Here is a 230686-nt window from a genome sequence, read left to right as displayed (position 1 = left end):
TGCTGGGTTCGGGTAAGTCTGGCAAGAACGTATCAGCGGCGGTCGCCTGTCCGACAACACCTTGTCCCGGTTGGCCAAGCGCACGGTGTACGACTTTGCGAATCCGTGAGACCGCTTCGACACGTTCCAGCATCGATAGTGACGATAGATCAGCGTTGGAATCTTCTGCTTGAATTTTGGTCGGCATTCGCACGACCACTTCCATCGGAACCAGCTTGCCAAAATGGTCTTCCATCCACGCATAATCGCGAATGATGCGAGCGCCGGGATCAAACAATTCCAGCAGTTGAACCGAAGTTTTGATCTGCTTCATGCCGATGCCGCAGCCGACAAAGAACAACAAACAACCAACGGTCACGATCCCATTGTGATGTGCAATCACTCGTCCCACGCCGGCCCACCAATCACTCAATCGGCTTTCGACCCGCGGCTTGGTCGGATCAATCTTTTCCGGGTCGGGCGCGCCGTCAACTTTGGGCTGAAAAGTCGCCAGAGCCGCAGGCAAGTAGGAGAACAGAATCCCCAGCGTCGATAGAACTCCGATCGCGCTGTAGAGCCCAAATCCTGAAATCGGTTTTAGGTTACTGGTAAACAGCGATATCAGACCAATCGCAGTCGTGAACGATGCCAACGCACATGGCAGTGCGGCGTGTTTGAGAGCGCGGCCCGCAGCGCCGGCTTGGCCTCGTGCGCGAACTTCGTCGCGGTAGTAATTGATCACATGGATCGCACCGGACAGACCCAGCACGTAAACCAACGACGGCATGCTCATCAGAATCGCATCGACACGACCGCCGGTCCACCACACCATTGCCATCGACAACATTGCCGCCGAACCACCGACGATAAAAATCATCAACGTGATCTTAACGCTCCGGAAACATAGATACGACAGAACGATGCCAAGCAAGACGCTGTAGCCAACCAAACGGACCAGCGTGACGGAACCTTCTTCGTCGATCGCCATGTTATCAACCGTCGGTCCGCCCATGCGAAGTGCGGGCATGGTGGCCGTCGCAACAGGGGGTTCTTTGTTGAACGGCGGCGGAGCCAACGCGGGTGGACGAGCAGCATAGACGCCGGATTGATCGGCGAGTTGCAGCAAACGCCCGCGAGGTTGCCCCAGAACGCCCCGGCCGATCGCGTAAACCAAATTGTCTTTCGCCAAATCGGTCAGCGTCACCAACACGCAACTCAAACGTGGCGGCGGTTCCGCCTTCGCCGCGTCCCAAACTTCGTACCAGGCGTGTGCCTGATCTTCATCCGGTGCAGCAGCCAGTTTTTCGAGCGATCCATCAAAGTCACGATCAACAATTTGCTGAACACGACTGGACACGACAAAATCAAAATCTTCACTTAGACCCGCACGTCGATCTTGGTCGAGCGTTTTCGCGAACGCTGATGGCGTCCAATCAAAATCTTTTGGCACCGCAGGCGCGAACAGCATTCCTGTCAATCGTTCCATCGCCAAACGACGTGCCACGATTGGCCGTTTCGCTGGATCGGTCATGTCGATCGGCCACAGCGGCCCACCTTCACGTGCCAATTCCTCGACGATGTCATAACCCGTCTGAACGGTTTCAAACAACGGTGCCGTCAGCAACGACGGATCATTGTAAAACGGATTCGCCATCGGCGAATTCGCCTTGCCATCGGGCTCGGTTCCAAAAGCGGTAACCAACGTGCCGGTCAGTTCGTATGTGCCGCGTGCTCGTTTGATTTTGCGGATCGTTGCCAAAGGCGCATTGAGCGGTTCATCCCAACGATACAGGCCGCCATCGGGCTTGATGTAGTACCACTGACCATCGGCACTGCGCAACCACTTTTCGTTCTGACCGCCCCAGTTGTTTAGATCTTCGCTGGCCAACAGCAACCCCAACTCTTTCGCTGTTTCGCGAGCACGGCGAAAGGTCTTGGTCAATTCAGGCGAAAGCGTCTTGCTGGGATCGTACTCTTCGGATTCATGTCGCAACTTGGTTGACAGCAGTTTCAAACGCTGGTCTTCCGAAGTGCAGCCCTCCCACGTCGCCAACACAAACGCCTCGCCGGCAAAGTGTTGAGCGAACCATTCCAGTTCAGCGGTTTCGGCAAAGTCGGCGGGCAACCAATCTTTGACGTCGTTTTCTTTCTCACCGAGACTCAATCGAGCAGCGCGAAACGCTGACGGTAACAGGAAGAAAAACGCAATCAAAATCAACAGCGCATACGACATCCTCAGCGGGCTTCGTCGCTCGAGCAGAGGGGTTTTTGACATGCGTGACGTTGAACCTGAAAGAGGAATACGGAGTCGCTTTGGCGGAAGTCGTTGCGTGTTCAGTCGAGTGGTCGCCAACTAGACGGATGTCAGATTAACGCTCGCCGGCCAAGTGGTCCACGTCAATGAGGCCCATGAGGCTTGATCGGATCATTGTGGTCAGCCGATCGTAGCACTGGCGGTGACTTTGACGGTTCGTATTGTAGCCGGGTGTGCAGACAGGCGAATCGGTGGTTCAGATCCAATTTATCGCAACGGTTCGCATTCTATTTTGAGCGATAGAAGCGATTTCCCAGCACCTGTTCGAGCAAAAACACCAACAGAGCCAACAGCATTGCTGGCGAAGTCAACGAAATTCGCTGGCTCGATTGCTGGCTGGTCAACGTGATTTGATCTGGCTCGGTCGCGTAAACCCAACCATCGCTGCCCAACCATTGATCCAGCTTGCTTCGATCAATCCGGTCCAATTCAATCGCATCGTCGGACAAATTTGCTGAGAACCCAGTCCCCGACGGGCCACCTTTGATCCAATAGACGCCAGGCGACCGAGTGTCGGCGACGGTGATCGATTGCGATGATTCCCCCGAACGAGGGTCGGCATTTTTTGCTTCCACCGTTTCTGCTTCCACTGTTTCTGCTTCCACTGGGATCGGCGGGGATCCGTCGGGAGCGAAAATTTGCAAACGGATTCCGCTGCTTTTAGAGAGCTTGTTTTCGCTCGACCGTTCAGCATCACGTTCCAACGATTGCGTCCACGGCGTTCCCACCATCGTCATCATTTCTCTTGATTGCCGTCCAGTTAAGTAGTCGATGCTTTGACGCGTCAACAACCAAGCCGGCCAAGGATCGATTCCGAACAGCCGATTCCACGACCGCGTTTTGTTTGCCAATGCGGGAAGCGGCGTCGTCAAAATCAGCGTTCGACCAACCGCAGCGGATTCTGGATTGACGCTTTCGCGGGCCAGCATCGCTGGATGTTCTGTTCCGGCAAAACGAAACAGCACGGTGTCCCGCACGGTCGGTTCGACTTGCCAGTACTGAGTCACCGCAAAATCGTTCCACGGCGTATCTCCGCCGAGTGATTCCGTCGCCGGGTGCATCGCATCGGTGATTTGGAAAAACGTGCCCGGTTCTGGTACTCGCCATCGCCGGATCAGTAACGGCAGCCACGCGGAATCATCAGCGTTTCGCGTTTCCGCGTTCTGATTCGCCGACGGACCAAGCGCCACCAAGACTCCGCCACCGCTGGCCAAGTAGTTTGCGATCGCGGGATCGGAAAGCGATTCACTGGGCGGATCCAGCATCGCGACGGCGTCGTAGTCCGACAACCGCGCGACCGGCAAATCGCCGTACCCAATTCGCTCGGTCATGAATTCTATCCCCGCCTCCGTGCCAGCGCTAACCGACGCTGTGATCGCGTCTTCGATTACCTTGGCTTCTTTGCCCGCATCCTCTTCATCACCACTAACAATCAACACCGAAGACGGCGGCAGCACCGCGATCGAAAAGTACCGTTCATCGTCGGCCGCCATCGCGTCTTCGCCAACGATTCGTAAACGTCCGTGGTGCGTCCCAACCGGCAACCCCGGAATCGTGAACAACAATTCGCTGGCGGCACCGGCAGTGATTTCGGCGGTCGTTCGGTCCACGCTGGTCAGTGGCGGATAAACCACGTCACCATCACGAACCACCGGCAACCCTGATTCGGTTTGGTACAGTTGCGCTTCGACCGTGACTGAATCGGCGACGGTGTCAGAATCGTCGCCAAAACTTTTCGAGTCGAGTGTCACGCTGATGGACATCGGTGAATTTGCGGGCGGCGTTGGATCAGCCAAACGCATCGACGTCAGCGAACGATTGACTCCGCGGAATTCACCGGTGTCAAAAACGGTTAGCGAAACTGGCTTTGACTCGTTTGCGGTTTCGCTCAACTGTTTGGAAAGCAGCGTTTCCAGATTGGGGTCATCCCAGGTGCTGTTTGCCAAATCGGTCAGCACCAGCACGTGACGGTTTTCCAACTCGCTGCCTTGCACCAACTGAGTCGCCGATTGCAAACGCGATACGATGGACCTTGGCAGCGATGTCGGCTCAGTCGATTCCAACTTCGACAGCGCACCGGCAACATCAAGCGAAAACGAAGCGGGCGTGGCGGACCGATCCAACACGGCAATCCGGCTGGTTCGCGGCAACTTGGCAATCACGCCCGAGGCCACGTCAATCATTCGCTCGGTGCGATTATCGTTGGCGGTTTTCCATCCTGATGTCAATGAATTGTCAACGACAATCGCGATGGCGATCGGCCCAGAATCGTCGATGGCAACCGAAGGGCCTGACGCGAACGTGACCACGCCCCACAACATCGATCCCAACATCAACACCGCCGCGCTGCCGGCCAATCCGTAGCGAATCGCACGTGACTTGTCTTGCACAATTGCGATCGTCGCCATGATCAACAACGCAATCCCGGCCGCCGCGATCAACCCAATCGACAACCAAGTGACCGATAACGATTGGTGAATCGCAGGCCGGGCCAACGCTAGCGCCAATGCAGCGATGGCCAAAATTCGCATCGCCAACAACCACCAACGTCGGACCCGCAACCGGCTGCGGTTGGACTCAAAACGTTTGGTCAGGAACGCGATCGAAGGGAACGTGACCTTCTTGGGTTCGCGCCGGGCGATCAGGTGCAACACCACCGGCACGACGGCCGCCAACGTCCCCAGAATTAAAGTGGCGTTTAAAAAACTCATCCGCTTCGCTGACGCTGAATCAAGTACTCGGTCAGCGCCGTGTCAAACGGCATACTGGTGTCAAGCGGCACGTAGTCCACTTGCAGGTTGCTGCACGCGGCGCGATAGCTATCACGAAATTCTTCGATCTGTTTCAGGTAGTCCTCGCGAAAACCACCAGCATCGACGGAAACGGTTTGTCCGGTTTCGGAATCTTCAAATTGAACGGGGCCGTCGTAAGGAAAGTTGACTTCGGCTTCGTCCATCACATGAAAAACAATCACATCGTTGCCACCGTGACGAAGCCGAGCCAGTGCGGACACAACGTCGTCCAAGCCACCGGCTTCGTCACCGGAAACGGTACTGTTACTCGAATTAACACTGTTACTCATATGAATACTGGGCAACAGATCAGAAAACAGCATCACTAGCGAATGTTGTTTCAGCATCGCGGCTAACTGCATCAGCGACGCGGGCAGATCGGTCCGGCCGGTCGGTTCCAACCGTGAAAGCTGAGCCATGACGTCACCGAGATGTCCGCGGCGACTTCGTGCGGGCAAAACAGCCTTCATCTTTTCGTCGAACGTGATCAGCCCAACCGGATCTTGCTGCATCGTCATCAAGTAGGTCAGCGCTGCGGCCAAGCAGGTGCAGTATTCAAACTTGGTCATCGATTGCGATTGAGTGAAGCCCATCGACTTCGACAAATCCATGACCAGGTAACCGGTCAGGTTTGTTTCCGATTCAAATCGTTTGGTGTAATACTTATCCGTCTTGGCGTAGACCAACCAATCGATCAGTCGCGGGTCATCGCCGCGGTTGTAACGCCGGTGCTCACTGAACTGGACCGAAAAGCCTTGGAAGGGACTGCTGTGCAAGCCCTGCAAGAACCCACGCACCACCATCCGCGCACGAAGGTCCAACCGTTTGATTTGCTGAAGCGATTCGGGGGAAAGGAGCGTGGCGATGGGACAATTAGGGTAGTGCCGACGTCGCGTTTTCGCCGCGTCGAAGGCAAGGCATTTCAGTGCCGGAGGCACGACAGCACTTAGCCTGGGGCGGCAGCCCCAGGAATGATACAAAACCGAAACCGAAGCCCCGGAGGGGCGACAGCGAATCTAACTTTGGGACGTGCTGTCGCCGCTTCGCGGCTAAAATTAAGTGAGTGTTTTGGGAACGCAACGAAAAGTAATTCAGCCATTCCTACCCCTTCATCTTCTCGGGTTCGGGTGGCTTAATCTCTTCAATCAATCGATCGACGATATCATCGGTGCTCATGCCTTCGGCTTGCGATTGAAAATTGGTTGCGACGCGGTGACGTAGCACCGGTTTTGCGATTCGCTTGACGTCGTCGGGATCGATGCTGAACCGTCCATCCATCGCTGCAATCGCTTTGGCACCGGCGATTAGGTTCTGACCCGCACGCGGTCCGGCACCCCAATCGACCAAATCGCGAATGTACTGGGGCGCGGATTCGTCGGCTGGACGTGTCGCTCGAACTAAACGCGAAACGTAACGAATCACGTACGGGTTGACCGCGACACTGCCGACCAACTTTTGAATGTTCAAAATCGCGCGTGACGATAAAACTTTGTTGACCGACGGCGTTTCGCCGCGGGTGGTCGCGGTGAGAATTTGTTCTTCTTCGGCTGCGGTTGGATAGCCGACTTTGATGTTGAACATGAAACGGTCCAATTGAGCTTCGGGCAACGGATAGGTGCCTTCCTGTTCAATCGGGTTTTGTGTCGCGATCGTGAAAAACGGTGACGGCAGCGGTTTGGTATCGTTACCGACCGTGACCTGCCGTTCCTGCATCGCTTCCAAAAGTGCGGCTTGCGTTTTTGGCGGCGTTCGGTTGATCTCGTCCGCCAACAGGATGTTGGTGAAGATCGGGCCTTCGACAAAACGAAAACTGCGTTTACCGGATTCGTCTTCTTCCAAAACCTGGGTACCGGTGATGTCCGACGGCATCAGGTCGGGGGTAAACTGAATTCGCTTGAAGGAAACGTCCATGATATTGGCCAGCGTGCTGACCATCAGCGTCTTGGCCAGCCCCGGGACGCCTTCAAGTAAGACGTGACCGCGGGTAAAAATCGCAGCCAGCAGTTGCTCGATCGTGTCATGTTGCCCAACAATGACCTTGCCCAATTCGCTGCGCATGGTCTGTTGGTGGTCGGCAAATTCGCGCAGCACGTCACCAAGGTTGCGTGCCGGCCCCCCAGTTGTCGCTGAATCGGTTGTGGCCGAATCAGGCGTTGGATTGGGCCCAGAATTGGGCGACGTCGGTGGTGGAGGTGGAGGAGTGCCGGTCATGATGAAAAGATTACAGTCCTTTGTTGGAAAGACGGAATGATAACATGCAGGCGAATCGATGGCGCTGTGACGTCTTTAGCCACGAAGTGGCGGCAGCACCTAGCCTGGGGCGTCAGCCCCAGGACCGAAACGAACCCGGACCCAAGCCCTGAAGGGGCGACACAAAGCCAAGTGTTGCAGTGCTATCGTCCCTTAGGGGCTAATGACGCGAACGGTTCAAAAGTCCTGGGGCTGACGCCCCAGGCCGTGAAGAGTTTTGGTCCCGCAAAACACGTGTTAGTTCGTTTAGCCGCGTTGGGCATCGCCCCGCGCGTTCGGGGCCAGCGCGACGCGCGGGGCGATGCCCACGCGGTTAAACAATTTAGAAACCCTTCACGGCGTTGGCTGACGCACCAGGCCAAACGCTGTCGCATCTTCGGCGCTGTCGCCCTATTCCTCCTAGCCTTCGCCTTTTCTCCAAATCCTGCGCATGCCGACATCGATGCGGCCAGCGTTCAACGTTCGATTGACCGCGGAGTTGCCTATCTTCGCAAAATGCAAAACGATGTTGGCGGTTGGGAAGAATTCAACGGACAACCGTGCGGCATGTCGGCGCTTTGCACGCTGGCGATGCTCAATTGCGGCGTCAGCAAGGATGATCAGGATATCGTGCGAGCGATGCGCTACCTGCGAACGTTCGAGCCTGATCAGACCTATTCAGTCGCATTGCAAACGTTGGTGTATTGCCAATTGGGCGCGGCGGGCGACTTGCCGCGAATTCGCCGCAACGTGCAGTGGTTGGTCGAAGAACAAATTGACGCAGGCGGCCGATTCAACACCAACCCAGGCGGATGGACATACAACCGAGGCCAAGGCAGCGGCGATCCATCGAATTCACAATTCGCGGTGCTGGCGTTAGGCGCAGCAGCGGATCGCGGGATCGAAGTCGAACCTGAAACGTTCCAGCGAGCGATTGCCTATTGGACCGATCGGCAAAAAGGCAGCGGCGGATGGTCCTACCAAAAACGTGGCGACCCGACCGGCAGCATGACCTGCGCAGGCATCGCATCGGTGATCATCGCACGAGGGCGGCTGAGTGATTCCAGTTCAAAAGTTGTCGGCGATAACATTCAATGCTGCGGCGGCGAGCAATCTGAAAAGGATCCGGTCGAAGAAGGTCTGAATTGGCTAGCCAGAAATTTTACTGTTCAGGGGAACCCGTCGTCTGACAACAAGATGACGTACTTCTATTATCTGTACGCACTCGAACGCGTTGGTCGTTTGTCGGGACGACGATTCATCGGCAACCATGATTGGTACCGCGAAGGTGCCGAGCGAATTGTCGCGCTGCAAGATGATTTCCAAGGCTTTTGGCCGTCAACGGGACCGCTGGAACCGGTCAACGTGACCACGTCGTTCTCGTTGCTGTTTTTGAGCAAGGGAAAACGCCAAGTCGTGGCGGCAAGGTTGCAGCACGGCAAGGATGACGCGAAGTCCGATTGGCAGCAGCATCCCGACGGGCTGCGTCAATTGGTGCGGCAGGTCGAACGTGATTGGAGACGCGATTTGACGTTTCAAACCATCGACTCGAAAACCGCCAAGTTTGCTGACTTGTTGCAAACGCCTGTCCTGATCATCAGCGGCAGTCGACCGCTCGAATTCACCGACGACTTTGTCGAACAATTACGCAGCTACATCGACCAGGGCGGCACGATCTTTTTTGAATCCGATTCAGGTGACGGATGCGGACCGGCGGGACCGTTCGCTCGCAGCGTGCAAAAACTGAGTCAGCGGTTGGTCGATGATGCTGTGATGGAAAAGTTGCCTCCGGATCATCCGGTTTGGTTTGCTGAGCGAAAAGTGGCACCCGCGGCGATCGACAAAGATTTCTGGATGTATGGCGTGCAAGCTTGTTGTCGCACCAGCATTTTCTTTAGTCCGCGTAGTCTGTCTTGCCGTTGGGAATTGGCGGATTTGGTGTTCCGCCGCCAACCGATCGCGGAACCGGCGAAAGAACAAATCAAAGCAGCGGTGGGCATCGGCGAAAACATGATCGCCTACGCCACCGGTCGCGAACTGAAAGACAAATTGGAAAGCCGGTTTGTGATTGAGGGAAGCGAATTGCCCGAAGGCCGACGCGGTGTCAATCAATTGGCAACGCTGGCGGTCGATGCAGGTGGACAAGAAGCCCGGCGAGCACTACGAAATGCGGCGACGCTGATCGCCGCTCGCGTTCCTGTTGACGTCAGTGCCGCGGCCGCCCCAGTGAAGCTCGCTCGCGAAGAATTGATCGGTGTTGATGTGTTGTGGGTTCATGGCCGAACTGAATTTCAATGGACGCGGTCTGAACGTGAATTGATTGCCGAGTACTTGGACGACGGCGGCGTCATCTTGGGGTCGGCAATTTGTGGCGAGGACGCGTTTGCAAAATCGTTCCGACGTGAAATCGAATTTATCCTCGGCGATGGATCGCTCAAGCCGGTGCCGCCCGACCACGCGGTGATGAACGTTCCCGGTTCGTTCGACTTGACCGGCGTCACGATCCGAACACCGTCACCGCGAGGCGAATCGGTCAGCAAGCGAATCGCTGTACCTCAATTAGAAATGGCTCAAACGGACGGCGAAGTGATTGGCGTGTTCTTTTCGCCGCTGGATCTAAGCTGCGCTTTGGAAAGCCCCAACTCCATCCAATGCCCAGGCTACAGCACCGAAGACGCCGCCAAAATCGTGGCTAACCTAGTCGTGTTTTCGCTGCAGCAGTGATGGCCGATTGATGAATTCCCAGGATCGTTGCTGGCGATCAGGTGCGGTGACACGTAAACTAGAAACGCGACGCCAAAATTCTCGTTACCGTTGATTTCCATCATGTCCACTGCACCGCAATCATTCTTGACGCCCCAGCAGTATCTTACCTGCGAACGAGAGGCTAGTTTTAAGAGCGAGTTTTATCGCGGTGAGACGTTCGCGATGGCGGGTGCTTCGCGGGAGCACAATTTGATTGTTGGGAATATCGTCGGTGAAGTTCGTAACTCGCTGAAGTCGCGTGACTGTGAAGTGTACCCGAGCGATCTGCGGGTGAAGGTTTCGGCAACGGGACTGTACACGTACCCGGATGCCACGGTCGTGTGCGAGGATCCTCAATTCGAGGATGACCAAATGGACACGCTGATCAACCCGACGGTCTTGTTTGAAGTACTGTCGAAATCGACGGAGAGTTATGACCGTGGGACCAAGTTTGCTCAGTACCGCAGCATCGCTTCGCTGAAGGAAGTCGTCTTGATTACCCAAGACCGATTCAGTGTCGAGTCGTTCGTGCGCCGAGACGATGGTTCATGGTTGTTGCGTGAAACGGTGACCCTGGACGAGTCCGCTGAATTCTCATCGATCTCCGTGACCGTTCCGATGTCGGAGATCTATCGAAACGTCAAATTCAAGTCCGCGTAGGCCGTAGCGAGTGGAGCGAGTTACGGCAGTTGCACCCATCGCAACAACAACGGGCGATTGATGAATTCCCCAGGATCGTTGCTGGCGATCATGTGCGGTGACACGTAAACTAGAAACGCGATCTTAAAATTCTCGTTACCGTTGATTTCCATCATGTCCACTGCACCGCAATCATTCTTGACGCCCCAGCAGTATCTTACCCGTGAACGAGAGGCTAGTTTTAAGAGCGAGTTTTATCGCGGTGAGACGTTCGCGATGGCGGGTGCCTCGCGGGAACACAATTTGATTGTTGGGAATGTTGTTCGCGAGGTTGGTAACTCGCTGAAGTCACGCGACGGTGAAGTGTACACGAGCGATCTGCGGGTGAAGGTTTCGGCAACGGGACTGTACACGTACCCGGATGCCACGGTCGTGTGCGAGGATCCTCAATTCGAGGATGACCAAATGGACACGCTGATCAACCCGACGGTCTTGTTTGAAGTGCTGTCGAAATCGACGGAGAGTTATGACCGTGGAACCAAGTTTGCTCAGTACCGCAGCATCGCTTCGCTGAAGGAAGTCGTCTTGATTACCCAAGACCGATTAAGTGTCGAGTCTTTCCTCCGCCAAGACGATGGTTCATGGTTGTTGCGTGAAACGGTGACCCTGGACGAATCCGCTGAATTCTCATCGATTTCCGTCAGCGTTCCGATGTCGGAGATCTATCGAAACGTCAAATTTGAGTCTGCGTAGGCCGGAACAAGCGGAGCGAAGTTCCGGCAGTTGCATCTTTTTGTGTTGGATTGCCGGAACTTCGCTCCGCTTGTTCCGGCCTACATCCGTTTGCGAAACCGCCTAGATGCCAGTGTTTTAGGCGATTTCCGGTGGGCAGGAAGAATTGGGCTGAAAGCCGCTTGTCGTGTTCTGGGGCAGTCGCGTACACTCTGGGGCCCGAAAAATACAATCCTGGGTAATCCCCACCGCACCTATTTGATTCTGAAACGATGGCAAAGAGCAAGAAAAAAGCCGAAACGATCTTTCTGGTCTGTGAAGAAACCGGCGATTACAACTACAGCTACCGCCGCAAACCCGGTGGCGAAAAGCTGCGTTTGCTGAAGTACAGCGCACGCCTGCGTAAGCGAACTTGGCACAACGAAAAGAAAAAATAGCCGTCTTTTGCGGATCTTTGCAAGTAGCAAGTTGGCCGTTACTAAGTTGGCCGTTACCGAGTTGGCCGTGTGGATCTAAGCGACACACGGCGATCTGTCGCATGGCCTGTTTCGCAGGGTAGTTGTTGTACACGGAGGGACCAGATGCAGCGGAAATGGCGGGTCATCCCACACGACTCCTCGCGAGTCGATTCACTGATCCGCGACGCTCGGGTGCCCGCAATCGTGGCTCAGTTGCTCGTCGGTCGAGGGGTCTACAGCTCTGCCGACGCTGAAATCTTCCTCGCGACCAAATTGAAAGGTCTGCGTCCGCCGGAAACTTTGCCCGGCGTCGAAACAGCAGTCCCGATCCTGAAGTCGGCAATTGAAGACAAACTGCCGATCGTGATCTACGGCGATTACGACTGCGATGGAATGACCGGCACCGCGATCCTGGTCAACGGAATTCGATTGCTTGGCGGCGATGTTTCTTATCACGTGCCCAACCGCTTGGAAGATGGCTACGGCCTAAACGAAGATGCGATTCGCAAACTAGCCGATCGCGGCAAAAAGCTGATCGTGTCGGTGGACTGCGGCATCACCAGCGTCAGCCACGCAAAACTGTGCCGCGAACTGGGCGTGTCGCTGATCATCACCGATCACCATACCATCGGCGAAGAACTTCCCGACGCCGACGCGCTCGTGCATCCGCGTCTGCCGGGAACCAATTATCCGTTCGGCGAACTTTGCGGTGCCGGTGTCGCGTTCAAATTGGCGTGGGCACTTTGCCAGGAAATTTGTGGCAGCAAAAAAGTCACCGAACCGCTGCGACGCTACCTGATGCAATCACTGACGCTGGCGGCGATCGGAACCGTTGCTGACGTGGTGCCGTTGTTGGACGAGAATCGCATCTTGGTCGAACACGGGTTGAAGATGTTGCGAGCCGAGCCGTTGGCCGGTTTGCAGTCGCTAATGAAAGCCGCCAGCATGGATCCAAACGCGACGCTGGATACTGAGAGCATCGCGTTTACGATTGCACCACGATTGAACGCGGCTGGACGATTGGGGCAAGCTCAACTGGCCGTCGAATTACTGACGTCCGGTGCCGGCGATCGAACTGAATCGCTGGCGAACTACATTCATGAACTGAACAACAGTCGCGATACCCTTCAGCGAAGTGTTTATTTGGCGGCCCAAAAACAAATCAAGAATGACTTTGATGCTGAATCGGACGCCGCGTTTGTGTTGGCGGGTGTGGGTTGGCATCCAGGTGTGATCGGCGTCGTCGCTGGACGATTGGCTGAAAAACATGCCAAGCCAGTTTTGGTTCTGTCGCTGGATTCAGCGGGCAAAACCGAAGCGACCGGATCAGGACGCGTCGGCGGCACTGGCATCGACCTGTATGATGCATTGGCACAGTGCAGCGAACGATTGGTTCGATTTGGTGGTCACAAAGCGGCCGCCGGGTTGACGATCGATGAGCGTCAGATTGAAACCTTTCGCGACGACTTTTGCGAAGCCGTTGCCAAGCAATGGACCGAACGAGAAATCGTGCCAGAGATTGTGATCGATGCCGAAGCACCGCTGGGACAATTGAACCTAGAAACGATGAAGCAAATGGATATGCTGGCACCGTTTGGTGCAGGCAACCCGCGTCCGACTTTGTGCAGTCGCGGTGTGGTTGTCGAAGGCGAAGCCAGCTTGATGGGCAAGACGAAACGACACTTGACGGTTCAACTTCGTCAGGGCAACAAGACCATTCGCGCCGTCGCGTTCAATGCTGAAACGTGGTGCGACGAACTAAACAACATGACCGAACCTTTTGAAATTGCGTATCGCCCGGTTGTGAATGAATTCCGTGGCTATCGCAGCGTTGAAATCCACCTGGTCGATTGGCGGCCAGCTCACCAACCCTTAACTGTATGACATCTGTGCCGACTGCAACTCGACAAAAAATTGGATCCTTAAACTGCATCGTCGTTGACGGTGGCCAGCAACCGACGGTGGCCGTGATCATTTGCCACGGCTACGGTGCGTCGCTTGATGACTTGGCACCGCTGGCTGGTGAATGGCTAACGATGCTGGGTGACGACGCGAGCGAATTTCGTTTTGTGTTCCCCGATGCACCGCACTCGTTGGCCGAATTGGGCATGCCGACCGCGCGTGCTTGGTGGCCGATCAACATGGCACGGCTGGCGCAAGCGGTTCAGGCCAACAGCTTTGATGATCTGCACGATGAAACGCCGCCAGGAATCGACGAAGCACGCGCAGCGCTAGATGAAGTCATCACGGAAACGCTCGCCGGCATGCCGACCGAAAATCCTCGCTTGGTTTTGGGTGGTTTTTCGCAGGGTGCGATGTTGACGATGGACACAACACTGCGGGGCACCAACGAACCGCCTGCTTTGCTGATCCAGTTTTCGGGAACCGTCATTTGTCGCAGTCAGTGGCAAGATGCGGCGAAGGATCGGCTATCGAAAACGAAGATCTTCCAGTCGCATGGTAAGATTGATCCGGTGTTGCCATTCGATAGCGCCGTCGTGCTGCGTGATTTGCTTCGCATGTCCGGAGCCAAGTTGGAATTCCACAGCTTCCAAGGCCCGCACACGATCGACGGACCGTCGGTCGAAAAGGTTGCCTTAATGTTGGCTGATGTGCTGACACAGCCGAGCGAAGAAGAACTAGATGAAGAATTGGGCGAGGACTTAGGCGACGAAGTCAATCAAGCCGGTGAAGCTGTCTCGGAATCACACGCTAATGATCGCTAGTCGTCGGCCAGCCGAAAACGAATTGCTGTCTGAATACCAGCAGGAATTGCTGGCCAAACTTCCCGGCGATGACGTCATTGCCGTCATGAATGACCAGTTGTTTTGGATGTGCGAACTGGCCAGCCATCTTTGCACTCAGCAGGTAGACATCGTTCATTCGCCGTACACTTGGACCGTGCGGCAGGTGATCGAACACTGTGTTGATGCCGAGCGAGTGTTTGGTTATCGAATCCTTCGCGCGGCGGCCGGCGACACCACGCCGCTGCCCAGTTGGGATGAAAACGCGTACGCCAATGCTCGGTTTGGTTTGGGCACGTTCAGCAATCTGATCAGCGAATTGGGTGCGACGCGTCAATCCAACCGGCTGCTTCTGATTCGTATTCAGCCGGCGGCATGGGAACGCAAAGTGTCGGTGGATTCAAATCCAATCAGCGTTCGCGCGATGGCATGGATTGCGGCGGCTCACCTATCGCACCACCTAGAGATCATTGAACAACGCTGCCAGGTATCCGTCGATCGCAAATATGCAGATCGCAAATATGCAGATCGCAAATACGCAGATCGCAAGTGTCCAGGGTAGCCATGGATTTTCTAGCCGACTTTACCGCGATTGATTTTGAAACTGCGAGTCGGCGACGGGACAGCGCGTGCCAGTTGGCAGCGGTGCGAGTTCGCGGCGGCCGGATTGTTCACGAAGCGATGTGGATGATCAAACCACGTCCAATGCAGTTCAGTGCTGGCAATATCCACGTTCACGGAATTACGCCTGATCGAGTTCGCGACGAACCCGAGTTTGGTGCGATCTGGGACGAGATTTCTGAGACGTTTGGCGATGATTGTTTGGTCGCCCACAACGCAAGCTTTGACATCGGAGTCTTGATTGCGTGCCTGCAAACGCACCGCAAACCGATTCCGCAAATCAATTTTTCATGCACCCGCGCTGTTGCACGTCGGACGTGGCCACACCGCCGCGGTTTTGGACTCAAACCGCTCAGCGATTGGCTGGGAGTCCGATTCAAACACCATGATGCACTGGAGGATTCAATCGCGTGTGCCAAAATCATGCTGGCCGCCGGAATCGATCAGGAAGCGACGTCGTTGGAAGATCTCGAGAAGCGATTGAAGCTGACACGAGGCAGTGCGGGAGATTGGGGATACCGCGGGCCGACAAATATGCGACGGCAGCGTAAAAAGCAGACACCTGCATCGCCCACGCCTACTGCTACCACCGGGCCACCGACGCCTCAGCAGCCTGTTTTTGATTTGCAGCGATTGATGATTCGTGCCGAATTCATCAGACCGCTTACCGGCAAGCGAATTGTGTTCACGGGTCGGCTTAGCGTGATGGATCCGCAGCAGGCTGAATCGCTGGCCAGTCGGCTTGGTGGAACTTGCGAAAAACAGGTCAGTCAGCAAACCGATTATGTCGTCGTTGGGAAGGAGCAAAGAGCGCCAGCTGGCACCAGCGCCGCGATGAGCGTTCACGAGGAAACCGTCAAAACGCTGCGGAAATCAGGCAGCACGATTGAGATATTGGACGAAGAGAGTTTTCTGAACTTGATCATCTCGCAAAAGTAGAGCTGCCGATTGGTCGGCCGTAACAAGTCTCCAATCACGCTGATCTAAACCGTCCCTGATCCCGCCAGGGTTCAGTTCAAGATCGGTTTAAGTTCCACTGAACCCTGGCGGGATCAGCTACGGGCAGGTCGCAGGCAATCTGTAAGGTCGTTGTTAAATCGACACTTCGCTAAGGATTCAGCTTGGGATTGTTCTTGTGACGGTCGGCGTCTCTGATCGTCTTCTTATCCAGGTTGCGACGAAGCGCGTCGCTCAGATCGATACCGGATTGGTTGGCTAAGCAGATGGTTACAAAGAGAACGTCTGCCAGTTCATCGCCAAGATCGCCCAGGCTGGCTCCGGCCTTGAGTGATTGCTGGCCCTTGGTTCGAGAGAGTATCCGAGCGACCTCGCCGACCTCTTCGACCAATTGTGCCAAGTTGGTCATTTCATCAAAGTAGCGAACACCGATCGATCCAATCCAATCGTCTACCTGCCGCTGTGCATCTCGCAGGGTTAGTTCTTCTGATGGCTGATTTGATGTCATAAAAGAAGACTTAAGTTGAGGAAAACGAAGCGTCGTTGACTCTTCCGAGCGATTCGATCGACAGTGTGCGATAGCGAGCATAGCAGCCGAAAAGTTGTCGAAAAGCCGACAATGCGGCCAGATTCCCCCTTGAAGGTCGCGACCGGCTATTATCCTAGGCAACGCAGAAACTATGTAACCGTCGCAACCAGAACCGATTTTGACGTTGTCTGTGTTGATATCCAGATCACGTCTTTTGGCCGTGACCTGCACATGCCATCATGCCGTCTCGCCGGGCAAGAGAAGTGTTTCGCACTGAATAAAGACCTGGCATCGATCGCGTCTACACACGACTTTTTTGGGTGAAATCATTTTGGAAACCTCTTCTGACTCTCGGGCCGCCAGCCTCGAACCGATCAGTGACGAAGCACCAGGATTCACCGCAACGACCGACGTTGACGATTGTCCTTTGTATCTGGAGGACATTTCCGTCGGCGACCGTTGGTTCAGTCCTACGCGAGAAGTCACCGCCGAAGACGTCGCCGATTTTGCTTTACTGACTGGCGACAATGATCCACTTCATAGCGAAGACGGTATCGATTCGCCGTTTGGCGAACCGGTCGCTCATGGGCTGCTTGGGTTAAGCATGTTGGCCGGTCTAAGCACCGAGGCACCCAAAGTCGCAACGCTGGCGTTGGTCAGTATTGCCGAGTGGCAGTTTGAAGCACCGATCTTTTTTGGCGATGTCGTTCGTGTTTCAACGCAGGTTGAATCGATCCAGCAACATGGTCGCCGAGCCGGCCGAGTGACCTGGTTGCGTCAACTTCTGAACCAGCAAGGTCGCGTCGTTCAACGAGGGCGGTTCATCTCGCTGGTTTCAACGAAGGCTCGGGCACGTCGATTGACTGGCCAGGAAAGCGATTCGGCTCGGCCCCGTTCACCTCGTTAGAACTGTTCACCTCGTTAAACTGTTCACCTCGTTAAGACTGTTCACCTCGCTAAAGCTGCCCGCCTCGCTAAAAACAGTTTCATCACCACGCGAGTTCTCATGCTTCTGATTGCGACTGATGAAGCCGGATACGGTCCCAAGCTTGGACCGCTTGTGGTCGCTGCGGTTGTTGGCCGAATCGAATCCGGTTCTGTGTCGCTTCAGAAAGACGAAGTCGTTGCTGCCTTTCAACCGATGATCAATCCGGTTTTGATCGACGGACGCAAGGTTCGGATTGACGATTCAAAATCAGTCTACAAATCCGGGGCGGGACTGTCTGGGTTGCATCACGTTGTTTCCGCCAGCCACCATTGGTGCGGCAATCGCCTGAACGATGTCATGGACATCATCCGTCACGTCGCCAACGAAGATCAACAAGATATCGCGGCGGCACCGTGGCTTGACCGAATCGAACCACAGCCATTGACGCCAGAGACTGAAACCGCTGCGGCGATCAATCAATGGCGATCGGCAGGTTTTGATTTGATTGACGTTCAAGCACGTGTCATCACCGCCAAGCGGTTTAACCAGTTCTGTTGCGATGGTCAGAATAAAGCAGACCTATTAACAGCATCCACACTTGGCTTGGTCCGAGACGCAATCAGCCAAGACAAGCAAGGCGACGACATCCAGGTCTTCTGTGACCGACATGGTGGACGCCGCTATTACGCCGATGCGATTCGCAGTTTTTTTCCCGAAGCAAACACGGAAGCGATTTCAGAAACCAAACTAGAAAGTGTCTATCACGGATCAGTCGGCGATCGTCAAATCCGATTTGCGTTTACGGTTAAAGGCGATCGATTTACTCCGGTGGCCCTCGCATCGATGCACGCGAAATACTTGCGAGAACGTTTCATGGGTTCATTGAACGCATATTTCCTGTCACACCATCAGGGTGAAAATTCGCCAAAGCCCACCGCCGGATATCCAGTGGATGCGGACCGTTTTTTAGAAGAGATCAGTGCGACAATTACCCAAGAAGGCATTGATCACGCGGATTTGGTGCGGGCGCGGTAAGGAACGTGCGACTTTTTATAGTCGCCTTTCGCTCCGCGAAAGCAGCGGATTCGCTACTTTCGCGGAGCGAAAGGCGACACTAATTTCCCGCTCGTTCCTAAACGCATTTTTCTTGCAATGACCGGCTCAATCGCGTTACGATGAGAACGTGCTGGCAACGGCATCGGCGAGCGACCGATGGGTCACGCCGCTCTTCTACTCTCACTGCGGAGTCTTCTGATGCGACATTTCTATGCTCGACGCGTCTTCAAAACTAGGGCTTTCACCTTAGTCGAGATATTGACGGTGATTGCCATCATCGGGATCTTGATGGGCTTGTTGTTGCCGGCAGTGGGTAGAACTTTGGCTGCCGCAAGAGCAAGTCAGTGTTCGGCTAGGCTTGGCCAGATGGGAATTGCAATCGTTGGTTACGCCAGTGACCGCGATTCGCTTCCTGGTTACTTACAAAAATTTGGCGAGTTCCAAGGTGGAGTCGATCCAGCCGATCCGGGCAATTTTGGTGGTGCCGTCCCGCGCCACTTCAAGATTGGTGGGTGGCCGATTGCAGCCATGTCAAAGCTGGACAACCAGCCGCTCTATGAAGTTTGGTCGATGGATCGCTATCCGTTGATCGCGGACGACGGCGGCGAACGCGCGCCGTCGTTCGATGGATACAGTGCGGCTGCATCGCCGGTTTACGAAGCGTTTATTTGTCCCAGCGGCAGCGGGCATCTTTCCTCACGCGGGTTGAACCACTTTGTCGCCAACACGGGCATGCACGCGCCGTCTGGTTTCTCTTACCAACGGCCAGGCCAATCGACGGTGGCCGTTGATTTTTTACGTTCGATGTCATCGGCCAATGGTTTGTTCAACAATCGGTATGCAGGTTTCAACCCAAGCAACCCGTCGCAATTGATGCCCGTTGGAAAGCGGGTTCGATTGGACGACATCACCGATGGTGCATCCAGCACGTTGATGTTGAGCGAGAACCATCAAGCGATGCCATTGCATACGACGGCGCTGACGGGCAACGCGAATCATTTGATGAACATCCAAACGGTTTCGGGAAAAGAGGTCATCGCATCGCCACCGGTTGCGCGTTACCTGCAAGGAGCATTGTGGCATTTTGAAGATCCCACCGGGTTCGCTTCGGCTCCGCCGGTTAATCCTGTTCATAAAATCAACGGCGGCGACGTCTACGAACTGCAAATGAATTCAAGCAACTTTGCAGACGTTGCCCGTCCATCATCACTGCACATTGGCGGTGCCCATGTGGCAATGGCAGACGCCAGCGTACGATTCTTGGTCGATAAGATCGATTATCGCGTTTACCAATCCATGATGACACCGCATGGCAAATCCAGCGATGTACCGATGAACGAGTTTCTAGCAACTGAAGCCTTCTGAAACGGCGTGTGAAACACGTTAGAGATCTATTGACCTTTCACGTTATCAAATCGTACCTTCCGCGATGAACGAAACGCTCTCTCGCTTGTCACGGACTTACGGTTGGATCGCTCGAATCCATTTTGGCGGAACTGGGTCGCATTGCTGTCGATGACAGTCATGGCTGTGAGCGGCTGCGCGACTTGGAAAGAAATCGGTTCGCTTGATTTGATTGACAAGACTTCCGACGCTAGGAATGCGGCCCCAGTCAACAGTTCAGCGGGCAACAGTTCAGCAGTAAGCAGTTCAGCGGGCAACCTTTCCAGGATTTCCGCATCGAAGGTCTTGCTGGACGTTGAATTCGTCAACATCGATCTGCGAAACACCAAGGCGAAAGATCGAGCTGCGATCTGGGATTGGGTCGACGAATCAGCGGTCGATAACCGCCAACGCTACCAGCTTTTTGAAAACGGCATGCGAGCGGGCTTGGTTGTCGATCCGCAAAGCTTTCGCAGTCACCTCCATTCGATGACGGCCACCAAAGACGTCGTCGATGAATTTCTGGCATCGGCTTCGATTGCCAGTGACATCCAGGGCGGCGGACAGCAAATCGCCATGCGAATGGGACGCCGATATGAACTGCCGCTCCGCGAACCGATCGAAGGTTCACATGTGACGCTGGTTCGAGTCGATGACCAAGTGGTTGGGCGGACCCTTCATGAGCCACAATTCTTGTTCACCTTACAAGCAAGCGAATTGACGCCGGACAGTCGCATGCGTTTGCGATTGCGTCCAGAAATTCAACACGGCCAAATGCGGCAGCAGTTCGTCGGTGGCGGAAGCAATTCGGGATTGCGAATTGATCAGCGACGTGAATCCTGGTCGTTGCCATCGTTGGATCTCGATTGGCTGTTGGGCAAAGATGAGTTGATCGTCATCACAGCCGATCAATATCCAACAAGCAAAGATGACGGCTCCGTTCATCAAGACGATTCATGCTTGGCAACCCAAATGTTCACGGGAAAAAACGCCGACCATCGTGATGAGCAATTGGTCCTGCTGATCCGAGTCAAGCAACTCCCCAAGAGTGTTCCTGAGTAAAGAACCAGGAACATCGCGGTTGCATTTTTTTTGAGGCCCAGCGGTTTGGCAGTCGCGGACGGCCCCTCAGAAATCGTTCACAGTGTTTCTAGTGGTCTGTCACAGCTTAATTTTAGGGTAGTGGATCTTGTTAAAGATCCTATCGCGAGAGGATCTTTAACAAGATCCACTACGGCACACCCTAATTCTTAGCTGAGACAAGCCACTAGAATGCAGGCACGCTAATCGGCCGACGTTTTTGTAGGCAGTAGCGAGTGGAGCGAGTTACGGCATTTTTGCAGCCCTGCCGTAACTCGCTCCACTCGCTACGGCCTACTTTAGGGCCTCCAGCCGATTAGCTTGCCTGCACTTGTGTTTTTAGGCGGGCCGGCATTGTGCTTCCACCGCTCTGCGACTCTCTCTACGAATCGGACTGCGAAGACGATGGCGACTTGGCATCCAATTGGATCAATGGGCTGGCCGTGACGTTCTGTGGGCGATTTTGGCTGCACGAACCGCAACTGCTGGTGTAGTTTTTGCCTCCGCCGACTGCGCTGGAAACGACGCGATAGATCTTTCGGCCCAACCACACCAGGGCGGCGAAGACGATCAGAGCAGTGATGATGGGTTGCCAAGGCATCTGGTATCTCCGTCTAAAAGATTCGCGAACCGACCTGGAAAGTCACCAAGGCACCAACGTAGGCTAGCACCGTCATGTAAGTAAAACTCAGCACTGGCCAGAACCACGAATTGGTTTCGCGGCGGATCACTAGCAGCGTGCTGACGCACTGGGCACACAACGCAAAGAATACCATCACTGACAAGGCAACCGGCAAGGTGTAGACCGGCGAACCATCGGGATACTTCGACGCTCGCATCGCCCCGATCAATCCGTCATCGTCTTCCTCGCCACCGAGCGAGTAGATCGTTCCCAAAGTCGCGATGATCACCTCCCGCGCCGGGAAGCTAGCGATCGCACCGACGCCGATCTTCCAATCCCACCCAAGCGGACGGACGATCGGTTCAATCGCGTGACCTGCTTTGCCAAGCAAGCTGTTTTCAATCAGGCTGCCCTTGACCTCATTCAGCTCAGATTTTGCCGCGGCGTAAGAGTCCAAGTTGGATTGGTCGGATGCTTCCATCGATTCCAACTGAGTTTCCAATTCAAACTGACGCGTGTGATCGCCGGGCCAAAAACCTGCAAACCAGATCAAAATCGAAGCCGCAAAAATCAAGGTGCCAGCTCGCACGACGAAAGCCACGCTGGCCTGCCAGACTCTTGAAAAGACCACACGAAGAGCTGGCAATTTGTATTCAGGCAATTCTAAAACGAACGGTGCCGCGTCACCTCGCAAGATCGTCTTCTTCAAAACCCAAGCCACGGGAACGGCAACAACAACGCCTACCAAGTACATCGACATCAGCACCAATGCCGGCAACGACATCCAACCGCCCAGGTACTTTGTCGCCGGTACAAATGCACCAATCAACAAAAGGTAAACCGGCAATCGAGCGCTACAGCTCATCAGCGGTGCCACCATGATCGTCGTCAAACGATCGCGACGACTTTCAATCACGCGAGTCGCCATGACGCCAGGAACGGCGCAAGCAAACGAACTCATCAACGGCAAAAACGACTTACCGCTCAGCCCAAACGCTGACATCATCCGGTCGACGACGAACGCGGCGCGAGCCATGTAGCCGCAATCTTCTAGTAACGCCAAAAACAGAAACAACAACGCAATTTGTGGCAGGAAAATCAATACACCGCCCACGCCCGCGATGATTCCGTCGGTGATCAGGCTGCGCAACATACCCGGCGGCATGATCGCAACGACACCGTCGGACACCCAACCCGACAAACCGTCGATCACGTCCATCGGAATCCCAGCAAAGGAATAGATGGATTGGAAGATCGCGAACATGATCAACATAAAACTGATCAGTCCAAAGACGCGGTGCGTCAAGATTGCATCGATGCGGTCGGTCCAGCCGGAATGATCAGAGGAACCTTTCTGGATAACACCATCCAACTGCGCCAGCGCCCAAGCGTAGCGGGCGTCGCATTCGCGGTCGATCAAATCGACCGACGCGCCGCCAGCGTCACTGTCAAAAATTTGCTTCCGCTGATCCAAGATGGCTCGCGTGATACAGAAACCATATTGCTGGGACAAAAACGTCTCGGCAGTCGGCGATCCAACGGCCGCATGCTGGCCATCGATCAGTGCGCGTTGAATCATAAAGGGATTGGGCAACGAACCGTGCGGCACGTTATGTTCCACCAAGGTCTTCATCACCGAGTCGGTGGCTTCGGCAAACGCGGCTGGCAACGGCGAGCGAGGATCAGGACGCGGAATGCGATTGTCTTCTGAGGGCTCAGTTGAATCTTTGCCAGTGTTTTGGGTCGCACACTGATCGGCGATCAAGTGTTTCAGTTCATCGATGCCGATTCGCCGCGATGCCGAGGTCGCGATCACAGGCACACCCAAATTCTTGGCGAGTCGATCGGTGTCAATTTTTACGCCACGCGACTGCGACGCATCGATCATGTTCAACACCACGATCATCGGCTTCCCCAGTTCCATCAACTGGCTTACCAAAAACAGATTCCGACGAATCATCGTGGCGTTGACGACGCACACGATCAAATCGATCGGCTCTTCCTTATCGACGTCGCCGGTTAAAACTTCAACGGCGACCATTTCGTCAGGCGATCGCGGGGCCAGCGAATAGGTGCCGGGTAAATCGACTAGATCAATCGAATGTCGCTCACCCGATGATGTTGACGCATAACAACGGCCAACCTTCTTTTCGATGGTGACGCCGGGATAATTCCCGGTCCGCACATTCAGGCCCGCAAGTGCATTGAACAGCGTGCTCTTGCCGGTGTTGGGATTGCCCACCAACGCGACTCGATAATGCCCCGCAGAAAGTATGTCAGTATTGGATGGACTGATTGATGCACTGGGCGGCACACCAGTGGTCTCACTCGGAGGATCGGAAGCCGTCGACATGGTGATGCGCCGAGTAGAGTAGAGAGAAAGCCAAGCGGAGGGCTAGGCGATCAGTTCGACTTCGACCCGCTTTGCTTCTCCATTTCGCACAGCGATCCGAGCGTCCGCCAAACCGCATTTGACCGGCCCGCTAAAAGGAGCACGGCAGACGTATTCAACCCATTCACCGGCAACAAAGCCCATTTCTCGCAAACGCGATGAAACGCTATCCACGCCTTGAATACGCAAAATCCGGCCACGTTGTCCGGGTGTTAGCTGGTCGAGTGTCATCGAGAATTCACGTAAGAAGTGGTCCAAACTGGCGCGACAGCGACAACCGCTGTTGCGAACGACTCTCATTAAGGTCGAAGTGTGGCTGGGGCGGCCTGAATTGTCAAGGTGATTGCCAATTCGTTGGCCGGTCGGGGTGCCAGCACTCAAATCGATTTGAGTTCAAAAGTAGGCCGTAGCGAGTGACGGCAGTGCTGCCAATTTGGATGCCTGCGTCCGTCGCGGGCGAGGCTAACCAGCGGGCGAAAGCTCGGATCGCTTTTGGGCGATAATTTCCAGCAACGCTCGCTGTGGCTTGACGAACTTATCGACACCTTCGGTCATCAAGGCGTCCTGCATGGCTGCGGAATCGAGTGCTGCATCGATTTCGTCTTGGATGGCCTGATCAGGCATTTGGTCGACCGTGCGATGAAATTCGATGCCACTATCGACGGCTGCTTGGTTGGTTTCCGGCGGGTTGGTCTGAATATCGCTACCGGCAAGTGCTTCGATGTACTTTGTCGGTGGGTCGGACGGGTTCTTGGTTCCCGTGCTGGCGAAAATCAGTTCTTGTTCCAGCTTGGTGTTCTTGTCCGCCCAGAAGTCTTGATTCTTTTGCCAGATTCGTTTGGCGTTCAAAATCCCGACCTGGCCCTGGGATGATTCCGACAGGCCGGCCAGATTCTTTTCGGTGTAGACGTCAATTCGCGACAGAAAAATGCTGTAGACACTCTTGAAATGGTCCAGCGAATCACGTCGCTGGGCACCGCGCCAAACCGCATCGCGGGCTTGAGTGTATTGGTCATCGGTGAAAATCAGGGTCACGTTCAGCGTGACGCCGGCGGCCGCTAATTCCTCCAAGGCGGCAATCCCGGCGGGCGTCGCGGGAACCTTGATCATTCGGTTGGTGTGTCCTTCATTCCACTTTTTGCCAGCTTCGATGTACTTTTTGGTTCGCTCGGCGTCACTGAGCCCCAATGTCGGATCTTCCAACAGCGGATCCAATTCAAAGCTGACCCAGCCGACATTTCCGCCGGATTCTTTGTTCAGGCTGGCAAATTTATTTTGTGCATCGATGACAAGATCGTCGGTCAATTGCCATGCGATCGCTTCGTCGTCGTGACCAGCGGCCAATAGTTCTTCGATTCGTTTGTCCAACCCGCCGTCTTTGACAATCGAAGAAATGATGGCGGGGTTGCTGGTCGCACCGACCGCTCCCCAAGCTAAATTCTGATCAACCAATGCTGGTTCGACCGAATCGAGGTACAGTTTTGTTCCGGTAGAAATGAGCGACGCAATCGAATCAGCCATGGAAAATATCTCGGAGTGTCTGTGGAGTTTGGTGAGGGTGCCAGGTTTAGTCGAGTTGACTTACCCAGCATTCTAACGGATTTTGAGACGACGCAAATTCATGGATCAGGCGAAAACCAATGAAACAACTCAGGGGACTATGGCGAGACACTTGGTGGCTCTGGATCGGCTTTGTTTTGGTCACGATTGGCTTTTCATTTCTAATCGGCAAGTATTTCTTGCTGCTGTTGCCTTGTTTGCCGATTCCACTGGTGTATTTCGCGTTTAATCGATACGACGAAAACGGCGACGAAAAGGCTGATTTGGGCAGTTAGGAACTGTCCCGAAATAACTTCCCGGCTTTCCCGTAGTTTTCCCGTAGCTGGGCCCGCCAGGGTTCAGTCCATAATTAGCTGTACCCAACGCCGTGAAGGTTTTCTAAACCGCGTGAGCATCGGCCCGCGGGTTCAGGGTTGCGGGTTCAGGGCCCGCGGGTTCGGTTGCACGTTCGGAGCGCACGACGCGCGGGGCGATGCCCAACGCGGCTAAACGAACTCATCCGCGTTTTTCGGGGTCAAAACTCTTCACGGCGTTGAGCTGTACCCGACTGAACCCTGGCGGGCCCAGCTACGAAGGATTTCGGCAAATACGGAATTTGTTTCAGGAAAATTCCTTCGGGGCGGCATTTGGCGGGCCCGGAAGCACACTCGGGCCGCTGGGGCAAATAAAAACGAGATAATTTTTCGCGCCCAGGTGAAAAACGTGACCTAGGTTTCTGATAGACCGGCCTTTCCACCGGCTTATCGAACCACCACTAGGTCCAAAATGTTTCACCGCCGCCGCCACGACCGACGATCGCCAGCAGGAATGAAACCTGCGATGCGGCGTGGAAGCGCCTCGATTGAATGCGTGCTCATCTTTCCAGTGCTGCTTACCTTGACCATCGGCACGATCGATGTTTGCTCGGCAATGTTCTTGAAAGAATCGGCGGTTCTGGCTGCTTACGAAGGCGCCCGCCAAGGTGTCGGACGCGGGTATTCCAATCAAGACGTGGTCAACCGAATTCAAGAATTCTTGGACGAACGCAACATTCAATACGAAACGTCAGACATCACGATCAGTTCGCCCGGATTTGGTGCAGCCACCACGCTGCAACCGGTCACGGTCACCGTTGCCATTCCCGCGGCCGGAAATCTGTTGATGCCATCGGAAGTCATCGGAAATCTAAGAATGGATGGCAGTGTCACGATGGTCAAAGAGTACGAGAATCTGGAGAACGGATCATGATTCGAAATCGCTACTCAGTTCGCAAACGCAATTTTGGCCGACGAAAAAATAAGATTGGCCGATTTGCGGGTTCACGGAACCGTGTTATTCGCACCGGAGCCGCTGTTGTCGAATTTGCGATCGTTGCCAATGTGATGTTCTTACTGATCATGACTTGCATCGAATTCGCACGAATGAACATGGTTCGTAACTTGGCGCAAGACGCCGCGTACTTTGGTGCCAGACAAGCCGTCGTGCCGGGTGCCACATCGCAAGAAGCCAAAAACGTTGCAGACGGAATCATGGGTTCCATGTTGTCGGGGGGATACACCATTAGCGTGACCGACGTTGATGCCGATTCAACAGAGATCGCTGTCACCGTGGAAGTCAATCTCCACGATGTCGCACTGTTTGTTCCACTCTTTCTTCCCAATTCATCCATCCAAACACAAGCCAAAATGCGTACTGAACGCTACGACGGCTTCTTCGAACAGTGAGTGTTTCCATGACCAGTCAAACAAATTTCACCGCTGAATCTCTTCGCACAAAATTACGAAGTGCTCGCGTTCGTCGCGGCAGCGTGATGGGCATGATGGCCATTCTATTGCCAGTTTTGGCAATCCTGGCAGCCGTGTCGATCAACCTGGCGCACATTCAAGTCACACGCACCGAATTGATGGTAGCGACCGACGCTGCTGCCCGTGCGGGTGGTCGTGCATTTAGCGAAACGCAAACGGTTGCCGCAGCCAAATCAGTCGCCGCGAACATCGCCGCGATGAACATGGTTAACGCTCAACCGCTGCAAATCAACACCGCCGACGGTGCTGGTGAGATCCAGTTTGGTACGACGACTCAGCCCGATGGTTTGTCGGGACGCTACGTCTTCCAGCAAATCCCAACGGCGATCGTTGAAAGCGGACAAGAAGTCGCCAGCGCACTTCGCGTGCTAGGACGACGTGAATCTGATTCGATGTCGGGTAAGGTGCCTTTGATCATTCCCGGTGTGTTGCAGCATCACGAATTCGAGACCACTCAAGAAGCTGTTGCGATGCAAGTTGACCGCGACATCTCACTAGTCTTGGACCGATCAGGTTCGATGGACGACATTGAGATCGATTGGCCGGCGGGCGACTCACCCTGGTCGTGGGATGCACTCGATGCAGGCGTCGACGCGGGGGTTTTGACTCAGGATTGGTGGGGCAACTATTACTACGCTAGCGGCTATGACTCATTGACGTATCAGCAATGGGCATGGGAAGAACACTTTGAACTGGGTGTCGCTCCCACCAACGCATGGCAGGATTTGGTTGCGGCAGTGGATGCATTCTTGAATGTGCTCGACACGACCAGTCAAGAAGAACAAGTTTCGGTCGCCAGCTATGCGTCGTCTGCATCGTTGGACACCAATCTGGAAAAGAATTTTTCGATCATTCGCAACACCGTCGCTAGTTTGAACACCAGCGGTGCCACCGCGATCGGCCAAGGAATGCAAGAGGGCATCAGTGCGTTAATCTCTGCTGACGCTAGACCTTACGCATCCAAAACGATGGTTGTGATGACCGATGGAATGCACAACCGAGGAATCAATCCCGACACCGTCGCAACCACTTTAATGGGGACTTACAACTTGACGATTCACACGGTGACATTTGGCGATGGTGCAGATCAGGTGCTCATGAAGCAGGTCGCATCGATTGGTGGTGGCAAGCATTATCACGCTGCGTCCGGTGTCGAATTGGTGGCGATCTTTGAAGAGATCGCCAACAACCTACCAACAATCTTGACGAAGTAAGGGACATTGCAAATGTCAGATTCAAACAGAAACAAAACTGAGTGCTCCGATCGTTCGCGAAAACCGCGACGACCTTGGATGGCTATCGGTATCGTTATCTCATTAATGGTTTCATGCACGCTTTTGATCTGGGCATTCTCATTGCCATTTGCCAGGCTGTCTGCTTCTGCTCGCCCCGCGGCGACTGAAGTTGACGTCGAAATCTCGTCAAAGCAACAGCGCACCGAGGCTCAAGAAATTCGAGCAGCAGCGATCGCTCAGCATCGTGATTTCCTTTACTTGCTCAAGAAACAAAAACAGGTGAAATCGCAGAAGGAACTTCCTGGACGCGAACAAGCGGAAGAACGATGGAACCGCCGGACCGAAGCGATCAAGGTCAAAATTGTTGAGCTAGACCAAGCGATCAAAGACAATGACATTCCCGAAGGATCCGTGCTTTGGGAAAATCGGCAACGGCTGATCGAAATCAGCTCCGATTCAGCCGAATAGAGCCGCGAATGGGGCATCATTTCTTGTTCCGACGGTCTTTGGTGTCCTCGCTGATTCGGCTGGACTATCATGGCATCCATACCGTCGAACCAGCCCAACCATTGATCCCGCTGCCATGAGACCAGCCTTGATGCCAATCGAATTTTCACGCTTCCGATCAAACACCTCGTTGCGATCTGCTTTGGGAATCCCAGGCGCTCTGATCGTGATGGTCTGCCTGGCAATCTCATCGCCCGCATTCGGCCAGGATGATCTTTTCGGCGATCCTCTCTTTGATGCGGCCCCGAACAAAAATCCGGCGACCGAAAACGTTTCTGAAACCGAAAACGATGTCAGCCCACTGACCCAACAACTGCTGATGCAGGCCACCTTGGGCAATCGCCAATTAGCCAAATCGGTCTCGGCACTTTCGCGAACAAATCGTTGGCCGGAAGTAGACCTTCTGCTGCGAGGCGTCGCTGTTGGGAAAATACCAACCGACGTCAAAGCCGACATGGCGACGCAAATCGGTGCGAGGGAGTATCTGCGGATCAATCAACAGGATGCTGTCAGTCCCGAAGCAAAAGCGGTGCTGGCATCGCTCGCAAAATCACAGGTCCAACAAACTCAATCGCCCAAGCGAATCGCGGCGGCGATCAAGGGTCTGGGATCGAAGGATTCCGATGCTCGACTGGCAGCGGCTCGCATTTTGTTCGCGGGCGGAAACGCTTCCATCGGCGCGATGGCCGATCAGTTAACCCTTGCCAAGCCGATGACGGACGTCGACAACCTGCTGCCGGTCTATTCGCGTTTTGGCGATGGTATCTATCAACCACTTGATCGCTACGCATTGTACGGCGACCGAGTCCGACGAGAAAAAGCATTGATCGCACTGGGACGACTTGATCCTGATGCAGGCAACCTGGCAGCGTTTACCGCAGTGCATGCGCCCGATGCATCAAGCGAGGAACGATCGATCGCCGCAAGTTTGCTGCAAAGAAGTTATGGCGAAGTTCCATCGCCCAAGCGTGTTTCAGCCGCGCTCACTCAAGATCTGGTTCAGAAACGTGATGCAGCGTTATTGATGGACCGCGACGACCAAACCCAAACGCAGTGGGCGTTATCGTCGGGCTCGAAAGAGCGAATGCAAACGCTGCGCTGGATCAAAACGACTCAATTGGCCGCAGCCTATCGCGATGCCGCCGACGCAGCGGCCAGACTAAAACGATTCGGTCGCGTGTCGCCAGAAAACCAACGATCGATCCTGGCCGCCGACTTGGCCTATCGCGTGATGATCGATCCTCAATGGGGCACCGCTGATCAAATCGATGCTTTGCGTGATTCGTTTGGATTCGTGATTGATGAAGGCTTGCTATTACAGTCCATCGCTCAGTCGATCAAACTTGGTGACGACGCGGCGGCTCTGGGTTTGCTTCGCTGGATCGCGGCGGACGAGCGTCTTGATGGCACGACCTTGCTGGAACAATCCGGTGGCCGCGAGACGCCGTTGGTGCGATTGGCGACCGGTGCCGCGATTCCCCGAATTCGATTTGAGGCGGCGATTGCGGTTTCTGAAATCGCGTCACTGCGGCCCGGTTTTGGTGATCGTCAATCGGTCTACGCTGGCAGCAGTCACGTCGCAAAAACACTTTCCGAAATGGTTACGCTGACCAACCAACCGCTGGCAATTTTGGTAGAAACGCGGCGCGAGGTCATCGTTTCGCTAGAAGGCTTGTTATCAGATCTTGGTTTCCAGATCACGGTGGTGCCGACCGTTTCAAGCCTGTTGTCGGAGATTGATTCCGGTGGCGATGTGCGGTTGGTTCTGGCAAAAACCCAGCTTTGGGACCGCCCGGCGATCGAATTGGTTGACCGCGTCCGTCGAACACCGCGTGGAAGGAATGTAGCGATCGTCCTTTACGGAGAAGACGAAGTCCAGATCGCGGAAAATCGCTGGGAAGCACCCACGGTGCTGATCCCGCAACCAGCAAGCACGGCCGCGATGGACGAAGTTTTTGCCGTTACCGGGCGACGCGGGCGGTTGCAGGAACTGTCATCGCTGGAGCGCCGCGAATTCCGTCAGCTAGCCAGCCAATGGCTAAATCTCTGATCAATTCAGCAGCACTAATACGACATCTTCCCTACCGCTGATTACGTTTTGCCGTTATCGTCGCGTCGAAAAGGCGACGAAGAATTTCCCCATTCAATGCATTGTCCGGCCGGAACTTGGCTGGCGTACGGTTTAAGTTTATCGCGATCTGTTCATGGCGATCCTCGGCAATCAACCCAGCGACCCTGGTGGACCACCGATCCCGGACATCATTGGCAACTCGCCAGCGATGCAAGAGGTGTATCGAATCACCCGGCGGGTTGCCGGCAGTAATGCGTCGGTATTGATCTTGGGCGAAACCGGCGTCGGAAAAGAACTGATCGCTGACGCCATTCACAAACTAAGCCACCGCAGTGGTGGTCCATTCGTTCGCGTCAATTGCGGCGCGTTGAGTGAAAGTTTGCTCGAGAGCGAATTGTTTGGCCACGTGCGCGGAGCCTTTACCGGCGCGGTTGCAAACCGAACCGGCCGATTCGAAGCGGCCCACGGCGGGACCGTTTTTCTTGACGAGATCAACAGCACTTCGCTGACGCTGCAAGTCAAGCTGTTACGAGTGTTGCAGGAAAAAGAGTTCGAACGAGTTGGCGATACCAGCACGCTTAGCACGGACGCTAGGATCGTTGCCGCCAGCAACCGTGATCTGATGAACGAAGTGCGTGAAGAACGGTTTCGTGAAGACTTGTATTGGCGATTGAACGTCGTCCCGATCGAGATTCCACCGCTTCGTCATCGCCGCGAAGACATCCCAGCACTGATTTCGTTTTTCCTGGAACACTATAACGAAGTCAATGATCGCTACGTCGTTCACATGGGCAAAGGCGTCATCGAAGCGATGCAGTCCTACCATTGGCCGGGGAACGTTCGCGAGCTGCAGAATTACATTGAACGCGCCGTGGTGATGTCGGAAACCGATGAACTTTCACTGGATAATTTACCGCGGTGCATGGTGGACGGATCGGATCAAGCTGATCTACCACAACACGGATCGCCCAATGACTTTGGAACGATGGCACAACAAGTCGTCCAGTTGGGACTCGGTCAAACCGCTGGTGATGAAGTTCACGCTTCGATCGTCGATCGAATTGAAAAAGAAGTCATCCGCCAAGTATTGCTGGAATGCAATGGCGTCCAAACCAAAGCAGCGACCCGGTTGGGCATCAACCGCAACACGCTGCACAAAAAGATCAAAGACTACGGACTAGCCGATTCCGACTAAGAAGCGGTCCCAAAACGTAGCTGATTCCGCCAGGGTTCAGTCGAGCCTGAATCGATCGTGACTGAACCCTGGCGGGATCAGCTACGGGCAGGATCTCCATTGACGGCCGGCGTCGATGTCTTGATTTGCGATGCTTGACCGACGACGATCCCCAAAAGGCTGAAGAACACAATCGATTCGGGACGCACCGGGCCCATGAACGAGATGCCCAATTGAGCCCATCCGAAGTACCAAACCGATGCCACCATCGCCATCACAAACAGGCGGTGCTGGAACAGGTTGCCGCGTCGCAGCATCAGTGCCACCAGTCCGGACTGAACGAGTGAAAATCCAAACACAATGAAGCCGATCGCTCCGGTGGAAACCAAGATCTGTAGCATCAAGTTGTGCGCGGTGTGATTGTGTCGAGTATTCCAGACCACTAGCGAACCTGTTTCACTGGTCACGAAGTATCCATGACCGATGATCAACGCTTTTTCGTACTCGTTCCAGATCGCGGACCACATTTCACTGCGTCCGGACACTCCCTTTAGTTGATCACCGGATTGGCCGCGTGTCACATACTCGGCACTGGCCCCCGCAGTCGATGACCAGAGTCTAAATCCTGGATCCAGCAACACCAGCGCGAAGCAAATGACGCCAATCGCCGCGACCACTTTGGCGCGACCGACATTGGTGCTGTACCAAAACAAAACGAATCCAATCGTCAACACCGCCATCCCGGTTGCCGTACGACTGTTGGACAAAATGACAATGCTGCCATGAATCAGAATGCATGGCACAAACAGTTTCTTGGCCCAACTAAACTTTCCAATCACGTGACAAAGCGTTGGAATCAACAGACCAAGCGACGCTGTCGCACCGGCCGCGGTTGGATGAATCAACCCATCGCCACCAGTGTGAATTCGGCTGCGATCCAGCCCAGACATCGTTGGGTCAATCAGGTATGCCAACAAGACCACAAAGCTCGAACCCAACAGAACCAAGCAGAGATGAAACAGGATTTTCGAGACGTTTTTCTGCGTTACCGCGATCATCCCAATCGATGTTGCAAAGAACAGCAGTGCTGCCAAACCACCGCACTGGAAAATCGTCACCGATTTCAACGGCGACCAAAGTGTTGACAAAAAAGACCAGGCAAAAAAGACGTAGAACGGAAGCAAAGGTTCGACGATCCGCCAAAACTGTCGATGGCCTAAATTGGCGTGCAACGTGAAAGCACCACCAAAACAAACGATCGCCAAGATGACGAGTTTGACCAGATCGAGCACCTGCCAAGAATGAGTGCTTGATTCGGTCGGCATGGTGAACCCCATGACGGGCAGCAACCAAAATGCCAAAAAGGTAAACCGAAACAACAAGCGTTCGTTGGCCGCCGTGGGAACCGCACGCGGTTGTGCGTTTGCCTGACTTGGCGAAAACGCTGCCTCACTCACGAAACCGATTCCGAATGCATTTTAGGCACGGCCGGATCGCTGGTTGTTTCATTGGCGTTGGTTTGATTGGTATGCCCCGCGTCAAATCGCTCTCGCTGATCGAATCCCCAACCTTTGTTTTGATCACCATCAGCGTTGGCTAATCGTTGCTGCTTGCGAGTTTCGACCAAGACCGGAAGACTAATCGCCAGCGCCGTCGCGGCCAGCAAACCAGCGACCGCACACAATGGCTTATTCGGCGAAACAGGACGCATTTGAAGCGTCGCTGGCTGGACGACATTCACGCTGGTGATTCGTTCGGTCGCCAAAATATCATTCAGTCGGGATTGTTCCATCTTGACGGAATGCTCGGCATAACGGCCCTCCAAAATCCCGACCTCACTTTCCAAAGTTCGCACCAGACGCTCGGTGCGATTGAGTTCAGAAATCTCTTTCGCCAAGGCATCTTTCTGTCGTGACATCGTTTCTCGTTTCTTACCAATCGCTTGCAGTTCAGCCTGGGCGAGCAGCCGGTTTTCAACGACCTGTTGATAAGCCGGATTGATCGATTGGGTGACCTCGTCACGCGTCGGTTCTTGTTGACCGACAATCTTTTTAGCATCATCAAGCTGCCGCCGAATCGAAACCAACTTTGGATGATCGTCCTTGTACTTGCTCTGCAGATTCTTTTCGATCACTTCCAATTCAAACAATTGGCCACGCATGATGTCTCGGGCTTCGTTGCGTGTTCCCGTGACCGCCGAAGTAATCATCGAATCATTTGAGTTCAGAATGTCTTCGTAGGAATCGATTCGCGATCGCAAGGCGACCATTTCACCGTCAACATCCAGGATCGAATCACGAACCTTTGCCAATTGAGCTTCCAGCAAGTTTTGCTGCCCAGCGACGCTGACTAAGTTGGAATCATTTTTGACTTGTTCTAAAGCCAAGCGGGTGTTTTCCAGTTCATCGCGGATCACACTTCCTTGATCGGCAAAGAATTCAAAACTACCTTCGCTATGATTCGCTTCGGCATGTTGATCGATAAAACTGTCCAACCAATTGGCGACAACCGATTGCGCAACCTGCGGCGACTTCGTCGTGTAGGCGATCGACACAACACTGGATTCGCTAGTCGATCCGATGTAGACGCCTTCGCTTAATTGCCGAATCGCTTTTTCGCTCGCTGGCACGGGATCAATGTTTCCCAAAACCCCGGTCACCGACCCAATCGCGCCGGACAACATCGCCCCAATCCGAGATCCGGCTGACGTTTTCTTTCCTTTCGGTTTGCCTTTCAGAACAACGTCTTCGCCAATTTTCTCAACGACGCGTTGAACAATTTCGCGGCTTTGCATCACACCGACCGCGGATTGAATTTCGTTCTCGCGGGTGTGGTGCATGTTCAACTGGTCGCCAACCGAACTGGCGGTTGGATCCATCGTCACGCTTTCGCGACCGATTCGAAGCAGCAGTTTTGCTTCGGACGTATAGGATCGTGGAGCAAACAAAATGACGAGGATCGTTAACCCCATCACGGCTGCAAATGCAAAGATGGATAGATGCAAATGCTGCCTGATTGCAGCGATCCATTGTTGGTAAGAAATCGGCATAGTTTGACTGTTAAAATAGGAACGCGATTCGGCGTGAATCGACGGTCTCTACTTTAACCACAACAAAACACAGCGAAACCTAAGAATTTCAGAACCAGCGACCAGAATTTTAAATGGGCGAAGGCAGTTCTTCGTCTAAGTCTGGGAGTGAATGAAGCCGTGACTCCGGCTTTGCATCCATCTGGGGATCGGCAACCGGGGCGGGCACTGGATCAGCATCTAGCTGGGGCGGCTTTCTAGTTTTGACGCGGTTTGCCGCGTCATCAACGTAGGCACGCAGCCCCTGATGGGTGCGGCGGAATCCTGGAACGATCCAAAGATCCGATAGATCTGAATTGCCCGAAAGCCCATCATAATTCCTCAACAAATCCTGCAAATCAGATCCATCGCCACCCGATTGGATCGTGTCAATGATCAGGTCGGGGTTCAGATAGTCCAACCAGATATCAGCATCGTTGCTGCGCCGCGCCAACGATTGCCTCAACAAGCCAGCCGATTGCAGCAGCGAATCCTCGTCAGCCCGCAAGTCGCTGGGCACCAAGTTGCTAAAGTCTGTTCCCGGAACAACAGCGTCGGTTCCTGGAACCACAGGGCGGGCGGATCGATAATTTGAGGTCTGTGGGTAGACATACGAACCAGGCGGTTCAACGAAGCGATCAAGGGCGTGGACGCGAGCCGAGTAGATTGGAACTCGGTAAGTTGGCACGCGACGAATGGGGACGCGATAGTTGTAAACCGGATAGACCGGAATTCCCACGTGCGGCGCAAACCCAGGATGCCCAAAGCCGCGGTAACCGAAATTGCCGTACCCAAGTCCGCCGTAGCCAAGTCCGCCGTAGCCAAAGCCGCTGTAGCGAAAACTGCTGTATCCGAAACCGGGATTTCCGAAACCGAACCCGCCGCCTCGGTAACCGTAATATCCCGGACCGAAACCACGGTAACCAAATCCGCCTAGCGGGACGTTGATGTTGACGCCACCAAACCGGCCGTGCCGAAATTGAGCTTCCGCACCGGATTGAAACAAAAGGCTGACGATCAAACCAACGATCGCAACTGGTAGCATTTTCATGGCTTGCCCTGGGGAAGACGAAAAGTGAAATGCAAAACTGAACATTCCACTTTATTCTAACCCGGTCGCGAGCAAACGGCATCCTGCCTGTAACTGGTCCTACCAGTAACTGATCTCAGAGCAGCCTACTTTGTGCTCGTCATTTGTTCCTTGCTCTTGCCTTCCAATTCAGCCGCCTTTTTATCTTCGGCGTTGGCTTTGTCGGGATCCAATGCGAAGGGTCGTTCGTTCTGATATCGAACCAGGATCTTTTCGGCGAATTCTTTGAAGGGCTCTGCGACCATTTCGACTACTTTTTCTTGCCAGCCGATCGCTTCCTTGAACTCACCTTTCGCCGCCAAAGCAGCGGCCAAGGCCGACAAGTCACTGACGCCGGTAAAGTTGTTTAACTCGCAAGCGGCCTTTGCCATTTCGACCGCTGCTTCTGGATCACGAACGTCTTCATTTTCAGACGTCGCCAGCAACCAAGCTCGGTTTTGCATCGCCAAGGCATACTTGGGGGCAATTTCGAGCGATTTGTCGTAGTCCTTGATCGCCTCGGCATCGCGACCTAAACGAGACAGGTTGTAACCGCGATTGTTCCATGCGACCGCATCCGACGGATCCAGTTCGATTGCTTTTGCAAAATCATCGATCGCTGCTGCGTGGTTGCCATTTTGGAAATGCACGTAACCGCGTCCCATGACGGCACGTCGATCCTTGTCGTTGTTCTTAAGAATCCGACTGAAATCTGCAACGGCTTGCTCCATTTCACCAGCGGCTTTGTGAGCGATCGCGCGTTGATGCAAAATCGAGGCTGAGTTTTTCTTGGTCTTTAAAACCAGCGTGTAGTCCGCGATCGCCTTGTCGAAGTCCTTGCGGCTCATGTGGACGGCGGCACGATTGATAATCGGCGCGATCGATTCGGGGTCAACTTCAAGTGCCTTGTCATAGTCTGCAATCGCTTTGTCAAAGCTTCCCATTTCAGCATGGAACAAACCGCGACTGGTGTAGGCGTGTGCTTCGGTGTATCCCAATTCGATCGCTTTGTCGAAATCGAGTACCGCCTGCTCTGTCTTTCCAAGTGCCCACCATGCAGCAGCTCGCAGAGTGTAGTAGCGGCCCTCCTCTGGAAACTCTTCGATCAATTGCGTGTAGATATCCGAAGACTCCGCGATCCGTGCGGCGTTGTTCTTATCGACCGCTCCCTTGGATCCGTCATGGGTGACGATGACGTAATCGTCATCTCGTTCTTCGATGACGGTCAACAAATCACCCTTCTCGATGACGTTGACGACTTCATCATCAACGGCCAGCTTCATTTCGATTCTGGCGACGACGGGTTCAGCCGATTGAGCGGTAGCGGACGCGGCTGATGAACAAACAGCCGCAAATACAACAGCGATGGCAGCGAGGCGGTAGCGAAAATTCACAGCGAGAAATCCTGGTCGTTGTTACATGGCCGGCGGAAAGCCGATGATGGGTGTCTTTCAATTGAGGCTAATTTGGCACACGGATTCTCAATGACTTGGCGATCACCAAACCCTCAAAAAAACGCGGGTCAGAGGCATAAATCAGGGTTATGGCGATTGAATCGATGAGCACTTAAATGAGGAATTTTCCAAAAAATCAGAAGTGAACGGTTGTATGTCAAAATTTGCTATTTAGTCTCGAATGCTAAGCTGCTCGGGGGAGTCGGCAATCAGTCTTTGGTTAGTTGACAGATGGTATTTCCCCCCTTTCAAGTTGAAGGAAGATCTCAGTGAAGTGGATTGCAAGTTTGGTAAGTATGTCGGCCGTTGTGCTGGCATCAGCCGGCATTAGCCAAGCCGGCAACTGTATCCCATGTGGCGGATGCAGTGACCCATGTTCGACCGGTGCTGTTACAGTCAGCGCAGGATCAGGATGTGGTGAATCGGTGATTTCCAGCGGCTGTGCCGCTGATGTTGGTCAAGCAGTTTCGGGTTGCACCGCCATGAGTGGTGAATCGCTCTGCGAACCTGTGACCAGTTACAAAGTCGTCATGGAGTCCAAGTACGTTACCGAATCCCGTGCGGTTTGCGTTCAAAAGACTCGTCAAGAAACTCGTTATCGCACCAAGACGGTTTACAACACCGTTCCCGTGACCGAAACGAAGTATCGCAGCAAGGTCGTCAACGTTCCTAAGACTGACACCAAAACCATCAACTATTCGGTTTTGGTTCCAGTGAAGACTGAGAAGACCGTGCAAGTTCAAGAATCAGTTCCAGTTTGGAATGAAGTTCCTGAAGAGTACACCGTGCGTGTTCCTCAATTGGTTGACGTTCCTGAAACTTACACCGTCAAGGTTCCTCAGCTTCAAGATTCGACTTTCACGTACAGCGTGAACGTTCCTTATCCTGTGACTGAGCAAAAAGTTCGTACCGTTGTGAACGCGGTCCCAGTGACCAAGCAACGTACGATCCAAGTTTGTGTTCCTCAAACGACCATGCAAACCGTTACCAAGGACTACGGCCACTTTGAAGAGCAAGTGGTTGAAGTTGCTGCAGCACCCGCTGCAATGAACGTTTCCTACGGTGGCGGTTGTGGTTCGGGATCAGTTTCCTACGGCAACAGTTGTGGTTCGTCCTGCGGAAGCAGTTACGCAAGCAGTTGCGGTTCGTCCTGCGGCAGCAGTTGCGGATCGTCCTGCGGCAGTTCGTACGGCGGATGCGGAAGCAGCGCCGGTGGATGCGGAAGCTCAGTTGGCGGATGCGGAAGCAGCGTTGGCAGCTACGGCATGGGTGCCGCTTCTTGCGGAACCACGACCATCACCAAGAAGGTTTGGGTTCCCAACGTTGTCACCGAAACGGTTCCTGTTACGACCAGCAGCTCGAAGAGCCAAGTTGTTAACTACACCGTTTACGAACAACAAGCGACTCAAATTCCTTACGAATGCACCACGATTGCTTACCGCTGCGAAACTCGCACCGGCACCAAGCAAACCGTTGTCTACGCTGATGAACAACGCACTCGTACTCGCAAGGTCGTTCAGTACAACGACGAAAAGCGAACTCGCATGCGGAAAGAGTTGACCTACACCACGGTCACCAAGACGGAAACCGTTCCTCACGTGACTTACAAAACTGAGCAACGCACCAAGGAAGTCTCGTACACCTACAACGTGCCCGAGTACACCATGGAAGCTTACCAAACGACTCGCTACGACCGCGTTGCGGAAGAGCAAGTCGAAGAGTACACCGTTTCGGTTCCTTACACCGAAACCGTCGAACAAAAAGTTCAAGTATGCAAGATGGTTCCTCGCTTGGTCGAAGAAACCATCAACCCATGCTGTGACGGCGGATCGACCGGTGCCCTTGGTGGTGGTTGTGGATCATCAGTCGGTGGTTCGTCCACTGGTTGTGGATGTGGTGCTGCTCCTGCTCCCGCAGCCACCGGTTGCGGATGCTCGAGTCCAGCTCCTGCTCCAGCTCCCGCAGCAACAGGTTGCGGCTGCTAAATCGGTTCTCAACAGAACCAAATGACTTAACTCCGAAGCACTCCGCTTCACGAGTAGCGAGACCGTTGTCGTTTCCACCAGGAAGCGGCAGCGGTTTTTTCATGGGCGCAACTGTTTAGTTCGATGATGCACATGATCGTTTGCTCGTGGCAGTAGTCGAGGACCGCTTTATAAAACAAAGAGGTTTGACCCATTTGTTTTGTCATGGCCGACGCGGATTAGGCACTGTTTAACCACGGATGGCTTTCGCGGGACCACGGATGGGCATGCCCCTACGCGCCTCATCCGTGGTCCCGCGAAAGCCATCCGTGGTTATTTCCAGCGCCATCAAATGGGTCAGGTCTCTTTGATTGGCGAGCCAAGGGATTGCGGCGGCGAGATTGCGGTGATGAAGACGCGTCACCGGCAATTGCGACTCAATCGGCGCAGAAACTCTCTGCCGGGAAATTGATTTGCAGCGGGTTGGTGTGACTATAATGAAGAGGCGGAACTAAAAACCTGACGACCCCAAGCATCTTGCAGAAAGGGTTGAACCGATGAGTGATCGAATCGCCATCATCGATGGTATCCGAACTCCCTTTGCTAAAGCTGGCACCGATCTGGCAGCCATGAAGGCTCAAAAACTCGCGTCCATCGTGATTCGCGAATTGCTGGACCGAACCGCAATCGATCCAGAGCTTGTTGACGAAGTCATCGTCGGCTGCGTGGCCAATCCGATGGATGCTGCCAACGTGGGACGAGTTGCGGCGCTGATGGCCGGACTGCCTCAGCGGTCTCGTGGCTACACCGTTTCACGAAACTGCGCAGCCGGATTCGAGTCGGTTACCAGCGGCTATGAAAAATTGTTTTGCGGCGCGGCGGAGGTCGTCATTGCTGGCGGCACCGAGTCGATGTCGAATATCCCGCTGATCTACAACAAGCACATGACCGGCTTGTTGACTGACTTGATGCGGTCGAAGTCTGCGATTGCAAAGTTAAAAACACTTGCCTCATTTCGTCCCCATTTCTTAAAACCGGTGATCGGTGTCGTCTGTGGATTGACCGACCCGGTCTGCGGCCTCTCGATGGGACAAACGGCCGAGAACATCGCAATGCGTTACGGGATCACCCGAGACGAGCAAGACGAGTTTGCTCTGTCGAGTCACAAGAAAGCTGTCGCGGCTCGTGACAAGTTGGCCGAAGAAATCGTCGCTGTTCCAGTCGGGCCTGACTACAAATCTGTCTGCGAAGAAGACAACGGCCCGCGGCCTGAACAAACACTGAAAGCACTGGGCAAGCTAAAGCCCTACTTTGATCGTCAAAGCGGAACCGTCACGGTTGGCAATGCTTGTCCGATTACCGACGGTGCCAGTGCGATGCTAATGATGAAGGAATCCAAAGCTGACGCGTTAGGGCTAACTCCGTTGGGCTTTATCAAATCTTATGCCTACGAAGGACTTGATCCAGCCGTCATGGGACTGGGACCGGTGCATGCGATCTCGACCGCACTGAACAAAGCCGCGATGGAACTCGATCAAATGTCCTTCGTGGAAATCAACGAAGCTTTCGCGGCGCAAGTGATAGGCTGCGTCAAGCTGATCCAGTGCGATGACTTTGCCAAAAAGCATCTCGGCCGCGATCAAGCAATCGGCCAACTTGAACCCGCCCGATTGAACGTCAATGGTGGAGCCATCGCGTTGGGGCATCCAGTCGGAGTGACCGGAAACCGCTTGATCTTGACCGCACTGCGAGAACTGAAGCGTCGAGGCGACGACCATGCCATCGTTTCGCTTTGCGTCGGCGGCGGACAAGGTGGCGCAGTGATCCTCGAGCGAGCAAAGCTATGAATTGTTTTTCATTGACGCTTCAAGGCGATGTGGGAATCCTGGAATTCAATACACCGAATTCCAGTGCAAATATCCTCAGCCGCGACGCACTGTTTGAACTCGATCAACAGCTAGACCAAATTGCTGAGCTAACGAACATCAAGACACTGTTGATTGCCAGCGGCAAGGATTCGATCTTTATCGCCGGCGCAGATATCAAGGAAATTGAATCACTGGTGGATTCCAAGGAAGCCAGCAAGATGGCGGACGTTGGAAAACAAATTTTCGACAAACTGGAACGACTGCCTCAGTTGACCGTCGCGGTCATCAATGGTGCCTGTGTCGGCGGAGGCTATGAATTGGCCTTGGCATGCGATCACCGAGTCGCTGGTTTCGCAGACTGCATCAAGATTGGTTTGCCCGAAGTCAAGCTTGGGATTCTGCCCGGTTTTGGTGGATGTATTCGGCTGCCAAAGCTTGTCGGAATCGCCAAAGCATTGTCGATCATCTTGCCAGGCAAGCTATTGGATTCCCGCAGAGCACTCAAAATGGGACTTGTCGATCGTCTCTTTTACGATCCGATCTTGGTGGAACAAGCAAAGACATTTGCCAGCGAAGTTCTGGCTAAGCGTGAAGTCGTTCGCAGGCCAAAAAGAACGCCGCTGCAAAAACTGCTGGAAGGGAATCCACTCGGACGCAAACTGCTTTTCCGTCAGGCTCGCAAGAATGTGTTGAAATCAACTTCTGGTCATTATCCAGCACCGTTGGTCGCCATCGATACCATCGAGAAAATGGTTGGCAAGTCACATCAAGAAGCGTCACAAATCGAGAGCGCGGCGTTGGGCGAACTCGCCGTTTCCGGCATCTCGAAAAACTTGGTCCAGGTGTTTTATCTGGACGAAGCTTACAAAAAGAGAACTTGGACTGACGTGACGCGTACGCCTAATAAAGTGAAAAAAGTCGGTGTCGTCGGAGCCGGTGTCATGGGCGGCGGGATCGCACAACTGCTTTCCAAACACGGCGTCGTCTGCCGAGTCAAAGATCTAAACCAACAAGCACTCGCACTCGCGCTGAAAACGGCGAAGGATGTCTATGCTTACCAAGTCAAATCGAGGCGAATGAAACAGGGACAGGTCGATGCGAAGATGAGTTTGATTTCACCAACGACCACTTACTGCGGGTTTGAGAATGTCGATGTGGTGGTGGAAGCTGTCGTGGAACGTATGGAAGTCAAAAAACAGGTGTTCCAAGAACTGGATCAGGTGGTTGCCCCCGATGCCTGTTTGTTTACCAATACATCCTCGCTGCGTGTGACCGAAATGGCCGATAGCACCGGCCGCCCGGATAAGGTATGCGGGTTTCACTTTTTCAATCCCGTTCATCGAATGCCGTTGCTTGAGATTGTCAAAACTGAAAAGACAAGCGATCAAACAATCGCAACCGCTGTCTCATTCGCAAGACAGCTTGGGAAGATGCCAATCGTGGTCAAAGATAAAGAAGGCTTCATCGTCAATCGGATTTTATTGCCGTACATGAATGAAGCCGCGTATCTCTTAGAGGAAGGAATTGCCCCACAACGCCTGGACAACATTGCAAAGAGTTTTGGAATGCCGATGGGGCCGCTGGAGCTAGCTGACGAGGTCGGCATCGACGTCGGTTATCACGTGGCTCGAATTCTTGAAAACGCCTACGGGCCAAGGATGAAAGTCGCCGCAACCTTAGAGAGAATTCATGAAGCTGGATTTTTCGGCAAAAAATCAGGGCAAGGCTTCTACATTCACAAGGGCAACCAGAAATCTGTCAACAAGAAAATTCTGAATCACCGCGTGCATGAGTTGTCGGTGGAAAATGACGAGCAGATTACAAAACGGTTGATCTACATCATGATCAACGAAGCATCGCGGTGCCTGGAAGAAGGCGTTGCCGATTCGGCGGCAACGATCGATGTGGGAATGATCTACGGAACCGGTTTTCCGCCTTTTCGTGGCGGACTGTTGAAGTACGCCGACAAGATCGGCGCGAAAAATATCGTGGCTGACTTGCGAGATTTTCAGAACAAATTTGATGAGCTACGTTTTGAGCCGAGTCCGTTGTTGTTGACTCTCGCAGATTCCTCCGCAAGCTTTTATGAACGACCTAAATCTACCTAGGAACCGGCGGTTATTTAGAGTCGCCTTTTACGAGACGATCAGCCGCTAGGCGTTCGCCTGCGGCCAGCTTGGATCCTGACCATGATGACGGCCAGACTCCGCTAGTCCCGGAGGAACTCTGGGAGGGGCAACCACGCCGAAACTTGCTCGCTTTCGCCCCAGCCGGGGCTTCGGTTTTTGTTGTGTTTGAGTCCGTGGGTCAAGACCCACGGCACCGTGCTGACGCCCCATCCGGGGCTAAAGTATGTGCCATTGGGGCATCGCCCGGCGCGCTGCCGGGCCGCGCGACGCCGGACCGCGCGCTGCCGGGCCGCGCGACGCGCGGGGCGATGCCCAACGCGGTTAAACAATTTGGAAACGCTTCGTAAACCCGACTGAACCCTGGCGGGCCCAGCTACGAAAGATGTCGCCAAAGACGGATCTTGTTTCGGGACAGTTCCTAAGCTGGACGTCCTCGGTAGTGAGGCGGCTGATCGAAGTGGCGTTGTCCAGCTAAGTGCTTTGGCTAAGGCGTTCGCTGCCGAATGTTTGTCTGCCACTCTTTGGATTGCACGGACACATCGCTGTCATCCTCGTACAGATCACGAAGACGTTCTAGTTCGGTCTTCATCTCGGCGATCCTGCCTGCGTATTCAGGATTTTCGTATTCGTTAGTCAGTTCATCCGGGTCATTCACCAGATCATAGAATTCCCACTCATCGAATTGATAAAAACGTATCAGCTTAAATTGATGGTTCCGAACTCCATAGTGACGCGGCACCATGTGGACGCTGGGGTATTCATAGTAGTGATAGTAGATGCTCTGTCGCCAATCATCGGGATGCTGTCCTTTCAGCAACGGAACCAGGGATGCGCCCTGCATGTCCGACGGAATCTCTGCACCGGCTAATTCCAAAAATGTTTGGGCATAGTCCAAATTCTGAACGAGGTCTTCGCTATGTGACCCCGGCTCCGTGACACCTGGCCATTTCACAATCAAAGGCATCTTTAACGATTCGTCGTACATCCAACGCTTGTCGTACCATCCGTGATCGCCAATGTAGAAACCTTGGTCAGACGAATAGATCACCACGGTATTATCGGTGAGCCCAAAATCGTCGATTGTATCCATTAAAGCACCAACACTTTCGTCGACTCCCTTCACACATCTCAGATAGTTTTTCGCATAACGTTGATACTTCCAGCGAACCAAGGCGTCCCCCGTCAGTTTTGCTTCTTCGAACGCTCGATCACGCGGTTCGAATGCTGCACGCCATGCCTTTAACTGTGCCGGACTCATCCGTTGCATGTTTCGCCAAGCCGATTTGTCGAGTGAACCACTAAACGGTTTCGATTTAAAATTGGGCAAAAGATTGACGTGCAAATCGTAGTTCAAATGCATGTGACGATCGATTTCAAGTTCCTGAAACCGTGCAGGTGACGCATTGTCGTGCCATTTATCAAACAAGGTCTTAGGTTCGGGCATCTCAATGTCAGCGTACAAATCCAAATGCCGTAAAGCTGGCATCCAATTTCGGTGAGGTGCTTTGTGTTGAACCATTAACATGAAAGGCTTCCCCTCTTCGCGACCTTCCTTTAGCCATTCCACTGCAAGGTCAGTCACAATGTCAGTGCAGTGACCTTCCATGCGGGGTTTTCCCTCCGGCGTAATCATGTCAGGGTTGTAGTATTGGCCCTGGCCGGGAAGAACTTTCCAGTCGTCGTACCCCTGCGGTTTTCCCTTCAGGTGGCTCTTGCCGTAAATCGCAGTCGTGTACCCAGCGTTCTGCAACAGTTTTGGAAACGTTTGCTGGTTCCAGTCAAACGAATTGCCATTGTTCATGAAGCCATTTTTATGGCTGTGTTTCCCAGTTTGAATCACCGCGCGACTGGGACCGCAAATCGAATTTGTACAAAAGCTGTTCTTAAAGACGATTCCCTGGGACGCCAATTCGTCAATCTGCGGAGTCGGGTCAACGCTTTTCAGCCAACCGTCATACGCACCAATCGCATGGGTTGCATGATCGTCGCTAAAGACGAACAAAATGTTTGGTCGATCATCAGCGATTGCATTGGAAATTGTTGAGCTGATCCAAAACAATGCGAACAGGAATACCAAAATCGTCTTCTTGATGTGCATAGTGTTTATCGATTGGTTTGGGAAATCATTCACGGGGATGCTGACCTATCCTATCATGCTGTGAAGCACCAATTTCCAGGGAAACACGGAAGTCAACCATTCAACCGCTAGCCTATCATAGATCTCCGCAGCACCATGGTGACGCGAATGACGCGTGATTTGGGTTCGGCTATTTACTGACGATTGAACTTTCAGTTGCCCTTGAATCAGACACAGGAATGTCAGCCATTTGGTTTGCCGTACCCGCCACCGCCGGGCGTTTGAATGATCAAACGATCGCCCGTTGCGACTTCGATGGTAACGCAGGGTGGTAATTCAGTTTCCGTGTTGGATCGAAGCAAGATGTTGCGTCCCGGTTGCCCATCGCCACCGCCCTCGATTCCGTAGGGGCGGGTTGTTCGGCGATTGGTCAATAGAGAAACAGTTAGAGTTTTCAGAAACTCAAATTCTCGAATCAAACCTTCGCCGCCGCGATGAATCCCCACTCCACCGCTGCCCGAACGAATTTCAAATCGGTGCAACCGGATCGGCAATCGCGTTTCAACGACTTCGGGATCGGTGATACGAGTATTTGTCATGTGAGTGTGAACGGCATCCGCGCCGGGCGCATTGGCTGTCGCACCGGCACCGCCGGCGATGGTTTCGTAGTATCCAAAGTTGTCGTCGCCCACCAAAAAGTTGTTCATCGTTCCTTGCGATGCCGCAACCTCGCCAAAGGCCCCCAGCAATACGTCCACCAACCGCTGGCTCGTTTCGACGTTACCGGCAACAACCGCCGCACACTTGTTTGGATCCGAGTGGGCCGGAGGATTCAGCAAGCCTTGGGGAATTTGCAAATCAATGCAACGCAGCACTCCTTCACAAAGCGGCAAGTCGCTGGGACAAATGCAACGAAGCACATACAACGTCGCCGCCGTCACGATTGCCGGTGTTGCATTGAATCCACGGGGATGCAGCGGCGTTGGATCAAAGGCGATCAGCAGCCGCTCGCTTTGTTTTGAAATAGTAACACCGATTTTGGTGTCATCGTCGAGTCGATCTTCAAAACGACATGGTTCGGACGGTAGCGTGTTGATAAACTGCTTGGTTTGCTCCGCTGCAACGTCCAGTAATCGCCTCATGAGCTTGGAAAGCGATGGTTTGCCGACAGTTTCGCAGAGCTCACGCAAGTTTCGCACTCCGTCAACACCGGCTGCCGATTGTGCGGCTAGATCCGCCATATTCTCATCAGGATTTCGCGACGGATAAGGTCCGCTGGACAGGATCTGTCGCAGTTGATCGCGTTGATCCTTGCCTGAACGAATCAGCGGGAAGTCGCGGATCAACACGCCTTCTTCGGCTAAACAGGTCGCACCGGGCGGCATCGATCCAGGTGTGATACCGCCAATTTCAGCGTGATGGGCTCGCGAGGCAACAAACCACTCGGGCTTCGTGTCGCTGGTGCCCGGTGCCGCAAAGACTGGCGTGACCAAGGTGACGTCAGGAAGATGCGAACCGCCGGTAAAGGGATCATTGGACACATAGCAATCGCCGTCGGACATGGTCGGGAATGACGTCATCATGTGACGAACTGTGTGCCCCATCGCGCCCAGGTGAACGGGAACATGCGCCGCACCGGCAACCAGTGATCCATCGGCGGAAAAGACGGCGCATGAATAATCTCGCCGTTCTTTGACGTTGACGCTAATCGACGTCCGCCGCAGCACCTCACCCATCGTATCGGCGATTCCCTGCAGACGCCGTGCGACCACTTCTAACATGACGGGATCATCGGCAGGCGATTTCTTCGGATGAGACTTTTCCAGATTGTTTTTTTGGTTGTTAGCTTCGTTTTGAGAGGCTGCGTGGACCAACTCGATGACACCGTTTGCCGACACCTTACCGATCCAACCTGATTCAATTAGCAACGTCGAATGCTGCCCGACCACCATCGCGGGCGACGGAATCGATTCCCCCGGCATCACTGCGTCGCGGTCAATCAACGGTGCATCAATCCATCGACCTTCCTGCCACAGACTTGCCATCGCATCTGATCCCCGCTCGCGCGTGACTGTCCGAACATCGTTCATTGGACTCAATGATTTGATCACGTAGTCGCAGCGAATGGAAACAACCTCGATGGGGCGTTCACGTTGGTCGTAGCCAAATACATCTCGGTAACGCTGATGGAAACGTTGTTTTAAACTCTCGACGAAATGGACCTGTTCCATTTCCGCCAATTCAACGAATGCCTCAATCGCGAGCGTGGATTCCGTACCGACGTATCGCAGGTCAAACTCTGCTCGATGCACCGGAGTTCTACCGAGTACCTTCGTTGCCTCGACGTACATATCGTCCATCATTGCCTTGGCATCCGACGGACTAAATTCGTCAACAGTTCGATAGACGCCGCGTGTGATCGTGGTTCCGACGTCGGCCATGCCCATGCCGATCGCGGACATTAGCCCTGCATCGGGATGATCAAGAATCCTTGTCATTCCCAATTGCTGGGCAACTCGACACACGTGGGCACCGGCCGCACCGCCAAAGCCCACCAGCGTCATGCTGCGGACGTCGCTGCCTTGGGCCGTGCTAATCGTGCGGACCGCTTCGGCCATGTGAGTGACTGCTATGTCCAGAAATCCTTCGGCTAGTGATGGCAGGTTTTCGGACCAATCTTTCCCCATCGCCTGACGACTCATTGCCTGAGCGATTTCAGCAAGCTTCGACTCGGCGGCAGATCGGTCCAATCGAAAGGGGAACTTTGATTCTGGCAATCGGCCAAGCAACAAATTGATGTCCGTGACCGTTAGCGGACCACCGTGACCGTAACATGCCGGTCCCGGCATCGCGCCCGCACTGTCGGGGCCAACCGTCATGCGACCGTGATCGAATCCGCAGATCGAACCGCCACCGGCGGCAACGGTGTGGATATCCATCATCGGCGTCATGATTCGCAGGCCCGCCACGGTCGATTCGCTGCGTCTGCCAACCTTGCCCTGATAACGACTAACGTCGGTGCTGGTTCCGCCCATGTCTAAACCGATCGCCGCACGTGATCCGGAATCTCGCGCGACCTGCGCAAGTGCCACCACTCCGCCAGCCGGACCTGACAGCACACTGTCGCGTCCGCGAAACTGATCTGGTTTGACCAGGTTTCCGGCACTGGTCATCAACAGCATCTCACACGAATCACCGCCGAATTGTTTGCTAAACCGATCGACGTAGGTTGAAAGGATCGGGTTTAAATAAGCGTCTAACGTTGTTGTTTCGGCTCGTGAGACCAGTTTGATCAGCGGCGCGACCTCGCTGGACCGACTAACGCTGGTAAACCCGCACTCCCGCGCAACCGATTCAACGTTTCGTTCATGTTCATCGTTAGTGTGAGCGTGAAGCAGTGCGATCGCGATTGATTGGACGCCTTTTTGTCTGAACGCTGCCAAGTCTGTTTTAAGTTTTTGAACATCAATTGATTTCAGGACATTGCCATCCGCGTCCATGCGATGGGCGACCTCCGCGACGTCGCAAGTCAGCGGTTGTTGTTTGACGATATCGAGCGAAAACAGGTCATTGCGTTGCTGTTCGCCGATTCGTAGCACGTCGCGAAAACCGGCGGTCACTAGCAACGCCGTTCGCACACCACCGCGAGTCAGCAATGCGTTGGTGCCTCGCGTTGTTCCCAGCCGCACGGACAGTCGAGGTAGCGGCTGGTTGATCGGAACATTCAATAGCATCCGAGCCGCCAACACGGGCGCTTCGATCTGGGCGTCCAAGACAATCGTTTCACCTATGCTCGGTAGCGATGTATCACTTGTCAGCTTAAGCGTGTGATCGCGATTATCGGTGACAATCCCGCAAGCTTCGCCGCCACAACTCCATTTCGCTTGATTCCAGAAACCATCGCAATCTGCGGCGGGTAGTTTGTCAACGGTCACGCAATTGTCATCTGTGCTAACAACCGTGGCATAGACCAACCCGCTGCTAAGCGTTTTGGTCGAATGGCGATTCCCTAAATCGTCAATCACGATCACATCGGTGAATGTTCCACCCACATCGGCCCAAACCACGTTTTGAAATTCCAGAGTAAAGTTGTCCTGCTGTGTTCGGGCATCGTTTGGCTGAGGTTCTGTCATGAGCGTATTGTATTTGCAAGCTGGTTCATCGTTTGATCGTCCCCAGTTGAACGATTGGGAATCGAAAAGGGATCAGCGTGAACCAAAATTGCCGTAGCTGATCCCGCCAGGGTTCAGTGAGTGTAGAACTGAACCCTGGCGGGATCAGCGACGGTTGATGTCGCCGTTCACTCGGCTTGGAATCCGCTGATTGAGGTGTCTTGTGACCGGCCTATGGTCGCGACACAAAAAAACCCTGACGTTCCATTGGAATGTCAGGGTTTTTTGTTGACTCAAAGAACGACGGTTTAGTCTTTCTTAGGAGCTTGTTGCTGTTGAAGGCCTGGGCGAACTCGCTTGTTGATGTCTGTTTCCAAAACACCGAACACGGATTCGTGCCGTGCGACCGACATTTGCAATGCGGCCAACAATCGCTTGGCGGTAAAAAAGTTCAAGATGATGCGTTGCTTGACTTGGATTGGGTCCTTGGGAACACCGATCGGTTGCGGGTTCAAACCAAAGTCAACAATCAACTCTTCGGGCGAACCCGTCACGCGGCAAAAGTTGGCATAGGTTGCAGCGGCGTGTTCGTCGTTGACCTGAACTTGTACAGGTTGCTGAGTTTGAGCTTGCTCGGCGGCTGCAGGTGCAGCAGCGGCGGCGGGCTTGTCAGTGGATTCAGGGCTCTTGGCATCTGCCATGGATAGTTTCTCCGAAAATCTCGAGGTGGTTCATTTCCGAATCGCTCGTCGTCACAGTGAAACGAGTTCGATGCAGAAGATGATGAAAGGAATGGGGCTAAAAAAGATCTTCCAGCGGTGCCGCCCGTTCGCACCTCAATTGCAGTCGCCGTATGGTAACGAACCAACGCGGTGCTGCAACTTCAGAAGATCCTGTTCTGGTTTGAAATAGTAAGGTTGACGTTTCGCAGTGTTAAACCACGAGCTTTGCGTAAAAACGGAAGGCCATCGTTTTCAAGTAGGCCGTAGCGAGCCCCAGCGAGTTACGGCAATTGTGCATGGGTGAATCTCGATGCCGTAACTCGCTAAGGCTCGCTACGGCCTACAAACTGCGACCCGATGATTGGGCTGCTGTAAAATACTAAAGCTCAAAGTTAAAGGTCTTGGCAATCACTCGCCAAAGTCTTCCTCCCAGGGACATTGGGTCCACGTGAATCTTTGCTGAACCGCGATAGCCGGGCCGCACCAAAACACCATCCAGTTTTAGTGGCACCCTTGCCTGATACGACACGCTTCGTGGCTTAACCATTCCGGTCGTTGGATCAATTTCGGTTTGCAAATCACCGCCGGTCTGGCTGGACATAGAAACCGATGTCGCTTCGAGTGGTTCATTGGACTTTTCGGTGATCATTCCGCTGAACGTTTTCATCCGCAACGAATCAAACTTCAAATCAACTGCTTGACCTTCACGAACCAACTGAACGTCGCCCTGGTCAATCACGACCACCGCTTCGTAATCATTGGGAGCACCGATTTCGCAGATGACGTCATCCGCAGTCAACAGCGCACCACGGTTCTTTTGATCTAGCGGTGACCCGGTCCAACCCGGCAATCGTCCGTCGCGGCCATTTTGAGGTTCACGATAAGGTGGTTCGATCACATAGCCGTCTCGCTTGGCACGAACGGTCAAACGGTCAAGCTCTTCCTCGGTTTTTTCTCTGAGGTGCTGAACCGACGCCAACAGTTCTTCTTGAGTTTCAATTTGTGATTTCAGGGCTTCGTTATCCCGCACCTGAAACGACAAGTTCCGCAGTTTGACCTGAGAAACGGTTTCTTCACCGCGCAGTTGAGCGAGCTGGATTTCCAGATCCGGATTCTTCAGCACCGCGATTGGATCGCCTTGGCGAACGATTGCCTTGGGATCAACCGTCCACTCAATCCGCCCGGGGGCTCCCGCGTAAACCGAACCGGCTTCGCTAGGCCTGACCTCGAAAGCACAATCGATGTGGTGGGGCAACGGGATGTAACAGACGCCCGCAATGATGGCCGCGAAAATCGCTAGCGAGGTCAATAGAGGCTTACGTTTCACTTTCGACAATCTCCCAGGTGTACGACAAAACTTCCACGTTTGTTTGACCGGTTGAGCCACCAATCCAAAGAAACCAACCACAGCAACCATTCGCCCAACCGCTTGCAAGCCGTAGGGTTCGAGCACCTTGATCACAAACCAGACGATCGAAAAGACGACCACCCATCGGTAAATCACACTGGCGATCGTGAACATCGCGAACATGAACTTGCCACGTGTCGGCAAGAACGGATCGTCCTGCAATTCCAATCCCAAGCATGTTTTTTGAAACCATCGTTTCAGAACTTCGGTGCTCTTCTGACGAAGGTTGGGAATTTCCAACGCGTCCATCAGGATGTAATAGCCATCGAACCGTAGCAACGGATTTCCGTTGACCAACACGGTGCTGACGACGTTCAAAAACATCATGTTCAAACAAAGGTCATTGATCGTCGTTCCGTTTTCAGTGAAGTACCAAACGAACGCAGCAACCGACGCCAAAATCATCTCGACATAGATTCCGGCCGCACCAATCCAAACCCGTTTCCATTTGTTGGGCAACATCCACGAATCGGAAACGTTGCAGTACAAACAGGGCGTAAAGACCAACAACATGAAGCCGATTTCGTGACACTCGCCACCAAACTTTTTGCAACTCAGACCGTGACCGAATTCGTGGATAACTTTAACGATGCCCATCGTTGCGGCCAGAATCAACCAACGATCGGCAGCGAAAAACTGCTGGAACGTGGGCAATTTGGCGTAAACCGTGTCGTACTGACTAGCCAGCAACATCGACGCGGCGAATAGCAGTAATCCAAAACACAGCAGAGCGGGAACCGTAAAGATCCAACCGAACCAAGGCAGGATCGCGTTGAGGATTTTCTCGGGGTCGAAACCGCGATAGCGAAGTGCAAAGACGTTGGCAAACTTGCCCAGCGTCTCTTTGTTCTTCTTCTTCCGTCCACGTTCACGCAGCGCCTTGCCCTGGCCAGGCGAATTGCTGATCACCAAACCGCTGCGATGCAACATGCCAATGAATTGCTGCAAATCACCAAACGTGATCTTCTGAGGTGCAAACCGCCGCTCAAATCCTTCTTTGATCTGCTGCAGCGAAACGTGGCCATCCAACATGTTCAGAATGAAGTACTCTTCGTCATGAAAACGAAAGTACTGCAATCCCACCGGTTCCTTGACCACCCAATAACCCGTGCCCTGATACCGTTGCCGGTTCGCGGACAGGTCAGGACGCTTGCGCACCGTCAGCGCACGTGACGAGCTGCTAACAAGGGATTCGGCAAGAGTAGACATGGAAGAAGCTTTTAGCGATTAGCTGTTAGCAATTAGTTTTGTTGGATGAGGAAGTTGGATTTGGAAAGCTAACAGCTAATCGCTAAAAGCTAATCGCTATTTACTTAATCGTGATTTCGGCTTTCATGCCGGGTTTGAATTTCCAATCGTTGCCGAACTTTTCGTTTTCGATCTCGACCCAAATGTTATTCAAATCTCGGACGTCCACTTCCATGCTGACGTAACCAATTGTTCCATCAACGGTCACGCTGCGATCGCCTTGGAAGACCGTGACTTCGACGGCAGCACCCTTTTCAACGACGCCGGGGTAACGCAATGCATCGATGTCGCCTTCGACTCGCAACCGATCCATTTGAATCAGAGTTGCGATGGGACTGCCCGCTTGGACCCATTGGCCAATTTGTGCAATTCGTTTTTCGATGAACCCGGTGACCGGTGAAGTGACATCGCGTTTGGTCAATTCAAATTCGGCCATGTCTAATTCAGTTTGCTTCGCAATGCGTTTGATCAAAGCAATTTTCTGTTCCATCTTGGCCAATTCAATTCGCAGCACCTGACGTTCTGCTTCCAAACGCTTCTTCTCCATTTCCCAATACGGGATCGCACCTTCTTTGCGAAGCACTTTGTAAGACTCGTATTCGGCCTTGGCGACTTTTTCGTTGTTGATGGAGTCTTTAAGGTTGATGTCATTGAGTGCGTTGAGTGTGGCCTCTTTTTCCTCCGCCTTTTTCAGTTCGACGGCAAGCTTTGCCGCGGTTGCATCAATCGTCGCCAGCACTTGATCCTTGGTGACGGTGTCGCCTTCTTCAAACATCAACTCAGTGAGCGTTCCGTCAGCCTTTGCCGGAATGTCAGTCTTGTTGATGTAGCGAACCGAGCAATTGACGGCACGGATTTCACGCTCACCACGTTCCTGGGCATGCACGAGACTGGTCGTCGCGGCAATCGCGATCGCCACAGGTAAAAACGCTTTTAGGATAAGTGTCTGGCGCATGAGAAAAACTTTTTGGAAGGACAAGTAGGCCGTAGCGAGTTACGGCAAGTGTGTATTCGGGAGTCGGGACGCCGTAACTCGCTGGGGCTCGCTACGGCCTACGTCAATGAAGACAAGTAGGCCGTAGCGAGCCTTAGCGAGTTACGGCAAGTGTGTATTCGGGAATCGGGACGCCGTAACTCGCTGGGGCTCGCTACGGCCTACGTCAAGGATGACAAGTAGGCCGTAGCGAGCCTCAGCGAGTTACGGCAAGTGTATATTCGGGAATCTGGACGCCGTAACTCGCTGGGGCTCGCTACGGCCTACGTCAATGGAGACAAGTAGGCCGTAGCGAGCCTCAGCGAGTTACGGCAAGTGTGTGTTTGGGAATCGGGATGCCGTAACTCGCTGGGGCTCGCTACGGCCTACGTCAACGAAGACAAGTAGGCCGTAGCGAGCCTCAGCGAGTTACGGCAAGTGTGTATTCGGGAATCGGGATGCCGTAACTCGCTGGGGCTCGCTACGGCCTACGTCAACAAAGACAAGTAGGCCGTAGCGAGCCTTAGCGAGTTACGGCAAGTGTGTATTCGGGAATCGGGATGCCGTAACTCGCTGGGGCTCGCTACGGCCTACGTCAATGAAGACAAGTAGGCCGTAGCGAGCCTTAGCGAGTTACGGCAAGTGTGTGTTCGGGAGTCGGGACGCCGTAACTCGCTGGGGCTCGCTACGGCCTACGTCAAGGATGACAAGTAGGCCGTAGCGAGTTTCGGCAAGTGTGTGTTCGGGAATCGGGACGCCGTAACTCGCTGGGGCTCGCTACGGCCTACGTTGAGGAAACTAGAAGAAAAACTTGCAACACCATTCATAAATTTCGTGGAAGAACACGAACCCGCTCGATGCTCGACCACACTTCACCTTTGCAATCACCTTCGCGCCTGGACGCGGGTTCAAACGACGCAACGGTTCTTGTTCAGGAAGCGCCTTCATCTTGATGATCGCGCCATGTTCTTCGTTGGCTTCCGCACGTGTCGCGATTGTTCGGACCGGCAGGACCGCATCAAGAGGTTGATCGGGGTCGGTCGCCAAAATGTACGAGACGTCGATCACCGAATCGGGCTCAGTCAGATTGTTGGTTCGGACAAACTCGTCCAAGTGACCTTCACGTTTTTCGGGCAGATCCAATTCCAATCGCAACGGCTGATTCAAATCGGCGACCTCCAACAAAACCTGGCCGGTCATAATCGGACGACTTCGCAGCATCTTTTCGACGTCCCAAGAAACGACGACACCATCGATCGGTGAGCGAATGTTCAAATCCTCGGCACGTTTTTCGTGCAACGCTTTTTTCTGAAGCAGCACCTTGTACTTAATCTCAAGCTCGTTTTGTTCTGACTTCAATGCTTGAACGTCGGCCCGCTTTAAGTCTTCGCCATAACTGAGTTGCCCCTTCACTCGCGACTGTTCGGCCAGCGTCGTCAGAATTTGGCCTTCGACTTCAACCATCTGTTGTTCCATGTCCGGATTTCTAAGCCGGATCAAAACGTCGCCTGCTTTGACGACGTCATTGTGGTCGACCGAGACCTCGATCACTTCACCGTCAATCGGTGCAAAGACCTCGCGGCGAGCCTCGGGGATCAACGTGCCTTCGGCTTCCAGGTTGAAGTCTTTGGGAATGAACGTCAGCCCCAAGATAATGGCAGCGATCAAGCCGAGCACCGCCAGTGTCTTGGGCAGTGTCCGAGCACGCAGCACCCAAGTCGCACGTCCCAAAGCACGCCAGAGCGGCATCAAGAATAGATTGCTGTGAGCCCGCGAGTTCGCGATCGCTCGTGTACCGTGTTCGTAAACCAGATCGACGCGAGAGCGATAGATTTCGGCAGGAATGTCGCTTTCGATCTGCTCGACGATCAGCGCCCCAATCACTTCGCCTCGGTGAGCGTTGTCGCGATCGATCGTTCCCGCGGCACCCGCTTCTTCGTCCTGACCAAGGCGTCGCTCAGGTTCACGAAGTGGCAGCACCGCGATTTGCCGACCGTAGGATTCGTCCACGTAGTCTTCAAGCGCCTCTTCGATTTGCGGCGGCAGATCTTCGGTCGATCCATCGTGCCAAAGCGGTTCACCGGCCGCGACCACTCGAGTCGCCAAGTTATTTAGAGCCGTCACAATGTTCGATCGATTTTCGATCGTGTCCTGGCCGCTGATCGCCTGGACCGTACACTTACCGCCCTTCTTGATCGCCACGCTGACTCGGTCACAACCAATCATTCGTCGGCCTTCGTTGGCGACGATGTAACAGGTCTCTTTTAGGTCGAGCGATTCATGAGTCGCGCGAGCGAACGAATCGGCTTGCTGCCATAGCGTTTGGCGATCACCTAGCTTTTGAAGCTTTTGAGTCCGCAACCACTCGGTCGCCAACTCACACATTTGTTGCAGGAACCGCAGGTAGCCTTTTTGCGTGTCAGGCGCGGTGTCCGGACGCTGGAAAATCTCAATCAAACCGTCGTTCTGGCCTTCATGCTTCAACGCACCGAGAACCAACAAGTAACGAGTCGGGTTGCCTTCGGCATCACCATCGGTTGTGCCGGAGTACGGTGGCACCAGCAACGATTGGCCGCTGTGGGCGACACGTTGCAGCAGACGTTTGTGACGCAGAGCATCTTCGGTGTCCTCGGCCAAGATCGATGGTTCAGCATTGATCTGATACTGCAGCTTTAGATGCTGATCATCGTCGAGCAACCAAACCGCGCCGCCGGGTGCGGCCAGAGCCGTGATCACTCGCGAGAGCAATTCAGAATAGAACTCTTCGGCGGTCGCGCCGCTCTTTGCCAAGGCAGCGATCTCGTTGACCAATCCACGAATCTGTGCCTTGGTTTCCTCGACCGTTTGCTGGTTGACCGACATGGGCTGGGCTTCGCGAAAGTGGGAACGGAATCAAATGCTGCGGCAAATCGCCGCCAAAATGTTTATCGAGGATCGAAACTACTGAAAACGTCAAGATTTTGCCACGCTGACCTGACCCTTCGCTGCAAATTTGGCAAGCCAAGCACCCAAACAGGCCGGTTCACCCAAACAGGCCGGTTTTCTGGGCGGAAACCGAATGGGGACTTTTCACGACACTGCGAAAAATCGTCCCTCGACAATTTATACAACTTGTATAAACTCGTCCAGAGTTGATTTAAGAAAATCGGAATCGATCCTGTAATCAAGCTTCCCTAGGAAACGGATGTCTACCACCGAGCCAGCCGATACGCCGCCCGATCTGGCTGGAAAAGACGTCTTGGTTGGAAAAGACGTCGGCCGGATTGCCGGCGAGCGTCCGTCGCAGGCTCTGCAGTCGCTCGAACAGGATCTCGCCAGGCTGCAACGATCGATTCGCATGACGATTGCGGACAAGCTGAACCAGTTTGCCGGTCAATCGATGGGATCGATCGAAGAGAACCGAAAGCTGGTCGATGCGATCGCACGGATGCTTGATTCGCACGGGCTAAGGGTCCAGTGCAGCGAGTGCGGGCATCCGGCAATTCTACGAATCTCGCCACGAGGCTCATCCAACGGTGTTTTCGTTTTCGACCACACCATCGAAGGCCGGCGAACGTTCCACGGCGGTAAGAACCGAATGCCAGAAATACGCTTGGTCACCAAGCCAGCGAGGAAGAAAGCTGGCAGCGGCAAGCCTTCGAATAAGCTGGCGTCTTAGGCAACCGTTGCAAAACGTGTCCGATCCCGCCAGCGTTCAGTCCATCGCCGTGAAGAGATCTTGGTCGCGGAAAGTTCGTTTAGCCGCGTGGGCATCGCCCCGCGCGTCCACGCTGAACGAAACGCGCGGGGCGATGCCCACGCGGTTAAACGGTTTAGAACCCTTCACGGCGTGAGGTACAGCTAACGATTGACTGAGCAGGTACTGAACCCTGGCGGGCCCAGCTACGGGAAAACCGGGAAGTTACTTCGGGACAGTTCTTTGGAAATGCTCCCCAGCGACCGCCCGCCAGGGGGAATTAGATACCGCCAGGCTGGCGGGCCTAGCGACGATTTAAGGTGGAAACCTACACGCACTGCGATCGAATGCATCTGACGACATCTACGGTGCGGATGTCTACTTAAACATATTCTTAAGGTAATTTCAAAAGATTTTCCTTTATGGGGGGTGAGTTTTAGGCGAAGCTGGTAATTCGTAATGCGGCGTGTTTGTTCGGTTTTTGCGGATCACACACTTCGACCTAGTTTTCCTCCCTTGAAGAGTTAAAGGTACAAATGATGAAGAAATTGATTTTTACCCTTGTCGGTGCCCTGATGCTGACCGGAACGGCATCCGCTGACATTGTGATTGACACCACTGCAAGTCCCCAATCTTCGTTTGGGGCACCGGGTGGTCTTTTTATTGATTTCGATGCGACTCCGTCGACCCTCACTGGGCAGACCGTTACTCTGACCGAGAACGTGACCTACTCTGTCGACAGCATCGGTTTGGTAGGGAGCAGCCAAAATACCCAAGTGGTTGATCTGTTTTTGGGTGTTTACAGTGGCTACGACGGCACCGATTTAACGGGTTTTCTTGGCGCATCGGATGCTGCGGCAACATTCGGTGGTGGCGATGGTTCACCGATCAATTACACCTTTACTGGAATTACTGTAACTTCCAACGCTGATCTGGCAGATACTAGCGACCGGTTGTTTTTCGCATTTCAGAATGACGCAACTGCTATCCCGGCTATTTTGGACTTGCCTGGCAACAACGTTTACGGACTTCAGGCAGTCGGTAGCTTCGCTGGTGGGGCGGCAGATCCAGCTTACCTTGTCAGCGTGGTGCAGGATAACGGCACCATCCGTAATGATCGCGCCTTGGTCGCGTCCGTTGGAACCACCGTCATTCCCGAACCTTCCTCGCTTGCCATTCTCGGCGTGGCTGGCGTTTGCGGTTTGGTACGACGCCGACGTAAGTAAGCAGACTTTTTGGATGTGAATCCAGATTGACTGTTAGCGGAACATCGATCACGGCGAGACGGGTTGCAGTAACCCGTCTCGCCGTTTTCGTTGCGCGGACGCGCCCGGCAATGGTAACCGGCGGCGTAAGCGAGGGATAAACGCAGATCCCCCGCTTACGCCGCGGGTTATTATTGGCTTGCTCGTCTGAGCGGAGCGACATATCGCTACGGGTTATGTCGCCGGTTTTCGCTTAACTAAGGGGCTGGCCGACAATGACTTCCCGGTTTTCCCGTAACTGGGCCCGCGAGGGTTCAGTACCTGCTCAGTCCGTCATTAGCTGCACCCGACTGAATAGGTACTAAACCCTGGGGCGGGCCCAGCTACAGAAGATTTCGCCAAAGACGGAACTCGTTTCAGGACAGTCCCTCCAATACGGTCTGCCAGCCATGTGATCGTCTCTCATGGAATACCGGTCGATCATCGCTCTTTCTTGATTGGCACGTGACTCATTTGTTGTGATTTCCAGTCTTGGGATTGAGAACTTTTTGCCTGATGCTTCGTTCAAAGAACACTGATCGAGTCCTGCTTCGAAACTGCCCAGAAACAACTTCCCGATTCCCCAACCCGAACGCGTGATCGAGGGATGTTGTTTGACGCGGAAATCCTTCGCTGGCGCGTTCGGGTTGGGATTTGATTCAATCTAATTCTCATGAAGTCATTTCGAGTTAATTTCTTTAACGAAACAACACACCTCCTCTTCCAGGGAACACATGCCACGCTCGCGTAAAACGAAGTCACGTCTTAACCGCCTGGAATCGCTCGAGAAACGCCAGTTACTGGCGGCCGACTTTCTAATCACCGAGTTTGTTGCTTCCAACGGCTCTTCCTTGCTCGACGCCTACAGTCGGTCTTCGGATTGGATCGAGATTCGGAACGTTGGTAGCACCGCGGGCGACTTGCAGGGCTGGTCGTTGACCGACGATCCCGATGAATTGGATCAGTGGACGTTTCCTGACACACCGGAATCAGAATTAGCGGCAGGTGATTTCCTGGTTGTGTTTGCCTCCGGTGATGGTGTGCCCGAACCTTCAACCGGCGAACTGCATACCAATTTCAGACTCAGCGCCGGCGGCGAGTACTTGGCGCTGGTTCAACCCGGTGGCCAGGTCGCCAACGAGTTTGGGTCGGCAACCAGCGACTATCCTGATCAGCAACGTGACATTTCGTTTGGGATCGATTCATCAGGAAATACGAATCGCTACTTCGTCACACCAACGCCGCGCACAGCAAACGGAATTGGCGTGGAAGGATTCGTCGAAGACACAACCTTTAGCTTGGACCGTGGGTTCTACACCTCGCCAATTGTCGTGGACGTGACTTCGGCGACCGAGGGTGCGACGCTGGTTTACACCACCGACGGCAGTGAGCCGACGCTGTCCAACGGAACGGCGGTATTCGTCGGTGCCAACACCGCGCCGACGGCTTCGGTCCCGATTAATACAACGACAGTCTTGCGTGCCGCGGCGTTCAAGAACGGTCTGCTAGAAACCAACGTTGATACTCAGTCGTATTTCTACTTGAACGACGTTGTCGATCAGCCCTCCGCCCCAGCGGGTTTTCCCACCACGGGTCTACCGAGGTTTATTGATTATGAAATCGATCCAGAGATCGCTGGCCCAGGAAACCCGACCGGCCGCGCCGATGTCCTGGCGGCATTGGAATCACTGCCGACGTTGTCGCTGACCTCGGATGTCGACAATATCTTTGGCCCAGCCGGCATCTACAGTAACCCACAAGATGACACGATCGAGGTTGCGACGTCGGTGGAGTGGATTTTGGCGGACGGAGAGTCCGGATTCCAGGTCGATGCCGGTCTCAAAATCGCCGGCGGTGCGAGTCGTAATCCTTCGGCTTCGGCCAAGCATTCGATGAGTCTTCGATTTCGGTCGATCTACGGTGCATCGCGACTTGATTATCCGCTGTTTGCCGATTCGCCGGTCACCGAATTTAACAGCCTTCAATTGCGGGCGATGTACAACAATTCGTGGATCCACCGCGATTCAAATCAACGCGATCGCGGGACGTTGATTCGCGATCAATTCATTCGCGATTCGATGATTGCAATGGGCAATGATGATGGCGGACGCGGGTCCTATGCGAACCTGTATTTGAATGGTTTGTATTGGGGCGTTTACAACGTTCACGAAAGAGCAGATGCGTCGCACTATGCCGAGTACCATGGTGGCGACGATGATCGCATCGATGCACTCAACGGTGGATCGCCAGTCGATGGGACGATCGCATCTTTCAATGCACTGAAGGCCGCAGCAGCGGCTGGCAATTGGACCGAAGTGACCAATCGTTTGGACGTCGATAATTTCATCGACTGGACGATCATCAATGCCTACGGCGGCAATGATGACCTGAAATTCAACGGCAATTGGCGGGCCGCGGGGGGCGGGTTAGACGGTGCCAAGTGGCGGATGTATTCCTGGGATAGCGAGCGGACGTTGGAAGGCGTCAATGCGAAACTGCCCGGAACGATCACTGACGCGACCCGCATGCTGGCTGACCTTTCAGACATTCCAGAATTCATTGTCCGCTTTGGCGACCGATTGCACCTGCACTTTTCCGAAGGCGGAGCGCTAACACCGTCGGCCACCGAAACGAGATGGAATGCGCGTGTGGCTGAATTGGAAGACGCCATCGTTGCCGAATCCGCTCGCTGGGGTGATAACCGCGAGTCGCAGCCGTACACCAAGGGCGGCCATTGGACGCCCGAGATCGACCGGTTGATCAATACTTACTTCCCAGCTCGTTCAGGCATTGTCCTGGACGCATACGAAAACCTTGGATTCTTCCCCAGCATCGATGCGCCTCAAACGCTGATCAATTCCAATGTCCAAGCCGGCGGCGCGGCCGCTGCTGGCAGCGAACTAACGTTCGCCGCCGAAGCCGGTGAGATCTATTACACGACCGATGGCTCCGACCCACGTCTTCCCGGCGGCGGTGTTAGTCCAAACGCGATCAAATTCAACGGGATCGCGGGTCAACGAACACTGATCGATGACGGCGAATCGTGGAAGTACGACGACACCGGAACCGACCTGGGGACCGCATGGCGATCATCCAGTTTTAATGATTCAGGATGGAGCGAAGGCGACGCCGAACTTGGGTACGGCGAATCCGATGAGGCGACGGAGATTTCGTATGGCTCCAATCAACAAGACAAACATCCAACATCCTATTTCCGCAAAACCTTCACGCTCTCCAATGACTTCGACGCGCTAACGTTGCAGTTAAAGGTCGACGATGGAGCCGTGGTCTACTTGAATGGTGTCGAGGCCGATCGCATCAACATGCCAAGCGGCGCGATTAGCTATTCCACCAGCGCCAGCGGTCCGGCTGGCAACGACGGCAATTCGTTTATCAACATTCCGCTGAATCCGAACCTGTTGGTGGTCGGCAACAATGTTCTTGCGATCGAAGTGCATCAGATCCGCAGTGTCGTCAACGGTCAACGCACCGGACCGGTCACCAGCAGCGACTTGAGTTTCGATGCTAGGTTGTTGGGGGTGGCGTCGGCGTTCCAGAGCGATCCAATCGTGCTGAATCAATCAGTTCAAATTCGCACCCGCGCACGCGATGCGGGTGCCCAATGGTCGGCCCTGCAATCGTCTGATTTTGTCGTGGCCGGCGAACCCGCCGACGCGACGAATTTTCGGATCACCGAAATTAATTACAACGATGGCGGAGACGATGTAGAAGACTTTATTGAAGTCATGAATGTCTCGGCCACTGAGTCGATCGCGCTGTCGGGATTAAGTCTATCGGACGCCGTTCGTTTTGACTTCGGTGATACCGTGCTCGCTCCGGGGCAACGTGCAGTCGTGGTCGAAGACGCTGATGGTTTCTCAGCTCGTTACGCTGGATCCGGCAGCGGTCCGATCCTTGTGCTAGGCGTCTGGGAAGGTGCCTTGAACAACAGTGGCGAAGAAATCGAGGTCATCGATTCAGCCAATAACGTGATCATGTCCGTTGATTATCGCGACAGTGATCCCTGGCCATTTGCCGCCGACGGCAACGGTGGCACGCTCTCGCTGACCGATCCTTTGAACACGCCCGCCGCGGAACTGGACAAGCCCTATCGCTGGACCGCCAGCGGCGTGTTTGGCGGAACCCCCGGCAGCGCATCAGTGGCTCCGCGGGGAATCGTTGTCAACGAGATCCTTGCGCATACCGACCCGCCTCAATCCGATTCGATTGAACTACGCAACTCCAGCGATCAGCCGATCAACATCAGTGGTTGGTGGTTGAGCGATTCGAGCGAGAATCTATTGAAGTATCGGATCCCAACGATGCCGGCGCTGCAACCTGGTGCTTTGGTCGTCTTTGATGCAGGCGACTTTAATCTCGATCCCGCCCTGCCTGGGCAGGTTAGCTTTGGGCTCAATGCCGCCGAAGGTGATCAGGTTTACTTGTCTCAAGCGTCCGGTGGCGTCGTCACTCGAATCGAAGACGCGGTCGAATTCGGCGCAACCTTTAACGGCGTGTCTTTGGGACGCACGCCCGACGGTTCGCGGTTGGTCCCATTGCACCAACCTAGCCTGGGAATGACCAACGGCGCGTTCGCTTTTTCGGACGTCGTGATTAGTGAAATCCAGTATCACCCCGATGCCGCCGACGAAGACAACCTGGAATTTATCGAGGTCACCAATTGGACCGATGGCACGATCGACTTGTCGAACTGGAGACTTCGTGGAGAAGGCGACTTCAATTTCGCTGAGGGGCAATCGATTGCAGCGGGCCAGAGTTTGGTCATCGTTCCTTTTGAACCGAGCAACACCAGCGACGTGACCGCATTCAACAATCATTACGGCATTACCGGTGGTGGTGTGACGCTACTCGGTCCATTCACGGGTTCGCTCTCCAACAGCAACGGCCTGGTCAAACTGCAATCGCCCGATGATCCGCCAATGGATGATCCAATGATTCAGCCAAACGTCAATGTTGATGAATTGGTCTACGACGACTTGGCTCCTTGGCCAGTCTCCGCAGACGGTTCGGGCAATTCCCTCAACCGAATCGGCCCATCAACGCTGGGTGCTTTCGCGGGAAGTTGGCAGGCCGCTGCTCCCACGCCCGGCAGCGTGAATTCGGCACCGAACGTCGATTCGATCGAAATCAACGCGGGCCGACCGACGCGATCGGAAGTCACCTCCATCACCGTGAACTTCGATTCGATCGTTACGCTTGATGCCAGTAACTTTGAACTAACAAATACGCGAACCAATGAAATCGTCAGTGGCCTGTTGGTTGATACGGACAACGGAGGTGGCAAAACGACTGCGACGTTGACGTTCACCGCAGGCGACTCAGTAATTAATGGAATCGATTCCGATCTCGCCAGCACGCTTGCCGATGGAACCTATGAATTGCGATATCGGTTTGATGGTTTTGGAAACACCGCCAATCGCGTAGACAGTTTTTTCCGCGATTACGGCGATGCAGATGGAGACGGTACCGTGGGACTGACCGACTTTGCCGCCTTCCGAAGCGTCTTTGGTCAAGAGGATTTAGTCGGAGGCTTAGACGCCGACCGCGATGGCGAAGTCAGCCTGACCGACTTCGCCGCTTTCCGTTCGGCATTTGGAAATTAGCGGCATGAGACGGCTGAAAATTACGATTTAACTTTGCGACACTTCTCGGTGAACGCCACCAATGACCGGGAATAGACGTCGCAATTTGGCAAAAAATGGAAACCCGTTCTTCATTTGTATCCCCTCTATTTTCATTTTTTGTCCATCCATCTTTTGCCATCATCAAACTGTTCCAGAACCAGACGAATGCTGATCAAATCGTGATTCCCAAGCCGACCACTTGGTGGCGTTCACTGTTTTGAAAACGGGCGTTTTACGCGTAATTTCACCTCTCCCGCCCTGCGGGAAAGGTCGAGCCAAAGCGAGGGAGAGGGTTTGCGATCATCAACGCTCGCCCCCTTCCGGCCGCTGAAACGTCCGACCTCCTCCCGCTGCGCGGTCGAGGTAATTGCTGGCGTTCACCGAGAGTTGTCAAAAACTTCGCCAAATACGGAACTTGTTTCGGGACAGTTCCGAAGGACCGTCGGAACAATGAGCGGCGGTGAAATTGGTAGCGAAAGTCGCCAAGACTTTCGGTTTGCCAAGTTGCCGAAACTCTTGGCGAGTTTCGCTACACCACTTTTTGCCGAGTTGCCGAAACTCTTGGCGAGTTTCGCTACACCACTTATTGCTCCATCGATCAGCTAAACTCACACGGTGTCGCAGACCAAATTGAATCGACGTCCAAGCAATTCGTTTTCCCGTAGCCAAATCAAATGCTCAATCCATCGCTGTCATTCAAGCGTCCCGAAGCAGATCTTTCTGTCTTGGAATTGCTCTCGTTGGAGTACCCCAATGTTGACTCCGCGATCGCTGAAGTGACACGTTTGGCTGCGGTGCAAACGCTGCCCAAGAGTGCTGTTCACGTGATCAGCGACATTCACGGCGAAGACAAGAAGCTTCAGCACGTCATCAATAATGCGTCGGGAACGCTTCGGCCATTGGTCGAAGAAATGTTTGCGGGACGGATGGACGAAGAGGAAATGTCGGAGTTCCTGACGCTTACTTTCTATCCCGCGGAAGTAACGCAAAGCATGCAAGACACGTTGAAACATCCCGAGGAGGTGAAAGCTTATGCCGCACGAATGCTGGCACCACAGCTCGAACTACTTCGCGATCTGGTATCGAACTTTAGCCTTCGGTTAGCCACCAAGCTTTTCCCGGCTGAGTACAGCGAACTGCTGCTGGAAATGATGCACGCGCCGTCGACCGAGCGCGGTCCGGAATTCATTGCAGCGATGTTGGACGAATTGGTCCGTCGCGGGCGAGCGCTGCACTTGATCCACTTGCTCGGGCGGGCGATTCGCAACTTGGCGGTCGACGAATTGGTGATCGGTGGCGATTGTTGGGATCGCGGTCCGCGTGGCGATCTTGTCGTTGACTATCTTCGTCTCCAACCCAACGTGGCCTTCATTTGGGGCAACCACGATGCATTGTGGCTGGGGGCGTCGCTGGGCAACGAATCTTTGATCTGCACCGTGCTGCGAGTCTCTTTGCGTTATCGTCGCTTGGGTCAACTGGACGAAGGTTACAGCGTTCCGCTAACTCCACTGGAACACCTTGCCCGCACCGTCTACGCAGACGACCCGGCCGAGTTCTTCATGCCCAAAAGCGAAGGTATGCGGCCGATGGAAGTCGTCGCGCGAATGCAAAAAGCAGCCGCGGTGATGCAGTTTAAACTCGAAGGCAAATTGATTGCGCGGAATCCGCACTGGGGACTGGACCACCGAAGACTGTTGCACCGGATCGACCACCAACGCGGCACGATTGAAATTGATGGGCAAGTTTACGACTTGCGTGACAATCATTTTCCAACGATCGATCCCGAGAACCCGTATGAATTGACGCCAGAAGAATCCGCCTGTCTCAAGCGACTGAAGCATTCATTTTTGAACAGTCAAAAACTGCGAGAACAAATGCAATACATGGTCGGGCACGGTTCGATGTATCTGCGGCGTGACGATTGTTTGATCTTTCACGGTTGCGTGCCGGTTGATGCCGATGGAAATTTCCTACCACTAAAGGTTGACGGAGAAGCGGTCGCGGGACGTGAATTGTTTGAGGGGATCGAAGCGGTTGTGCGACGCGCGGTCGAGCGATCCGAAGAAGCTGATCTTGATTTCCTGTGGTACCTGTGGAGCGGCCCGCGCAGTCCGTTGTTTGGAAAAGATCGAATCGCAACTTTTGAGCGAGATTTCATCGCTGATAAAACGCCGCACCGCGAAACCAAGGATCCGTACTTTTCACTGATTCACGAAGTCGATTTTTGCGATCGCGTGTTGACGGAATTTGGAATGGAAACAGCCGACGGCTTGATCGTCAACGGCCACGTTCCCGTCAAAGTCGAAGCCGGCGAATCGCCGCTAAAACGCAGCGGCAAAGCGATCACGATCGACGGTGCATTTTCCGAGGCCTACGGCGACTACGGATACACACTCGTCCTGGAACCCAACCGAATCGTGCTGGCCGAGCATCATCATTTCGAGTCGGTCGACGCAGCGATTCGCGACGGCATCGATATCGTCCCGACCGTTCAGGAAATCCGAGTCTTCGATCACCCAAGATGCACGCGAGACACCGAGCGAGGCCAACGCATCCAATACCGAATCGAAATGCTAGAACGATTAGTCGAAGCCTACCAAACCAACCGCTTGCACCAGCGTGCAGTCAGCGCGACCAAGCGTGTTTTGTAGGCATACAAAATCAGTTTTACAGGATGGACAATTTTTTTGAGTAGCTGGTCACGAGTTCCTTGGGCCCGGCCGCTTACGCGATCACGGCTCATGTCCTGTTCCGGAAAGCTGATTTGCGTTGGCAGGAACGCGTCCTGAATTGCTTGTCCGCTGCCGAGGCGACTAGAACGCGGACATGGCTAACATGATTTCCAATGACCGAACGACTTCGATTGAACCGGTGACGGTTCCGATTGCGACCGAGCAGTTTGAAACGCTGGTTGATGCGGGGGCGTTTGATCAGACGCTTGGATAAATCGAACTGATTCACGGAAGGATTGTGCAGATGAATCCTCAGGGGCCCAACACTCTGACCCGATCGATGTCTTGAACGAGTGGAGTTTTGAAAGCGTTTAGCGGCGGTTCACAGTTCGAGTAGAAAAACCAGTTCGTATTCCTGATCGAATGAGTTGCCCCGAACCGGACATTGCTTGGGTGACAAGGCGTCGCTACCACGACGAACACCCCAGCCCCGATGACATTCATTTACTGATCGAAGTTAGTCATACCCGTTCGCGGTTTGATCGGACCGAGAAACTGCAACTGTATGCGGAATCCGGTGTGGGTGAATACTGGCAGGTCGATGTTCCTGGCCGAATGGTGACCGTGCATCGGTAACCGCAGGGCGAACTGTTTCGCGAGGTGCGATCGTTCGACGAAAATGAAATCATTCGTCCCGCTTGTTTGCCTGACGCCAAGCTGGTCATCGCGAACTTGTTTCCGCCGAAGTAAACCGCCGAAGTAAACCGCCGGTTCCATCGCGGTTGGCATGGGGTATCATCGGCGGGATGAATCAAAAAACTGAACATCCACCGCTGCCTGATCTTCCGACCGCCACCATCATGCTGCAAGCAGCGATCGGACAGATCCGCTTTGCTCGTGACTACACATTGGGTTTGCTAAACGCGACGCCACAAGATCGATGGTTTGAAATTCCAGGCGGGATGACAACCAACATCGCTTGGCAAGTCGGACACTTGACGGTCAGTCAGTACGGTTTGCTGATGTTTCGCTTGCAAGGGCGACAAGATGAGGACCTGGAACTGATTCCCGGCAAGTTCAGAAAGGCTTACACACGCGGCTCGACGCCATCATCGGATACGGCCAAGCAACTCAGCAGCGATGAGTTGATCGAACGCATGGCTGCGATCCATGATCGATCGATGGCGGTTCTGGAATCGGTCGCGCCCGAGGTATTACTGGAGCCGATCGACATGCCTTACGCGGCGTACCCGACCAAGTTGGGTGCGGTTTTGTTTTGCCCATTGCATGAACATATTCACGCCGGACAGATTGGCATCATTCGTCGAGCGATGGGATTGGATCCTGTTCGATGAATCAGAATTCCAGCCATCCACCCACCGCCTGTGCCTGGCCCGTTGTTGACGAATCGATCTATGACCATCCAAAGTTCTATGATTTGGTTTTTGGGGCTGATTGTGCTGCGGAGATCAAGTTCATTCTGGCTTGCGGTGAAGCTTACCTGACTCGAGCCCCCAGGCGAATGTTCGAGCCGGCGTGCGGGACGGGACGATTGCTGTTTTGGTTAGCCAAACGCGGCTTCGACGTCGCTGGATTGGACCTGAATCCCAATGCAGTTGATTTCTGTAACGCCAGGCTAAAACGAAAAGGATTTCCGGAGACCGCGTTTGTGGCCGACATGGCTGATTTTAAAGTCCGCCGCAAGTACGACATCGCGTTCAATACCATCAACAGCTTCCGTCATCTTGGGACCGAGAAAGCGGCTCGCGGTCACCTGCAATCGATGGGCGAAGCAGTTCGCAAAGGCGGCATCTATTTGTTGGGAGTGCATTTAACGCCAACCACTGTCCCGCCCAGCGAAACTGAATCGTGGTCCGCGCGGCGAGGTCATCTATCGATCAACACTCACATGTGGACCAATTCAAGAGATGCCAAAAGCCGGGTTGAGCGTTTTGGAATCTACTTTGACGTTCATCGCCCCTCGCAAAGCCTGCGGATCGTCGATGAACTCGTGCTGCGAAGCTACACGCCGGCACAGATGAACCGGCTGATTCGATCGAGCGAGTGCTGGGACGTCGTCGCGACCTACGATTTTGCTTATGAAATCGACGAGCCCATCACCGTGGACGCTTCGACTGAGGATGTCGTTTACGTAATGCGTCGTCGTTAGGCAACTGCCCGTAGCTGATCCCGCCCGGGTTCAGTTGAGCTTGTGCCAAAACTAGCCTGAACCCTGGCGGGATCAGCTACGTTTTGATTTTGAATCGAATACTGGACAGTCGGGCACTCGACTGACTAAGTGTCCAATTCGCGATGCCAGTCCGATGCCAAAAAAATGCGGTCCAGTTTGGTCAGCTTTTAGCGACGTGTCGAACTGACCGCTGCACCCACAACGGCCAAGCTGCCGACGGCGGCGGCAACGACTGCATTAAACCCCCATTCGGATTTTGTGTTGGCAATTATCTGATAGGGAAATGGTTTATCGACGTCGATTCCGTATTCTTCGATGCTCTCATATTCGATGATCAACTGAGCCGCCGACGCATCCTGTAAGGCTGCTTCCGTTTCTTTGATGTGCTGAGCGGTGGTGGTGGGGACTTCGATCAAAAACCAACGAATTCCGCAGAAACTTGCGACGACTAGGCATGCGGTTGCCAGCAAGGCCAAGGCCACAAACGCAATCGAACCCGTCGCTGAGGCTCCGGTTGATTCAGCGACAATCGGCGCGGTTTCGTGATTGGCATCGGCCAAGGCGACTCTTTTTAGTTCGCCCAAATTGGGGACCAATGTCGATTTCCCGCAGTGAGGGCACTCCATCGCTTGACCGGCCTTGGACGGCGACACGGCAATCGGTTGGTCGCAATGATCACAGGGAAGTGAATACATGAAAATCGTCAAGGAAATGGTGAAGAATTGAGGCCAACATGACTGGACCGGCCGATGCCTGAGACTAAAATCTGGACGTGCAGAAAGCAACCTTCACCCATTCGCCGGTTAGGCTTCCAAGCCATTAACGCGGCAACTTAAAGCGAACTATTGTTCACCCTGGGTTTTGGAATGAGTCCAAAATCATCAATCCGTGTGGTCCACGCCCGCTAACTGCCAGCCAATGGATGGTATTTTACCAAAGTCAAAAAGTCATCGACAGAATCGCTTTTCGGCGTTTACTTAGGTGATTGAGACTACGCTTGGTAGAAATAACTGGTTCAATGTTTCTGCGGACCCGAGCTGGACAAATCCTTTCAATAGGAAAATTTTTCCAACTCAGGTCGTGGATCAACTTGATTCGGGCGGACATATAATAGGGTGGTAGGTTTCTGGGTGAGCCTTCTTTCGCAAGTGAAAGTGGCTGGCCCAACGGCGTCTCCCATCTCGATGTGTGCTCTGTCCCTGTCATCACACATTCAACCTACTAATTGACCGCCGACCTCATCATTACAAACTCGATGATCTGACGTTACGCATTGACAAAAGTCGTCCTCCCCAGTTTTGACTTGGCAGCCTCGACCTAGCAAACAAACATGACCTGACAAACGTCCGATTATCTCAAATTCAAACACCATTTTTCTGATCCTTAGGAGTTCCACTCTTGTTCGACACCCTCTTGGACGAATTTGAATCCGTCGAAGCACAGAGCACTGAAGCGATGACCGGAGGCTTTCGGAAGCTTCCCGCTGATGAGAACGAAGACAATGCGGTTGCAGTCGAGATGGCTCGACGTGCCGATGGCGAAGTTCAGCTAGACAGCCCCGACGAATTATTGGCCGGCGAAGAGACCGAAAGTTGGTCCGACGATCCGGTTCGCATGTACTTGACGCAAATGGGCGAAATCCCATTGCTCACTCGCAAAGAAGAAATCGAATTAGCCAAGCGAATCGAAGAAACTCGCCGACGCTTTCGTACCAAACTGCTTGAAAACCATCACGTGCTGGTGGAAGCCTACAAGACCTTGAAAAAGGTTTATCGTGGGCAATTGCCGTTTGACCGAACCGTGCAAGTTTCTGTGACCGATCGGCTAGAAAAAGAACAGATCATTGGTCGGTTGCCACACAACCTGCGTACGCTGCAAACTCTGCTAAAACGAAATCGCCACGATTGGAAAGTCGCACTCAGCAAGAGTGCTTCCCAACGTCGTCGCGCCGAAGCTTGGCGTTCGCTGGCCCGTCGCCGTCGTCGCGCCGTGCGTCTGATCGAAGAGTTGGGTTTGCGGACTCAGCGAATCGAAACACGAATTGGCCTGCTGGCAAAGTTCTCCGATCGATTGAAACAAATCGATGAAGAGATTTCGTCGCAGAAACGCACCAAGCATGGTCGTGAAGTTCGCGAACAATTGCTGTGTGAGCGCCGTCAAATTTTGACTGCTTGCCAAGAAACTCCTGTCTCGCTTCGTCATCGTGTTGCGATGTTGAATCGGGTTTATTCCGATTACCAACAAGCCAAACGTGAACTCAGCGAAGGCAACTTGCGTTTGGTGGTTTCGATCGCCAAAAAGTATCGCAACCGCGGTTTGTCGTTCCTGGATTTGATCCAAGAGGGCAACGCGGGTTTGATGCGTGCGGTCGATAAGTTTGAATACCGTCGCGGTTTCAAGTTCTGTACCTATGCAACCTGGTGGATTCGCCAAGCGATCACTCGCGCCGTGGCTGACCAAAGCCGCACGATTCGGATCCCCGTTCACATGGTGGAAACGATGAGTCGCGTGCGAAATGTCGCTCGTCAATTGTTGCAAGAACTTGGTCGTGAACCCACGATTGAAGAAACCGCTCGTCGTGCCGACGTCACCGTCGAAGAAGCACGCCGCGTGCTGACAATGAGCCGTTTTCCAATCTCGTTGGATCGTCCTGTCGGTAACAGCGAAGACAGCCAATTTGGTGACTTGCTTCCCGATAGTACCGCCGAGAGCCCGCAGATTGGCGCGACACAAGAGATGCTTCGCAACCGAATCACAGGCGTGTTGAAATCACTCTCGTATCGCGAACGTGAAATCATCAAGCTTCGATACGGACTTGGCGACGGCTACAGCTACACGCTGGAAGAAGTCGGACATATTTTCAAAGTAACCCGCGAACGAATTCGTCAAATCGAAGCCAAGGCAGTTCGCAAGTTGCAACAGCCAAGCCGAAGCCAAGATTTGGTCGGCTTCCTTGATTAATTCAAACAGGTAATTCAAACAGGCTCGTTTTTTGACGAGATTAGAACGACAGCATCAAGGCGACGTGTTCACGTAAATGAGCACGTCGCCTTTTTTCGTTGGTGACGAAGAATTGGTGACCAAGAATTGACGTAGGCCTTGGAATTGGTTCCCAGGCTCTGCTTGCCTGTTTAATGATGTTTCTTTGTGATCGTAAGCATTGCATCATGCAAGTGTGTATTGGTTGCCAGGATGCTTGTCTTTTTCAATCGTAGTGGTTCGCCGTTGGCATCGGACACTTGGCCACCTGCTTCGCTAACAATCAACGCACCGGCGGCGAAGTCCCATGGAGCCAAGTGGTATTCAAAGTAGCCGCCGAATTGTCCGGCAGCGACGTGACACAAATCCAATGAGGCCGCGCCCATGCGACGAATGCCATGAATATCGTTTTCGAAGAATGCCTCGATCGCCGACAACGTTTTTCGCATCATCGCACCGCGGTCATAATAGAAACCGCAACCGACCAACGATTCCGCCAGCGTGCGTTCTTGGTTCACTTGAATTGGTTTTCCGTTTAGAAAAGCGCCGCCGCCGATCGTTGCCGTGTACAACTCGTCACGTGCCGGATTGAAGACGACTCCGACGACAGGTTTGCCATCGCGATAGTAGGCGATCGATACGGCGAATTGCAAAACTCCGTGAGCGTAGTTGTTCGTTCCATCAAGTGGGTCAATGATCCACAGGTCTGCCGAGTCTGTGTCGGCTTGCAGGTTTTCTTCGCCCAACAAAGCGTGATCGGGGAACTGTTGTTTCAGATAATTTCCGATTGCCTTTTCGCTTTCGATGTCCGCATCGCTAACCAAGTCGTATGTCTTTGCGTCGGATCGGTCTTTTGATCGTATTTCAACTCCGTCACGCAGATACCGCATCAAAACATCGCCACCCAATTTGGCGGCGGTGATTGCGGCGGTCAGTAAAGTCTTGGAATCATTCATCAGCTATTTTCCTGCATACCAAATTCCTCGGTTCCAGTGATGTCGTTGCAATACGTTCAGAGCTTCGCTGCTCAAGTCTTGCAGCGACGATGCGCGAACATTCTTTTCCACTTGATCTGGATTTCTCATTCCGACCACCACGCTGCTGACTTCGGGTCTTGAAAGAACAAACTTGATCGCAACGTCGGCCAGCGAGTAATCGTCGGCAATCCCCAGCGTTTCCATGTCTTCGCGAATCGCATCTACTCGATTCGCAGTCCGCTGCATTCGATCGCCCGCGAAAAACTGACTGCGGAAATCGTCATCTGGGAATTGATGATCAGCGCCGTACTTTCCGGTTAGCGATCCCTCGTCCAAGGCAACTCGAACGATCACGCCAGTTCCTGTTTCGGCGGCCACCGGCAGAATTTGTGCGGCTGCTTCTTGGTCGAACAGATTGAAAATGACTTGCACGACATCGACCAAACCATCTCGCATCAACTGGATCACGCAGGACTGATCGTGTTCAGGCGTGCTGACGCCGATCAAACCAATCTTTCCTTCATCTCGCAATTGACGCAAAACCAACAAGGGTTGTGGGTCATCATTCCAGGCGCGGGTCCAGGTATGCAGTTGCAACAGGTCAACGCGATCAGTCTTTAGATTGGTCAGTCGCGTGTGCAAGTTGTCGCGTAGATACGCGGCGCTGTACCGATCTTGCCAACGACAATAGGGACTCGGTGGCCAGGGGCCTGGCGATGGCGGAGTCTTGGTCGCAATGAAGACCTCTTCACTTCGCTGATTGATGACCTCGCCAATCAAACGCTCGCTGTGCCCATTCCCGTAACCGGCCGCAGTATCGATGAAATTGATGCCTTTTTCGATCGCCAGGTGGAGCGACGCGATCGATTGCACATCACTTTGGTCGCCCCATCCACCGCCGATGGCCCAACCGCCGAACCCCAATTCGCTGATTTCGATTGCGGTGGATTCGACGGCGTGGGAGGAAAGCTTACGTTTTTGCATCAATAAAGCCTTGAATGGGCGTTGCTAAGGGACAAATCTTCCGTAACCAACCCCGCCTCAGTAGCTGATCCCGCCAGGGTATCAGTACTCAGTACTCAGTACTCAGTACTCAGTACTCAGTACTCAGTACTCAGTACTCAGTACTCAGTACTCAGTACTCAGTACTCGGTACTCGGTACTCGGTACTCGGTACTCGGTACTCGGTACTCAGCGAAGACTGAACCCTGGCGGGATCAGCTACGGGCATGATCGTTTGCCCGATAGGATGGCGTGAAACTGACAAAAGTGAAAGTGTGCGGGTTAGCGAGTGTCTTCGTAGGCCAGTCACGTCAACTTCCCAGCTTCCACGCTCGGAGGAAACGATGATCTCAATATCCGCCGGCAATCACTCCGATGAAATAGCAAAGATATGGAAACGGTACCCAACAGCATGGGCAATCAAATGGATTTGATGTCACGCGTGTCTAAAACAGCTTCGCGTCTTTCGATCATCGTGCCGCTTCAAAGCGATGCGTTGGCTTTTGAAGAGACGTTGATCAGCATTCTTGAAAATCGACCTGCGGACACTGAGATCCTGGTGTGCCACGACGGTCGCTACGACGATCCGTTCGACCTTTGCGACGAAGTAAAGTTCGTGCAAAGTGATTCGACCTCATTGGTGGATTTGGTCGCCGCAGGTGCTCGAGTCGCCATGGGCCGGTTCACGCACGTTCTCGCCAGCGGTGTGATCGCCACACCGGGTTGGACCGACGCAGCACTCGAGAAGTTCGAGCACTTCGATTGCGGTTCCGTCGCTCCCGTGATTCGCGACCGTCATAGTAACCGAATCATCGCGGCTGGTTGGGAAGACTCGGCGACTCGCCTTTGCCGCCCTGCATCGCGTGGACGCAAATCGATCAAGCAACCGTCTAGCCAGTCCGTCGGTGCGTTTTTACAGGCGTCTTTTTGGCGAACCGATTTGTTGTGTTCACTCGCCGATGCCTTCGTCGGTTCCGATGTCACCGCCGCAAGCGTCGCCTACGAACACTTGGCCAGCGGTGCGGGATGGCGCTGCGTGGTTGCGGATCAGTGCGACGTTGTTTGCGAACAAGAAGTCTTGCAATCAGAGATATCCGGTTTCAATCGTGGCCGAACACTTCGCGGATTGCAAAATCATTTCTACGGCGGTGGTTGGTCAACATCACTGCAATCATCTGCTGTCGCAGCACTTGGATGCATCGTCAAACCCGGTTTATTCTCTGAAGCAATTGGCCAGGCGTTTGGTGCAGTCGGTTCTAAGAGCTTGGCGAAACGAATTCACAGCGAAGACGTGCTGTGCTGCGACGATCGCGCCGAGGTGCTTGAATTCAAGCAGGCCGAACCGGCGATGCCTCAGCGCCGCGCGGCTTGATGAACCACCCTGCAACCCTGCAACCCTGCAACCCTACGATTCGTCGCTTTGTCCGATCGCATAGGCTAACCGGCCAATCATCGCGAAGTAGATAAAGATGACACCGACGGTTGCGGTGATGGAAATGATCAGCCCCGAATCGCCGGCCATCGTTGTCATCGATGCGATCAACAGGAACAGCGCAAAGAACAAAATTCCTGATGAAAAGTAGAGCCCGCCCCAAGGTTCTTGGCACCGCGTTACGCTGCGTGCGACCTCAGCCGAGAACGGCACAAATGGGCTGTCCATGTCCATCATCGAAAGCAATACAAACGGGAACAGCGCGTAGACGGCGAACAGTCCGACCAGCACAAGTAACAGCGATGGCCCGATCAGGAATCCAAACACGGCTGCGACGGGAACAAGAGGCACCGCGGCGGCGGCGGCAACTAAAAACAATTGCCCCAGCCAAGCAAACGGCTCGAACACCGGCCACGAACTGACGCTGTCTTCCTGATTGGCGACCGATTCCATGATGGCGAAACCGCACGCTGCGATCAGCGATCCGATGATGGCAGCGAAGGGGAACAGAGCTCCGATCAAGATGGTTTGTTCGCTTCGGATTGCGATGTAAGTTGGGATGGCGGCGATCATCGAAAACGCCAACCAGTGAACCAGCACCCCTGAATCGGTGAAGATTCCAAACACGGATCGGAACCACGCCGCGACATCTGGAGTGTCGTAGTTTGGCGGCGGCGTTTCCACTTCGGCAGCTTCCGCCTCGGCCAACAAACGTTCGGCTGATTTCTGAAACGGAGCGGGCCGTCGATTCGCGTTCGCGCTCTGTTGCATTGGAAGCGCCTTCGCCTCCGGCATCGGTGCGGGAGCTTTGCGAACCTTCGGTGGCGGTGGCACGGTGATCGACGAGTGGCAATCGGCGCATTTGATCGTGCGGCCGGCTTGTTTCGCTTTGACATAAGTCGGCGTGCCACAGGTCTTGCACGTGACTCGATACTCTTTTAATTCTTCTTTTTTGATTGCCGGTTTTGGCTTGTTGTCGGCCGCAGGATTGTTTGCTGTTTTGGGCTTCGTGGGTGAGGGCAAATTGTCGACGAAATCCGGCAGCTCTAGATCGTCAAATCCATCGCTGCCCGCTGAGGACGAGGACGAGGACGAGGATGAGGTCGAAGACGAAGACGAGGATTGCGGGTCTTGATCACTGACCATGTACTGAGCCAGGATTTCATCGTCTCGATTGACCTTTGGTTGGGGGCTGAGCGGTTTTTCGTCCAATTGAAGCCAATCGTCTTCATCGGATTCAGGCGTCGAAGTTGATGACGCTGAACCCAGCGACGGATTGGCTGCGCCGGCCGGCTTGAACGCGGGTGCGAGGAAATCAACCTGGCAGTGGGGGCAGGTGACGTGGAAACCGAGGTCCTCGTCGGCGACCCCGACGGATCCTTGGCAATGTGGGCACGCAAGCGTTTGTGGCATGGGTACAAAATGATGGAGTGTAAATCGATCGAAGTTTCGATATTGGCTTCGATGCGGAATCAGAGTTCTGATGTTAGTCTATCACGAGAAATTACTCTCGCGTTCCGCCAATACACTCCCCCTATTTTCGTCGATGATTGTTACCGCCTACAGCACCCTTCGTCAGGATTCCCAGCCTGACTTTCCTTGTGAAATTCTTGAAACGAAATCACGTCAGAACTCTGATCTGGTTGGTCACCTCAACTCGGTCATGGGTTGGGCGTGCGACTTTGGCAAGCTGGAGATGACTCAGACCTTGTTTGCCGTCTTGCAGCACTTGGAACGCACTCGCAATTGGTACCAGTTTGACGTCATGCGAGACGACCTGGATGCGATGACCGCCTGGGGAATCAAAACCAATTCGATCTTTGGAATGCCAGATCGATCGCTGCGGGATCCCAAGGGAGCCGTTTTGGTCGATCGGGAAAATGATTCCGTGGACGAAGAGGCACGCGTCCCGCACCCGATCGATGCAGTCGAGCGATCGATCGCTAATCGAAAGTTGTTGGCGGATCGAGGAATCGATGTGATGGAGGATCTGCCACCAAGCATTGGTGAAGACGAAGTGATTCTGCGGTCCGCCGATGAGGTTGGCTGGCGGACGCTTGCTCTGTTCATTGTCGCCGTGCGAGCCGAATCGTTGGCCAGCGGAAACCCGATCGCTTCGGAACAACTGCGGTCGAAATCACCAATGTCGTTTGAGGCTTTGACGCCAAGCGAGCAGGCGTTTCTTGAAAACGACGGGCCGGATCAACAGACCGTTGTCAATTTTGCTTGGCGGTATGAAGCTTTGTATGCGTTGCAATGGGCGCTGGGTTTGCACGCTGAACTCAAATCGCCAACCGAGATTTGCGACGTTCCCGCGGTGGCTGAAACAATGGTCGACCGGTCTGATCGTGAACTGGTCACCGAAACGCGATTGCGTCCGGTCGATGAATTATTGGACGCATTGGACCTAAATTATCAAATGCTATGGGCTGCCCGCCAAGCCAAAACACAGGGCCGTGAAACACCGGCCGGGCTGGACGGCGGCGTGCTGGTGGAACGACAGCATGCACTAAATTGGCTGATCTGCTTCGCCGGAGCCGACTGGGACGACGTTGATACGCCGAGTTAGGGATTAGCGATTAGCTGTTAGCGATTAGCGATTAGCGAATTGAATTCAGCAGGCGTTTTTAGCTAACAGCTAACAGCTAACAGCTAACAGCTAATAGCTTTTTCTAAAGTTTGCCGGTTATTCCGGTCGATACGGTTGATGTGAACGTTTCCTTTTGGGGAAGCCTTGCAGTTTTTGGCCCGTAGCGATCTTGACCTGTCTCTCGGAGCCACCTAGACTGACGATTGTTAAGTTTAAAGTGGCAAAGGGTTTACAGCGATTCCCGTCGCCGAGCCAATGGATTTCAAGGAGTCAGAGTGACCAAGAAAGATATCGTGCGAACGATCTCGGAAGAGGTCGGTCTGACTCAGCAGCAAACCAAAGAAATCGTTCAAAAAACCTTTGACGCCATCGTTGATTGCTTGGTAAGAGAACGTAGGATCGAATTGCGGAACTTCGGTGTTTTCGAGGTCAAACCTCGTGCCGCTCGAAAGGCTCGCAATCCGAGAACCGGTCAAAGCGTCGATGTGCCCCGAAAGCATGTCGTCACTTTTAAGCCTGGCAAATACATGGAAGCAAAGGTGCGGGACTTAGATGAAATGATCGACCAATTGTCGGCCAACTTATCCGAGTCGACCAATCCAACCGACCAAACCGGTGGCGAATCGAATTCGGGGAAACCCGACCCCGAGCCACCTAGCGGACGGTGGGACGCCTGAGTCGATGGCTCGGGAATGACGCAGCGATTGAAGACAGCGATCGAAGACAACGACATAACAGACCACTTAAACTGACTTAAGAGCAAGCAACCGTTCACGGAGGAACGCCATGCGACGCACCCCTAAAACTAAACGACTTTCACTATCAAAGTCGCTTGCTCAAATCACGCTCGCCAGCGCGTGCATCATGACTTCGGTCGGATGCTTCGTGCCAATCTACTCGGCTCGCCCCGAACGACGCGTTCAGCAAATGCTGTACACATCGGAAGACCTTCGATCACTCGTCGAAGAGTGGGAACGGTTCTGGCACCTGGATCAACCCAGCCACATGACACCGATTCGTACTCACGGCGGTTTGCTGTAGCGAATCGTTGTCGGGGCAGGCTCGGATTGGTTGTAATGGGATTGCAAATTGCAAGTTGAACACTGCAAGTTTGCAATTGATTTGATCACCATCCAGATTTGCAATTTGCATTGTTAAACTTGCAATTTGCAATCGCTGGTTCACCACCGATCGCTGCCAAATCTCAATCCAGTTCACTAAACGCCTTCACATCTTCGGGCGTGAACTTGTGATCGAGTCTTGCGCCCATCTGCGAGACGATCCGGCCGGCGGCTTGCGATGCCAAGTGACCGGCTTGCCGCCAAGTCATGCCGTTGGTGATGCCGTACAGTAGGCCGCCGGCGTACATGTCGCCCGCGCCCGTGGTGTCGATCGCTTTGACCGAAACGCCTTCGATCGGAAAAGATTCGCCGCCGTGCATCACGATCGAACCCTTTTCGCCTAGCGTCAAAGCCACGTTTTCCGCGTGCTCGTGAATCTTCGCGGCGGCTTTGATCGGGTCTTTCTCGCCAGTCAAGCTGATCGCTTCTTCTTCGTTACAGAAAAACAGGTCCACCGGTCCGGTGATCAGATCCCAAATCTCGTCGCGGATCATGTTGACAAGGAATGGATCCGAAGCGGTAAAAGCAATTTTGGTGCCGTGTTTTTGAGCCAGTTCCATTGCTCGATAGGCTGCCGCTTTCGTCGAATCACCCGTCAACAGGTAACCTTCGACGTAGATGTATTTCGCGTCCTTGATCAAAGACTCGTCGATGTCGTCGGCAGTCAAAGTCACCGAAGCGGACAAGTTGGTCAGCATGGTTCGCTGAGCGTCTTCGGTGATCAGGACGGCACAGGTTCCGGTCGGTAAATCCGCCGGATCCACATCCACCGCGATGCCAAGTTCACGCATGTCGGCCACAAAGAAAGCACCGACATCATCCTTGCCGACTTTGCCGACAAACGCTGCTGATCCGCCAAAATCCGCGACCGCAACGATTGTGTTGGCCGCCGAACCACCGGCACAACGATTCAGCGGAAGTCCACTCAGTTCGTCCAGAACCCCCGCCTGAACATCCGCTTCGACCAGCGTCATGATGCCTTTATCCAGCTTCAGTCGCTCAATCATCGTATCGTCCACCCTGGCCTGGATATCGACCAATGCATTCCCCACACCAAAAACATCAAAGCTAGTCATTTGAAAAATCGTTCTAGAAAGTTGAAATTGTGTCCGGGAATCTCGCCAAGACACTTGAATTGCAAGCCACAAAGTGTATCGAATCAAATGAAATCTAGCGACGCGGGCACACCTCGCCAACGTTTTGACTTGGTCACTACAATACGTGCTGATTCAAACCGCCGTTCCCCACTTCAGACGAGTATTCACCATGAACCGATTTTTCGCCTCCACCGTGTTTTCGCTTGCCCTCGCGGTCATTTTCAATTCGGTCGCCTCGGCGCATTGCCAAGTGCCTTGCGGAATCTATGACGCCCAAATGCGTTTTGAGCGAATGCTTGAGGACGAACACACGATCTCAAAAGCTCAAATTGAACTCGGCAAGTTGGCGGGAAGCACCGCGGCCCAAGACATCAACCAGGCAATCCGTTGGGTGACCACCAAAGAAGAGCACGCCTCGAATATCCAGTCGATCATTGCGACTTACTTTATGACGCAACAAATCAAGACGGACGATCCGGCTTACGGAAAGAAATTGATGGCCGCCCACAAAGTGATGGTGATGGCGATGAAGGCCAAGCAGTCCGCTGATCCCGCGACCGCAAAAGCGTTGGAAGATTCGATCTTCGATTTCTACCGAGCCTTCGAAGGCAAAGAACCCGCTTTTGATCACCAGCACTAAGTGCAACGTCTACGTCGTCACACCGATTTTTCTTTGCGTGTCTTTTCGATGTGATCCAACGAGTAAAGTTTGCCCTTGCCTGCGCCGGGGCACACGGCACAGGTCTCTTTCCAGTCTTTCTTTTTCTTCAGATTGGAATCCCAGAATGGCCAGGTACGGCATTGAGTTGGACGACCACCATAGACGGTGCATTTGCGAGTTTTGCGATCTAGCAAAATGCAGTCACCGTCGTCGTACTCGGTCAAGCTCTTGTCTTTGCCGACTTTGCGAATGTATTGCTGCTCGAATTTCTTGACGGACAAATCGAGTTCTTTCGCCATCGCAGCAATCTCGTCTTTGTCGACCCAAACGAAGCCAGGTTCGCCGCTACAGCAATCACCGCACTGAGTGCATTCGAATTGCAAACCGTCGGCGTACCAGGGTTGTTTGTCTTTCGTCTTGGATTCTTCTTTGCGGCTCATCAGTGGTCACTTCCTTGGCAACGATTAGCGGATTGAACTGGCGATTTGGGTCACGGCTTCAATGACCGCATCGATGTCGGCGGTCGTGGTTTCAGCTCCAGCACTGATTCTAACCGTACCTTCGTCCGCCGTCCCGATGCACCGGTGAATTAAAGCTGCACAATGCAACCCCGACCGGACCTCGATACCGAATTCGGAATCCAAAATCATCGCAACATCGCTCGCGGAAAGACCGTCAATTTGAACGCTGGCGATGGGTATCGGTCCGGGTTTCCCAAACACGTGAGTGCCCGCAATGGCACGAAGGCCGTCATGAAGTTTGCGGGAAAGTTCGCGGCAATGTTCTTCGGTTCGGTCCAGCTTCAAACGTTCTAGCGAAGTCAGCCATCCAGCGATTCCGGACACATGCAAATTCCCTGCTTCCAGCTTTTCCGGGAACGATGTCGGCATGTCCAATGACTCGCTCATGCTGCCGGTTCCACCTTGAATCGACGGCTCAATTTCGTCATGCAGTCGTTCGTTGACATACAGAAGCCCTGTTCCCGATGGACCGCCACTGGCTTTGTGTCCCGGTGACGCCAACACGTCGATATGACTGTCAACGACATTGATCGGGGCGGCACCAAAGACCTGCGCTGCATCGCAAAGAAATAACGCTGATCGATCTTTCAACGCTTTGCCAATTGCACTGATCGGCTGGACTGCGCCGGTCACGTTACTGGCAGCGGTGACTGCAACCATTCGCGTGTCATCTTCAACGGCCTCAACCACGCCCAGTGCATCAACGATTCCGGAATCATCGACGGGAACGATGGTCAGCCGGATCGCATCACGCTTTGCAAGAAAGTGCAACGGTCGCAGGACGCTGTTGTGTTCAGCGGCCGTCGTGACGACATGATCACCTGGTCGCAACAAACCGTGGATCGCTGCGTTCAGCGCCGCCGTCCCACCACTGTGAAACGAAATGCAGTTGGTTGATTCAGCACCAATTAGCTTGGCGATCGCCACACGCGTCTTCGCCAAAATTTGATTGGCAGCCATCGACGATTGATAAGCACCGCGACCTGCGGTCGCACCACAATCTCGCGCGAATTCGTCCATCGCTTTCAGCACCGTATCGTGCTTGGGCCAAGACGTGGCGGCATGATCCAGATAGATACGTCGTTGACCGGTCATGCACCACCTTCCTTGGGATGAACCCACAACTTTTCACCATCCTGGAAGGTCTCTCTTTTCCAAATCGGTACGTCGCGTTTCAGGTTATCCATAATCCAGGGTACGGCCGTGAACACCTCGGCGCGATGAGCCCCGCTGCAGCCGATCACCACGCTAGCCATGCCAACAGGAACCTCGCCGACGCGATGCACGATCAACAACCGGTGCAGCCCAAATGTCAAAACCGCTTCCTCTGCCAATCGGCCAAGCTCTTTGACGGCCATCGTGGGATGGGCTTCGTAGGACAGACTTTCGGTGATTTGGTCACCGGTCGTGCGGCGGGTCACACCGTAGAACCAAACGTGCGCACCGGTATCGGGATCGTCCAGGAATCGCCTCTGCGCCATCAGGTCAGGATGAGATTCGATCGGTTGATCGACGATTTCAATATGGATCTTTGGTGCAGACATTGACGTTTTTTAACCGCCGCTCAATTGCGGGACTAGCCGACACAGGACCAACGGAACCATCAACCTATGGACAGCAAAGTTCCCCACTTATTAGAGACTATTTTAAAGCGTAGCTGATCCCGCCAGGGTTCAGGCCACGATCGGATCAAGCTCAACTGAACCCTGGCGGGATCAGCTACATGCAGGTCGCCGGCAACCCCCGAGGGTTGTTTAAAACGGTTTCTTGGTAAACGCCACCATTGGTTGCCGATTCACATACGTAGGCCGTGTGGAGCTCTGCGTTCACTGAGAGGCATCCAGATTTCTGAAATTTCACCGAAACGTCCACACCACCGTGGGCTCTATTCCCAAAGGAGTCGCCCGCGGGGCGGCAAACGTGCTCTTGTGACTTGGTGAAGCAGATGCCTCAATCTTCGTTGGATACCTGTCCGTTAGATTCGCCACCTTCGATTCCGCAAGGCTCCGCCGACCAGCGTGAGCTCGAATCGAACGATCAATCGTATCTGGAATCGTTTTTGAACAGCTTCTTTCAAGAGAAGAACATTAAATGGATGCTGGTTGTCGGTGCTGCGATTGTGTTGGGATCGTCGTTGATGCTGGTCACCAAAGCCTGGCCGCAGTGGACGCCGGCACTGAAGTATCTGACGATTCTTGTTTACACCGGTACGATTTTCTTGGCAGCCGAAGTCTGCCGAAAACGCTTGCGGCTCAGCGCGACGTATCGCGTTCTGCACGCATTGACGTTGCTGCTGCTGCCGATCAGTTTTCTTTCACTGACTTGGGTTTCCTCTGGCACCGCCGTTCAAAATGGCTTGCACGCGATCCGCGATTTCGGGTTGCTGATCCCAGCGATCGGCCTGCTATGGTTTGCTTCGCGAACGATTCTGGATCATTGGCTTCGCGGGCGACAGACGACATTCTTGATCAGTTTTGTATTGCTGTGCATCGCCGGAGTCGTGCCGCCGATCACGTCGCCTGCGATTGCGGCAGCGTTTGCGGTTGGATGTTGGTTGGTCTTTACGATCGGCGTCATGAAGGTCAACCGACACACGTTTTGGTTGGCCGAGGAATACCAATTGCCACGCGTATTTGGATTCCTGCCAATTGCAATGCTGGGATCGCAGTTCGTTATCTTGATCGGCACCAAAGCCATCAACGCCGTGCCGATGCAGTGGATCGGATTCGCCGTCGTGATGGTCGCTGCGACTGTGTTGATGACTGCACGCACGGTCGCGGAAGTGTATCGTCGTCGCACCGGAGATTTAGTGCGCCCGCTGCCTTGGACAATTGCCGTTCCGATGTTTGGCGGAGTCGTGCTGACGGCACTTGGCGTTGTGCTTTCGATGAGTGGATTCTCGTATGTTGGGGAAACGACTTATGCGTTGATCCCCTCGGCGATTGTTGCCGCGTTCTTGTTTGGCATGGTTGCCAGAGACACGCGGCATCCGGGATTCGTTTGGATCACGTTGATCGTTGTCGCGATTGCCTATCAGTGTTCGCCGGTTTTGTTCAGCGATTTCGTTGCAACGGTACGATCAGCAACCGCAGACGCGATCCACCGCGATCGTGTTCCGTTTTCGATGTATGGCCTGACGTACCTGCCGCTGCTGGGAATCCTGGTCGCGTGTTCGCGACGATTCCAACTGCAGCAACGATTGGAGTTCAGCCGTCCGATCAAGCACTTCGTGACCGTGGTCGCGATCACGTTGTTCGGAATTGCTTTGACCGACATGACCTCGCTGTTTTTTGTCGCATCCGCAAATTGTGTCGCCTTTGTTGTGTTCGCGATCGCGTTTGCCGACCGCAGGTACCTCGTACCCTCGATCATTGGACTGGTTGCTGCATGGGCGGTTGCCATTCCAGTTGTGACTGAAATGGGTTACGCGTCGATTGATCTGTCCTGGATCGCAACGGGGTTGGCAGGGCTGGGCGTATTGCTGACAGTCAGCGAGTGGCCGGACCGATTGGCGAACAAGATTCCCGTCGGCGAAAACGGACGCTGGATGAGGCGTAGCGATGGGCGTGATCGCAAGTTTTATCAGTCAACTGGTTTTGCACTGACCACGTTGGTCGCGATCCATTGGATGTTGAGTAGCGTTGCGAAAACAGGACAGCCATTGACGATGGCGGCGATGGTCCAGTTTGCATTCTTGATCTTTGCACTGGTCATTTATGTGCTGCGAACACCGAACTACTTTGCGGCATTGGGTGGTTGGGTTTTAACCGGGTACGCCATCATTCGATGGGCGATTGGTTTGGATTTCCCGCTGGTTGATCTCGCTCACACAACGACGCTCGTGTTGATCGGGTGCTCGATGGCTGCGTACTTGATGGTTGCGTACTTGGTTGTCCAACGCGGGAACGTGGCTTCATCGTTTTCGCAACTGCGACGATCGTTGGGATTGGCGATCAATCCGCAAGACGACGCGACGTTGATCGCTGCACCGCTGGGGCCGGTGTCCAAGCGAATCGCTGTGTTTTTCTTGCCTTTGTTTGACTTGGCCGTGGCGGGGCTGTTGGTCTTGTTAGCGTGTTTGTACGGACCCAGCTTGCTGTTTCAACACGTTGCTTGGCTATTCAGTGGATCGGCACCGATGCTTGGATTCAGTTTGGTCGCAATCGCTGGTCTGGTGTGGATGTCGGTGGTTGCATGGCGTTTGCGTAACGTTCACCTGCAGGCCGCGGCAGCATGCACGCTGCCGATCGTTGTCACGTCCAGTTTGATTTCGCTGGGCGTTCAATTCTCCTTTGAATCGCTGTTGTTGGTGTGGGCGTCGGTTCAATGCTTACTGATGTTTGCATCTCGCTCCATTGAAAACCACACCATCCAGGATTCCCATTCGGTGCGTACCGTGGCCCAAGCGTGGTTGGTCGGATTGTTAGCGATCAGTTGTTTGTCGTTTGACTTGCCGATGCGTTGCGTGGCCATGCTTGCGATTGCATCACTGGCATGGCAGTACCGAAAACAGAGCAACCAAGGTCAAGTGTCGTTGGCAATCATCACCAACATTCAGTTGCTCTTGCTGGCGGCCGCACTGGGTGGTTGCCACGGATGGTTGATGCATGGATTTATGCCATCGATCAGCTTCGCCGCGGTCGCACCTGTCTTCTTGACCGGATGCGTCAGCGTGCTTGCGTTCGACTACTTGGCAGGCCGCTGGCAATGCACCGATTGCAAGTACTGGGCGTCTGTTTTGCGAGGCGGTGCGGCTGTGTTGATGGCGACCGCGTTTGTGGGGCCTCAGTTCGGCTTACTGATGATCTCGGCAATGACAGTGGGCATGGCAGTCTTAGCAGTCGCTGAAATCCTGCAAGCGATTAACCTATCGCAAGATACTGGGCAACAAGAAGAACGCCGCGTCTGGTCCGCATGTGCGTTGATCGGCATCGCGACGGGATTCTTGTTTGCACAAGGCGTGATTTCGATCGGTGCCGGCCTTAGCCAGTTTGTGTTGCTGGGTTTGTCGATCGCTGGATTGTCGATCGCACTGTTCGCCGAGCGAAACCAAAAGATTCAAATCCTGCAGCGTCCGATGTTGTGGATCGGGCTTTCGTTGCCAGCGATCGTCGCGTTTCTGGCGATCGGACGGGTCGTGTTGGGCATTTCAGGCACGTCGCCAGCACTTGGAGCATTGGCGTTGATGATCGCGGCGGGAATCTATTTCCACCAATCGTATGTCATGCATCGCGAGAAGTTCTGGGTGCCGGGATTGATCATTGCCAACGCGGGTCTGTTTTTGTCGTGGCGTTCGCTGGGCTGGACCGCACCGGAACTCTACTTGGTGCCGATCGGGATGTCGATTCTTGTATTCGTCGAACTGATGAAGCGTGAATTGCCAAAACCCGCACACGATCCTCTGCGATACATCGCTGCACTCACCATCCTGTGCTCGCCGCTGCTAGAAGTCGTCGGTGGCGATTGGATCCACATCCTGACGCTTTTGGTGTTGAGCGTGCTGGTGATTTTGGTCGCCATTGGGCTACGCATTCGATCGCTCGTCTACGCTGGTTCCGCATTTTTGTTTGCCGACTTGGTCGCCATGGTCATTCGATCGACCATTCACAACGTCAACCTGTTGTGGATCTGTGGCGTCGTGCTTGGCGTCGGCGTGATCGCACTGGCCGCGTTCTGTGAAAACCATCGCGGCAAACTGCTGACAAGAATCCGATTCGTGTCAGCCGAATTGGCGACCTGGAATTAATGATTCTGAACACCAGAATTTTTTACAGACTGACTTTAACCCCTGCCTTAACCTGAGGAACGAAACGATGAAATGGATCAATCAATTTAGCCTTGTGATGCGTTCGAGCGTGACGTCGTTAAAGGAGATGGTCGAAGATCCCGAGCGGATGCTTCACCAATTGTTAATCGACATGGAAGAGGAACTTGACCGGGTTCGTGGTAGCGTGGCGGAAGCAGTTGCCGATGAAATTCAACTGCGAAAACGCCACAAACGAGAACAACAGGATGTCGAAACTTGGTTACAACGGGCCACCGACGCGATGCAACGTGGTGACGAAACGGCAGCAAAATCGGCGCTGCAACAAAAGATGACGGCCCAGCAGCGATGCGATCAATACGGATCGGATCATGATCGTCAGAAAGTCGAAGTGGAAAAACTGCAACGCAGCGTGCATGAATTGGAAGACAAGATCCGACAGGCCAAGCACAAGAAGACACTACTGACGGCCAGGATGTCGCGAGCCGCATCGAGTCAGCGAATCAGCCAAGCACTCGACCGTTCGCACTCCAAGTCAGCGTTTGCACAATTCAACCGATTGGAGGCGAAAGTCGATCGGGAAGAAGCGATGAGCGAAGCGTGGGATCGGATGGAAGGCCGCGATCCCGATGCCGAAGAACTCGCCCGCGATTTCGAGCGACGTGAACGCGAGCAACAGTTGGCCGAAGAACTGGCAAAACTGAAATCAACGACCCAAAGTTGATTTGGCAGATGACCAAAATTGTCGCCACAATTCGTGACCTGATCGCCGCTTGGTATTACACCGATCGCATCCGCGTTTCACCCACCACCGGTCGCCTGCTGGCCTTGCAAGTCGGCGACCGGTTCGTGATCCGAGGCGAGTCGTACGAAGTGCTTCGGCGCGAGGTTGACGACACGACGAACGGAACAGTCCTAACCTATCAATTGGACGGTTCACAGGGAGGTTCACAGGGAGGATCACAGCGACGCAGCATTTTGACGGTGCAGCAAGACGGTAACGATGGCAACAGTGTCGGACAGTTGATCACGTCTGGCAAACACGATCCGAGAAGTATGTCTGTTTTCAATGACGACATTGCACTGATGCCCGGCGGGTTACCCAACGCCGTGAAGAGTTTTGGCCCCGGAAAACACGCGTTAGGAACGTACGAATTTTTATAGTCGCCTTTCGCTCGGGACGTCGCATCAGTTACTGCGCAATAGGCCCGGAGGGCCGGCAGCTCCCTGCCGGGTGCGCGAGCACCCGGATGGCTGCCCCACATCAATTCTCTGGCTCGGTTTCGCGGCGTAGCCGCGAAACCGAGCCAGAGAATTGATGTGGGGCAGCCATCCGGGTGCTCACGCACCCGGCAGGGAGCTGCCGGCCCTCCGGGCCTAACACGCAGTAACTGATGCAACGTCCCGAGCGAAACGCGACTCTAAAAAGTCGCACGCTTGTGTCGCATGATCTCAAAAACGGCGTAAGCCGATATCTGCTGCAACCCCAGACTTTTAGCGACCCAGGCTTGTCCGTCGTGACGCGTCAAGTGTCAACGATGCGGCCGACCGCTGGCGGCGGTTGGTCGTTGGTTGTCTTGGCCGACGTGTCATTGCCGTTTTCGCCGGAACGGGATTCTTCTGGGGCCTCTTCTGGGGCTTCCTCTGGGGCGGCGTTCTTGGCGGCATCGAAAGACTTTTGAGACGTTTCTTTGATCTCGGAAACAATCGATCGCTGTTGTTCGGTCAGCTCCGTACTCAACAATGCGGTCGTGTGAGCCGTCATCAATTCGGAAGTGTCCTTCATAATCGCAGTCAATCTTTCGGCTGCGGAACCATCGCCTGAGCTTTCAACTTGCTTTTCACCACGACCCTCAGAAAGTGAGGACTGCTGGATCGAAAATTGCTTTCGTTTGGTGGCGTGCCGAATCGTACGAATCAATTCTTTCGGAGTGACGCTGTTCTTATCTAAGAACTCCTGGGCACCTAACTCGATACCTTTCAGCGAAGTTTCTTCGTCGTTGACGCCTGTAAGAACTATCACGGGAACCGTCGGAATCAACGCCATCAACCGTTCAACACCGTTGAGCCCAACGCTGTCAGGTAGTCCTAGATCCAAAATCACAACGTGAAATGATTCCGACTGAATCGCGCGAATCGCATCGCGAAACTTCGTGACATGCCTCAGCTCAAACAGGCTCGGCTGCACCGTTTTCAACGCACGCTCAACCGCTTCGACGTCGTGAACGTCGTCCTCGATCAATAAAATAGATAGTTTTTCACCCACCAAGTCTGCCCTCAGTACGTGTGCCAACTTCTGCCACGGTCCGCTCGACCATCACTAATAACTGCCCTCCCAAAGAATACCACAATGACCATTGGTCTGGGACAACCTGTGTTTTTAGGGTAGTGGATCTTGTTAAAGATCCTTGCCGCGGGAGGATCTTTAACAGACGCGCCCGACAAAAGTAACCCGAAGCGTGAGCGAGGGACTCTCATCCGTCCCTTGCGTCATCACGCTCGACGCCCTTGCAAATCATCGTTACATCTTACGCGTTTCGAAGTTGCGTTTTTTTAGCCACGAAGTGGCGGCAGCACTTAGCCTGGGGCGTCAGCCCCAGGAAATCGAGTACCGCATTTCTGCAAAGCCCCGGAGGGGCGACACCGTGAAGGGTTTCTGGACTGTTTAACCGCGTGGGCATCGCCCCGCGCGTCCATGCGGGGCGAAACGCGCGGGGCGATGCCCACGCGGCTAAACGAACTAACACGTGTTTTCCGAGACCAAAACTCTTCACGGCGTAGGCTGACGCCCCAGGCTAGGTGCTATCGTGCCTCCGGCACTCTCGAAAAATACAACTTCAAAACGAACGCGCCGGTTTTTGAAGGAAACCATATTTTGCCTGTTCGGACTTTTGTCGGGCGCGTCTTAACAAGATCCACTATGTCCAACCCGAAGTTTTAGCTGTGACAAACCACTAGTGGCCCATGTCAGCTCAATCTTCGGGTAGCGGAACTCGCCAAGAGTTTCGGCTACGAGGGGGACGCCGAAAGTCTACGCGACTTCCGCTACCTCCTAACCGGAGTTTTAGCTGTGACAAACCGCTAGTGGCCCATGTCAGCTAAAAGTTAGGGCCGTATTGAGCAGACCGAAATACGGCAAAGTACAGATAACGTGAGAATCGAATGCTTCACAGCGTTCCCCGCCAGGGTTCAGTCAGTGTGGCCTGAACCCTGGCGGGATCAGCTACAACAGGCAGCTCGAATTCTTGATCGTGACGCACCGCTAGCTTGCCTGGATCAGCCGCATCGCCAAGTTGTCAATCTTTGACGCAACCAATCTTCGATCAAACTTTGCAATTTGGTTTCTGCAAACATCTGAACAAAGCCTTCGTTCGTCTTTGTTCAGACATAGCAGCGCGATCGCGTCTTCGGTGGTTCGGTACAAGCATTCACTTGGCACCCATTCGGGATAGCTGAGGCGATCGGGAACCACGGGAACCGCACCGGCATGCATGGCTTCGCAGACCGCGATTCCAAAGAATTCATGATCGGCGGTCGAAACAACGAAGTCCATCTTGGTAAGCCAGTGCCAGTAGTCATCAGCGGTTTCCGCAAAACCATCGTACAGAATTCGGTGGCCATGACTTCGTCGAATTTGTTCAAGCGGTTCAAGTGACGCAGCTTTTGGATCGGCTGGACGAGCACCTAGCAGGACCAGTCGGAAATCATGGCTAAGGTGATCGAGTTGCTGAAGTAATTCCGCGAACCGCTGGGGACACTTGTCGTTTTCCCAACGCGAAACCCAACCAATCACTGGGACTTCACCGGCGCTTCGCGATGGCAAAAAGCTCGGCGGATCAAACCCAGGTGGAATGACCCAAGACTTTGCTTTTAAGGCCAGCCAATCATGCGCCGATTTGGAATCCGGCATCTTCCGCACAAACTGCTCGCTGGCACCTAAGAAAGTGTCGCGATGAAAACAAGAATTGAAAACGCAAGCATCTGATGCGATCGCTGACAACAAATTGGTGTATCCAAAATGGTGATCAACTCGCGAACCCGGTGCGGTTGGATACGTCCATTGGCTTTCGTGAAAGTAGTTGATGACGGGGATGTCGGCGAATCGCTTGTCGTTGAGAAGTCCTCGCCAAGTCGGCAGATCTAACATGTCGGTGCAGAACACTAGGTCCGGGTAACCATGTTTCGCGACGTGTTGTTGCGTCATGTCGGCCATCGTCAACGCCGATGACCGCATCCGCCATTTCCAGTGGACTGGCTTGCCGGCCAGAACCGTCCAATCGTTATCACTGCCGCCAATCAGACCTCGCAAGAACGACCGGTGCGACCCACCGTCAAAGGCATTGATGGCCAAGATCTGGTAACGCGGCGACGCTTCTGAATTCACGATCGACCATAACGATCGTTGAAACAAGCCAGGTGCGTTGCCGCAACCGCAGCCCGTCCACTCTGGCCTGCCGCGGCGGCTAGTCGGGCAATGTTTTGCAACAGGCCCTCGTAAGCTCGCATCGGTGCAGCTCCCAGATCCCAACCGGCGCGAACCAAGCAATCATGGGCGGCCGCAAAGTCGCCTTGTTCTTCCATTGCCGACGAACGGTTCGTCCAATAATCGGTTACCGCTTGCCCGCGATCGTCAATCGCCGGCGAAGAGTACAGTCGCAGAAGCGAACGCTGGTGGTCGTCAAAATGTGGCAGGGAGTGATCGGTGGATAATTCAATTAATTGGCTGGAAGCGTATTTAGCATTTTCGGTCTGCTGCCAATCATGCCGCAACCGGACGCTCTGATCAGAGAAATTCGATCCGAGCAATGCTTGGCCAAAACGGTCGATCGCTAAGCCAAAGTCGCCGCGATTGTGTGCCGCGATTGCCGCAACGTTCCAGGTCCACGACAACGATTCCAGTTCACTGCAACGACCACCGATGGTTCGCAGTACAATCGATTCTGCTTTTGCAAAATCGGGCTGTCCCGATTCAGGGAACAACGCATGCTCGACCAATTCAAATCGGACCGCGGCGGTAGCGATGTCGTGTTCTAAAAGTTTTTCTGCCAACACGTCCGCAGTTTTGTTTTGATCTTTGTTTTGTTCGATCGCAATTTTGATTTCAATGGGCAACCGCGATAATGCCCACTGCACCAAGGGGTCTTTTTTGCGGTCGTTCAAATCAGGACTGCATCGTTCTTCGGCTGGTACCGCATGGCGGTGATGCGGGCCGGGAAGATGCGTGTTAACAGCATCAAAGATGATCGCTTCGGGTAACCGCTTGCCCCAAGGAATCCAATCGCCGCCACCGTGATACCAATGCACGAATTCGGTGATGGTGCTGTTTGAGCCAACCCTGGCGCAAAGGTAGTCGCCGGCATCGTTGCCGATCATCGGAATCATGTCGCAAGACATCAGTGCCGGCCAAATCGGCTCGGGCGCATCGGCCAGTAATTCGGCTGGATGAATCGGCGCAGAGAATTCGCCCAGGCCGCGATTGAGAAACTGTTCGCTATCGAACCAATCAATCAGGCAATCGGTCAATCTAATCTGATACCGATCGGCCAATCGTGATGACCAACGCTCAAGCGACGAAAGAGACGGCCTTGGATTGGAATCGGACAAGATCGTTTGTGAACTAGCGCTAGAAGGGAAGCTGGAGGGATTTTGTAGCTGGCCCAGCGACGGGAAATCCCGCTGCCTGATCCCGTTGCCTCATCCCTTTTCCCCTAACTTATCGGCTCGAGATCAATCGTGTAAAGGCGAGCGAGTTTCTCTGGGAAAACGACGCCCTGATCTCGCATCAGTCGCAAAAGGGAGCGTTCTTGAGACGTTCGAGGGTTTTGTGATCCGCCAGGCAGTTGACTGATCGCGTCGATCGCGGCCAATTGAAGTGGTTTTAAGCCCTGTTGTGCCGCTTGATCAGCAGCTTTTTCAAGCAACATCTTCGCCCGTTCTGCAAGCTTTGCATCTGCGAGCTCACCGTCTGCGAGCTTAACGTCCGAACGACTCGACGACTGCAACGCAAGCAGCAACCCTTCGTAGAAATCGGCTAAGGCAATTGCTTGCGGCAGCTTTTCTAGTCGCAGGTGTTTGATTCGGGACAACACCTCCGTCTTCCAGTTCAGCGAATTCTGCTCTTTCATTTGATGTAAAGCAGCCAGCGCGGACAGCGATTTCTGGATAACGCGAATGAACTGCATCTGAAATCGTTTCAACGATTTTTCAAGCAACTCACAGCGATGCCAAGCATCGGCAAACCGACCTTCATACCAGCGGACATGGATCTCGGCCATTTGGTCCAGCACATCGACGCACTCAATATGACCAACCACGGCATGCGAGCGGACCTCTTTACACCGATATCGATTCAACGCATCCGCTCGATCCCCCGCCAAAAACGCGCCCGCGCCATAGCCACCACACGTAACCATTTGCTGATGCAAATCGTTCCGCCGAATCGAATCCTCGATCATCAGATCCGATTCATAAACCATCTTGGACCAGTTTCCGAGATTCCAATCAGCCCACAATCCAATCCAATGGGTATGGGCGATTTCAAAACTGTGTTGCCCCTGTTGCTCTCGATAGGCAGCCAGGGCTAAGTCCAATGGTTCATCGATTTCGTTCCAGCGGCACGACATTGCGTGAGCACAAACCAGACCTGACCAGACGTCACCGCGCGAACGAATGCTGTGGATCTCCGGAAGATGATCGACCATTTGCGCCAGCCTTTCTTCGCTGTCCTGCCGGACGCGGCCAGGCTGGTAACAACCAAAAACCGATTCGCCGACGGCAACATGAAGACGCTGTTCGTCGGTTCCCAATTCTTTCACCAACCCCGCCGCCGTCACATTCAGTTCGGCGCTGTAGAGTGCGTAGAACATGCTAAGCGGACGAGCGAGTTGGTTGCAAAGGTTCAGACGTCGCCGATTGGCACGCTGGGTTTCAGTTAATTCATCATCGCACAGGCAGTCGGTTCCGATACCAAAACGTTGTGCAACTGCAGCGAAGGAATTGCCTTTGTCATCATTCCGCTGCATCCATTTCAGTCGAGCCATACCGATTGCGAGCGATGCGTACGTTTTGATTGCTGGCTTGGGCAACGGCAGGTTTAAATGAGTTGCCAATTCAGCGAGCTGTTGTCGCACGATCGAAAAACGACCGCTTTGAATATTCAAAATCACGGCCAATTCTTGGTATCGCCGTCGTTCTTGGCCGGCCGTCAGATCTGCTAATTCGAGATAACACTTTGCGGCCAACGATGGTTGGTCGGCTTCGTGGTATGCCTTGGCTGCCAAGCCTAGCAGGTGCGTTTTCTCGTCACCTTCGGTGTGATCGGCTGCTTTTTTGTACCAGCGTCCGGATTCGGTTTTCGCGACCAGCAACTCGGCTTTCTCGGCCGCAAGAATCGCAAAATGAACCGCTTGCCGCGGTCGGTCCGCGGCAAACAAGTGGCCGGCAATCCGTGTTGCATGAGAAGGGTCATCGCTGCTGATTAGCAGATTTGCCCAATCCAAATGTGCCTTGCGTTTTTCAGATTCACTTAGTCCCGCAATCAATTGATCGGCGACTCGATCGTGAAAGATTGAAATGCACTCGCCACCGGTCGCTTCGTCAACAATCAAACGGCCACGATGAAGCTGTGAAATGACAGCGTCCACGGCGTCGCCAAGACCAGACAGCTTGGCAAGTTGTGCGGTGGAAACTTTGCCACCGGCTGCCACCAACGGCAGCAAGCGTTTTGCTTCGTCGCTCATGACGCCAGCCCGCCTGCGCCAAAACCGGTCGATCACCGCATAGGAACTCGACGGATCCGCGGGATCGACATCGCTTAGGAATTCGCTGCGAGCCTGTTCGCTTGACAGTAATCCACCAGGACAAAACTCTTCGGCAACCTCCTGCAATCGGAACGGGCTACCATCACAGGCGGCCGACAATGCCAGAAGCTCGCTTGGGTCGACCACAAGGTCATTACGATCAGCGGCAAGCTGCAACACTTGCACGCCTTGTTCGATGTTTAATTTCTTCAGTTGGATCCATTGATCGGCGGGCACTTTTTGTCGCTGCTGATCCCGACGCGAAAGGGTCAGCATTCCCAAGCCGTTGCCAGCTTCGTCCGAGTTTCGCAAATGGTCCAAAACATTCAGGCTGTCGCGGTCGGCCCACTGCGTATCATCGATCAATAGAAACAGTGGCCCAAGATCCCGCAGCCGATCGCAAATCGCAATCGCGGCGTCCAACGCTTCGTGACGAGTGGGGATGGCATCGATGTCGGATGAATCATCTTGAGGTTCCTCGACATGATGCACGCGATTTTTCGTGATCGTTTCTGGTCGTATCGCTGACGTTACAATCGTGCCCATCACGGGAAACGACTGGCAAATCACTCGTGCACTGACGTAATCCAATTTAATCGGATCGCGGTCGGATTGGCCGTAACGATGTGCGATCAAGTCGCATATTTGCATGAACGCCTGCAGCGGCGCGTCCTCGCGTGCCCGACAGCGACCAAAAAACACTTGCCCCCATCGCTGGGATTCGATGTAGCGGATCGCCTCTTCGATAAGCCTGGTTTTACCAATCCCAGAAACACCGCTGATGTGTAAACGAGACACCTTTCCATCGAAAATATCGTCAACCCAGGCTTTGATCATTTCCAGTTCGCGTGACCGGCCGACCAGGACGTCTTCCTCGGGCCAATCAATCACGTGCCCCGGCGGCATCCCCAGCCGAGCAATTCGCATGGCCGTGGGACGTTCGCTGGGATGCCGGTCCAGCATCGACACGCAAGCATCGTGAATCAAATCTGGCACCAGCGTTGTCAATTCAACCAACGATTCTCGCAATTCATTTGCGTTGCCCTGAATATCAGAATCAAGAACCTCCGGTGCATCGACCAGATCCAGTGCATTGGGGTCCAGCGCATTGGGGTCCGGTGTACTGATCTCCAGTTCATTAGGATCCAGTTCATTAGGATCCGGTGTACTGGGCTCCAGTGCATTGGGCTGCCACTGCGTTTCACTTGCCAACAGATTCAGCGATTCGGTGAAAACGACGCCCAGTGCAAAGATGTCACCCGATGGCAGATAACGTTTGCTCCAGATGACTTCTGGCGCATAGTATCGCGGTGTTCCAACGCGGCTGCCGAATTGAATTCCGTCGATCCAGCCGTCCATCTCAAATTGTTGATCGATGTGGAAATGATCGACCAACCCAAAGTCGATGATCTTTCCACGACCGTTGCTATCGACCATCAAGTTATGAGGCTTGATGTCGCGATGAACCAAACCGTTTGCGTGCATGACGGCCAGGCCTGTGCCGAAGTCGCGAAGCAAACCAGCCAGAATGTCGAAAGCTTCTTGCTTGGGCATTTTCATCAACTGTTTCATTTTGCGGGCAAAGGTCACACCAGAGACCTCTTCCATTGCCAAGCAAGTCTGATCGCCAAACTGATAGATCTGATCAACCTTGACCAAGTTCGGATGATCGATCGACATCATTCGCCGGAACCCGTGTCGGTTCTGCAGCACGTCGTCTTGATTGTTCAGACGTAAAATCTTGATCGCATTCTGGTGGCCGGTTTGTTGATCGGTAGCTCGATAAACAAAACCACTGCTGCCGTAGCCCAAAAGATGCTCGACGACAAAGTGCCCGACCTCGTCGCCTATTTGCACAGGCGGATCATACCGACGCTGCGAGCAAACCGTTTCCTTTGCGCCTTGCCATCGAACGGGTGTCGGTCGATCCGAGTCGTAGAACTCTGCGCCGAGGGAATCGTGGTAATCAGGCATCTAGCGATCTGGAACAAAAGACTCATGACTTCAATCCGTACTAACATGGGTACGAAGCGGTGCCAGTATAAGAGCCGAGGTGTCCTCGGTTAATGCTAAAGATCACAAAACATCCAAGAGTTCACAGAATGGTGGTGTTTCTTAACGCAGTGAAGGGTTGCCAAATTGTTTAACGGCATGGGCATCCCCCGCGCGCTGTGGGACCGCACGACGCGCGGGGCGATGCCCAACGCGGTTAAACAAATTTACACTTGTTTTCCGGGACCAATACTCTTCAGGGCGCTGGGTGCTTCTGCGGTCTACCGATCAAACATTGTCGCTGTCCAGATCAGCGACCCCATCTTTAATTCGACGGTCGGTGGATCGATTCGCAGCACAGTGATTTGGCCGACTTGATCACCAACAGCAAGCGATTTGATACCATGATTCGTCTTTAGCAAAACCTTGGATTCACCTGACGGAATACTAGAAGTCCCGTTCACTGACATTCCGCCGGACTGAACATTTGCAAACCCCATGACCTGAATCTCGGCCACCGAGGTGCTGGTCGGTGCAGCGGTACTGGTGTCCACGTCGGACGGATAAACAAAAGGATTCTCGCGGTCCGGGTAAAGCGGTTTAAAAGAATGGGCCGCGGAAAGAGAATCATCACCGCTTCCGGTGTTCACCCGACCACCCTGATTGTCGATGGACTGCGAAAATGAATCAGACAGGTCGCTGTTACCTTGCACCAATCCCGCGTCAGAATTGCGATTAACGACTTGAGTCAGCGAATCAAGCGTTTCTGGATCAATCCCGCAACCGGAAGCGAAAAGAAGAAACCCAAGAGTGGCGGGCAGCGCGATGGGCAGTTTTGGGCAGCAAGATCGGTGCATTGAATCGCAGTTTTTTCGCCATGTCGGAAGATTCTCTGATACCCTTTTCGGCATCGCAAGCTCCCCTAGGCCGCTCGTAGGTCGATGGCAGCATTCCTAACGATTGCACCGGTTTCTCCATCGAAGCATTTTGCAAGGTTTGCGGCTTGGTACTACACAAACGTACGTGCATGTAAATTTCCAGCAATTATCATTGGGGCGGAAATTCGTGCTTGAGAACCGTTTCCTGGTTCACCAGTGGGTTCATTGCCTTGCTGAATCCGCGATCTCACGTCACTTTTTCGCTCTCACGCTATTCAATTCCCTGTACTGGGGCACTCAAAACGTGCCCATTGATTCACTATGAAGATCTGTTGCATTGGTGCTGGTTACGTCGGCGGTCCCACGATGGCGATGATTGCCAAGCAGTGTCCTGATATTCCCGTTCACGTTGTCGATCTCAATCAAGCTCGCATCGACGCCTGGAATTCCGACAACTTGCCCATCTACGAGCCTGGCCTGGATGAAGTGGTCAAGGAAGCTCGCGGTCGCAATTTGACCTTTTCGACCAACGTTGACGAAGCGATTGCCGAAGCCGACATGATCTTTATCTCGGTCAACACGCCGACCAAAACGTTCGGAATTGGTGCAGGCCGGGCTGCCAACTTGGAGTTCATCGAAAAGTGTGCACGCCAAATCGCGAAGGTTTCCAAAGGACACAAAATTGTTGTTGAGAAATCGACGCTGCCCGTCCGAACAGCCGAAGCGGTGAAGCGGATCCTGTCCAGCTCGGGCAACGGAGCCACCTTTGATGTGCTCAGCAATCCAGAGTTCTTGGCCGAGGGTACCGCAGTCGAAGATCTGCTGGATCCCGACCGAGTTTTGATCGGTGGTGAATCACCGGAGTCAATCAAAGCACTGTGCGACGTTTACGCTCACTGGATTGATCGCGATCGGATTTTGACAACCAATCTGTGGAGCAGTGAGTTGTCGAAACTGACCGCCAATGCATTTTTGGCTCAGCGGGTTTCGTCAATCAATGCGATTTCTGCATTGTGCGAAGCGACCGGTGCGGATGTTGACGAAGTCGCACGAGCGATCGGAACCGACTCTCGCATCGGACCAAAGTTCTTAAAAGCGTCGATCGGTTTTGGTGGCAGTTGTTTCCAAAAAGATATCCTAAACCTCGTCTACCTGTGCGAGCACTTTGGGCTGCGCGAAGTCGCTGCGTATTGGGAACAAGTGGTCATCATGAACGATCACCAAAAGCAACGCTTCAGCGAACGGATCGTCAAGACTCTGTTCAATACGGTCAGCGACAAGAAAATTGCCGTCTGGGGATTCGCGTTCAAGAAAGACACCAACGATACACGTGAATCAGCGGCAATCTATGTCTGCCGCGACCTGCTTCGCGAACGAGCACGTTTGACGATCTATGATCCCCAGGTGCCCGAGAAATCAATTCGCGCCGAATTGACGGCGGCCTGCAGTGACATGCAGGGACAAATCAGCGAAAACGACAAGCGGCTAATCGAGCAAAACGTGACTGTGGTTTCTGATTGCTACGAAGCGTCCAAGGATGCCCACGCCATCGCTGTTTTGACAGAATGGGATGAATTCAAGGAACTGGATTTTGATCGAATCTTCCAAGCGATGCAGCAACCCGCGTTCGTCTTTGATGGTCGTAATTTATTGGATCATCAGAAATTGTCGAAAGTCGGTTTCGAACTTCACGCGATTGGAAAATGCCGCTGAGCCATTTAGCTGCCCTATTAAAGCTGAGCCATTGAGCTGAATTGATCCGCAGACGTGAATCGTTGGCCGGTTGTCGCGAGTGTCGCTGCCAGCGGATTTCGGTGTACAATTTGGTTCGCGCGACTCACCAATCCAAACGATTCAAACTTAAATCAGTTTTATGAAACGACGTCAATTTATGACCGCACTTGGTGCCGCCGCTGGCGGTGCCACCGCGTCGATTTCGGTTCCAAACTGGCTGCATGCAATGGACCCTGACAACCGGTATCGCCAACAAATCGGCATCCAGCTTTACACTCTGCGAAACGAAATCAAACAGGATGTAAAGGCGACCCTAAAAGCAGTTGCCGAAGCTGGGTTTTATCAAGTCGAACCCTATGGGTTTCCGAATTGCCGTCCGATGATCGAAGCTGCCAGCGAGTTTGGTTTAAAACTAAACTCGTCGCACTTCAATAGCGATTCCATCGTCAACAATGATACTGGCGATGATGACGCATTCGACACAGTGCTCGAAAAAGCGAATGACGTCGGGCTGTCGCACTTGGTCATCCCCTACCTGCCCGACACTTTCCGCACATCACTGGATGACTACAAACGCGTTTGCGAAAATTGCAATCGTGCGGCCGAGAAGGCGAAGGATGCCGGAATTCAATTGAGCTATCACAACCATGCGTTTGAGTTCAAGCCGATCGGTAAAGAAGAGGATGCCGAGCCCAACTGCGGCTACGAAATCATGATCAACGAATTTTCGCCGGACATGAAGTTCGAGGTCGATGTTTTTTGGGTGGTCGTCGGTGGCGAAGATCCGGCGGAACTAATCAATCGGTTGGGTTCGCGTGTGTCGCAATTGCACTTGAAGGATTTGAATAAGGCAACCAAGTTACCAAGCTACGACGGCGTTTCAGTCGACGCGTTCGAGGAAATCGGTGACGGCATCATCGACATGGAACCGATCATCGAGGCGGCGGAAAAAGCTGGCGTCGAACATTGCCACATCGAACAAGATCAGTCGCCCGATGCACTGGCAAGCGTCCAGCAGAGCATCGCTTACCTGAAGTCGATGTAACTTCGGCCTTCACTCTTCGTCTTCGTCTTCGTCAGCCTCGGCAACTTCAAGCATGCCGAATAAATGCCCGCCCTTGGCATCATGCTGCCACGTGCCGCTGTAACGATCGCGGCGGATCAGCACTCGTGCATCGAACGTTCCCATGCCGGGGATCCACATTGAATCGAGTGTGATGACGGGCGTTTCACCGGCAAACAAAATCTTGATCTCCAACGGCACTTCTTGGTCCACGTTGCCATACTTGATCCGAGCTTTCAAACGATACATGTCATCAGCGGGCATTTTCTCACAATTGCTAATGACATACTCTTCCACTTTGGGATCAAACTTGGTCGAACCGTCAACGGTGAACCGCCCAACAAATTTCTTGCCTGACAGGTAGCTCGCAAGCTGTTGGCCACGAACATCATTGCTAGATTCCGTAGGTGTTGATTCGTCTGCATTGACGGTCAATCCAGAAAAGCACATCAACGAAATTACTGCGATCAATCGAAGCATCAAATTATTCCTGCGGTTAAAGTGGTAGGAAATTGAGTAAACAAAACGAAGCAATTCTCCCAAAGCAACTTCATAATAATAGATCCCGCCCAATCCCAACCCGAACGCATAAACGCGGGATTTCCGCGTTCAACAAAATCGCTCGCTCACGCGTTCGGATTTAGAAATCGGCGAATTGCTTCGGGCCAATTCCTAACGTCTACAAAGGATACCGAGAACGATGCAAGTCAACGAGTATTTTGAAGGTCGCGTCATGTCGATTGGTTTTGAAAACACCGAAGGTCGTGCAACCTCTGGCATCATGCAAGTTGGTGAATACGAATTTGGCACCAGCGAAACCGAATTAATGAAAGTGACCTCAGGCTCGCTGGAGGTTCGACTGCCCGGCGAATCCGAATTCAAGACCTACGCCAGCGGCACCGAGTTCAACGTCGAAGCGAACGTTAAGTTTCAAGTGAAGGTCAAAACACCGACTGCCTATTTGTGTTTTTACGGCGGCTGAGGAACGTGCGAATTTTTATAGTCACTTTTTCCGACACTTCTCGTTGAACGCCACCCAATAGCCGTCAACTGTTTTGAAAACTGGGGTTTTTCGCGGTATTTTACTTCTCCTCTTGGGAGAGGTCGAGCCTAAGGAACTGTCACGAAACAACTTCCCGGTTTTGATTGCGGCATAATGTGGCACTCAACCGCCGAACCGCGTGGGCATCGCCTAATGGCACTTGCTTTCAACACTGAACTGCCCCGGAGGGGTCATAGCACTTTGCCGGTGGCCGACCAGAAAAGATGGTTTGCCCCGGAGGGGTAATCGAACCGATGAATGCTCGCTGCCGCCCCTGCCGGGGCTTGGGTTTTTGCTGCGTTTGGCTCCCGTGGGCCAAAGCCCACGGCACCGTGCTGACGCCCCGTCCGGGGCTATCGTAAGTGGCATTGGGGCATCGCCTGGTCCGCTAAAAGTTTGGGGTTGTGGAGTTATCGGCTTGCGCCGTTTTTATCCTGTCTCACCATCGAAGGTCTTAGCCCAGAGGGCGGCAGATCTTTGCCGGTGGCGTCAAGCCACCGGTCCACGGAAAAAGCGAATCCAATAGCCCAGAGGGCGGCAGATTGCCTTCGTTGTGTCGCCCTCCGGGCTAGCGGTTCTTGTCTCAATCATTCCGGTGGCTGACGCACCGGCAAAAATGTGTCGGCCTCCGGCCTGTTGAACAGGAATGCAAAACTAAACCACGTAAATGCAGTCAACCCCAATGATTTAGCGGCCCAGGGCGAACTCCAATTGTACACGATTACTTCTGGAATCAGTCAACCTTGTTACACTGCGCCAGATGAAAACTCAGATGAAAACACCGAAGAAAACTCAGACGGAATCACCGATGAAAAACCTCTCCGCCACCGTTGACGCCACCACCGCTGGTCGCGTTGATGCCGTCGTTCGCCAGTTGAGCGGATCCTCGCACAGCCAAGTCAAAGGCATGTTCGATTACGACTGCGTGTCGATCGATGGCGTCACCTGCCTTGACGCCGGGACACCAGTCACCGAAGGCAACGTCGTTTCGCTGCGATACAACCCGGATCAACGCTATCGCGAAAAAAAGAAACCTCGCTGGGATGATCGCACCTTTTCAGTGATCTTCGAGGATGACGATTTGATCGTTGTCGACAAAGCCGCCGGGACGCTGACGGTGCCAACCGATCAAGGCGAGGAAACCAATACGCTGTGGCAGCGAGTGTCGGTCTACATCAGCCATTCGCGACGTAATCGCGAAGCCGCTCTGGTGCATCGATTAGATCGAAGCGTCAGCGGGTTGCTGGTTTTCGGCAAACATGATGCCGTGGGTGAGCTGTTGATCGAACAATTCAAGGCCAAGAAACCGCGTCGAGTCTACGCTGCGATCGTGGCCGGTTTGGTCGAAAAAGATGAAGGCACGTTCACATCGCACTTAAAGACCGGCAAAAACCTGGATCGATTCGAGGCACCGCCATCGAAAGATACCGAAGAAGCGATCACGCATTTCAAGGTCGATAAACGATTCGACGACACCACGCTGGTCGAAGCGGTTTTGGAAACCGGCAAACGAAATCAAATCCGAGTCCACTTCGCCAGCAACGGGCATCCTGTTTTAGGCGACCCACGATACGAAACCGAAAAAGCAACTCACCCGCGTTGGGTCCGCAAACGAATCGCCCTGCACGCAAAGACACTCGGTTTCACCCATCCCGTTACCGGCGAAGACCTAACGTTCCACTCCCCGCTACCCGCACCCATGCAAAAATTCATCGCCGGCGGCAAACCAAGACGCCCGCAGAAGAATCGAAACGCGTAAGCCGTCGCACAGCGGAACATTCGCAGCACCGTTTCGACATCGACTCTGGTAACACTGTCGGAACGACATTGTTGACGTGTCTTGCTTGAGGGCACCAACGACATGGAGTATTTCGTTAGACTGTGGGCAATCGATGTCCCTTGTTCGTTCTTTCTCCAACACGTTGAAGCCCCGCATGTCCGAAGATTCTGGCCAGATTGATCACGTTTTTCATGAACGACGCAAGTTTGCTCCGCCGGCCGAGTTCACGAAGCGGTCGGTGGTATCGTCGCAGGACCAGTATGCTGAACTTTGCCAACGAGCGACTGAGAATCGGGACGAGTTTTGGAAGGCTGAAGCGGAGGAGCATCTGCATTGGTTTGAGCCGTTTGATTCTGTTTGCGAATTCAATGCTCCTGATGTGAAATGGTTCGATGGCGGCAAGACCAACGCCAGCTACAACTGTTTGGACAAACACGTCGAAGAGGGGCGTGGAAACCGCACCGCCATTATTTGGGAAGGCGAACCGGGCGATACGCGGTCACTGACCTATGCGGAACTTCGCAAGGAAGTCGCCAAGTGTGCCGAAGCGATGCTGGAACTTGGCGTCGGTGCCGGCGACGTCGTCAGCATCTACATGCCGATGACGCCTGAACTCGCGATCGCAATGCTGGGCTGTGCCCGCATCGGTGCTGTTCACTCTGTAATTTTCGCCGGCTTTAGTGCTGAATCGATCGCCGATCGAAACAACGACGCCAAAGCAAAATTGGTGATCACATCAGACGGTTTGCATCGTCGCGGAAAAGTGTTGCCGCTGAAGGAAACCGTCGATGAAGCGCTCGCGAAATCACCGACCGTTGAAAAGTGTTTGGTGCTAAGACGCATCGGCAATTCAGACACGCCGATGACCGAAGGTCGCGATCATTGGTGGCACGACGTTGTCGATAAACAACAAGGCGAACTTCACGCGGCACCGATGGACAGCGAAGCGCCGTTGTTCATTCTGTATACCTCTGGCAGCACCGGTAAACCCAAAGGCATCTTGCACACGACCGCCGGTTACAACTTGTGGGCCAAGCGAACGTTTCAATGGGTGTTTGATCACCGCGAAGACGATATCTATTGGTGTACCGCGGACTGCGGATGGATCACCGGACACAGCTACATCGTCTACGGCCCGCTTAGCGCCGGTGCAACGTGCTTGATATACGAAGGAGCCCCAAACTTCCCTGCGGAAAATCGTTTTTGGGAACTGGTGGAAAAGTACCGCGTCACGATCCTGTACACGGCACCGACTGCGATTCGTGCGTTTATCAAATGGGGCGACGAGCATGTGGAAAAGCATGATTTGTCGAGCCTGCGATTGCTGGGCAGCGTCGGTGAAGGCATCAATCCGGAAACCTGGATTTGGTATCACGAAAAGATTGGCGGATCCAAGTGTCCGATCGTTGACACTTGGTGGCAGACCGAAACCGGCGGCATCATGATGAGTCCGCTGCCGGGGATTACCGCGACCAAACCGGGGTCATGCACGTTTCCGTTGCCGGGCGTTGTGCCGAAAATTGTTGACGAACTGGGTGGCGATGTTGACGACCAACACGGTGGCATGCTGTGCATCGCCCAGCCGTGGCCGGGGATGCTGCGAGGAATCTGGGGCGACCATCAGCGGTTCGTGCAGCAGTATTGGACGACAGTTCCCGGTATGTATCTGACCGGCGATAACGCTCGCCGAGACCGCGACGGTTACTACTGGATCATGGGTCGCATCGATGACGTGATCAATGTATCGGGGCACCGACTTAGCACGATCGAAGTCGAAAGTACGCTAGTCAGCCATGACTGTGTTTGCGAAGCGGCTGTGGTGGGAAGACCGCACGAATTGAAGGGGCAAGCGATTTCGGCATTCGTGACGATCAAGGACGCGGAACCGACGGAGGAACTTCGCCAAGAGCTAAAACAGTACGTGCGAAAACAGATCGGTGCTCTGGCGCAACCCGATGATATCCGGTTCGCAGAATCGCTTCCGAAAACACGCAGCGGAAAAATCATGCGACGTTTGCTTCGAGACGTCGCGTCGGGTCGTGAAGTCGCCGGCGATACGTCAACGCTGGAAGATCTATCGGTGTTAGCGAAGTTGGCCGACGAAGAAGCGTAGCGTCAGAGCTTGACCAAACAAATTCCCTGAACTGCCCCACCGCGCTCTCCCATAGCTGGCCCCCAGGTTTCAGTTGAAAGTAGATCGTGGCGAACTGACCAAGAGCTTGGAAACCTGTGTAGGCCGGAACAAGCCGCTTCGGCGCAGTTCCGGCAATTGCATGACCCTGCGTTGGATTGCCGGAACTGCGCCGAAGCGGCTTGTTCCGGCCTACGTCAATTCACAAAACTTCCCGCAAACTTTGACGTTAAAATAGCTAGGAATGATGCGTCGCCCCGCGCGTTCGGGGCGGCATGTCGCTAGGGGCGATGCGCGACGTGGTTTAACGGTTAGAATTGGAACATGGTGGACGGAACAAAAGGTTGATGCCCGCGCGATAAGGATCGAAGATGCCGAGACGTAAACGCTGGTCGTTCTTTATGGGGCCGCTTGAAAATCGTGGCGTTCGCTGGTTCGATGAATTCCACCGTAGCGAGTTGACGGTCGGCGGCAGGGCGATGTTCTGGGGGATGCTGGGTTCCGCGGCGATGTTGATGGGCGGTCTGACGCAGCCGCAAGCGGTTTGCTTTGGGTTTTGCACATCGGCACTGGTGGTCGCAGGAATCGCCGGCGTTTTCTTTCGCCCACAACTCCGCATGACTCGGCACATCAATGTTTACCCGTCGGCTGGTGAGGTTTATCAGTATCGGGTTGATGTGCAGAACACTGGCAGTCGTATCGCACGAAATTTGGTGATTGAAGAACGCGGGCTTCCGCCTGATTTGAGACCCCATGGTCAGCTACCGGCGATTGATTCGCTTTTACCTGGCGAGACGAAATCGGTCACGCTGGAACTACTCTGTATCAGCCGCGATAGTTTTGAACTTGATCGGTTGCAGGGTGCGACGACGTACCCGATGGGGTTGGTAAAGTCCGGGAAGAAGTCAAAGCAGTCCGATCGTTTGGTCGTTTACCCCAAGGTTACTGATGTCGGGGCTTTTGATGTGCCGCATTCACGCAACCACCAACCCGGTGGCATTGCGGTCGCTTCGCATGTGGGTGAATCGACGGAGTTTTTAGGAACGCGTGATTGGCGGCAAGGCGACCGGTTGCGAGATATCCATTGGCCATCGTCCGCCCGGACTGGTCGTTTGATCACGCGCGAGTATCAGGAAGAATACTTCGTCCGGCTGGCGATCATTTTGGATGTTGATGCCCCCAGAAGACGTGACGAACCGAGGCTAGAGAAGGCGGTTTCGTTGACCGCTGGAATCACCGACGCGTTGGCTCGGCAGGAATACATCGTTGATATCTTTGCTGCTGGTAACGACGTCTACCATTTCCAGGCAGGCAGGGCGCTTGCGCATCTGGATAACATTCTCGAATTGCTCGCCTGCCTAGAATCGGGCAATCGATTGGACATCCAGGCACTTGAATCAGTGCTGTTACCCGAAGCGGCGCGTTTGTCCGCTGTGATTTTGGTGTTGATGGATTGGGATGAACGGCGCAGCGAATTGGTTCAGCAATTGAAGGCTTACGGTTTGGCCGTTCGTGTCATCTGCATGAAACCTGGATGCAGCCCCAGCGGCCTAGATGAACCCGAAATCATCGAGGTTGCATCGTGAATAGCGAAACAGTATTCCTGAAACGATTCCTGCACACGTCACCCGTTTTGATTGCGTTGGTTTTTCATGCGATCGCACTGAATCGGTGGCTGGTCGTTGGGCCTGCGATCGCCGTGCTTAGTATTGCGGTACTTCGGAACCCAGGCTTTGCACCAAGTTCGCGTCATTGGTATTTGGCGGCTATTGCAGGCGCGTTGATCGGTTTGTTCGCGCCCCCGGGCATGATTTCAGCCGGCCCGCTTCCGCCAGGCATTGCCGCTGTGGTCGCCGGAATTGCGATTGCGATTGCCATCGTCGCAACGTTTGGGAACAGGACCACTGTTGCCTGGGTTGCGGCGTGGGCCATCTTGGCGATGTCGGGGAAGCATGGAATCAATGGTCAGCTAAATTTTGTTTTGTTTATTTTCCTAGCGGTTTCGTTGATCGCCGCTGCATCGAATGCAAAAGTGCTTCGATACAAATCCCGCTCTTCATTGGTTCGATCGCTTTTAGCGATAAGCATCTTCGCAGCCATCACCGCGGTCTGTACTGTCGGAGCATCGTTTGCGTTGAAACGCATTGATCGCGCACTGGTAAACACGGTTGAAAACCTGATGACCAGAAACCCAACGTCATCAATCACAGGTCTAAGCAGCAACATCACGCTGGGAGAGCGAAGTCAAATCAGGCCGTCTCCGCTGCCGTTGCTTGAACTATCTGAAATGTCAGGAGTCCTACGCACCAAGGTGATGGACGATTTCGACGGGCTGCGATGGACGACATCGGCGCAATTGAATTCTGCCACCAATTCGTTCGACGAAGTCGCCGTTCATTCCGGGCCCAAGCGTCAAATTGAGATGTTGTTTTTGGATGACATCAACAACGCGATTCCCTCACCGGCGGGAACCTATCAGGTCATCGATGCAACGCCACGAATTTCGGGTGGTTGGGTTTTGCAAGGCGAACCAGATCGCGTCACCGTGACGTTGGTTGGCAGCGCCGATGAGACTTTGCCGAGTGAACCAGAGCCAATCAAGAACCTGACCGCTTTACCCGATGTGCTGCGCGAAGGTCTCGGCCCAATCGCTGCTGAGCTAACGGTTCCGACAAATACGAACCGTGAGAACGCATTAGCCATCGCGGCGTTTTTCCAGAACAACTTTGAGTATTCGCTAACCACTGATCTCAGCGGAGAAGATCATCCATTGGTGATTCTGGTGAAACAGCGACGGCCTGCCTATTGCGTCTACTTTGCCAGCGCGATGGCCGTCATGCTGCGCAGCCAAGGAATTCCCGCTCGAGTCGCCAGCGGTTTTGTTCCCAACGAAGTGAACCCGCTTACGGGTCGAGTCACGATTCGAGAGCGAGATTCGCACGCTTGGGTTGAAGTTTGGTCGCCGGAGAACAAACGCTATGACGCATTCGATCCCACCCCCGGTTCATCGCGGCTTCAAACCATCGGCCTGGACGAACCGGAGAGCTATTTGGCAAACCTGGTACAGGCAATCCGCTCCACCGTTCGCCGTCTGTGGTTGATCGCCCGGCAAGATCCCATCCGCTTGCTGTCGATGTTAATCACGTCACCGTATGCGTGGCTGACGGTCGTCGCCCTTACCGTCTGGGGCGTCTACCGATTCAGGCGTTCCCAGCCCGTTCGTTCCAGAGCCCCCGTCGATTCGGTTGATCCCGATCTTCGCGAAATCTACAGTCGCTACCTTCAATCGCTCAAGCAATTTGGGATCAACCCGGGCGACTGGGAATCGGATCAAGAGCTGATTGATCGGCTGGAGGAAATGGGGGAACCATCGCGATCAAAGTCGGCGAACGAGTTCATCGATCGATATCGAGCAGCCAGGTACGGCGGGCAAGTCTTCGACGACGAGTTGGTTGCACTGGTAGACCGAATGGAAAGTTAGCGCCCCTGTTCCCGCTTACGTGACATTTTTCTAAACGATTTCGATCATTATTTTTTCACCATTTCCTGCCAGCGTTATCGGTCCGTCATCGCAGCGCGGTGTCTGTTTCGCTTGAGCGGGAAGTTGAAGTCTGGATCTGAAGATTCGGTTCTGGCTTCTTTGATCAACGCTTCCAGTTGAGCAACCATTTCAGGATTTTGCTCCGCGACGTCGTTAGATTCTTTTGGATCAGTAGACAGATCGTAAAGTTCGATCGGAGAAGCTGCGTTTTGTGCGACGTTGTAGCGGACTGCTTTCCATTTGCCTTGACGCAACGCAACGCGGCCGCGTTTTTCGTGAAATTCCCAATACAAATAATCGTGTTTCGTTTGTCCCTGCACACCCAACAGCGTCGGCAGGAATGAAATTCCGTCGATGTCCGCAGGAGTCGGTTGACCGATCAAATCCGCTACCGTCGGAAGGACATCCCAGAACGCAGACAGGTGATCGGTTTCTGAACCTGCGGCAACTTTGCCCGGCCAATGTGCAATCATCGGAACGTGGATGCCGCCCTCGTAAAGATCTCGCTTGAAACCACGCTGTGAACCATTGGAATTGAAGTAAGCAGGATCATGTCCGGCTTCCTGGTGCGGGCCGTTGTCGGAAGTGAACAGGATCAATGTATTCTCAGCAATTCCAAGCTCATTGAGCTTGGCAACGAGTTCTCCGACGTCTTCATCCATGACGTCAACCATTGCGGCGAATGCTGCGTGGGCTTCGGGTTGCGAACCATAAGCAGACTTGCGGAACCTGGGGCCAGAATCCGTTCCCCGATACGAACTCTCGGGCAGAAACTTGCCTCTGTACTTGGCCATCTTGTCTTCCGGCGCGACCATTTCGGCATGCGGTTGAATGAGCGCGTAGTGGCAGAAAAATGGTTGGTCCTTATTGGCTTCAATAAACTCCAACGTTTGTTCTTGAATCAGATCGGGCGCGTAGTCGTTTGTCTCTGTTCCAAAATTGCCCCACAGCATGTCACGCTTGTCATCGTTCCACAAAAAGTACGGGAAATAATGATGTGCCTGTCGCTGGCAGTTGTATCCATAGAAGCGATCGAAACCCATTTTCAGCGGTTCGCTAACGCTGCCCGGAGCACCAAGTCCCCACTTACCGAACAGACCGGTGGCGTAACCCGCGTTTTGAAACAGGTGCGCCATCGTGAAGGTGTCCGCCGGCATCGCGCGTTGGCCCTCTGGTTGCACTTCAGAGTTACCGCGAACGACGGCGTGTCCGATATGCTTTCCGGTCAACAACGCGCACCGCGATGGAGCGCAAACGGTGCTGCCGGAATAGTGCTGCGTAAACTTCATGCCATGCTTTGCCAGGGCATCGATATTGGGCGTTTGAAAACGTGTCTGGCCGTAACAACTCAAATCGCCGTATCCCAAATCATCGGCAAGAATATAGATCACGTTTGGCTTGCTTTCCGCATGGACGGACGGCGTAGCGAACGCAATCCCCAGCACCAAGAATTTCAGTATCGTTCTCATGGTTTCTCTTGTTAACGGTTAAACAACGTAACACTGTCCAGCTAGGATCGGCGAACTACCAGTCATCGGTGCGGAAGACGGACGTTGGCAATCCCTCGCTGTTGACAAGATTCGCGCCTTCAGGATTCGATGCCCACGCGTATCGAACTGCGACGGGTTTGGGGATGTCGGGATGGCTGACGCTGACCTGATTTGTGGAGCTGATTTCTGCATCGGCCCATCGCCAAACCTGATCGGCACCCGCGATCTCGAAACGTCCCAGCGGTTGATCGTCTCGACTCTTTAGCCCCGATCCAACGTGGTCAAAGGTGACTTTGATCGAGTCGCCGGTCACTTCACTGGACTGATACAGCGGGCCAGAGAAAACGATATCGCGATCGTAGTCATTCGCCAAAGCCCACAACGCCAACCGTTCTCCAGGATCCTTTTTGTTCTTTGGGTGGATGTCGTTCGCCTCGCCGACGTCATTGATGACCGCCATCCCGGTTTTGGGAGTCGTATCTAACAGTTGTCGCATGCGATCTTGCAACAGAGCCCAATCGTCGGCAGTCCCGGGTTGTGTGGATGGTTGACGAAAGTTCGCCAATTGAACGAACAGGAATGAAAAGTCGTCGTCCCAGCGTTGACGCCAATCGCGAATCATCAGCGGTAGTGTTTTGTCGTAGGGAACCGCGTTCGGCTTTGCATTTGATTCGCCTTGGTACCAAATCGCACCTCGCATCGTGTACCCAACAAATGGATGGATCATCGAATTGAATAAAACTCCGGGGCGACCTTCAGTGTTGAGTGGTCGCTTGGGTTTGGTGGGTTCTTTGGCCAGCTTGCCACGCTTGTCGGCTGGTGTTTTTCGCCACTCAGCTTGTTTCGTCTTCCAGGCTTCAAGTTGTTTTTGATACCGCTGAGTTGCTTTTTGCTCATCGAATCCTGAGTCAAATTTCAAAACGCGATCCACCAATTTCTTGGTCGCTGGCAGAGTATTCAATGCCTCGCGGCTGGTAAAGGTTTCCACTGGCTTGCCGCCCCACGCGGTTTTGATCACCCCAATTGGAACGCCCAGTTCCTGATGCAACTTACGTGCAAAGAAAAAGGCAACGGCGGAGTAGTTGCCGGTCGTGTCGGGCCCGCACTTGGTCCATTCTCCATCGATGTCATCCTGAGGCTCAACGGCGGTTACGGTTGGTGCGTTGAACATTCGAATGCCTGGATAGTCCGCCGCCAAAATGACTTCACGATACATGGGCACGCTATTCATCGTGAAAGCCATGTTGGATTGACCGGACGCCAACCAAACTTCGCCGACGAGAACATCTTCGATCGTCTTCGAAACAGTTCCCGACGTGACAATGATCGAAGCACCCACGGGATCAGCTTCGCCTGATTGGAAAGCTACCCGCCAATTACCTGCTGCGTCCGCCAACGTGCTTGCGGTCGAATCTTTGAACTGGACTTTCACGTCCGCACCAGCGGCGGCAGTCCCCCAGATCGAAACCAGTCGGTCTCGCTGAATAACCATGTGATCGGCAAAGAAATTTGGCATCGATAGGCTTCGCGAAACTTGGATCGCCTTAGTGGAATCACCAGCAAGCTGGTCGGCCGGGGCCGAAGCGGGCCAAAGAATCGATAACAAAAGGAGTAACGCGAGGCATCGAGTTTTACAAATTTCTGGCATCAAAATCAGACTTTGAAACAGTGGGACGAAAGCAATGAACGACACAAGAGTCTAGTCGATCGGTTTAGCAAGCGTGCGAATATGGTTCACCAACAAAAGGCTTCAGGCACACCAACCATCGGACGTTTTTGTGCGTTTTGTAGGCCGTAGCGAGTAAAGCGAGTTACGGCAATTCGTCGCGTCATTATGCAATTGCCGTAACTCGCTCCGCTCGCTACGGCCTACTTTTCTTGCATCAGAATCAGACTTTGAAACAGTGGGACGAAAGCAATAAACGACACAAAAGTCTAGTCGATCGGTTTAGTAAGCGTGCGAATATGGTTCACCAACAAAAGGTTGCAGGCACGCCAATTGGCGGACGTTTTTGTGCGCGTTGTAGGCCGTAGCGAGTAAAGCGAGTTACGGCAATCCGTCGCGGCATTATGCAATTGCCGTAACTCGCTCCGCTCGCTACGGCCTACTTTTCTTGCATCAGAATCAGACTTTGAAACGGTGGGAGGAAAGCAATGAACGACACAAGAGTCTAGTCGATCGGTCTAGCAAGTGTGCGAAGTTGGTTCACCGACAAAGGGTTGCAGGCACGCCAATTGGCGGACGCCTTTGTGCGTTTTGTAGGCCGTAGCGAGTAAAGCGAGTTACGGCAATCCGACGCGTCATCATGCAATTGCCGTAACTCGCTCCGCTCGCTACGGCCTACTATTCTGGCATCAGAAATCAGACTTTGAAACAGTGGGACGGAAAACAATGAACGACACAAGAGTCTAGTCGATCGGTCTAGCAAGCGTGCGAATATGGTTCACCAACAAAAGGCTTCAGGCACACCAACCATCGGACGCCTTTGTGCGTTTTGTAGGCCGTAGCGAGTAAAGCGAGTTACGGCAATCCGTCGCGGCATTATGCAATTGCCGTAACTCGCTCCGCTCGCTACGGCCTACTTTTGGGACTCCGGCCGATTAGCTTGCTTGCACTCCTGATAAAGACGATTGATCCTTCTTTAGCAATGATGGAACTTGAAACGGAATGATGTAAAAACACTATTCTTTTCCGATAGACTCAAGTAGGTCAGACGACGAGAGCGGGCCTTTTGAAGAACCTTTTCAGGTCAGTATGAATCTCGCCGTGTCGTCCGATTTCCAAAGTCCTTGTCCCATTTCGATTGAGAAGCAATGAACAGACTACTTTTCCCCACACTCGCTTGCTTTGCTGTGTCCTGCCTGCCCTCTGTTGCCAACGCGGCAATTGTCGCGGGGGGCAGCATTGTTGCTAACGTCAACGCCCCGACAGGTGGAGGCAGCGCCAGCAACGGTGTTAGAGCCGTTGCTAACTCGGCAATGATAAAATTTGTTGGTGATATTAATTTAACCAGCTCAGACGATGGATCGAGCTTAAATAATTCACTCGTGATTGTTGGTGACGTTACCTTGGACCCGGGTGAAGCTTTCACACTTGCCTACGATTACAACGTCAATTTGGCTGGCGGTGGTACAGTTTCGTTGACCACCACCGCGATCACTACTTTTGACGGCGTGACAGAGACCCTGTCCAACACCGAAATGATTACAGATCCGGGTCTGTATAACTTTACATTCTCCGAATTGGCTCTCACTGCAACGACTGCGGGAACTGGAACATGGGAAGGACGGTTTGAGTTTGATTGGATTAACGCGCCTGCCAACTCGTCCCTGAACATCGTCATCCCGAATAACTCGATCGACTTTGCAATCACCGCTGTTCCGGAGCCAACTGGTCTGGCGGCCATGTGTGCCGCTTCGCTTCTGATGGCGACTCGACGTCGGCGTCGAGCGATTTAAGGCCGGCTAGATGTTGACCTAGAAGCACTCAGGTGAACGTAGAACGGAATGAATTCCGTTCTACGTCTGCAGTTATCTCGCTTCTCAGTCTTCGATCGGTTGCATTACGATCGAGACCCAACCGGTTTTGTAGGTTTCGAAGCCTGGCGAAGAAGCGTGTCCGATGCACATGGTTTCTTTCCCATACTCGGCAACGTAAAAACCTTTTTCGCTTGAAACCACTTTGTCAAATTCGGGCAAGGACAACTTGCTGTTGATCGCATCGTTCTGGTTGCTCGCCAGAATCCGTCCTTGTTGATCGCAAATGTACGCTTTTGTTTTTGCTTGATCCGATGGATGAATCGGCATTTGAGTCAAGATTGGTTCGGCAAGCCCGGTCCAATTGAACAAGATGCCCAGCACGCCAAGCAAGTCGCCGTTGGCGTTTCCATCGCGGCGAACGCCGCAGGAATAAATCAACGACGGTTGGTTGTTGCAAAGCTGCGAAACGTGTGCAGATTGGAATCCATATTCGTCACCTGATCGGCTAGCCGCCGCCTCCGTAAACCACTCCGCGTGACTTTCCGATTTTCCGACACTGGCAAATTCTCGGGGGCGACCATTAGCGACAACCATGCCCGTTTGGTCACAAAGAACCAGATCGTGATAGACCGTGTACGCATCCAGGATGACGCCCAACCGTTTTGATGCAAAATTGCACCGATCAGCATTCGGGTCGGTGAGTGCATCCACCAGGCTGGCGTCGGTCGCCCACCAGCGAACGTCACAGGTGCGTTCGTAGAGGTTGCGGTCGATCAAGTCGATGTTCACCAAAGCAAGATCACTAAGCCGAGTTCCGCGGATGGTGACATCAATTAAGCTCATCAAATTCGCGGTCTTTTCACGCGTTCGGTGCGACATGTCGCGTGCGATCGTTGACGTTTTTGCTGAAAGCGTTTGCATTTCTTGAGCAACAACACCAAACGCCGCGCCGACAGATCCGGCTCGAGCTGCTTCGATGCGTGCATTGAGCGCCAAGACCTTGGTTTCGGAGTTGACACTTTCGATCTCTTCGATCGCTGACTCCAGCGCGTTTGACAGATCTTTGACCATCTGCGTCACGTCTTCTTCAGAATGGTTTTCAGGCGTCTCAACCGCCTGACTCTGCGGTGACGTATTTGTTGATCGGTCGTCTTGATTTGACGAACTTGCGTGCGAGTCGTAGTTCTCGCCGCTATTGGTGGCGGTGGACATGGGGCTTGATGGGGCTTTGTGGGGATGGAAGGATGGTTCCGCCTGGGGTGACGACAACCGTTCCTTTACGGTGCTTTCCGCCTAGATTTGCAACGTGAAGTTGAGCGTGGGAGCCTCTGTTTGAAAAGTGCAGCTTGGTTTAAAGAAGTCAAATCGTTCAAGGAAAGTCGGTGGAATCCAATTGCGCTAGAGCGGAACACGTTGGATTTTTCAGTGCAATCGTTATCCCAGCATTTTTGCTCAAGTCATCAGCAGATGCCCTTCAGAAAGCTGCTTTTCTCGGTACGCGTGCATTCTTTGGCGATTGAGTCTTTATGGTGTTTTTCGGGTTCATTCTCGCATGCGTTGCAACTAGCCTGTTTCCCCAACGCCGTGAAGAGTTTTGGTCCCGGAAAACACGTGTTAGTTCGTTTAGCCGCGTGGGCATCGCCCCGCGCGACGTGCGGCACCATGTCGCGCAGTTCGATGCCCAGCGGATTAACGATTTAGGCCCCCTTCACGACGCTGCTGTTTTCTGCCGGTGGATCTCGGGTCAAACACCGCTTTATGCCTCTCCTGAAAAGATTATTCGATGAAATCCTTTGGCTCCTTGTTGTCCCATCACTCACAGCAGAACAAGCCCCGAAATACTGCGAAACGATGGGACTTAACCACCTTAGAAAAGCGTGTGATGTTGGCGGCCGATTGTGGCGTCGCGGTCGCGGAAGCCGGAACAACGCCCGCATTGTTCGCTCCGACTTCGATGCAGGCCGAAGGAACCTCCGCAGCCAGGACGACGGCATCAGGCATCGTGTTTATCGATGCTGGAGTCACAGACATTGCTACTTTGACGCAAGGTATCGAACAAGGTCACGAACTGGTTTTGCTGCAACCCGACCAATCAGGTCTCTCGCAAATCAATCAAGTCTTGTCCCAACGCCATGGTGTTTCCAGCGTTCACATTGTCGCTCACGGAAAAGCCGGGCAGTTACAACTCGGTAATCAGATCCTTGATTTGGATTCAGTCAACCGTTTTCAAGCTGACATCGGGCGTTGGTCAAACGCATTGACCGATCAAGCCGACATTTTGATCTACGGCTGCGATACAGGTGCGGGTAACGAGGGTTTGCAACTGATCGAGCGGTTGGCGGAATTAACGGGTGCCGATGTTGCGGCGTCAACAGATCGAACCGGTGCTGCTGACCTGAATGCTGACTGGGATCTGGAACGACACGTCGGCGTGATCGAAGCCGGGCTGGCGTTCAATGCCACCAGCCGCAACGCTTATCGGAATCACTTACCGATCACGATCCGAGCCGCTGGAACGATTGCACAAACACAAATGTCGTTGCAGGTTGATGAAACAACGGTCGCTACGTTTGATGATGTCGGATTAGATTTCCAGGACTACACCGTTGACTTGGATGGCATCAACGCTGATCAGATTCGAGTCGTCTTTACCAATGATCTTTACGATCCAGCCAATGACATTGATCGCAACTTGATTGTCGATCGAATCACGGTGGATGGCTTGGTGTACGAAACGGAAGCTCCAGAAGTATTCTCGACGGGGACTTGGTTGTCCGCCGACGGTATCGTGCCTGGATTCAGGCAATCGGAAACGCTGCACACCAACGGCTACTTTCAATTTGCGGGATCGAATCCGCCGGTGGGAGATGGTGATCCAAGCGGCCTGGTGATCAATGAAATTCACTACAATCCCGGACCAGACGGAGTCGTTGATGGCGACGCCGAATTTATTGAACTGTACAACTCCGGCGATCAGGCCGTCGATTTGGGCGGGCTATCGTTCACTGGTTTTAATCTTACATTCGCCGCTGGCACCACGATCGGTGGCGGCGAATATGCAATCGTTTCGCCATCAATCTCGTTAGCAGAATCGACTTGGGGCGTGACACCGATCGCCGAGTTTGAATCCGGTGGCATTTCTGGCGGCGGCGAATTGATCCAACTGATCGCGGCCGACGGAGTCACGGTGATCGACGAGGTCAGCTATCTGGACGAAGCCCCTTGGACACCGCTTCCCGATGGAAATGGCCCATCGCTTGAGCTTCGCGACTGGGCACTTGATAATTCGCTAGCTGAAAATTGGAGTGCATCGGAAGGCGACCCTACGCCGGCTGCCGAAAATTCAATCTTTGGCGTCGAAGCGCCCGCGCCCGTGACCGACATCGTCGTTGCCCCTGGTGAAGTGTTGCCAGGCCAAGAGTTTACGATCAGTGCCAATATCGAAGGTGCAACGTCAGCCAACCTCGTTTACCGAGTGATGTTTGGTGAAGAGCAGACGATCGCGATGAGCAATCTTGGTGACGATACATGGCAAGCCACTCTGCCCGGCGCGGATGCTGGATCCTTGATTCGTTATCGGATCGAATCCGATGTCGCTGTTGCTCCCTTCAATGACACGATCAACTACTTTGGTTTAGTCGTTTCACCGACGGATGTTCAAGGCAACGAATTACCGCTATTTCAATTCTTCGTTGATGAAGACGAGTTTACCGAGCTAACAACGACCGACTTAGCGTTGACCAATACAAAGATTGCCGCGGTCGTCTACTACGATGGCAGAGTGATCGACAATGCAACCGTCCGAGTGCGTGGCGGCGATTTCTCTCGAACCAACTTTGCAAAGAAAAGCCTGAAGTTTGAATTGCCTGATGGACAAACCATTGACGTTGGTGACGAAGGCTCATACCCGATCGATGAATTCGGGATCAACGCAGACTTTGGTGATTGGTCAGTCGCGACACCCGACGTGACTTGGGATGTGTTCAACGCAGAAACCGATTCATTCACGACTTCGTTTTTCGTTCGAGCTGAAATCAACGGCGATTTCCATGGTGTGTTCCGTTTCCAAGAACTCTATGACGGTGCGTGGCGCGATGCCAATGGTATCGGCGACGATGACGAATTCTACAAAGCAGGCGGCGGCGGGTTTGGGTTCAATGCAAACTTTGACAAGAAGTCACCCGACGATGGCGATTTCACGCTGATTGATGAACTGAACGATGTGGTGACCGCACCGCCGTCGGATGCCAAAACGGCCTACCTGTACAACAACGTTGACGTTGCCAACGTGGTTAACCACATGGCGCTCAGTACGTTAGTGCGTCACGATGACCAGGAAGTTCAAAACTTTTACATGAAACGAAGTGGCGATACCGGTTTGTGGTCCATCGTTGAATGGGATCTGGATCGTTTGTGGATTGAATCAGGTGACGAAACGCCCGGACCTTTCACGACGACTGAATCGATCAATCAAGAACTGTTGACGTCCGTTTGGGAAGTCGCTGAGTTTCGCGACATGTATTGGCGTCGCATGCAGACATTGGTGGACACCTACCTGACAGAGGACGCGCGAGCTGATTTCATTGCCACCTATGACCAACGTGTCAACGAGATTGGTGCAACCAACTCGGCACTTGAATTTGCGAAGTGGGAACGCAACGACATTTTCGCCAACGATTTCTGGCGAAATGAATTGGTGGTTGCATTGGATCAACGTGCCGCAGCCTATGAAGCTGAAACTCGCATGCCGGGATCCTTTAGTGGTTCCGCTGATATCGTAATCAGCGAACTGCATTACAACCCATTAGATGGCGATGCGGAATTCCTAGAACTGTACAATCGATCGCAAACCGAATCGATCGACCTGTCGGGTTGGACGGTTGATGGTGTCGATCTGACGATTGGATTCGGCACAGTAATCTTGCCCGGACAAACGATCGTGTTTACTGACGACCTACCGCAATTTGTGGCTCAATCACCGGGCAACATTTTCATCGGCGGTCAGTATTCTGGCGGCCTCAGCGGCGGTGGCGAACGAATCACGCTTTCAGATGCCGACGGCAATTTGATCGACGAAGTCGAATACGACGACAGCGATCCATGGCCAAGCGAACCTGACGGAGATGGGTTTACTCTTTCCCTGATTGATCCAAGCTTGGACAACAGCCTTGCATCTAGTTGGATTGCAAGCAGTCAGATCAATGGGACGCCCGGCGTGGTTCAGAATTCGCAACCCCCACAGTCAGTCCTCACTGTTTTTGCAGCCGGATCGACTAGCAACGAAATCATTACAGTCGAAGTTGCTGGCCAACAGGTTGCGGTTTTTGATATGGCATCCTTTGGCGGCCAACCGGGTGACTTGGCAGCGCGGAACTTCGTTGAATTGACCTGGTCCAGTGACGAAACCATTGATGTCAGTGACGTGCGTATCAACTTCATCAACGACACTTATGATCCAGATAACGGGATCGACTTTAACGTGGCTATCGATCGAATTGAAATCGACGGACAAGTCTACGAAACCGAAGCGGATGATGTCTTTTCCACCGGCACCTACTTGGCGGCCGATGGAATTGTGCCAGGATTCCGCCAAAGTGAGATCCTTCATGCCGATGGATATTTCCAATACGCCAGCGATATCGTTATCGAGCCGCCGACCTTGTTAGCTGATGGCAATCGAATTCAATTGTTCAACTTTGAATTCAACAGCTACCTTTCATCGATCGGGTCAGACGCCGAAACATCGACCGCCAACAATCTTCGCACCCAGTGGGATTTGATCGAAGTTGCTGGTGGCGATTTCAAGCTTCTGAACGCCGATAGCGGGCGATACCTTGACGGAGATCGTTCGGGGATCGACACCAGTAGTCGTTCCTTCGCGACGGGAACCGATTGGCGATTCATTGATCAAGGCGATGGGCTATTCTACTTGTTCAATCCGTTCCATGACGAATATGTGGACGCCAACGGTGTCAGCACCGATGTCGCTTGGGATCCAGGTGCCTTAAATCCCGATGACTTGTGGCGAGTGATTTTGGTTTAGCTGGACAGCGCCACTGCGGATGGATTGTCTCGTAATCTGGACACTTCTCGGTGAACGGCACCATGTAGGTTTCTGTGTGAGCAGCATCCAGAGCGTATTTTTCAAGGGATCCCACGCAACGCCGAGAAGAGTTTTGGTCCAGTAAAATACGTGTTAGTTCGTTTAACCGCGTGGGCATCGCCCCGCGCGTTGTGCTGTACCCGAACGCGCGGGGCGATGCCCACGCGGTTAAACGATTTAGATACCCATCACGGCGTTGGACCCCACCTACGCCGCCCCGCGGTGGAGGTGGATGGTGGCGTTCACCGAGAAGGCTCGTCATCTGCTGCGTTTCCGAACGCGTTTCCAAACGCATCAGCACGTAAGCCGGAACAAACGCTCACATCTTAAGGAAGTAACGGTACGTTCCCGCTTCCACTGATTCAGATTTTCGTTCGCTGGGGAATTCGACCGTTGCGGTGGCGTTGGGTGGAACAACAACTTCCATGACAACGCGGCCGTTTTCGCGTTTCCACGCGCTGACGGCCTTTCCGTAATTGGTTTCCAATTCCGCACGTGCCCAATCGAGTTCGTTCGTGACGAGGGGTCGAACGAAGAAGTGCTTGTAGCCCGGATGATCTGGGTCGGGCGAGAGGCCTGCGAGCCGTTCGTACATCCACTGACCAACCGCACCATAAGCGTAGTGGTTTAGCGAGTTCATTCGGTCGCCGCTGAAGCCATCTTGTTTGGAATAGCTGTTCCATCGCTCCCACATCGTCGTCGCACCCTGGTTGATTGAATAGAACCACGACGGATAGGTTTCTTTCAGCAAAATCGTCATTGCCAGATCGCTGTGACCCATCTGATCAAGCACGCTGACGATGTACGGGGTGCCGAGGAACCCGGTTCGCAGATGGCCGTCTGCTTCGCCAATCAGACGAACGAGATGTTCGGTAGCTTTCGGCTTCATCGAATTAGGAATCAAATCGAACGCGATCGCCAACAAGTATCCAGTCTGCGTCTCTGGTGCGTTCTGTAGTTTTCCATCACTGTCGAAATAGTGTTCCGCAAATGAGTGATTGATGGAATCTGCTTCTTCGGCATACTTCGTTGCATCTTCAGTTCGTCCGAGTAAATGAGCACTGTCGGCCAGAATCCGACAACTGTTTCCGTAGAATGCCAAACCCAACAGTGGCGACGGAGTATCGCCCCGCTTGTTCTCTGAATTCGGCTGAAGCCAATCGCCGTAGCCTTCGATGTTAGGCAACAATCCATCGACCGTTTGGTTTCGGTACCAGCCTACCAGTCGCCCCATCATCGAATAATTGTCCGAAAGTACCTCAATGTCACCGGTGCGAAGGTAGACTTCCCAGGGAACGATCGTGGCGGCATCGACCCAACCGGGGCTGCCACCGCGACCGACAATGTCTGGAATCACATGAGGAATGTTTCCGTCTTCCAACTGGTCGTCCCGCATCGAATCGAGCCAGCTTTTCCAAAAGCCGTGACAATCAAAATTGAACATCGATGTCGGTGCAAAGGCTTGCGAATCACCGGTCCAACCCGCCCGTTCATCCCGTTGTGGGCAATCGGTGGGGATGTCCAGAAAGTTCCCGCGCTGGCCCCACGAAATGTTGCTTTGCAGTTGATTTAGCTTCGCGTGCGACGATTCAAACGTTCCAATTTTTTCCATTTCCGTGTGAAGCACAACGCCTTTGACCCAATCCTTCGCCGGCTTGGCATTCGCCGGCAGACCAGAAAGTTCGACATAACGAAAACCATGAAAGGTGAATTTTGGCTCCCAATTGATCGTCCCAGTTTTCGACGCTGTGTAAGAGTCCGTCGATTTTGCGGCGCGATAGTTCTTAGTGTGAACCGTACCGTCGGAATTGAGCATCTCGGAAAATCGTAGCTTGACGGTTTTTCCTTCTTCTACCGGAATCGACAGCCTTGGCCAGCCAACCATGTTTTGCCCAAGATCGAAAACAATACGACCTTCTTCCGGTTCGGTGATTTCTTGAACCGAAAGCAATTCAGTTTCCTTCACCGTGGCGAACGGCTTGGGCACGATCCGCGCGGCCCCAAGATCAGATCTCGCAACGACCGGTTTCCAATCAGACCATTCCTTCGTCGCGTCCACATGTTCGCCGTCGTAAATGCTTGACGAAAGGATCGGGCCGTCGATAGTCGCGGTCCAGTCTTCGTCAGAGACGATCGATTCTTTGCGTCCGTCTTGGTAAACAATTTCAAGCTGCAGCAGCAATTCTGGGAACTTGCCGAACACTTGGCGTTGCCCTTGCCAACCAAACCGGCCTGCGTACCAACCATACCCAAGCAACACATCAAACGAGTTATTCCCTTCGACTAAATCGCGAGTCACATCATAAGTCAGCGAGTCGAGTCGGTTCGAATAAGAAGTCTGACCATTGGCGAAATGGTCTTGGCCAACCTTCTTACCATTTAAGTTGACTTCAAAAAGGCCCCTAGCTGTCGCATACAATCGAGCTTGCTTGACGCTACCGTCAACCACGAATTGGTGCCGCAAACAGGCCACCTTCTCCACTTTTGCTGGAGCCTTGGCAGCGGGACGGATCCACTTCGCGGTCCAATCACTATTGGAAAGCAACCCCAGCTCAAACTTTGCAAACTTGCTCCAACCAGAATCCAATCCATCTTCATTCTTGAAGCGAACACGCCATTGGAGCTGTTGACGCGATCGAAGCTTTCCACCTTCATAGGGAATGAAAACCGATTGGTCGGACTCAACCCAACCGCTATCCCACTTCAACGACTCACCTGTCACCTCGATGCGATAGGCCGTTTGCTTCTCGACTCCCAAGGGAAGCTTCCAAGAAAAACTAGGCGTTGCGTCGTGAAATCCAACAGGATCAACCGAGCCATCACCAACGGTCAAGGAATGTCCCAGACCAATTTTCTGCGATACCGAATCGCGGTCTGCATTGGCAACGCTGGAATATAAAAAAACAACTAATAGAAACATTCCAATCTTATTCATCATTTTCAAGCCGCCTTTGTCGCATTATGTGGGTGGATTCTAGTTAAGCGTTAGAGGATACACGAGACGGTACGCTAAATCTCAGCACGTAGGCCGTAGCGAGCTTCCAGCGAGTTACGGCATCTGCCTGGCATCTTCTTTGCCATGCCGTAACTCGCTGGAAGTACGCTACGGCCTACGTTGATTGATCGTTGAGAGATCCGTTGAGATCGAACGTCAAAATTGGTGTCTCCTTTCGCTCAGCGGAAGTGCGTCAGTTCACACTTTCGCGCAGCGAAAGGCGACTATCACGCTTCGCTTATTACTGGTGCATCGCATGCTGTCGTTTTGCGGTTACCTGACTCGCATCATAAACTTGCTGAATTTTTGTTCGATGACCGGTAGTTCATCTCCCATCGCCGTTTCGAAATCCTTGATTCGTTGACGTGGTGATTGGACTGCCAGCGGCTTGCCTTCGCTTAGCTTCCGCAAGTACGCGATGTACTCTTTGCGTTTGGTCTTCAACAGAAAATAGGTCAGCGCCCAGCCTTCGCCGTAGGCATTGGACGCCGTCTTGGGATCGCGGTATCGGGTGTCAGCCGATAACAAGGTGGCAAGCGAATCCGCGGGTCGATTTTGTTGGTAACGTCGCCAACGTCCTAGGTTAGTTCGGTTGACTCGACCGACGCCGCGCCACTTGCCTGGGTTTCGCATGTCGGGCGATTCAAAAAAGGTGGCAAGGCCTTCGCTTACCCACATCGGATTGTCAGCAAAACGTTGCTGCAACCCGCAATTAAATGCCAACTGATGCGTTGCTTCATGAATGATGGTCGACACGTTCCGTTCCCAGTTCGGGACGTTGAATGTCGCCATGCGATTGGAGGCCAAATTGTAATAGCCGATCATGTTCGATGCCGCGTCACCAATTTCGGAACGTCCATAAGTCAGAAACGCTTTGTGGTCCTTGAGCACAACGGCGACCATCGGAAATCGTGGTTCCGAAAGCTCCCATCGCTGGTTTTTCCAGTAGGTAAAGAACGCCCGGTAAAGAGATTCAAACAAGCCGCCGACGCGTTTGGCGTATTCTTCGGATGAGTTGTAGGCGATCAAATAGTGCTGAGTCTGATGAACGGCGAAGCCTCCATTCTTAAACTCTGCCCCGAGTTCTTTCAGAAGCCGGGCCTCGACTTCCGCCGGTGATGCGACTTTCAGCGGAACATCAACCGGGCTTCGTTTTTGAATCTGTTCGGGTTGCAGCGTCCATAAATGTCCGTCGTCGGCCAATAACATGATCCCGCCGTCTTGTGCCTCGATCATAACTTCGCCCACGACGGTGCGTCGTTTCGCTGGCTTTACGTCGCCGTCCCTGAAGGTCACCTCTTCGACGGCTGGATTTTGTTTTGTTTTTCCCGTCGCCAGCGATTCAGCCTGACAAACAATGCTGATGAAACAGCCCAGGCACAGAGCAAGGCCGCCACTGCGAAGGAATGCAATAACCAACCGTGGCATAAAGAAGACCCGATGAAGATGAGATGAGGCGTGTTCAATCCGTCTTTGTAGTGTACACCAAACGTAGTAAACCAAAAACGAACACGATTGCCAGTACATACCAAAACACCAAAGCTGCTTCTTGGTATCTCGCACCGCTGTGCAATAATCCAAACAAACGCACCGGAACCGTCGTTACGCCAGCAGGAATTACCGGCAATGATACTGGCAAGTCGCCGGACGTGACCACGGCTGAAACCAAGGCTGCAGCAATCAGACTGCGAAACACCAGCGGGCGTTCGATGGACCAGAATTGGCGGACTGGACTCGCATCAAGTCTCGCCAGATCCAATGTTTGTGAAGCGATCGCACGGTAGCCACTGCGAATGATCCAATAGCTAACCGGAATGCCTCGCATCAGCATACTGATCGTCGTCGGCAGAATCGTTTGCTGATACAGAAACGGGAACCCTGGGACATCGGCTTGAAACAGGGTCACCACGGCCAATCCGACGATCGGACCAGGAACGCATACCATTGCAATGGTCGCAAAATCAATCAGCCTTCCCACTCGATCACGACGCCGACCCAGCGAAGCAAGCGGCCAAGCGATCGCCACCGATGTCAAGCTGGTCACCGCCGCAATCATCGCCGTCCATTGGTATTCCGACGCAAAAACGGTCGGTGCAACCGTGACGCGTTCCAACACCAATCTTATCGACCAAGTCGCGGTGAATTGACCGTCCGCCTGAATCACTTCGCGGCCAAGATTCGTGATCAAGCCGGTGATGGGAACGACGGCCGCAACCAGAATCGCTGCTAACAAAATTGAAAGTGCAGAAACCCGAACGAGCGGATGATAGTTTTCATTTTCCGAACTCGAAACCGATTCTCTTCGGCTTTCGTTTTGGAACACTCGACCACTGCTGGATCCTGACCAATGAAAGATCAACATCAACGCCAAAATCAGCGGTAGCACTGTCGTCCAGGCAATGGCCGATACCGTTGGACGTAGCGCATAGTTCAGGTAGAACTGATCGGCGATCGTTCGGTAGCCGTACAAGTCGGCGATCGTCATTTCTGTTACTGCGATTCCGGCGACAGCCATCATCCCGATCACGCACCAAGGCTTCGCGACTGGCAAACGAATCTTCCACCATCGTTCGACTGGCCCAGCATCCAAACGTGATTGATCAATCAAAGATCGCGGCATCCTTTCAACACCATACAGAGTGGCAAGCGCGACGATCGACGAACCGTAGACACCGTGGATCCAGGCCGTTGCGATCATGCCTGAGAAAAAGACATAGTTGCCAGACGCACTGGTGCTGGTCCCGGTTTGAGTCAGCATGGTCAAGCCAAATTTGCCCGCCGTTGCCTCCCAGGCCGCTCCGTGCAATACCAGCGGCACAAAAGCGACGATGCCTAAAATGGCAACAGCCAGATTCGCGATGGTTCGCATCCGTCGATTCGATTCACGCAGGACCGTACACGCCCATGCGGTAGGAATCCCGATAACCGTTGCGATCGTCACCGAAACGGCTATCAAAACGACGGTAGCAATAAAAGGCTCAAGCCAAACCAAAAGAAAATGCTCGAAAGTGAGAACGAATAGGTAAAACCGATCACAATAGTAGACGTGGATTGAATCATCGAATCCGATTCAAGCCTGAACCAATTTTTCTATCGATCAAGATAACGTCTCGTCCATGAAAATCACGGCGATCCCTCAACTGTACCGAAATCTCAAGCGATGGCGAGAGATCTTAACGGTGCTGCGCCGGTACGGGTTGGCTGATTGGTTATCAAGTTTTCGCTTGCCGTTCCGCGATGCATTAAAAGACCCGCGGGGCGTTCCGCTATCGAATTACACGCGAGAACAACGGGTGCGAATGGCGCTGACGGACCTGGGGCCGACGTTCATCAAATTGGGCCAGATCCTAGCCGCGCGTCCTGATTTGGTCGGTCCGAAACTTGGCGAAGAGCTAAAACGGTTGCGAGCCAACGTGCGGCCCGATGCGATCGAACAGGTTCGTGCAACCCTGCGAGAAGAACTCGGCGACGACTACAAAAAGTATTTCACCTCGATCGATCCAGTTCCGCTGGCGACCGCATCGATTGGCCAAGTCCATCGGGCCGTGCTTGGCGATGGAACTCGTGTCGTGATTAAGGTCCAACGCCAGGATATCGAAAAGATTATTCGGCAAGACATCGATGTGCTCGGCGGATTGGCCCAGTTGGCTCAACGAGTCGAAGGCTTGTCGAATTGGCGACCAGTCGAAATGGTCCGCCAATTCGCGCCGATGATTACGCGAGAATTAGACTTTAGCCGTGAACGTCAAAACCTGGAAATCTTTGCCGAGATCGTTCGCAAGACCAACACCTCGGTCAAGATTCCAAAGCCGCATAAACAGTACTGCACCAAGCGAGTGTTGGTGATGGATGAATTGGTGGGCACCACGCTTGCCGATTTTATTTCAGAGAAGAACGCACCAAAATCGAACCACACGATCACGGTCCCGTCTGCCAAGGGAACCACGAAAGTCCTGACGTCAAAACAAGTATGCGACTCGTTATGCGAAACGATCGCAGGCGTTTATTTGGCGATGATCTTTGACGAAGCTCTCTTTCACGCCGATCCACACTTGGGCAACTTGATTGTCTTAGAAGATGGTTCGCTGGGGATTTTAGACTTTGGAATGGTCGGTCGCATTGATGAAACTCTTCGCGAAACAATCGAAGAGATGTTGGTGGCGATCGCTTCGGGTGACCAGAACCGTTTGACTCGATTGATTCGTCGCATCGGTGAAGCACCGCCTTCCTTGGATGAATCCGGGCTAGCGGTCGATGTCGCCGACTTCATCGCAACCTATGGACGTCAGGATCTAGGCGAATTTGATTTAACCGGTGCGCTGAACGAACTCAGTGACATTCTTCACCGACACGCGATCAAGCTGCCCAACCAATCGGCTCTGCTGCTAAAGATGTTGATTTCGTTGGAAGGCACGCTGCGGGAATTGGGTGCGGGGTTCGATTCGCTGGATGTCGTCAAGTCGTTCGTTCGCAAATCTGTGGCCAGGCGTTTGAGTCCTCGCCGACGGATTCGCCAAGCGAGACGAATCTATCTGGAAGCGGAAAACTTTCTGGAGACCGCCCCCGATGAATTGATCTCATTGGTCCAACAAGTCAGGCGTGGTGAAGTTCGCGTTTCGCTGGAACATCAAAGTCTTGGCCCATCGATTAACCGCATCGTGTTGGGGCTGATTGCCAGTGCCGTCTTCCTGGGCTCTTCGCTTTTGTTGGCGATGAAGGTTCCACCGCTGTTGTTTACCCAGCCAACGTTCTTGGCGATGCAAGACCTAAGCCTGATCGGGCTGATCGGAATTGCGGGCAGCATTTCGGTGATGATGTGGCTGGTGATCGCCATCAATCGATCAGGCCACCTGACTCGCGGCAACGACGATTAGGGAACAAGCGTTCTTCATAGTCGCCTTTCGCTCCGCGAAAGCTGCGGTTTTGCTAACTTTTGCGGAGCGAAAGGCGACGCTATTCGACACTTCTCGAATCCCTACGGAATCACCTTGGATCGTTTGTGCAAATAACTTTGCCAAATCATTCGCGTTGCGACGGAACGATAGGGTCGCCAGTGTTCAGCACGGGCCAACAAACTGTCGGCTGTTGCGTACGACTTTCCTTCCAGTTCTTCCAGCCCTTTGACTAGCGCCAAGTCGCCTGTTGGAAAAAGATCGCTTCTTAGCAACGCCATCATCAAGAACACATCAGCGGTCCAGTTGCCCATGCCCAACTGATCCGTGATTGCTGCTCGGACATCCTCGTCTGACTTTCGCGACAATCCGCCGATCTTGAAATTGCCCCGGTCAACTTGTTGGGCCAATGTGTGGGTGTAGCGAGCTTTTTGACGGCTGAATCCCAGCGCTGCCAACTGCTGCTGGCCCATTTCCAGAATTGCGTGGTGCGTCACCTTGCCATCGCACGCAAGAACCAGGCGATCAAACGTCGCCTTGGCGGACGCCAACGACACTTGTTGTTCCAGGATGATGCGAACCAATGTCGCCAGCGTTGCCGGGCGTTTCCAAAGTGGCGGCGGTCCCAATTCACTCAGCACCGACGCCAAAACTGGATCGCTCGCCGCCAATTGTTCAGCAGCGACTCGGATCGATTCGCGACTGAGTTTTAGATCAATGAATCCAACTCTTCAGTTAACGTTTTGAACCTTGCAAGAGTCGTTTCCACCGGCGTGGGAACCGTCATGTCAACGCCTGCATCCTTCAACAAGTCCAAAGGATCTTTGCTGCACCCGCCCTTTAGGAATGACAGGTAATCGTCCAACTCGGACTGCCCGCCGTCCAACACGCGGCGCGACAGCGCCACCGCGGCCGACAAACCGGTCGCATACTTGTAGACGTAGAAAGCACGATAGAAGTGCGGAATGCGGAAACACTCCAGCTCTAAATCTTGGTCGATCACAAATTCAGGACCGAAATAAGTATCCAGCAAGCCGCGGTAAACCTTCTTGTAAGAATCGACCGTCAACGGCTCGCCAGCTTCCGCCATTTCGTGAGTGATCTTCTCGAACTCGGCGAACATCGTTTGACGCACCACCGTCGCACGAATGCTGTCCAGTTCGTTGTTAATCAAATAAGCTCGCTCGTTGTCGTCCGTCGCGTTCTTCAACAAATGTTCGGTCAACAATTGCTCGTTAAACGTGCTGGCTACTTCGGCGACAAAGATGGTGTAGTTGTAATACTGGAACGGTTGATTCGATGACGAATACCAACTGTGCATCGAATGCCCAGCTTCATGGGTCAGCGTAAAGACATCGTTCAACACTTCCGGCTTGAAGTTCATCAAGATATAGGGATCCGCGGCGAACGAACCGCAACTGAACGCACCACTTTGCTTGCCGCGATTTGGGTAACGGTCCGACCAACGCCCGCGAAGACCGGTTTCCAGTGTTTGCCGGTACTCATCGCCCAACGGATGCAGCGATTCGATCACCACATCAACGGCTTGGTCCCAAGTGTGATGCTTTTCAATATCCGACAGGATCGGCACGTAGGTGTCGTAGAAATGAATGTCCTTCAAGCCCATCTTGCGACGACGGACGTCCAGGTAATGGTGGACGCACGGGAGCGAATCGTGAACGGCGTTAATCAAATTGTCGTACACGGCAACCGGAACGTTGTCGGAAAACAGCGACGATTCTAGGCTGCTGGAATAGTCTCTCGCTTTGGCGTAGTAGGCGTCACGATGGATCGAACCGGTCAGTGTCGCCGAGAGCGTGTTTTCGTGAGCTTCGATTTCTTGGTAGTACTGATGAAACGCAGCTTTACGAACTTTGCGATCCGGGCTGATCATCAGTTGACCAAGAGTGGCGTGCGACAGTTCCATCGTGCGACCTTTGTGGTCTTCGATTTCGCCGAACTTCATGTCCGCATCGTTGAGTTGGCGGAACGCGTTGCCCGCCGCTGCCGCCATCTCGCCCTGCATCGCCAACAAACGTTCTTCGTTATTGGTTAAGGTGTGAGGTCGGTATCGGACCAATCGTTCCAACTGCAAACGATAAGGTTCGACTTCCGAATCCGACAAAAGCGTCGCCATGGTTGCTTCGTCGATCGCCAACAATTCTGGTCGCATGTAGGACGCCGCTTGCCCGGCACGAACGGCAAGGTTCTGGAACCGCGACTTCATTCCTTGATAGTGACTATCGCCCTGATCTTCGGTCGTTTTCAAGAACGCATAGGTGCCAAGCTTCTCAGCGATCTTGTCAAAGTCGTTATCAAAATTCAAAGCCTTCGCCAACATCGCCGCCGATTCACCAAGCTTGCCCTTAAACGAATCGAAGGTCGGGATCAGTGCTTCGAGCTCCGCAAAATCTTTTTCCCAAGCCTGGTCATCGGCATACAGGCTGGAAAGATCCCAGGTGTCTTCGGCGGCAACGTCGCTGCGATTGGGAAGCGTCGATGTGGCGGCAGCAGTACTCATTTGGTGTGTCGTCCGTGCAAAAAGAATGGTGATAAAGTCACTGACAGATTAAACATCCGAACCGTCGGATGAAACCTGGGTAAGCCCACCCGAAAAACCCAGAACCTACGATCCACCCGAGCCCAGTTCTGACAAAAACATCCCTTCGAGAATGCATTTTTTTGTCTCTAATTTTTTGTCTAAAACTACTGCGCAAGCCATCACGAAACCCGGATGAGATTTAGACAAAAAAATTAGAGACAAAAACATTTGCTTCGTAGGGGGCGTTACTCAACGCCGTGAAGAGTTTTGGTCGCGGAAAACAAATGTTAGTTCGTTTAGCCGCGTGGGCATCGCCCCGCGCGTCGTGCTGCCCCGAACGCGCGGGGCGATGCCCACGCGGTTAAACAACTTAGAAACTCTTCACTGCGTTGGGCTTTACTGCCTATCGAGATATGTGACGGTGGAAAACCGTGGGCGACCGTTGTGTTTAACGTTTTGGTCGGACGACGTCTTTTGCCAAGCCGACCATTTCTAGGCCCTGGATGATTCGCCATGACATGTCGAATTCCCACCAACGGTGACCGTGGGCGGCTGAACGTGGTTGAGCGTGGTGGTTGTTGTGCCAACCTTCGCCATGAGAAATCAATGCGACCAACCAATTGTTGGTGCTGTGATCGCGGGTTTTGTAATTGCGATATCCGAACACGTGCGACAACGAGTTGACTGACCAGGTTCCATGCAGCACAAACACCGTACGAACAGCAACCGCCCAAACGGTCCAACTGGCGGCGTAACGCACCGCTTCGCTGCCAACACCACCGCTGATGGCGTACCCGAAAATTAAACCGGCCAACGTGATCACAAAACTGTGGGCCAAGAACACAAAAAACCAACCGTCGCGACGTTCTAGCTTTAGATAAAACGGGTCACGCAGCAGGTCGCGTACATAACGTTCGTAGTGCGATGTACGATCGAGTTCTTTGTGTCGGCAAATAACCCAACCCATGTGTCCCCACAAAAAACTGACCAGCGGCGAATGCGGATCGGGTTGATGGTCGCTGTGTTGGTGGTGCATGCGGTGAATCGCAACCCAGCGGGCCGGCGAATCCTGCAAATTGCACATCCCCAAAATTGCCAGCGAGTGCTCCAGCCATTTCGGGCACGTGAACCCACGGTGTGTCAGCAATCGATGGTAACCAATCGTGATGCCGAGCATCCCAAACACAAAATGGCCGAGGATCCCCAGGATTAAACCCGACCATGTGAACAGATAGGAATAAGTCCAGGGCAGGATCGCGTACAAGGCGATCACGTGAACCGCGACCAAAACGATCGTGTAGGACCACATCAACTTGTACGGGTTGGTCGCTTCCGGGCGCGGCAATGCCTGCGGATCGATACCAATGTTGCCATCGGCTGGCATCGCATCGCCAGCAATGTCATTGACCAAGTTGGTCTTGTCGCCGATTTCGGCTCCGGTTGCGGTTCCGGTTTCTTCGCAAACAGACTCGCTCATGCGAATCATCCTGATTGATGGTTAGGAATAATGTCGATAAATGAATTTCAAAACGCTTCTTGGTGACCGCCACCTCGTAGGCCGTGTGGAGCTCTGCGCCGCACGGCGTTTTCACCCTCGCTGCCGTGTGTCGCAGAGCTCCCCACGGTCTACCGCTTTTATCAGTGGAACCGTTGCCGAAAGAAACGGGTAACTCGATCTGTCCCGCAATAAAAAAAGCCGATGGTATTCGCGAGGGAACACAGCATCGGCTTTGAACGGTGGGTTGACCAATGAAGGCTACTTCTTTTCGTCGTCGGCCTTCTTAACCTTCTTCTTACGCTTCAGCGAAACCTTCACGACGCGGACTTTGGGCATGCCCACGATCGAATTGCTCTCGTCGAATTGGCCGAGTTCCTTCAACCGCGCGACGCGTTCGGCGCGAGTCATTACATTGCGGTTCTTAATCGCCCCGGCTTTCACGCGGAGACTCTGGTCCATTGTCATCAAAAATACCCGGATCGGTTGGTTTCAAAGTGATTTCAGATTCGAGAAGATACGGAAATCCAAGTTTTTTGGCAAGGCGGCAAATCGTGATTCGGCTGTACAGAGCCATTTTAGGGAACTTGTGTACAGTTTTGTCACGATGACGCCGCGTTTGAAAGCGTTTTGGGATGTGGCGGCAAGCAAATCGATCAGCTTGCCTGTGACCAACGAGTTTCACAGCTTTGGATCTGGCTTGATATCAACTTTGGCTTCTAGGTAGGATCCGAACCAGGAAGAAAGAGGACAGAACCGATTTCAGGCCAACCCCGCTAGAGCAAGGATCGCTCGACGTGTCATCATCTGCTGCATCGAAATTGACGACCGAATTGCCGTTTCCGGCGACGCTGATTGAGCGTTTGGCGGCGATTCGTCAGATTGTCGCGGATGAGGGCCACGCGTTGATCGCGACCAGTAAATCGCTGTCGCCGCAAGCAGTCACGGCCGCGGAAATGACCGCCAACTGCCAAGGAAACGTTGTCGTCACCGGCGTTGGAAAAGCAGGTTTGGTTGGACAGAAACTTGTCGCCACCCTGGCCAGCACCGGCTCGCCAGCCCATTTCCTGCATCCGACCGAAGCTATTCACGGCGACCTGGGCCGCGTGCGAGACAACGATGTCGTATGGGCACTCAGCAATTCAGGTCGCAGCGAAGAAGTCGTTCAAATCGCCTCTCACCTGCGTTGTCACAGCGCCGGACTGATCGCAATCACCGCCAGCGACGATAACCCGCTAGCCGCCGCCGCGGACGTCGTCGTCGCGATCGGAAAACACGACGAAGCCTGCGTCCACGGACTCGCACCGACCACCAGCACCACCGTCATGATGGCCGTCGGCGACGCGATCGCGATGCTGGCCAGCCGTCTGCGAAAATTCACACCACAAGACTTCGCCAAATTTCATCCCGGCGGAGCCCTCGGAAAAAAGCTTGCCAACGTTCACCAGATCATGCGTCCGCTGGCTCAATGCCGAATCGCCGATCAGCAAACGACGATCCGACAAGCCATGGTGTCGCAGACCAAAACCGGTCGTCGCACCGGAGCGATCATGTTGGTGGACGACAACAAAAACTTGTGCGGCATTTTCACCGACAGTGACCTGGCTCGCTTGCTGGAATCCCGAGATGAATCGGCGCTGGACCGTCCGATTGCCGATCGCATGACCGCATCACCAACGACCGTCGATTCAGACATGCTGTTACAGGACGCGATCGCCATGATGTCCAAACGTCGCATCAGTGAACTGCCAGTGGTCGATGCCGACGGCAAACCGGTAGGGCTGGTCGATATCACGGACGTGATCGGATTGGCGGATGGTTATCGCGAAGAAGATTTCGCCAAACCGATGGCAGTACCGTTTTCACCAAAAAAACAAACTCCCACCTAGACTCTCAATTTTTTTGACAACAATTTTTCTGTCAAATTTACGTTGGACTCGCAGCAGGTTGAGCGAATGATGCGAGTGTTTTGACAAAAAAATTGTTGTCAAAAAAATTGTGTGCTGAATCAGTTTATTTTTAGTCAAAGAAAGCTCGAACACTGTGGAATGCCCGGCCGCTTACGCGTCGCGGCTCACTCACTTAATCGACCAATAACGCCATGAATCTCAATCCTTCGCTTGTACCAGTCTCCGACCACCTCCGATCCAAGGTTGCTCCGATCCGAGCGATCTTGTCGGACGTTGACGGAGTGATGACGGACGGACGGATCACTTACGATTCCGCGGGAATTGAAACCAAGCAATTCCATGCTCGTGACGGACTCGCGATCAAGTTGTGGATGAAGACCGGTTTTCAGTTTGGCATTCTGACCGCTCGCAACAGCCCCATTGTTCAGCGCCGCGCTGATGAGCTTGGGATTGAAACGGTGATGCAGGGTTTCGAGCAGAAATGGTCGGCCGCCTCCAACGCGATTGCCGATTGGAATCTGACGCCCGATCAAGTTTGCTACATCGGTGACGACTTGCCTGACCTGGCAGTGATGAAACATGTGGGCCTGTCGGTCGCACCGGCGGATGCCGCGTCGGACGTGATGGCGGCCGCCGATTGGGTGCTGAAACGTGACGGTGGAACCGGCGTGATCCGCGAATTGGTCGAATCGATACTGCGAGAATCCGGTCGTTGGCAGGAGCATCTCGACGCCTTATGAAACGGCTGACGCAATACCTTTCCGCACTGATCCTGTTGTCAGCCCTGGCCGTCGTTTACCAAAACACGCTCGTGCCGCTGATCCAGCCACCCGTGGCCGAATCGATCCCGATCAAACCGGCGCAGAGTCTGCGGATGGATGCGTCGCTGACGGATCTGTTCCCCGAAGGCAGTTGGCAGCGTGGTTCGTGCAAGGTTCTGCAAACCGCCGACGGAATGTTGCTGTTTGAAAAATGGGAACAGACCTCCAGCGATCAATGGAAACTTTGGCCGGTCGCCGTGGTGATGGGCCGCGGCATGTCCAGCAAAAAATCGTCTGAGCCGCTGATCTTGGAAGCCAACCAGGGAGCCGAAATCAAATTCAGTGCTTCGCTCGACGTGATGAGCGGCGGTGCGCCGCCGATCGAACGCGGGCGAATGATTGGTCCGGTTCACTTGTATCGCAAAGCGTCGGAAGGCGTGCCTGGTAAAAGTAACAGCGAAGAAGCCGGTCGCACGATTGACCTGCTAACGTCCAACGTCGGTATCGATAAACGAAAAATCTGGACCACCGATTCGATCACAATGCAGGTCGGTGGAGCTCGCTTGGTCGGCAGCGACTTGACGATCCACTTCGCTCGCGATCCATCCAAAGGCGGTGGCGATGCCCATTCAATCATGGATCGAATGGAACTGTTTTACCTCGACGAACTTACCCTTCCGCTTAGCCAAGCCCAATCAGTCGATCCATCAAGCCCGGACAAAGGCATCGTTTCGATCGGATGCAAAGGCCGGATCGAATACGACTTTGCACTCGATCACCTGAAACTAAGCGATTCCGTGTCGCTGGTGCATCAATCTTCGACCGGTCTGGTCGATCGTTTTGATTGCGACCGCTTACAGCTTTGGCTCAACGATCCGGCCAATCAGTCACTCGTTCGCAGCGGTCCACTGGACTGGGTCAACAAGTTGATCGCCGTTGGCAAATCGGAAGAGAATCGTCCGGCGATGGCAGTGCTGCCAAGCTTTGACACTTCCATTACCGCCGACGAAATCATGCTGGATTCGCGGGCCGGCAAAGTCCGTGCGTCGGGCCAGAAAGGCATTTGGCTTAGTCGCGGACCGATCTGGGCTGGTTTGGCAGGACTTGATTACGACTTCGATCCGACTCGCCCGCAATCCATCGGCACGCTTAGCGTATTGGGTGCCGGAGTCGTCAAAATTGATGATCCAAAGATCGCCGTCAAACAGGCTCATTGGAACAACAGCCTGCAAGTGCGTCCGCGTGGCATGCCAACGATCGACAACTTAGATGTGGACATTGACATCAACGTCGAGGGTGATTTCGAGGCCGAGTTTGTCGACGGAGGAACGTTCAAAGCTGATTCGCTGCACGCGATTTTAACGCCAGAGAAAGTTCAGCCTGCGCCGGGTGCGGTTAACTTGAACAGCAGTGGCCAGGCAGAAACAACGTTGGTTCCTAGCGAGTTCAACGTTACCGGAAACGTCGAGGTTGATACGTCAGCGATCATTGCAAAGACGGATTTCCTGCGGTTGCTGTTCGTCAGCGAAGCGGATCCGGTTCAGAAAACACTCGGACGCGAAGAAGCCAAACCGTCGCCGCTGCGGCAATGGGTTTCGCAGCCCACACCCGAATCAATGTCACAAGCTGATTCACAATCTGGCGGCGCGATGGAAGTTCCTGCCGCTCGGGCGAGACCGGTCATGCGTGGCGATTCGATTCAAGCAGTTTTGCGTCGCAACACCGCAGGGCTGAGTGCAAAGAGCCTGCGAGTTGAAGGGAACGTACAAGTCGACCACTCACTAGCGACCGCCGACGCGATGATGCCGGTGCGGTTGTCCGCCGACCGACTTCGTTTGCTCGATGGTGCAGGCGACGATGTTTTGGAACTAACCAGCAGCCCTGAACAGCCAGCACGGTTTGACATAGGCGACGGTTTTTTCATTGGACGAACCATTCAAGTTCGCCCAACCGAAAACATGATCTGGATTCCCGAATCAGGCGAATTCCAAATCCCGACTCAGGTCTTGCCAACCGGCATGGCCAACAGCGACCCAACGCAGGCGGAAAATACCGCCAACGATATCCGCTGGTCACGGCCGCCGTACTGCCGCTGGCAGGGCGAGATGACCTTCGACGGAAAATCGATCCTGTTGTCCGACGGCGTCGATATCACAGCGACCATGATCCGGGCTCGCGAGCAATGGGATTTCAACATCAAAGGAGACCGTCTGAAGGTGAACCTCGCGGACGGTGTTTCATTGAGCGACTTTGTCTCGCTGAAGAATGCAGAGATTCAATCGATCGCGATTCAGCAATCCGACGCTCGCCCCGTTCTGGTCAAAGCCATGCAGCGAGCCGCCGACGGGGCGCTGGAAGCAAAGCACTTGATCCAAGCTGCTGAGCTGACAATGTTGCCCGGCCAGGCTGATGTCACGGCACCCCAATCGGGAACCCTGATCGGCAGCGGCCCCGGCTGGTATCGCGGTTGGATGCCATCACGCAAACCGACCACCAGCGGACCGCTGCGATCCGACGCCACCGCGACGATGATTGACGACGCCGACCGACCTCTTACCGGAATTCATTTAACGTTCAACAACGCAATGGAAGCCGACATGCAGAACCGTCGATTGACGTTCGGACGCGGCGTACGGATTGGCATCAAGCCAGTCAGCCATTGGGACGACGCCTTCAGTGCCGCCGAAATGAACACGTTGGCGATCGGCGAATCGACCATGGATTGCGAACAACTACAACTTGCAATGGAGCCCGCCGCACCCACATCCTACGGCCGACCAGGTGCCCCAATGCCGTGGCAGGTCCAGGCGATATCGGGAATCATCCTGCGAACAAGAAGCGAGCGAGGCCTGTTAGAAACCACGGCCAACCGAGCATCCTACGCAGCGTCCAAAGACCTATTCACGCTGTACGGAACCCCCAACCGCCCGGCCGTCATCAAGCAATTCACCCCCGCCGGCCAACTAAGAATCAACATGGCCGTCAAATCCGCCGTCGTAAGACCATCAACAATGATGATCGAATCCATGGAAATGGAAAGCGTCAACATGGCCACGCCCGCGAACCTATCCAGACCAAAACCAGGCAGTTATCGTTAAGAAAGGTGCAACGATTGGCCCCAGGTGACGAATCAACAGTTGGCAGATAGATCAGTCATTCAATTTCGTAAGACTCGGCAAGCACTTCATTTAGCAACTCGGCCAGATCAAATGCTTCAGCTTGTTTCCGGATCGACAGTTTTTGTTCATCACTGCAAGTTCGGAAGATTGCCTTCAGGTCTCGGCGACTTTTGTGGCTTCCCTTGCTAATCCAAACTAATTTGGATGCGGCGGCATCAGTGCGAGACACAACCGGCAAGACTTCGCCAGCAAAAATCTCAAGCATTTCGCTACGCCCCAATTCACCGGGAATCATTTCTCGCGGATAAATATCAAGCTTCAGGCATTCTTCTTGATCGAGCAGTTGAAACAATCCACCAGATTTAACAGCGCGTCGCATTGAAGTTTCATCAAACATAAAATCCGATTCTGAGATGCACTTTACGAATGCATCTAGCTGACGACGCGACTGCTCGGGACCGATGACCACATCGATATCTTGCGTCATTCGAGGCTCGCCGTAAACGGTGCCAGTCAGCCCACCTGTTAGGTGAAACGGGATGCCGAGCTCTCGAAGGATGACTGTCAATTTTGCTAACGTCGTTTGAAAAATTTCAACCGGAAACATCAGCTAATTTATCCTCAATCATTTTACGCACTTGAGGTTCATTCCCGTACAGCCTCAAAGCAACTTTCCACTTTAGCAATTCATCACTCATTTCGCCGAACTCCTTCGTGAGTTGCCGAGCAATTTGATCGCGAGTCCATTGAAACATAGCTGCCGAACGAGCAAGACGCTCCGCAGGAGCCATTGAATCAAGTCGATTTTGATACGCAAGTTCGATTGGCGACGAAACAGTAGACACGGCGATTGATGCGTTAGGGCGTTGGTATCGAAAATCCGCGTTGCTGTTCATTTTATGACCAAACCAATGAAGGTGCGAAGACTGTCATGCCAATCCCTACTTTACCATAACAAGCGATCAGAGAGAGATTGCTACGCGGTGACGTTTTGGTCGTTCCTGGGGACTGCTAGGGTTTATCGGATCGAGTTTGCTGTGTACCTCTCGCAACCGCTGGTCAACTTTATGCGAAGAAGCGGTTGCGCGGAAGATTGAAAGAATACGCTGGTGTTTTCTTTCACCCAGCTTTGAATCATGCTGCCGCCAATCATGCTGCCGCCAATCATGCTGACGAAAAGATCATGTGATCGCGAAACACTCTGCGACACTTGCTTGCCCGCGGTGATGATGGTGACCGATTCGCTCGGCGTCCGCCTTCATTGATTCTGGACGGCCGACGCATGATGACTTGCCGAAATACTTCTGCCAATTCCAAACCAAGTCTCGCCACATCAATGCATCAATCCCAAGTTCCTGTAGGGTTTTGGCCATCGCTGATGGGACCTTAGACGTCACTCCTTCAACCCCCTGGCGAGCCGTCCAGCGAAGCAATCGCTTGTAGTCCTTCCAGTCGATATTCAGAAAACCCTTGTCACTGCCACGAAAACCATCTTGATGAACCTCGGGGTCAGATTCCAAGGTGCCGTGCGTCATCGACAGGGGCGCAAGCCAACCATCGCGACGAACCTTTCGACCGGTTGGGTTCTTGCGAGCCTCCTTGCGTTCTTGTTTCAATTCTTCCACCGAAGTCTCGCGAATCTTCCGACCAGCTTCTTTCGCCGGAATCGCCTTCAGGTCAAACGCCGCCGAAGGAATCTGCTTTCCTTTCTCCGCTTCGATGCGATCATACGCTGACGTGTGGATCGAATCGTCAGGACTGCCAGCCATTGCTGCCCGAACAGGGTTTAGGTCCACGTACATGCTGCACGCCAACAAGCCAGCTTCGTCCACGATTCGCTGAGCCTTAAAACGCCCTTCCCAAAACCGACCTTCACAATGCGATGGAAATCGACATTGGCCGACGTAAGCAAATCGGGATAATTGATCTTTCCGCACTTCAATCGCTCGTTTTCTGGGTGGAGCGGTATCAACAACAAATCATGGAAGGTGTCCCATGCGTCCTGACGGAAACCCCGCCATTGTCCCCCCCCGCGCCGACGGTCAACACCGATAGCGAAAACGGTTCCTCTGGATCGCATTTGGGATCAAGCGATCGATCCAAAGACCAAGCGACAGATTCTGAGAATCATGTCACAGGCGGCGGCAAACGCAATTGTCAAAACACCTCGCGGCAAGGAGGTAAGCGATGAATGAAATTGCAATCGCTGGCGAGGCCGTTCGCGTCGCGAAGCCTACGGGGTTATTCCACCCCAAGGTTACCGATCGGCACTTGGGTTTTTTGGCGGCTGTGTACGTTCGTCAATCCACTTCGGCGCAACTCAGGGAGCACCAAGAATCGACTGCGCGGCAGTACGCGATGAAGGATCGTGTTGTTGCATTGGGTTGGCCTCAGGATAGTGTAATTGTTATTGATGACGACCTTGGTCTAAGCGGCAGCGGCAACGCCGATCGTGAAGGCTTTCGGCGACTTTTGAAGCTTATCACCGATCAGAAGGTTGGGCTGGTCGCAGGACTGGAGATGAGTCGCTTGGCTCGCAACTCGAAAGACTGGAGCGATCTATTCGAAGTCTGCGCAATTTTCAATACATTGATCGCTGATGAAGATGGAGTCTTTGATCCGCACGACCCAAATGATCGACTCGTCTTGGGACTCAAGGGAATTATCAGCGAGATGGAGTTGCACACGATGAAGGTTCGACTGGAGCGAGGTCGGCTAAGCAAAGCGCAGCGTGGCGAACTGTTCCATGACGTCCCGGTTGGCTATGTACTCGATGCGCAAGGTTCTCCGCAGCTTGATCCGGACCAGTCCGCTCGCCGAGTGATGCAGTTGTTCTTTGACCAATTCGAAATCACCGGATCTTCGCACGCCCTGTTTCAGTACTTGGCCGAACACAATATCCGTCTTCCGTTTCGTCAGCGACGCGGCGGAGTCTCCGGTGATATCCAGTGGCGTCTTGCTGCCAAGACGACCGTCTATGGATTACTGAAGCACCCGCTTTATGCGGGCGCGTACGGTTATGGACGCACCAAGCGATATGGCACGAAAATGCCGTCAAAAGCGACGAAAAAGCACCTTCTTCCCGAACAATGGAAAGTGCTGTTGATCGATCGACACCCCGCCTACATCACATGGCAGCAGTTCTGCGACAATCAACAACGCCTGCGAGAAAACGACTCTCGCCCCGATCGCATGGGGCCAGCACGCACAGGAGTGGCGTTGCTAAGTGGAATCGTGTACTGCGAAAAATGTGGTCGCCGTTTGGCAGTCAGCTACCCTTCAAATTCATCTCCGGTGTACCGATGCGCTCGCCACAGCACCGTCGCAGGCGCTACTCCGTGCAACAGCTCGATTCGCTGTGAAATTTTAGATGCACTGATCAGCGATAAGCTTCTTGAGGCATTGTCGCCAGCGGGAATAGAACTCAGCTTACAAGTGATCCAGGACGAGGAGACACGTCGGATTCAGATGCAGCGGATCTATACCGATCGCGTGCAACAAGCTTGCTATGCGGTTGAAGTCGCCGAGCGAGGTTACCGCCATGTTGATCCGGCCAATCGCTTAGTCGCGGCGAGCTTAGAAGAAAGCTGGGAGCAGGCGCTTGTTGCACAACAAGATGCTCAGCAACAGTTGAACGAACTTCTGTCTCAGGTGTCGACAGAGATCGACGACGCGCAGCGAGAAGCCATTGAACAATGTGCTGGCGATGTAGTGACGCTATGGCAGCGGCACTTAGGAGTGGTTGATCGCAAGGAAGTCGCTCGCTTGCTATTGAAACAGGTGAACGTCGCAGTTCAAGGCAACACGCAACGCGTCGATGTTCGATTGCAATGGCGAGGCGGTTACGAAAGCGTACACGAGATCATGCGAACTGTCACCGTCTATCCGCAGCTAGACAACTACCGTGAACTGATGGACCGAATGCTTCAGCTTGTGCTTGATGGAAATCGTTCGCCAGCAGTTGCGTCGATACTTGCAGAAGAGGGCTATCGTTCGCCTCGCCACAACAAGCCGATCTCCGCCTCGATGATTGGTAAGTTGCTCAACGATGATCCGGCCAGTCATCAACAACTAACGACTCCAATACTTTCGGAACATCAATGGCTGACCATCGATTTGGCAACAGCGATCGGCGTCACCACGAAGAAGCTCAAGGATTGGGTGCGCCGTGGGTGGGTTCTTGCAGACCAACGCCCGTTTGGTCGCGTGTGGGTGTTTTGGGCGGACGCCGTAGAGTTGACGCGGTTACGTCAGTTATCAGTCAGCCAAAGCCGAAAAGGGTGCATGGGGCCAACAGAATCTTTACGGACGCCAACAAGAAATGACCGAAAAACCCCGTAGAAACCTAGCCCGCGATAGCACAGTCCAACGCAGTGCTTCGCTTCATCCAATCGAGAGTTTTGACGCATGGCATCGGACGATTCCAAAACCGACCTGTGCATTCATCCTGGCGATTTGCCATCCGAGCGATCGGTTCCGCTAGAGCCCGCATGAACCAGGAAATATCCGAGATTCGCCTGCGAATCTCAGCCAAACGATCCTGATCCTGACACAGCGTTTTGACATCGTTCTCGGTCGGTTCGGCCAAGTGTTCCTCAAGCCTACGACCGGGAAATACGCGCAACCAACGAATCGCAAGCTCTTCGTCACTCCATTCTGCGACCACATCAGGTCGAGTGCGCAGAATTTGGTGAAGGTGATTGCTCATCACCGCATAAGACAGAACATCGACTGCAAAAACGGACGCAAGTGCTTCCATCCGCCGGCGAATCCACTCCTTTCTATAGGAGTAGTCCCGACCAGTCGCCTGATCCAAGCCAGCAAGAAACGCCCGACGCACGCAGCGTTGGACAACATGGACGATGCAAACTTCCGACGCGTCAAATTGTTCATTCCGAGCAGGTCGCGGCACAATTCACCCCCATTAAGAACCAAGTAAGCCAAGAATATACGACTCGCCTACCCAAATGTCAACAGTTGGTGGGTGGCACCATATTATTGAAACCGGGTCAGTTTCGGTAGTTTGGCGAACGGAATGTCTTTCGGGCTGGGGCTCGCAGCTGTATCTACCGAAAGCAAACTGGCTCCCGGCCAGCTGCTCTTTACGTTAGGTGGATCCGTTTGGGCCGTAAGAAAAACCTCTGATGGGTGAACACAAATCACTGTATCCTAAACCGGTTATTTGGTGGAGATCCGCTAAATACTGCAGGAGTTTCCTGATTTGACTAGGTTCTTTCTTGCCGATTCAATCGTTATGTAAAATGGGTGTGCAGCACAGCACGGCAGAAGCGAATAGAAAAGCGTTGTGAGTCACCATTGTCATCTTTTCGAGAGCTTTTGGAATATACGTCAGTTTGACGAGCCTTATTTATGAAAACCAGCACTATTAGACGCCGGCTTTCCGTTGAAAGCCTTGAACACCGGCGTCTTTTGGCAGCTTTGAAGTTTGAGCCGGTGGATAGTCTTCCGACTATCGATGAGGATGGTGAGCGCATCGTTTTGGTCAGCCCTGGACAAACTTTCGACGTGACTTTGGAGCTGATAGAAACAGAACGCTTGGTACTTGGATTTCAAGCGAATTTATCGAATTCAGATGCAAGCCTGCAACTGAGCAACTACCGACGCGGTGGCAATTTCAATGACCTGACCGACGATATCTTTGATCCATCGTCCGGTGATTTTTATGTCGTCGGTGGCTCGTTCAACGATCGTGGGGCCCCACCGGCAATCCTGCTTGGTACGTTTACTGTGATGGTTCCCACTGACGCAGGTGATCATCTCTTAACTGCAAATCGGGTCTCTGACCCTAACAATCAAATTACCGATGTGATCGCGACCGATGGTGGTTCACTTAGCATCACTGATTTTGGTGATTTGACAATTCGAGTTATTGAAACAAATGATGTTCCAAACCTGAATTTATTTGCTGCTACCTCAAGCTTGCTTGAAGGCGATATGGGCGGCACACAGTTTCAATTCGATGTGACACGAGATGTCGTGACGTCTGGTGAGGCGGTAGTGAACTATGTGGTCGAACCCGTCGGTCCACTTACTGTATCTCCGGAGGATTTCGTCGGCGGCATCCTACCCAACGGGCAAGTTGTTTTCGCCGATGGGGACACCATCCAGTCTTTTTTCATTGAAGTGCGTAGTGATCTAGATTTCGAACCGGATGAGATATTTCAAGTGAAACTGTCTAGCGTTGACGGCGATGTCGCGATCATTTCCTCAGTCGCTACTGCTTTGATTCAAAACGACGATTCAGTCGATTTGACCTCCACAATCTTGGTTCCACAACAGATTGTTGGACCGTTTTTGGTCTCTTCAAGTCCTCCTGTCCAACCTCTACCATCGGCTGTGATATTCGAAGTTGACGCTGCCACTCAACTGACAATTCGAGCCAGTGGCTCACAAGTCATTACGAGTCCGGTGTTGATCGTGGATCAGCAAGGCAAACTCGTTAGCTCATCCAACGGCGTTATTACCTCCGGGCTATTGTCCGAAGGCATTTCTTACGCGGTAATCTTTCCTTCGAGCGAAATCGATCAGAACTACGCGATTACGGTTTCTCAAGTGAATACTGAGTTCTCGTTCGGTGGTTCCGTCAATTTTTTACAGCCAAGCGATACCAACGGTGACGGAAGAGTTACGGCGATTGACGCATTGCAAATTGTTAATTTCCTAAGCTCCCAAGCTTCAATGATTCCGCTTGGCCAATTTTTGGATGTAAATCGAAATGGTGAAATTACTGCATTAGACGCACTGCTGGTAATCAACGAGATCCAAAATGCTGCAGTTGGAAGTACTAGAACCTTAGAAGCGGAAATCGCTCCAACCCAACTTCAAGCGAATCCAAACCTCTTCCAAGTTGACAAATTGGAACCAGCGTCGGTCGCGTTTGCCGATCTTATTAAAGATGAATCTCTTTTGATTGAATTTGGTGGGCCCGACTATGAAACCCAAAGACTGGCGAAGTTCTCCATAATGACACCCGAAAGAGTAGGGGTAGAGATGTTGAAAAAGCAATCGAACAGCAAACTTGTGGTGGATCTAGTAATGGCAAGCTGGAAACTTGATAGGGAAGATCTGCGAGAAAACTCTTTTGCCCTCCACTTCGGAGGGGGGAGCGTCGCATGAAAATCCAACGTTAGGTTAATTCAGAAGGGTTTTCGAGGACAAAAAAGACTACTTGAAGTGGGTACTTGTTTGATCAAAAAGCGATCAAATAACAGCGAGCCTGATGTCCTTAATCCTTTACAGCATTCAAGTCTTCGGCTCGCAAGTGAATTTAATGAAAAAGTGCCCAATTTGTTGCGAATGCTTTTGTCTTGTCTATTCCGTCAGTTACACTGTTTTCTTGTGACATCGCAGCGCAGTCAGAACGTAAACGCAATTGCGGGCCCCACACTTCCGAATCAACTTTGCCTGGTTATCTAAGATTATGTTAAATCGATCCACAACATTAGCGACAACTCTTCTAGCCTTTCTGATTCTCACCAGTCAATCGCCTGCCCTTGCTGACATCTTTTTGTCGATCGACTTAAATCCCAATGAAGATGGGGTTCAGGACACGATTGACGCGGTGCCTGGCCAGAATATCATTGCATCCGTTTTCATGGAGTTACGTAACACAATGTTGGATAGGCCCGGACAAACTCCCGGTGACACCGGCTTGACTTCTTACAGCCTTGATTTGGTTTTCGACGAATTTCTGAACCGTGGTCCCGATGCTTTGATCTTCGCGCCGCCACTAGGAGCCCCTCGGGAGCAAGCGTTCCTCCAGACGCCAATCGCCCCTCTCGAACCGCTAGCCACCTTCGCGACATTGAACAACAACTTTACAGACGACGGTCTGCGCCCAATTGCTGCTGGCTCTGTATCTAACCTTCTGACTGATGGCGCGTCTGGTTCGATCTTCACTTTTTCGCTCTCAGTCGACGATGCTTTCACCGGAGGTCCTTTGGCGATTTCAATTATTAATCCAGAGGCATTTGATTTCCTGACGGCTGACTCTCCTGGGAATCTGGCGGGTACTACAGGACGCCGTAGCGATTTCGTCTTGTCAGGCGGTACCATTAATGTGATACCTGAACCTTCTTCGCTCGCCGTAGTGTTCTTGGGCTCTGGTTTGATCGCGCTGCGTCGCAGACGCAGGAACTCTCTTTGACCCTAAGGCGCTCCAGGTCGGGGTGGGTGATTGACGAAATCTTACGGTTGCATTTTTGTCAGTAGACCTTGGATCTCTTATATCTGCACGCGGTGCATGTCACGTTCCCTACAACCCATGAACGTACCAACTGACTCGTTTGCTGAATTCAAACGTGTCGCAGCCTAGGATTCTTTCGACGTCGTTGATGCGGTCTTTTCGGGGGTAGTTTCGGAAGGGGGGGCGGGTGGCGGTTTTGTTGAGGAGCTGGGCGAAGTGTTTGGGTTCGCGTTCGCCTAGGTAGAACATCATTGCCCAGGCGACTGCGTAGGCTTTCGAGACTGTTCGTGGGTTGTCGAACATGGTGTCGCCCGAGAGTAGTTCCATGACGTCCGCGCTGAAATCGGTGTCGCTGCGGCCTTTGTAGGTTCGCTTGATGAAGGTCAGGCTGTCTCGATTGATCCGCTCTTCTCGCGATGCCCCTGTCGCTGCGTTGGTCATGCCGGCGGTTTCAAACATTTGGCCGATGCCTTCGCTGATCCACTTGGGCGTGTCGGTTAATCGGCTGTGAACGCCGCTGTTGAATGCCGATTGATGAGCGGCTTCGTGACGCACGGTCGCGGCGATGAAGTCTTGCCGACCGCCGTCATGAGTGATCACGCGGTTGCTCTGTCCCGCATACACACCGGCGACACGGTTCATCTGAATGCCAATGCGTTTGAATTCGCGGTACATCGCGGCTTCGTCGGGCATGACGACCGCGACCATCGGGAAATTCCCTTGCCGAACGTTGACGCCACGGCGGGTCATGTAACTGGTGAACGCTCGATGCGATTGTTCAAACAGGTTGGACCATTTGTTGCCACGCCCCTTGGGCTGAACGAGCAAGAAGTTTTTGGTTGACTTGATTTCAAATTGGTTGCCAAACTCGCCGCCCAGTTCAGTTCGCATTTGCGAAACCTCGATCGGCGAGTACTCGTCTTCAATCGTTCGAACTTGGTACTTCTTGTCAGCGGGGTTGAACGAGTGCATCCAACCGTCGCGTCCCAGGACAATCATTTCTCCGGTTACATCGAGTAGTTTCAGGCCCTGACGTGTTTTGCCCGACGCAAAGAACTCCACCATTCCAGGCGGGCCTACCGCGGGTGCGGTGTTGGCCGAATTACAGGCTAGAATGCAGGCGCAAAGCAGACAAACGCGGGTGAGGTTTAGATTTGTCATGGTAAGCAGATGGTTTCTTTTGTAGCGTCGGTTGTAAGGAGTTTTGGCTGGTCGAGTTCAACTACTGATTGGCATAACGAGAAGCCCGGCCACTTACGAGAATGTCCGGTTTAGAACCTGAGCATGCCGACCGGGCCAAGCTCTGTTAGTCCTGGAAAGACGAAAGCTCGGTGCCGGGTACTGACCCGCTTGTCGATTGAATAGTAAATCCAAATTGATAGTCGCCTTTTGCTCCGCAAAAGCAGCGTTTGTGGACGCAACTTTCGCGGAGCGAAAGGCGACTATCATTGAATCGATAAGCCGTGACGCACCCGGCAAAGGGCTGTCACCGCTCCAGGGCTGGTTTTGCGAAGCATTCATGGCGTTTCTAAGCCGGACGTTTTCTTACGCGCACGAGACACACGAGAACAAAAGTCTGCTAGCGACTTTGGCCACGTGTCTCTACGCATACGGCTATTGCAACGGTAGGTTAGAATCAGGGAACGCTGGAACTCGATAAGTGACCGGGCAAGAATGACCACGGTCGTTGTGCAGGCGTGGTTCGGATTGGAGCGATGGTGACGAAAATGACTATAAAACCCAACAAGATTTTGCTGATCGCGGGATATCTCCTGCGCCGCGCAGCGGGCGGAGGGAACGCAATCGATCGCAACCCTCTCGCTCGCTTAGGCTCGACCTGTCCCGCAAGCGGGAGAGGTGAATTGCGGTGCAAAGCCGGTTTGTTTTTGACAGCCTTTGCGTGGGGGCTGTTAATCAGTCCAGTTTGGTCACAAGAAGTCGCGGCCCCTGAAGCGGACCGCGAAATCAAGAAGGCTGATGTTTTGGATTGGGTTGATGGCTTGAATGCATCCAGTCGCGCACGTCGGACGGAATCCGAAAAGAAGCTGATTGAGGCGGGGCCAGACGTCTTAAAGTGGCTTCCGGAATCGGGCGATCGGCTTTCCATCGAGACCGTGGAACGACTCGATCGTATCCGTGAAAAGCTGACAAAGATCCGAACCAAGAATGAATCGAAGTTGGAATTTAGCCAAATTCGATTGGGGAAAATTTCAAACCTCGGTGAAGCTCTCGAAGCGATCAGTCGTGATAGCGGTGTCGAGTTTGAACACGACGCTGATGAATCGATCGCCGTGTCACCGATTCCCACACCACTTCCGTTCTGGCACGCTCTTGATTTCGTCTTAGACGCGGCAAAATTGGATATCAACTTTTACGGCGGCGATGAAAACACGTTGAAATTAATCGCTCGCGCCAAAGGCAGGCCTTCGCGAGTGGACTCGGCGGCTTACGCAGGCGTCTATCGAATCGAGCCGACTGCGGTGACAGCTCGCCGAAATCTGAACCAACCCGATCTAAGCGGTTTAAACGTGGCCGTGAAAATTTCTTGGCAACCCACGACAACACCGATTGGCTTGATCATTCCCGTTCCTCAATTGTCCGGCAGGCTGAGTGATTCATCGCGTTTGAAACCGCAAACCACTAGCGACAAAATTGACGTGGCCACCAACAGCGATCTGGCGATGAGCGAATTCTATTTGCCAATGCAGTTGCCAGCCGACCAACCCAAAACAATCAAGTCTCTGTCAGGTGTGGTGCGTGCAATGTTGCCTGGTAAGCGACAAACGTTCGAGCTTGCATTGTCAGAAACCGCTGCGTCGAAGACGATCGATGCAATGACGGTGACGGTCGAGGCGGTTCGCAAGAACGGACCGCTTCATGAAATTCGTGTCGGCGTGGAATTGAAGAACGCGGACCGGTCGTTGGAAAGTCATCGACAATGGATCTTTGAGAACGCGGTGCATGTCTTACGTAAAGATGGTTCTCGTGCCGATCACCTTGGTTATGAAACCTATCGTCAAACGAGTTCAGGCGTAGGCATCGGTTATCTGTTTGATCTGGGCGACACGGTTGGTGAATCAACGTTGATCTACAAGTCGCCGACCGCGGTAATCCAAAACGAGGTTTCCTTCGTGATTCAAGACATCCCAATGCCATGATCTTTGTTTCAAGATTCTTTGCCACTGCTTGCGCACTTCTTTCGATCTCAACCGCGATTGCGGAAGAGAAATTTGGTCCGGACGATCCCGTGGCGGCGGTCGATGGCAAGCCAGTTTTTTTGGGTGAGCTGAATTTGATCCTTCGGCCAATGGCGCGAGGAAGATCAATTGACGAGTTACCGATCGATGTCCAACGTGCGGCAGCGGTCGTGCTGGTTCGCCGACATCTGGCACTACGAGCGCTGCGCCAAAAAGGTGGCAGCGTGGTGGAAACCGCAGTTGACCGATACGTTACCGAAAAAACAAAGGAGCTGGAACGAATCGGATCCAGCGCCGGCGAAATAGCGTCGAAACAGTCCGCGAATCAGGAATCGCTTTTGCGAAGCTGGGCGTGGGAAGCCGCATGGAATCTCTACGTCAAAACTCGGCTGACCGAGAAGAACTTGCGTCGTTTCTATGACCAGAATGTGAGTGCTGGCGATCCAACGTTTGACGAGTTGACTGACCAGGCGAAACTGCGACGCGATGCAACCAACGCACTGTTTGACGCGTTAGTCGCAACGCAAGCCGATGTGAAGGTTCAGTGGTTTATCCCAGCGCTACGTCCGCCGGTGGATGTTCAGGTCGTGCCGTCAAAGTAGAGTCGGCTTTCGTTGTCAACTTGTCACGCCCCTTGAAAGTAGGCCGTAGCGAGCCATAGCGAGTTACGGCGGTGCGCAGATTGCCGTAACTCGCTTTGGCTCGCTACGGCCTACATGCTGGCGGAGCATAACCAGTTTCTAAGAAAGTAGGCCGTAGCGAGCCATGGCGAGTTACGGCGGTGCGCAGATTGCCGTAACTCGCTTTGGCTCGCTACGGCATACATGCTGGCGGAGCATAACCAGTTTCTAAGAAAGTAGGCCGTAGCGAGCCATAGCGAGTTACGGCGGGGCGCGAATTGCCGTAACTCGCTTTGGCTCGCTACGGCCTACATGCTGGCGGAGCATAACCAGTTTCTAAGAAAGTAGGCCGTAGCGAGCCATGGCGAGTTACGGCGGTGCGCACATTGCCGTAACTCGCTTTGGCTCGCTACGGCCTACATGCTGCGTTGCAATGATTTTCATCAGGGCCGGCAGTGGCTGGGACAAAGCGACAAGCCGGGTAACGCGCCAGCACCTATTTCTAGTTGATTTCTAATTATTGCGATCTCTGGGTAGCACAACAGATGAATGCAATATCACAATGAATCAATTAAATTGAAACATGCGTTTGCAAACTGGACAGACAATGACTGAACAATTCAATCGAACCGTTGTGCAGATGGTGAATCTCGTCGGTTTTGTAGTGTTCGCCGTTTCCTGCCATTGCACTGCGTTTGCTCAGTCGCCAGTAACTGCCGCCGAATCGCCGTTCGTTATCGTGCTTGGCATTGCACAAGATGCGGGTTACCCGCAGGCCGGTTGTCGCAAGCCGTGCTGCGCAAAAGCGTGGAATGAACCGAGTCTGCGACGACATGCATCGTGCCTGGCGATTGTGGATCCCATCAGCAGCCAGCGATGGTTGATCGAATGCACGCCGGACTTTCGCGAACAGTTCCATCAACTTGACGCGATCGTTCCGCCCAAACGTGGTCTTGGTATCGATGGGGTTTTCCTGACCCATGCACACATTGGGCATTACACCGGATTGATGCACCTGGGCCGTGAAGTCATCGGGGCCGGCGCGATATCGGTTTTTGCGATGCCACGAATGAAGCACTTTCTTGAATCAAACGGTCCATGGAGCCAATTGGTTTCGGCAAACAATATCAAGATTCACGAACTCCTCGAATCCAGACCCGAAAGGATCAGCGAACGAGTCCGCGTCACGCCGATTCTTGTTCCGCATCGTGACGAGTATTCAGAGACGGTCGGCTTTCGCATCGAAGGCCCCAATCGAACAGCGATCTTTCTTCCCGACATCGACAAATGGGAACGATGGGAAATGAAAATCGAAGACGTTCTGCGATCGTGCGACGTGGCTTATTTGGATGGGACGTTCTTCGGCAACGGCGAATTACCGGGCCGCGACATGTCAACAATCCCGCACCCTTTCATCGAAAACAGTATCAAGCGTTTCAGTAGCCTGCCGGATGACCAACGATCCAAAGTGCGTTTCTTGCATTTCAACCACACCAATCCAGTTCTCGATCCGAAAAGCGATGCCGCCAAAACAGTCCGCCAAGCTGGACACCATCTCGCCGTCGAAAATGAACGCTTCGAGTTGTAGGCGTTGGACCGTCAGCATCGGTCTGGGCCAGGAAGGATCTTCTACTTATTTGTATTGAAGCGATGCTCCGTCAGGATAGTTTTCGCATGCATTCCTGCGGCTTGGCTTGAAAGGCTTCTAGACTTCTGCAAAACGTTAGAGCCGAAATTTGATATCATCATGCTCGCCCAAGAAAACACCCGAACAAATTTGAAAGTATCCCTAAATGGCTTATCCTCGCGTTGCCAGCTTTAAGTCGCACGAAGCGTTTGTCGATCGTTTGACGCAACTTGAAATCGACCTTCCCAGCGATGCTGAAATGTTTGCTGGTGATCAGTCGCCTTTGGCATCGCCGATTCGCGTCGATGGACTTGATGTTGGAAATCGGTTTTGCATTTTGCCGATGGAAGGTTGGGATGGAACCGTCGATGGAAAGCCCACGGATTTGACGCGGCGTAGATGGCGGAATTTTGGGATCAGTGGTGCCAAGTGGATATGGGGCGGCGAGGCGGTTGCGGTGCAACACGACGGTCGTGCGAATCCGAATCAGTTGGTGATGAACAAAGAGAACGTCGGCGATATCGAATCGTTGAAGGACGATTTGTTTGAAGCTCATGCGGAGCGGTTTGGAAAGACTGATGACTTGCTGGTTGGGTTGCAACTAACGCATTCGGGTCGCTGGGCAAAACCTAACGACAAGACGAAGCCCGAACCCAAAACGGCTCAGCGAAATCCGGTCTTGGACAAACGTCTGGGAATCAACGACGATTCATCGATGCTGACTGACGATGATTTATCGCACTTGATCGAGTCTTTTGTTTCGGCGTCGGTGATGGCCCAAAAAGCTGGCTTCGCTTTCGTCGATGTCAAGCATTGTCATGGATACCTTGGGCACGAACTTTTGTCTGCGGTTGATCGGCCGGGACGTTTTGGCGGCAGCTTTGAAAATCGGACACGATTTTTGCGTGAGATCGTTTCGGGCATTCATGCCGAAGCACCAGGTTTGAAGATCGGCGTGCGCGTTAGCATTTTTGATTACCTGCCTTACCGCAGCGGTGAAGACAAGGTTGGCGTGCCTGACGACGGCGACCCAAGATTGGCGTTTGGCGGCGATGAGCAAGGTTTGGGCATCAATTTTGACGAGCCATCGATGCTGATGGAATTGATGGAGCAGCTTGGCATCGAAATGGTTTGCACCACCGCCGGCAGCCCCTATTACAACCCTCACATTCAACGGCCAGCCTACTTTCCGCCGAGCGACGGCTACGGACCGCCGGAAGATCCATTGGTCGGCGTTGCTCGGCAAGTTCAAGCGACCGCCGACTTGAAACGTCGCCATCCTGGCATGACGTTTGTTGGGTCTGGTTACACGTATTTGCAAGATTGGTTGCCCAACGTCGCGCAGGCCGTGGTTCGCCAAGGCATGGTGGATTCGGTTGGCTTGGGCCGCATGGTTTTGTCTTACCCGGACCTGCCCGCGGACGTGATCGAGGGAACGCCGATGACGCGAAAAAAGGTTTGCCGAACATTCAGCGATTGCACCACCGCGCCTCGCAAGGGAATGATCAGCGGCTGCTACCCGCTTGATCCATATTACAAGGCGATGCCCGAACGGGAATTATTGAAGGCAGCGAAGGAATAGCTCGTCACGAACGTGTCCCAACGCCGCGAAGCGATCCTAAACCGTTTAACCGCGTGGGCATCGCCCCGCGCGTCGTGCTGAAGGAAACGTGCTGAACGAAACACTGAACCAAACACGCGGCCCCAAAACGCGCGGGGCGATGCCCACGCGGTTAAACGAAATAAGGGTTTTGCTGGATCAAATCTCTTTACCGCGTTGCAAGTGTCCCCTGCCCTTGGAGTCGCTTTTGCGCTAAAATGCTTAGCCACAGTGACGGTTAAGAATCCTTTTACATCCCCCAACGAAAACTATGCCTGAAAACGCTCCACGCGATATCAAACGCGTCGCCATTCTCTTTGCGGGTGGTCCAGCTCCGGCTGCCAACGCGGTGATTTCAACTGCCGCGTTTTCGTTCCTCGAAGAAGGTGCACAGGTATTCGGCATCAAGCACGGGTACAGCCGTTTGGCCGAGTACACCGCAGCCGGTCCTTTAACCGAAGGCAAAGACTACATTCGGTTCACCCAAGACACGCTAACCAACATGCGTTGCAGTCGCGGGATCCTGATCGGTACGGCTCGCACCAACCCCGGAAAACATGTCAGTGCACCCGAGCATTTGGAAGACCCCGAACTGGTCGCGCCGCTGCGTCGGGTTTACGAAGGCCTGTGCAGTTTAGAAGTCGATGCCCTGATTTCGATCGGTGGCGATGACACGCTGAAGACGGCGAACAAATTAAAACTTTTCCAAGATCTGCTGCCCGCCGGTTCACGCAAGTTCCCAATCGTTCACCTGCCCAAAACGATCGACAACGATTACTCGGGAATCGACTTTACGTTTGGATTCTTTACCGCCGTCGAAACGCTGGCTGAAGAAATCCGCAATCTCAACTATGACGCTGCCGCGGGGCGTGCTTATTTCTTGTGCGAAGCGATGGGGCGAAGCGCCGGATGGCTCGCTTATGGTGCTGCGATCGCGGGCGAAGCTTCAATGGTCCTAAGTGTCGAAGACGTTGCCGGTTCGCTTGCTGACGAAGAAGTCATCAACGCTGAAACGGGCGAAACACGAAAGGTGATGGCGATGGACCGCGTGATCGATCGCATGGTCGATATGATGCTGGCCCGCGAACGTGAAGGACGCGAATACGGAACGATCGTGGTTGCCGAAGGGATGGCGGAATACTTGCCAACGAAATATCTGGAAGGCGTCACGCGAGACGATCACGGACACATCAACATCGCAACGATCAATTTGTGCGCGATCATGTCGCGATTGCTTGCCGATCGCTACAACGAGCGAACAGGCAAGACTCGCAAGGTCAATGGTTTGCAAATGGGTTACGAAGCCCGTTGTGCGCCGCCGCATGCCTACGACGTGATGCTGGGTTCGCAGCTTGGTGTTGGGGCTTACCGAGCATTGGTGGAAGAAAGACTAAACGGCGTAATGGTTTCCGTTTCGGGACAACTCGATTTGCACTACGTCCCGTTTGAAGAGCTGGTGGATCCGAAGACATTGGTGACCAAGGTTCGGTTTATCCAGCCCAATTGTGACTTTCATCGCCTGGCTCGGTTCCTGGAAACCTGCGTCGATAGTTGATTGGGCATTCTGAAAGTTTTTTCGGAACCTAGCGCGAAGGGCGAGGTTGAATGAGTATCGGAACAACGTTTCCGATTCTATTTCCAAGAACACCCTTCGCACGTTGGAGCCCACCATGCGTCACATGCTTTCCCGAACCAGCCTCGTCTCTTTATTTGCGGCCAGCTTGATCGCTTCGACCGTGTCCGCGGCACCACCGGAAGATCGCCCTGAACGGCCGGATCGCCCTGAACGTCGAGGTCCGGGCGGTGAACGGGGACCGCAACGGATGGCAGCGCCACTCTTTGCTGCTCTTGATGCGGACTCGGATGGGACCATCAGTGCCCAAGAAATCGAAAATGCAACGGCATCGCTAAAGAGTCTCGATAAAGATGGCGATGGATCGCTTTCCGTTCGCGAATTGATGCCAGCCGGTCGCGGCATGGGACGTCAAGATGCTGGAAACGGCGACATGAAGCGACGTGGAAACCGGCAAGGCGACCGTCCAGCAGACGGCATGCGTGGCAAGGGGAAACGTGGCGAAGGAAAAGCGGGCAAAGGGAAACGCGGCGAAGGCAACGCAGCCGGAAAAGGTGCTGGCCAACGTGATCCAGCGATGATGTCAAAGTTCTTTGACAATCGTGACAGCGATGGAGACGGCAAACTGTCGGGCGACGAAATTCCTGAACGTATGCAAGGCCGCCTCGACCGCGTTGACACCGACCAAGACGGCGCAGTCTCGCTCGAAGAAATGCAATCGGCGATGTCAAAGATGGGCCAGAGAGGCGGACGAAAGGGCGAAGCCAAGGTTGCCGGCACGCCTGGTGGCGATCGCCCCAAACGCCCCGCGGCTGAATAGACGTACAAGTAGGCCACCAAGTAGGCCGGAACAAGCTCCGCGCAGTTCCGGCAATCCGATAACCTACGACTCAATTGCCGGAACAGCGCGGAGCTTGTTCCGGCCTACGGGATTGCGAACCTATCACGCTGTCGCTTCTGCGAAGACAGGCGTCAGCGGCGTCCACTCAATTTCTTTCATCAGCTCTTGAGTCATTCGGACCGCCGACGAATCGTCCTCGACGATCGGTCGCACGATTTTGACATCCGCGTTTTCCAATTCGATTCGCTTGCCATCGCTATCAGTGACGACCGGCAAGCTGAATCCGTTTCGCGGGCGGCGGATCACGGTAGCGGCTTCTCCGTTACTCAGCTCGACTTGACTGCCCAGTGGAAACAACGATTCGACTTTCAAGAAAGCTCGAATCACTTCTGGATCAAACATTCCTTTGGCTGCTTGGTGCAACAAAAACGCGAGCGCGTCATGGGGCACCAGCGCCGGACGATGGCGAGTGCGTGACGTTAACAGCAGGTAGCTGTCAACCACGTTCAAGATTCTTGCGTACTGATGGATTCGACATTTGTGCAAACCGCGTGGGAATCCCGATCCGTCAAACTGCTCGTGCAACTGAGTGATCGCCAGCGAAACGCTATGCGGAACTTCCATCATGCTTTCGACGCAAGCAGCGGCCACCAGCGGATGCTTCTTATATTCCCAGCGTTCTTCATCGCTCATCCAGTCATAGGGCTGTCGCAAGGATCGATCCATTACCATCAACCCAACATCATGCAGCAATCCGGTCAGGCCACACTCAGCAGTTTTCTGACCACTCAACCCGACCTCGGCAGCGACCGCCATTCCCAGCACCGACAAACGAGTGCTGCGGCGAGACAATTCTTCGTCCTCTAGCGATTGCCCCAACATTCCGACCGCGTGGTCTTGATCATCAACCAAGCTGTGAACGTATTGATCCGAAAGACTGACAAGAGATGAAACGCTGCGGAGCGATTGTGTACACAACTGGTTCCGAACCAAATCAATCTGCTGGGAAGCTTTCGCCAGATTCGATTCAAGAACCTTTGTGTTTTCGGGGTTCAGGTCTTCGTCGAACCGATCCACCATCATGTCCTTCAACGGCCGACTAAACATCGCCGCCTTGGTCTGACGACTATCAGTCTTCGGTTTTGGCTTCTTACGATTCCCGCCTTTCAATAAGGCAGCGTCGCGTGGATCAACTTCGATCGTCGTGATGCCGCGGTCTCGCAAACCGTTGATCACATGCTCACTGATCCGCGTATTCGCACCGACCAGCAAGACTTCGGATTCATCTACGATCGGACGGCTGCAGGACACGCCTACAGAAATGTCGTCAATCGAAATGGAGATGAGTTTTCCTGCCATATCGCAAGCCTATGTCAACTCAGGTAGCGTCAACGTGGAATTGTGGATGCGTACACCGCCACAATGGGGACAACGATCGACTACGCTGATTTTGCGAACTTTCACGGGTGGTTTGATGGCCGCCGAGGTGCTCAAATCGCACTCGTTATGTCCATCCAATCCGAACAATCCGTCAAAGCAGAACTCGGCGTCGTCGATATCGGTGTCATTGGAGGTGGGATTGTCGGACTTGCAACGGCTCGCACCCTGCAGGACCGTTTTCCCGATGCTCAAATCGCGCTCCTAGAAGCAGAGAAAGAGGTTGCACGGCATCAAAGCGGCCATAACTCGGGCGTTTTGCATTCAGGCATCTACTACAAACCTGGTTCCCAGAAAGCAGCTCTGTGCCGTCGCGGAAAAACGCTGATGGAAACCTTCTGTCAGCAGCATCAAATCCCGTGGGATCGGTGTGGCAAAGTGATTGTGGCAACCACGCCTGGGGAACTGGATCAGCTTGACAAGATCGCTCAGCGAGGACGTGAAAACGGCGTCAGCTTTGAACAGATTGACTCGGTCGCGCTTCGAGAATTGGAACCATCCGCTGCCGGGATTTCGGCGCTTCATGTTCCCGAAACTGGGATCGTAAATTACGCCCAGGTTTGTCGGCACTTGGCCGAACTGATCAAAGCCGACGGGACAACCGTCCGAATGCAATTTGAAGTTTCTGAAATCACGCGAACTGGCAACACGCTTCGTTTAGTTTCAAACAAAGGCGACTCAATCCAGTGTCGCCACCTGATCAACTGTGGCGGACTCCACAGCGATCGCATTTACCGGCAATGCATTGCCGATGCCAGCGGCGAAGCAAACAGCATCCGCATCGTGCCGTTCCGCGGCGAGTACTACGAACTGACCGATCAGGCGAAAGGTCTTTGTCGGAACTTGATCTATCCAGTACCCGATCCATCGTTCCCTTTCCTCGGCGTCCATTTCACTCGCATGATCGATGGCGGCGTCGAATGCGGTCCGAACGCGGTGTTTGCGTTGTCGCGATCCGGCTATCGATGGACCGACATCAACCTTCGCGACACGCTGGAATCGTTGAGCTATCCGGGGTTCCAGTCACTTGCCAAAAAGCATTGGCGAAAGGGGCTTGGCGAAATCCACCGTTCTCTTTCCAAGCGAGCCTTCGTCAAAGCGTTACAAAAGCTGATCCCAGAAATTCGCGGTCGCGACTTGAAACCAGGGCGAGCAGGCGTGCGTGCTCAAGCGATCGACGCAGACGGAAACCTGATCGACGATTTCCTGTTCAAACAAACGCCGGGCGCGATTCACGTCTTAAGCGCACCATCGCCCGCCGCAACCGCGTCGCTGGCGATTGCCGAAACGATCGTCGATCGATTTGCCGAACAAGAAGGTTGGTAGGTTTCAGTTTACGTTAAACCAAAACTCTAAATCTGAAAATTCATCGCGTCCTCGAACACTTCGCTATCGCTTGCCGCGCCGCGAACCTTCAATTGAGGTTTCTCTAGCACCACCGTCGTGCTGGGCGACACCGATCGGGTAATCCAAACACTTGATCCGATCACCGAATCGTGGCCAACGATGGTTCGGCCACCCAAGATCGTTGCGTTGGCGTAAACCACCACGCGATCTTCAATCGTTGGATGACGCTTCGATCCGCGAATCAATTGACCGTCAGCATCAGTCGGAAAACTGAGTGCGCCCAACGTCACGCCTTGGTACAACTTGACATGCTCGCCAATTTCGCAAGTCTCACCGATGACCACACCGGTGCCGTGATCGATGAAGAAGTAATCACCAATCGTTGCACCAGGGTGAATATCGATGCCAGTTTCCTTGTGCGCCCATTCTGTCATCATGCGAGGAATGAAGGGAACGTCCAGCATCACCAATTGGTGGGCGATGCGGTAAATCGTGATCGCCTCGAATCCGGGATAGCAGAAAACGATCTCGTCGGTCGTGTGAACCGCAGGGTCACCGTCGTAGGCCGCCTGCACATCGGTCGCCAACGTGCGCCGCAAGTCTGGAATACGTTTTAACAACTCGATCGCCATCGCTTGGCCTTTGGCCTCGAAGTCGACGTCGGTTTCGCAATCGGCATGATTGTTATGAACACGTTGTTCGTGACGCAGCGCCCGTGCAATCTCAGTCGTCAATTGATCGTGCAGCGTATCGATCAAACCGCCGACGTGATATTCGATGTTGCCCAGGTGCAGCCCCACTTTTCGTCGGTATCCCGGATACAGGATATCTTTCAGGTTCATCAAAATTTCGACCACGCCGGTGTAACTCGGCAGTGCGCAGTGCCCCAGATGGTTGATCGAATCTTCGGGCGTGTAGGTCGCCACGATCTGCTCGGTCAACCGAGGAAGCTGTTCTTTGAGTCGAAAGTCGGATGCCATGTCGATGACCTGTGCTGTGCCTAAGACAATGCGTGAAAAGGGCGAACGTTCGGTGGCTGGTTTGTTGGATACTTAAATCAGGATACAAAAAAGACCAGCAAGGTGATCCCTCGCTGGTCAATTTGTTTTCTCGAGCGAGTTTACAGGCGGCATCAAAATGTAGCTGATCCCGCCAGGGCTCAGTCCTCGATCGGTCTAGCCCAACTGAACCCTGGCGGGATCAGCGACGGTTTAACTAGCGTCCGATCGATGGTGGGTTCGCCATCAGGAAGTCACGTGGACCGCGAGTCGTGTAGTAGGGGTAAGCGGTCTGTCCGGTGGGTGGTCCGGGCGTGAAAGCTCGGTTGTTCAATTGAGCACCCGCGTTGTGACCCAACGGCCCCGGGTTGAGGTGTTGGCTGTATCCCAGACCGCCTTGTTGCCATCCGAAAGGTCCAGCGATGCAGCCTGGTCCGCCGCAGCCGCCACAATTTCCGCCCTGGCATGAACCATAGCCGCCATTGCAGTTGGCATTCTTGCATTTGAAACCAGCGATGCCGCCGATTCGGCCCAGGATTCCGCTGCCGCAAGTCGAGCAGCCGCACGGACGACGGTTCGCCATCTTGGTCAAAATGCCAGACGAAGTTCCGCCGCAGGTTTCGCAGCCGCCGCAATCGCCTGATCCGCAATCACCCATGCCGCAATCACCCATCCCGCAGTCACCCATCCCGCAGGATCCAGTGTTGCAGGTGCCGGTTTGGCAACTACCGCAATCACCGCCGCGAGTGTTATGACGTAGGCAGCCGGTCGATCCGACCAGGATGATCGCCAACAGCCCCAATCCAAGGATGCGGGAAACCAGGAATTGATTTTGTGGAAGCTGCAGTCCAAGTCGTTGTCGAGCCATTGCGATATCCTTCGGGAAACGCCGTGCCGCAATCGAGTATGCGGACGTGGGTTGTTTTAAGTGTGCGGGTGTTGTCAGACTTCGTTTCTGCCAGCGAATCGAAAACTGATTCACCGCACTCTTGGCTTCGGCCGTTTCACCCGGGTTGATTCACACAATCGGTGTGACCAGACCAGACCAATCCAAATGGCAACGGAATAGACACCGCAGAGTCCCTATCTTTCCCCTCCCCCATCTGGTCATCAGCGTCTAAATCGACTTCCCGCCGCATTTTCGCTGCTAACGGTGTTAATCCCGTTGTTGTTCGGGGGCCGTTGGTGGGTCGATTCAGTAGCAGCCCGAAATGGGGTATCTTGCGTCGGTGCGGTTCGCTAACTGCTGTCTTGGATAAACCGACGACAGCCGCAGCGGATCGCCAAGGTTTCGCTGACCCCACCCTCTTCTCCAAAAAGAATGCAAGGTTTCTCCGTTAGATAGTCGCCAGACGTCGTCGGTGTTTTTCAAAGTCGCCAATTCATCAACACGACACCAGGAAACCCGGCACGTTCGGGACGTGGTGGTAGTGTTCAAAGTCAACTTGATGAAGCCATCTTGAACAACTGACAACCCATAAAAATACGTCCGATCGCAATCCGATCGACCAACGTTTTGCCTACCTTCCGGAGTCTCCCGCCCAATGCTCATGCGTCAACCGAGCCCCACCCTTCAATTCGCCTACTCGCCTCCCTTCGGTGCGTCGCTCAACGCCGGTGGAGTCCAGTTTTCCGTCTTCAGCCGATCGGCAACCGAAATGCGATTGCTGCTTTACAACAAAGTCAGCGATCGCGAACCCACGAAAGTTATCGACTTCAATCGCGAAACCGATCGATGGGGCGACGTCTGGAGTTTGACGGTGCCGGGTCTGGAAGCAGGCCAGCTTTACCACTACCAAGCCAGCGGCCCTTGGGATCCCGAGCACGGTCATCGGTTCGATTCGACCGCGCGGTTGATCGATCCTTATGCCGAAGCTTTGGCGGGCGAATTCCAAAAATCAACCGATGGAATCATTCGGCCACCCAAGTGCGTTGTTGTCGAAGACGACTTTGATTGGGAAGGCGACCGGCACGTTCGCCACGACATCAGCGAATCCGTGATCTATGAAATGCACGTCAAAGGGTTCACCAAAAGCCGCACCGCAAAAGTCGATGCCGGTGGTTCGTACTTGGGTGTGATTGAAAAGATTCCGTACCTGAAATCGCTCGGCGTGACCGCAGTCGAACTGATGCCGATCAACGAATTTCCGATCAAGGATATCTACGGCAAAAAGATCGAACGCGCCAACTATTGGGGCTACGACTCGATGGCGTTCTTCTCGCCGCACCGAGGCTACGCCCATGACAAGACTCCCGGTGCCCAGGTCAACGAATTCAAGTCGATGGTCAAGGCGCTGCACGCTGCTGGCATCGAAGTCATCTTGGATGTTGTCTTCAATCACACCTGCGAAGGAAACGAACAGGGACCAACGCTGTCGTTTAAAGGACTTGAAAACCAGGTCTATTACATTCTGTCCGAAGGCCAGCATTACTGTAACTACAGCGGCTGCGGAAACACGATCAACGGCAACCACCCAGTCGTCCGCGAAATGATCTTTCATTGCCTTCGTCACTGGGTCCACAATTACCACATCGACGGTTTCCGTTTTGACCTCGCCAGTATCCTTAGCCGCGACCGAAACGGCGACCTGATTCCTAACCCGCCAATGGTCGAACTGATCGCCGAAGATCCTTTGCTGGCCGATACCAAGATCATTGCCGAAGCTTGGGACGCTGCGGGTGCTTACCAGGTTGGCAGTTTTGGTAACCATCGCTGGGCCGAATGGAACGGTCGTTATCGCGACGACGTTCGCGGTTTTTGGCGAGGCGATTCAGGCACGCTGGGAGCCTTGGCGACACGGCTTGCCGGTTCAAGCGATCTGTACGAACACGATGGACGTCCACCGTTTTGCAGCATCAATTTCATCACCAGCCACGATGGTTTTACGATGAACGATTTGGTGTCGTACAAAGACAAACACAACTTGGCCAACGGCGAAGAAGGACGCGACGGCGACAATCACAACATCAGTGATAACTATGGCGTCGAAGGTCCAACTCGCAAGAAAGGCATCAACACGATCCGGCTGCGTCAGATCAAGAACATGCTCAGCACGTTGATGTTGTCGCAGGGTGTGCCCATGTTGGTGATGGGTGATGAAGTTCGCAAAACGCAAAAGGGCAACAACAACGCCTACTGCCAAGACAACGAACTGAGTTACTTTGATTGGCGTTTGGTGGAAAAGAATAAGGGTCTGTTGAGGTTCGTTCAAACCTTGATTCAGTTCCGTCGCGATCAACCCACCGTTCGTCGCAAAACGTATCTGACCGGCCAACCCGTTGACGGTCGAACGATCCCCGATGTTTCCTGGTACTCGCCCAATGGCCGACCCTTGGATTGGGGACAACAAGACCTTGCAATGGTCGCCTACATCGCTGCACCAGCAAAAGTTGATGACCTGGAAGGATTAGGCCGCGACATGGTGTTGATGTTCAACAGCACCGGCCAAGACCGTGAATTCCACCTGCCGGAAATCGGGCGTGGAATGCGATGGAACCTGTTCCTGGACACGGCTGCTGATTCGCCCAACGACATCTACCCCGACGTCGATGGCCCGATGCCACCCGGCGGCCGAGAAATCACGATGGGCTGCCACTCGATGCGAGTGTTCGTCGCCCAGGGTGAGTGAGAAAAAGCAGCTAGCGATTAGCGATTAGCGATTAGCGGTTAGCGGTTAGCGAATAGCTCAAGTACCAAAAATCTTGTGGCTAATTGCTAATCGCTAAATGCTAATAGCTAACATCTCCTCTCCCCCTTGTCTAAACAGGCATAATGCCGAACACTAACGCCGTACATTATTCACTTCGACGGAAAGACCAACCTATGGCCGCCAGTTCGTATCAAAACTACCAACGCCAACGCCAAATGACGCTCGGCGACTTGTTGATGGAGAACCGGATCGTGTTTCTCCAGGGCGAGATTCACACCGGGAACGCGAACGAAATCGTGATGAAATTGCTGTACTTGCAGAGCGAAAATCGCCGCAAGGATATCCATTTCTACTTGAATTCCCCCGGCGGTTCCGTGACCGCAACCCTGGCGATTTACGACACCATGCAAATGCTGTCATGCCCCGTCGCGACCTATTGCGTCGGCGAAGCATGCAGCGGCGCGGCCGTGTTGTTGGTCGGCGGTGAATCCGGCAAACGATTCTGCCTGCCCAACAGCCGCGTGATGATGCACCAGCCCTTGGGCGGCGTCGGTGGACAAGTCAGCGACATCGAAATCCAAGCTGCCGAAATGTTCCGCTATCGCGATGTGCTCAACGAAATTATCGCAAAGCATAGCGGTCAAACGGTTGAGAAAATTGCGGCCGATACCGATCGCGATTTCTTCCTCGGTGCCGAAGAAGCCAAAGCCTACGGACTCGTTGACGACATCCTGACCAAGCCACCAAGCGAAGGCGAAGAAGACTGAGCAAAGACGCCCGGTCCAACTCGTAGCGGAAGTCGCCAAGACTTTCGGCACCCTTGTAAGTCACCAATCCAAAAATACCAAAGCATTACCATGCCCATTCCCTACGTCATTGAAAAGTCGGGCCGCGAAGAGCGAACTTACGACATCTACAGTCGCTTGCTCAAAGACCGGATCATTTTTCTAGGCCAACAAGTTGACGACCACATTTCAAACGCGTTGGTCGCGCAAATGTTGTTCCTGCAATCCGACGATCCCAAGGCCGACATTCACCTTTACATCAACAGCCCCGGCGGATCGATCACCGCCGGAATGGCGATCTACGACACGATGCAATTTGTCTCGTGCGACGTAGCGACCTATTGCATCGGCCAAGCCGCATCGATGGGCGCGGTTCTGTTGACCGCCGGAGCCAAAGGCAAGCGATTTGCATTGCCCAACGCTCGGATCATGATTCACCAACCGCTTGCCGGCATGCAAGGCACCGCACGTGAAGTGGAAATCCACGTCGCCGAACTACGCCGCATCAAGCAGCGCATGAACGAGATCATGATCGAACACACCGGCCACTCGCTCGAAAAGATCGAAGAAGACACCGACCGAGACCGTTTCATGAGCGCCGCCGAAGCCACCGAATACGGCCTGATCGACAAAGTCGTCTCCAAGATCGACGAAAAGTAAGCGATTAGCTGTTAGCGATTAGCGATTAGCGATTAGCTTTTTCCAAAACCTACTAAGCTAATTCCTAATTCCTAATTCCTAATTCCTTCCCCCGCCCCCTTCGTCTAGCGGCCCAGGACGTCGGGCTTCTCAGCCCGAAACGCTCGTTCGAATCGGGCAGGGGGTATTGCTGAAATCGCAGCAGCTAATTTCGTGAGCCGCGACGCGTAAGCGGCCGGGCCTCCGCGCACCTCCTCGCTATTGCCCTATCCCCACACCACACCCATGTGAGCCGCGACGCGTAAGCGGCCGGGCCTCCGCGCACCTCCTCGCTATTGCCCTATCCCCACACCGCACCCGCGTGAGCCGCGACGCGTAAGCGGCCGGGCCTCCACGCGCACCACCTCGCTATTGCCCAATCCCCACACCGCACCCATGTGAGCCGCGACGCGTAAGCGGCCGGGCCTCCACGCACCTCCTCGCCTTTGCCCTATCCCCACACCGCACCCATGTGAGCCGCGACGCGTAAGCGGCCGGGCCTACACGCACCTCCTCGCCCTTGCCTATCCCCACACCACACCCATGTGAGCCGCGACGCGTAAGCGGCCGGGCCTCCACGCACCTCCGCGCCTTTGCCCTATCCCCACACCGCACCCGCGTGAGCCGCGACGCGTAAGCGGCCGGGCCTACGCGCACCTACCCGGTGAAACCAATGCGTGCCTTACGGCCCACAGCTCTCCCTTGCTGCATCAACCATCAACTAAATCAGCGGCCTCTCGCAGGCCGGATGGAACCAAAGCGACATCCGGCAACGCGGTTGCATTCCGTCACCGCGTAACCAGGGCTGACGCCAGAGCCACCGCGGCCGTCTCGATTCGGTAAATTCTCTCGCCCAAATTGATCCGCGAAAACCCATTCGTCCCCGCCAACCCAACCTCGCCATCGGTCCAACCACCCTCAGGGCCAACGGCAAAAACAATCCTGGTTTCCGATTTTAAATCAGATCCAGACACGCAATCTTCGCCTTGATGCGCGATCACGCATCGGCCTTGTTGGGGACTCTGGAAAAACTCTTTTGATGTAATCGGATCTGCAATCCGCATCAGCACATTACGTTCGCACTGCTTGCACGCTTCGACCACCACTCGACGCAGCTTGTTGATTAACGAAGGCGACGCAGCCCGCTGGGTTCGCTCCGCCGTGATCGGTGTCACGCTTGCGACCCCCAGTTCCGTCAACCGCTCAATCAACTCCTTCGCGCGATCCGGTTTCGGCAGTGCCACGCCCAGATGCAAATCCACCGATGGCATACGAGTGATTCCGCGTGTAGCACCCGACACACAAACGCACTCCGAACGCCCCAGCGACTCGATCGTCGCCTCAGCCTCGTTCCCCACGCCGTCAAACAAAGTGATCGAATCACCGACATTCGCTCGCATCACTCGACTGGCATGGCCGGCCTCCTCACTGGAAAGCGAAACCAGTCCACCTGCCGCCGCAAGCTCGTTACAGAAATAGCGTCGAGTCATCGAATCAGTTTCACGAGAAGATAGAGGGGCCTGCTACAGCACTTTCAAGTTGCCCACCCCATCTCGCCGATCTTAACATCCAACAGCCGCCACTAACAACCAACAAGTAGCATGGCCCCCCGGGCCGTGTACCACCCACCCCAACAAGTAGCATGGCCCCCCGGGCCGTGTCCCCCCCAGCATGTCCCCCCCAACACCTTCAAAACCAAGCATGCCCCCGACGCCCCCCCTCCTCGCACCGACTCAGCAAAACGCAATCGCATTGATTGAAGACTTCGTCCGCAGCGGCAAGCCCTCAACAGTCCTCCTTTCACCGCGCGGTTGCGGAACAACGACACTCTTCCAAGCACTCGTGCAGTACCAAGGATTTGGCGATCACCCGATCGAATTCATTTACCGAACGGTCCGAACCCAACGTTCCGCCCAGTCGTCATTGCCATGCGCACTCGATCGACTAACTCACCGAATCGTCTTCCTGCTCGACCGAGCGACCCCGCCCGAAGAAACCCGCACACTCGCCTTACAAACCGATCGAATCCAATGGATTCAAGCGAACGCACCTTCGCGGTTCGCCACATCGACTCATTCAAGCAAACCATTGCAACTGCCACCACTCAGCCAAGAACAGATTCGACGTTTCATTGAAATGCAAAACTTCACAACCGCAGGCCGTTTGGTACGATTTTCCAACAAAACCATCAACAACTTCGCCACCCAATCCGGCGGCCGTCTCAGAGACCTCATCCCACTGATACGTTCACATCTAGCCAGCAATTCGTCCCACAAAAAACGCACAAAATCGCCAATCACCATCGCATCCTTCGCCACGCACCGACAATCAAACCACCCATATCCCAAAGCCGCATAACACAGAACCAAGCTTCGAAACCAATAAATCCCACCCACAATCAACGAACCCGCCCCTCAGCCCTGGCGTCCACCCCAACGGTTTGCTAAATTCCCACACAAGCGAGCAATCCCCGCCCGCACCCCTAGCTCAATTGGATAGAGCATCGGTCTACGGAACCGAAGGTTAGAGGTTCGAATCCTCTGGGGTGTACTTTCCTAAAGCCTTTCAAGCAAAGCCTTTAGCTTCAAAAGCTCCTCAGCGTTAAGCTGGGGAGCTTTTTCTTTTCGACCCACTAATCGACCCACTAATGCATCCGTAGGTGCTTCAGTGGTCATCTTTTGACGTACTTCGCTGGCAGCAGCCTGGGCCGACCGCGTCGCGCCGTAGTACTTCTCGGTGGTGGCAAAGTCTGCGTGCCGCATCACGACCTTCAGCGTCTCAGCCGTCACCCCTGCGTTGATTAAACGCTGGGCACAGCCGCGACGAATGTCGTGAGCACTGGCGTACTTCACCCGCGATTTTGTTCGCTCATCTTCCGTGCGAACAATCACGCCTGCCTCTTCGCCAATCATGGCGATAATGCAGCCCACACGGTCCTTGGTTAGTCGCTGTGATCGTGGTGTCACAACGCTTCCCGTGCCTCGCTCGGATCGTTCCTTAGCTTTGGCAATCGCCTTAGCAGGAATTGAACCGGTCGAAACTTTGAATTCACGGCTCCGCCGGAATTTCATTCGTTTGAGCCAATTGCGGACGGTCGTCTCGGTCACACCGCACACGGCGGCGATCTCAAGATTGCTGTACCGCTTGGCCCAAGCGATCAGATCGCTACGGCATGGCTGGAACCAGACCGATTCGCCCTTCACCTGACAATGCAGGGGTGGGGGATCGACGATCCAGCCACTTCTCTCTTCAACAGGAACACTGCTCAAGAATTCGTCCAGCTCGGGGAGCATGGGGATCTCTTGAACCTTGCCGTTCTTTTGGGAAGAGGGGACAGTGATGGTCGGAAAGACTCCCGGCTGATTCGACCAAACCGGACGAATATGCCGTTCGTCTTCCCAGTGGAAATCCATCAGGTCACCGACGCGGAATCCACTGAACCAGACAACTCGCAACGCGAACTGCCAAGCTGCCGCTTCATCCTTGCCAACCAACTTGTGAGTCACGGCAAGCATGCGATCAAATTCCTCCCCGGTGATGGGGCGTCCTTTCATCACATCGTTGACGCTTAGTCGTTCAATATCGGGCACCCGTTCGATCCATTCCCGCTTGGCGCAAAAGCGAACGAACGCCATCACGCTAGCGGTTGTGCTGTTGACGGTATTGGGAGAACGAGAGTCATAGCGACACTCATCCCCGGCCAACAGTCGTTCTTGCAGGTACTCAATCATATCCAACGTCATCACATGTTTGACGAGCAACTCGCCGTCCCGACCTCGATCATCGAAGTAGCCTCGAAAGATCCGTTCGGCGATTCCCAACCGAGACCGAGAATGTTTGAACGAGTCTTTCTTGGTTCGAGCGGTGCGGAAGTGGCGGTACTTTTGGTAACACCACTCCCACGTCTTGTCATCCGTTTCAACTTCTGCCTCCGACGAAATCGCGACGCCTACCACGGCGGGCCGCGTTCGTTCATCGTTGGCCGAGACGGCTCCACCAGATTGAACGTAGCTACCATCGAGCAATCGCTCGCGGCATTCACGCATCAATTTGCGAGCCTCCCTGCGGTCACGAGTACCGCAGCTACGACGAATCCGTTTGCCACGGATCGGACAATAAAACTGCAAGACGTAGCCCGTCTTGTCCGCTTTGGTAAGCGGACGATTCGGATACACCTGCACGTTGCCAAGTTCCGGTTTGCGCGGCATGACAACCTCCTTTCGCTATTTGTTAAAGATCTGCCTTGGGCTCTCCTTTGGTTTCCGCGTTTCGTGTGAGATGCTCGATGAGGGCTTGCCCGGTCACCCAACGCGAGTGACCGACTACCGAATAGGGGCAGCCTTCAGAAAGAAGCTTATCCCAATACTTCTGTGACACGCAAAGCTTTTTGAGAAGCATTTGTTTGCTGTACGCTTCATTGACGTTGATGACGCCGACGTCGATTTGTGGCATGGATTTGATCCTTGTAGTTCAAAAACGGCAGAGTCCACGGAAACCAGCAACCGGCTCCCGTGAACGCTGCACAAAGAAGGGGACGGGGGACTTGGCTAGGCGGGTTTGTCCGCCTCAGCCAGCGTTTTCGGCTGAGCTTCCGTCGCCTTGGACCGCACGCGAATCGCTGTCGCCATGCACTTGAAGCAAATCATCGCATTCTGAAACAGTCCGTCGCTAAAGGTGGCTTTCACACATTCGCGATCACGCTGGCACCAGATACAGTTGGCCTTTTCTTCGTGGCCACTCAATACAACTTTCATCTTGCAACTCTCCATTGCAGTAGGGGGAAACAACAGTCGGCAGCGGAATGTCCGCCAACGACGTTGGAAAAAAGAGTGAACGTCTGGGAAAAGAGACGTTCGGGAGAGTTGGCGATACGCCAATGAAATGAACCGGTGAAGGATCAAGGAACGCGAATTCGCGTCGCAGGATCATTCGTCCCAGTTTCGCCCGTCGAGCAAGCCGACAAGCATTGGCAAGCAGTTACGGCTGCCTGCCAAAGTCAGTAGAAGCCAAGCTAACGCCTTTCTTCAATTTCTTGATGATGCCGTTCAGCACAAGTGCCGCAGCGTTGGTACTGAAGACTGAATTGGTCGTCACCTAAGAACTGATTCCATGCTTCGACCAATGGTTCGCTTATATTGCGATATTGCTCAGAAGCGATGGAATAAATTCCGGAATCGTCATAGTCGCCGATCAGAGCGACCCGATCGCCAGCCCAACGGCCAACAATCGATTCGTTAGGAATCGGCATCGACATACCTTCTCGGACGACGCCTTTGGCAATGATATCCGCGATGTTGTCGCCATCTTTCAGTTCGACAACCTGCGGTTCTTGGCCACCATAGTCGCCACCACCAGTGCATCCGCTTTGCCGAAGCAGCAGCGTAAAAACAGCACCTTGCCTATTGGCTGCCCATTCCCAAAGTTTGGCACCGCCACCGATGCACCAAGGGCAAACGAATTCCTTTTTGTCTGTGTTCACGGGTTTGAAATATTGTCCCATAATCGAATAGTGTTAAGAAATAGTAATGCAGCGAGATCCAAGCGACGCTGCCCGACCAACCTCAGTCTGCTTCGCCCACGTCCGTAACCGTGACGTAGAAAAACCTGAGGTGGTGTATCGATATTCGCTCAATGAGCGTTGGGTGATTCAGTAAGCAAAGTCGCGGAAGAAACGATTTGCAGAAAGTCTGGCACAAAGCCAGTCATTTCACTGGTGGCATCGCAAGGTGCATTCAGCAGAATGCCGCATGTCGAATTCGCCCAGTGCGTCAACGCTTCGCGTTGATGATGAGGGCCATCAGGGTAGCCCTCATGATTTCTAAGTGCCTACTCGCTGGCAGGCTGTTCGGACTCCCGCTTCAAAATCTCTCTCCACGCTGCGGTGGTAACTTCCGATAGCATCGGCAAGTCGTCACGCGAAAACGTGTTGGTTGACTTGAACCCTTTGCCATCCTTGTACGAACGGCTGACGGTCACCTTGAAGAAGGTTTGTCCTTTTTCGGTTTTGTTCTCGAACACACTTGCCGAGATCCCGCGAAGCCGAAACTTTTTTACGGGTTGATTGTTTTCGTTGGACTCTTTGGTCATAGGTAATGGGGGAAAGAAAAAGAATTCACGCTGACACTCCAATGGCGTCACATCGTCCCTGAACTCTGCAACGAGCTACTGGAATTGTCAGCGTGTTCGGTTGCTGCCTTCGCTTTCACCAACGGAACAAGGTCATCGTGGTGACAACAGCGAAACAGGGGAGCGGTAAGTAAGTTTTCGGCGGTCAACGTTTCAAACGATCCAAAGCGATACGCTTCTAATGCGGCGTCGCCTTTGTTCTTTTTGGCAAACGCATCGCGAAGCTGGCGAGCCCGTTTCTCCGTCGGCGCGACAAACAGCACGAAAAAATAATCAAGAGTGGTGTCGGGGAAGTGCTTGCGATGCCCCTTGTTGGCGAAGAAACGTTGGTACCCAGGCGTTTTACGTGCAGCTACCCGATCGTGAAAGTACGTGTCGCGATCCAATTCGACGTAGAAAGCAGCACGGTGTCCCAGAGTTTCGATTTGAAATGCGGAGTCAGGGGCGCAAACGAGTTTCCCTGGATTGCCAAGCTGGGTCAGTAGCTTGAATCGCTTCTTGGGATCGTTTTCATCGTCGTTGACGTAGTCGTCTTCGTTGATCCAGCGTGTCAGCGAGATGTCTTCATTCTGTGCGAGTGCTTGGTCCAGCATGATATGAACGTCACTGACGCCAATGTAGTGAAACAAGTGTTGCGGCTGCGATGGCTCGATTGGCTTCCGCAAAAACGAGTCGTCGTCGTAGTGGGCCGCCAAGAATTCCCGTCCGGAACGAGTGAGGTGGTACACGGGACTCGCAGCACCATCACGGGCATTCACGACCAGCATTCGACGCTTGCGGACCAAACCTTCGTGTCCCATTTTCGTTAAGCGACGACGGGTGACGCGTCCAGTTGAATCATCCGCAAAGCAAAGCGAACGCAGTTGACGTGAAGTCAGCAGGAAGTACCGCGCCAAGACGGAAAGAGCGTCGATATCTCGGGGTTGAAGTTGCATCTTGCAGCGGTCTCTAAGGGATTGCAAAAACTGACTCGGTCGCTGAAACGACCAGTATAAAGATAGAAGAGCAACGGAGCGTTGCTCTTCCAGTGAGTCAGTCTCCAAAGAGACTCAGTTCAGCCAGTGAAAAAGCTGGGAACACCGTAAACGGCGTCGCATAGCCAGTTCGCCTAGCCGCCAAACGATTTACTTGACACGGCAAGCATCCGAGTGGCATTCTTACCTCACTATCGGAACGTCAACGCAAAGTTGCCGATACCGATAAAGACGTAACTTACAAAAAGTATACGCACCAAAGCAGGGCCGGGCAAGCCGGCCCCCTTCTTCGTTTGGTGTGGTCCTCCTAGCCAGTTAACAAAACCAAGTACAACGTGAACGCTGAACCGAGCCAACGCAAAGCTCAAATGAGCAAAGCGAGTCATCCATGAAAAAATTGTATCCATGTCAAAGCGTGGTAAAAAAATATCTAACCCGAAGGTCGAAGCCGCAGACAAACGCCCGCCAAAAATCCACCGTGTTGGGTTAACGGAAGGTCATTTGCGACTGACGCCATTAGAACCTGTGTGAAATCGGTTTTCAACAGCAGCAGGGCCGGAGTAGGGGACGGCTCGAAACGGTCGGCCTCGATGGCCGGCGGTTTTGAAGGGTGCAGGGGCGAAGCGAACGGGAACGATATGTCGAACGGCAATCGAATCGTGACCGGGAAGCCAAGCCCTTGCCCCAAGGGATTAGCGTAGCGTCGGGCGTCCGCGAACTGGTGAGCGGTGAGCCGCCCGGAATGCCTTGGGGCAAGGGGTTGCGAAGCAAGCCCGCTGCACCCTAACCCTGCTGCTGAATGGGACTTACGTCAAACCGCTAATTGACCGCAGTTGGACACGTGATGGTCACCGATGCGGACACGACACGGACAGCTTTGGATTGACAGAAATGCGGGAAACTTTGTACTCCGGATGTTAGGAGCTCGTTCATAAAGGAAACCAAGATGTCGCTTTTAATTTCTCTCGCTGCATTGCTGGCGGCACTCGTATCGCTGGGTCTTCAATTTGCCGCTTCAGAAAGTAAGGACGGAACGCTCGGGCATCGAGAGGCGGAATTTTTCGATGTGAAGAGATCTTTGGCTAGACGATTCTTTCAGTTTGCCGCTGTCTCACCACTCCTTCTGGGTGCCTTCACCCTGCTCTGGGTTCATTCATTGAGCAACGAATTGACGCAGGGACTACCGGCTTGGCTTAGCGTCGCTGTTACTTTGGCGACCGTGTACTGCTTGGCAATCATGATGATCGTATGCCGTGATCTGTATCGTTTGTCCAAAGCCTTGCGACCGTGCAATGAAATGTCGATCACAGAGTTCGTTCAAGCTTTCAAGTGATGATCGTACACTAAGAGTATTTGGCACCTGGAATCGGTTCAACGCTGGAGGCAACCGAGGCACCTACCAACGAGACTGTAGCAACAACACAAAAAAAGGATTGCGCAAGCGAGCTAACAGGCGTATCATGTTGACGTGCTAGGGATGGAACCTGCAGTCACCGGCCGTATGACCAAGGCAGAAGCGAACGCGTTTCCAGCCGAGTCCCCAGAAGGGAAGCAGAAACGTCAGCTTGACGCCCATGCTCTTCTGCAAGCGATGGATTCTGCGGACCGAATCTTCGCCATCCGTAAAGAGTTGAACTCCCTTGGGGCGACGGCATCGGAAGCGTTCAAAGAAAATTGTACGCTTGAACTCGACTACATCTGCACGATTGGAATCGATCCGATCATGCGGGCTGAATATCGAGCGGTGCTCGAAGAAGTGACGCAGCGTGGTCATTTAACTTTACGCGAAGCAGCAGCCGAAGCTGAGCGACGATTTGAAAGCTCCTCCTAGAGCGGAAAGGCGTTATTCTCATCGGCGTCGTTCGCTCCTTCGATCTTCGGCGTTTCCTCGTTCCAAGTTTCGATCCTATGGATCTGACCAGATAGCAATCGCTGCAAACCCTTTTCGTGAAGCTGCTCTGCTTCCGCTGTCGAGATAAACAGGTCCGAGTCAAAGTTCCTTTGCTTCAGCTCTTCAATCCTCGCGTCTGTTCGCGGTGTCTCATCCAATTCAAAGTAGTCGATTTTCACACGACGCAAACGACTGTCGTTTGGCTGTTTGAAAATCGCTTCGCCGGTGTTTTGCAGTCGAATCAGCTTGCCCCATTCTATCGCATGCTCATCGAAGGAAAGAAACGTTGGACTTTCCTCCACAAAATTGTCGTATATCGGAACTAACTGTTCACTTTTGCTCTCCGTGGTAGCGTCACTGTACGCATCCGTTTCAGCATTGCCTCGCGTCTTCGTTTCACCACTGCCGCGAGTCTGCCGATCGGAACCCGTCTTGCCGGGGGTAGTTCCGTAACTGGACGACTCATTATCGCCTTGAGAAGTGTTGGACATATCGGAATGAGAGCGTGTTGATGTCTGGCCGACCGACCGCATCCATTCGCGATGATGCCCCGCAATCAGTTGCCGACGGCTCCGTTGCATGTGTTTTACCTTCATTTTGTCGAAGGTCATTTTGCCAATTTCATCAGCCAGCAAATCAGCATCTTTTGCGTTGGAAGTAAACATTAAACGCGTCTGTGCTTGCCATATCATCTGTTGCAAATCGACCGATTCCTGCTCCAGTTGTGCAAATGATTGGTGAGCAAGCATCAAGCGGAGACCGTTTTGCCTAACGGTGGGAATCGCGTCCTCGATATCGGGGCTAACGTATTTTTGGAACTCGTCCAACAGCACGTAGGTCGGATCAACCGACTTCTTTCCGTACCGCGTTGACATTCCTCCAGCCGTCTCGAAAACCTCGTTCAAAACCAGTGACCCAATCGTATCAGCCGCAAAACCAGGAAGCCTCTGAAGCTTCGCAAGGTTCATGATCACAATTCGACGCTCTCGAATGAATCGCTCGCAATCAAAGCGATTCTCGCTTACACCGAACATGTAGCGAAGACTTGGGCTGTTGAAGAACGGATCGAGTCGGTTTCTAGTCGACTCCAGGATCCGTGTTGCTTCACCACCTCTTGCATTCAAGATTTCTGACCATTGATGCTTCAGATCTTCCGGCATGAATTCGAGCATACGATCGTGAATGTCACTTCCGGGATGCAGCAAATACCGACAAGTCGAGATTGGAAAGCCCATGTACGCAGCGGCGCAGAAAGCTTTGAACGTCCAATTCAGCAGACGAGGTTGCTCACTCATGCTCTGTGCATCCCACGCACGAAGCACAATCTCCACTGCCCGCATCACGTTGTAATAACGGTTCGACTCATCCGAGTGCTTTAGAGGATTAAACGGACAAACGAAATCAGGATTCGACGGTTCAAAATAGGCGAGCCGGCGTCGCACATGGCCGGGACAAAGACGCTCATCCGAGATGAACCGAAGAAGATCACGTGACAAGCCACCCATCGGGTCGATTACAAAAAGGCAGCATTTGTCTTCGCCAGTGTCTAGCATCAACGACTGCAGCATCGTATGGATAGCCGTCGTTTTACCTGATCCGGTTGCCCCAATCAGGTGCATGTGTTTCGCAAGAACGTCGGGATCCAGATGGATGGTCTCGCCGGTCTCGATATCTTGCCCCAGTAAGATAGTCATTACTTCTCCACCAACTTGCGAATCTGACGGGTTTTCCATTTCTCTACGAGTGACAACACCGATTCGAGTTCATCGCCATCCATCGGATAGGAACTGATTGAGTTTTTTCTTCTTTCAGCCTCCGCCAATACGTCCTCAATCGTGTTCAAACTCGCTTCTGATTCTTCCTCGGCGAAGAAGCTCAAAATCATTTTCTTGAGCTCTTCAGATCGGTGTGTCAGTGTTTCAACAGAACAGTCTGGTGGAAAGTAATCCTTGAAATACCTCTCGAACTTTTCCTGCGGAAGCATCTGGGAAATATCTGCTGCATGACGGTCATAAAGGAGGCGAACCTGGAACAAGATGTCGTCACGGACCAATTTCGCCGCACGCTCATCTTCTTGAGCCTTCAAAGCTTCTTCCTTGTCGCGGCGTTCGCGGTCCTCTCGCTCAATCCGCATCTCTTCCTCGCGTTCTTGCCTTCGAGCCGAGTCGTGTGCCGCCTGCCGTTCCTCCGCAATGGCTTTGGCCTTCGCTGCAGCTCGCTCACCAAAAGAAAGCGGAAAAAGTACAAGCCGACCGAGCTTCTCTACAAACGGAATGTTGTCATCCTTCATTTTTGATCACCACCAGTTTTTCTTGCACCAGTCCCAACTGAAATTGCAGCAAAGCCAGACGATCGCAAGCCACACAGGATAGGTCACGACGATTCGCCAGAACTCTCTGGTATTGATCCTGTGACCTTCCTGAGAAACCTCGCCAACAAACCAAATTGCTACCCAAATGGCGACCGGAATTGCTGCGAGCGTTAAGTATCCCGTCCATCGATAGATCCTTTTCATGGGCTGACTACCACCCGTTTTGAAGAATGTGTTTCGGGTTGCAGCTTGCGAAACCCACGAACCAAGCCACTGGAATCAGCATGGCAACCTGGATTCGGTTCAAACTTGGGAACGTCCAGTCCATTGGTATCTCTGGAGTCGCTGCCAGGAAGCGATATGCGTACAAACAGGCAACGAGCAGTACGGCACCGATTGCCAAATAACCTCCGCCACGATAGATAGCTTTCATTTTCCTCGCTCGAATCATTCGCTGCCAAAAATGGCTCTGCTTTTTGTGAGTATTGCTGCGACACATTGTAGCCAACCGACGCTTGCGCGGTGTAATGGCGTCTGGCCACAGATAGAGCGTTCGTCAATTGTTTGAAACGCAGATTCGTGGGATTATCAAGGCATCCGATAAAGGACGTTATCCACTGTATTCTTCCCCTCAACGAAATGGACTTCACCAACCGCGATCAAGCCATCGGATTCTCTTCCCGTCAAGTGACGCCGTCGATTACGGATGGGGCGACCGTTCCAGCACTAATTGAGAATGCTGGTCACGACACAAAACGGCGGTTTGTCGAGTTTTTCACCGCCTCGATTCGCAACAAAAATACGCGGCGGGCATACCTTCGTGCTATCGATCGGTTTTGCAGTTGGATGGAAGGGCGTGGCCTGACACGGCTTGCCGATATTGAACCGACCATGATCGCTTTCTATATCGAGGAAATGCAGGACGGTTACAGCAAGGCGTCGGTCAAGCAGAACCTTGCCGCGATCCGCATGATGTTTGATTACTTCGTGACCGGCGGATTGATGCGACACAATCCATCGCTCTCGGTTAAAGGACCGAAACTTACCATCGTCAAAGGGAAGACGCCCGTTCTTCAGCCAGGCGATGCACGGCTTCTCCTTGACTCGATCTCTACCGACACGGTCGGTGGCCTGCGTGATAAGGCTCTAATTTCGCTGATGCTTTTTACGTTCGCTCGCATCGGAGCTGCGGTCTCGATGAACGTCGAAGACGTTTATCAGAACGGTCGCCGTTACTGGGTTCGCCTCAAAGAAAAAGGAGGACGTCAACATGAAATGCCACTTCAGCATCACGCTGAAGAAGCCATGATCGCCTATTTGGACGGTGCCAACCTTTGGGGGCAGAACGGCACGCCATTGTTCCGTTCACTTGATCGGAAACGCAACCTTTCCGAGAATCGGATGGCAGCGGAATACTCGCGGTGGATGGTGAAACGTCGTTCGCGTAAAGCAGGTCTTGGTGGCCTGTTCAACAACCACACGATGCGCGCTTCGGGAATCACCGCCTACATGATGGCCGGTGGCACGCTGGAAAAAGCACAACAAATGGCCGCCCACGCCTCGTCCAAGACGACGAATCTTTACAACCGGACGAGTGATGCTGTTACATTGGATGAGGTTGAACGAATTCTAATCTAGTATCAGCAAAGGTTCCACTGAACACGATTCTGCCGAACAAAACGAGCAGCCTCGGAAGGCAAACGACCGTCGCCAGCAGCATGGCCGAGAAAAGCGTTCCGACGTGATGGCTCCATTCGTTGTAGGCTGCAAATGATCTCAATTCTCTCCATCTCGCTATTTGCATTTGGGTACGCGTTTAAGATGCTTTCAAGATCAGCTTGATTTCCCCAACGTCCAACTACAGCCCTCGCGATACTACGCGTGTACCAGCTTCTCGGATGAGAGATACCTTGTTCTCGAGCCAAATTCATCGCAAGTTCGCACGGAGCCTCTGCTTGCCGTAGGATCCACCGAAAAAACTGGTAATCCTGATAGTCGTGTGGAAGCAAGTGCTGTCGCCTCAACTCAACGAAGGCAGTTTCCAATCTTTCGTTTCCTTGTACGCAACTGGCAAAATTTGCGATTGCTTCAAATTCTTCAGGGTGCACTCGCAAGTGTGATATGACACTATCAAGAATGCTTGCAACACCTGCGTGCCCTAAACGTCGAAGGAGATAGCGAAATACGGTTTTGTTGAAGCCAGTTGAGTTATCGCCGAAATTCTGTTGGTACGCTTCTCGCAAAACGTCGACGGGCGCATCGTCATGCAGACTTTCAAGCAACGAATCCAGGTCACCTGCCATGATCGACGGATCGTCCAACACCCCCAGCTCTCGTAAGTGGTCTAGAAACTGCGAGTTTAGTGGTTCGATAATGTCTCTGATTTCGTTGAAAGAGGACCGAGCGTCATTCCCTCCTAAGATGCGAGTTTTGGCCGACTGCATCACAAGTCCTCGCTCGCCAAGAACTCGGGTGAGCACGGACAGAGCATTGATCGCCTCAGACTCGGATCGACAGAAAATACGGAAGTCATCAACCCAACGCAGATGCATGAAACCATGGTTGCGAAGCTGAAGATCGACGGCATTGAGATATAGTTTCCCAAGAAGATTAGACGCTGAGAAACCCTGTGGGAGGCCACGCCGTTGAACACGCGACCAGCGAGGAAGCATTGAAGTCAAAAAGTTCAACTCCTCGCTATTTACACCTAGTCCGTTAAGATCGCTCCGAAGGGTAAAGAGATCGACGCACTCGTAATAACCTGCGATGTCAGCCAGTACGACATGGCTGTGCCCATTATCGATCAACTCCGTGCTACTCGCGTTGAAAGTTCGCAGGTTGTGAAACCATGGACCGAAAATTTCATCCGTCGCCTCACCAGTCCTGAGACGATAGCCATAGTCCGGATGTTCTCCCTCCCAATCAAATGCACTACGGATTTGCTCGATCATTGAACCGACAAGAGCCGTAAAAACGACTTGGTCTTCCAATGTAAGGTCAGAGCCCGGTCGCACCAAATGTCCAGGCTTAGGGGCCCACACAATTTGCGATGGACTTGGTTGATATTCGCCTGATGCAATTCGTTCACGGATGCCATGAAGCCATCCAGCTAAATCTTGAGACAATAGCTGTTCAAGATAAGGGTGACGCACAAAAACCCGACGTTCTGACAGGTCTCGTTGTACTCTCCGCCATGCCAGCTCTAAATCAAGATTTGCTGCAAGTTGCTCTGACAATGGAATTCTCGCTTTTGGACCATGAATCTAATTGCGTGCTGATTCGTGTTGAAACCTTCTACGCTGCAGAAACAACCGGAAACGCTCCCGACTCGCTTCGTTGCCAGATGTATTGGTAGATTTGTTCCGCGTAGGTTTTTGCGTCGGTTTCGTTGTACGGTGGCATGGGAATGACGTTGAAGATTTGGTCGAGGATTTCGACTTCGATCTCGGCACGGGTTTGCTCTTTTTCCCACCACTCGTGCATGGGGCCGATCAGAGTCTTGAGCGATTCGAGTAGCTGGCGGCTGCCTTGCTTGAGTCGTTCACGATCGGCTTTGGTTAAGTCGTCGCGTTGAAGTAGCTGGAACAGGAACTGTTCTTCGTCTTTAAGGCCTTCCGATACAAGCTTCTTTTCCTCGTCGTCCAGTTCTGCGTTCAACTCCATCAAGCGGCGGAACGTTTCTTCGATCGTCGTTCGGTCTTTCTCTCGGTTGTAGTCGGCGATGATCTCTTGGTATTTCTTGTAGTAATCCATCTGCAGCGGGTTGGTCGCCACCATCGCGGCCAAACGCTGTTCAAGTAGGTCGGCAATGTCTTGAACGGTGGATCGCTTGCGGGTGCCCTTCTTCTCGAATTCGTCTGCGAGTTTCTCGAAGTCGATTTTGCTTAGGTCGAGCGTCAATCCCTCAGCGTGATCGGAGCCGGGGCCAGCGGTGGCAATCGATTCGCTGACGATCTTTTGCAACTCCTTTAAGATGGCCGTCACATCTGCGACGGTTCGCTTCTGCAACACCTTCTTATAGATCGCTTCCAGGTTGTCGCGTCGTTCCGCGAACTGGTAAACGCTTGGTTCCATGTTCAAGGCTCGGAAGCGTTTGATAACTTCCGTCGCCAAAATCTCAAAAGTGCGTTTGATTTGTTCGGTTGCTCTAACTGCCTCGGCCCCATCCTTGATCGCCTCAATCCGATCAAAGCCGGTCGCTCCGTTGAAGCGTGTTAAATCAAAGCCTGCACCCGACAAATGGCTTTCCGCAGCTTCAATGGCTTCGATCAAGGCGGCGATGCGAACTTCGATCGGCTCGATGGGGTCGCCAATATCTTGTCCAGCAACGGTTGCCGCGTAGTCGGCAAGTGCTTTTCGCAAGCTGCCAAGCATTCCGTTGTAGTCGACAATGACGCCGCAATCCTTGCCTGGTGAAACTCGGTTCGCCCGAGCGATCGCTTGCATCAGCGTGTGGGCACGCATTGGCTTATCGATGTAGAGCGTTGAAAGAGTTTCTACGTCGAATCCCGTCAACCACATGGCGCATACGATGGCCACGCGGAACGGATGTTCTTCCTTCTTGAACGCCGTTTCGACGTCGATCCGTTCTTTGTTCCCAGTCGCGAAACCCTCTTTGATGATCGCACGGTGTGGCTTGATGTCGAAATTCCATTTCTTGAACTCGGCAACTTCACCCTGTTGTTCAGAGATAATGATCTGAATCAGAGTCTCATCCATCCAGTCGGCACGCGCATACAGCTTGTCTCGCTGCTCAGCCAAAGCTTCCTTTGCGATCGGGTCGGTCGCTGTCGCTTCTGCTTGCTTAAAACCGTCCGCGTCGTCTCGTATCTGCTTGGCCTTGGCCTTCCATCGCGGGATAATTCGCTCGTACATTCGGGCACAAGTAACCTTGTCGATGCACACCAACATCATCTTGCCGGTTTCCCAGCGTGCAGAACAATGCTGGACGAAGTCTTCAGCGATTCGATCTAGTCGTTCATCCGCCGTGATGACTTCGTAAGACTTACCCAGCAGTTTCTCCAACTTCGCCATTTCGTCGACATCGAGGTTCGCCTCCTCGACCTTTTCAGCAATGGCATCGTTCAAGTCAATTCGACGAAGCCCGAGTTTCTCGCCCCGGTTTTCGTAGACGAGTTTGACCGTTGCTCCATCTTCCTCGGCACGCTTGAAATTGTACGTCGAAACGTACGAACCAAAGATTCGCTGCGTTAAGAAGTCGGTGTCATGCAGCAATGGCGTTCCGGTAAATCCGATGAACGAAGCGTTCGGCAACGCTATCCGCATATTACGAGCCAGCTTGCCGGCTTGGGTGCGGTGGGCTTCGTCGGACATGACGATGATGTCGTCACGCTCGCTGTACGGCTTCTTGGGGATCTCGTCCCGTCTAAACTTGTGGATCATGGTGAACATAAACCGATGGTTCTCACCTAGCAGCTTTTCGAGTGCTTTGGCCGAACTTGCTCGCGGTGTTTTTTCGCTACAGACACCTGACCCAACAAACGTCTTATAGATTTGATCGTCCAGGTCCTCTCGGTCGGTCATGACCAAGAACGTGAAATTGCCGGGCACAACCCGGCGAACCTTCTCCGCAAAGAAAACCATCGAATACGATTTGCCGCTTCCCTGCGTGTGCCAGAACACACCAAGCCGCCCAAGATCAGGATGGGCACGCTCAATCAAAGGTAGTTCACGAGTCTTTCGGTACCGCTCAGCTTTCTCCGCCACGACGTTTGCATCGATCGCTTCTTCTTGTGGTGAGTCTTCGAGGATCGGCGGATCGGCGACGTTCACCGTCCCCACGCGATGAACAAGTCGCTTATCGATAGGAATTTGTTCCTTCAGTACCTCTTGGCGGATCACGGAATCGACCGCTCGATTCACGCCTAATACTTGATGATTGCGGGCGACGACTTTGCGTGCCTGGCCAGCCTTGCTCTCATCAAACAAAATGAAGTTCTCGATGATGTCCAACAATTTGTCTTTAGCAAACATCCCGTTGAGCATGGCACGAGCTTCGAGTTTATCGTCGTCTTCGTCGTTGCGTTTCCATTGATAGAAGTGATCCCATGGGCTGGTGATCGAACCGTATTTGGCTTCGTCACCGTTGCTGACGACGAGAAAGGCGTTGTGATAGAACGCATGCGGAATCGTGTCCTTGTAATCCGCGATGTTTTGATCAAAACCGTTGCGGATATTCGTCCAAACACTTTTTAGTTCAACGAACACTACGGGTAAGCCGTTGACGAAGCAAACCAGGTCGGCACGTCGATTGTAGTGCGGGCTGCGAAGTCCTTGGATCTTCAGTTCGCGTACGACAAGAAAGCGATTGTTTGCCGCGCTACGAAAGTCGATTACCTTGACCTTGCGTTTAACGGTTCGGCGATTTTTGTCCTTGTATACCACCGGCACACCATCACGAATCCATTCGTAGAACTCTGAGTTGTGACGAAACGTGGAACGCGAAAAGTCGTATCCCGTCATCTTGCGAACTGCATCTTCGACGGCACTGTCCGGCAAGTCATCGTTTAGCTTATTGATCGCGTCACGTAGATCACGAGTCAACACCACTTCACGCATCGACTCTCGGCCCAACAGCGAATCCGTGCCAAGGCCCTCTTGATTCCAAGCGTATTCACTGTCCCATCCGAGTTCGCTTTCAAGGAACTCGGCGAACGTTTGCTGTACTGCTCGGTCTTCGCTGTTGATGTCGGTAATCATTGGCATAAATGGGCTGGTTAAACTTCGATTTCTCCGCTCATCAGGCGTGGGAGAAACAAATCTCGTGCTTCGCCAAGGCTTCGGTTTTGTTGGTGCAAAGAAATTATCAGTTTGCAAATTGGGTCGGCAAATTCCTCAAACCGCTTCAAAAGTTCTAAAGGCGGAATATCGAAATCAAGTTGGCACATCTTGATAGGACTTAGATTCTGTTGGGCAACACCAGTCGAGATTGTCTCCAATCTCATTTTTGTCATCTCATTCCTAAAGAAACAGTAAGCAAATCCCAGTCCGAACTTCGGAACGAGTTTCGCGACACGTTGATTCAAGAGGCAGTTATCACTGGTGACCAGGCACGTACGCCCAATGTTTCCTGTTAGCGAAAGCAGGATATCGCCTGTCTGCAAAATGCAATGACGTGGCATTTCACGCGGAAGTGAATCGATGCAACTTTCACTACCTGGGTCAAATCTACCGTCCTTCACATGTTTAATTGTGATGACCTGGAATAATCCAGACTCAGAGAACGATTTGCTCTTAAATGCATATCCAGATTTTACATCCACCAAGTCGTTTACTTTTCCTTTTGCCCATCCATTAGGTGTGCCCTTTACCATTTCCCCATGTTCGTTACCTGGAAATTGAAGTCGAACAAACCACTCAGTGAAGAGTTGCTCAGCCGCCTCTTCGAGCAAGGCGATGCGAGTTTGGTTGATCTCAATCGCTTTGTCATATGCATAAAGAATGTCAGCAATGCGATTCTGAACTGATAACTCAGGAACAGGGATCCTAAAACGCAGGAGTTTTTCTAGGCTCAGGTTGTCCTGTGCAGCACCTTGCGAGACTTGCTGAAATCGCTTTTGAAAAACATCAAACCAATACTTCACGTACCGTACATCGCAGCGTTGTTCCTCAGCTACAAAACCGATAATGCTATCAGGAAAACACGCATCAACACCGAGTATCGCTACTTCAGCAATGTTGGCTGCAATTGTAATGCAGAGCGTTCCGGCAGGCCACTTTTTACTTTGGGCGAGGCCAGCGTCCGAATAAGTTTGGGAAAACTCGGTGAGGTATAAATTGGCGTTGCGAACGTCCCCAGTTTGAAAGAATGGATGATTGCCACCATAGAGGAAGTCAGCATGACGTGGCCGATGCCGTGAACGACCACGGGACACATGCCCCAATTCTGCCAGAGTAAATTCGGAAAATTTCATCTCAATAACTCGTCGAAATTTCCGCTAATTGACTTCATAATCTCACTGGCATCAGCACTGAGCGACTGTAGTTGAGAATGAATCTGGATCATGCGATCGTCAAAATCGAAATCGGGATCTTCGTCAAGCAGTGGCAATACTCCGACGTACCGGCCTGGAGTCAAAGACCAGTCGTTCTCTTCGATTTCTGCGCGTGGCGTTGACTTACATATACCCTCCACGTCTTTGTAGCTCCCGTCTGGGAACTTACTTTGAAGCCAATGAACCTGACGGTGGAAATAGCTAGGTTGCTTGATTGCGGCAGCCAGGGTCACTCGGAGATTGTTCTCGTCACCAACTTTCAGCGTACGGATCAAGTGCTTGTGCAGATCACGAGTCTCGGTCGAATTCCAGCCTTCAGCTTTGTTCGCGTCCAACTTTTTGGTTGCGAGGTCATGACAGGTCGATGCCAGCTTGGTTGTCTGCTCCACGATTTTGCGAAGTGATTTAATGTCCGTGACCACCACTTCGGTTTGTTCATGAGCCGCGATTTGTTGCTTGTTCGTTTTCAGCTTGGCTTTTGCAATCCATTTGGCGTGCTTGTCGATAGCCTTTTGGGTGTTCGGAAGCGCTTCAGTGAATTCGTGCCAGTGACCAGCAAATTCGGCAAAGGCATCACGGTAAGCGTCACGATCAGAAGTATTGGCTTCCTCTTCAGAGTCGTCGGGATTTGTCGGGACTTCTGAAAGGATGTCGTTCCAAGCATCAAGATGCTCGTAGAATTCACCCATTGCATCTGAGAAATCGTTGAGTAGCGGCGATAGCTCAACAGCGGCATCATTTGCTTGAAGCAGATACCCGCGAACAAGATCTAAGTAGCGGTCAGTTTCACCGCGATGTAGCCAAACGATTGACGCGATGTTTTGTAATTGTTCCGGCGAAAAATCATTAATCACACGGGTGACCTTACGATGAATCGACCTCGCGTCGATCATCAGCACCTTATCGAGTCGTTCCTTCGGCTTGCCCTTGTCAAAGAACCACAGCATGCAAGGCAATGTTCGGGTGTAGAAAAAATTGGTGCCGATTGTGACCATGACGTCGACGTGACCGGTTTCGACCAACTGCTGGCGAATCAACTTGTCGTCACCGCCAGCGTCTGATGCACTGGACGCCATGACGAAACCGCTTCGGCCTTTGTCGCTGAGATACGAGTAGAAATATTGAATCCAGAGATAGTTTCCGTTGCTGACTTTCTTCTTCTTGTTCACACTCGGTAAACCAAACGGCAATCGCACGTCACCTTTGACTTTTTCCGCGTCGACCATATCGACGTTGAACGGTGGATTGGCCATCACGTAATCCGCTTTTCCGAGCAGGCCGTGTTCGTCTTCGTAGAACGAGTTCGCTTCGACGATGTCGCCCTCCAGTCCGTGGACTGCCAGGTTCATCTTGGCCAAGCGAATTGTGGTCGCCGTTTTTTCTTGTCCGTAGAACGTCAAGTTGTGAGCAGCGTCTTGTCCCATCGCCTCGACGAAATGGCTCGACTGCACAAACATTCCCGCCGATCCAACTGCTGGATCGAGAACGACGCCTCGTGTCGGTTCGATAATGTTCACGATCGTTTGCACCAATGACGGTGGAGTGAAGAACTCACCGTTGTCTTGTGCACCTTGCATCGCAAACTTCATCAAGAAGTATTCGTAGATGCGACCGAACACGTCCCCGGTGGCCGACTTCATGGCCTCGGAGTCAAAGGCCCGCAACAGATCCTCAAGGACTTCGCGTTCAAAGATGCCGTATTCACGCGGCAGAACACCCGCGAGCGGCTCAAAGGACTCCTCAATTTTGTCCATCGCCGTGTTAACTGCTTCGCCCAAGTCGGTGTCGCTGGGGAGATCCAGCAAATACCCGTAGCGAGACTCTTCCGGCAGAAACAAAGCACGACGTTTGACGTAGTCCGCTTTTACGGGTGAACGCTTTAGTCCACTAGCTTTGATTTCTTCGGTTGCGGTATCGAATCGGTTGGCGGCGTGACGCAAAAAGATGATGCCCAGTACGGGCATGCAGTACTCTGTACTGGTTAGTTTCGAGTTCGCACGCAGGTTATCGGCTGTTTCCCACAGATCCGCTTCCAGCCGTTTGATGTTCGCAAGTTGGTTTCCCATAGATGATTGTTGCTTTGAAGATTACATGGTTTGAATGGTTTTGTCACACAGTTCTGTTTGTGGACGATCAGTCGAACAGCGTGGGCGAGTTGTCTGGCGTCGCGCTGCGTTTCTTTTTTGCCTTTTGAACCGCAACTGGGCGAACGATTGCAGCAACCGAGTGTTCCCCTTTCGGGCCTCGTTGGTTTCGATCGGTAGGCAGCGGGATCGCCATCACGTTGTACGTGCCAGATGCTGGCCCAAAATCAAGATGACATTCACCATCAAAACAAGATGCTGTAGATGATGCCTCGAAAATGGGGCCGTCGTTCTTGATTGATTTTTCGGGCGGTAGGTAGTGACCTAGATGCGAGAAGCTCTCACTCGCTATCGAGTAATCAATTCGCAGCTGCAACGCGTCACGAATTTGTTCATCGTGACTCAGGCCAAACAGGTTGGTTTGGTCTTCGTTGTCAACGACGCCTTTTTGAACGGGTTTCAGTTTCCAAGTAAAGAAAACCGCAGCGATCGGGTCGTTTGAAAGCTCGGCAAACCGACGTAAGGTTGCCTCCCGCGATCCATGGTAGGTGTCGGCTAACGCGACAAGCCCCGATGCACTGGATACCTGGTTCGCGTCATCTGAAAACCATGGCTGCGGAAACAGCAATTCAGCAGCACCGATATCGCAGAGCATTTCAAGATATTGGTCAGGATCATTTCGATCCCGATAGCGGGCATCCGTTCGACACCATGATTTCTGTTCGTATTCAGGGAAGAACGTATGGCTGATCTCGTGTGCAACGCTGAACCGTTTTCGCGTCTCGGGTCGATCGGGATGCACTCGCATTTCGACGCCACCCTCGCTACGTGGAGCAAGTTCGGCATCTGGACTTTGGATCGGTAGAGCCCCGCTTACATGAATGCCCTGCAAGCTAGTGAGAACATCGACGTCAATTGGCATTTCTGGACGGCCAAACATGGATTCACATGTTTGAATCAATTGACGTGCTTTCGCGCGTATGGCTTCTTCGGGTGAACTAGCCCCGGTTGAGCGAACCAATTCGTCAATAAAAGACTGTGTTGTTGAATGCCCCGAACTCATTTTGATGGCTTCCGTGAATTACTCGCCATCAAGAGGTAAAGCTGGTGCCACTCGTCGGGCGTTTGAGGCTGACCGCCTCGAAAACGCGTCTTCGCAAGGTCTTGAAGGTCGGACTCTGAAAGCTCCGTGCCCTGGCTCTTGAGTCGATCCCGAAACGCAACGAGTGATGCCGGGATTTCTCGCGGCCCCTCTGTGGTCTGAACCGACGGCAGGCTGAGAAGGTCAGCCAGCGTTCGCGAGAGTGCATCAGCAATCTGCATCAGTACCACCGCAGAGGGTTTTTTAGTTCCCTCGGTATCTCTCTCCAGTTCCCAAAGATAAGCCTTGGAGATTTTCGCCTGTTTGGCTACCTGGTCCAACGACAACCCCTTTTCCTCACGGAACTTACGGAGATTCTCCGCAAGCGGGATTTTTGGCGTTTCGTCAGGCTTTGGGGCTTCTTCCATGACAAAAGCATATCAGCTTCATGGGGTCAAAGCAAGACACGACGTTCGTTATAGTTGACACGCTGCGAGCGAACGGGTATGTTCGTTATAGATATACGGCGAAGCGTCGGGAAACCTGACAACCGCGACTACTTTTACTTCCTTACCCCAGGAAATCAGATGACGAAAAAAGACTATCACGTTGTGCCCAACGGAGACGAATGGGCTGTCAAACGCGAGGGCGGCGAACGGGCATCGTCGCTCCATAGCACCCAGCGTGAGGCAATCGATGCTGGTCGCGACCTAGCTCAGAAGAACGAAACGGAACTCGTGATTCACCGACCCAACGGACAGATCCGAGACTCGGATAGCTATGGGAACGATCCGCATCCTCCCAAAGACACTAAGCACTAAACCCATGTCAGTGTCTTACATTCCTGAATGGACCAAGCTCTGCCTCTGGGGCAGAGCGGCGGGGCGATGCCAATACGAAGGCTGCAATGAAGTTCTGTACCGTGACAAGGTGACTAAGGCGGAGTTCAACCAAGCCTATGTCGCTCATATTATCGCGGACAAGCCCGCAGGTCCGCGTGGCGATTCCGTTCTTTCAGAGAAGCTGAAAGCAGATCTCTCGAATTTAATGCTGCTCTGTGACGTTCATCACCGACTCGTTGACAAGATCGATGTCGATGGGCATCCGGTTGCTCGCCTTCAGCAGATGAAGAGCGATCACGAACGACGAATCGGAACCGTGACAAGTATTGACACCGACCGACAGTCGCACGCTTTATTCTACGGTGCCAGAATTGGCGAGCATGGCGCACCACTAACTCTTGCGAATGCGAAGTTAGCGATGATTCCAAAGCGGTATCCAGCCAGCCACGAACCCATTTCGCTGGGGTTGAAAGACAGTTCGTTCGGAGACCATGAGTCTGAGTATTGGTCGATTGAATCCCAGCACCTACGACGGCAATTCGCCTCGCGTGTGACTCCGCGACTAACGGAGGACATTCAGCATCTTTCGGTCTTTGGCCTTGCTCCAATGCCTTTGTTGATTGAATTGGGGCGACTGATCTCCGACATACACGCTGTTGATGTCTATCAATTGCACCGCGAGCCCGCAGGTTGGGCATGGCAAGACCCACCAACAGATTTCCAGTTCAATCAAACTTGTACTGGACCAACCGATGCCAAAGATGTAGCTCTCAACTTATCGCTAAGTGCTCACGTTGCGAACGATCGAATTCACGATGTCATTGGCAACGATTGCTGCATTTGGAAGATCTCTGCACCTCAGCCGGGAAACGATTTTCTGCAAAGCAAATTGCACCTACAGCGGTTTCGTGAAGTGATGCGAAAAACGTTTGACGCGATCAAGCTCCAACACGGGCAAAATGCACGACTTTCGCTATTCCCGGCGGTTCCGGTTTCAGCGGCGATCGAGGTTGGCCGCGTTTGGATGCCAAAAGCGGACCTTCCGTTATCCGTATACGACCAAAACCGATCGACGGGTGGCTTCTCGCCTGCCCTAACTATTTCCTAGAAAAAATCATGAATTCAACCATGATCGACAACCGAATTCTGATCGTCAATTCGATCTTGCAAGACATTGCGAAAGAACTCGACATTCCACCAAGCAAATACAAGCAAGCGGTCGAGAGATACACGTCCGTGGGGAATTGGCTCGAATCAGGCGTCTACCCTGGCTCAACTGGCGCACCAGCAATCTATCCACAAGGATCATTCCGGCTAGGGACCGTCGTGCGACCGATTCACGATGGTGTTGAATCAGACTACGACATTGATTTGGCATGTGAAATCATTATCCCAAAGCATCAGACCAGTCCCGAGCTAGTTCGCCACCATGTCGGCAACCGGCTTAAAGAACATGGCACTTACAGCCGCCTACTTGATGACGAAGGGCGGCGGTGCTGGACACTGCTGTACGCGGAACAAGACGGCGCGGGCTTCCATCTTGACGTGCTGCCCTGCGTTCCCGATCCATTGACGTTTGCGGGTGTAGAACCATCAATGAGTTTGAAATCGGTCGCTCTAACCGATCGCAGCAAGTCTGTGACCACGTATGAATGGGGATTTACAAATCCCGCTGGCTACGCGGACTGGTTCGCCGAATGTCAACGCCCAATCTTTAACCGCACGGCTTCGTTGCGGAAAAGTCAGATTTTTCGCGAACACAGCGAAGTGTTTGCCAGTGTCGATGAAGTTCCTGACCAGTTGGTACGAACGCCACTTCAACGAATGGTCCAGATTTTGAAACGACATCGAGATATCCGTTTTGCAGGACAACCTAATAGCGGCGAACGTCCAATTTCAGTCATCATCACGACTCTGGCAGCGATAGCGTATCAACAGGAGCCCGATGTCTATTCCGCACTAGCGAACTTCTTGGATCGAGTCACACGGCATCAAGAAACCGGACTGATTCGATGTGAGAACGATGAGTGGGTTATCGCCAACCCCGTAAACCCCAACGAGAATTTTGCGGATCGTTGGAATGAACCAGACAGCGGACGGCCGGATGCATTCTTCCAATGGGTGAATTGGCTGCAAGAAGACATCGACGAATTGTTGAATGCCGCAACACCAAAAGAGCTGGAACGATCCTTGCAAACTTCATTCGGCGAATCAATCGGAAAGAGAGTGGCATCTGAGCTTGAAGGGCGGGTTCCCGCAGGGCAAGGAATGCCGGTTTCTGCGTTTGGTCGAGTGGCCAAGCAGCTGTTGCGTTTCGATGTCGCTCACAGGGAACCGCCAAGGTGGCACATGCAACCGACAACACGCCAAGCACGCATCAAGGCTCGATTTACCCGAAACGGATTTCGCCCGACTGCTTTCCGAAGCAACTCACCCGCGATTCCTAAGTACGCCGATTTAGTTTTTGAAATCGAAACAGACGTACCGAAGCCTTACACGGTCTATTGGCAAGTGGTTAACACTGGCGACGAAGCCGCAAACGCCAGCAACCTACGAGGTGAGTTTTATGATGGTGGGCAGTCGGGGAAAATCAGACGGGAAAAAACGGAGTATCGCGGAATGCACTGGGTCGAAGCGTTTGTCGTTAAGAACAACGCCTGTGTTGCACGAAGTGGTGAGTTCGTAGTCAATATTCAGTGAATCCAGAGAACGCAGGAAAAACGAACGCCGAACCCTCAAGGTTCTAGCGTGTCAATTTTAAACAGTGCCGACATCACCTTAGCTCCAAGCAAATTTGAATGCGTTCCGTCAAAAAACAGGTTGGCGTCTGCCGACTGTGCAAACAGCATCGAAATCTTCGTAACAGCCACATCTGGCCGTCGTTCGGGTACCGGGACTTCGTCTCCGATCGCGAAACAGGAGGCGCATTTATAAACCTAGAAACCAATCGCTTTTTTCCCAAGCAGATTAAACGCTACTGGTACTGCAACGACTGTGAACAAGTCTTTTCACGGGGAGAAAAGTACGCAAAAGAAATGCTGGCTGAAATTGATGAACAGAACCCATCGCCCACTGAGTACGACGAAAGGTTTCACGCTTTCTGCACATCGATTTCACTTCGCACGCTTGAATACTGTGGAGGAATAAAGTCATTGCCCAAGCGAAGTGAGGTCAAGTCCGCTCACAAATACTGGAGAGACTATTTGCTCGGAAATCGCTCTGACGTTTTACCATTTTCGATGCACTGCTTCCTGCTATTCGACAAAGACCTGTCGATGCACAAGGCGATGGGCGGACATGTTTTCCACGAGAAAAACCTAATACTATCTCAGGTTGGCCCACTGTTTATTGTAGCGTTGCTTAGTCGGCGACAACTCTCGATTGGCGATCTCGATATCTGGTCCCAAAGCTTAGTTTCTGCAAAAGGAGAGACTTTAATGCCCTGGAAAGAATGGCGACCGAATGGGAACATCACGGATTCGTTTTTTGATGTCCTTGTAAAACACCAACGAGAAGTTGTCGAACGAGTCACCTCTCGAACGTGGGGACTTGATACGGAATTCACTTCTGGTTGATATTGAACGCTGGCTTTTAGCTCTAGCCCTACTCCATCCGTGTTGGGGAAGTGCTTCACGCTTTGTAGCAGCAATATCTAATTTCACTCACAGGAAAAAGCATGAGCGAATCAAGTGACTCGATTGACGATCTGATTGTGGTCCCAACAGATGCTGAAATAGAAAAGTCCTCCCGCGAGAACTCCGAATTGTCTCAGCAAATCACAAGGGAGATTGACGCTGAGCGGATGCTGCATCAACGAAACCTTGAAAGGGCCCAGAAGGATCAAGGTTAATTTTAGCCAGGACCTTCGCGGTCGTGTCGCTGGTTATCGCCAGTCGAGCGTTTTTGTGTTGACGACAATGACGTCTTCGACGGAGTAGTCTTCGAGAAGTTCGTTGAGAAACTTGGCGGTCAGATCGCTGCCGCCTTTGAGCACGGTCGCGAAAATTTCCCGGCAATCGTCGTCGCTCATGTGTTCGTAGAATGTGCCGGACCGAAAGAAGGCCATGAACTGATCGCGTGTGATCGGGGCAGTGCTTTTTGAGACGTTGAGTGGGTGGTCGTGGTCCATGTTGTTGAGGAGCAGGAAGTAAGTGCGGCCTGCGTGGCAAGCGTCCTTAGCGGTCATAGGTGGAGTTCGCAGAAATCACCTTGAACGCTGAAAAAGGGCGTTTGCGAAACTGCGGCCGTCTTGATTCCTTCCTTACAACTTGCGACCAATACCGAACCATTGGGAAAAGGCACCGCACTTCGGGAAGTGGATGCCTTGGTTCGGCGGGAGTGCGGTGACTCATGCCAATTTGCTCGTCTCAAGGAGACAGTGGCGACAGATGTGATCGCAAGCCGCGACGACGATTGCTCGCGATAGTTGTTCGTCTGGCTGCATCGTATGTGAGCCGGTTGACGAACCAATCGTTGGATGGGGCGGGAATCCGCCGCGATCGAGCCAAGCTTTGAGGGCTTCGGCAAAGTGCAAAGCGTCGGACCATTGCTTGGCCGCGTACGCCATCAACATGGCATCCCAGGCCGTGTTTGGATCCATCATTCAGGTCCAAATTCAGCGGCAAGGTATCGCTCGGTCATGAACGGAATGTAGTACTCGACGCATCCGTCGCCAAAGGCGTCGGGTTCGACGGTAAAGCATTCACCACACTCAACGCAGTCGACTGTCATGGAACAGTCGTCGGCATCGGTGACTTCAAGTTGACCTTCGCATTCGTAACATTTGCCATCGGATCGGTCGATCAGCATGACGTGTCTCCGCAAAGAAAGAACGAAACCACGGTTCAGCCATCTGACTGGCGTGGTCGCTTGCCCAACATGGGCGGCGCGGAACTAGATTGCCTGTGTTTGTTTCGCGGCGCAACCAAAGTTGGTCGCAACGTAACGGCAGCAGCGATGCTGGAAGCTCGCTGCGGATTTTCGCCACAAAGAAAATTGATCGTGTCTGGGTTACGACAAGCGGAGACCAAGCTGCTCGTCGCTATTCATTTCAAGCACGCGAACGGTGGTACGGCCCGTTGGGGTTTTGCCGACGATCTGTATCCCCTGCCACTCGAAGTGGTCGTCCCAATCGTCTTGGCGAGGATGAAACAAGACAGTGATTTCTTCCGTTTCAGGATCAACCCCCGTTAAATTGGGGCCTTTGTGCAAGTTGCAGTCGATGCATGCCAGTGCCAAATTTTCAACTTCGTCGCTGCCGCCGTGTTTGCGTGGAATGATGTGTTCAACGTGCAGAGTGGCGAGCGGCGAATCGTCCTGATGAAGCTGGCAATACTCACAACGATGGCCCGCCCGTTCCCGAACGATCGTTTTGGTGGATTCGTTCACCGTCATCTAGGAAGCAGGGTTCAAAAGACGACGAGCTTGTCGTTGTAGCGTAGCGATGAACTTGTTGGCCCGAACGTAACCCTGATACTCCAGACGCTCTTGATCGGTCAGCTCGCCCTCGGTCGACTTGGTCGCGAGTTCTTCGATCCGGGCACGAAGATCGGGATCGACATCAAAACTGATGACGGTTTCGGCTTTCGGCTGCGGTAAGACCTGCTTCAGTACGGGGCTGACGGCACGGTCGAACGCGGAGGATTCTGCGGTTGGATTCATACTTACTAGTTTACCAATCTCCTTCTTGAAAATCCAGTAAATGGTCGCCTGATTGGTTTCCCAGGCGTTTTCGGCTCAATAGTCCGAGGGCAGCATGCCTGTGATCGCTCCCCCCTCGCCGTCTTCGATGAACCAGAGATCTTCCGCTTTCGATTCGTCCTCGAACACCTGCAGGTAGTCGATGCCGTCCATTTGCTTGGCAACCTGCCGCAGTACCAGATAACACGCAAGCACCGTTTCATGCGAGTGCATCTCGATCGCGGCGGGCGTCGACAACAACGGTTTGTCAGGACCGGCGATGAACTGACAATTTGAGTCGGGATGATCGTACGGAATCTCTTGAATCTTCAGTTTGGGAAGCGACATAGGAACGGATGGGAATTGCCAACAGAATAGCGAACGGCGGTTCGCCAAACGAGAAAAAGGCCCTCGGAGTTCGAGAGCCTTTCATCGACTTGCCAACTACGCTCGATTCATCACTTTCGACACGGGTTGTGGGTCGAAGTGCAAGTCTCGTTCAACGGGCAGCCCGAGTGAACCTCGCAACTGTTCGACCTCGTCGAAAGTGAAGGTGCCGAACTCGTCTTCGATTCCCCGAACGAACCCGTAGGCGATCCGGGATTCTGGATCGTATTCGATGACCCACCAAGTCCAGTTGGCATCGGGAGTGAACCATTTGACTTGAACGACGGGATCAGGATTTTCAGATGTCGCACCGAGTGTCGGTAGCTTTGCCAAGATGCCCTTGGGAAGAAGTGTGTGTGCCGGTGATTTGGTTCGTGGACGTATCACGGTGAATGTGGGGAAGAAATAGATTGCCGCGATGGCACGCTTTCTCTTGCATGATCCGAGCGGTGTCACAAAGCAGAGCCGCAGGAAGCTTTTGACACGTCAGCGAAGGATTGTGCTGTTTTGCTCGTGCCTCGTCAGCAATCGTTTCTCCCCTCGAGTGATACGCCACGTCAACTCGGTATCAGATTTCATTGACATCGCAAACGGTCAGGCATACCGTGAGACCTGATGTTGAAAGCTCTCGTTCTCAAACTGACGGTTCGCTCGCTGTGCAAGAGCATGAAAATCTTGTACTACGAGGCAGTCGCTGAAGATCCGAACGCGGACGCGAGAGAAAACTTGGTCAACGCCTTACGGAAAAAATCAGACTGGAAGCAAACAGGAAAGACGACGTTCGAGTACACGAACGGCGGTTCGGTACGCGTCCTATACGGGGATTCGCTCCGCACCATCGTTGAGAAGATGCTGGGCGTCCAACTCTCCAGTTGGCATGCCTCGGGACCGTTGGACAAGAATCAGTTGGAAAAGGATGCAAAGCAGGGATTGGCAGCACTCAACAAATATCTCCAATGAAACCTTTGACGCACGCGGCCCGGCGAGAAAACGACCATGAGCGAGCAAACAGAGACGTGTCACTGGGAACTTGCGGTCGCGGACGCCCGCTGCATCGACCCGAGTGATTTCTGGGAAACGGCAAAGCTTCTTTGTGGCATTACCGCCCTGACGATGATCGATGAGATCACTGAAGAACAAGCAGAGTATGCAAGGCGAATTTTCTCGGAACGCTCTCGGCACGCAAACCACATGGACTTGCAGCCATCTGATGAACGGCAACGAAACGAGCTTTGGACGTTAGTCGTTGCCCAGGCAAAGTCGTCAGTTGAAGAAAACGATGGTTGGGAACGGCTCAAGATCCTGATTGGACTGACACAACTCTTTGGCTTTGGGATGATTAGCCAAGAACAAGTCGACCACGTCCGTAGCTTGCTGCTGGGAGAAAACGACGGAGCAAACTAGATAAGCCGACAAACGGGCAGCATCCCCAACGGCGTGTTGACTGTGCGAACGACTTTGATTCGTCGGGTGTGCATCATGGCCTCTAGCAGACCTTCGTTACCGCTGTACGTTTTGAAGATGAATTCGCCGTCGGCCAAAGGAATTTCGGGCAGGCAAACCGAAAGATCAGCGTACAGATCACCATTCGGTTCTTCGAGGGCGACGTAAAACTGATCGTTGTCGGTATAGCGTCCAGTGATGAGATCCAGTCGTTGTTGCCCGTGGTGGTAAAGATTGAACATAGCGAGAGAGGGAAGAAAAAGATGAGCGGCCTGTAGGCTTCGGTGATGAAGCTGCATTGCTGAATTTCGGGTCAAGGTGGAGCTGCTCGCAGACTACCTTGAACTCAACGAAATTTTGACAATGCAAAAATGGCACCGATTGGCGTCACTGGCACTCGCTCATCTGCTTCCACTCCCGCTGATTCAATCAGCACTCACGCAATGATACGACTTCGTTTGTCCCGTCAGCGAAGACAATATGATCCAGCACAGTGATGCCGAGCAGCTTTCCTGCATCGGTTAACCGCTCGGTGACTGCGTGGTCTTCCCTGCTAGGCGTTGGATCGCCAGAGGGATGGTTATGACTTAGACAAATGGCACTGCTTCCCTCCAGGATTGCTGGCTTGAATACCTCGCGTGGATGCACCAACGACGCGTCGAGCGTTCCCTGCGTTATCTCCACCACGCTCTGCACGACGTGTTTCGTGTCGAGCAAACTAATCACGAATTTCTCTTGGTCTGCTGCAGGATTATCCATCCAATACTGACGAAAAAACGCGCATGCTTCGGCGGTACTGGTCAATTTCGCTCGCCCTTTCATCGAACCGATGCGAATCAGCGAAACGATTTTCAAAGAAGTGTATTGGGATTGTTTTTCTAGGCGGATAGCCACTTGCTCTTGCACGCTGGGCGTCTGCAACGATTCGTTGACTTGCTGACCGATTTTTCGACGGGGTGTTCTCTTTGGTTCGTCTTCAACGGTCGGATAGACGCAGGCCGTGTCAAACCAAGTCTCTTCGTCGGTATGGTCAAACGCGATGCGGACCTGCTGACGCTTATGGGAGATCCCAACAACATGGCCGTATCTCAGTTCGTCTTTGCCGAAAAATACTTCGACGTAATCGTGCCGGTGAATCTCAAACCGATGAGCGGGACCATCAATGTCGATCTTTGGCCGATCGACTGAAATTGAATTGCGGTTTACTTCTGGTGCTGGCCATTGCTCAAACGGCTTTCCACCAAAATCGAATTGCCTATCAGGGTTTACAAAGAGCTTTATAACGTCCGCTTGCACCTCCGATTGGCTTTCGCCAATGGTGGATTGAGAGTGTTCCTCTACCGCTTCGTGCCGGTTCGGCTCCTCGTTCGGATGATCGCCCCACAATTCAAGTTGTCGTTTCATCTGAAAGATAGCTTGCCATCAGATCGTCCGAACACCTATTAAATCGCATACTTTATCGGAACAACGCATCGGTCTTCTCCTCCAGTTCGGCACGCGGGCGAGCGAACTGACGAAGTGCTTGTCGTTTCAGCTTTTTAACTTTCTCTGCAATCGCCTTCGGCGGCGGCAACGTCTTGATCGTCATGGGACCGGACGGCATCCCGTCAATCAGGATGTTCGCGACGGCGTGAAATTTGGGCATCGTCATCAGTCCCTCGGGCGTGACCGAACCTCCAAAGTGTCTCGACCAAAACGGGGCGTCTTCCGATCCGACTTGGAATGTCACCAGCGAACCACAATTCCCGACAATCGCTGAACGCAATTCGGGAGCTAATTGCTCACGATACTGGTTCGCCAAAACGAATAGCGGTGCCCGATACTTCCTGGCCTCCGACAACGATGTGGCAAGCGCGGTCGTTGAATAATTTTGCAGCTCGTCAACGTAGCAAATAAAGTCTCGACGCTCGGCCTCGGGAATGTCCGCACGCGACTCCCCTGCCAATTGCAGCGAACTGAGTAGCAACGCACCAAGCAAGTTAGCGGAGTCTTCACCGAGCCGACCCTTCGACAGGTTACAAAGAAGGATGCCGCCATCATCCATGACGTGCCGAAGATTGAAACCACTCTTGGGTTGTCCCAGCACCAACTGAAGTTGGCGATTGGAAAGAAACGCACCTAGCTTGTTTTGCAGAGACGCCAAGAACTGAGCCCGATCGCGTTCATGCCAACGCCCAAACTCCCCATGCCAGAACTCGCGAACGGCTGGATTGGTCACCCGTGCAACGGCTGTTTTCCGGTACTGTGCATCGGTCAACAAGCGATTGATGCCGATCAGCGTCGCTTCGGGTTGCTCGACGAGCGTGTAAAGAGCATTGCGAAAGATGTGTAGCAAACGCGGGGCCGATGCCGCATCGAGACCAAACACTTTTACGAACGCCGACAGAACGCCGTCAGCAATTCTGCCACGGTCGATACCACCAGAAACGTCAAGCGGGTTGAATGGAACGAGTTGTTGGTTGCTTCCAGGATCAAAAAGGATCAGATCATTCGTGCGTCGTTTCGGTGTTTGGGCGACGGCATCGAGATACAAATCCCCGTGCGGATCGATCAATGCGACACCGTAGTTGTCACGCATGTTGGCTGTCATCATCGATAGCATCAGCGAGGATTTCCCGACGCCCGTTTTACCGGTCACGTAAACGTGTCGCCGCAACGTTTCAATCGGCAAACCGACCAAACGGCTGTCCTTGCGGTAGGCGGTTCGGCCAAGCGGCGTCAGCCGGCTATGACGTCCAGCGGATGGCAGTGTAATCGGCGGCTCGACTTCAACGCTCTCCAGCCGGTGCAGCTTGGCAACCTGCACTGCATCATCAACGGGATGCCACATCAAGGCGATCTCTTCAGGGGAAAGCAAGCCGGCGTGGCCGACGGGCCTCTCATTGCCAACGGCGGCCACCGCCCAGCGATTGTCATTGGAACCGAACAGCGAAAAACCGCCCACGATGTCACTCACCCTTTCTTGGGCGTCGGCTGAACCCGGTGCCTGGGTTTCAACCTGGATCGTCAACTGAGTTTCAAATAGGCAATCGTAGACCTTGCTTTCTTTTTGTGGCGTGGCACTTCCGCCAAAAACGAAGCAGCGAGCCAGTATCGCTGACAACCAACGGAACGATCGTTGGTGATGAACCAAGCCACGAACGAGTTTCACTTGCAGCATCTTGCTGACGCATCGCCCGTCGGAGACGTACTGCGAACGCTTCGCCCAGCGATAACGTCGATCATGAGCGGGCCGCAAACGGATCGCGATCCGTGCGTGGCTCGATGATGAACGGTTTTGTTTTAGCAGACTGAGGACTGCGGTCATTGGATCGTATCGATCAGAGTCCCGTCGAAGGTACTCAAAATCAAGATCCGGTCGCAGCAAAACGCACTGCATCTTTCGGTTGTTGGCGGATCGAAGCAAGTCGTCATCCACTCGCTCCAACTTCGCTCCAGGAAACGAATCCAGCAGATGAACAAGAAGCAGCGATCGCAGCACCAATGGACAATCGATCAGAAACTGAATGCCGCCACCGTGGTCGGCGACGACTAGCTCAACGGGATGTCGAGCGGCATTTGCAGCGTGGACGCTGCGGAGAACCGCGGCCATCGCTTCCTTGCCATTTTGAGTGCCGGCGGGAAGAGTCAATCGATGCAGCATGAAGGGAGGGGCAGGTGTACTCGCTCGGCGAGGCCATTTGTGACGGCCAAGCCGAGACGAGGCCGGTCGATGTCAACCAGTCACCAATAGATTCCGGTACCCATTCCCTTCTCGATCCAAGTGTGTTCGACACTGGTCCAGCGATGCGGAGCGAAGAGACGCAACCTGCATTCACCCAGGATCGCTGGTTGAGTTGCGGAGGAAGGGGCAGCACGCATAGGAGCAGTGCTTTGGAGATGAGCCAGGCGACAAATCAAACGGCAACTAAGACTAGCATGCCGCCCATGGCAGCGTCACGAAACTTCGCTAGCAAACGTTCTACGAAACGAAGCCTTTTGGGAATAATAATACGGGGTCCCCCTCAGCGATGTCTTGCTTATGCAACAATTGTCACCAAACAACATCTTGCAAGGATACGACGGTGCACGACACGGCGCAAACCGTGATAAAGCGGAAGAGACTGCTGATATCATTGGTTGCCTTGAAGCTTTTCTAAACGCTCATCAATGAATTCATAGCCTGGCGTAATGTTAACATCGCTGTAAAGAGCATAAAAACCCGCATACTTAAAGAACCTATCGATGTCATCAATAACTTTGCGTTTGGGAACCTTAGGATCTGAGAAATCAAAATCAGAATACTGGTACTCAGACGTGCTTTTTAAGATTCTCAATAGATCTAAGTCTAAGTCATCTAGTGTTTGAATCCTTCGAACACAATTGCGCGTATGATCAGTAATTAGGAAACCACTTAGAGCATTTGCAAAAGTAAAAGTAAATTCCCCATTCGATGCAGGCAAGCTGTAAAACGAATAACTTGCGCCTCCGAGCAATCTTGAATCGTCAAAATAATCATTTTTATATTGCCTAATCTCCTTTTGCCACAACGCTGAAAAATGACACATAGCTTCACCTTCAGTATTATCTAAAGTGTCATAAAAATGGAGTGCAATGACATTGTTGTCTTGCGATTGGAATGATCTGACATTGTGATCTAGGTCATACTTAACCTGCCCGAGACGCCAGTAAATTGTCTTGTTACCAGTCTTCTTGTCAGCCATTACTCGTTGCGTTAACGTTACTGTGTTACCTGAAAAATCAGATACTAGGTATGACGGCAAGGCTATTAACTGGCCAGCGATAAAATCCGATAAAGCGTTTGGGCGATGATGCCAATCCTTAGTGACGTTATTAATAGCAGCAAGTATCTCTTGCGCTTTTCTGTCATGCACACCATCTACTTCCGCTAGCGTATTGTCTAGCCTCGAAAACAACACTGAGAGCGATTGAAGCTGGCTGGTTTCCTCGTTGTGCGTAATTGCCAGAGCGGTCGCCAAATTGTCTCGACTGTCTTCGACCACGGGTGAGATCTTGTAGTTGTCGTTCTCCAGACAGTTCTCTGGTCGCTCCGCTGAAAACTGATGTTTCGGAGACGCTTTTTGAAGCGTCTCAAGTGCGGACTGCACTGTGGCATAACGAGACTGGACATACGCAACATAGGCTTCGTTGAACGAAGACAGCTCGACGGTATTGATCGCCTGGGCCGTCCCATCGAGTTTGACAAGCTCTCGTTTGGAAGCAACCAAGAGCTTTTCTCGGTTCAGTCGAGCGATGGATTCAATGCGGCTGATCCTGTTTCGGCTCACCCCGATGACGTACTCAGTCGAATCATGACGAGTCTTGATGTTTTCGAGGATCGCGGTCGCGTCTTCTTCCCCCAATGGTTTCAGCGAAGCGTTCACTGACGCTTGAAGTGCTTGGAGCTTTTGTTCACTAGGCAGTGTTGGCTTGTTGAGCTCAGCGAGCAGTTCACTGGCGTTAGACTTGGCCGCCTGTACTGCTGACTCGTATTGCTGGCGAGATAGATAGACGCCGGCCACCGTGCCGCCGGTCGCCAAGACGGCCAATCCGCCTCCGACCAGTTTGATCGTGCGGCGTCGATTCAGCCGTATGCGTTCCAGATCGTCTTGTTCCCGCTGTTCGCGTTCTTGTTGTTCTTGCTGGATTCGTTGTCGCTTGTAAACCGGGTCGGCTTCGCGTTTGGCGAATTCCCGCTGTGTCTCGGTGCGGCCAGTAAGCGTCCCCGAGCCGAGTTGCGTGAACGCGGCGTTGATGCTCTGCGATGGTTCGAGCAGGGTGGAATCTGTGGCCGATGAGTTAGGGCCGTCCGCCATCGTGCGTTCGAGTTCGGATGGCTTGGTGCTCAGCGTGTCGATTTCGAGGCTATTCAGAACCTTGGTCAGACTGGATTCAAGGTAATCGATCAACTGCGGATCCGGTTCCCAGTAGGATGCCATTGCCAACACGTCTTCTTGGGTTGACTCCTCGATGTCGCAGTACGACGAGTAATGCTCGACCTGCTCTTGAGACAGGCCAGATTGAGTGAGGAAGCAGCGATACAGGGCCTCCATCACTTCCGGCATGCTGGGTCGGTCGGCCGGTGCCTTGGCCAACATTCGATCCAGAAGCTCACGTAGATAGGTTGGCTGGAAATCATCAAGCGAGACCGGCTTGGTGTGTTGTGCAGAATTTTCATCACCGTGCCGCCGGTGAATAGATTCTTGCCGGTGAAGTAGCGGTAAATCGTGCATGCTAAGGCGTACACGTCGCTGTTGGCGACCGCCTCGCCATGATGCTGCTCGGGCGGTGTATGCGTGGGCGTGCCGAGGAAGCCGCCCTGGGTCATCGAGCTACTGGAATCGAGTTGGGCCATGCCAAAGTCAGCGACTTTGCACTGTCCGTCACGAGACACCAGGATGTTGTCGGCTTTGATGTCCCGGTGGATGATGCCGATGCTGCTGTTTTCGGATCGCGGGTGAACGTGGGCCAATCCTTGGGCCACTTGAGCGAATAGGAACAAACCCAGTTGTTCGTAGAGGGGTGAATGACGATCGAGGTTTTCAGTGCATTCGGAGAGAGTTCCGCCATCGACGAACTCGATCTCGCAGAACGATTCGTTGGCACTTAGTTCACCAGATGCGAATTGGCGGATGATGTTTTTGTGGTCGATGCGAGACAGCGATCGGGCTTCTCGCAGGAACCGTTTCTTGCGATTGATCTCGCGGGTCTTTTGTTCTTCGGTGATCGCTCGATTGAAGTCAGTCTTAGAAACCTTGACGACTCGCCATTGATCGGAAGCGTAGACTTTGTAGACGACGCCCTGTGCTCCCGCTCCGAGTACCTGGACGGGGTGATAGTAGGCCGGAGTCGGTGTGCGTTTGCTAGGCAGCGTCTTGAGGACCGCTTGTCGCCCGGACTCGACCGACAGCAGCAGATTCAGCCGCAGGCAATCCAGATCGGGAGCAAAGGGAAGTTCATCGAGCCGTTCCCTGGCACGCACGACGAACTCGGCGAACACATCCTGGATCGATTCGTCATCGACGGGGATCGCCAATTCGTCGAGCAGTCGCTTCATCGACGGAAGGTGGCCGTAGAGCCGGGTGAGATGAGCGACGAGAGCTTCTCGGCTGGAAAAGACATCGTTGACGTAGACCGATTCGTCATCGTCAAAATCGATCTCACCTTGGGTGCTCTTGCTAGTCAATTCCTGGGTGACAGCGGGATCGGTCGCATCCTGAGTGGCATCCAGAGCGGCAGGCGATTGGATGGTTTCAGCCGGTGTTTGATCGAGGGTTTCGCCCAAGCCGCTGGGAGCGTTGTCGTTGCTTTCTGAACTGTCCACGGTGATTCACCCTTGGTAGGCCGCCTTTGCGTCACCCAGTATATCAGCCAAGGGCGCTCTTTGGGATAATAGTCCGTTCCAGGCCATTGTTGCTCGTCAATAACGGCTCAGCGAAAGGATCTGCCTGGAGAATTCGATCGAGAGTTGCACCCAGAAATAGCGTTCTGTCGGAATTTTGAATCAGCCGGCTACATTCCCTGAGCACTCTGTGCAACCGTTGCTCGCTGCGAGTGGTGATGAAAAGCACGAGGTATCGTGCGGGATCTTCCCGCTTGTAGCGAGATTGGTGCAAATCGTAGGTGCGAATTTTGCGTTCAATCGATTCGATGTCTTTGTTGCTACGCACGCGTTCGCTTCCGTTGTCGAGTTCCAGAACGAATGAATAGGGACGATCCGATTGTCTGCGATGACGCAGCCGAAAGGCACCGTCAGGAAAGACGTGCGATTGCCCCGCCTGCAGTTTTACCGAATTTTCACGGGCGTACTGATCCATCTCGATGCCATGACGCTTCGCGGACGAAGCCAAGTGAGCAACCAATGACGCGATGGCGTGCGTGTGGACGTGATGACCGACCGAGACTTCTGAGAAATACCTGCGTCCCGGCAAAATCGCGTCGGCTCCGTAGATCAACCGATATCCGCTACGCGTTAATTTCCAGTACTTGGGGGCACGTCCGTCACTGACCAGAGAATAGGAAAAGGACTGTGTGAAGCCGGCATCCTTCAGGCGACCGAGTCGGCGGCGAACCAGTGCCTCGTCGGTGAACGGTTGACGGTACGCTTGACTGGCGACATGAAGTTGACGCGGTGTCATCGGCGTGCGATCGAGACTCGTCAAAATGTCCAAATCTCGATGGGTCAAAGCCGTCGTGTTTTCTTTTGCCTTCAAGTGCGAGCAAGCGTACCATGAATTGCAAATAATCACTCCCCTTTCTTCTTGCATGAACTCCCGAAAACCATCTTCGTATATGAGCGACATCGATGACTTGATCGCTCAAACGCCACTTGAACTTGTTCTGTCGCACTACGGTTTACCGTTGCCTGCATCGGGAGCACGTGAGCATCGAATGAAGTGCGTGTTCAATGAAACTTGCAGCGATAGCAAGTATGGGAATTTGTCGGTGCAGATGGATGCGGCGAAGCGACTTTTTTGCCACGTGTGTGAAACGTCTTCCAACCTACTTGGATTGTTGCACGGCCTAGAAAAGCACCAGCCGCCGACTGGCGGTAGGCTGCGTGGGCAAGAATTCAAGGATGCTGTTGCGAAGCTTCGAGAGATCAATGGGTTAGCGGATGACCAACCAAGAAAGCCGTCAGCCCAGGCAGCAGCGGCACCAAAATCTGATCCAAAGCCGGTCGTGAAAGAAGCCAACGTGCCGATGATTCGACACGAAAAAGAAGCCGCTCGGGAACTTGCCAATCTGTGTGATGATCTGATCGTTGACGTTGCCGAAATGAGTCCCGATGCAGGGCAGTATGTTCGGAAGCGTGAATGGCTCACGCCGGACCAAATGACGGCATGGGGCGTCGGCTGGATTCCAGGCAACGGACGAAGCCTGTTCCGAAAAAACTATCTCGTCTACACACATCGCAACGAGCGAGGCGAAGTGGTCAGCTATTCAGGCCGCGATCTTTCCTTTGAAGCGAAATGGACAAAGTGGCTCCGCGACGGCAAGCCGGAAGGCAAGAAACCGAACAAGCACCGCTACGTCACCGGCTACAAGCGGGGGCTGGAATTGTACGGCGGGCACGCTGGCCGAATGAACGAACCCTACGTTCAGGAATCGTTGAATGAGTTTGGCGTTGTCATCACCGAAGGGCAGAACGAAGTACTGCGAATGGAGAGTCTGGGTGTGGCCGCTGTCGGCCTGGGAAGCAACAAGGCGACCGACCATCAGGTCGACAAGTTGGTTCGCTTCGCCAAAAAGGCGGGCGGCAACCGAGCGTTGCTCTTGCCCGATTGTGACGAAGAAGGCGAAGCCGGGTTCAAAGAATTGTTGTGGCGTCTCTCGGAAGCGGGCGTGCAAACCCGTCTCGGGTTCACCAGCAACACTCACGGCGGAATGATGCGAGGGCGTCAGCCCGAGGATTTGACCGACGAGCAATGGGCGACGATTCGTCAGACGCTGTCGGCGTAGCCGATTGTGGCGTCGGTGAAGTGGCGTTTGAGGGGCGTATAAGCTCCGCGTTTCTTATCGGCATGGTGAACGTCGTCGCGATAGCGATCAACGCGGAGAGACGCATTAGCGTCCTGTTTTACGGTAAGTGGAGAGTGGTGCCGTGGCGGTAGCCGGACTTCGTCCGGCGGTTGGCGGCGGCTTTGCCGCTGGTGAAGTGGTGTGCGGCGACGCGTCGAGGACCGACCGTAGGGAGTGTCAGCGACCCCAGGCGGGTTCGCCGTGGCTCCGTCCGCGATAGTCGAGTAGCCGCCTGGGGTCGCGGACGAAGGACGTCGACGCGGAGCCCTGATCGTGGTGACCGAGAGCGGCTTTCCCAAGCCAAGATGAGCGTGCAGTCCCCTGCCGCGAAACCTGACACGAAAGCTCGCACGCTTGTGGGGCAGGCCACGCATCAGCCAATCGGCTGGGCCTCTGTTTTCTTTTTGTGGTGAATTGTCGTTTCAATCGACGATCCCAGATTCTATTTCGGAACATTTTTTCAATCGATAGCGAGCATCTGCTCGCCTTTGTTTATCAACTTCTTTGTAACAGTTTCTTTGGCGTTTAGTCCCGTCGATCAGTCTTCCGCTTCAACACGCGATTCGTTGCCTGAATAGGAACCAAAAAGGTGACGCAATCTGCGGGCATCTTGCCCAAAAAGGTGACGGCTGTTGCGGTCCATTGAATCAAAAAAGGTGACGCGAGTTGCGGGTGGTTCACTGCTTGTATTGGTTCAGAATGGAGGCCATCGAAGTCGGTTCGTTCTCGATTGAATCGCCCTTTTGGCGGAACAACTTTCGCAGGTTCATCTTGGCCGAATAGGTCGCGTTCGCTTTTGCTTCGGATGGAGACTGACCAGCATCTTGCAGGCCACGCATCAACCGATTCATCACCCGCTCGAACGCTTCGCGTCCCTCGGATTCCAAAAATTCCTCGAAGCCGCGATCGTCGCCCTCGGATTCCGGTTGATTCGCTCGCTGTTGCTCAAACTCTTCGCGTCGAAGCTCACGCCACCAATCCGGCGGCGTCGTCCGACGTGCCGCCGCCAGTTTGACGTGATACTGAAAGAATGCCTCCGGTGATTGATTGATTCGTTTCTGCTCGATCGCCGAAAGAGTGATGTCAGCCCATTGCTGCAACAACGAAGTAGCGTACTTCTTGCTCAGGCGATGAATGGTTGCGGAATCGAAGCCGATCTTCCGCAACGGATCGTAAAGCGGCGAATCTTCGACCGAGAACTTCGTCTTGTAGACTCCCCCATCAAAGAACGTTCCCTTGTCGAACGTCACGGTGAACCGTCCCTTGCTCTCCTTGCGGAACAGATCCTTGACGGATTTGCAGTCGTCCGGCAGTGCGATCACGTTTTGATCGACCAGCTTCTCGATGCACCGAGTCAGTTTCTGTTTGATCTCTTTGGTCGCCAAGCGATCCGAGAAACCGAGTGTGCCAACAGCGAGTTGCCGAATCTCGAACGACGGTGAACGGTAGAGTCGATAAAAAACTTTCTGGAGCAACAGAAACAGCCGACGCGATGCGTAATCCAGTTGCCGGTAGGAAGCAAAATCGAACGAGAAACTGCCTTGAACGGCACGGCACATTTCAAACCATTGAGAGTCGTGGACGAAGTGCCACGCACGCGAACTGTTGGGGTCGATCGGTAGCGAGTACTTCAAGAACCCAAATGCTACATCGCGATGTTCGCCGCGAATGGGATCAAAGAAAGCGTCATTGGTGTAAACGACGCCCGCAAGCCGGCGAATGGCGTCTCGAAAACCTTGGTAGCGTTGAGCTTGCTGGTTGTTGGCATCCACGATTCCAAGCTGACGCAAACACCAGTGCGGCGTCGCGTAGAAATCCTGTTGCGGATCGTTTTGTGCGAACGTCAACGAGAGCAAACCGAACAGGTAAAGTTCGTCGTTGGGAGACAGACCAAACGGGGAGGCCACTTGGACGTTGGCCGTCTTTCGATTGCGATTTCTGTCGGTGTATTGGTACGAAGTGTCGTGCAATAAGCCGGGCGTGATCGAAACGCGAGCGTCGATCGGGCACAGGGCGTGTTCGACCAGCGAATGCTGAGCAAGGCCGCAGTGCCGCGAGGTTTTCGGGCGTCTGGTCGTTGGCCGCGTTTGAGAAGTGGTTTTCAATTCAGGGTTGGGAATTGAGGAAATCCGCTAGCCGCGACTCCCCTCTTTCTTTCGCTGAAACAAACCGCCGAACAGCGGTCGCTTCGGTTTTGGTGCTTCTTTGCTTTGCGTCTTTGATTCCTCGACGGTGATTGTCTCCGGAGTCGGAGCGGTCAACGCCAGTCGCTTTTGCAAATCTTGCATGAGGACATGAGTCTCCTTCATACGGTCATCCAATCGAACGATCTGATCGTCTTTGCGATCAAGCTGCGTTTCAAGCGTGCGGATCTGTTGATCCTTGGCTTCAAGCTGTTGTCGAAGGATGCTCAGAACTTCGCTCGATGCTTCGCCCTCACTCCCCTTCCCTGAATCCTCGGCAGTTCCAAATTGTTCGATGACAAAGTCTCGCTCAATTTTCCAACGATATGGCTCCCCTGCTTCTTGAGCACGTTTGAGTTCTTCCACGGACGGTTGGATCTTGTCGCGTGATTCGTGATTGGGGTCGTCGACCACATCGCGGATGAACCGCTTGATCGTGCTTGCGGATACGGGTGTCAGTTTGCCCGCCTCGACCGCAGAAATGAATTCAGACATAGAGGAGATTGGAAAGTAGCTTGACGCTACAGCACCTCAAAAAGAAAAGCAAGCAAATGAACGATCAACTGAACCAAGCGTTCCAGGAGGCACCACCACCCGATCACGCCCCGACTGCGACCCGTCAATATTGGTGTTCAAATAATGTGAACGCAATCCAAACGCTAACAAAAGGCGATCCATGAACGAATGCTGATCCAATCATCAACGATTCGATCGCCGTCCAGACTGGAGTAGGGGAGTGAGTGTGTGCCCGATTCAGAACTCAGCACTCAACCGATCAATCAATCGGCGGCCATGAATCACCTGCGACCCGTTCGCAGTCCATTCACGAACAGGGCAAGACGCGTTCAGTGGCTTTCAAAGTAACTAAAGAGGGGACTGTGGCAGTTCCATGATCGGTAAACGAACGAACCGCGACCCGTTCGACAGTCTCGTTTGTTGTTTGACAGTGAACAGTCAATTCAATCGAACGATCCTGAGCCGTCCAAGATTCATTCAGGACCGATGCAATAATCCGTCCATGCAGAATGAATGCCAATCAAGCAATAGATTTATAGCTCAAAGCGGTTCTGTAGAACTACAAATGAACTGTCCAATTGAACGCCTCATTGATCCGAAAACGGGCGAGCCACCAACGACGCATTCTGCGTCACAATACCCACGCGCAACCGACGAAATTCCGCTCCTGGAAACGACCCACTAATCGACCCACTAATGCGCAAAAACGACGCGAGATCCAAGATAGGGGAAAGGTAGGTACAAAAGAAAACCCCGCAAAAAGCGGGGTTTTGGTGAGCATCCGAAACGCGAAAGGAAAGCTCTGAGTGTCTACGGAACCGAAGGTTAGAGGTTCGAATCCTCTGGGGTGTACTGCTTCATCTGGCGTGCAGTGGCATGCAGATGCGACGGGTTGCGAATTAGCCCGGTTTTTGCTGGGCTTTTTTTGTTTCTGCTCGTTGCCTCCATCCGGCTCCGCCGCCTGCTGCTTCGGCTTATGCTTCGCATTTTGCCTAGTCACTGCTTCGGGTTCTGCTTCGCCTTTTTCGGCTTCGGAAGAATCGGCACCATTGAGCGTTCTACGCTCTGGCGTCGAACGTTCTTGAATCGCTCGCTCAAAGCTCTCTGCGGTCGCCATCGCGTAGTGCAACATGGCAACCGGAACGCTGTTCCCTAGCCATGCGGCTACGTCCTTGGCCGGATACTTCGCCATCAGTTCCGTTTCTCGCGTCGCTCGCAAGTTTTGGAACAGTCGCGGCCAAGCTTGATGCCCCGCTCGCGTGATGATCTTTTTGAACGTCGTTCGCAGATTCGCGTTTGTGTCGCGATAGCGAGTGATGACATGGATCGTCCCTGGTTCGGCCAGTTCTTCGGCATCCTCCAAATACGGTCGCAATTCGGGGAAGATCGGGCAGGCCCTGACACCACCGCTGGCACAGTGGGCGGTTTTGGGTGCATGGATCGTCATTTTGCCGCCGGCCAAATCGACGTCGTCCCATTTCAGCCCCAGAACTTCGGTCGGACAGCGAAGGCCGCCGAAACGGCAAAGAGCGATGATGGTCCGCCACTGCGTGTCGGGGGCGTGCTCGATGCAGTCATAAATGATCTGAGCGTGAACAAAGTGTTGACGCTTTGGATTGCCGCGTTGGGTGCCAACCAAATCCTCAAACGGATTTGATTCAACGAGTCCCCGCTTGATGGCGGCGTTGAAAAACTGCTTTGCTCGACCGCTTCGGCGTCGCACCGTTTCATCAGCCAGCGTCTTGCGACCTTTGTCGCGGCGGTTGCTTTTAGTGGCGAGCCAGATTCGCCAATCTTCGGCATCGCCCGGCGTGATGGTTTCGAGTGGTCGATCTTCGGTAAAGAAATCAACGAGGCTTCGCCGCGTTCGTTGATAATTCGCGAGCGAATTCCCTTTAATATCACTGCGGGACTCAATGTACTTGTCGATCCATTCGCCCAGTCGCATGCGACCAGCGGAAGGTTCCGCGAGACCGACTTTCACTAGGCGTTCGCGGATCGGCCCGTCGATTGACTTGAGCCAAGCGGCGGTCTGTCGATCGACAGAATCGCCGGAGAGCTTTGCGGACAAAAGTAGCTCAACTCGTCGGCAAACTTCGTCAGCGTGTTTCTTGGTGGACTTTCCGAGTCGTAGCGTTTGGCGTCGTCCAGCGGGATCGACGAATTGAATCCAACGGTGGCCGTTGGGACGATTGGTTACAGAAGCCATGATTGATTCCTTCGTGAGTTGTTCTGATTGTAGAGATTGATTTTTGAAGTCAAATTTTCCACTGGCAGCCGGAGTGGTCGCGAGTGGCTTTCGGTTCAAGTTGTGATGATTGAGTCACGGCCAGCGGGTCAGCGTGCGTGACGTTTGATTCTGAGAGGCCGTTTTCTCGTCGGATGCGATTTGCGGCGGCTAAGAGTCGTTGTGTTCGCTTGCGTCGTTCTTCTGCATCGGGGTCGCATTCGGAACAGTGCCAAGCGTCATCGAGTGTTTGCACATCGCAGTAGCGACCGCACGAACAAACGGGAACGTCGTCGAAGTCAACTTCTTCCAGTTCATCGAGTAGTGCCGATGCTTCGGCGTCGATGATCCACGGACCATCGTCGGCTTCATCGTCGATACGTTCTTCTTCTTCGACCGCCGATAAAGGCTCCTGGTTGAAGTCGTGATTTGCGAACCTGTGTAACAGTGCCGGTACACCCTGGATTTGCGCCCTTTGCGGCACCCCCGGCACCCGATCACTCTGCGTCGATGGCGTGCAGTTGCAGGGAGCGGAAGTGTTACCCGTGCGGGTGCCGCAATGGGCGCAAAGGTCGCAAATTTTAGGTGTGTCGGTGGTGTTGTTTGCAACCATTTAGAACGCCTCCTCGGTTTGCGGCACCGGCGTTTGCGGCACCCCGGTTTCGGCTTCGTCGATTTCGTAGCCGTATCGCTTTGCGACCACCGCAACGTCCGATGCGTTCATGCGATACAAGCGTTTGCCGTGCGAACGTGAAGTCCGCAAACCGTAGCGGCGGAGAACCACCGAAACGCGGCGAGCGTTCCAACCATCCTCGAACGCATCCGGGTCGATGTCTTTGGCGGTTTCCAGAACGTCGCCCGGTGTGATCCGTGGCGTGGTCGCGACCAGTTGATGCAGCGCGGCCAACAATGCCGGGTCGGCTTCGGGCGTTGAATCTTCGTGATCCGTTTCGATTTGCCGTGCGGCGTGGCCGATGACAAAATCGAGTAGTGATGGATCAGACGAAAGCGAAGCGATCCGAAACAGTGGTTCCCAGCGTTCGGCGTCACGGTTGGCGAGCGTTGATGCTGGCGGCGGCGTGTCGATCAGCTTGGCAGCGTGTTCGAGCATCCAGCAATGAAGCAAGTCGCGAACCGCTTGGTCATCGGCTGGCGATTCATCGAGTGAGCGACCGGCTCGCGGGCTGCCGGTGGAAGCTCGCGACAGTCGCACCGTGATGCAACGCGATGACAACGCGGGGGGAAGTCCACGGATGCAGGCGAGTAGCTTCGGTGCAAAGACATCGAACGAAACCGATCGAAAGGTATCGCCGGATGGTTCCAGACGATTTGCCCGTCCACCGCGTCGATAACCCGACAGCAAGATCGAAGTGATTTCCCCGACATCGGGTGAACGGTCATCCTTGAGTCGTTCGGCTTCATCGAGCAGCAGCGTTCCGCCGCGTGCGTGCAGCGACCGAAAGACGTTCGCGGCGGTCGTGTTCGACGAAAACATCGGTCGAAAGACCATGCGACCGATCAAATCCATCGTTCGCGTTTTGCCTGAACCAGCGGGACCGGCCAGATACAAATACGGAACGGCGGGAAAAACCGGATAGCAGTACGACAACAACACCCAAAGGCTGAGCGTTGCGGCGTGACCGATCGAACCCGCTTCGCCGTCCGCCGGGTCGGTTGGCAATTCGATGAAGCGGTCGAGCCGTTCCATGACGGCGGTGATTGCTTCGTCGGTGGTCGGAGCGACCTTGCCGCTCGTCCACGCTTCGCGTGACGCTTGCGACCAGCGGCACAATTCCGATGCGTCCGAAACCGTGGGCGGATACGGCATCGGGGAAACGTGCAAAACTTGTTCGCCAACAATGATCGACGGTTCCAGTTCGCTGGCCGATCGCTTCGCATTGGATTTCGCGTACAGCGTCCAAATGCCATCGGGACCGTTTCGCGTTTTCATCAGTCGCGGAACGACAATCGCGGAATAGTCGCGGCGGATGATGAGCTCGGGTCGCGTCATTTCCATCGCGTCGAGTTCTTCGCCGTGTTCGGCTTTCGGCTCGTCGCTGTTTTCTCGTTCTCGGGTGCGTTCGAGGTCGGCAAGCAGTTTCAACAACTGCGAATCAACTTCAACCGGCGTGAACCGTGGAACGAGTTTGTTGATCGCACGGGCGAACTTGCTGCGTGCATCGGCTCGGTTCAGATCAAGTTTGTCTCGGTGCAATTCATCGTCGGCGAGCCGTGCGATTACAGTTACCGTGTCGCCGCGACCGCTTCGCTCGACTGCGAGTGAGAGCGGTTCGATCGGGGTTTGCATTTCCTTTGCTTCATCCATGATTCCTAGTTGTCCTCCATGCTTCGTTTCGGATTCGGAACGCTGCGACGGATCGCGAGCATCAAAGCGTCGGCGTCCGCCAACATTGCGTCGAAGTCAAACGGCGTTCCGCCATCGGCGACAAACTTCCGTGCGTCGTCGCCGGGATTGCCAGGCGTGATGATGCGAACGGTGTTCGCAACGGTCACAAGCAACCGAGCGAGTCGCGTTGCTCCGTTCTGACCTGCTTCGTCGTGGTCGGCGACGATGGCAACGTCGTGACAACCGATCCGACGAACGAAGTTCACCGTGGCGGGCATCGCACCTTGGCAACTCGGGCGACCGATTGCGGGTAGGCCGATCGAGAGCAACGCGGCGGCGTCGGTTGGACCTTCGCAGATGAACAGTCGATTGATGCTGGTTGCGATTCCGTCAGGAACGAACAGCCCGCCGCGTCCACCGCGATAGCTCCACTTGTCGCCCCCCGTTCCATCAGGCTTACAGTGACCACGAAGCCGTAAACCGATGCAGCGACCACCGCTATCAACCATCGGCCAAGTCGTCGCCTGATCCGCTTCGCTGTAGCCGACTCGCAAACGAACGAGCGTTCGCGGTTCGACTTGCAGCCGCTTTGCCAGTGATTCACGACGTTCGCGGCTCATTTCGCAAAAGAACTGCTTTGCCAAATCGTCGAAGTCGATCTTCGGTTCGGGCGGTTCGCAATTCACGATGCGATTGCTCGACACGGTTCGGCGTGCGATCGGTCGCGGTGCCCGCCTATCGTTCTCGTTCTTCACTCCCAGCCAATCGGCCAACCATCCGAGCGTGGCTCGAAAGTCCAGCCCGAGAATCCATTGCAGCGAAGCGATGCCATCACCGGGCGACGGATCGCAACCGCGAGTAAAGCAATGCCGACAGTGAACCGCTCCGCGTCCGTTGATGTTTGGGAACGCCGCGAAGCGATCGCGTCCGCCGCACTTCGGGCACGGATGGCCTTTGCCGTTGAGCTTGTCGGCGTCGATGCCTGCGGCAATCAGAATGTCGAACCAGCGACCAGACGCGAGGGCTTTCAGTTCTTCGACCGAAGGCAACGAAACGGTGTAGCGTTGTTCGCTCATTTCGCACCTCCGTTCTTCTTGTCGGATTGCGAAGCGATTTGCTCGGCGATGTAGCGGTCGATTTCGGCGACCGGGTAAAGCACTCGACGACCAAAGCGAACCGCGAAGATGGGACCGCGTGGTGCGGTCCGTTCGTAAAGTGTCCGAGAACTGATGCCAAGTTGTTTGGCAGCGTCATCACGACTGAGACATTTGACGTTGTCGCCTCCCGGCGACGGAACAGTAAAAGCCACGAGAAAAACTCCCTCTCATGCGAAAAACGGAACGGTCCAACGGACGGTTCAGGCATGAAGGAGCGGGCGTCAACGCACTTATTGCAATTGACGTTGTGACCAGACTTGTCAAACTAACCATTAGCTTAGGGCGGCAGTTCGATTGTCTGGTTCGCCTTTCAGTCGGAACCGTCCAAACAGCAAGCCCGATGTGTTACAGCACATCGGGCTTGTTTTCTTTGCGGCATACAGGTTTGTCTTGAACCCGTTGGGGCTGCAAATCATCGCGTGGCTTCCCAGCCCATCATCCTGAAACCGTTTGACAACTTTGCAGTCGTCATTCGGTCGCGACATTCAGGATGCTACCGACAGAATCGTTCTCGTCCAGCATTGGAAAGCTGTTCGGTCGAACTGTTGCCGTTCCGCTTGCCACTCCAGTCATCTCGGTGCATCGTCGTGCTTCTCGGGGCAACCGAAAAAAGTTCTCGGTTTTTGTTCTCGTTGGTTGTTCACGTTCGCACACTTGGTTGACTGGTTGCGTTCGGTCGCGTCGGCGAAGACGGACCGGTGGCGAAGAGTTAGTGTTGCCGATGGTCGTGACACGTTAGGTCACGGACGAAGAAATTTTTTCTCAAAAAAGTTTTCGCTGCCCGCCGCCGCTGCAATCTTCGCCGCTCCGCGTGGCTCATCGAGTCCAGTTTTTACGGTGTTTCGCGGCTCTTGAACTTCCGCCGCCGGCGTCCATCCTTCGTGTAGACGGATCGTTTCTCACACGGAGGTTTTTGAATGTGTCGCAATCTAGCTGCTGTTTTCGTTGTCGTTTTTGCCGCTGCCGCCGCAATCGCCGACAGTTCCGATCCCACTTCCACCGATCGCGTGTTGCGTGCGTCGTGTCGCATTTTCGCCGGCAATGCCCGAGGCAGTGGAGTCATCTTCGATGCCGACGAGGACAACTACCACGTTCTGACAAACGCACACGTCGTCGGCGGCGTCGGCAACCGAGTGAGTCTTGAGTTCGAGCATTCGGGTTATCGGTCCAGGCCGATTGCCGGTCGCGTCGTTCGTTCGCATATCGCCCGCAACACTTCGATTGATTTGGCGATTGTCGAACTTCCGCGATCAGCTTTCCCTGGGCCGATGCCCGTTGTGCCGCTTGCAGAGGTTGGCTTCAAGGATGATTCCCCAACCGTGCTGACGTGCGGAGCGCAAGGAGGCGCAGCCGTCAGCCTGCAACGCGGTCACATCGTTCGTCAAACGCGAGCCTTGATCTACTACAAGCCCGAGGCGTTGCCCGGTCGCAGTGGTTCGCCGTTGTTCAACGACGACGGCTCCCGAGTTATCGGCCTCGTCGCGTGGCGAACCGGCGACGGTCACGGACTCGCGATGAACGCCGCCGCCGTTCGCTCATTCGTTCGCGGCGAAGTCGCGGAAGTCGAAACGGCGTTGCCTGATGACGCGATTCCACTCTGGCAATCGTCAACGATGCTCGTTCTCGTTACAAGCGAAGGTTGCCGACCGTGCGAATTACAAAAGCAAGCGATCCCCGACGACGTTCGCTACCAGACGTTCGACATCGAGTACGTCAACGAGAAAGGCTACCAAGTCGATTCAACGCCGACGTTTCTGGTGTTCGTCGATCGCAAGCTACAAGAACAGCGATCGGGTTTGCTTCGCGGCGACCGATTGCGAGCGTTCTTGAATCGCTGGGGATTCGGCGACGATCAAACTGAACCCGAAGACTCCGAGCCGTCGGACGACTTCAATCCGTGGACGAACAAGCGGCGATGGGAACGAGGCCCGATCCGCGACCGGCTCGACGAAGCGAAAGACCGCTTCGCGTGGTGGCTCATCGGCAAGTGGCTCGGCTTTGCCGGTGGTGGAGCGGCAGTGCTGTTCCCGTGGCTGTTCTTTATCTATCGAGCGTTATGCAAGCTGCGTAGTTCTGACAGCGACGGTTGCCCAGCGAACAGTCGGCGACCGGGACGAAAATCGTCAAAACGACCGCGAAAGCCTACGAGAGCTCGTAAAAGTTCGGGAACCAAGCGAACGCATTGACCGTGTTCCTTGTCCAGTCAGATTGATACCTAAAGTTAGAGCAATCACGCGTTGAAACCCTTTCCCCCTCTCCCGGTTGCGGCCGTTCTTCGTATTCGAGAAGCTATGTAGCTACGGGAGTAGTGGTTTTGCCGGTAAACCACCTAAATCCCGACTGACTACAATGAATGGAGATCGGGGCACATGTCCGCCGAAAACGAAGTTGAGCAGCCGCAGGCGATCCTCGTCATCTTGATTATTCCAAGTCACCGCAAGAACGAGGAAGAAATTTCCGAGAAGGCACGTGAAAAGTGGCGGCGTGATGCCCAAATCTTATTCGCTGAACTTTTTGGCGGCTCAACTGCGTTTGAAGCAGTCCAGGGAAGTTTCTGGTCGAGCGAACAGGAGAAGGTACTTTGGGACTTTCCGATCGTGATTGAAGCCTATGTGAGTTTGCCGGACGAGCAGCGTAATGCAGCCTTCGAGGTTTTGCGCGACTTCGCGAGCAAAATGAGAGCAAAACTTGACCAAGAAGAAGTTATGCTAGTGATCGACAATTACACCTACTTTCTGAAGTGATCCGATGGCCAAGTTAAACCATTTTGAGATTAGTCGAATTCTAGGTGCGCGGGTTGAAGCTCGATTGGGTGCTACGCAGTTCGGCGGATTCGGGTTGGAGTCAATTGTTGCGGATACCCGTGGTCAACGCATTTCCGTTGATCGACCATACGCTAATGAGTTGCTTTCCTCGGAGGACGTTCAGCGTAGAGTTGTCAAAGCTTTCGAGGATGTGCGAGACGGAGCGCCGACTGATGCTCTGCTTTTTGACGACAAGCTTCGTGATCTGTTCGAGAAGGCATGTGTCACGGCCCAGATTGAGTTGACCGCTGCGCAATGCCGAAAGATCATCTTTCGTATTCGCAAGGCGAGTAACTCTACTTTTAAGTTGTCGAAAGCGACGTACCAGGTTTCGACGCCGCAAGTTGCAAAGGACTATCTGCCAGTCATTGAATCCGCTGTCGCTCGGATAAGGTATTCAACCGGTCAATCAATCGACGAGATTTTTATTCGAGACGATCTTCGCAATCAGTTTGCTGCCTTTGTTGCTACGCTGGCACCCAAACTTTCGTTGGAACACGCAATCCAAGGTGCGTTGTATCTTCGGAAAGGTGTCCGAAAACAGGTGAAGGAAGCGATCGAGCCGTTGAAGTTGTCGCGACTAACGACAAGCTTAACGTCCGAACCGGTTCGCGATTCACTATGCGACAACCTGCCAACCGAAGAAGGCTTCTTTGAGGTTTCTGCTCCTCGGCACTCAATTTATGCCGGATGGAACCGAAGCTTAAAAGACGTTTGTGACGTTTTCGTGCGCCGTGAAACATTCGATGTAATCACTGGCGATCTTTGGGATGTACCCCACGGAGAACTAGAGTTTCGGTATTTCGCAGGGCATAAACTGGATGATGTTGAAACATCGGCTTGGGCTGCGAAATTTGTCATTGAAAAGCAGCCGCTGTTCAATGTTGCAAAAGCCGCCTAGTTCTAAGAACCAACTCTATTGACGTTCTTTGATCCAGAGCACCTCCACTCTGCGTTCCTTGCTTTTGCCGCTAGCAGAATGGTTGGCAATGTCGATTTCGACAGTTTTCCAGCCTTTCAAGTGGTCGCTGTAAAGTTCATTCTTGTATCCACTCAGAACGACATTCCCGGCCACCTTGTTTAACGCCTGCAAAAGTTGCTCGTGATCTGCAATCGTCATTTCACAGTCGTAGACTTTCGGTGCTGTTCGTGTATCCGGGGCGTACGGTGGGTCACAATAGAACGTCGTATCTTCTGAGTCCCATCGAGTAATTACTTTGAGTGCTGGCTGGCACAAAATCTGAACTCGACGCAAGCGTTCAACGATCAGGGGCAGTTGCTCGTCGATGGCAGATAGATAGCCGCTTACAACATCAGCCATTCCGCGTCGTACTCGATGAAGCGTCGCTGAAAATGCGTCGCCTCTCCCACCGATGGATTGCCGCAGACGAACGAAATCTCGTCTTGCTTGTTCGATCACATCATCGGACGGCTCTTGACAGAGTTCAAATTCAACTTCGCTGTAGGGACTCAGCGAAAGCCGGCGATGAAGCTCGTCACCGTGGTCCCGAATGACCGTGAACAAACGCGTGAGGCTCTCGTTCAGGTCGTTGTAAACTTCGACCTGCGAAATTGGTTTGTTTAACAGAACCGACGCTGCTCCGCCGAACGGTTCAACGTAGGTGTTGTGTTCCGGCAACGCTCGAACAATCGGCCCAGCCAAGTAGTGCTTACCGCCGTGCCATTTGACAGGCGGACGAATTTTACCGCGAATGCTGCTCATCTAAGCTCCTTGCCAAGCCAGTGAATTGTCGTAGCTGCCAAAGTCTAGGAAGCTCGTTGACACGTCCGGTCAACTGTCTGGGATCAGCGATATCTTAGCCGTCGCCCAACAGAAGCGCAATGCGTCGAGTTTACCTCGATCAGAAAAGCGAACGTTCAATGGTTTCGGTAGGACATTTGCAACGGTCGCGGCGACTTTTCGCGTGGCCAAGAAGACCAACCCAACGGCGAAACTCTGCCTAATCGTTGGATTCTGCGGCATTCTTGCGATACCGCAACCGTCGGCTGGCTCGCGGCTTCAAAGTTGGTCAGGAACCGCTAGAATACGGTTTCCCAAGCCCAATCAATCGCCTGTGGTGGACAATCTCAATTCCGAGCAACGCCGCCGAAACATGGCGAGCGTGACGGCAAAAGACACCAAGCCCGAACTTGTCGTCCGTAAGCTCGTACACCGTCTAGGCTACCGATACCGTCTGCATGTCGCGGACTTGCCCGGAAAGCCTGACCTCGTTTTCAAGCGTTTGCGGTTGGTCATTTTCGTCAATGGTTGTTTCTGGCATCAGCACCGAGGATGCCGCAAAAGCAAACTACCGACGATGAATCGTTCGTTTTGGACCGAGAAGCTATTTCGGAACAAACAACGCGACAAACAAAACAAACGGCGTTTGACTTCGCTAGGCTGGACCTACCTTGTCATTTGGGAATGCGAGACTCGACGTATCGACCGATTGACTGAAAAACTGTCACGTTTTTTGACGGAGCAAGAACAACATGCCGAAGAAACCAACCGTCATTGATCTTTTCGCAGGTGCAGGCGGAATGACCAGGGGCTTCGTCGATGCAGGATTCAAGCCCGTTTTGGCCGTTGAGAAAGAACCAGACTTCGCGGCGACGTATGCGGAGAACTTCGGGAAGCACATCGTCGCCGATGATATTGTTGAGTTTTGCAAAACGGCGGAGATTCCAAAAGTTGATGTTGTGATCGGCGGGCCGCCCTGTCAGGGCTTCTCAAACTTGACCGGCAACAAGAAGTGCGATCCACGCCGCGAAATGTGGCGTTACTTCATGGACGTTGTTGAGAAGTCTGAATGCGAGGTGTTCGCAATCGAAAACGTCCCAAACCTGTTAAGAAGCGACGAAGGCGAGAACATCGTCAAGTTCGCCCGTAAGCTCGGATATCACATCGACGGCGAAACATGCGGCATCCTCAACGCGGCCGACTTTGGCGTTCCCCAAAACCGTCGCCGTGCAATTCTGATCGGATCGCGGAAAGATTACTTGAACTTACCCGCTCCCAACGGCGAACATTCGACGGTTCGTGATGCGTTCAAGGGAATCCCCAAACGACCGACATATCAGGAATTGGCCGAAACGCCGCTCACGACCCCGAAATTGCACATCGCAAGAAATCCGACTGACAAATCACTTGCGAGATACCGGCTGCCCCGTTCAGGCGGTTGGTCCTTGAATCGTGCCACTTGCGTTTTCTACGGCCACGCCGTATAGTGTTGCTATGGATGGCGACGAACTTCTCTACTTTGTTTACCTCGACGAATTCCAAGACGATTGGAAGTCGATCTATTCGGATGACAGCGACGAGTTGAGTTTGTGGGCACTTGAAATGCTCATCATGAGCGATCCAGAGGGACCGCCGATCGTTGCGGGAACGGGTGGGTTGCGGAAGGTTCGATTCGCCATCGCGGAAAGCGACCAAGGCAAGAGTGGCGGCGTCCGCGTCTGTTACGCATACTTCGCCGAGTACCACATCATTTTGATGATGATGGCGTACCCGAAGAATCGAAAGGACAATTTGTCCGCGAACGACAAGGCCGGAATCAAGAAGTATCTGGCGATCACGGAAAAGTGGCTGGAGCAAAAATCACGGCGAAAACCTAGAGGCTGAACATGAACAAGAAAACTGAAAAAACAGTCGGCAGCGAACTGGTGGGACGTCTCGAACGATTCGCTAAGAAACTCGAAACGGTCGATAGCGTCGATGAGTTATCGACGTTCTTAACTGTTCGCAAAGTGAAGCTGAGTTTAAGCCCAGCGACCTTTAGCGGAGAGCAAGTCAAAGCCGTTCGAGAGTCGTTGCAAGTAAGCCAGGCCGTGTTCGCTGACTTTCTTGGCGTTTCCGTGGGTGCCGTTCGCGACTGGGAGCAGGGCATCAACGAGCCGATCGGCCCCGTCTGCCGAATCATGGAAGAAATCACGAACGACCTAGAAGGTTGGTCGCGACGGATTCGTGAACTTGCAAACGTTACGGCTAGCTGCTGACGATGACCGACGGCACCAAGTACGGATCGAAATGGGAACGCGAGGAAACGATCCTGGCATTTGATCTCTATTGTAGGATTCCGTTTCGAGCGACGAAGCGAACAAATCCTGCCGTCGTTCAACTGGCGGAATTGATCGGTCGCACGCCTAGTTCGGTTGCGAGAAAGCTAGGCAACTTCGGTTCGTTTGATCCAAAGTTAAAGGCACGCGGAGTTGTGGGGTTGAGTCACGCCAGTTCCTTGGATCGCGAAGTATTCCATGCGTTTCAGGATGACTGGGAATCGTTGATTATCGAAGCTGAAGAAATCAAACGTCGATTGCAAGACCAAGCCCCAATTTTAGATACGACAATCGCATCGGGAAGTGTGCCATCACCGCGACAGACCGAAACTTTGGTCGTTCGCAAACAAAGGATCGGGCAAGACTTCTTCCGTGCCGCCGTTGTTGCCAGCTATGACTTCAAGTGCTGTGTCACTGGATTGGATGTTCCCGAATGCCTCATCGCAAGTCACATTGTACCTTGGAACGAAGACGAATCCGCGAGACTTGATCCAGCCAATGGGCTTTGCCTATCCGCCACCTTCGACAAACTTTTCGATCGCTTCTTGATGACTGTTGAACCTGATTACACGATGCGGTTTTCGAGTCGGCTTGAGAAGTTTGCGAGCCACGAAATCCGCGATTACATCGACCGACACGCAGGAAGTAAAATCGTCGAGCCCGACAAGTTCACGCCCCGAGAGGCTTACTTGTCTTATCACAATGATCGTTTTTCGGAACTGGAAAACTTGCAATGAACACCGACATTTCTCTGCTTACTTCGGAATACCAGACGCTTCTATCCGAACTCAAATCAAGATCGCATGACGACATCACGGATGCGTTGGTTGCCGATCACGATTGGACCGAAGCGGGAGCGAGTGAGCTTGCAATGGTTGTCAAAAACTACGGAGCGTTTTTTCTTCGTAACGCTGCGGCGTTGGCGATCGCGACGGGACAAGAAGACGGCGATCTTAGCTTCTAATCCATTGCTACAGAGTCTTCTCGATTCGCGATCACCCTGCGAGATTGGCAACTTTGGCAAATCGCCCAAAGGTCAGATGCTTCAAGCGGTTTGCTTGAAAGCTGATTCTTCTTCGCGCAAACAATCAGCTTGATCTGGTCTCTATTGATCGTTGCTTCGCAAATTTGGCAACTTCCGGACGCGTGCAACAAGACTTCCGCACGAAGTTGATCGTCAATCATTGAACTGGTCGCTGGTGTTTTTGAGGCTTGTGTTAAGTCTGGGCATCTCATTCTAGACCAATCGGCGATCTTGTTTGAGTTGGAGACGCGCGTGCCGCCGTTTCCGTGTTGGAGCACGCTACCGGCGATGGTGACTCCGCTTGCGGCGACAATCATCCTCCGGCGGCTCGTTCCTCGCTTGAATCGCCTACGGATGATTCACGCCGCTGCGCTCATTCGCTTCGGTCCTGCTCCGCCGCCGCGACACGTGGCCTTCGTTCGTTCCTCACTGCGGACACGTCACTCGGGCGGCTCCGCATTCCCGCGTAACGATGCCTTGGAGCATCGTTCGTGCCGCCGGGCTTTGAAGCCCGGTTCAGGCTGTCCGCAAGCGGTTAGCCAACTTCTTTCGAGGGTCAACGTCGAACGCGATGCCACCGCTGCGTTCGTCCGTTCCGGTCGTCCGCTCGGGTCAAACATCGGCCCCCCCAACGCACAAGTGCGGGGGGCCGATGTTCGACCTTTCGCTCCCGACCTTCACTCCCTCTCTTCGCTATGCACATTCACGATTCCGACATCCCCGTCTTCATCCGACGTCGTCGTCCCCTTCGGGACTTGTTGGTGTTCGTGCTTTCGCACGTTTACTCGATCGTGCTTCTTACCGTGCTGTGGTTCGCTTTCGCTCTCCGCGTTGCTTCGTCGGGCGGCTTCATCCGTTACACGCGGCTCCGCTGGGTTGATCCGGCTTGGCTGTGGCTCGTCGATTACGACGTTGATCCGCCGTTCTGGGTCCAATGGGCGAACATCCGCTACATCGACGCGATCTACGACGTTTGCGAACTGCACTACCCGGTTGAACCATGACCGGCGGTGCCGGTCGTCACCGGGCCTTGCGGCCCGTTCCAGAGCGGACGCAAGCGGTGGTCAAACGGTTTCGCGGGTGGAGAGCGTTTCGGAGCATCAGCCGTTCTCTACCAAGTCGGAACTACGGCTACGACGTACTGATGCCGCCGCCTCCGTTCGTTCCTCACTGCGCCGACAACATCAGAACGTCTCCGCCTTCGTTTGTTTTTTCCCGCTATCGCGGATGGACGTCATCACTTCGCCTTCGCTACTGCCGCCGCCTGCGTTCGTTCCTCACTCCGGCGACGACATCCGCTACGGCTACGCGATGACCACCATCCGCTGCGCTCGGGCCATCCAGGCCCATGTTTCGGCGGCATCCTTGCCGCCGACTCCAGGCTGTCCGCAAGCGAGATTCAAACGTCAAACGCTTCGGTTGGCTGGCGGCGTAGCTCAACGTGCGCACGACTTTCAGGGCGGGGCTGCGCCATCCGTGGCTTCGCCAATATCCCACGGGCATCCATGCCCTATGCCCTCGGCGGCTCGATCAATCGCAATTCAAACGTCGTTCGCTTCGATTAAGTGCATTGGTTGTTCAAGCGTTTCCCCGTTGGTCCGCCGTCGGTATCGGCATCGCTCCCGACTTTCGTGGTGCAAACCGTTTTACCGTTGGACAGTTGGTTAGTAATTCAACTTTCAACGCTTCGGCTGGTCGCTTCCCTGCCGATCCCGATTCCCTCGGGCACGGGCCGCCGGTTCGCTGCGCTCACCCTCCACTCCGGCCACCGCTCATTCGTTCGCGATTCAACATCCGTTCGCTTGGGTCAAATGCGTTGGTGATTCGGGCGTCGTTTGCGTTGGTCCGCTTCCATGGCCTGCGTTCCGGGGGCATCCATGCCCCGGCGGCCCATTCCACGGCGATCGTCCATGCTCGCCGTGCCTTCGGCGAATCCCGCGTGGGTTCGCCTCGCCTTCTCGCTTTCGCTCGCCGACGAGGCTCAGGCGGTCGCTTCGCTCCCGCCGGGGTACGTGAGGGCATCCTGCCCATTGTGGGCGACGGCATCGTGCCGTCGCTGCCGTCGGCTTCGCCGCCGGGGTTCAGGCGGTCGTCCAGCGTGGCGGGCATCGTGCCCGGTGTGCGGCGGCATCCTGCCGCCGGGCGTCAGTCGCCGCTCTTGCCCTGACGGGCAAGCAACGCGATCGCTTCGCGGATCGGTTGGTCCAGAGTGGACCAAGCCTGCACGACGCTGCGTAAAGCTGCGTCATAGCCGAGTGCTTCGCCTTCTGCTTCGGGTACACCGAAAACCTCAGTAAACGCACGTGTTTTCGCGGATGTTTCACATCCTCTGGGGTGTACTGTCTTCATCTGGAACGCAATGGCACGCAGGTGCGGCGAGTTGCAAGGCAGCCCAGTTATTACGAGGCTATTTTCGTTTCTGCTCGTCGCGTTCACTCGGCTCCGCTGCGTGCTGCTTCGGGTTCTGCTTCGCCTTTTTCGGCTTAGAAAACGCTTCGCCGCTCAACAAAAAAACCAGCTAGCTGACTGAACGACTACAATCGCTGATATGCACCCTCGTTACGTGGTGACCAACCTGTATCACGTCGTCTAATTTAACAAGACGATGTTGAATTCGACAGGTTCATCATCCGCCTCTTTGACGACCTGGCTAGCTTTGAGTGAGCTATGATCGCCGAAGTGTTCGATGACGAGCATGATCGCCGCTTTTGATCCATCTCTCGCTTCTTCAAAATAGCCTTCGAGTTCAGCGTTGGTTAGGACGACGATTGCGTAACGATCGGTGGCAATCGCGGGCGCAAGTAAGCCAAACGATCTGCGAAAGTCGGATTTTCTTTCGACATCGGCTCGGAAGCGCGGTGGACGAACTTGACGGCATCCAAGAGGAGTTGTTTTTCTGATTCGTCGGCGATGGTGAGTTCCAAAGTAATTTTCTCGGGCGTTCGTTCGATTGCTTCGGGCTCAAATGGAACGATTCGGTATAGCTTGCCGGGCGGACGCGGACCACGTCGTTCCAATGCTGCATACTGCTCCGTCGTTAACTCGGCGAAACTGGTGTCTTGAAACTCGATTTCGTTTGTGAAAATGATTTGCAGTGCCGGTATCAAGCGAAACGCATCGAACATGGTGATCCTCTTCACAGCGAGTTTTCGGGCGAATGGACTATTCACCGAAACAAGTCTAGCTGAACCATCTGACATCAATCAATCGGCGACCACTTCGTTCCACGATCACGCACGTTGCCAAGGAAACGCTGAGTTTAGATGGTTGGTCCATGACTAGCGATGACTGGAAGCGATGACTGGGACACGCCAAACCAACGAAAGATGTAACCGATGCGAATGGTTTCTCTTTTGGTGAACGGTTACTTTTAAATACTTGGCTATTACTTCACCGACTTGGCCAGCGAGCACGAACTCGTCGCCCACTTGGACAAACTCAAGGCCCACGACGAAGCTCTCAAAAAAAATCAATAGCCAACCATCGGGGTGTCATCCAAGCAAACTCGACTCGCTGTGAATGTTGCGAGGTCAGTCACTGCACGTGTCTGAGTGTGACTCGGGTCTCGGTTCAATGCCTGACGACCAACCGCCGCAGGAAAAATCAGCCGATTGTTCTTCTGGAGCAACCGCTGGGCCGAACAGTATCTGGTCTGACCTATTTGATTTCTCAGCGGTAGCGTGTGGTCTATCTATCTGTGGATCGTTGATTGGACCGTAGATCCACATCCAACCTCAAGACCTTTAAGACTGCGGATATCGACCACGGCACCAAATGGAAGAAACACATCGAAAAACCTATCAAAGTCTTCCCCCCAATAAATCATTGCGCAAGCCATCGGTGCTCCCTTACCGTCATCCTTTCCATTTTCAAGAAACTTCAGTCGGGTGTCGTACAAAAAAGCAATTCCGGTGGCGACACTCCAGACAAACTTCTTCCAATGCTTGGTATTCGCTGCGACTGGAACCAGTGCTAAGACTTCGGTTCCGTTTGACAAGTTCGCCTCTGCACACCTAGCTAGCCAATCCCGGATCGTGGTACCACGTTCTCGATCCGAACCATATGGCGGATTCACGAAAATTGAATCGAAGTTCCAGGTTTCTAAGAGTCCGTCATGCTTCGGAAGCTGGTATCGCTTTTTTGCTGAAATGACGGAGTATTGATTTGAGCAAGGGTCGAGGCTAACTGGGCCATCGAAAAACTTTTCGATCGCAGTTGAGTATTTCGGTGGGGTACACCATTCTAGGCTTGCTGAGTTAACTGTTCGTCCTGCAGTCATTATCTTAAAATCTCATTCCAAGGTTTATCACGTAGCTTTTCTAGCTCTTGCCGTAACTCACTCAGTGGCAAGCCAGCGGGCGAAATGACATTGAACCAGCTTTCGACTTCAGACTCATATTCGACAAAAAAGTCTTTCAGTGCCTGATCGGCTTTCACGTCGATTTTCACCTTCGTGAATCGGTTGTTTTTCTTATTTGCTTTGTAGCTTTCCAAAAATGCTTCTCTCGCTGCCTGCAGCTTGGGGATCGGTTTTAGCAACAGCCGATTGATAAACTCAGAAAGTCCTTGATCGGTAAAGAAAATAAGCCAGTCGTATGACTGAGCAAGAACTTGAAGTTCCTTGTTTGGATTATCGGAGGTGAACCAATTGCCGTGATTACTGACCACGCCAACAGTCATCGTAAACTCGGACAAGAGGTCATGATCATCCGAGTCGAGAACTCGACGAAGCATGTCCAAGAATCGCCCATGCTCTGGTGTGCCGTCTGAAGAGTGCAACAAGCCTCCAAGATCGCCATCTGGCATGCGGTACTTTTGCAGGCTCGAAACAGAGCTAGCGACGTAAGCTCCCTGCTTTGCTTTCTCAATCGTTTGCGGGCCCTTCTTTTGGCCTTCCTCGACGCCAACTCGCTTACATTCAAACATCGCGTACGGATGTTCGTGAAGCTTAGTGACTAAAACGCCGTATTTTTGGCCACAGATTTTGTCAATGTGGCCACAGATAATTGCATTTTCTGTTTCACCTAACGTACATCCGTTGCGAAGCCGAAGGTCGCTACCAAGCAAATGGTTGTTTCTTTGTTCTGCCTTGGGTAACGAATCAAGAAGACTGCAAGACTTCCTCAAGCGAGCAAAACTCAGTGGCAATTTCTCGCAGTCAATCTCAAACTCTTCCTGATGCAAAATTGGGTGCGAGGAAAACTCTACATTGTGTGTGATATCTGGATTGCGATACTCAGGCAGGCTCCGCTCAATCGTTAAGGCGTTCCTCAGTTCCCAAGAATTGAGCAGATAGTAGGTAACAATCTCGACGAGCGTACCCAGGGCCCGACCGGCGGCTTTTTTGCGGTCGCGAGCGTAGTGAAAAACCTCGCTCACGAGAGTTTGTTGAAGTTTATCGACGGATTCAAACGACACTATCAAGGCTCCAAAGGACTGGCGTCTCGAATTGTACCAATCACTTTCATTAGAGGCTATCGAGGTCACCGTGATAAAACCGACGGCGTAGCTTATGCCGCCGAACAAACCAAATAGGACGACAAACCAAAGGGGACAGGGGGAATAGGTGGCTGGTTCACCTAAACTTAACCCCGTTCGCTTTTATGAATTCGATCATGCAGCCTTTGCATTCTTTCATGAGTCTCGAACTCGTCTGTCGGCGGTTCGGGATGCTTGGTCGTTCTTTTTTCAATGTGGTCCGGCACGGCTAGAGGGGCATTGATGGCGATTTATTTAGGCTTGTTTTTTCCGCAGCTTTCGTGCCGACGCTCGGCATGAAAGCTGCATCGTTACTTCGTTATTAACTATCTCGAACCTATGTCAGGAAAATACAATGACGAAAGATCTTTCAATTCAAACGGTTCACGGCGTCTCGCATCCCTTCGTCGTTCAAGCCGGCCAGTCTGATGAAGCCGAGGATCACGAACCGCCCGAACCGCAGCATTATCGTGAAGCGGTATCGGAGCGGCTGGAGAAAATTCAACAGCAGGAAGAATCAAATGTGATCAAGGAATCGCCATGAATCAACGCGTTACTTCTGGAACACTCAATCGTTGGATGCAATCAGCGATTGATGAATGTCAGCGAGGAATCACAGGTGGACAAAGTCCGTTTGCGGCTGCGATTTATGATCGCGATGGAAATCAACTCTCGCTTGCTCACAACATTGTCCGACAAACCAGTAAGCCTTCGCATCACGCGGAGGTGATGGCGATTGACATGGCATGCAGCAAACTCAAGCGAAAGACGTTGCCCGATGACGCTTGGTTGGTATCTACCGGCGAGCCTTGTCCGATGTGCGCGGCCACGGCGGCCAACGCCGGTATCCGCAACATTGCTTTCGGTGCGTCCCGGCACGTGATTGTATCCGCAGGGTTTCAAACGCTCGGGCTTGGGTGCGAAGCGTTTTTTCAGGCCTGCAATGTGTCAGCCAAAATCGTTGGGGACATCGAAGCCGACCAGTGCGGAAGATTACTGATGGACAATGCGAAAGAGTAGAGCAATTGTGACAATGGCGCTGTGACTATCGCTCTGTGACTATCGCTCTGTGACTATCGCTCTGTGACTATCGCTCTGTGACAATGGCTCTGTGACTATCGCTCTGTGACTATCGCTCTGTGACTATCGCTCTGTGACAATGGCTCTGTGACAATGGCTCTACGATGACTCCGATTCTGATTTCGATTCCGTTCGCTCTCGGTCTCGCTTAGTTGCTTCGATGATTTGATCGAGCACTTTGGGCGATAGCCAACCATGTTCGATAGCAATCTCGGCTGCTTGGACGCTGTCGGTGACCAAGTACATCGGCACACCAACCGCGGCGGCTTTGCGGACATATTGATCGACCTTCTCGTCGTGCTCACTTTCCAAACTTGGATCGACATCGCGAATAAAAATTCCGGCGATGCGATTTGGGAATTCCTTTGCAGCCTCCGCGTACAGCCTCGCGTCTTCTTGGCCCGAATCGCCGAACAACAAAAACGGCAGTTGATCGAACGTCTCGATCAATCGGCGAGATTTGTCGAGCTTGTGATCGTGACCGGACTTCAAAAGTTTGTTGTCGTCGAATCCCAGGTCACGCAGCAACAACGGTCCTCGCGGGATCGCGTTGAGTTCCAAGAAGTCTTCCAGCAAGTCATACAAATTCCAGGGCGAACTGGAAACGTAGAAGATCGGATTGGCTGGTTCGCCATCGATGCCGCGTTGTAGTTCTTCGTACAACTTGGCCACACCATCGAGCGGTGCTCGGGTGCGTGCGTTGCCAAAGAAGGTCAACTTAGCCATCTTTGCGATGTCCGTCGCGCCGGTGTGCAGGATTGTATCATCAACGTCGCTAATGATCGCAAACTTGGCATCCGGCGGAGTCGTCAGGACGCCGCAGGTCGCTCGATCGGTCGCGTGTCTCGCTTTGGGGTGATCGACAATCCGTAATCGTGCCATGTCCCAAAATGCGTCATCGGGTTTAGCGGTTCGCGGAATTTTGATGTGGAAGTAACCTTCCGCATCGGTGGTTGCCGTTGCTTCGAGCCCATCGAACGTTGCCTCGACCTTCACGCCTGGCACTTCGTCACTGACGAAACGCCCGACTGTGTTGTTGAGATTTTGCCACCAACGATCGCTCTTATAATTGGGATCGAGTGGTGGGTTGGTGAGCACGCGGCCGTGCAGATGAATCGCATCGGCCGACGCGTATCCCATGTAGGGCTGGATCTTTGGCACGCCTTCGCGACCGTAACGTCGGCGAAGCTTGCGAATGCCGGCGTCTGCCGCGTCGTCGGCTGACGACGCGGTTCGTGTTAGCCAGTCGCGAAAGCTTGTTCGCCACTTGGATTCCGCATGGTCGTTCATGGCAGGGTTCGTTTCTTCCAACGAAGGATTCATCCGATCGAATGATTGACTTTGCGCGGCATCAAGTGGCTTTCAATCGACTTCGGACACAACGTCTTCGTCGTCCATTTCTTCGAGGTTATCGGCACGACGTTCGCCAGCGTCTTCGATTTCGTCCGCGATCGTTTCGCCACGATCTTCCAGGTTCTCGGAAGTCTCATCGGCCTGCTCTTCGAGTGCCGGTCGGGCGGATTCGTAACGATCTTCGATGTTGTCGGCGACCGTGTCGTAGTCATCACGAACTTCGTCGGCGTACTGCTGAGTCGTGTCGCGGACCTCTTCAGCCCGCTCGTCGTAAACCGAGTCGTCGCAGCCAACGAAGGTCAATCCAAGTGCCAAAGTCAAAGCGGTCAATGTGGTCTTCATGATTCTTCCTAAAGTTTGATATGCATTTGTCGCCCGCTACGAGAACACTTTGGACGACGGATCTGACTTACAAACCGTCGCAATCTCTATGCCAAAGTTCGCTGAGAAAGTTCGCTGAGAAAGTTCGCTGAGGAACTGTCCTGAAACAAGTTCCGTATTTGGCGAACTCTCTCGTAGCTGGGCCCGCCAGGGTTCAGTCGGGTAGAGCTCAACGCCGTGAAGAGTTTTGATCCCGGAAAAAACGTGTTAGTTCGTTTAGCC

The 230686-nt window shown here is 53.5% G+C and carries 183 protein-coding genes, 2 tRNA genes and 3 pseudogenes (1 of these 188 cut by a window edge); 89 read left to right on the top strand and 99 right to left on the bottom strand.

The genetic code is table 11. From position 1 onward, the window contains the following. The 4 genes from RC85_RS00965 to RC85_RS00950 form a co-directional block, all read right to left on the bottom strand. Window positions 1-2254, bottom strand: partial view of an efflux RND transporter permease subunit gene (locus RC85_RS00965; protein ID WP_068257980.1) — the 5' portion only. 1490 nt of this gene lie to the left of the window's left edge; the window shows 2254 of its 3744 coding nt (coding positions 1-2254); the start codon lies at window positions 2252-2254; its stop codon lies off the left edge, out of view. A 266-nt stretch (window positions 2255-2520) separates the two neighbouring features. Then, window positions 2521-5004 (bottom strand): BatA domain-containing protein, encoded by a 2484-nt coding sequence (locus RC85_RS00960; protein ID WP_068257979.1) that lies wholly within the window; start codon window positions 5002-5004, stop codon window positions 2521-2523. After that, entirely contained in the window at window positions 5001-5951 is a 951-nt protein-coding gene (locus RC85_RS00955) for a DUF58 domain-containing protein (RefSeq protein ID WP_068258013.1), read from the bottom strand. Before RC85_RS00955 ends, RC85_RS00960 begins: the two co-directional genes overlap by 4 nt. A gap of 235 nt (window positions 5952-6186) precedes the next feature. Further along, the gene (locus RC85_RS00950; RefSeq protein ID WP_235033508.1) at window positions 6187-7176 is read right to left on the bottom strand and encodes an AAA family ATPase; all 990 of its coding nucleotides are present in this window, start codon (window positions 7174-7176) and stop codon (window positions 6187-6189) included. Between the two features lie 654 nt (window positions 7177-7830). On the opposite strand from RC85_RS00950, the gene RC85_RS00945 reads away from it, so the two are divergent. Next, window positions 7831-10038: a DUF4159 domain-containing protein gene (locus tag RC85_RS00945; protein ID WP_149752924.1), complete on the top strand. Its 2208-nt coding sequence runs from the start codon at window positions 7831-7833 to the stop codon at window positions 10036-10038. A gap of 102 nt (window positions 10039-10140) precedes the next feature. Beyond that, window positions 10141-10719: a Uma2 family endonuclease gene (locus RC85_RS00940; RefSeq protein ID WP_068257978.1), complete on the top strand. Its 579-nt coding sequence runs from the start codon at window positions 10141-10143 to the stop codon at window positions 10717-10719. A gap of 20 nt (window positions 10720-10739) precedes the next feature. Here RC85_RS00940 and RC85_RS28840 read toward each other — a convergent pair whose 3' ends face one another. After that, the gene (locus tag RC85_RS28840; protein ID WP_261340463.1) at window positions 10740-10874 is read right to left on the bottom strand and encodes a hypothetical protein; all 135 of its coding nucleotides are present in this window, start codon (window positions 10872-10874) and stop codon (window positions 10740-10742) included. On the opposite strand from RC85_RS28840, the gene RC85_RS00935 reads away from it, so the two are divergent. The 6 genes from RC85_RS00935 (at window position 10873) to RC85_RS00910 (ending at window position 16192) form a co-directional block, all read left to right on the top strand. Beyond that, the gene (locus RC85_RS00935; protein WP_068257977.1) at window positions 10873-11451 is read left to right on the top strand and encodes a Uma2 family endonuclease; all 579 of its coding nucleotides are present in this window, start codon (window positions 10873-10875) and stop codon (window positions 11449-11451) included. The two genes, RC85_RS28840 and RC85_RS00935, sit on opposite strands and share 2 nt — an antisense overlap. A 251-nt stretch (window positions 11452-11702) precedes the next feature. Then, a complete protein-coding gene (gene rpmG, locus RC85_RS00930) occupies window positions 11703-11867 on the top strand; it encodes a 50S ribosomal protein L33 (protein WP_068257976.1) in 165 nt (54 codons plus the stop codon). A 144-nt stretch (window positions 11868-12011) separates the two neighbouring features. Then, on the top strand, window positions 12012-13772 hold the full coding sequence (recJ, locus tag RC85_RS00925; protein WP_068257975.1) for a single-stranded-DNA-specific exonuclease RecJ: 1761 nt from the start codon (window positions 12012-12014) through the stop codon (window positions 13770-13772). Window positions 13773-13777: 5 nt separating this feature from the next. Beyond that, window positions 13778-14614 carry an alpha/beta hydrolase gene (locus RC85_RS00920; RefSeq protein WP_235033389.1) on the top strand — a complete coding sequence of 279 codons (837 nt, stop codon included), beginning with the start codon at window positions 13778-13780 and terminating at the stop codon, window positions 14612-14614. Next, window positions 14604-15194, top strand: a complete 591-nt coding sequence (locus tag RC85_RS00915; protein ID WP_068257973.1) for a DinB family protein — start codon at window positions 14604-14606, stop codon at window positions 15192-15194. Before RC85_RS00920 ends, RC85_RS00915 begins: the two co-directional genes overlap by 11 nt. Window positions 15195-15196: 2 nt before the next feature. Further along, window positions 15197-16192, top strand: a complete 996-nt coding sequence (locus tag RC85_RS00910; RefSeq protein WP_068257972.1) for an exonuclease domain-containing protein — start codon at window positions 15197-15199, stop codon at window positions 16190-16192. A 169-nt stretch (window positions 16193-16361) separates the two neighbouring features. Here RC85_RS00910 and RC85_RS00905 read toward each other — a convergent pair whose 3' ends face one another. Beyond that, a complete protein-coding gene (locus tag RC85_RS00905) occupies window positions 16362-16718 on the bottom strand; it encodes a nucleotide pyrophosphohydrolase (protein ID WP_068257971.1) in 357 nt (118 codons plus the stop codon). Window positions 16719-17070: 352 nt separating this feature from the next. On the opposite strand from RC85_RS00905, the gene RC85_RS00895 reads away from it, so the two are divergent. The 4 genes from RC85_RS00895 to RC85_RS00880 all read left to right on the top strand — a co-directional run bounded on the left by RC85_RS00895 (window position 17071) and on the right by RC85_RS00880 (window position 21168). Further along, window positions 17071-17646: a MaoC family dehydratase gene (locus tag RC85_RS00895; protein WP_235033388.1), complete on the top strand. Its 576-nt coding sequence runs from the start codon at window positions 17071-17073 to the stop codon at window positions 17644-17646. A gap of 99 nt (window positions 17647-17745) precedes the next feature. Beyond that, window positions 17746-18702: a hypothetical protein gene (locus RC85_RS00890; RefSeq protein WP_068257968.1), complete on the top strand. Its 957-nt coding sequence runs from the start codon at window positions 17746-17748 to the stop codon at window positions 18700-18702. A 219-nt stretch (window positions 18703-18921) separates the two neighbouring features. Beyond that, the gene (locus tag RC85_RS00885) at window positions 18922-20088 is read left to right on the top strand and encodes a DUF1559 family PulG-like putative transporter (RefSeq protein ID WP_162273154.1); all 1167 of its coding nucleotides are present in this window, start codon (window positions 18922-18924) and stop codon (window positions 20086-20088) included. Window positions 20089-20238: 150 nt separating this feature from the next. Further along, the gene (locus tag RC85_RS00880) at window positions 20239-21168 is read left to right on the top strand and encodes a hypothetical protein (protein ID WP_162273153.1); all 930 of its coding nucleotides are present in this window, start codon (window positions 20239-20241) and stop codon (window positions 21166-21168) included. A 400-nt stretch (window positions 21169-21568) separates the two neighbouring features. Here RC85_RS00880 and RC85_RS00875 read toward each other — a convergent pair whose 3' ends face one another. The 4 genes from RC85_RS00875 to RC85_RS00860 form a co-directional block, all read right to left on the bottom strand. Next, a complete protein-coding gene (locus RC85_RS00875; protein ID WP_068257965.1) occupies window positions 21569-21787 on the bottom strand; it encodes a FeoB-associated Cys-rich membrane protein in 219 nt (72 codons plus the stop codon). A gap of 13 nt (window positions 21788-21800) precedes the next feature. After that, on the bottom strand, window positions 21801-24161 hold the full coding sequence (gene feoB, locus RC85_RS00870) for a ferrous iron transport protein B (protein ID WP_084422236.1): 2361 nt from the start codon (window positions 24159-24161) through the stop codon (window positions 21801-21803). Window positions 24162-24203: 42 nt separating this feature from the next. Further along, window positions 24204-24581, bottom strand: a complete 378-nt coding sequence (locus tag RC85_RS26030; protein WP_084422235.1) for a FeoA family protein — start codon at window positions 24579-24581, stop codon at window positions 24204-24206. An 81-nt stretch (window positions 24582-24662) separates the two neighbouring features. Further along, entirely contained in the window at window positions 24663-25721 is a 1059-nt protein-coding gene (locus RC85_RS00860; protein ID WP_068257964.1) for a transaldolase family protein, read from the bottom strand. A 119-nt stretch (window positions 25722-25840) separates the two neighbouring features. On the opposite strand from RC85_RS00860, the gene RC85_RS00855 reads away from it, so the two are divergent. The 7 genes from RC85_RS00855 (at window position 25841) to RC85_RS00825 (ending at window position 32552) form a co-directional block, all read left to right on the top strand. Further along, a complete protein-coding gene (locus RC85_RS00855) occupies window positions 25841-26035 on the top strand; it encodes a hypothetical protein (protein ID WP_068257963.1) in 195 nt (64 codons plus the stop codon). A 490-nt stretch (window positions 26036-26525) separates the two neighbouring features. Next, entirely contained in the window at window positions 26526-26987 is a 462-nt protein-coding gene (locus RC85_RS00850) for a TadE family protein (RefSeq protein WP_068257962.1), read from the top strand. Next, window positions 26984-27463: a TadE/TadG family type IV pilus assembly protein gene (locus RC85_RS00845; RefSeq protein ID WP_084422234.1), complete on the top strand. Its 480-nt coding sequence runs from the start codon at window positions 26984-26986 to the stop codon at window positions 27461-27463. Before RC85_RS00850 ends, RC85_RS00845 begins: the two co-directional genes overlap by 4 nt. Before the next feature lie 8 nt (window positions 27464-27471). After that, entirely contained in the window at window positions 27472-28758 is a 1287-nt protein-coding gene (locus RC85_RS00840) for a vWA domain-containing protein (protein WP_200836789.1), read from the top strand. A 12-nt stretch (window positions 28759-28770) separates the two neighbouring features. Then, complete coding sequence (locus RC85_RS00835; RefSeq protein ID WP_068257961.1) at window positions 28771-29247, top strand: hypothetical protein; 477 nt, start codon at window positions 28771-28773, stop codon at window positions 29245-29247. Window positions 29248-29362: 115 nt separating this feature from the next. After that, a complete protein-coding gene (locus tag RC85_RS00830) occupies window positions 29363-31336 on the top strand; it encodes a hypothetical protein (RefSeq protein ID WP_068257960.1) in 1974 nt (657 codons plus the stop codon). 229 nt (window positions 31337-31565) lie between these two features. Continuing rightward, the gene (locus RC85_RS00825; protein ID WP_068258006.1) at window positions 31566-32552 is read left to right on the top strand and encodes a sigma-54 interaction domain-containing protein; all 987 of its coding nucleotides are present in this window, start codon (window positions 31566-31568) and stop codon (window positions 32550-32552) included. Window positions 32553-32629: 77 nt separating this feature from the next. Here the strand turns inward: RC85_RS00825 and RC85_RS00820 are convergent, their stop codons facing one another. From RC85_RS00820 to RC85_RS00805, 4 genes are all read right to left on the bottom strand, one after another. Next, window positions 32630-33988 (bottom strand): O-antigen ligase family protein, encoded by a 1359-nt coding sequence (locus tag RC85_RS00820; protein WP_068257959.1) that lies wholly within the window; start codon window positions 33986-33988, stop codon window positions 32630-32632. Beyond that, window positions 33985-35580 carry a GumC family protein gene (locus tag RC85_RS00815; protein ID WP_068257958.1) on the bottom strand — a complete coding sequence of 532 codons (1596 nt, stop codon included), beginning with the start codon at window positions 35578-35580 and terminating at the stop codon, window positions 33985-33987. Before RC85_RS00815 ends, RC85_RS00820 begins: the two co-directional genes overlap by 4 nt. 109 nt (window positions 35581-35689) lie before the next feature. Next, window positions 35690-36649, bottom strand: coding sequence for a hypothetical protein (locus RC85_RS28160; protein ID WP_200836788.1), 960 nt, complete (start codon window positions 36647-36649; stop codon window positions 35690-35692). A gap of 125 nt (window positions 36650-36774) precedes the next feature. Continuing rightward, entirely contained in the window at window positions 36775-38061 is a 1287-nt protein-coding gene (locus RC85_RS00805) for a tetratricopeptide repeat protein (protein WP_235033387.1), read from the bottom strand. 329 nt (window positions 38062-38390) lie between these two features. On the opposite strand from RC85_RS00805, the gene RC85_RS00800 reads away from it, so the two are divergent. From RC85_RS00800 to RC85_RS00790, 3 genes are all read left to right on the top strand, one after another. Then, window positions 38391-40106 carry a ferredoxin gene (locus tag RC85_RS00800; RefSeq protein WP_068257956.1) on the top strand — a complete coding sequence of 572 codons (1716 nt, stop codon included), beginning with the start codon at window positions 38391-38393 and terminating at the stop codon, window positions 40104-40106. Between the two features lie 536 nt (window positions 40107-40642). After that, window positions 40643-41932 (top strand): thiolase family protein, encoded by a 1290-nt coding sequence (locus tag RC85_RS00795; RefSeq protein WP_068257955.1) that lies wholly within the window; start codon window positions 40643-40645, stop codon window positions 41930-41932. Continuing rightward, the gene (locus RC85_RS00790; RefSeq protein ID WP_068257954.1) at window positions 41929-44061 is read left to right on the top strand and encodes a 3-hydroxyacyl-CoA dehydrogenase NAD-binding domain-containing protein; all 2133 of its coding nucleotides are present in this window, start codon (window positions 41929-41931) and stop codon (window positions 44059-44061) included. The genes RC85_RS00795 and RC85_RS00790 overlap by 4 nt, the downstream gene beginning before the upstream one ends. Before the next feature lie 505 nt (window positions 44062-44566). Here the strand turns inward: RC85_RS00790 and RC85_RS00780 are convergent. From RC85_RS00780 to RC85_RS00755, 6 genes are all read right to left on the bottom strand, one after another. Beyond that, a complete protein-coding gene (locus tag RC85_RS00780; protein ID WP_084422232.1) occupies window positions 44567-46180 on the bottom strand; it encodes a sulfatase family protein in 1614 nt (537 codons plus the stop codon). A 221-nt stretch (window positions 46181-46401) separates the two neighbouring features. Next, the gene (locus RC85_RS00775) at window positions 46402-50292 is read right to left on the bottom strand and encodes a hydantoinase B/oxoprolinase family protein (protein WP_084422231.1); all 3891 of its coding nucleotides are present in this window, start codon (window positions 50290-50292) and stop codon (window positions 46402-46404) included. Window positions 50293-50579: 287 nt separating this feature from the next. Continuing rightward, complete coding sequence (locus RC85_RS00770; RefSeq protein ID WP_068257952.1) at window positions 50580-50972, bottom strand: DUF3467 domain-containing protein; 393 nt, start codon at window positions 50970-50972, stop codon at window positions 50580-50582. Window positions 50973-51372: 400 nt separating this feature from the next. Then, window positions 51373-53610, bottom strand: a complete 2238-nt coding sequence (locus RC85_RS00765) for a site-2 protease family protein (protein WP_235033386.1) — start codon at window positions 53608-53610, stop codon at window positions 51373-51375. Between the two features lie 100 nt (window positions 53611-53710). Next, entirely contained in the window at window positions 53711-54604 is an 894-nt protein-coding gene (locus RC85_RS00760; RefSeq protein ID WP_235033385.1) for an efflux RND transporter periplasmic adaptor subunit, read from the bottom strand. A gap of 816 nt (window positions 54605-55420) precedes the next feature. After that, on the bottom strand, window positions 55421-57484 hold the full coding sequence (locus RC85_RS00755; RefSeq protein WP_068257950.1) for an HlyD family secretion protein: 2064 nt from the start codon (window positions 57482-57484) through the stop codon (window positions 55421-55423). Between the two features lie 322 nt (window positions 57485-57806). Here RC85_RS00755 and RC85_RS00750 point away from each other — a divergent pair, with 322 nt between their 5' ends. The 7 genes and pseudogenes from RC85_RS00750 to RC85_RS00720 all read left to right on the top strand — a co-directional run bounded on the left by RC85_RS00750 (window position 57807) and on the right by RC85_RS00720 (window position 70029). Continuing rightward, a complete protein-coding gene (locus RC85_RS00750) occupies window positions 57807-58280 on the top strand; it encodes a hypothetical protein (protein WP_235033384.1) in 474 nt (157 codons plus the stop codon). Window positions 58281-58837: 557 nt separating this feature from the next. Continuing rightward, window positions 58838-59524 (top strand): PEP-CTERM sorting domain-containing protein, encoded by a 687-nt coding sequence (locus tag RC85_RS00745; protein WP_068257949.1) that lies wholly within the window; start codon window positions 58838-58840, stop codon window positions 59522-59524. Window positions 59525-60276: 752 nt separating this feature from the next. Beyond that, window positions 60277-65166, top strand: a complete 4890-nt coding sequence (locus RC85_RS00740; RefSeq protein WP_068257948.1) for a lamin tail domain-containing protein — start codon at window positions 60277-60279, stop codon at window positions 65164-65166. Window positions 65167-65861: 695 nt separating this feature from the next. Next, the gene (locus tag RC85_RS00735) at window positions 65862-67838 is read left to right on the top strand and encodes a fructose-bisphosphatase class III (protein WP_068257947.1); all 1977 of its coding nucleotides are present in this window, start codon (window positions 65862-65864) and stop codon (window positions 67836-67838) included. 417 nt (window positions 67839-68255) lie between these two features. Then, window positions 68256-68495 (top strand): annotated as a pseudogene (locus RC85_RS00730) (Uma2 family endonuclease); the annotation flags it as partial. Window positions 68496-68665: 170 nt separating this feature from the next. Continuing rightward, window positions 68666-69214, top strand: coding sequence for a DinB family protein (locus RC85_RS00725; RefSeq protein WP_068257945.1), 549 nt, complete (start codon window positions 68666-68668; stop codon window positions 69212-69214). Next, window positions 69211-70029, top strand: coding sequence for a class I SAM-dependent methyltransferase (locus RC85_RS00720; RefSeq protein ID WP_068257944.1), 819 nt, complete (start codon window positions 69211-69213; stop codon window positions 70027-70029). Before RC85_RS00725 ends, RC85_RS00720 begins: the two co-directional genes overlap by 4 nt. Window positions 70030-70217: 188 nt before the next feature. On the opposite strand, the gene RC85_RS00715 is transcribed toward RC85_RS00720, so the two are convergent. Further along, window positions 70218-70757, bottom strand: coding sequence for a hypothetical protein (locus RC85_RS00715; RefSeq protein WP_149752920.1), 540 nt, complete (start codon window positions 70755-70757; stop codon window positions 70218-70220). Between the two features lie 748 nt (window positions 70758-71505). Between RC85_RS00715 and RC85_RS00710 the strand changes: the two genes are divergently transcribed. Beyond that, on the top strand, window positions 71506-73011 hold the full coding sequence (locus RC85_RS00710; protein ID WP_420821401.1) for a sigma-70 family RNA polymerase sigma factor: 1506 nt from the start codon (window positions 71506-71508) through the stop codon (window positions 73009-73011). 170 nt (window positions 73012-73181) lie between these two features. On the opposite strand, the gene RC85_RS00705 is transcribed toward RC85_RS00710, so the two are convergent. Then, a complete protein-coding gene (locus tag RC85_RS00705; protein WP_068257941.1) occupies window positions 73182-73985 on the bottom strand; it encodes an inositol monophosphatase family protein in 804 nt (267 codons plus the stop codon). 3 nt (window positions 73986-73988) lie between these two features. Further along, window positions 73989-74990, bottom strand: coding sequence for an aldo/keto reductase (locus tag RC85_RS00700; RefSeq protein ID WP_068257940.1), 1002 nt, complete (start codon window positions 74988-74990; stop codon window positions 73989-73991). A gap of 409 nt (window positions 74991-75399) precedes the next feature. Between RC85_RS00700 and RC85_RS00695 the strand changes: the two genes are divergently transcribed. Further along, a complete protein-coding gene (locus RC85_RS00695) occupies window positions 75400-76380 on the top strand; it encodes a glycosyltransferase family protein (protein WP_068257939.1) in 981 nt (326 codons plus the stop codon). 33 nt (window positions 76381-76413) lie between these two features. Here the strand turns inward: RC85_RS00695 and RC85_RS00690 are convergent, their stop codons facing one another. Next, window positions 76414-77853: a hypothetical protein gene (locus tag RC85_RS00690; protein ID WP_068257938.1), complete on the bottom strand. Its 1440-nt coding sequence runs from the start codon at window positions 77851-77853 to the stop codon at window positions 76414-76416. A gap of 133 nt (window positions 77854-77986) precedes the next feature. Here RC85_RS00690 and RC85_RS00685 point away from each other — a divergent pair, with 133 nt between their 5' ends. From RC85_RS00685 to RC85_RS26020, 3 genes are all read left to right on the top strand, one after another. Next, window positions 77987-79009, top strand: a complete 1023-nt coding sequence (locus RC85_RS00685; RefSeq protein WP_068257937.1) for a DUF4272 domain-containing protein — start codon at window positions 77987-77989, stop codon at window positions 79007-79009. Window positions 79010-79233: 224 nt separating this feature from the next. Beyond that, on the top strand, window positions 79234-79707 hold the full coding sequence (locus tag RC85_RS00680) for an HU family DNA-binding protein (RefSeq protein ID WP_261340462.1): 474 nt from the start codon (window positions 79234-79236) through the stop codon (window positions 79705-79707). Window positions 79708-79816: 109 nt separating this feature from the next. After that, window positions 79817-80071: a hypothetical protein gene (locus RC85_RS26020; RefSeq protein WP_084422228.1), complete on the top strand. Its 255-nt coding sequence runs from the start codon at window positions 79817-79819 to the stop codon at window positions 80069-80071. A gap of 163 nt (window positions 80072-80234) precedes the next feature. On the opposite strand, the gene RC85_RS00670 is transcribed toward RC85_RS26020, so the two are convergent. Continuing rightward, window positions 80235-81227 carry an adenosine kinase gene (locus RC85_RS00670; RefSeq protein ID WP_068257934.1) on the bottom strand — a complete coding sequence of 331 codons (993 nt, stop codon included), beginning with the start codon at window positions 81225-81227 and terminating at the stop codon, window positions 80235-80237. A 190-nt stretch (window positions 81228-81417) separates the two neighbouring features. Here RC85_RS00670 and RC85_RS00665 point away from each other — a divergent pair, with 190 nt between their 5' ends. Continuing rightward, window positions 81418-81888 (top strand): superoxide dismutase [Ni], encoded by a 471-nt coding sequence (locus tag RC85_RS00665; protein WP_068257933.1) that lies wholly within the window; start codon window positions 81418-81420, stop codon window positions 81886-81888. Window positions 81889-81905: 17 nt separating this feature from the next. Here RC85_RS00665 and RC85_RS00660 read toward each other — a convergent pair whose 3' ends face one another. From RC85_RS00660 to RC85_RS00650, 3 genes are read right to left on the bottom strand one after another with little or no spacing between them, the layout of a single operon-like run. Then, complete coding sequence (locus RC85_RS00660) at window positions 81906-82349, bottom strand: YkgJ family cysteine cluster protein (RefSeq protein ID WP_068257932.1); 444 nt, start codon at window positions 82347-82349, stop codon at window positions 81906-81908. 24 nt (window positions 82350-82373) lie between these two features. Beyond that, window positions 82374-83525 carry an aminotransferase class V-fold PLP-dependent enzyme gene (locus tag RC85_RS00655; protein WP_068257931.1) on the bottom strand — a complete coding sequence of 384 codons (1152 nt, stop codon included), beginning with the start codon at window positions 83523-83525 and terminating at the stop codon, window positions 82374-82376. After that, window positions 83522-83974 (bottom strand): molybdenum cofactor biosynthesis protein MoaE, encoded by a 453-nt coding sequence (locus tag RC85_RS00650; protein ID WP_068257930.1) that lies wholly within the window; start codon window positions 83972-83974, stop codon window positions 83522-83524. The genes RC85_RS00655 and RC85_RS00650 overlap by 4 nt, the downstream gene beginning before the upstream one ends. Before the next feature lie 401 nt (window positions 83975-84375). On the opposite strand from RC85_RS00650, the gene RC85_RS00645 reads away from it, so the two are divergent. The 3 genes from RC85_RS00645 (at window position 84376) to RC85_RS00635 (ending at window position 89358) form a co-directional block, all read left to right on the top strand. Further along, on the top strand, window positions 84376-88176 hold the full coding sequence (locus RC85_RS00645; RefSeq protein WP_068257929.1) for a hypothetical protein: 3801 nt from the start codon (window positions 84376-84378) through the stop codon (window positions 88174-88176). A gap of 67 nt (window positions 88177-88243) precedes the next feature. After that, entirely contained in the window at window positions 88244-88918 is a 675-nt protein-coding gene (locus RC85_RS00640; protein WP_068257928.1) for a PspA/IM30 family protein, read from the top strand. A gap of 8 nt (window positions 88919-88926) precedes the next feature. Beyond that, the gene (locus tag RC85_RS00635) at window positions 88927-89358 is read left to right on the top strand and encodes a hypothetical protein (RefSeq protein ID WP_149752918.1); all 432 of its coding nucleotides are present in this window, start codon (window positions 88927-88929) and stop codon (window positions 89356-89358) included. Window positions 89359-89719: 361 nt separating this feature from the next. Here RC85_RS00635 and RC85_RS00630 read toward each other — a convergent pair whose 3' ends face one another. The 5 genes from RC85_RS00630 to RC85_RS00610 all read right to left on the bottom strand — a co-directional run bounded on the left by RC85_RS00630 (window position 89720) and on the right by RC85_RS00610 (window position 98842). Further along, entirely contained in the window at window positions 89720-90460 is a 741-nt protein-coding gene (locus RC85_RS00630; protein ID WP_160148230.1) for a response regulator, read from the bottom strand. Window positions 90461-91456: 996 nt separating this feature from the next. Then, window positions 91457-92578 (bottom strand): tRNA-queuosine alpha-mannosyltransferase domain-containing protein, encoded by a 1122-nt coding sequence (locus RC85_RS00625; RefSeq protein ID WP_068257925.1) that lies wholly within the window; start codon window positions 92576-92578, stop codon window positions 91457-91459. Continuing rightward, window positions 92575-93798 (bottom strand): hypothetical protein, encoded by a 1224-nt coding sequence (locus RC85_RS27365; RefSeq protein ID WP_068257924.1) that lies wholly within the window; start codon window positions 93796-93798, stop codon window positions 92575-92577. The genes RC85_RS00625 and RC85_RS27365 overlap by 4 nt, the downstream gene beginning before the upstream one ends. 104 nt (window positions 93799-93902) lie before the next feature. Beyond that, window positions 93903-97967: a serine/threonine-protein kinase gene (locus tag RC85_RS00615; RefSeq protein ID WP_068257923.1), complete on the bottom strand. Its 4065-nt coding sequence runs from the start codon at window positions 97965-97967 to the stop codon at window positions 93903-93905. A 299-nt stretch (window positions 97968-98266) separates the two neighbouring features. Further along, window positions 98267-98842: a hypothetical protein gene (locus RC85_RS00610; RefSeq protein ID WP_068257922.1), complete on the bottom strand. Its 576-nt coding sequence runs from the start codon at window positions 98840-98842 to the stop codon at window positions 98267-98269. A 342-nt stretch (window positions 98843-99184) separates the two neighbouring features. Between RC85_RS00610 and RC85_RS00605 the strand changes: the two genes are divergently transcribed. Beyond that, window positions 99185-100576 (top strand): UDP-glucose 6-dehydrogenase, encoded by a 1392-nt coding sequence (locus RC85_RS00605; protein WP_068257921.1) that lies wholly within the window; start codon window positions 99185-99187, stop codon window positions 100574-100576. Window positions 100577-100736: 160 nt separating this feature from the next. Further along, entirely contained in the window at window positions 100737-101642 is a 906-nt protein-coding gene (locus RC85_RS00600; RefSeq protein ID WP_068257920.1) for a sugar phosphate isomerase/epimerase family protein, read from the top strand. Window positions 101643-101651: 9 nt separating this feature from the next. Here the strand turns inward: RC85_RS00600 and RC85_RS00595 are convergent, their stop codons facing one another. After that, on the bottom strand, window positions 101652-102140 hold the full coding sequence (locus RC85_RS00595) for a hypothetical protein (protein WP_068258000.1): 489 nt from the start codon (window positions 102138-102140) through the stop codon (window positions 101652-101654). 220 nt (window positions 102141-102360) lie between these two features. Here RC85_RS00595 and ppnP point away from each other — a divergent pair, with 220 nt between their 5' ends. The 5 genes from ppnP (at window position 102361) to RC85_RS00570 (ending at window position 110094) form a co-directional block, all read left to right on the top strand. After that, complete coding sequence (gene ppnP, locus RC85_RS00590) at window positions 102361-102642, top strand: pyrimidine/purine nucleoside phosphorylase (protein WP_068257919.1); 282 nt, start codon at window positions 102361-102363, stop codon at window positions 102640-102642. An 868-nt stretch (window positions 102643-103510) separates the two neighbouring features. After that, window positions 103511-104461 carry an RluA family pseudouridine synthase gene (locus RC85_RS00585; protein WP_235033178.1) on the top strand — a complete coding sequence of 317 codons (951 nt, stop codon included), beginning with the start codon at window positions 103511-103513 and terminating at the stop codon, window positions 104459-104461. Between the two features lie 175 nt (window positions 104462-104636). Beyond that, window positions 104637-106595, top strand: a complete 1959-nt coding sequence (acs, locus tag RC85_RS00580) for an acetate--CoA ligase (protein WP_420821371.1) — start codon at window positions 104637-104639, stop codon at window positions 106593-106595. A gap of 389 nt (window positions 106596-106984) precedes the next feature. After that, entirely contained in the window at window positions 106985-108199 is a 1215-nt protein-coding gene (locus RC85_RS00575; RefSeq protein WP_084422223.1) for a DUF58 domain-containing protein, read from the top strand. Next, complete coding sequence (locus RC85_RS00570) at window positions 108196-110094, top strand: transglutaminase TgpA family protein (RefSeq protein ID WP_068257916.1); 1899 nt, start codon at window positions 108196-108198, stop codon at window positions 110092-110094. The genes RC85_RS00575 and RC85_RS00570 overlap by 4 nt, the downstream gene beginning before the upstream one ends. 74 nt (window positions 110095-110168) lie before the next feature. Here RC85_RS00570 and RC85_RS00565 read toward each other — a convergent pair whose 3' ends face one another. Together RC85_RS00565 and RC85_RS00560 are read right to left on the bottom strand one after the other, a co-directional pair. After that, window positions 110169-111623 (bottom strand): arylsulfatase, encoded by a 1455-nt coding sequence (locus tag RC85_RS00565; RefSeq protein WP_068257915.1) that lies wholly within the window; start codon window positions 111621-111623, stop codon window positions 110169-110171. 55 nt (window positions 111624-111678) lie between these two features. After that, on the bottom strand, window positions 111679-113292 hold the full coding sequence (locus RC85_RS00560; RefSeq protein ID WP_149752608.1) for a sialate O-acetylesterase family protein: 1614 nt from the start codon (window positions 113290-113292) through the stop codon (window positions 111679-111681). Between the two features lie 1166 nt (window positions 113293-114458). Here RC85_RS00560 and RC85_RS26005 point away from each other — a divergent pair. After that, the gene (locus tag RC85_RS26005) at window positions 114459-115103 is read left to right on the top strand and encodes a PEP-CTERM sorting domain-containing protein (RefSeq protein WP_084422221.1); all 645 of its coding nucleotides are present in this window, start codon (window positions 114459-114461) and stop codon (window positions 115101-115103) included. 84 nt (window positions 115104-115187) lie between these two features. Here RC85_RS26005 and RC85_RS28835 read toward each other — a convergent pair whose 3' ends face one another. Continuing rightward, window positions 115188-116336, bottom strand: coding sequence for a methyl-accepting chemotaxis protein (locus RC85_RS28835; RefSeq protein ID WP_068257913.1), 1149 nt, complete (start codon window positions 116334-116336; stop codon window positions 115188-115190). 571 nt (window positions 116337-116907) lie between these two features. Between RC85_RS28835 and RC85_RS00540 the strand changes: the two genes are divergently transcribed. Continuing rightward, window positions 116908-121167, top strand: a complete 4260-nt coding sequence (locus RC85_RS00540; RefSeq protein ID WP_084422220.1) for a DUF4347 domain-containing protein — start codon at window positions 116908-116910, stop codon at window positions 121165-121167. 379 nt (window positions 121168-121546) lie between these two features. Here RC85_RS00540 and RC85_RS00535 read toward each other — a convergent pair whose 3' ends face one another. The 3 genes from RC85_RS00535 to RC85_RS00525 all read right to left on the bottom strand — a co-directional run bounded on the left by RC85_RS00535 (window position 121547) and on the right by RC85_RS00525 (window position 127163). Then, window positions 121547-124162, bottom strand: a complete 2616-nt coding sequence (locus RC85_RS00535; protein ID WP_068257910.1) for a family 78 glycoside hydrolase catalytic domain — start codon at window positions 124160-124162, stop codon at window positions 121547-121549. A gap of 333 nt (window positions 124163-124495) precedes the next feature. Beyond that, the gene (locus tag RC85_RS00530) at window positions 124496-125650 is read right to left on the bottom strand and encodes a DUF1570 domain-containing protein (protein WP_084422219.1); all 1155 of its coding nucleotides are present in this window, start codon (window positions 125648-125650) and stop codon (window positions 124496-124498) included. Between the two features lie 34 nt (window positions 125651-125684). After that, window positions 125685-127163, bottom strand: a complete 1479-nt coding sequence (locus RC85_RS00525; protein WP_162273152.1) for an ABC transporter permease — start codon at window positions 127161-127163, stop codon at window positions 125685-125687. Window positions 127164-127338: 175 nt separating this feature from the next. Here RC85_RS00525 and RC85_RS00520 point away from each other — a divergent pair, with 175 nt between their 5' ends. Further along, entirely contained in the window at window positions 127339-129096 is a 1758-nt protein-coding gene (locus tag RC85_RS00520; RefSeq protein WP_068257908.1) for an ABC1 kinase family protein, read from the top strand. A 101-nt stretch (window positions 129097-129197) separates the two neighbouring features. On the opposite strand, the gene RC85_RS00515 is transcribed toward RC85_RS00520, so the two are convergent. From RC85_RS00515 to RC85_RS00500, 4 genes are all read right to left on the bottom strand, one after another. Beyond that, entirely contained in the window at window positions 129198-129785 is a 588-nt protein-coding gene (locus tag RC85_RS00515; protein ID WP_068257907.1) for a DNA-3-methyladenine glycosylase family protein, read from the bottom strand. A gap of 38 nt (window positions 129786-129823) precedes the next feature. Further along, on the bottom strand, window positions 129824-131635 hold the full coding sequence (pepF, locus tag RC85_RS00510; RefSeq protein ID WP_068257906.1) for an oligoendopeptidase F: 1812 nt from the start codon (window positions 131633-131635) through the stop codon (window positions 129824-129826). Window positions 131636-132104: 469 nt separating this feature from the next. Beyond that, window positions 132105-133040, bottom strand: a complete 936-nt coding sequence (locus RC85_RS00505) for an acyl-CoA desaturase (protein ID WP_420821387.1) — start codon at window positions 133038-133040, stop codon at window positions 132105-132107. A 372-nt stretch (window positions 133041-133412) separates the two neighbouring features. Beyond that, on the bottom strand, window positions 133413-133613 hold the full coding sequence (locus tag RC85_RS00500; protein WP_068257995.1) for a small basic protein: 201 nt from the start codon (window positions 133611-133613) through the stop codon (window positions 133413-133415). A 335-nt stretch (window positions 133614-133948) separates the two neighbouring features. Here RC85_RS00500 and RC85_RS00490 point away from each other — a divergent pair, with 335 nt between their 5' ends. From RC85_RS00490 to RC85_RS00480, 3 genes are all read left to right on the top strand, one after another. Beyond that, a complete protein-coding gene (locus RC85_RS00490; protein ID WP_084422218.1) occupies window positions 133949-135040 on the top strand; it encodes a KpsF/GutQ family sugar-phosphate isomerase in 1092 nt (363 codons plus the stop codon). A 212-nt stretch (window positions 135041-135252) separates the two neighbouring features. Next, window positions 135253-135801 carry a KdsC family phosphatase gene (locus tag RC85_RS00485; protein ID WP_068257904.1) on the top strand — a complete coding sequence of 183 codons (549 nt, stop codon included), beginning with the start codon at window positions 135253-135255 and terminating at the stop codon, window positions 135799-135801. After that, a complete protein-coding gene (locus RC85_RS00480) occupies window positions 135798-138920 on the top strand; it encodes a hypothetical protein (RefSeq protein ID WP_068257903.1) in 3123 nt (1040 codons plus the stop codon). Before RC85_RS00485 ends, RC85_RS00480 begins: the two co-directional genes overlap by 4 nt. Window positions 138921-138975: 55 nt before the next feature. Here RC85_RS00480 and RC85_RS00475 read toward each other — a convergent pair whose 3' ends face one another. The 3 genes and pseudogenes from RC85_RS00475 to RC85_RS00465 all read right to left on the bottom strand — a co-directional run. Next, window positions 138976-139548: a nucleotidyl transferase AbiEii/AbiGii toxin family protein gene (locus tag RC85_RS00475; protein ID WP_068257902.1), complete on the bottom strand. Its 573-nt coding sequence runs from the start codon at window positions 139546-139548 to the stop codon at window positions 138976-138978. Next, window positions 139535-139786, bottom strand: a complete 252-nt coding sequence (locus RC85_RS00470) for a hypothetical protein (protein WP_149752611.1) — start codon at window positions 139784-139786, stop codon at window positions 139535-139537. Before RC85_RS00470 ends, RC85_RS00475 begins: the two co-directional genes overlap by 14 nt. Window positions 139787-140122: 336 nt before the next feature. Then, window positions 140123-140818: pseudogene (locus RC85_RS00465) on the bottom strand (hypothetical protein); the annotation flags it as partial. 310 nt (window positions 140819-141128) lie between these two features. Here RC85_RS00465 and RC85_RS00455 point away from each other — a divergent pair. After that, on the top strand, window positions 141129-143282 hold the full coding sequence (locus RC85_RS00455) for a recombinase family protein (RefSeq protein ID WP_068257899.1): 2154 nt from the start codon (window positions 141129-141131) through the stop codon (window positions 143280-143282). Between the two features lie 49 nt (window positions 143283-143331). Here RC85_RS00455 and RC85_RS00450 read toward each other — a convergent pair. Continuing rightward, window positions 143332-143853 (bottom strand): annotated as a pseudogene (locus RC85_RS00450) (transposase); the annotation flags it as partial. 458 nt (window positions 143854-144311) lie between these two features. Here RC85_RS00450 and RC85_RS00445 point away from each other — a divergent pair. Beyond that, the gene (locus RC85_RS00445; protein ID WP_068257898.1) at window positions 144312-146078 is read left to right on the top strand and encodes a dockerin type I domain-containing protein; all 1767 of its coding nucleotides are present in this window, start codon (window positions 144312-144314) and stop codon (window positions 146076-146078) included. A 304-nt stretch (window positions 146079-146382) separates the two neighbouring features. Beyond that, the gene (locus RC85_RS00440) at window positions 146383-147108 is read left to right on the top strand and encodes a PEP-CTERM sorting domain-containing protein (protein WP_068257897.1); all 726 of its coding nucleotides are present in this window, start codon (window positions 146383-146385) and stop codon (window positions 147106-147108) included. Between the two features lie 108 nt (window positions 147109-147216). Here RC85_RS00440 and RC85_RS00435 read toward each other — a convergent pair whose 3' ends face one another. Further along, entirely contained in the window at window positions 147217-148308 is a 1092-nt protein-coding gene (locus RC85_RS00435; protein WP_084422215.1) for a DUF1570 domain-containing protein, read from the bottom strand. A 566-nt stretch (window positions 148309-148874) separates the two neighbouring features. On the opposite strand from RC85_RS00435, the gene RC85_RS00430 reads away from it, so the two are divergent. The 6 genes from RC85_RS00430 to RC85_RS00405 all read left to right on the top strand — a co-directional run bounded on the left by RC85_RS00430 (window position 148875) and on the right by RC85_RS00405 (window position 156584). Beyond that, window positions 148875-150305 carry a hypothetical protein gene (locus tag RC85_RS00430; RefSeq protein ID WP_235033181.1) on the top strand — a complete coding sequence of 477 codons (1431 nt, stop codon included), beginning with the start codon at window positions 148875-148877 and terminating at the stop codon, window positions 150303-150305. After that, the gene (locus RC85_RS00425; protein WP_068257895.1) at window positions 150302-150946 is read left to right on the top strand and encodes a hypothetical protein; all 645 of its coding nucleotides are present in this window, start codon (window positions 150302-150304) and stop codon (window positions 150944-150946) included. Before RC85_RS00430 ends, RC85_RS00425 begins: the two co-directional genes overlap by 4 nt. A gap of 625 nt (window positions 150947-151571) precedes the next feature. Beyond that, window positions 151572-152552 (top strand): MBL fold metallo-hydrolase, encoded by a 981-nt coding sequence (locus RC85_RS00420; protein ID WP_084422241.1) that lies wholly within the window; start codon window positions 151572-151574, stop codon window positions 152550-152552. A 205-nt stretch (window positions 152553-152757) separates the two neighbouring features. Further along, window positions 152758-154173, top strand: a complete 1416-nt coding sequence (locus RC85_RS00415; protein WP_068257894.1) for an oxidoreductase — start codon at window positions 152758-152760, stop codon at window positions 154171-154173. Window positions 154174-154462: 289 nt separating this feature from the next. Beyond that, window positions 154463-155746 (top strand): 6-phosphofructokinase, encoded by a 1284-nt coding sequence (locus RC85_RS00410; RefSeq protein WP_068257893.1) that lies wholly within the window; start codon window positions 154463-154465, stop codon window positions 155744-155746. Window positions 155747-155861: 115 nt separating this feature from the next. Further along, complete coding sequence (locus RC85_RS00405) at window positions 155862-156584, top strand: hypothetical protein (RefSeq protein WP_149752613.1); 723 nt, start codon at window positions 155862-155864, stop codon at window positions 156582-156584. 123 nt (window positions 156585-156707) lie between these two features. Here the strand turns inward: RC85_RS00405 and RC85_RS00400 are convergent, their stop codons facing one another. Beyond that, entirely contained in the window at window positions 156708-157964 is a 1257-nt protein-coding gene (locus tag RC85_RS00400) for an HD-GYP domain-containing protein (protein ID WP_068257891.1), read from the bottom strand. Between the two features lie 147 nt (window positions 157965-158111). Here RC85_RS00400 and lhgO point away from each other — a divergent pair, with 147 nt between their 5' ends. Continuing rightward, the gene (gene lhgO, locus RC85_RS00395; protein WP_068257992.1) at window positions 158112-159368 is read left to right on the top strand and encodes an L-2-hydroxyglutarate oxidase; all 1257 of its coding nucleotides are present in this window, start codon (window positions 158112-158114) and stop codon (window positions 159366-159368) included. A 26-nt stretch (window positions 159369-159394) separates the two neighbouring features. Here the strand turns inward: lhgO and RC85_RS00390 are convergent, their stop codons facing one another. Together RC85_RS00390 and RC85_RS00385 are read right to left on the bottom strand one after the other, a co-directional pair. Beyond that, window positions 159395-160369 (bottom strand): serine O-acetyltransferase, encoded by a 975-nt coding sequence (locus RC85_RS00390; protein ID WP_068257890.1) that lies wholly within the window; start codon window positions 160367-160369, stop codon window positions 159395-159397. A 235-nt stretch (window positions 160370-160604) separates the two neighbouring features. Next, the gene (locus RC85_RS00385; protein WP_068257991.1) at window positions 160605-161255 is read right to left on the bottom strand and encodes a hypothetical protein; all 651 of its coding nucleotides are present in this window, start codon (window positions 161253-161255) and stop codon (window positions 160605-160607) included. A 676-nt stretch (window positions 161256-161931) separates the two neighbouring features. On the opposite strand from RC85_RS00385, the gene glgX reads away from it, so the two are divergent. From glgX to RC85_RS00365, 4 genes are all read left to right on the top strand, one after another. After that, window positions 161932-164016, top strand: coding sequence for a glycogen debranching protein GlgX (glgX, locus tag RC85_RS00380; RefSeq protein ID WP_068257889.1), 2085 nt, complete (start codon window positions 161932-161934; stop codon window positions 164014-164016). A gap of 194 nt (window positions 164017-164210) precedes the next feature. Beyond that, window positions 164211-164804 carry a ClpP family protease gene (locus tag RC85_RS00375; RefSeq protein WP_068257888.1) on the top strand — a complete coding sequence of 198 codons (594 nt, stop codon included), beginning with the start codon at window positions 164211-164213 and terminating at the stop codon, window positions 164802-164804. A gap of 90 nt (window positions 164805-164894) precedes the next feature. Next, the gene (gene clpP, locus RC85_RS00370; RefSeq protein WP_068257887.1) at window positions 164895-165482 is read left to right on the top strand and encodes an ATP-dependent Clp endopeptidase proteolytic subunit ClpP; all 588 of its coding nucleotides are present in this window, start codon (window positions 164895-164897) and stop codon (window positions 165480-165482) included. A gap of 93 nt (window positions 165483-165575) precedes the next feature. Beyond that, a tRNA-Arg gene (locus tag RC85_RS00365) sits at window positions 165576-165648 on the top strand. A gap of 640 nt (window positions 165649-166288) precedes the next feature. Here RC85_RS00365 and RC85_RS00360 read toward each other — a convergent pair. Then, window positions 166289-166990: an RsmE family RNA methyltransferase gene (locus RC85_RS00360; RefSeq protein WP_068257886.1), complete on the bottom strand. Its 702-nt coding sequence runs from the start codon at window positions 166988-166990 to the stop codon at window positions 166289-166291. Window positions 166991-167976: 986 nt separating this feature from the next. Between RC85_RS00360 and RC85_RS00350 the strand changes: the two genes are divergently transcribed. After that, a tRNA-Arg gene (locus tag RC85_RS00350) sits at window positions 167977-168050 on the top strand. Between the two features lie 5 nt (window positions 168051-168055). Here RC85_RS00350 and RC85_RS00345 read toward each other — a convergent pair. From RC85_RS00345 to RC85_RS00320, 6 genes are all read right to left on the bottom strand, one after another. Next, window positions 168056-169708: a tyrosine-type recombinase/integrase gene (locus RC85_RS00345; RefSeq protein ID WP_068257884.1), complete on the bottom strand. Its 1653-nt coding sequence runs from the start codon at window positions 169706-169708 to the stop codon at window positions 168056-168058. Between the two features lie 22 nt (window positions 169709-169730). Further along, on the bottom strand, window positions 169731-169952 hold the full coding sequence (locus tag RC85_RS00340) for a hypothetical protein (RefSeq protein ID WP_008702496.1): 222 nt from the start codon (window positions 169950-169952) through the stop codon (window positions 169731-169733). Between the two features lie 95 nt (window positions 169953-170047). Next, window positions 170048-170254: a hypothetical protein gene (locus RC85_RS00335; RefSeq protein ID WP_068257883.1), complete on the bottom strand. Its 207-nt coding sequence runs from the start codon at window positions 170252-170254 to the stop codon at window positions 170048-170050. A gap of 257 nt (window positions 170255-170511) precedes the next feature. Then, complete coding sequence (locus tag RC85_RS00330; protein WP_149752614.1) at window positions 170512-170979, bottom strand: hypothetical protein; 468 nt, start codon at window positions 170977-170979, stop codon at window positions 170512-170514. Window positions 170980-171326: 347 nt separating this feature from the next. Continuing rightward, entirely contained in the window at window positions 171327-171587 is a 261-nt protein-coding gene (locus RC85_RS00325) for a hypothetical protein (protein WP_068257881.1), read from the bottom strand. Window positions 171588-171634: 47 nt separating this feature from the next. Beyond that, complete coding sequence (locus tag RC85_RS00320) at window positions 171635-172561, bottom strand: replication-relaxation family protein (RefSeq protein WP_068257880.1); 927 nt, start codon at window positions 172559-172561, stop codon at window positions 171635-171637. A 985-nt stretch (window positions 172562-173546) separates the two neighbouring features. Between RC85_RS00320 and RC85_RS00315 the strand changes: the two genes are divergently transcribed. Together RC85_RS00315 and RC85_RS00310 are read left to right on the top strand one after the other, a co-directional pair. Further along, window positions 173547-173933: a hypothetical protein gene (locus RC85_RS00315; protein WP_068257879.1), complete on the top strand. Its 387-nt coding sequence runs from the start codon at window positions 173547-173549 to the stop codon at window positions 173931-173933. Window positions 173934-174077: 144 nt separating this feature from the next. Next, on the top strand, window positions 174078-174431 hold the full coding sequence (locus RC85_RS00310) for a hypothetical protein (RefSeq protein WP_157593852.1): 354 nt from the start codon (window positions 174078-174080) through the stop codon (window positions 174429-174431). Here the strand turns inward: RC85_RS00310 and RC85_RS00305 are convergent. The 3 genes from RC85_RS00305 to RC85_RS26535 are packed head-to-tail and all read right to left on the bottom strand — an operon-like array spanning window position 174428 to window position 176989. After that, window positions 174428-176185: a type IV secretory system conjugative DNA transfer family protein gene (locus RC85_RS00305; protein WP_068257877.1), complete on the bottom strand. Its 1758-nt coding sequence runs from the start codon at window positions 176183-176185 to the stop codon at window positions 174428-174430. The two genes, RC85_RS00310 and RC85_RS00305, sit on opposite strands and share 4 nt — an antisense overlap. Then, a complete protein-coding gene (locus RC85_RS00300) occupies window positions 176185-176781 on the bottom strand; it encodes a hypothetical protein (protein ID WP_068257876.1) in 597 nt (198 codons plus the stop codon). Before RC85_RS00300 ends, RC85_RS00305 begins: the two co-directional genes overlap by 1 nt. After that, the gene (locus RC85_RS26535; RefSeq protein ID WP_157593851.1) at window positions 176771-176989 is read right to left on the bottom strand and encodes a hypothetical protein; all 219 of its coding nucleotides are present in this window, start codon (window positions 176987-176989) and stop codon (window positions 176771-176773) included. Before RC85_RS26535 ends, RC85_RS00300 begins: the two co-directional genes overlap by 11 nt. A 452-nt stretch (window positions 176990-177441) precedes the next feature. Here RC85_RS26535 and RC85_RS00290 point away from each other — a divergent pair, with 452 nt between their 5' ends. Then, on the top strand, window positions 177442-178440 hold the full coding sequence (locus tag RC85_RS00290; protein ID WP_084422213.1) for a tyrosine-type recombinase/integrase: 999 nt from the start codon (window positions 177442-177444) through the stop codon (window positions 178438-178440). A gap of 2 nt (window positions 178441-178442) precedes the next feature. On the opposite strand, the gene RC85_RS00285 is transcribed toward RC85_RS00290, so the two are convergent. From RC85_RS00285 to RC85_RS00260, 6 genes are all read right to left on the bottom strand, one after another. Further along, window positions 178443-180038 (bottom strand): RNA-directed DNA polymerase, encoded by a 1596-nt coding sequence (locus RC85_RS00285; RefSeq protein WP_149752616.1) that lies wholly within the window; start codon window positions 180036-180038, stop codon window positions 178443-178445. Between the two features lie 58 nt (window positions 180039-180096). Next, window positions 180097-183528, bottom strand: a complete 3432-nt coding sequence (locus tag RC85_RS00280) for a type I restriction endonuclease subunit R (RefSeq protein WP_235033182.1) — start codon at window positions 183526-183528, stop codon at window positions 180097-180099. Window positions 183529-183539: 11 nt separating this feature from the next. Then, window positions 183540-184736 carry a restriction endonuclease subunit S gene (locus tag RC85_RS00275; protein WP_068257873.1) on the bottom strand — a complete coding sequence of 399 codons (1197 nt, stop codon included), beginning with the start codon at window positions 184734-184736 and terminating at the stop codon, window positions 183540-183542. Further along, window positions 184733-186883: a type I restriction-modification system subunit M gene (locus RC85_RS00270; RefSeq protein WP_068257872.1), complete on the bottom strand. Its 2151-nt coding sequence runs from the start codon at window positions 186881-186883 to the stop codon at window positions 184733-184735. Before RC85_RS00270 ends, RC85_RS00275 begins: the two co-directional genes overlap by 4 nt. Before the next feature lie 67 nt (window positions 186884-186950). Continuing rightward, window positions 186951-187841 carry an ImmA/IrrE family metallo-endopeptidase gene (locus RC85_RS00265; RefSeq protein WP_160148065.1) on the bottom strand — a complete coding sequence of 297 codons (891 nt, stop codon included), beginning with the start codon at window positions 187839-187841 and terminating at the stop codon, window positions 186951-186953. Window positions 187842-187960: 119 nt separating this feature from the next. Beyond that, window positions 187961-188410: a helix-turn-helix domain-containing protein gene (locus RC85_RS00260; protein ID WP_008696721.1), complete on the bottom strand. Its 450-nt coding sequence runs from the start codon at window positions 188408-188410 to the stop codon at window positions 187961-187963. A gap of 159 nt (window positions 188411-188569) precedes the next feature. On the opposite strand from RC85_RS00260, the gene RC85_RS00255 reads away from it, so the two are divergent. The 5 genes from RC85_RS00255 to RC85_RS27360 all read left to right on the top strand — a co-directional run bounded on the left by RC85_RS00255 (window position 188570) and on the right by RC85_RS27360 (window position 192674). Further along, on the top strand, window positions 188570-188803 hold the full coding sequence (locus tag RC85_RS00255) for a DUF2188 domain-containing protein (RefSeq protein WP_068257988.1): 234 nt from the start codon (window positions 188570-188572) through the stop codon (window positions 188801-188803). A gap of 4 nt (window positions 188804-188807) precedes the next feature. Further along, entirely contained in the window at window positions 188808-189932 is a 1125-nt protein-coding gene (locus RC85_RS00250) for an SAVED domain-containing protein (protein ID WP_068257870.1), read from the top strand. Window positions 189933-189940: 8 nt separating this feature from the next. Beyond that, window positions 189941-191524: a nucleotidyltransferase gene (locus RC85_RS00245; RefSeq protein WP_068257869.1), complete on the top strand. Its 1584-nt coding sequence runs from the start codon at window positions 189941-189943 to the stop codon at window positions 191522-191524. 98 nt (window positions 191525-191622) lie between these two features. After that, on the top strand, window positions 191623-192399 hold the full coding sequence (locus RC85_RS00240; protein ID WP_068257868.1) for a hypothetical protein: 777 nt from the start codon (window positions 191623-191625) through the stop codon (window positions 192397-192399). Between the two features lie 101 nt (window positions 192400-192500). Next, window positions 192501-192674, top strand: a complete 174-nt coding sequence (locus RC85_RS27360) for a hypothetical protein (RefSeq protein WP_162273150.1) — start codon at window positions 192501-192503, stop codon at window positions 192672-192674. Window positions 192675-192707: 33 nt separating this feature from the next. Here the strand turns inward: RC85_RS27360 and RC85_RS00235 are convergent, their stop codons facing one another. From RC85_RS00235 to RC85_RS00205, 7 genes are all read right to left on the bottom strand, one after another. Then, window positions 192708-192953, bottom strand: a complete 246-nt coding sequence (locus RC85_RS00235) for a hypothetical protein (protein ID WP_149752617.1) — start codon at window positions 192951-192953, stop codon at window positions 192708-192710. A gap of 219 nt (window positions 192954-193172) precedes the next feature. Next, window positions 193173-193424, bottom strand: coding sequence for a hypothetical protein (locus RC85_RS00230; RefSeq protein WP_068257867.1), 252 nt, complete (start codon window positions 193422-193424; stop codon window positions 193173-193175). Next, the gene (locus tag RC85_RS00225) at window positions 193424-193633 is read right to left on the bottom strand and encodes a hypothetical protein (RefSeq protein WP_068257866.1); all 210 of its coding nucleotides are present in this window, start codon (window positions 193631-193633) and stop codon (window positions 193424-193426) included. The genes RC85_RS00230 and RC85_RS00225 overlap by 1 nt, the downstream gene beginning before the upstream one ends. A gap of 201 nt (window positions 193634-193834) precedes the next feature. Continuing rightward, on the bottom strand, window positions 193835-194212 hold the full coding sequence (locus RC85_RS00220; protein WP_200836744.1) for an HNH endonuclease: 378 nt from the start codon (window positions 194210-194212) through the stop codon (window positions 193835-193837). A gap of 6 nt (window positions 194213-194218) precedes the next feature. Next, a complete protein-coding gene (locus RC85_RS00215; protein WP_068257864.1) occupies window positions 194219-194485 on the bottom strand; it encodes a DUF896 domain-containing protein in 267 nt (88 codons plus the stop codon). A 75-nt stretch (window positions 194486-194560) separates the two neighbouring features. After that, window positions 194561-194851 carry a hypothetical protein gene (locus tag RC85_RS00210; protein ID WP_068257863.1) on the bottom strand — a complete coding sequence of 97 codons (291 nt, stop codon included), beginning with the start codon at window positions 194849-194851 and terminating at the stop codon, window positions 194561-194563. Window positions 194852-194947: 96 nt separating this feature from the next. Continuing rightward, window positions 194948-195277, bottom strand: a complete 330-nt coding sequence (locus tag RC85_RS00205; protein ID WP_238383074.1) for a DUF2958 domain-containing protein — start codon at window positions 195275-195277, stop codon at window positions 194948-194950. 228 nt (window positions 195278-195505) lie between these two features. Between RC85_RS00205 and RC85_RS00200 the strand changes: the two genes are divergently transcribed. Both RC85_RS00200 and RC85_RS00195 read left to right on the top strand, forming a co-directional pair. Next, window positions 195506-195850, top strand: coding sequence for a hypothetical protein (locus RC85_RS00200; RefSeq protein WP_068257862.1), 345 nt, complete (start codon window positions 195506-195508; stop codon window positions 195848-195850). A 36-nt stretch (window positions 195851-195886) separates the two neighbouring features. Further along, a complete protein-coding gene (locus RC85_RS00195; RefSeq protein WP_068257861.1) occupies window positions 195887-196294 on the top strand; it encodes a hypothetical protein in 408 nt (135 codons plus the stop codon). Here the strand turns inward: RC85_RS00195 and RC85_RS00190 are convergent. The 7 genes from RC85_RS00190 to RC85_RS00165 all read right to left on the bottom strand — a co-directional run bounded on the left by RC85_RS00190 (window position 196291) and on the right by RC85_RS00165 (window position 204636). Next, window positions 196291-196575 (bottom strand): hypothetical protein, encoded by a 285-nt coding sequence (locus tag RC85_RS00190; protein ID WP_068257860.1) that lies wholly within the window; start codon window positions 196573-196575, stop codon window positions 196291-196293. The genes RC85_RS00195 and RC85_RS00190 overlap by 4 nt on opposite strands. A gap of 187 nt (window positions 196576-196762) precedes the next feature. Then, a complete protein-coding gene (locus RC85_RS00185) occupies window positions 196763-197737 on the bottom strand; it encodes a JAB domain-containing protein (RefSeq protein WP_068257859.1) in 975 nt (324 codons plus the stop codon). A 52-nt stretch (window positions 197738-197789) separates the two neighbouring features. Next, on the bottom strand, window positions 197790-199976 hold the full coding sequence (locus RC85_RS00180) for a type IV secretory system conjugative DNA transfer family protein (protein ID WP_068257858.1): 2187 nt from the start codon (window positions 199974-199976) through the stop codon (window positions 197790-197792). Between the two features lie 80 nt (window positions 199977-200056). Next, the gene (locus RC85_RS27355) at window positions 200057-200194 is read right to left on the bottom strand and encodes a hypothetical protein (protein WP_162273149.1); all 138 of its coding nucleotides are present in this window, start codon (window positions 200192-200194) and stop codon (window positions 200057-200059) included. Window positions 200195-200445: 251 nt separating this feature from the next. After that, window positions 200446-202431 (bottom strand): hypothetical protein, encoded by a 1986-nt coding sequence (locus RC85_RS00175; protein ID WP_157593849.1) that lies wholly within the window; start codon window positions 202429-202431, stop codon window positions 200446-200448. Continuing rightward, entirely contained in the window at window positions 202386-203657 is a 1272-nt protein-coding gene (locus RC85_RS00170) for a serine/threonine-protein kinase (protein ID WP_068257856.1), read from the bottom strand. Before RC85_RS00170 ends, RC85_RS00175 begins: the two co-directional genes overlap by 46 nt. Window positions 203658-203700: 43 nt before the next feature. Continuing rightward, entirely contained in the window at window positions 203701-204636 is a 936-nt protein-coding gene (locus RC85_RS00165) for a replication-relaxation family protein (protein ID WP_235033184.1), read from the bottom strand. Between RC85_RS00165 and RC85_RS00160 the strand changes: the two genes are divergently transcribed. Beyond that, window positions 204626-205795 (top strand): toprim domain-containing protein, encoded by a 1170-nt coding sequence (locus RC85_RS00160; RefSeq protein WP_068257854.1) that lies wholly within the window; start codon window positions 204626-204628, stop codon window positions 205793-205795. The genes RC85_RS00165 and RC85_RS00160 overlap by 11 nt on opposite strands. 737 nt (window positions 205796-206532) lie before the next feature. Here the strand turns inward: RC85_RS00160 and RC85_RS00155 are convergent. The 8 genes from RC85_RS00155 to RC85_RS00115 all read right to left on the bottom strand — a co-directional run bounded on the left by RC85_RS00155 (window position 206533) and on the right by RC85_RS00115 (window position 214770). Further along, on the bottom strand, window positions 206533-207960 hold the full coding sequence (locus tag RC85_RS00155) for a hypothetical protein (protein ID WP_149752619.1): 1428 nt from the start codon (window positions 207958-207960) through the stop codon (window positions 206533-206535). A gap of 27 nt (window positions 207961-207987) precedes the next feature. Beyond that, entirely contained in the window at window positions 207988-208533 is a 546-nt protein-coding gene (locus tag RC85_RS00150) for a hypothetical protein (RefSeq protein ID WP_235033185.1), read from the bottom strand. Window positions 208534-209185: 652 nt separating this feature from the next. Continuing rightward, a complete protein-coding gene (locus RC85_RS00140) occupies window positions 209186-210763 on the bottom strand; it encodes a tyrosine-type recombinase/integrase (RefSeq protein WP_149752620.1) in 1578 nt (525 codons plus the stop codon). A gap of 49 nt (window positions 210764-210812) precedes the next feature. Further along, a complete protein-coding gene (locus tag RC85_RS00135; RefSeq protein WP_068257850.1) occupies window positions 210813-211394 on the bottom strand; it encodes a hypothetical protein in 582 nt (193 codons plus the stop codon). Beyond that, the gene (locus RC85_RS00130; protein ID WP_068257849.1) at window positions 211395-213107 is read right to left on the bottom strand and encodes a DUF3631 domain-containing protein; all 1713 of its coding nucleotides are present in this window, start codon (window positions 213105-213107) and stop codon (window positions 211395-211397) included. A gap of 5 nt (window positions 213108-213112) precedes the next feature. After that, window positions 213113-214204 (bottom strand): primase-helicase zinc-binding domain-containing protein, encoded by a 1092-nt coding sequence (locus RC85_RS00125; protein ID WP_068257848.1) that lies wholly within the window; start codon window positions 214202-214204, stop codon window positions 213113-213115. Next, entirely contained in the window at window positions 214201-214437 is a 237-nt protein-coding gene (locus RC85_RS00120; RefSeq protein ID WP_068257847.1) for a helix-turn-helix domain-containing protein, read from the bottom strand. The genes RC85_RS00125 and RC85_RS00120 overlap by 4 nt, the downstream gene beginning before the upstream one ends. Before the next feature lie 120 nt (window positions 214438-214557). Beyond that, the gene (locus tag RC85_RS00115) at window positions 214558-214770 is read right to left on the bottom strand and encodes a hypothetical protein (protein WP_068257846.1); all 213 of its coding nucleotides are present in this window, start codon (window positions 214768-214770) and stop codon (window positions 214558-214560) included. A 432-nt stretch (window positions 214771-215202) separates the two neighbouring features. On the opposite strand from RC85_RS00115, the gene RC85_RS00105 reads away from it, so the two are divergent. The 3 genes from RC85_RS00105 to RC85_RS00095 all read left to right on the top strand — a co-directional run bounded on the left by RC85_RS00105 (window position 215203) and on the right by RC85_RS00095 (window position 217990). Then, on the top strand, window positions 215203-216471 hold the full coding sequence (locus tag RC85_RS00105) for a trypsin-like peptidase domain-containing protein (protein ID WP_068257844.1): 1269 nt from the start codon (window positions 215203-215205) through the stop codon (window positions 216469-216471). Between the two features lie 183 nt (window positions 216472-216654). Further along, window positions 216655-217029 (top strand): hypothetical protein, encoded by a 375-nt coding sequence (locus tag RC85_RS00100; protein WP_068257843.1) that lies wholly within the window; start codon window positions 216655-216657, stop codon window positions 217027-217029. A 4-nt stretch (window positions 217030-217033) separates the two neighbouring features. After that, window positions 217034-217990 (top strand): hypothetical protein, encoded by a 957-nt coding sequence (locus RC85_RS00095; RefSeq protein ID WP_068257842.1) that lies wholly within the window; start codon window positions 217034-217036, stop codon window positions 217988-217990. 15 nt (window positions 217991-218005) lie between these two features. Here the strand turns inward: RC85_RS00095 and RC85_RS00090 are convergent, their stop codons facing one another. After that, window positions 218006-218812 carry a DNA adenine methylase gene (locus tag RC85_RS00090; protein ID WP_068257841.1) on the bottom strand — a complete coding sequence of 269 codons (807 nt, stop codon included), beginning with the start codon at window positions 218810-218812 and terminating at the stop codon, window positions 218006-218008. 355 nt (window positions 218813-219167) lie between these two features. Between RC85_RS00090 and RC85_RS00085 the strand changes: the two genes are divergently transcribed. Genes RC85_RS00085 through RC85_RS00060 form a run of 6 tightly spaced genes read left to right on the top strand, consistent with a single transcriptional unit; the run spans window position 219168 to window position 222112 of the window. After that, window positions 219168-219608, top strand: a complete 441-nt coding sequence (locus RC85_RS00085; protein ID WP_238383073.1) for a very short patch repair endonuclease — start codon at window positions 219168-219170, stop codon at window positions 219606-219608. Next, window positions 219583-220317, top strand: coding sequence for a DNA cytosine methyltransferase (locus tag RC85_RS00080; protein WP_068257839.1), 735 nt, complete (start codon window positions 219583-219585; stop codon window positions 220315-220317). The genes RC85_RS00085 and RC85_RS00080 overlap by 26 nt, the downstream gene beginning before the upstream one ends. A 7-nt stretch (window positions 220318-220324) precedes the next feature. Further along, window positions 220325-220714: a type II toxin-antitoxin system RelE/ParE family toxin gene (locus tag RC85_RS00075; RefSeq protein ID WP_068257838.1), complete on the top strand. Its 390-nt coding sequence runs from the start codon at window positions 220325-220327 to the stop codon at window positions 220712-220714. Between the two features lie 2 nt (window positions 220715-220716). After that, the gene (locus RC85_RS00070) at window positions 220717-221088 is read left to right on the top strand and encodes a helix-turn-helix domain-containing protein (RefSeq protein WP_068257837.1); all 372 of its coding nucleotides are present in this window, start codon (window positions 220717-220719) and stop codon (window positions 221086-221088) included. A gap of 2 nt (window positions 221089-221090) precedes the next feature. Continuing rightward, entirely contained in the window at window positions 221091-221885 is a 795-nt protein-coding gene (locus RC85_RS00065) for an HNH endonuclease (RefSeq protein WP_068257836.1), read from the top strand. Then, window positions 221882-222112, top strand: a complete 231-nt coding sequence (locus tag RC85_RS00060; RefSeq protein ID WP_068257835.1) for a hypothetical protein — start codon at window positions 221882-221884, stop codon at window positions 222110-222112. The genes RC85_RS00065 and RC85_RS00060 overlap by 4 nt, the downstream gene beginning before the upstream one ends. Here the strand turns inward: RC85_RS00060 and RC85_RS27350 are convergent. Next, a complete protein-coding gene (locus tag RC85_RS27350) occupies window positions 222109-222333 on the bottom strand; it encodes a hypothetical protein (protein ID WP_162273148.1) in 225 nt (74 codons plus the stop codon). The genes RC85_RS00060 and RC85_RS27350 overlap by 4 nt on opposite strands. 534 nt (window positions 222334-222867) lie before the next feature. Between RC85_RS27350 and RC85_RS00050 the strand changes: the two genes are divergently transcribed. Further along, window positions 222868-223176, top strand: coding sequence for a hypothetical protein (locus RC85_RS00050; RefSeq protein ID WP_068257833.1), 309 nt, complete (start codon window positions 222868-222870; stop codon window positions 223174-223176). 745 nt (window positions 223177-223921) lie between these two features. On the opposite strand, the gene RC85_RS26530 is transcribed toward RC85_RS00050, so the two are convergent. From RC85_RS26530 to RC85_RS00025, 5 genes are all read right to left on the bottom strand, one after another. Further along, a complete protein-coding gene (locus RC85_RS26530; protein WP_149752621.1) occupies window positions 223922-224281 on the bottom strand; it encodes a hypothetical protein in 360 nt (119 codons plus the stop codon). Window positions 224282-224317: 36 nt separating this feature from the next. Further along, complete coding sequence (locus tag RC85_RS00040) at window positions 224318-224521, bottom strand: hypothetical protein (protein WP_068257831.1); 204 nt, start codon at window positions 224519-224521, stop codon at window positions 224318-224320. A 407-nt stretch (window positions 224522-224928) separates the two neighbouring features. Then, window positions 224929-225342, bottom strand: coding sequence for a hypothetical protein (locus RC85_RS00035; protein ID WP_162273147.1), 414 nt, complete (start codon window positions 225340-225342; stop codon window positions 224929-224931). A 521-nt stretch (window positions 225343-225863) separates the two neighbouring features. Further along, window positions 225864-226451, bottom strand: a complete 588-nt coding sequence (locus RC85_RS00030) for a DNA N-6-adenine-methyltransferase (protein ID WP_068257829.1) — start codon at window positions 226449-226451, stop codon at window positions 225864-225866. Further along, entirely contained in the window at window positions 226451-227659 is a 1209-nt protein-coding gene (locus RC85_RS00025; RefSeq protein ID WP_149752623.1) for a hypothetical protein, read from the bottom strand. The genes RC85_RS00030 and RC85_RS00025 overlap by 1 nt, the downstream gene beginning before the upstream one ends. A gap of 346 nt (window positions 227660-228005) precedes the next feature. On the opposite strand from RC85_RS00025, the gene RC85_RS00020 reads away from it, so the two are divergent. Continuing rightward, window positions 228006-228194, top strand: a complete 189-nt coding sequence (locus RC85_RS00020) for a hypothetical protein (RefSeq protein ID WP_068257827.1) — start codon at window positions 228006-228008, stop codon at window positions 228192-228194. Next, window positions 228191-228670 carry a nucleoside deaminase gene (locus tag RC85_RS00015; RefSeq protein WP_068257826.1) on the top strand — a complete coding sequence of 160 codons (480 nt, stop codon included), beginning with the start codon at window positions 228191-228193 and terminating at the stop codon, window positions 228668-228670. Before RC85_RS00020 ends, RC85_RS00015 begins: the two co-directional genes overlap by 4 nt. A gap of 159 nt (window positions 228671-228829) precedes the next feature. Here the strand turns inward: RC85_RS00015 and RC85_RS00010 are convergent, their stop codons facing one another. After that, window positions 228830-230020 carry an App1 family protein gene (locus RC85_RS00010; RefSeq protein WP_068257985.1) on the bottom strand — a complete coding sequence of 397 codons (1191 nt, stop codon included), beginning with the start codon at window positions 230018-230020 and terminating at the stop codon, window positions 228830-228832. Window positions 230021-230092: 72 nt separating this feature from the next. Beyond that, on the bottom strand, window positions 230093-230425 hold the full coding sequence (locus tag RC85_RS00005; RefSeq protein WP_068257825.1) for a hypothetical protein: 333 nt from the start codon (window positions 230423-230425) through the stop codon (window positions 230093-230095). Window positions 230426-230686 lie beyond the last annotated feature (261 nt).

Origin of the sequence: Rubripirellula obstinata (assembly GCF_001642955.1) — a bacterium.
GTDB lineage: Bacteria > Planctomycetota > Planctomycetia > Pirellulales > Pirellulaceae > Rubripirellula > Rubripirellula obstinata.
This window is presented reverse-complemented; position numbering and strand designations above follow the sequence as displayed.

Bases quoted from the DNA above. Each gene is read 5' to 3' on its own strand.
- RC85_RS00960 (WP_068257979.1), bottom strand. From the start codon at position 5,004: ATGAGTTTTTTAAACGCCACTTTAATTCTGGGGACGTTGGCGGCCGTC.
- RC85_RS00945 (WP_149752924.1), top strand. From the start codon at position 7,831: ATGCAAAACGATGTTGGCGGTTGGGAAGAATTCAACGGACAACCGTGC.
- RC85_RS00940 (WP_068257978.1), top strand. From the start codon at position 10,141: ATGTCCACTGCACCGCAATCATTCTTGACGCCCCAGCAGTATCTTACC.
- RC85_RS00935 (WP_068257977.1), top strand. From the start codon at position 10,873: ATGTCCACTGCACCGCAATCATTCTTGACGCCCCAGCAGTATCTTACC.
- RC85_RS28840 (WP_261340463.1), bottom strand. From the start codon at position 10,874: ATGATGGAAATCAACGGTAACGAGAATTTTAAGATCGCGTTTCTAGTT.
- rpmG (WP_068257976.1), top strand. From the start codon at position 11,703: ATGGCAAAGAGCAAGAAAAAAGCCGAAACGATCTTTCTGGTCTGTGAA.
- recJ (WP_068257975.1), top strand. From the start codon at position 12,012: ATGCAGCGGAAATGGCGGGTCATCCCACACGACTCCTCGCGAGTCGAT.
- RC85_RS00915 (WP_068257973.1), top strand. From the start codon at position 14,604: ATGATCGCTAGTCGTCGGCCAGCCGAAAACGAATTGCTGTCTGAATAC.
- RC85_RS00910 (WP_068257972.1), top strand. From the start codon at position 15,197: ATGGATTTTCTAGCCGACTTTACCGCGATTGATTTTGAAACTGCGAGT.
- RC85_RS00905 (WP_068257971.1), bottom strand. From the start codon at position 16,718: ATGACATCAAATCAGCCATCAGAAGAACTAACCCTGCGAGATGCACAG.
- RC85_RS00890 (WP_068257968.1), top strand. From the start codon at position 17,746: ATGCTTCTGATTGCGACTGATGAAGCCGGATACGGTCCCAAGCTTGGA.
- RC85_RS00885 (WP_162273154.1), top strand. From the start codon at position 18,922: ATGCGACATTTCTATGCTCGACGCGTCTTCAAAACTAGGGCTTTCACC.
- RC85_RS00880 (WP_162273153.1), top strand. From the start codon at position 20,239: ATGACAGTCATGGCTGTGAGCGGCTGCGCGACTTGGAAAGAAATCGGT.
- RC85_RS00875 (WP_068257965.1), bottom strand. From the start codon at position 21,787: ATGCCTTGGCAACCCATCATCACTGCTCTGATCGTCTTCGCCGCCCTG.
- feoB (WP_084422236.1), bottom strand. From the start codon at position 24,161: ATGTCGACGGCTTCCGATCCTCCGAGTGAGACCACTGGTGTGCCGCCC.
- RC85_RS00860 (WP_068257964.1), bottom strand. From the start codon at position 25,721: ATGGCTGATTCGATTGCGTCGCTCATTTCTACCGGAACAAAACTGTAC.
- RC85_RS00855 (WP_068257963.1), top strand. From the start codon at position 25,841: ATGAAACAACTCAGGGGACTATGGCGAGACACTTGGTGGCTCTGGATC.
- RC85_RS00850 (WP_068257962.1), top strand. From the start codon at position 26,526: ATGTTTCACCGCCGCCGCCACGACCGACGATCGCCAGCAGGAATGAAA.
- RC85_RS00845 (WP_084422234.1), top strand. From the start codon at position 26,984: ATGATTCGAAATCGCTACTCAGTTCGCAAACGCAATTTTGGCCGACGA.
- RC85_RS00840 (WP_200836789.1), top strand. From the start codon at position 27,472: ATGACCAGTCAAACAAATTTCACCGCTGAATCTCTTCGCACAAAATTA.
- RC85_RS00835 (WP_068257961.1), top strand. From the start codon at position 28,771: ATGTCAGATTCAAACAGAAACAAAACTGAGTGCTCCGATCGTTCGCGA.
- RC85_RS00830 (WP_068257960.1), top strand. From the start codon at position 29,363: ATGAGACCAGCCTTGATGCCAATCGAATTTTCACGCTTCCGATCAAAC.
- RC85_RS00825 (WP_068258006.1), top strand. From the start codon at position 31,566: ATGCAAGAGGTGTATCGAATCACCCGGCGGGTTGCCGGCAGTAATGCG.
- RC85_RS00815 (WP_068257958.1), bottom strand. From the start codon at position 35,580: ATGCCGATTTCTTACCAACAATGGATCGCTGCAATCAGGCAGCATTTG.
- RC85_RS28160 (WP_200836788.1), bottom strand. From the start codon at position 36,649: ATGAAAATGCTACCAGTTGCGATCGTTGGTTTGATCGTCAGCCTTTTG.
- RC85_RS00795 (WP_068257955.1), top strand. From the start codon at position 40,643: ATGAGTGATCGAATCGCCATCATCGATGGTATCCGAACTCCCTTTGCT.
- RC85_RS00790 (WP_068257954.1), top strand. From the start codon at position 41,929: ATGAATTGTTTTTCATTGACGCTTCAAGGCGATGTGGGAATCCTGGAA.
- RC85_RS00780 (WP_084422232.1), bottom strand. From the start codon at position 46,180: ATGCACATCAAGAAGACGATTTTGGTATTCCTGTTCGCATTGTTTTGG.
- RC85_RS00775 (WP_084422231.1), bottom strand. From the start codon at position 50,292: ATGACAGAACCTCAGCCAAACGATGCCCGAACACAGCAGGACAACTTT.
- RC85_RS00770 (WP_068257952.1), bottom strand. From the start codon at position 50,972: ATGGCAGATGCCAAGAGCCCTGAATCCACTGACAAGCCCGCCGCCGCT.
- RC85_RS00765 (WP_235033386.1), bottom strand. From the start codon at position 53,610: ATGTCTACTCTTGCCGAATCCCTTGTTAGCAGCTCGTCACGTGCGCTG.
- RC85_RS00760 (WP_235033385.1), bottom strand. From the start codon at position 54,604: ATGCGCCAGACACTTATCCTAAAAGCGTTTTTACCTGTGGCGATCGCG.
- RC85_RS00755 (WP_068257950.1), bottom strand. From the start codon at position 57,484: ATGTCGGTCAACCAGCAAACGGTCGAGGAAACCAAGGCACAGATTCGT.
- RC85_RS00750 (WP_235033384.1), top strand. From the start codon at position 57,807: ATGTCTACCACCGAGCCAGCCGATACGCCGCCCGATCTGGCTGGAAAA.
- RC85_RS00745 (WP_068257949.1), top strand. From the start codon at position 58,838: ATGAAGAAATTGATTTTTACCCTTGTCGGTGCCCTGATGCTGACCGGA.
- RC85_RS00740 (WP_068257948.1), top strand. From the start codon at position 60,277: ATGCCACGCTCGCGTAAAACGAAGTCACGTCTTAACCGCCTGGAATCG.
- RC85_RS00735 (WP_068257947.1), top strand. From the start codon at position 65,862: ATGCTCAATCCATCGCTGTCATTCAAGCGTCCCGAAGCAGATCTTTCT.
- RC85_RS00725 (WP_068257945.1), top strand. From the start codon at position 68,666: ATGAATCAAAAAACTGAACATCCACCGCTGCCTGATCTTCCGACCGCC.
- RC85_RS00720 (WP_068257944.1), top strand. From the start codon at position 69,211: ATGAATCAGAATTCCAGCCATCCACCCACCGCCTGTGCCTGGCCCGTT.
- RC85_RS00710 (WP_420821401.1), top strand. From the start codon at position 71,506: ATGACCGGAGGCTTTCGGAAGCTTCCCGCTGATGAGAACGAAGACAAT.
- RC85_RS00705 (WP_068257941.1), bottom strand. From the start codon at position 73,985: ATGAATGATTCCAAGACTTTACTGACCGCCGCAATCACCGCCGCCAAA.
- RC85_RS00700 (WP_068257940.1), bottom strand. From the start codon at position 74,990: ATGCAAAAACGTAAGCTTTCCTCCCACGCCGTCGAATCCACCGCAATC.
- RC85_RS00695 (WP_068257939.1), top strand. From the start codon at position 75,400: ATGGAAACGGTACCCAACAGCATGGGCAATCAAATGGATTTGATGTCA.
- RC85_RS00690 (WP_068257938.1), bottom strand. From the start codon at position 77,853: ATGCCACAAACGCTTGCGTGCCCACATTGCCAAGGATCCGTCGGGGTC.
- RC85_RS00685 (WP_068257937.1), top strand. From the start codon at position 77,987: ATGATTGTTACCGCCTACAGCACCCTTCGTCAGGATTCCCAGCCTGAC.
- RC85_RS26020 (WP_084422228.1), top strand. From the start codon at position 79,817: ATGCGACGCACCCCTAAAACTAAACGACTTTCACTATCAAAGTCGCTT.
- RC85_RS00670 (WP_068257934.1), bottom strand. From the start codon at position 81,227: ATGACTAGCTTTGATGTTTTTGGTGTGGGGAATGCATTGGTCGATATC.
- RC85_RS00665 (WP_068257933.1), top strand. From the start codon at position 81,418: ATGAACCGATTTTTCGCCTCCACCGTGTTTTCGCTTGCCCTCGCGGTC.
- RC85_RS00660 (WP_068257932.1), bottom strand. From the start codon at position 82,349: ATGAGCCGCAAAGAAGAATCCAAGACGAAAGACAAACAACCCTGGTAC.
- RC85_RS00655 (WP_068257931.1), bottom strand. From the start codon at position 83,525: ATGACCGGTCAACGACGTATCTATCTGGATCATGCCGCCACGTCTTGG.
- RC85_RS00650 (WP_068257930.1), bottom strand. From the start codon at position 83,974: ATGTCTGCACCAAAGATCCATATTGAAATCGTCGATCAACCGATCGAA.
- RC85_RS00645 (WP_068257929.1), top strand. From the start codon at position 84,376: ATGCCTCAATCTTCGTTGGATACCTGTCCGTTAGATTCGCCACCTTCG.
- RC85_RS00640 (WP_068257928.1), top strand. From the start codon at position 88,244: ATGAAATGGATCAATCAATTTAGCCTTGTGATGCGTTCGAGCGTGACG.
- RC85_RS00635 (WP_149752918.1), top strand. From the start codon at position 88,927: ATGACCAAAATTGTCGCCACAATTCGTGACCTGATCGCCGCTTGGTAT.
- RC85_RS00615 (WP_068257923.1), bottom strand. From the start codon at position 97,967: ATGCCTGATTACCACGATTCCCTCGGCGCAGAGTTCTACGACTCGGAT.
- RC85_RS00610 (WP_068257922.1), bottom strand. From the start codon at position 98,842: ATGCACCGATCTTGCTGCCCAAAACTGCCCATCGCGCTGCCCGCCACT.
- RC85_RS00605 (WP_068257921.1), top strand. From the start codon at position 99,185: ATGAAGATCTGTTGCATTGGTGCTGGTTACGTCGGCGGTCCCACGATG.
- RC85_RS00600 (WP_068257920.1), top strand. From the start codon at position 100,737: ATGAAACGACGTCAATTTATGACCGCACTTGGTGCCGCCGCTGGCGGT.
- RC85_RS00595 (WP_068258000.1), bottom strand. From the start codon at position 102,140: ATGCTTCGATTGATCGCAGTAATTTCGTTGATGTGCTTTTCTGGATTG.
- ppnP (WP_068257919.1), top strand. From the start codon at position 102,361: ATGCAAGTCAACGAGTATTTTGAAGGTCGCGTCATGTCGATTGGTTTT.
- RC85_RS00585 (WP_235033178.1), top strand. From the start codon at position 103,511: ATGAAAAACCTCTCCGCCACCGTTGACGCCACCACCGCTGGTCGCGTT.
- acs (WP_420821371.1), top strand. From the start codon at position 104,637: ATGTCCGAAGATTCTGGCCAGATTGATCACGTTTTTCATGAACGACGC.
- RC85_RS00575 (WP_084422223.1), top strand. From the start codon at position 106,985: ATGCCGAGACGTAAACGCTGGTCGTTCTTTATGGGGCCGCTTGAAAAT.
- RC85_RS00565 (WP_068257915.1), bottom strand. From the start codon at position 111,623: ATGAGAACGATACTGAAATTCTTGGTGCTGGGGATTGCGTTCGCTACG.
- RC85_RS00560 (WP_149752608.1), bottom strand. From the start codon at position 113,292: ATGCCAGAAATTTGTAAAACTCGATGCCTCGCGTTACTCCTTTTGTTA.
- RC85_RS26005 (WP_084422221.1), top strand. From the start codon at position 114,459: ATGAACAGACTACTTTTCCCCACACTCGCTTGCTTTGCTGTGTCCTGC.
- RC85_RS28835 (WP_068257913.1), bottom strand. From the start codon at position 116,336: ATGTCCACCGCCACCAATAGCGGCGAGAACTACGACTCGCACGCAAGT.
- RC85_RS00540 (WP_084422220.1), top strand. From the start codon at position 116,908: ATGAAATCCTTTGGCTCCTTGTTGTCCCATCACTCACAGCAGAACAAG.
- RC85_RS00535 (WP_068257910.1), bottom strand. From the start codon at position 124,162: ATGAATAAGATTGGAATGTTTCTATTAGTTGTTTTTTTATATTCCAGC.
- RC85_RS00530 (WP_084422219.1), bottom strand. From the start codon at position 125,650: ATGCCACGGTTGGTTATTGCATTCCTTCGCAGTGGCGGCCTTGCTCTG.
- RC85_RS00520 (WP_068257908.1), top strand. From the start codon at position 127,339: ATGAAAATCACGGCGATCCCTCAACTGTACCGAAATCTCAAGCGATGG.
- pepF (WP_068257906.1), bottom strand. From the start codon at position 131,635: ATGAGTACTGCTGCCGCCACATCGACGCTTCCCAATCGCAGCGACGTT.
- RC85_RS00505 (WP_420821387.1), bottom strand. From the start codon at position 133,040: ATGCCAGCCGATGGCAACATTGGTATCGATCCGCAGGCATTGCCGCGC.
- RC85_RS00500 (WP_068257995.1), bottom strand. From the start codon at position 133,613: ATGGACCAGAGTCTCCGCGTGAAAGCCGGGGCGATTAAGAACCGCAAT.
- RC85_RS00485 (WP_068257904.1), top strand. From the start codon at position 135,253: ATGAATCTCAATCCTTCGCTTGTACCAGTCTCCGACCACCTCCGATCC.
- RC85_RS00480 (WP_068257903.1), top strand. From the start codon at position 135,798: ATGAAACGGCTGACGCAATACCTTTCCGCACTGATCCTGTTGTCAGCC.
- RC85_RS00475 (WP_068257902.1), bottom strand. From the start codon at position 139,548: ATGTTTCCGGTTGAAATTTTTCAAACGACGTTAGCAAAATTGACAGTC.
- RC85_RS00455 (WP_068257899.1), top strand. From the start codon at position 141,129: ATGAATGAAATTGCAATCGCTGGCGAGGCCGTTCGCGTCGCGAAGCCT.
- RC85_RS00445 (WP_068257898.1), top strand. From the start codon at position 144,312: ATGAAAACCAGCACTATTAGACGCCGGCTTTCCGTTGAAAGCCTTGAA.
- RC85_RS00440 (WP_068257897.1), top strand. From the start codon at position 146,383: ATGTTAAATCGATCCACAACATTAGCGACAACTCTTCTAGCCTTTCTG.
- RC85_RS00435 (WP_084422215.1), bottom strand. From the start codon at position 148,308: ATGACAAATCTAAACCTCACCCGCGTTTGTCTGCTTTGCGCCTGCATT.
- RC85_RS00430 (WP_235033181.1), top strand. From the start codon at position 148,875: ATGACTATAAAACCCAACAAGATTTTGCTGATCGCGGGATATCTCCTG.
- RC85_RS00425 (WP_068257895.1), top strand. From the start codon at position 150,302: ATGATCTTTGTTTCAAGATTCTTTGCCACTGCTTGCGCACTTCTTTCG.
- RC85_RS00420 (WP_084422241.1), top strand. From the start codon at position 151,572: ATGACTGAACAATTCAATCGAACCGTTGTGCAGATGGTGAATCTCGTC.
- RC85_RS00415 (WP_068257894.1), top strand. From the start codon at position 152,758: ATGGCTTATCCTCGCGTTGCCAGCTTTAAGTCGCACGAAGCGTTTGTC.
- RC85_RS00410 (WP_068257893.1), top strand. From the start codon at position 154,463: ATGCCTGAAAACGCTCCACGCGATATCAAACGCGTCGCCATTCTCTTT.
- RC85_RS00405 (WP_149752613.1), top strand. From the start codon at position 155,862: ATGCGTCACATGCTTTCCCGAACCAGCCTCGTCTCTTTATTTGCGGCC.
- RC85_RS00400 (WP_068257891.1), bottom strand. From the start codon at position 157,964: ATGGCAGGAAAACTCATCTCCATTTCGATTGACGACATTTCTGTAGGC.
- lhgO (WP_068257992.1), top strand. From the start codon at position 158,112: ATGTCCATCCAATCCGAACAATCCGTCAAAGCAGAACTCGGCGTCGTC.
- RC85_RS00390 (WP_068257890.1), bottom strand. From the start codon at position 160,369: ATGGCATCCGACTTTCGACTCAAAGAACAGCTTCCTCGGTTGACCGAG.
- RC85_RS00385 (WP_068257991.1), bottom strand. From the start codon at position 161,255: ATGGCTCGACAACGACTTGGACTGCAGCTTCCACAAAATCAATTCCTG.
- glgX (WP_068257889.1), top strand. From the start codon at position 161,932: ATGCTCATGCGTCAACCGAGCCCCACCCTTCAATTCGCCTACTCGCCT.
- RC85_RS00375 (WP_068257888.1), top strand. From the start codon at position 164,211: ATGGCCGCCAGTTCGTATCAAAACTACCAACGCCAACGCCAAATGACG.
- clpP (WP_068257887.1), top strand. From the start codon at position 164,895: ATGCCCATTCCCTACGTCATTGAAAAGTCGGGCCGCGAAGAGCGAACT.
- RC85_RS00360 (WP_068257886.1), bottom strand. From the start codon at position 166,990: ATGACTCGACGCTATTTCTGTAACGAGCTTGCGGCGGCAGGTGGACTG.
- RC85_RS00345 (WP_068257884.1), bottom strand. From the start codon at position 169,708: ATGCCGCGCAAACCGGAACTTGGCAACGTGCAGGTGTATCCGAATCGT.
- RC85_RS00340 (WP_008702496.1), bottom strand. From the start codon at position 169,952: ATGCCACAAATCGACGTCGGCGTCATCAACGTCAATGAAGCGTACAGC.
- RC85_RS00335 (WP_068257883.1), bottom strand. From the start codon at position 170,254: ATGAAAGTTGTATTGAGTGGCCACGAAGAAAAGGCCAACTGTATCTGG.
- RC85_RS00325 (WP_068257881.1), bottom strand. From the start codon at position 171,587: ATGACCAAAGAGTCCAACGAAAACAATCAACCCGTAAAAAAGTTTCGG.
- RC85_RS00320 (WP_068257880.1), bottom strand. From the start codon at position 172,561: ATGCAACTTCAACCCCGAGATATCGACGCTCTTTCCGTCTTGGCGCGG.
- RC85_RS00315 (WP_068257879.1), top strand. From the start codon at position 173,547: ATGTCGCTTTTAATTTCTCTCGCTGCATTGCTGGCGGCACTCGTATCG.
- RC85_RS00310 (WP_157593852.1), top strand. From the start codon at position 174,078: ATGGAACCTGCAGTCACCGGCCGTATGACCAAGGCAGAAGCGAACGCG.
- RC85_RS00305 (WP_068257877.1), bottom strand. From the start codon at position 176,185: ATGACTATCTTACTGGGGCAAGATATCGAGACCGGCGAGACCATCCAT.
- RC85_RS00300 (WP_068257876.1), bottom strand. From the start codon at position 176,781: ATGAAGGATGACAACATTCCGTTTGTAGAGAAGCTCGGTCGGCTTGTA.
- RC85_RS26535 (WP_157593851.1), bottom strand. From the start codon at position 176,989: ATGGACGGGATACTTAACGCTCGCAGCAATTCCGGTCGCCATTTGGGT.
- RC85_RS00290 (WP_084422213.1), top strand. From the start codon at position 177,442: ATGGACTTCACCAACCGCGATCAAGCCATCGGATTCTCTTCCCGTCAA.
- RC85_RS00280 (WP_235033182.1), bottom strand. From the start codon at position 183,528: ATGCCAATGATTACCGACATCAACAGCGAAGACCGAGCAGTACAGCAA.
- RC85_RS00275 (WP_068257873.1), bottom strand. From the start codon at position 184,736: ATGAAATTTTCCGAATTTACTCTGGCAGAATTGGGGCATGTGTCCCGT.
- RC85_RS00270 (WP_068257872.1), bottom strand. From the start codon at position 186,883: ATGGGAAACCAACTTGCGAACATCAAACGGCTGGAAGCGGATCTGTGG.
- RC85_RS00265 (WP_160148065.1), bottom strand. From the start codon at position 187,841: ATGTTTGGCCGTCCAGAAATGCCAATTGACGTCGATGTTCTCACTAGC.
- RC85_RS00260 (WP_008696721.1), bottom strand. From the start codon at position 188,410: ATGGAAGAAGCCCCAAAGCCTGACGAAACGCCAAAAATCCCGCTTGCG.
- RC85_RS00255 (WP_068257988.1), top strand. From the start codon at position 188,570: ATGACGAAAAAAGACTATCACGTTGTGCCCAACGGAGACGAATGGGCT.
- RC85_RS00250 (WP_068257870.1), top strand. From the start codon at position 188,808: ATGTCAGTGTCTTACATTCCTGAATGGACCAAGCTCTGCCTCTGGGGC.
- RC85_RS00245 (WP_068257869.1), top strand. From the start codon at position 189,941: ATGAATTCAACCATGATCGACAACCGAATTCTGATCGTCAATTCGATC.
- RC85_RS00240 (WP_068257868.1), top strand. From the start codon at position 191,623: ATGCGTTCCGTCAAAAAACAGGTTGGCGTCTGCCGACTGTGCAAACAG.
- RC85_RS27360 (WP_162273150.1), top strand. From the start codon at position 192,501: ATGAGCGAATCAAGTGACTCGATTGACGATCTGATTGTGGTCCCAACA.
- RC85_RS00235 (WP_149752617.1), bottom strand. From the start codon at position 192,953: ATGGACCACGACCACCCACTCAACGTCTCAAAAAGCACTGCCCCGATC.
- RC85_RS00230 (WP_068257867.1), bottom strand. From the start codon at position 193,424: ATGGATCCAAACACGGCCTGGGATGCCATGTTGATGGCGTACGCGGCC.
- RC85_RS00225 (WP_068257866.1), bottom strand. From the start codon at position 193,633: ATGCTGATCGACCGATCCGATGGCAAATGTTACGAATGCGAAGGTCAA.
- RC85_RS00215 (WP_068257864.1), bottom strand. From the start codon at position 194,485: ATGAATCCAACCGCAGAATCCTCCGCGTTCGACCGTGCCGTCAGCCCC.
- RC85_RS00210 (WP_068257863.1), bottom strand. From the start codon at position 194,851: ATGTCGCTTCCCAAACTGAAGATTCAAGAGATTCCGTACGATCATCCC.
- RC85_RS00200 (WP_068257862.1), top strand. From the start codon at position 195,506: ATGTTGAAAGCTCTCGTTCTCAAACTGACGGTTCGCTCGCTGTGCAAG.
- RC85_RS00195 (WP_068257861.1), top strand. From the start codon at position 195,887: ATGAGCGAGCAAACAGAGACGTGTCACTGGGAACTTGCGGTCGCGGAC.
- RC85_RS00190 (WP_068257860.1), bottom strand. From the start codon at position 196,575: ATGTTCAATCTTTACCACCACGGGCAACAACGACTGGATCTCATCACT.
- RC85_RS00185 (WP_068257859.1), bottom strand. From the start codon at position 197,737: ATGAAACGACAACTTGAATTGTGGGGCGATCATCCGAACGAGGAGCCG.
- RC85_RS00180 (WP_068257858.1), bottom strand. From the start codon at position 199,976: ATGCTGCATCGATTGACTCTTCCCGCCGGCACTCAAAATGGCAAGGAA.
- RC85_RS27355 (WP_162273149.1), bottom strand. From the start codon at position 200,194: ATGCGTGCTGCCCCTTCCTCCGCAACTCAACCAGCGATCCTGGGTGAA.
- RC85_RS00175 (WP_157593849.1), bottom strand. From the start codon at position 202,431: ATGTTGGCCAAGGCACCGGCCGACCGACCCAGCATGCCGGAAGTGATG.
- RC85_RS00160 (WP_068257854.1), top strand. From the start codon at position 204,626: ATGAGCGACATCGATGACTTGATCGCTCAAACGCCACTTGAACTTGTT.
- RC85_RS00165 (WP_235033184.1), bottom strand. From the start codon at position 204,636: ATGTCGCTCATATACGAAGATGGTTTTCGGGAGTTCATGCAAGAAGAA.
- RC85_RS00150 (WP_235033185.1), bottom strand. From the start codon at position 208,533: ATGTCTGAATTCATTTCTGCGGTCGAGGCGGGCAAACTGACACCCGTA.
- RC85_RS00140 (WP_149752620.1), bottom strand. From the start codon at position 210,763: ATGGCTTCTGTAACCAATCGTCCCAACGGCCACCGTTGGATTCAATTC.
- RC85_RS00135 (WP_068257850.1), bottom strand. From the start codon at position 211,394: ATGGTTGCAAACAACACCACCGACACACCTAAAATTTGCGACCTTTGC.
- RC85_RS00130 (WP_068257849.1), bottom strand. From the start codon at position 213,107: ATGGATGAAGCAAAGGAAATGCAAACCCCGATCGAACCGCTCTCACTC.
- RC85_RS00125 (WP_068257848.1), bottom strand. From the start codon at position 214,204: ATGAGCGAACAACGCTACACCGTTTCGTTGCCTTCGGTCGAAGAACTG.
- RC85_RS00115 (WP_068257846.1), bottom strand. From the start codon at position 214,770: ATGTCGCGACCGAATGACGACTGCAAAGTTGTCAAACGGTTTCAGGAT.
- RC85_RS00105 (WP_068257844.1), top strand. From the start codon at position 215,203: ATGTGTCGCAATCTAGCTGCTGTTTTCGTTGTCGTTTTTGCCGCTGCC.
- RC85_RS00100 (WP_068257843.1), top strand. From the start codon at position 216,655: ATGTCCGCCGAAAACGAAGTTGAGCAGCCGCAGGCGATCCTCGTCATC.
- RC85_RS00095 (WP_068257842.1), top strand. From the start codon at position 217,034: ATGGCCAAGTTAAACCATTTTGAGATTAGTCGAATTCTAGGTGCGCGG.
- RC85_RS00090 (WP_068257841.1), bottom strand. From the start codon at position 218,812: ATGAGCAGCATTCGCGGTAAAATTCGTCCGCCTGTCAAATGGCACGGC.
- RC85_RS00080 (WP_068257839.1), top strand. From the start codon at position 219,583: ATGCCGAAGAAACCAACCGTCATTGATCTTTTCGCAGGTGCAGGCGGA.
- RC85_RS00075 (WP_068257838.1), top strand. From the start codon at position 220,325: ATGGATGGCGACGAACTTCTCTACTTTGTTTACCTCGACGAATTCCAA.
- RC85_RS00070 (WP_068257837.1), top strand. From the start codon at position 220,717: ATGAACAAGAAAACTGAAAAAACAGTCGGCAGCGAACTGGTGGGACGT.
- RC85_RS00065 (WP_068257836.1), top strand. From the start codon at position 221,091: ATGACCGACGGCACCAAGTACGGATCGAAATGGGAACGCGAGGAAACG.
- RC85_RS00060 (WP_068257835.1), top strand. From the start codon at position 221,882: ATGAACACCGACATTTCTCTGCTTACTTCGGAATACCAGACGCTTCTA.
- RC85_RS27350 (WP_162273148.1), bottom strand. From the start codon at position 222,333: ATGATTGACGATCAACTTCGTGCGGAAGTCTTGTTGCACGCGTCCGGA.
- RC85_RS00050 (WP_068257833.1), top strand. From the start codon at position 222,868: ATGCACATTCACGATTCCGACATCCCCGTCTTCATCCGACGTCGTCGT.
- RC85_RS26530 (WP_149752621.1), bottom strand. From the start codon at position 224,281: ATGCCCGCCACGCTGGACGACCGCCTGAACCCCGGCGGCGAAGCCGAC.
- RC85_RS00040 (WP_068257831.1), bottom strand. From the start codon at position 224,521: ATGAAGACAGTACACCCCAGAGGATGTGAAACATCCGCGAAAACACGT.
- RC85_RS00030 (WP_068257829.1), bottom strand. From the start codon at position 226,451: ATGACTGCAGGACGAACAGTTAACTCAGCAAGCCTAGAATGGTGTACC.
- RC85_RS00020 (WP_068257827.1), top strand. From the start codon at position 228,006: ATGACGAAAGATCTTTCAATTCAAACGGTTCACGGCGTCTCGCATCCC.
- RC85_RS00015 (WP_068257826.1), top strand. From the start codon at position 228,191: ATGAATCAACGCGTTACTTCTGGAACACTCAATCGTTGGATGCAATCA.
- RC85_RS00010 (WP_068257985.1), bottom strand. From the start codon at position 230,020: ATGAACGACCATGCGGAATCCAAGTGGCGAACAAGCTTTCGCGACTGG.
- RC85_RS00005 (WP_068257825.1), bottom strand. From the start codon at position 230,425: ATGAAGACCACATTGACCGCTTTGACTTTGGCACTTGGATTGACCTTC.